This window comes from Teredinibacter waterburyi (genome assembly GCF_001922985.1).
Lineage (GTDB): Bacteria > Pseudomonadota > Gammaproteobacteria > Pseudomonadales > Cellvibrionaceae > Teredinibacter > Teredinibacter waterburyi.
Map to the genome: position 1 here is coordinate 1 of NZ_MRUH01000103.1, position 188,640 is coordinate 188,640.

General features: G+C 48.0%; 154 protein-coding genes, 1 pseudogene and 1 riboswitch. Of the genes and pseudogenes, 72 read left to right on the plus strand and 83 right to left on the minus strand.

Annotation, left to right across the window (positions count from 1 at the left end; genetic code table 11):
* Positions 1-458, minus strand: a 458-nt coding sequence (locus IDZ20_RS06980) for a response regulator (protein ID WP_188150709.1), incomplete at its 3' end; no start/stop codon positions are given.
* A 236-nt stretch (positions 459-694) separates the two neighbouring features.
* Here IDZ20_RS06980 and IDZ20_RS06985 point away from each other — a divergent pair.
* The 7 genes from IDZ20_RS06985 to IDZ20_RS07015 all read left to right on the plus strand — a co-directional run bounded on the left by IDZ20_RS06985 (position 695) and on the right by IDZ20_RS07015 (position 7,054).
* Complete coding sequence (locus IDZ20_RS06985) at positions 695-1,876, plus strand: HD domain-containing phosphohydrolase (RefSeq protein ID WP_188150710.1); 1,182 nt, start codon at positions 695-697, stop codon at positions 1,874-1,876.
* Positions 1,877-2,008: 132 nt separating this feature from the next.
* On the plus strand, positions 2,009-2,557 hold the full coding sequence (locus IDZ20_RS06990) for a heme NO-binding domain-containing protein (RefSeq protein WP_188150711.1): 549 nt from the start codon (positions 2,009-2,011) through the stop codon (positions 2,555-2,557).
* Positions 2,547-3,500: a sensor histidine kinase gene (locus tag IDZ20_RS06995; RefSeq protein ID WP_188150712.1), complete on the plus strand. Its 954-nt coding sequence runs from the start codon at positions 2,547-2,549 to the stop codon at positions 3,498-3,500. Before IDZ20_RS06990 ends, IDZ20_RS06995 begins: the two co-directional genes overlap by 11 nt.
* Positions 3,501-3,655: 155 nt before the next feature.
* On the plus strand, positions 3,656-5,122 hold the full coding sequence (locus IDZ20_RS07000) for an FMN-binding glutamate synthase family protein (RefSeq protein ID WP_245792176.1): 1,467 nt from the start codon (positions 3,656-3,658) through the stop codon (positions 5,120-5,122).
* Positions 5,123-5,223: 101 nt separating this feature from the next.
* The gene (locus IDZ20_RS07005) at positions 5,224-5,529 is read left to right on the plus strand and encodes a c-type cytochrome (RefSeq protein ID WP_188150714.1); all 306 of its coding nucleotides are present in this window, start codon (positions 5,224-5,226) and stop codon (positions 5,527-5,529) included.
* A gap of 261 nt (positions 5,530-5,790) precedes the next feature.
* Positions 5,791-6,651: a type 2 periplasmic-binding domain-containing protein gene (locus tag IDZ20_RS07010; RefSeq protein ID WP_245792178.1), complete on the plus strand. Its 861-nt coding sequence runs from the start codon at positions 5,791-5,793 to the stop codon at positions 6,649-6,651.
* 34 nt (positions 6,652-6,685) lie between these two features.
* Positions 6,686-7,054 carry a hypothetical protein gene (locus IDZ20_RS07015; RefSeq protein WP_188150715.1) on the plus strand — a complete coding sequence of 123 codons (369 nt, stop codon included), beginning with the start codon at positions 6,686-6,688 and terminating at the stop codon, positions 7,052-7,054.
* Here IDZ20_RS07015 and IDZ20_RS07020 read toward each other — a convergent pair.
* Positions 7,051-7,989, minus strand: coding sequence for a hypothetical protein (locus IDZ20_RS07020; RefSeq protein ID WP_188150716.1), 939 nt, complete (start codon positions 7,987-7,989; stop codon positions 7,051-7,053). The two genes, IDZ20_RS07015 and IDZ20_RS07020, sit on opposite strands and share 4 nt — an antisense overlap.
* A gap of 198 nt (positions 7,990-8,187) precedes the next feature.
* Between IDZ20_RS07020 and IDZ20_RS07025 the strand changes: the two genes are divergently transcribed.
* Complete coding sequence (locus IDZ20_RS07025; RefSeq protein ID WP_245792179.1) at positions 8,188-9,498, plus strand: conjugal transfer protein TraF; 1,311 nt, start codon at positions 8,188-8,190, stop codon at positions 9,496-9,498.
* Between the two features lie 89 nt (positions 9,499-9,587).
* On the plus strand, positions 9,588-11,318 hold the full coding sequence (locus IDZ20_RS07030; protein ID WP_188150717.1) for a hypothetical protein: 1,731 nt from the start codon (positions 9,588-9,590) through the stop codon (positions 11,316-11,318).
* 53 nt (positions 11,319-11,371) lie between these two features.
* Here IDZ20_RS07030 and IDZ20_RS16410 read toward each other — a convergent pair whose 3' ends face one another.
* Entirely contained in the window at positions 11,372-11,506 is a 135-nt protein-coding gene (locus IDZ20_RS16410; RefSeq protein WP_281250549.1) for a hypothetical protein, read from the minus strand.
* Between the two features lie 441 nt (positions 11,507-11,947).
* On the opposite strand from IDZ20_RS16410, the gene IDZ20_RS07035 reads away from it, so the two are divergent.
* Positions 11,948-13,366, plus strand: a complete 1,419-nt coding sequence (locus IDZ20_RS07035; protein WP_245792181.1) for a two-component system sensor histidine kinase NtrB — start codon at positions 11,948-11,950, stop codon at positions 13,364-13,366.
* 102 nt (positions 13,367-13,468) lie between these two features.
* Positions 13,469-15,694 carry an FdhF/YdeP family oxidoreductase gene (locus IDZ20_RS07040; protein ID WP_188150718.1) on the plus strand — a complete coding sequence of 742 codons (2,226 nt, stop codon included), beginning with the start codon at positions 13,469-13,471 and terminating at the stop codon, positions 15,692-15,694.
* A 143-nt stretch (positions 15,695-15,837) separates the two neighbouring features.
* Here the strand turns inward: IDZ20_RS07040 and IDZ20_RS07045 are convergent, their stop codons facing one another.
* Both IDZ20_RS07045 and IDZ20_RS07050 read right to left on the minus strand, forming a co-directional pair.
* Positions 15,838-17,319, minus strand: a complete 1,482-nt coding sequence (locus IDZ20_RS07045) for a cellulose-binding domain-containing protein (RefSeq protein ID WP_223144925.1) — start codon at positions 17,317-17,319, stop codon at positions 15,838-15,840.
* Positions 17,320-17,717: 398 nt separating this feature from the next.
* The gene (locus IDZ20_RS07050; RefSeq protein WP_188150720.1) at positions 17,718-19,142 is read right to left on the minus strand and encodes a substrate-binding domain-containing protein; all 1,425 of its coding nucleotides are present in this window, start codon (positions 19,140-19,142) and stop codon (positions 17,718-17,720) included.
* Positions 19,143-19,928: 786 nt separating this feature from the next.
* Here IDZ20_RS07050 and IDZ20_RS07055 point away from each other — a divergent pair.
* Together IDZ20_RS07055 and IDZ20_RS07060 are read left to right on the plus strand one after the other, a co-directional pair.
* Entirely contained in the window at positions 19,929-23,021 is a 3,093-nt protein-coding gene (locus IDZ20_RS07055) for a TonB-dependent receptor (RefSeq protein ID WP_188150721.1), read from the plus strand.
* Between the two features lie 427 nt (positions 23,022-23,448).
* On the plus strand, positions 23,449-26,277 hold the full coding sequence (locus IDZ20_RS07060; protein ID WP_188150722.1) for a hypothetical protein: 2,829 nt from the start codon (positions 23,449-23,451) through the stop codon (positions 26,275-26,277).
* Between the two features lie 136 nt (positions 26,278-26,413).
* Here the strand turns inward: IDZ20_RS07060 and IDZ20_RS07065 are convergent, their stop codons facing one another.
* From IDZ20_RS07065 to IDZ20_RS16490, 6 genes are all read right to left on the minus strand, one after another.
* On the minus strand, positions 26,414-26,968 hold the full coding sequence (locus tag IDZ20_RS07065) for a pyridoxamine 5'-phosphate oxidase family protein (RefSeq protein WP_188150723.1): 555 nt from the start codon (positions 26,966-26,968) through the stop codon (positions 26,414-26,416).
* Positions 26,969-27,042: 74 nt separating this feature from the next.
* Positions 27,043-27,678 carry a hypothetical protein gene (locus IDZ20_RS07070; protein ID WP_188150724.1) on the minus strand — a complete coding sequence of 212 codons (636 nt, stop codon included), beginning with the start codon at positions 27,676-27,678 and terminating at the stop codon, positions 27,043-27,045.
* Between the two features lie 268 nt (positions 27,679-27,946).
* Positions 27,947-29,125: a N(5)-(carboxyethyl)ornithine synthase gene (locus tag IDZ20_RS07075; protein ID WP_188150725.1), complete on the minus strand. Its 1,179-nt coding sequence runs from the start codon at positions 29,123-29,125 to the stop codon at positions 27,947-27,949.
* Positions 29,126-29,531: 406 nt separating this feature from the next.
* A complete protein-coding gene (locus IDZ20_RS07080) occupies positions 29,532-30,128 on the minus strand; it encodes a pentapeptide repeat-containing protein (protein WP_188150726.1) in 597 nt (198 codons plus the stop codon).
* Positions 30,129-30,248: 120 nt separating this feature from the next.
* Positions 30,249-30,491 (minus strand): hypothetical protein, encoded by a 243-nt coding sequence (locus IDZ20_RS07085; protein ID WP_188150727.1) that lies wholly within the window; start codon positions 30,489-30,491, stop codon positions 30,249-30,251.
* 60 nt (positions 30,492-30,551) lie between these two features.
* On the minus strand, positions 30,552-31,052 hold the full coding sequence (locus IDZ20_RS16490; protein WP_188150728.1) for a GNAT family N-acetyltransferase: 501 nt from the start codon (positions 31,050-31,052) through the stop codon (positions 30,552-30,554).
* Between the two features lie 184 nt (positions 31,053-31,236).
* On the opposite strand from IDZ20_RS16490, the gene rlmF reads away from it, so the two are divergent.
* The gene (rlmF, locus tag IDZ20_RS07095; RefSeq protein ID WP_223144929.1) at positions 31,237-32,241 is read left to right on the plus strand and encodes a 23S rRNA (adenine(1618)-N(6))-methyltransferase RlmF; all 1,005 of its coding nucleotides are present in this window, start codon (positions 31,237-31,239) and stop codon (positions 32,239-32,241) included.
* Between the two features lie 25 nt (positions 32,242-32,266).
* Here rlmF and IDZ20_RS07100 read toward each other — a convergent pair whose 3' ends face one another.
* Together IDZ20_RS07100 and IDZ20_RS07105 are read right to left on the minus strand one after the other, a co-directional pair.
* Positions 32,267-32,650, minus strand: a complete 384-nt coding sequence (locus IDZ20_RS07100) for a thiol-disulfide oxidoreductase DCC family protein (protein ID WP_223144926.1) — start codon at positions 32,648-32,650, stop codon at positions 32,267-32,269.
* 234 nt (positions 32,651-32,884) lie between these two features.
* The gene (locus tag IDZ20_RS07105) at positions 32,885-33,682 is read right to left on the minus strand and encodes a UDP-2,3-diacylglucosamine diphosphatase (RefSeq protein ID WP_188150730.1); all 798 of its coding nucleotides are present in this window, start codon (positions 33,680-33,682) and stop codon (positions 32,885-32,887) included.
* A 354-nt stretch (positions 33,683-34,036) separates the two neighbouring features.
* On the opposite strand from IDZ20_RS07105, the gene IDZ20_RS07110 reads away from it, so the two are divergent.
* Positions 34,037-35,002, plus strand: coding sequence for a fasciclin domain-containing protein (locus tag IDZ20_RS07110; protein ID WP_188150731.1), 966 nt, complete (start codon positions 34,037-34,039; stop codon positions 35,000-35,002).
* A gap of 228 nt (positions 35,003-35,230) precedes the next feature.
* Positions 35,231-36,046, plus strand: a complete 816-nt coding sequence (locus IDZ20_RS07115; RefSeq protein WP_188150732.1) for a TatD family hydrolase — start codon at positions 35,231-35,233, stop codon at positions 36,044-36,046.
* Positions 36,047-36,057: 11 nt separating this feature from the next.
* Here the strand turns inward: IDZ20_RS07115 and tcdA are convergent, their stop codons facing one another.
* Together tcdA and IDZ20_RS07125 are read right to left on the minus strand one after the other, a co-directional pair.
* Positions 36,058-36,876, minus strand: coding sequence for a tRNA cyclic N6-threonylcarbamoyladenosine(37) synthase TcdA (gene tcdA / locus IDZ20_RS07120; RefSeq protein WP_188150733.1), 819 nt, complete (start codon positions 36,874-36,876; stop codon positions 36,058-36,060).
* Between the two features lie 86 nt (positions 36,877-36,962).
* Complete coding sequence (locus IDZ20_RS07125; protein ID WP_188150734.1) at positions 36,963-37,100, minus strand: hypothetical protein; 138 nt, start codon at positions 37,098-37,100, stop codon at positions 36,963-36,965.
* Positions 37,101-37,483: 383 nt separating this feature from the next.
* Here IDZ20_RS07125 and IDZ20_RS07130 point away from each other — a divergent pair, with 383 nt between their 5' ends.
* Together IDZ20_RS07130 and IDZ20_RS07135 are read left to right on the plus strand one after the other, a co-directional pair.
* Entirely contained in the window at positions 37,484-38,602 is a 1,119-nt protein-coding gene (locus tag IDZ20_RS07130) for an efflux RND transporter periplasmic adaptor subunit (protein ID WP_188150735.1), read from the plus strand.
* A gap of 15 nt (positions 38,603-38,617) precedes the next feature.
* On the plus strand, positions 38,618-41,722 hold the full coding sequence (locus IDZ20_RS07135) for an efflux RND transporter permease subunit (protein WP_188150736.1): 3,105 nt from the start codon (positions 38,618-38,620) through the stop codon (positions 41,720-41,722).
* Positions 41,723-41,765: 43 nt separating this feature from the next.
* Here IDZ20_RS07135 and IDZ20_RS07140 read toward each other — a convergent pair whose 3' ends face one another.
* The gene (locus tag IDZ20_RS07140; RefSeq protein ID WP_188150737.1) at positions 41,766-42,482 is read right to left on the minus strand and encodes a 3-deoxy-D-manno-octulosonic acid kinase; all 717 of its coding nucleotides are present in this window, start codon (positions 42,480-42,482) and stop codon (positions 41,766-41,768) included.
* Between the two features lie 196 nt (positions 42,483-42,678).
* On the opposite strand from IDZ20_RS07140, the gene IDZ20_RS07145 reads away from it, so the two are divergent.
* Positions 42,679-44,022, plus strand: coding sequence for a 3-deoxy-D-manno-octulosonic acid transferase (locus tag IDZ20_RS07145; RefSeq protein WP_188150738.1), 1,344 nt, complete (start codon positions 42,679-42,681; stop codon positions 44,020-44,022).
* 23 nt (positions 44,023-44,045) lie between these two features.
* Here IDZ20_RS07145 and IDZ20_RS07150 read toward each other — a convergent pair whose 3' ends face one another.
* From IDZ20_RS07150 to glnE, 8 genes are all read right to left on the minus strand, one after another.
* Positions 44,046-45,998, minus strand: coding sequence for a TonB-dependent receptor (locus tag IDZ20_RS07150; protein ID WP_188150739.1), 1,953 nt, complete (start codon positions 45,996-45,998; stop codon positions 44,046-44,048).
* Positions 45,999-46,148: 150 nt separating this feature from the next.
* Positions 46,149-46,508, minus strand: coding sequence for a hypothetical protein (locus tag IDZ20_RS07155; RefSeq protein WP_188150740.1), 360 nt, complete (start codon positions 46,506-46,508; stop codon positions 46,149-46,151).
* Complete coding sequence (locus IDZ20_RS07160; protein ID WP_188150741.1) at positions 46,468-47,502, minus strand: glycosyltransferase family 9 protein; 1,035 nt, start codon at positions 47,500-47,502, stop codon at positions 46,468-46,470. The genes IDZ20_RS07155 and IDZ20_RS07160 overlap by 41 nt, the downstream gene beginning before the upstream one ends.
* Positions 47,499-47,924 carry an FAD synthase family protein gene (locus IDZ20_RS07165; protein ID WP_188150742.1) on the minus strand — a complete coding sequence of 142 codons (426 nt, stop codon included), beginning with the start codon at positions 47,922-47,924 and terminating at the stop codon, positions 47,499-47,501. Before IDZ20_RS07165 ends, IDZ20_RS07160 begins: the two co-directional genes overlap by 4 nt.
* Positions 47,921-49,054, minus strand: a complete 1,134-nt coding sequence (locus IDZ20_RS07170) for a CDP-glycerol glycerophosphotransferase family protein (RefSeq protein ID WP_223144927.1) — start codon at positions 49,052-49,054, stop codon at positions 47,921-47,923. Before IDZ20_RS07170 ends, IDZ20_RS07165 begins: the two co-directional genes overlap by 4 nt.
* 50 nt (positions 49,055-49,104) lie before the next feature.
* Positions 49,105-50,940, minus strand: coding sequence for a lipid A export permease/ATP-binding protein MsbA (gene msbA, locus IDZ20_RS07175; protein WP_188150743.1), 1,836 nt, complete (start codon positions 50,938-50,940; stop codon positions 49,105-49,107).
* 84 nt (positions 50,941-51,024) lie between these two features.
* Entirely contained in the window at positions 51,025-51,951 is a 927-nt protein-coding gene (locus tag IDZ20_RS07180; RefSeq protein ID WP_188150744.1) for a branched-chain amino acid transaminase, read from the minus strand.
* Between the two features lie 73 nt (positions 51,952-52,024).
* A complete protein-coding gene (glnE, locus tag IDZ20_RS07185; protein WP_245792183.1) occupies positions 52,025-54,946 on the minus strand; it encodes a bifunctional [glutamate--ammonia ligase]-adenylyl-L-tyrosine phosphorylase/[glutamate--ammonia-ligase] adenylyltransferase in 2,922 nt (973 codons plus the stop codon).
* A 193-nt stretch (positions 54,947-55,139) separates the two neighbouring features.
* On the opposite strand from glnE, the gene IDZ20_RS07190 reads away from it, so the two are divergent.
* A complete protein-coding gene (locus IDZ20_RS07190; RefSeq protein WP_188150745.1) occupies positions 55,140-56,405 on the plus strand; it encodes a DcaP family trimeric outer membrane transporter in 1,266 nt (421 codons plus the stop codon).
* 127 nt (positions 56,406-56,532) lie between these two features.
* Here the strand turns inward: IDZ20_RS07190 and IDZ20_RS07195 are convergent, their stop codons facing one another.
* The 3 genes from IDZ20_RS07195 to IDZ20_RS07205 form a co-directional block, all read right to left on the minus strand.
* Positions 56,533-58,029: a methyl-accepting chemotaxis protein gene (locus IDZ20_RS07195; protein WP_188150746.1), complete on the minus strand. Its 1,497-nt coding sequence runs from the start codon at positions 58,027-58,029 to the stop codon at positions 56,533-56,535.
* Positions 58,030-58,234: 205 nt separating this feature from the next.
* Positions 58,235-59,194 carry a GGDEF domain-containing protein gene (locus IDZ20_RS07200; protein WP_188150747.1) on the minus strand — a complete coding sequence of 320 codons (960 nt, stop codon included), beginning with the start codon at positions 59,192-59,194 and terminating at the stop codon, positions 58,235-58,237.
* Between the two features lie 39 nt (positions 59,195-59,233).
* A complete protein-coding gene (locus IDZ20_RS07205) occupies positions 59,234-59,845 on the minus strand; it encodes a histidine kinase (RefSeq protein WP_188150748.1) in 612 nt (203 codons plus the stop codon).
* A gap of 110 nt (positions 59,846-59,955) precedes the next feature.
* On the opposite strand from IDZ20_RS07205, the gene IDZ20_RS07210 reads away from it, so the two are divergent.
* Positions 59,956-60,615 carry an MBL fold metallo-hydrolase gene (locus IDZ20_RS07210; RefSeq protein WP_281250551.1) on the plus strand — a complete coding sequence of 220 codons (660 nt, stop codon included), beginning with the start codon at positions 59,956-59,958 and terminating at the stop codon, positions 60,613-60,615.
* A 70-nt stretch (positions 60,616-60,685) separates the two neighbouring features.
* Entirely contained in the window at positions 60,686-61,072 is a 387-nt protein-coding gene (locus tag IDZ20_RS07215; RefSeq protein WP_188150749.1) for a DUF2750 domain-containing protein, read from the plus strand.
* Between the two features lie 12 nt (positions 61,073-61,084).
* On the opposite strand, the gene IDZ20_RS07220 is transcribed toward IDZ20_RS07215, so the two are convergent.
* Positions 61,085-61,480 (minus strand): TlpA family protein disulfide reductase, encoded by a 396-nt coding sequence (locus IDZ20_RS07220; protein WP_188150750.1) that lies wholly within the window; start codon positions 61,478-61,480, stop codon positions 61,085-61,087.
* Between IDZ20_RS07220 and IDZ20_RS07225 the strand changes: the two genes are divergently transcribed.
* The 3 genes from IDZ20_RS07225 (at position 61,467) to IDZ20_RS07235 (ending at position 64,661) form a co-directional block, all read left to right on the plus strand.
* Entirely contained in the window at positions 61,467-61,838 is a 372-nt protein-coding gene (locus IDZ20_RS07225; RefSeq protein WP_188150751.1) for a hypothetical protein, read from the plus strand. The genes IDZ20_RS07220 and IDZ20_RS07225 overlap by 14 nt on opposite strands.
* A gap of 96 nt (positions 61,839-61,934) precedes the next feature.
* Positions 61,935-64,184, plus strand: a complete 2,250-nt coding sequence (gene parC / locus IDZ20_RS07230) for a DNA topoisomerase IV subunit A (RefSeq protein WP_188150752.1) — start codon at positions 61,935-61,937, stop codon at positions 64,182-64,184.
* Positions 64,185-64,400: 216 nt separating this feature from the next.
* Positions 64,401-64,661 (plus strand): PilZ domain-containing protein, encoded by a 261-nt coding sequence (locus IDZ20_RS07235; protein WP_188150753.1) that lies wholly within the window; start codon positions 64,401-64,403, stop codon positions 64,659-64,661.
* Positions 64,662-64,748: 87 nt separating this feature from the next.
* Here IDZ20_RS07235 and IDZ20_RS07240 read toward each other — a convergent pair whose 3' ends face one another.
* From IDZ20_RS07240 to IDZ20_RS07255, 4 genes are all read right to left on the minus strand, one after another.
* On the minus strand, positions 64,749-65,510 hold the full coding sequence (locus tag IDZ20_RS07240; protein ID WP_245792184.1) for a glucosaminidase domain-containing protein: 762 nt from the start codon (positions 65,508-65,510) through the stop codon (positions 64,749-64,751).
* A gap of 12 nt (positions 65,511-65,522) precedes the next feature.
* On the minus strand, positions 65,523-66,152 hold the full coding sequence (locus IDZ20_RS07245; protein WP_188150754.1) for a replication protein P: 630 nt from the start codon (positions 66,150-66,152) through the stop codon (positions 65,523-65,525).
* Complete coding sequence (locus IDZ20_RS07250) at positions 66,118-67,263, minus strand: DnaT-like ssDNA-binding domain-containing protein (protein ID WP_188150755.1); 1,146 nt, start codon at positions 67,261-67,263, stop codon at positions 66,118-66,120. Before IDZ20_RS07250 ends, IDZ20_RS07245 begins: the two co-directional genes overlap by 35 nt.
* A gap of 75 nt (positions 67,264-67,338) precedes the next feature.
* Positions 67,339-67,863, minus strand: coding sequence for a YchJ family protein (locus IDZ20_RS07255; protein WP_188150756.1), 525 nt, complete (start codon positions 67,861-67,863; stop codon positions 67,339-67,341).
* A gap of 170 nt (positions 67,864-68,033) precedes the next feature.
* On the opposite strand from IDZ20_RS07255, the gene IDZ20_RS07260 reads away from it, so the two are divergent.
* Both IDZ20_RS07260 and radA read left to right on the plus strand, forming a co-directional pair.
* Positions 68,034-68,519, plus strand: coding sequence for a riboflavin biosynthesis intermediates N-glycosidase (locus IDZ20_RS07260; protein WP_188150757.1), 486 nt, complete (start codon positions 68,034-68,036; stop codon positions 68,517-68,519).
* A 90-nt stretch (positions 68,520-68,609) separates the two neighbouring features.
* A complete protein-coding gene (radA, locus tag IDZ20_RS07265; protein WP_188150758.1) occupies positions 68,610-69,968 on the plus strand; it encodes a DNA repair protein RadA in 1,359 nt (452 codons plus the stop codon).
* Positions 69,969-69,994: 26 nt separating this feature from the next.
* Here the strand turns inward: radA and IDZ20_RS07270 are convergent, their stop codons facing one another.
* The 3 genes from IDZ20_RS07270 to ettA all read right to left on the minus strand — a co-directional run bounded on the left by IDZ20_RS07270 (position 69,995) and on the right by ettA (position 72,653).
* Positions 69,995-70,330, minus strand: coding sequence for a PilZ domain-containing protein (locus IDZ20_RS07270; protein WP_188150759.1), 336 nt, complete (start codon positions 70,328-70,330; stop codon positions 69,995-69,997).
* Positions 70,331-70,448: 118 nt separating this feature from the next.
* Positions 70,449-70,823, minus strand: a complete 375-nt coding sequence (locus tag IDZ20_RS07275; protein WP_188150760.1) for a PilZ domain-containing protein — start codon at positions 70,821-70,823, stop codon at positions 70,449-70,451.
* A 165-nt stretch (positions 70,824-70,988) separates the two neighbouring features.
* Positions 70,989-72,653: an energy-dependent translational throttle protein EttA gene (gene ettA, locus IDZ20_RS07280; protein WP_188150761.1), complete on the minus strand. Its 1,665-nt coding sequence runs from the start codon at positions 72,651-72,653 to the stop codon at positions 70,989-70,991.
* A 351-nt stretch (positions 72,654-73,004) separates the two neighbouring features.
* On the opposite strand from ettA, the gene glyA reads away from it, so the two are divergent.
* From glyA to ribA, 13 genes are all read left to right on the plus strand, one after another.
* Positions 73,005-74,267 carry a serine hydroxymethyltransferase gene (glyA, locus tag IDZ20_RS07285; protein WP_188150762.1) on the plus strand — a complete coding sequence of 421 codons (1,263 nt, stop codon included), beginning with the start codon at positions 73,005-73,007 and terminating at the stop codon, positions 74,265-74,267.
* A 176-nt stretch (positions 74,268-74,443) separates the two neighbouring features.
* Complete coding sequence (locus IDZ20_RS07290) at positions 74,444-76,477, plus strand: DUF3857 domain-containing transglutaminase family protein (protein WP_188150763.1); 2,034 nt, start codon at positions 74,444-74,446, stop codon at positions 76,475-76,477.
* Positions 76,470-77,657, plus strand: a complete 1,188-nt coding sequence (locus IDZ20_RS07295; protein ID WP_188150764.1) for a hypothetical protein — start codon at positions 76,470-76,472, stop codon at positions 77,655-77,657. The genes IDZ20_RS07290 and IDZ20_RS07295 overlap by 8 nt, the downstream gene beginning before the upstream one ends.
* 185 nt (positions 77,658-77,842) lie before the next feature.
* Complete coding sequence (gene nrdR / locus IDZ20_RS07300) at positions 77,843-78,319, plus strand: transcriptional regulator NrdR (RefSeq protein WP_188150765.1); 477 nt, start codon at positions 77,843-77,845, stop codon at positions 78,317-78,319.
* Between the two features lie 6 nt (positions 78,320-78,325).
* A complete protein-coding gene (gene ribD / locus IDZ20_RS07305; RefSeq protein WP_188150766.1) occupies positions 78,326-79,411 on the plus strand; it encodes a bifunctional diaminohydroxyphosphoribosylaminopyrimidine deaminase/5-amino-6-(5-phosphoribosylamino)uracil reductase RibD in 1,086 nt (361 codons plus the stop codon).
* Between the two features lie 111 nt (positions 79,412-79,522).
* Entirely contained in the window at positions 79,523-80,182 is a 660-nt protein-coding gene (locus IDZ20_RS07310; RefSeq protein ID WP_188150767.1) for a riboflavin synthase, read from the plus strand.
* A gap of 42 nt (positions 80,183-80,224) precedes the next feature.
* Positions 80,225-81,334, plus strand: a complete 1,110-nt coding sequence (ribBA, locus tag IDZ20_RS07315) for a bifunctional 3,4-dihydroxy-2-butanone-4-phosphate synthase/GTP cyclohydrolase II (RefSeq protein WP_188150768.1) — start codon at positions 80,225-80,227, stop codon at positions 81,332-81,334.
* A 32-nt stretch (positions 81,335-81,366) separates the two neighbouring features.
* Positions 81,367-81,834: a 6,7-dimethyl-8-ribityllumazine synthase gene (gene ribH / locus IDZ20_RS07320; RefSeq protein ID WP_188150769.1), complete on the plus strand. Its 468-nt coding sequence runs from the start codon at positions 81,367-81,369 to the stop codon at positions 81,832-81,834.
* A 73-nt stretch (positions 81,835-81,907) separates the two neighbouring features.
* Positions 81,908-82,354: a transcription antitermination factor NusB gene (gene nusB, locus IDZ20_RS07325; protein ID WP_188150770.1), complete on the plus strand. Its 447-nt coding sequence runs from the start codon at positions 81,908-81,910 to the stop codon at positions 82,352-82,354.
* Positions 82,355-82,407: 53 nt separating this feature from the next.
* Positions 82,408-83,370: a thiamine-phosphate kinase gene (gene thiL / locus IDZ20_RS07330; RefSeq protein WP_188150771.1), complete on the plus strand. Its 963-nt coding sequence runs from the start codon at positions 82,408-82,410 to the stop codon at positions 83,368-83,370.
* Positions 83,366-83,887: a phosphatidylglycerophosphatase A family protein gene (locus IDZ20_RS07335; protein WP_425443419.1), complete on the plus strand. Its 522-nt coding sequence runs from the start codon at positions 83,366-83,368 to the stop codon at positions 83,885-83,887. Before thiL ends, IDZ20_RS07335 begins: the two co-directional genes overlap by 5 nt.
* 13 nt (positions 83,888-83,900) lie before the next feature.
* Complete coding sequence (locus tag IDZ20_RS07340) at positions 83,901-84,638, plus strand: TIGR02281 family clan AA aspartic protease (RefSeq protein ID WP_245792185.1); 738 nt, start codon at positions 83,901-83,903, stop codon at positions 84,636-84,638.
* Positions 84,639-84,683: 45 nt separating this feature from the next.
* Positions 84,684-85,298: a GTP cyclohydrolase II gene (gene ribA / locus IDZ20_RS07345; RefSeq protein ID WP_188150773.1), complete on the plus strand. Its 615-nt coding sequence runs from the start codon at positions 84,684-84,686 to the stop codon at positions 85,296-85,298.
* Positions 85,299-85,384: 86 nt separating this feature from the next.
* On the opposite strand, the gene IDZ20_RS07350 is transcribed toward ribA, so the two are convergent.
* On the minus strand, positions 85,385-87,130 hold the full coding sequence (locus tag IDZ20_RS07350; RefSeq protein WP_188150774.1) for a cation:proton antiporter domain-containing protein: 1,746 nt from the start codon (positions 87,128-87,130) through the stop codon (positions 85,385-85,387).
* 306 nt (positions 87,131-87,436) lie between these two features.
* Between IDZ20_RS07350 and IDZ20_RS07355 the strand changes: the two genes are divergently transcribed.
* The 7 genes from IDZ20_RS07355 to IDZ20_RS07385 all read left to right on the plus strand — a co-directional run bounded on the left by IDZ20_RS07355 (position 87,437) and on the right by IDZ20_RS07385 (position 98,170).
* On the plus strand, positions 87,437-88,882 hold the full coding sequence (locus IDZ20_RS07355; RefSeq protein ID WP_188150775.1) for a circularly permuted type 2 ATP-grasp protein: 1,446 nt from the start codon (positions 87,437-87,439) through the stop codon (positions 88,880-88,882).
* Between the two features lie 156 nt (positions 88,883-89,038).
* On the plus strand, positions 89,039-89,998 hold the full coding sequence (locus IDZ20_RS07360; RefSeq protein WP_188150776.1) for an alpha-E domain-containing protein: 960 nt from the start codon (positions 89,039-89,041) through the stop codon (positions 89,996-89,998).
* A 111-nt stretch (positions 89,999-90,109) separates the two neighbouring features.
* Complete coding sequence (locus IDZ20_RS07365) at positions 90,110-93,427, plus strand: transglutaminase family protein (protein ID WP_188150777.1); 3,318 nt, start codon at positions 90,110-90,112, stop codon at positions 93,425-93,427.
* Positions 93,428-93,447: 20 nt separating this feature from the next.
* Complete coding sequence (locus tag IDZ20_RS07370; RefSeq protein ID WP_188150778.1) at positions 93,448-93,621, plus strand: hypothetical protein; 174 nt, start codon at positions 93,448-93,450, stop codon at positions 93,619-93,621.
* A 13-nt stretch (positions 93,622-93,634) separates the two neighbouring features.
* Complete coding sequence (locus IDZ20_RS07375) at positions 93,635-96,193, plus strand: circularly permuted type 2 ATP-grasp protein (protein ID WP_245792186.1); 2,559 nt, start codon at positions 93,635-93,637, stop codon at positions 96,191-96,193.
* Positions 96,193-97,071 (plus strand): transglutaminase family protein, encoded by an 879-nt coding sequence (locus IDZ20_RS07380; protein ID WP_188150779.1) that lies wholly within the window; start codon positions 96,193-96,195, stop codon positions 97,069-97,071. The genes IDZ20_RS07375 and IDZ20_RS07380 overlap by 1 nt, the downstream gene beginning before the upstream one ends.
* A gap of 130 nt (positions 97,072-97,201) precedes the next feature.
* Positions 97,202-98,170 carry a FecR domain-containing protein gene (locus IDZ20_RS07385; protein WP_188150780.1) on the plus strand — a complete coding sequence of 323 codons (969 nt, stop codon included), beginning with the start codon at positions 97,202-97,204 and terminating at the stop codon, positions 98,168-98,170.
* A gap of 178 nt (positions 98,171-98,348) precedes the next feature.
* Here the strand turns inward: IDZ20_RS07385 and IDZ20_RS07390 are convergent, their stop codons facing one another.
* From IDZ20_RS07390 to IDZ20_RS07425, 8 genes are all read right to left on the minus strand, one after another.
* Positions 98,349-100,895, minus strand: a complete 2,547-nt coding sequence (locus IDZ20_RS07390) for a CHASE2 domain-containing serine/threonine-protein kinase (RefSeq protein ID WP_188150781.1) — start codon at positions 100,893-100,895, stop codon at positions 98,349-98,351.
* Between the two features lie 218 nt (positions 100,896-101,113).
* Positions 101,114-102,985: an allophanate hydrolase gene (atzF, locus tag IDZ20_RS07395; RefSeq protein WP_188150782.1), complete on the minus strand. Its 1,872-nt coding sequence runs from the start codon at positions 102,983-102,985 to the stop codon at positions 101,114-101,116.
* Positions 102,978-106,604, minus strand: a complete 3,627-nt coding sequence (gene uca / locus IDZ20_RS07400; protein ID WP_188150783.1) for an urea carboxylase — start codon at positions 106,602-106,604, stop codon at positions 102,978-102,980. The genes atzF and uca overlap by 8 nt, the downstream gene beginning before the upstream one ends.
* Positions 106,605-106,713: 109 nt before the next feature.
* On the minus strand, positions 106,714-107,349 hold the full coding sequence (locus tag IDZ20_RS07405) for an urea amidolyase associated protein UAAP2 (RefSeq protein ID WP_188150784.1): 636 nt from the start codon (positions 107,347-107,349) through the stop codon (positions 106,714-106,716).
* 64 nt (positions 107,350-107,413) lie between these two features.
* Positions 107,414-108,148 carry an urea amidolyase associated protein UAAP1 gene (locus tag IDZ20_RS07410; RefSeq protein ID WP_188150785.1) on the minus strand — a complete coding sequence of 245 codons (735 nt, stop codon included), beginning with the start codon at positions 108,146-108,148 and terminating at the stop codon, positions 107,414-107,416.
* A gap of 68 nt (positions 108,149-108,216) precedes the next feature.
* Positions 108,217-109,056, minus strand: coding sequence for an ABC transporter ATP-binding protein (locus IDZ20_RS07415; protein ID WP_188150786.1), 840 nt, complete (start codon positions 109,054-109,056; stop codon positions 108,217-108,219).
* Positions 109,049-109,882 (minus strand): ABC transporter permease, encoded by an 834-nt coding sequence (locus IDZ20_RS07420; protein WP_188150787.1) that lies wholly within the window; start codon positions 109,880-109,882, stop codon positions 109,049-109,051. The genes IDZ20_RS07415 and IDZ20_RS07420 overlap by 8 nt, the downstream gene beginning before the upstream one ends.
* Before the next feature lie 130 nt (positions 109,883-110,012).
* Positions 110,013-111,116 carry a putative urea ABC transporter substrate-binding protein gene (locus IDZ20_RS07425; RefSeq protein ID WP_188150788.1) on the minus strand — a complete coding sequence of 368 codons (1,104 nt, stop codon included), beginning with the start codon at positions 111,114-111,116 and terminating at the stop codon, positions 110,013-110,015.
* A 67-nt stretch (positions 111,117-111,183) separates the two neighbouring features.
* A riboswitch (guanidine-I (ykkC/yxkD leader) is annotated at positions 111,184-111,333 on the minus strand.
* Positions 111,334-111,717: 384 nt separating this feature from the next.
* Between IDZ20_RS07425 and hisB the strand changes: the two genes are divergently transcribed.
* From hisB to hisF, 4 genes are all read left to right on the plus strand, one after another.
* Positions 111,718-112,311 (plus strand): imidazoleglycerol-phosphate dehydratase HisB, encoded by a 594-nt coding sequence (gene hisB / locus IDZ20_RS07430; protein ID WP_188150789.1) that lies wholly within the window; start codon positions 111,718-111,720, stop codon positions 112,309-112,311.
* 150 nt (positions 112,312-112,461) lie between these two features.
* Positions 112,462-113,136 carry an imidazole glycerol phosphate synthase subunit HisH gene (hisH, locus tag IDZ20_RS07435; protein WP_188150790.1) on the plus strand — a complete coding sequence of 225 codons (675 nt, stop codon included), beginning with the start codon at positions 112,462-112,464 and terminating at the stop codon, positions 113,134-113,136.
* Positions 113,133-113,870: a 1-(5-phosphoribosyl)-5-[(5-phosphoribosylamino)methylideneamino]imidazole-4-carboxamide isomerase gene (gene hisA, locus IDZ20_RS07440; RefSeq protein WP_188150791.1), complete on the plus strand. Its 738-nt coding sequence runs from the start codon at positions 113,133-113,135 to the stop codon at positions 113,868-113,870. Before hisH ends, hisA begins: the two co-directional genes overlap by 4 nt.
* 2 nt (positions 113,871-113,872) lie before the next feature.
* Positions 113,873-114,646, plus strand: coding sequence for an imidazole glycerol phosphate synthase subunit HisF (gene hisF / locus IDZ20_RS07445; RefSeq protein WP_188150792.1), 774 nt, complete (start codon positions 113,873-113,875; stop codon positions 114,644-114,646).
* 230 nt (positions 114,647-114,876) lie between these two features.
* Here the strand turns inward: hisF and IDZ20_RS07450 are convergent, their stop codons facing one another.
* The 4 genes from IDZ20_RS07450 to IDZ20_RS07465 all read right to left on the minus strand — a co-directional run bounded on the left by IDZ20_RS07450 (position 114,877) and on the right by IDZ20_RS07465 (position 119,038).
* Complete coding sequence (locus IDZ20_RS07450) at positions 114,877-115,098, minus strand: DUF6316 family protein (protein WP_188150793.1); 222 nt, start codon at positions 115,096-115,098, stop codon at positions 114,877-114,879.
* 268 nt (positions 115,099-115,366) lie between these two features.
* Positions 115,367-116,341, minus strand: a complete 975-nt coding sequence (locus tag IDZ20_RS07455) for a divergent polysaccharide deacetylase family protein (protein ID WP_188150794.1) — start codon at positions 116,339-116,341, stop codon at positions 115,367-115,369.
* The gene (locus IDZ20_RS07460; protein WP_245792195.1) at positions 116,331-117,716 is read right to left on the minus strand and encodes a S41 family peptidase; all 1,386 of its coding nucleotides are present in this window, start codon (positions 117,714-117,716) and stop codon (positions 116,331-116,333) included. Before IDZ20_RS07460 ends, IDZ20_RS07455 begins: the two co-directional genes overlap by 11 nt.
* A gap of 176 nt (positions 117,717-117,892) precedes the next feature.
* Entirely contained in the window at positions 117,893-119,038 is a 1,146-nt protein-coding gene (locus IDZ20_RS07465) for a murein hydrolase activator EnvC family protein (protein WP_245792187.1), read from the minus strand.
* Positions 119,039-119,270: 232 nt separating this feature from the next.
* Here IDZ20_RS07465 and gpmA point away from each other — a divergent pair, with 232 nt between their 5' ends.
* The 4 genes from gpmA (at position 119,271) to IDZ20_RS07485 (ending at position 121,894) form a co-directional block, all read left to right on the plus strand.
* Complete coding sequence (gene gpmA, locus IDZ20_RS07470; protein ID WP_188150796.1) at positions 119,271-120,020, plus strand: 2,3-diphosphoglycerate-dependent phosphoglycerate mutase; 750 nt, start codon at positions 119,271-119,273, stop codon at positions 120,018-120,020.
* A 98-nt stretch (positions 120,021-120,118) separates the two neighbouring features.
* Positions 120,119-120,520 carry a rhodanese-like domain-containing protein gene (locus tag IDZ20_RS07475; protein WP_188150857.1) on the plus strand — a complete coding sequence of 134 codons (402 nt, stop codon included), beginning with the start codon at positions 120,119-120,121 and terminating at the stop codon, positions 120,518-120,520.
* A gap of 100 nt (positions 120,521-120,620) precedes the next feature.
* Positions 120,621-121,112, plus strand: a complete 492-nt coding sequence (gene secB, locus IDZ20_RS07480) for a protein-export chaperone SecB (RefSeq protein ID WP_188150797.1) — start codon at positions 120,621-120,623, stop codon at positions 121,110-121,112.
* 170 nt (positions 121,113-121,282) lie between these two features.
* Positions 121,283-121,894, plus strand: a complete 612-nt coding sequence (locus IDZ20_RS07485; protein WP_188150798.1) for a hypothetical protein — start codon at positions 121,283-121,285, stop codon at positions 121,892-121,894.
* A 139-nt stretch (positions 121,895-122,033) separates the two neighbouring features.
* On the opposite strand, the gene glnG is transcribed toward IDZ20_RS07485, so the two are convergent.
* The 4 genes from glnG to glnA all read right to left on the minus strand — a co-directional run bounded on the left by glnG (position 122,034) and on the right by glnA (position 127,221).
* Positions 122,034-123,449, minus strand: coding sequence for a nitrogen regulation protein NR(I) (glnG, locus tag IDZ20_RS07490; RefSeq protein ID WP_188150799.1), 1,416 nt, complete (start codon positions 123,447-123,449; stop codon positions 122,034-122,036).
* Entirely contained in the window at positions 123,442-124,515 is a 1,074-nt protein-coding gene (gene glnL / locus IDZ20_RS07495; protein ID WP_188150800.1) for a nitrogen regulation protein NR(II), read from the minus strand. The genes glnG and glnL overlap by 8 nt, the downstream gene beginning before the upstream one ends.
* Before the next feature lie 404 nt (positions 124,516-124,919).
* The gene (locus IDZ20_RS07500) at positions 124,920-125,633 is read right to left on the minus strand and encodes a DUF4124 domain-containing protein (RefSeq protein ID WP_188150801.1); all 714 of its coding nucleotides are present in this window, start codon (positions 125,631-125,633) and stop codon (positions 124,920-124,922) included.
* Positions 125,634-125,814: 181 nt separating this feature from the next.
* Positions 125,815-127,221 carry a glutamate--ammonia ligase gene (glnA, locus tag IDZ20_RS07505; RefSeq protein WP_188150802.1) on the minus strand — a complete coding sequence of 469 codons (1,407 nt, stop codon included), beginning with the start codon at positions 127,219-127,221 and terminating at the stop codon, positions 125,815-125,817.
* 353 nt (positions 127,222-127,574) lie between these two features.
* Between glnA and thiI the strand changes: the two genes are divergently transcribed.
* Together thiI and IDZ20_RS07515 are read left to right on the plus strand one after the other, a co-directional pair.
* The gene (gene thiI / locus IDZ20_RS07510) at positions 127,575-129,038 is read left to right on the plus strand and encodes a tRNA uracil 4-sulfurtransferase ThiI (RefSeq protein WP_188150803.1); all 1,464 of its coding nucleotides are present in this window, start codon (positions 127,575-127,577) and stop codon (positions 129,036-129,038) included.
* An 85-nt stretch (positions 129,039-129,123) separates the two neighbouring features.
* Positions 129,124-129,579 carry a hypothetical protein gene (locus IDZ20_RS07515; RefSeq protein ID WP_188150804.1) on the plus strand — a complete coding sequence of 152 codons (456 nt, stop codon included), beginning with the start codon at positions 129,124-129,126 and terminating at the stop codon, positions 129,577-129,579.
* 92 nt (positions 129,580-129,671) lie between these two features.
* Here IDZ20_RS07515 and IDZ20_RS07520 read toward each other — a convergent pair whose 3' ends face one another.
* Positions 129,672-130,226 (minus strand): porin family protein, encoded by a 555-nt coding sequence (locus IDZ20_RS07520; RefSeq protein WP_188150805.1) that lies wholly within the window; start codon positions 130,224-130,226, stop codon positions 129,672-129,674.
* A gap of 245 nt (positions 130,227-130,471) precedes the next feature.
* Between IDZ20_RS07520 and IDZ20_RS07525 the strand changes: the two genes are divergently transcribed.
* Positions 130,472-131,623: an AGE family epimerase/isomerase gene (locus IDZ20_RS07525; protein ID WP_188150806.1), complete on the plus strand. Its 1,152-nt coding sequence runs from the start codon at positions 130,472-130,474 to the stop codon at positions 131,621-131,623.
* On the opposite strand, the gene IDZ20_RS07530 is transcribed toward IDZ20_RS07525, so the two are convergent.
* The gene (locus IDZ20_RS07530; protein ID WP_188150807.1) at positions 131,620-132,651 is read right to left on the minus strand and encodes a LacI family DNA-binding transcriptional regulator; all 1,032 of its coding nucleotides are present in this window, start codon (positions 132,649-132,651) and stop codon (positions 131,620-131,622) included. The genes IDZ20_RS07525 and IDZ20_RS07530 overlap by 4 nt on opposite strands.
* Positions 132,652-133,242: 591 nt before the next feature.
* Here IDZ20_RS07530 and IDZ20_RS07535 point away from each other — a divergent pair.
* From IDZ20_RS07535 to IDZ20_RS07565, 7 genes are all read left to right on the plus strand, one after another.
* Positions 133,243-134,424 carry a glycoside hydrolase family 130 protein gene (locus IDZ20_RS07535; RefSeq protein WP_188150808.1) on the plus strand — a complete coding sequence of 394 codons (1,182 nt, stop codon included), beginning with the start codon at positions 133,243-133,245 and terminating at the stop codon, positions 134,422-134,424.
* A 160-nt stretch (positions 134,425-134,584) separates the two neighbouring features.
* A complete protein-coding gene (locus IDZ20_RS07540) occupies positions 134,585-135,781 on the plus strand; it encodes an AGE family epimerase/isomerase (protein ID WP_188150809.1) in 1,197 nt (398 codons plus the stop codon).
* A 31-nt stretch (positions 135,782-135,812) separates the two neighbouring features.
* Positions 135,813-137,189, plus strand: coding sequence for a glycoside hydrolase 5 family protein (locus IDZ20_RS07545; RefSeq protein WP_188150810.1), 1,377 nt, complete (start codon positions 135,813-135,815; stop codon positions 137,187-137,189).
* Positions 137,190-137,373: 184 nt separating this feature from the next.
* Positions 137,374-138,396 (plus strand): GGDEF domain-containing protein, encoded by a 1,023-nt coding sequence (locus IDZ20_RS07550; RefSeq protein ID WP_188150811.1) that lies wholly within the window; start codon positions 137,374-137,376, stop codon positions 138,394-138,396.
* Between the two features lie 131 nt (positions 138,397-138,527).
* A complete protein-coding gene (locus IDZ20_RS07555; RefSeq protein WP_188150812.1) occupies positions 138,528-139,658 on the plus strand; it encodes an efflux RND transporter periplasmic adaptor subunit in 1,131 nt (376 codons plus the stop codon).
* A 46-nt stretch (positions 139,659-139,704) separates the two neighbouring features.
* Positions 139,705-142,848 (plus strand): efflux RND transporter permease subunit, encoded by a 3,144-nt coding sequence (locus IDZ20_RS07560; RefSeq protein WP_188150813.1) that lies wholly within the window; start codon positions 139,705-139,707, stop codon positions 142,846-142,848.
* Between the two features lie 276 nt (positions 142,849-143,124).
* Positions 143,125-143,667 carry a hypothetical protein gene (locus IDZ20_RS07565; RefSeq protein WP_188150814.1) on the plus strand — a complete coding sequence of 181 codons (543 nt, stop codon included), beginning with the start codon at positions 143,125-143,127 and terminating at the stop codon, positions 143,665-143,667.
* Between the two features lie 103 nt (positions 143,668-143,770).
* On the opposite strand, the gene cysK is transcribed toward IDZ20_RS07565, so the two are convergent.
* Positions 143,771-144,817, minus strand: a complete 1,047-nt coding sequence (cysK, locus tag IDZ20_RS07570; protein WP_188150815.1) for a cysteine synthase A — start codon at positions 144,815-144,817, stop codon at positions 143,771-143,773.
* Positions 144,818-145,247: 430 nt separating this feature from the next.
* On the opposite strand from cysK, the gene IDZ20_RS07575 reads away from it, so the two are divergent.
* From IDZ20_RS07575 to typA, 3 genes are all read left to right on the plus strand, one after another.
* Complete coding sequence (locus IDZ20_RS07575) at positions 145,248-146,201, plus strand: hypothetical protein (protein WP_188150816.1); 954 nt, start codon at positions 145,248-145,250, stop codon at positions 146,199-146,201.
* Between the two features lie 11 nt (positions 146,202-146,212).
* Positions 146,213-147,307: a CARDB domain-containing protein gene (locus IDZ20_RS07580; RefSeq protein ID WP_188150817.1), complete on the plus strand. Its 1,095-nt coding sequence runs from the start codon at positions 146,213-146,215 to the stop codon at positions 147,305-147,307.
* 305 nt (positions 147,308-147,612) lie between these two features.
* Positions 147,613-149,430 carry a translational GTPase TypA gene (typA, locus tag IDZ20_RS07585; protein WP_188150818.1) on the plus strand — a complete coding sequence of 606 codons (1,818 nt, stop codon included), beginning with the start codon at positions 147,613-147,615 and terminating at the stop codon, positions 149,428-149,430.
* A gap of 86 nt (positions 149,431-149,516) precedes the next feature.
* On the opposite strand, the gene recQ is transcribed toward typA, so the two are convergent.
* A complete protein-coding gene (recQ, locus tag IDZ20_RS07590; protein ID WP_188150858.1) occupies positions 149,517-151,307 on the minus strand; it encodes a DNA helicase RecQ in 1,791 nt (596 codons plus the stop codon).
* Positions 151,308-151,415: 108 nt separating this feature from the next.
* A complete protein-coding gene (locus IDZ20_RS07595; protein WP_188150819.1) occupies positions 151,416-152,333 on the minus strand; it encodes an aldo/keto reductase in 918 nt (305 codons plus the stop codon).
* 273 nt (positions 152,334-152,606) lie between these two features.
* Between IDZ20_RS07595 and IDZ20_RS07600 the strand changes: the two genes are divergently transcribed.
* Positions 152,607-153,977 (plus strand): glycerophosphodiester phosphodiesterase family protein, encoded by a 1,371-nt coding sequence (locus IDZ20_RS07600; protein WP_245792189.1) that lies wholly within the window; start codon positions 152,607-152,609, stop codon positions 153,975-153,977.
* 88 nt (positions 153,978-154,065) lie between these two features.
* On the opposite strand, the gene IDZ20_RS07605 is transcribed toward IDZ20_RS07600, so the two are convergent.
* Both IDZ20_RS07605 and IDZ20_RS07610 read right to left on the minus strand, forming a co-directional pair.
* Entirely contained in the window at positions 154,066-154,668 is a 603-nt protein-coding gene (locus IDZ20_RS07605) for a DNA-3-methyladenine glycosylase I (protein WP_188150820.1), read from the minus strand.
* Positions 154,669-154,891: 223 nt separating this feature from the next.
* Positions 154,892-156,439 (minus strand): carbon-nitrogen hydrolase family protein, encoded by a 1,548-nt coding sequence (locus IDZ20_RS07610; protein ID WP_188150821.1) that lies wholly within the window; start codon positions 156,437-156,439, stop codon positions 154,892-154,894.
* Positions 156,440-156,464: 25 nt separating this feature from the next.
* On the opposite strand from IDZ20_RS07610, the gene IDZ20_RS07615 reads away from it, so the two are divergent.
* A complete protein-coding gene (locus IDZ20_RS07615; protein WP_188150822.1) occupies positions 156,465-156,734 on the plus strand; it encodes a hypothetical protein in 270 nt (89 codons plus the stop codon).
* 195 nt (positions 156,735-156,929) lie between these two features.
* Here the strand turns inward: IDZ20_RS07615 and IDZ20_RS07620 are convergent, their stop codons facing one another.
* The 3 genes from IDZ20_RS07620 to IDZ20_RS07630 form a co-directional block, all read right to left on the minus strand.
* Positions 156,930-157,283, minus strand: coding sequence for a hypothetical protein (locus IDZ20_RS07620; RefSeq protein ID WP_188150823.1), 354 nt, complete (start codon positions 157,281-157,283; stop codon positions 156,930-156,932).
* 544 nt (positions 157,284-157,827) lie between these two features.
* On the minus strand, positions 157,828-158,535 hold the full coding sequence (locus IDZ20_RS07625; protein WP_188150824.1) for a hypothetical protein: 708 nt from the start codon (positions 158,533-158,535) through the stop codon (positions 157,828-157,830).
* 112 nt (positions 158,536-158,647) lie between these two features.
* A complete protein-coding gene (locus tag IDZ20_RS07630) occupies positions 158,648-158,965 on the minus strand; it encodes a hypothetical protein (RefSeq protein WP_188150825.1) in 318 nt (105 codons plus the stop codon).
* 742 nt (positions 158,966-159,707) lie between these two features.
* Here IDZ20_RS07630 and IDZ20_RS07635 point away from each other — a divergent pair.
* Both IDZ20_RS07635 and IDZ20_RS07640 read left to right on the plus strand, forming a co-directional pair.
* Positions 159,708-160,871, plus strand: coding sequence for an AraC family transcriptional regulator (locus tag IDZ20_RS07635; RefSeq protein WP_188150826.1), 1,164 nt, complete (start codon positions 159,708-159,710; stop codon positions 160,869-160,871).
* 199 nt (positions 160,872-161,070) lie between these two features.
* Positions 161,071-163,029, plus strand: a complete 1,959-nt coding sequence (locus IDZ20_RS07640) for a cellulase family glycosylhydrolase (RefSeq protein ID WP_245792190.1) — start codon at positions 161,071-161,073, stop codon at positions 163,027-163,029.
* 141 nt (positions 163,030-163,170) lie between these two features.
* Here IDZ20_RS07640 and IDZ20_RS07645 read toward each other — a convergent pair whose 3' ends face one another.
* The 21 genes and pseudogenes from IDZ20_RS07645 to IDZ20_RS07745 form a co-directional block, all read right to left on the minus strand.
* Complete coding sequence (locus tag IDZ20_RS07645; RefSeq protein ID WP_188150827.1) at positions 163,171-163,674, minus strand: hypothetical protein; 504 nt, start codon at positions 163,672-163,674, stop codon at positions 163,171-163,173.
* Positions 163,675-163,810: 136 nt separating this feature from the next.
* Positions 163,811-164,536: a hypothetical protein gene (locus tag IDZ20_RS07650; RefSeq protein ID WP_188150828.1), complete on the minus strand. Its 726-nt coding sequence runs from the start codon at positions 164,534-164,536 to the stop codon at positions 163,811-163,813.
* A 432-nt stretch (positions 164,537-164,968) separates the two neighbouring features.
* Entirely contained in the window at positions 164,969-165,868 is a 900-nt protein-coding gene (locus tag IDZ20_RS07655; RefSeq protein WP_188150829.1) for a hypothetical protein, read from the minus strand.
* 132 nt (positions 165,869-166,000) lie between these two features.
* Positions 166,001-166,549, minus strand: coding sequence for a DUF2179 domain-containing protein (locus IDZ20_RS07660; RefSeq protein WP_245792191.1), 549 nt, complete (start codon positions 166,547-166,549; stop codon positions 166,001-166,003).
* A 235-nt stretch (positions 166,550-166,784) separates the two neighbouring features.
* The gene (locus tag IDZ20_RS07665) at positions 166,785-167,846 is read right to left on the minus strand and encodes an acyltransferase family protein (RefSeq protein ID WP_188150830.1); all 1,062 of its coding nucleotides are present in this window, start codon (positions 167,844-167,846) and stop codon (positions 166,785-166,787) included.
* A gap of 71 nt (positions 167,847-167,917) precedes the next feature.
* Complete coding sequence (locus IDZ20_RS07670; protein WP_188150831.1) at positions 167,918-168,622, minus strand: pseudouridine synthase; 705 nt, start codon at positions 168,620-168,622, stop codon at positions 167,918-167,920.
* Between the two features lie 60 nt (positions 168,623-168,682).
* Entirely contained in the window at positions 168,683-170,407 is a 1,725-nt protein-coding gene (locus IDZ20_RS07675) for a glycoside hydrolase family 2 protein (protein WP_188150832.1), read from the minus strand.
* A gap of 259 nt (positions 170,408-170,666) precedes the next feature.
* Positions 170,667-171,830: a hypothetical protein gene (locus IDZ20_RS07680; protein WP_188150833.1), complete on the minus strand. Its 1,164-nt coding sequence runs from the start codon at positions 171,828-171,830 to the stop codon at positions 170,667-170,669.
* A 78-nt stretch (positions 171,831-171,908) separates the two neighbouring features.
* On the minus strand, positions 171,909-173,549 hold the full coding sequence (locus IDZ20_RS07685) for a hypothetical protein (protein WP_188150834.1): 1,641 nt from the start codon (positions 173,547-173,549) through the stop codon (positions 171,909-171,911).
* A 560-nt stretch (positions 173,550-174,109) separates the two neighbouring features.
* Positions 174,110-177,400 carry a hypothetical protein gene (locus tag IDZ20_RS07690; protein ID WP_188150835.1) on the minus strand — a complete coding sequence of 1,097 codons (3,291 nt, stop codon included), beginning with the start codon at positions 177,398-177,400 and terminating at the stop codon, positions 174,110-174,112.
* A complete protein-coding gene (locus IDZ20_RS07695; RefSeq protein ID WP_188150836.1) occupies positions 177,401-180,334 on the minus strand; it encodes a hypothetical protein in 2,934 nt (977 codons plus the stop codon).
* A 472-nt stretch (positions 180,335-180,806) separates the two neighbouring features.
* Positions 180,807-181,235: a group II truncated hemoglobin gene (locus IDZ20_RS07700; protein ID WP_188150837.1), complete on the minus strand. Its 429-nt coding sequence runs from the start codon at positions 181,233-181,235 to the stop codon at positions 180,807-180,809.
* Between the two features lie 263 nt (positions 181,236-181,498).
* Complete coding sequence (locus IDZ20_RS07705; protein WP_188150838.1) at positions 181,499-181,864, minus strand: hypothetical protein; 366 nt, start codon at positions 181,862-181,864, stop codon at positions 181,499-181,501.
* Positions 181,855-182,415: a peptidoglycan recognition protein family protein gene (locus IDZ20_RS07710; RefSeq protein WP_223144928.1), complete on the minus strand. Its 561-nt coding sequence runs from the start codon at positions 182,413-182,415 to the stop codon at positions 181,855-181,857. Before IDZ20_RS07710 ends, IDZ20_RS07705 begins: the two co-directional genes overlap by 10 nt.
* 170 nt (positions 182,416-182,585) lie before the next feature.
* Entirely contained in the window at positions 182,586-182,939 is a 354-nt protein-coding gene (locus IDZ20_RS07715; protein WP_188150839.1) for a hypothetical protein, read from the minus strand.
* A 107-nt stretch (positions 182,940-183,046) separates the two neighbouring features.
* Positions 183,047-183,382: a type II toxin-antitoxin system RelE/ParE family toxin gene (locus IDZ20_RS07720; RefSeq protein WP_245792192.1), complete on the minus strand. Its 336-nt coding sequence runs from the start codon at positions 183,380-183,382 to the stop codon at positions 183,047-183,049.
* The gene (locus IDZ20_RS16495) at positions 183,331-183,597 is read right to left on the minus strand and encodes a CopG family ribbon-helix-helix protein (RefSeq protein ID WP_188150841.1); all 267 of its coding nucleotides are present in this window, start codon (positions 183,595-183,597) and stop codon (positions 183,331-183,333) included. Before IDZ20_RS16495 ends, IDZ20_RS07720 begins: the two co-directional genes overlap by 52 nt.
* Before the next feature lie 123 nt (positions 183,598-183,720).
* Entirely contained in the window at positions 183,721-184,098 is a 378-nt protein-coding gene (locus IDZ20_RS07730; RefSeq protein ID WP_188150842.1) for a hypothetical protein, read from the minus strand.
* Positions 184,099-184,516: 418 nt separating this feature from the next.
* Positions 184,517-185,002 carry a hypothetical protein gene (locus IDZ20_RS07735; RefSeq protein WP_188150843.1) on the minus strand — a complete coding sequence of 162 codons (486 nt, stop codon included), beginning with the start codon at positions 185,000-185,002 and terminating at the stop codon, positions 184,517-184,519.
* Between the two features lie 68 nt (positions 185,003-185,070).
* Positions 185,071-185,421: pseudogene (locus IDZ20_RS07740) on the minus strand (TIGR02594 family protein); the annotation flags it as partial.
* A gap of 322 nt (positions 185,422-185,743) precedes the next feature.
* The gene (locus IDZ20_RS07745; protein WP_188150845.1) at positions 185,744-188,443 is read right to left on the minus strand and encodes an ATP-binding protein; all 2,700 of its coding nucleotides are present in this window, start codon (positions 188,441-188,443) and stop codon (positions 185,744-185,746) included.
* Positions 188,444-188,640: the final 197 nt, after the last annotated feature.

The following is a 188,640-nucleotide window of genomic DNA, read 5'->3' on the forward strand; positions in this document are numbered from 1 at the left end:
CCCGAAATAACAATGATTTTGCAGGTGTTTTGATTGGCGAGCTGTTCGAGTAGCGCGAAGCCGTCCATTCTTGGCATTTGTAAATCTAGCGTCATCAGGCTGGGCTTGAGCGTGGCGTAGGAAACCCCTGCGTCGAAGCCGTTGTGTGCTAGGCCGGTTATAAAGCCTAGGCCTTTTAAATGACGTGCCACGGAGCGGGCCATACTTTCATCGTCGTCTACCACAAGCGCCATTCGATTGGGTTGCACATGCTCTTCTAGGGTTGATGGAATGGGCAACTCGTTACTCTGCATAAATGCAACTAAGTCTGCGGCGGCAATGCGGTTATCACCACGACTGCCAGGCAGTTGATGGGCCTTGAGTAGGCCTTTATTGATCCAGTTAATAATGGTACGTAGCGAGACGCCACAATAGGTTGCGGCTTGTCCTGTGGTTAAGAACGCAGGGGGATGAGTCATTTATCAATCTCGTTTAGGGGCATGTGGCACGAACAACCTTATTACTCGATAGTACTTTGTCGCTTTATGTTGCTTTAGGCAAATGTAGCTATAGCTACATCTTAATTTTTCGCCGCAGCCTATGCCAAATTGATCTTGAGCACCTACTGGAGGTTCATGATATTCATGTTATTATAGATATTCATTTAATGCATGTTATACCAATTTTTCTGTTTTGCCCACTTTAGGAGCGTTTTATGCGTCCGCATCTCACATCGGTAGATACTCAACTTCCCTCTAAGTCTGGTTCGAGCTCCGACTCAAAAGACGTGGGTGAAGCGCCCAGAATACTATTTGTTGACGATGAGCCGCAGGTTTTACGTACGCTCAAGCGTTTTTCTCTGACACAAAATTGGACGGTGTTTTTTGCCGAGTCCGGTGAGGCTGGGTTGGATTTACTGCGAAGCGGCCAAGAGGTCGATATTGTGGTGTCGGATATGCGTATGCCGCGCATGTCAGGTTCGGAATTTTTACAGGCGGTGAAGTCTGAGTTCCCTTTTTGTGTGCGCATGCTTCTAACCGGCTATTCCGATACTGATACGTTAAAAGACGCGATTAACGGCGCTAGGATTTATAACTACCTAACCAAGCCGTGGGATGAGACGATGCTGAGTGAAGTTATCGACGGCGCTTTTCGGTTCCGCAAGTCTGAGCGCGAACGTCGTCGTTTAGAAGATTTAACCCATGACCAGAATCGTAAATTGTGTCGTTTGGCGTTGTCACTTGATCGTCAGGTGAAGGAGCGCACCGAGGAAATTGAGCGGGCGAAACAGTTGCTGCAAGAGTCTCACGATCGCAAAGAGCGCCAATTTCAAGCCTCGCTAACAGTGCTGAACCACTTGATTGAGTGGCGAGAAGGACGAGATTCTGGGCACAGCCGTTTTGTTGTTAGCTACGCCGAAAAATTGGCCCGTCAGCTCAAAATGCGCAAGCAAGATGTTGACGATATTCAATTAGCGTCGCTTTATCACCGTATTGGAATTTTGGGTTTGCCCGATGAGCTGCGTACTCGTCCGGTTGCGGGTTTTTCTGATAGTGAGCATGCGCTTTACGAAAAAGTACCCGTTTGGGGTGAGCAGGCGTTGGTGGGTATTCCCGAGCTGGCCGATGCCGCGCGGTTGATTCGTCATCAGCACGAGCGTATTGATGGCGGTGGTTATCCCGATAGTTTAAAAGGGGTACAGGTGCCGGTAGGCTCACAAATTATTGGTATGTTAAGTGACTATTACGACTGCAGAAATGGACGATTAGTCAGCGGGCTGAGCGGTGCCGATGCGGCGGGGCGCTATATCGCAGAGCATGCCGGGAGCAAATACGATATCGCTTTAGTGCAACTCTTTTCGACTATGCTGGATGAATCCGGCGACATGGTTGTCTAGCTATAAAACCCTGTGATGAGCAGGTTAGGGCTAATATTTTGGTAAATATTTTTGGCCTGCGCGTGCTTAATCTATACTTCTCTTAATTGCAGTAATTTGCGCGAGCGCGGTTAATGAAAGTGAGGAAGTCGAGTGTTAGGCACGGTTTATATAGCGTTAAATGACATGGTGGTCGATCGCCATGGCGTGGTTGCTTGGGACAAAATTCTGGATGAGGTAAAACCTGATTCTGAAGGTGTGTTTACCTCGATTGAAACCTATCAGGATACCGAGCTAACACAATTTATTGCAGCAATTGCAGCGCTTGAAGGAATTAGCCCAACGGATGTTGAGCGGGAGTTTGGTCAATATCTGTTTGCGGTGTTAAATCGAAAAAGCCCCATCTTTACGCAACTCGCGCCTAATTTGTTTAGTTACTTGCGCAGTGTTGAAACAGTTATTCATCCAGACGTAAAAAAGCGTTTTACGGATTCCTCTCTCCCCACTATTACCTGCTCTCGTGGCGATGCCCGCGAGCTGCTGTTCGAGTATCGCTCGGCGCGCAAGCTTTGCTACTTAAGCGAGGGTTTAATTTTGGCGGCTGCACAGCATTATGGTGAGGCCGTTAGCCTAGAGCATTCCAGCTGTATGCACCGCGGCGCAGACCACTGCAGCATTAGGGTACAACGCCATGGCGAATGAAGATTACAAAGCCGCTTATGAGCGACAGCGACGCGCACGCGAAAAAGCCGAGCAATTGCTAGAAGACCGCACTGGCGAGTTACACGAAGCTCACGGTTCTCTATTGCAAGCGTATAACCGCTTAAAAAATCAGAAGGCGCAGCTGGTTCACAACGAAAAGCTTGCCAGTATCGGCCAGCTCGCCGCGGGTGTTGCACACGAAATCAATACCCCTGCCGCCTACGTGAAAGGTAACGTATTGCTGACTAAGCGTTATTTTGAAATGGTTTTAACCGCGGTATGTGATTATGAGTTGTTGTTAAAGGATTGTGTTGCGGGGAAGGTTACGCCAGAAGACATTAGCGCAAGGCAGCAGGCGATAAAAAAGACCGCAGACTTAACCTATTTGGCTGAAGATATTCCTGAGATGATGGCCGATACCTTACAGGGTATAGAGCGCATCGAAAATATTGTTACCAGCCTTAAAGATTTCTCGCGCCCAGACCAGGCCGAAGCGGTGATGTTTGATTTGAATGCCTGCGTCGACAACACCCTAAAAGTTGCCTGGAACCAAATTAAATACAAAGCTGAATTACATACCAGCTTTGCGGAATTGCCAGAAATTCCCGGGCAGCCGGGTAGTTTGAGCCAAGTGTTTTTGAATTTGTTGGTAAACGCCGCTCACGCGATTACAGATTTTGGTGAGATTTGGGTGAATACCTATGTTGAAAAAGAATTTGCCGTGGTCGAGATTATCGATAACGGCGATGGTATTCCCGAGGACATTAAAACCAAAATTTTCGACCCGTTTTTCACTACCAAGGAGGTTGGTAAGGGAACTGGCCTCGGCCTATCTATAACCGATAGCATTATTAAAAAGCACGGTGGCCGAATCGGTTTGGAAAGCGAGGTAGGAAAAGGCACGACGTTTAAGGTGTTTCTGCCTCTGGTACGGCCCGACTAAGCGCATTCGCGCGAGTTCTAACTGAGCTGTAAAGCCTGCTCACATCGTTTATGATGCCCGTTCAATAACCACGTAGCGTTCGTGTGCCCGCACGAATGCTTGGTTGCCTTGGGCTTTAGTGTTTGGTTTTGTGATAATTTTTTATGGAAATTGATATGGCTTCAGTGCTGGATTGGGCGGTACAGGTTTTAGTTTACAGCCTGATATTGGCAATGTTCGCGGCGTTACTGTTGGTGGTGGTTTTGTATTTTGTTGATACCCGCCAAACGCAGTCGACGATTCGTCGCAACTATCCGGTGATCGGTCGTTTTCGCTACTGGTTTGAACACTTGGGTGAGTTTTTTCGGCAGTATTTTTTCGCTATGGATCGTGAGGAAATGCCCTTCAATCGCGCCATGCGCGCATGGGTGTATCGCGCTGCAAAGGGGTTAAGTACCTACACCGCGTTTGGCTCTACGCGCAATAATCTGGTTGTAGGTGACCCCCATTTTGTCAACGCCGCCTACCCGGTTCTGGATAGCGAAATTCACGACGCTAAGCTGATCGAATTTGGCCCCTATTGTGAGACACCCTATAAAACCCGTTCATTTTTTAATATTTCCGGTATGAGTTTTGGCGCCTTGTCGGTGCCGGCGGTGACGAGCTTATCGAAGGGCGCGGCACTGGCGGGCTGTTGGTTAAATACCGGCGAGGGCGGTTTGTCGCCGCATCATTTAGCGGGTAACGCCGACATAGTGTTTCAGATGGGGACGGCAAAATATGGCGTGCGCGATAGCGATGGCAATTTGAGCGAGTCGAAACTCGCCGTGCTGGCGGCAAACCCGCAGGTAAAAATGATCGAAATAAAGCTTAGCCAAGGAGCCAAGCCGGGCAAGGGCGGTATTTTGCCCGCCGATAAAGTAACTGCCGAAATTGCGGCAATACGGGGCATTCCTGCCGGACACCCATCGAATAGCCCCAATCGTCATACCGATGTCAACAACGATGAAGAACTGCTAAACCTTATCAATCGGGTGCGGTCAGTTAGCGGTAAGCCGGTGGGCATTAAAGTTGTGCTGGGTGGCCGCGATTGGCTTTCTGGGTTTTGCGAGTCGATCTTGCAGCGCGGCATTGAAAGTGCGCCGGATTTTATCACCCTCGACAGTGCCGACGGCGGCACCGGTGCAGCACCGCAATCGCTAATGGATTTTATGGGCTTGCCGCTGCGGGAAAGTTTGCCGTTGCTGGTGGATGAGCTGTTGGCGAAGGGGCTGCGAGAACGCATTAAAGTGATTGCATCGGGTAAGTTGATTACCCCCGGTTATGTGGCGCAGGCCTTGGCGACGGGGGCGGATGTAGTGGTAACGGCGCGCGGCTTTATGTTTGCATTAGGCTGTATTCAGGCCATGCAATGTAATAAAAACACCTGCCCAACCGGTATCACCACCCACGACAAACGGTTACAGAAAGGCTTAGATCCAACCAATAAGGCGGCGCGGGTCGCGTCCTATCACGCGCAGATGGTGCACGACATAGAGGTGATTGCTCACTCCTGCGGCCTAGCCGAACCCTCGCAGTTGCGGCGCGAGCACGTGCGGATTGTGCAGGCCAATGGTCGTTCTATTCCACTTTTGGAGCTTTAGCGTGGGGTTGTCGTTCTCGTCAGGGGAACGATAATGAGTGTAAAATGCTCCCTACTTTTGTCTTTCCCTTTTCTCTTCCTTTATCTAGAGGTTTTTTTACAATGAAATTTTCTGCAATTGTTGCTTTGTGTTTGACTCTACCTATGTCGACACTTGTTTTTGCTGGTGATGCGCCATCTAAAGAAATGGGTTGTCGTGCCTGTCACGGTGCTTCTGGTGCCAAGCCGATGATGGGCTCATACCCCAAGCTCAACGGTCAAAACAAAGATTATTTGATTAGCGCGTTAAAAGCCTACCGCGACAATAAGCGTTCCGGCGGTATGGCAATTGTCATGGTTGGTCAGGCTAAGTCACTTAGCGATGCCGATATCACTGCTTTGGCCGAGTATTACGCTAGCCAGCCATAAATCAGTTATAAGACGCCAGCTGTTGGGCTGGTTGTGTTGCGGTTATAAAAACCAGTCATAGCGTTGTTATGGCTGGTTTTTTCGTTTTGGGGGATAGGGTCGCTTATTAAGTGCAGTTTTATTTGTTGCTGGGGTTGAGAGGTGAACTCGTCATTCTGGAGTGATTGTCTATACTCTAAAAAGACTCGTTGGCGTCCGCTTCAACGACTAACCTTGACGGTGTTGGCGTCAATTGCCAATGAACAGTAATGAAGAGTACTTATGAAAAAAATTGGTTATCAGTTGCTGTTGGGTTGCCTGTTGGCAGCACCTATCGGCGTTATGTCGGCCGCGGCGGAAACCGTGCGTATGGTTAAAATCGTGAATGATAATTCACGTTATGCCGAGGGCTTGGTGAAGCTCGCGCTGAGCAAGCTCGATAAGTCTTACAGCTTTTCCAACCCAATCGACCAGACAACCACTAATCGTGTAATCGAGATGATGGATAACGACCAGCTGGATGTGTTCTGGGTGGCGACATCACGCGAGTTAGAGCAGCGTATGCGGCCGGTGCGCATCCCTCTGTACCGCGGCTTGCTGGGCTATCGCGTGTTTATGATTAAGCAGGGCACGCAGAATAAGTTTAACGGTATTTCTAGCCTCGCAGACCTCAGCCGAGTGTCGCTTGGCCAGGGGCGCTACTGGTCGGATACCGAGATTATGGAAGCCAATGGCCTGAATGTGGTGAAGGTAACCCAGTATCACGGCCTGTTTTTTATGCTGGATGGCGACCGCTTTGACGCCTTTCCGCGCGGTGTACAAGAACCTTGGGCCGAGATTCAACAGCGTCCGGATTTAGCACTTAGTGTCGAGCAAAATATTTTGTTGTCCTATACCAGCCCATTCTATTTGTTTGTGCAAAAAGACAACGCCAAGCTCGCGCGAGATTTAGAGGAAGGCTTGCGTATCGCCATAGCGGACGGCTCGTTTGATGAGTATTTTCGCAACGATGCAATGGTGAAAAGCGTGACAGAAAAGGCCAACTTGGCGCAGCGGCGCGTGATTAAATTGAAAAACCCTAAGCTGCCGGAGAATACACCGGTCGATCAGCCTGAGCTGTGGGTGGATATCACCACACTTTAAACATTCGTTAATGCCACTGAGGAGATTGTGTCCAATGGCGGATTACATACCTATGCCCAATATGAGTAATAAGCGTGATGGCGATTCAAAAAAGCGCGCGGTTTCCGGTCTGCAAGACAACAATGACCATATTGCTCGAATCGAAAAACTGGAAAAGACCTGTCAGCAGCTTTCCTTGCTTACCGAGACTCTATGGGAAATTATTGCCGAGCAGAACGAGCTGCAAGAGCCGGTGCTGCTGGAAAAGGTTACGGCGACGCTGGCGTTACGAGCCGAGCGTGCCGATGAGCGTTTACATTGTTCGAAGTGCAATATGAGCAACACCACCAGCAAAGCTAAGTGCATCTACTGTGGTGGTGAGCTGGTGGGCGATGTGAGTAACTCGCCGTTTCGCCATCTCTAGTCTGCGTCGGCATCACAACCAGGCATGCTACTGCCGACCGCAAGGTTATCGATGTAAAGAGTGCGTGGCAGCGTCGTCTTGTGATACTGCTCGGCACCTATGTGTAATTGGCTGAAATAGGCCGGCCCCGTCCAAACTCCAGCTTGCGTGTTGGGGTCGATACAGCCGTCGCCAGTGCCACCGCTATTGGCGTCGATAGTTAAGGCGCTGAGTTCTTCCCCGTTCAACCAAAAGGCGAGCCGATTTTGATCGGCATTAAAATGCCACTGCACACAGGCCCACTGGTCGTGAGGGATTAAATAGGGCTTGGCGGGAGCAACATTGTCTGCGGCGCCTGCGCTACTGTATTCAAAATCTGGGTGTTGCCAGCAGTCGGTTAACCATTCGGTTTTACCGTCGCCATCGGCGTCGATACGCGTGTCATAGTTACCCATAAAGTGATCGAACCTACCGTCTAAGCGACCGCGATAATTCACCACGGTGTTTTCTGGAGCGCCAGACGTGGCGCGCGCAGGGCCGTCCGCTTGCAGGAAGGTAAAGTCGCCGCCTAGTGCATTGTCACCCTGTAAATACATCATCATACGACCGTAGATCTCGCGCGGTTGGTCTAGGCCGTTTTCGGGGGTTAGATCCAAACTGAGATAGCTGCGATTGTAGCCCGCCCCTGTGGCCTCCACTTTTAGTGCTTGTCTGCCACTAAATACCTTCTCTTTGCTCAAGCTTACACGCGCGCTGTTACTGGCGTGCCAGTGGCTGGCGAGCTGGTTAGACTCAAAATTTTCGCATATGGCCGCGACACAGACTGGATTGGCCGTGGTGATGTCTTGCTGGCAGGCGGCGAGCGCTAAGCCGGCCAGCGCAAGGCCAGCGGCGAGGGCTGTGCGCCGAGGTGTAGCTGAGGTAAGAATTGGGGCAAGAGTTCGCAGCGGAATCATGACAGGGCCTTTTCAGTTGTTATTTTTGTAGCGCTACAGCTTAACGGTTCGTTTGGTGTGTGGCCAAACCTTATTGTTTTTGTTGCAGCAAAGTGAAATATTAAGACTAAGTTATTATATGCGGTTAATCGGAGCACACTTAAGTACCAGCTTTGCTACCCTTATCGGAGTTTGAACCGAAATTGTTAGGGAGTTTTTGTGAAGCGAATTTTATCAACCTTAGTGCTTGGCGCGGGATTTAGTACAACGGCTATTGCGGGTGGCTTAGGCTACGGAGCGACAGCAACGACCGGACCATCGTCCAACCACTTTTCTTTGTTTGCTATATCCAACCCCGCTATGGGGGCTCTGATGGTACCGGAGTCTGAAAGCTGGCGCTTTGCCTACTTCCCCAATATTAGCTCGTCGACAGAAGTGGGGAACGTCGATAATTTCGTCGACGACCTAGATGATTTAATCGACATTATTGACGACCCCACCAGTACCAGTGATTCCGCTCAAGAGGTTCTCGACCGCTTTAATGGCGTGTTGGGTGAAATGGGCGATAACGGTTATGTGAAAACCACGCTGGGCGTTTCTGCTCCACTAATGCCGCTGTTTGTTCGCTCCGATAGCTTAGGTGGAACCCTATCTGTTGAGCTGGATTTAAAAACCCAGGTGGGCTTGAGAATTCTTGACGATGAGTTGAGCTACGACGATCAAACCGGCAGTTTTTCGACCAATACGTCAGCCTACGTAAAGAGCGGTATCCAAACAAAGTTAGCGCTTGGTTATAGTTTCCCTTTACTGACTAACTATTTTGAAACCAGTAGCGGCCAGCTGTATGGCGGCGTCAAAATGGGCTTTACCCAAATGGAGCTGAGTAAGCAGGTGATTGCCCTGCAGCAGCTCGATGGGAAAGATGTCGACAATATTATTGAAGACGAATACGACAACAACCTACGCTCAACCACCGGCTTAGAGTTAGATCTTGGGCTTTTGTGGGTAGCCGATAACTACCGTCTTGGCTTAACGCTAAGCAATTTGAATTCCCCCTCTTATAAATATGGCGCCGTGGGCGAAAACTGCGACAGCTATGAAGAGGCTTCCAGTGCGCGCGCCCACTGCGAAACTGCCACCTACTTTGTACAGGTTCGCGGCGAGTTAAAAGCGCGTGAAACCCATACTAAACACGCCGTAGCAACCGTGGACGCCAGCTATTTTTTAAGCTCTCGCTGGGTATTAAGTAGCTCGCTTGACCTTGCCGCCTACGACGATATGGTCGGTCAGGAAAATCAGTGGCTACACCTATCAACCGCCTATGAAGCTAAAGGGAACTGGTTGCCTTCGTGGCGTTTTGGCTACCAGCAAAATCTCGCCGGAACCGAGCTAGCCGCAACCAATGTCGGGCTTACTTTGTTTCGTGTGCTCACCCTCGACCTTATTTGGGGTACCGAATCCGTCACGGTAGAAGGCTCAACCGTACCGCGCCAAGTCGGCTTTTCGGTCGGCTTTCAAGAGCGCTTTTAAATATTTGTTGTTATCTGAAATCGGGAAGCTGCGGAGCCGAATGGCCCCTCAGCCTTAGCAAATTTACTGAATACCGAGAGTTATCTGTTATGAGAAAATTATTATTTCGCCAGGCCGGTCTGGTTGTTGCCATAAGTACTGTATTGGTCGGTTGCGGCGGTACAGGGCAGGACGAAGGTGTTAGCGCCAATATTCGCGAACCGATAAGCGGTTTAGCTATAGATGGCTACCTTGCTCGATCAACTGTGTACCTTGATACCAACAATAATGGCACTCGCGACCCCTGGGAGCCCTATGCCTTTACCGACAACGACGGCTACTACTCCTACAATCCTAAAACGGACACCAACTATTGTGCTAGCAACGCTACCGCGATGGATCAGCAATATTGTTTAGTGAGTAATACCGCTCTCGCTGATGTGGTTGTTCGTATCGACGGCGGCTACGATATTCTAACGGGGGAGCCGTTCCTGGGGCAGATGAGCCGACGGCTTTCAGTAGCCGATCGAAATGAAGCCAATTACACCTCACCGTTAGTGCTGTCACCTATAACGACACTGTTATCCAATATTGATATTGAAAGCGATCGTACTTCGATGGTATCAAGCTTGGGTATTGAACTATCCGATATCAATATAGATTACTTGAATGTCAATAACCCTCGGCCGGACCTAATGAGCACGGCGCTAACGATTCACAAAACCGTAACGATTTTGAGTGATCGACTAAACGATACTTATACCGAAATTGGCAAGGAAGTTGGGGTGGCCAGTGACCCAAGTTCTTATGTGTATAGATCCTTGGCGGAGGTTATGTTGGCCTCGCCGACCCCAGAACCGTTTCGCGATACCCTGAGCGATACTTCGTCGCTAAGTAGGGTGTTAGACAATGCGGAAACAAGTTTGCGCGATATCTACGATCGCAAAGAGATTGACTTGCCTGAAGTGACGGGCCGTGTGCCCTCGCAGCAGCAGCTCGATCGAACTCTGCATCTTGCCAGCAATATTGGTAGCGTGGTTGATCGCTTGGTGAGTGTTGAGCAGGAGAGTGGTCGTACCGCTTTGGAGAGCGCCACCAGCGTTTCTAAGTTGTTGGAATCTTTTGTGATTAAATCGGTGGATGAAGGCGAGAACGAAAATCCTTCAATCGATGCTTCTTTGCAGTTTTTCACCGACGACAGTAATAAGCCGTTGTTAGAGGCATTGCTGGATAGCGCCAGCCGAGACAACCTCTTCGTATCCGAGTTGGTCCTCAACGATTTTAGTGGCGATGACTTTGACGACGTTGAAGATATGGGTAATGTCGCCAGTTTGCCGGAAGGTACCACGCCGTTTAGCGGTGTGGTTGGTATGAGCCTAAGGGTGGGGGATCTGAATATCCGCACCAATGAGAATAACCTGAAAGACTCTGAGGTGAAACTCTACTTTAAAGGTGAAGCCGGCGATGTTGACGGTGAGCTGATCGCTTGTGCGAAGCATATTGACGGTGCCAAGAGTAATGGTAGCTTAGGGGAAGGTAATACACGTGGTGAGCTTGTTAACGGGTTTTGGAGCCTGCTAGGTGCAAATGAAAATGCCGAGTCTCACTCGCTACTAATGACTGTGACCTTCTTGGGGACCACTTACCAAGCGATTATCAAGCCTGCTGGTATGGGGATGGTCGACAACCAAAATTACCACGTGTACCGCTTTGATTTTGATGACGATTTCCGCAGCTGGCACAGCGTTGACGGGATACAGGAGGCGGGAGTACTGCCGTCTAATAGTCTTGATTGTGAAGACGAACTGCCGTCTCGCGTTGGTTTACAAAAGGCCATTTGATAGCGCGCTAACCCGATAGCAAAGCGGTCATAGCTGGCATCTCTATAACTGAACTAGAGAAAGCCAGCTATGGGCGCTGCCCCACCGGAAGTACTAATCAGTGCCTGCATTACCAATACCACAACAAGCCCGACAACGGCAGCTTGGGTGATAAAGGTTATGGCGCTTGTTACGTGTCGATTACTCATAATCTTAGCTCCTTATTGTTACGGAACTCCGAGGTTAGGGCGTATATTACCTGCGGAGTGCTTATGCTTCAGACGTACCTACGGTTTCCGTGCCCTCTAAGTATTGACGCTTTTATGGATTAAGCTACTTTGGAGAGCGAGCATACCTAGGTTAGGAGGCGTATAAACCCATGCTGAATACCATTGTTTAGGGTTTACTCATTTACGGCCTGCCAGTGAAATTGTTTTTATTTATCTCTACCATTGTTCGCGCTGTTGGTGGTTTTGTTTAGTGAGCTTCTGAGTAGAGCTTTCGGCTTATCCTAAAGCAACCTTGTTGCAACCGTTATGCGTATACTGCTGTCGTACCTAGCCTAAAGCCGCCAACTTGTTCATACTTGCGTTTGCTTATCACCACCAGCCATCTTGCTAATCACTACTATATAAGTCGCTAATCAAAACATGATGAAAAACCACATTGCCGTTGTTTTATTACTTCTGTCTGGCTCAGTTCAGGCGGGCTTTCTCGATTATTTTAAAAACGAGTCCGGCGGGACTAAATGGCAGTATGTCGCCAACTTCTCCAGCGCTGTACTCATCCTGCTATTGTCTATTACCGTGGTAATTATGCTGGTTCGGCATCAGGCTGCACGCCGTGCCAACCGTGAACTGAACGATATTCGTAAATCGCTGGAAGATCGTGTTGCCGAACGCACTACCACACTCGCTTGCGCCAACGAAAAGCTCGAAGCCGAAGTGGCGGAGCACCTCGACACAACCGCCCGCCTAAAAGGCTCTGAGGCCTACATCAAGAGTATTCTCGACTCAATGCCGCTGATGTTGGTTGGCCTCAACGAGGACTTAGAAATTACCCAATGGAACAGCTGGGCCGAGAAAATTACCGGTGCTAACTGGGCTCAGGTTCTAGGCAAAAATTTGTGGGAGGCTTATCCGACGATTACGCTTACCCAGGAGCAGGTTCAAGAAGTGATGGACACCAAAAAGACCCTGACCATCAAGCACAGCCAGCGTAGCCAGTATTATTTTGACATCACACTTTACGCGCTACAGGGCAATCGTGAGACCGGTATTGTTATTTTGCTAGACGATGTGACCAAGCGTGTAAAAGCCGAAAACCGTTTGATCGAACTCGACAAAATGGCGTCTATGGGGGAGTTGGCGGCAACTATGGCCCAAGATGTGGGAACGCCGTTGCACGCGATAGTAAAACACCTAAACGCCATTCATAGCTCGGTCGATCAGGCAGACGAGATTCCGGACTCAATGCGAGGTCTATATGACGAACTTGTGCTGGCAACCGACAGTAGCAAGCAAGCCTTGGCTATCGTCAGTAATCTACTGGAGTTTTCCAGCCATCAAGGTGCCGCACTACAGCAGGCAGATCTGTCTGAGGTTATTGACCACACCTTGGAGTTGGCTAATAAAATTTTAATTACGCCAACGGGCCTGCAGTTTAAAAACATCAAAATCGAGCGTAACTATCAAGACGATTTAGTGAAAATTCCGTGTCAGGTAGCTGAGTTGCAGCAAGTCTTTCTGGGTATTTTTCGTCATGCCTGCTTTGCGTTAGGTAGCTGTAAGCGAGAAGGTTTTACCCCGGTGGTAAAAATCAATATCGATCGCTTCTACGATTCTATTTGGGTGAAAATACATCACAATGGTTTGGGCTTAACTAGCGAAGAACAGCAGGATATTTTTGAGCCATTCTTTCTGAATGAAAATGGCGAAGCACAGGGTTTGGGTTCACAGCGCTTGTCCTACCCATACTTCGTGGTTACCGAGCATCACAACGGCCATATGGCAGTAACTTCTGATGTTGATGTTGGTACAACCTTTCATATTCAGTTGCAGGTCGTTTAACTTTTTACGTTATACGGCGCCGTAGCGACCGATGTTACGCCGTGTACATCAGCTCTACAGCCGTTAAACCATACCCGCGAAAACAAAGAGGTTAGCCGAGTTATGTCCAATGCCCACAGCACGCGCAAAAAAAAAGAACCCAAAGCGATTGTTGGGGGTGGCTGGAAGGCGATTGCTACGGTTTGGCGTTACGCTGGGCAAATGGGCTATGGCAACTTACTGCGTACCCTTACCTCAAAAAATACCTGCAAAGCCTGTGCGTTTGGAACTGGCGGTCAAAACGGTGGCTTGCATAACGAAACGCGGCGCGGCATCGAAATCTGTAACAAAAATGTGCAGGCGCATTTAAGCGATATGCGTGGTGCAATTGCACCGAATTTCTTTTTTGAAAAATCTATTGCCGAAATGCGTGCAATGTCGGCTCAGGAATTAGAAGCGCTTGGTCGCCTCACCACTCCCGTCTACAAAAAACCCGGTGCTAGTCACTATAGCGCCATTAGTTACGACGAAGCCTTACGTATCTGCAGCGAGCGCCTGCAAGCCACAGCGCCGCAGCGAAGTTTTTTCTACGCCTCGGGTCGCAGCTCTAACGAGGCTGCATTCTTGTTGCAAACCTTTGCCCGCTTGTACGGTACTAACAATGTTAACAATTGTTCCTTCTATTGCCACCAAGCTTCCGGTGTCGGTTTAACCGCAACACTCGGCACTGGCACTGCCACGGTTCAATATGATGATCTTGATAAAGCCGATGTGATTTTTGTATTTGGCGCTAACCCCGCGTCAAATCATCCGCGCTACTTAAAAGCCCTTATGAAATGCCGACGTCGCGGCGGCAAAGTGGTGGTGGTTAATCCCGCACGCGAACCGGGCATGGTTAAGTTTGCGTCCCCCAGCGATTGGCGCTCTATGCTAAAAGGCGGAGAAGAAATCGCCAGCCATTATTTGCAGCCGCATTTGGGGGGGGATATTGCTTTGATGCAAGGTATGGCGAAATGTTTGCTAGCAAAGAATCTTGAAAATGCCGACTTTATTCAGCAGCACACCGAAGGCTTTGAGGTGTTCGCCAAAGAGATTGACGAACTCGCTTGGGAGAAAGTTGAACAAAGCTCTGGTTTGTTTCGCGAACAAATAGAAGAGGTTGCCGAACTTTATTCTAACGGTGAAAAAGTAATCTTTTCTTGGAGTATGGGGCTTACCCATCACACCCACGGCGTTGCCAATATTGAAACCCTAGTGGCGTTGGCATTGCTGCGCGGCATGGTTGGCCGTCCCGGTACGGGTTTGTTGCCACTGCGCGGCCACAGCAATATTCAGGGCGTAGGTTCGATGGGGTTTACACCCGAGTTGAAAAAAGGTGTAGAACAGAATCTAGAAAAGAAAATAGGTGCTGCACTGCCGACAGTCGCTGGCTTGGATACTATGGCCTGTATAGAAGCTTCAGCGCGCGGTGATATGGATGTAGCAGTATTGCTTGGTGGGAATTTATTAGCGTCTAACCCTGATCGCGACTACGCGATTGCCGCACTTAATAAAATTGGATTTAAGGCCTATATTAACTCCACCTTAAATATTGGCCATGTACACGCCGTCGATGGCGAAGTGTTAATTCTGCCAGTACGCGCACGCGACGAAGAGCAGCAGGCGACCACCCAGGAATCGATGTTTAATTTTGTGCGCAAAAGTGATGGTGGTATTAACCGTTTGCCGCAGTTACGTAGCGAAGTGGATATTATTCAGACAATTGGCGAACAGGTTATTGCTAAAACGCTGTGTGATTTTAGCGTGTTTCGCAGCCATGAAAAAATTCGCGAATGGATTGGCGATGTGGTACCGGGCTTTACAAAAATTCAGCAGATCGACGAATCCAACGATGAATTTTACATCGAAGGTCGCACCTTGCATCAACCAAAATTTGCCACAGCTACGGGGCTGGCGTTATTTAAATATCATCCTTTGCCGCCACGTCCGTTTTCGGGGGTGTGGCGAAATCACGATGGCAATCATGAATTTATGCTGACCAGCGTGCGCAGTGAAGGCCAGTTTAATTCCATTATCTACCATGAAGAAGACCATTACCGCGGCCAAACCGATCGCTGGGTGGTGCTAATGCACCCGCAGGATATGGCTATTTGCGGTTATGCAGAAAACGCTAAGGTAACAATTCGTACTGACACGGGTGAGATGCGCGATTTAAAAGTGCGGCCCTTTGATGTGCGCAGGGGCAATATTATGGTGTATTACCCTGAGGCGAACGTGCTTATACCGAAGAATCTTGATAGCGAAAGTAAAACACCAGCGTTTAAATCTGTGGCGGTCGAAGTTGTTTAGTATCGATTTTTATGGCGGGTTTGAAAACTGTATTTTTCGTTAACCGATATCAAAAGCGATTAAGTTTTAGTATAAAAAAACGGAGCCTTTCGGCCCCGTTTTTTTATTGGTTAGCTATTAAGAAAAATCCTTAATGGCATAACTTAAAGGTCACACATGTAGGTCCATGAACCATCGGAACCCGGTACAGTTTGCGTCCACCAATTTGCGCGGTAAACACTGCCGCTGTCGCTCATAAGGTCGCCGGTATTAGCGTTAAACGGGTCGCCCTTCCAGTCTAAATTAGGGAAGTTAGGGTAGGCGTATACCGCGGATATATCAACTCCTGCGGCGGTGCAGCTATCGCTGTCGTCGTTACTGGCGAGCACTTCGAAAGTGGTTTGCGCAGTGTCGCTATAGGGGGCGGGGTAGCTAACGCTTAATGTGTGCTCACCAATGCGGCTAAAGCTATACCTATCGGTCATGTATCGATGATTGTACCCAGTCGTGGGGGAGCCCGAGCTGCTAGCGCTTGTATTACCGGCGGCAAATGGCGAGAAGGTATTGTTTGGGTTGAAATCGAAAACAATCGCTCCCGAGTCGTTGTGTTGCAGGGTGAAAGTCGGCTTCTCGCCGGTATCGGAATGGCTAGCGCTAATCGCAACGCTGGTGTTTTCGTACTGGTAGAAAGGCGCACCCTCAATCGTAACACTCACTTCACTGCCGGGACCGCTTGCCGCTACCGCCTCGAAGAAGCTAGTTTGATTTAGCTCGGGTGCATAGTCCCAGTTTACATCTACACGATGTTGGCCCAGTTCGCTGGCGCTGTAGAATGAGATGCGAGTTGCGGTTGGCCCCGAACCTGAACCGCTGGAGGTTGAAGTAGAGGTGGAGCTAGAAGAACTCGTACTAGAGCCGCTAGCACTCGTTAGGTTTGCACCGCTTGGCGCCGTTACGGTGACCGTTGGCCATGTACCTTGGCCAGATTGTGTAACAAGTGTAATAGCAAACTGTTGATTTACTACAACTTCATCGGGGTGGGTAACCGTCAGCGTTGTTATTTCGGGCTCGTTTACTCTTACCTTAAAGGTCTCTGAGACTTCCGTCCATTGTCCCGCGCTGTCCGTAGCGCGCGCTACAACCGCATAACCGGTACTGAGGTCGGTACTCCAGTAGCCTTGCATCGCAGCCGAAAATACGCCGTCGGACTCGCCTGAGTCGAGCACCATAGGCACTTGAAAACCGTCCATTGTCACTTGATAAATCGTAAGCGAATAGCTTGCAAGATTTCCGTCTTCGTCGGCGGCGGAAGCCGTAAAGGTTACTTCTGTATTGGGTTCAATGTCGTTAACGGGGGAGTCTATTGTAACGGTTGGCGGGCGGTTGAAATTTTCGGGGGTACATTCGCCAAGTGCTTCCCAAGAGTCGCTGGCCCAACTGTCTTGGCCTGGGGTTGCCCAGCCGCACCAGCTCTGGATGCACTTATACGCGCTGCCGTTATTTTGGTAGATGTTACCTACACTAGCATTGCCGTAGCTGAATACGGGCACGCCAACGCACACATAAGCGTGACTAACATGGCTGAATACAAAAATTAATAGCGCAAATACCGGCGCAAATATATGTCGATAGCGATGGAATAACATGAGTATTTCCTCTTTATTGTTCACTTGATAGTTTGCTGGCGGACTGTGAGTTCGAAATATTTTTATTGAAATGACTGCTCGAAAATGAGTCGTAGAAAACATTAATTATTATTGGTTTTATGAACACGCTAACAGCGACAAGAAAGTGCGGAGTTCGATTAAAGGCCGGCCTAAGCTACGGTAGCCTAAAAATGAGCGGCTTGCGGCGAGGGCTGCGCTGAATGGTACCAGCGTTAAGCGCTCTAGGCTGTAGATTCGTGCGCCATTCAGACGGGGCGTAACGACATAAATCCAACTCCGCCGGTAGAATTTACCTTTTGTGGTAAAGACTACCAGCGCGCGCGGAATGAAAAGTGTCGCAATTATTTCCAGTTTTTAGTGTGAATAATTTAGTAGGATTAATATGCTTCAGATAATAACCTGTTAATTCGGTCGGCGTTACTTGGCTCTTTTAGAAGGTGTTTGTGTTTTTTATCGAACAGCCAGATTTCTACACGTTCGTTCTTGAGTGCGCTTCGGCCTTCATTTGCGGCGACCGGCAAGTCTGCACCCAGGCCAATAATAGCGTCGGTTACAACGCCTTGGCGGAACAGCTCCGCTTTTACTGCGGCGGTACGTAATTTCGAAATAACCTTTGCGCGTGATTCGGTGGCTTTTAGTTTGCTAAAACCAACCAACTGAATTTGAACAGTGTCGTCTTTATTCTTATTTAGATAGTCAACGACTCTCTGTATATCTTGCTTTGCTTTATTGTCTAAATTGGCGTCGCCAGGAAGAAATCGAAAGTTAACGGAAAGACGTTTCCCATGCTGGGTGAGTGCAGAATATATTCTTGGGGAGTCAACAGCGTCGACAGTCAGACTTATAGGGTTTTGTGAAATAAAACCAATATTCTCAACAATTTTTTGGCCGGCAACACTGTGTGCGAAAGCAATAAATTCTTCAATCTCGGGCTTGTTACCGTAAGCCGGTGTATACATATATAGCCTACGGGCGAGCGCGTAATCTTCCGTAGCGACGTAAAGTGGTTCGGGTGACAGGGGGGTTGAGTTTTGTTCCTGAATCGCCAACGCTTTAGAACGGCGTACCGACGCGAGGCCAACAAACCCAATGCCGGCAATATCGCGAGCAACCGTATCCGATAGCAGATCGTTCGACTCAAACCGTTCCGAACTGGGGCTTAATTTGTGGTTTTTACCTAAAACCAAACTGGAAAAAGTATCCCATGTGCCAGAATTTTCGTCGCGTGCATAGATGTTAATGGCATGATTTAAACCGCCCAATTCTCGCCAATTCCGGATCTCGCCAGAGAATATTTGTGCGACTTGCTCAACCGATAATTGTGAGACGGGATTGCTCGGATTAACTACTACCGCTAAGCCATCGATGGCAACAACATGCTCCGCATTAAAGCTAGACATGTCACCGTAATTTTCTAACTGCAGTTTTTCAGCAGGTTTAATACTGCGAGACGCTAATGCAATGTCTGCCGTTTTTGAATATAGCCCTTTGAATCCAGTGCTGGAACCGTGTGCGTGAATGTCAATGTATACAGATAAATAACCACGCTTACCGGTAACCCGGACTTCGTTATCATTTTCGAGTGGCCTAATGTCCACATAATCACAACCCTTTGCTTCTAAATAGGCTGCAGCCCATGCGGGGGCAAGCCGCGCTCCGATGGTGTTGGAACCTTGTAGCGTAAATAGTAGGCCTTCGGTATCGCTAGAAAAGCCAATTAGCTGAATATTATTATCTAACTTATTTTCTGTGGAGTTGGCGGCACCGGACAAGACTAAAAGCGTGGCCGTAATAATGTACAAGAAACAGCGTGTGTATATATTTGTAGTTGATATTTGGCGTTTAGTGATGAGGCGTAGGGTTAGGACGTTTTGAAGGCTTAAATTCCGCAAAAACACAAAGCGGGAGTTCAACATGGATAACCTCTTATTAATCTAGCTATAGAGAGCGAAGCGCGGCAAGGTACCGATAGAGTGTTGCATTTATATGACAGTTGTTGCTGTTAGCTGTCCTATGTTGAGTAACTGCGCAGGGAGGCACATAGTGGTAAAAGATATTTTGTGGTTGAAAAAAGTTAGCGGAGAAATAGTAATACAATAAAAAAATACCCCACGCGTTGCACGTAGGGTTCTGTGTGTTAATGCCGCGTCCAAGCTTACCGTATTATCAATTTTATTATCCCTCCGCATCCTGCGTCTTTATTCTGTGGTGTAAGCATAAATACACCTAGCTAGATTGTTGCGACTGTTGGAGCCGTTCCGTCGGTCAACTGCGAGCGTAATCTTGCCGTCATTGTGTTACCACATTACGAAGGTTATGTGACACTAATTACTGAGTTAGGTGTTGTGGTGAAATATAGCTGAAACAAATATGAAATAGTTTTGAAACAAAAAAGACATAAAACCGAACGAATAATAGAAATTAATTTGTAACAATGACTTTGTCATATAACTGTAACCAGAGAGCCCGAGAATGCGGCAACTACTTTTCGGGGATGAGTTTTTATAGGTTTTAGGCCTAATAAAAACTAAAGCGTAAAACCTTTTAACCTCGGAAGTCTTTTTACCGTCTTATTGAGGTTTGTGTACATGAAATACCATTCGCAAGTGAGTTCGCTATTGCTCACGCTAATTCTAAGTTCAGCTCACTATGCACTAGCAGAGGAAACGTTTGTAAGCGTATTTCTTGATGGTCGTCCGGTTCAGGGGTTGAATGTAAGTGTTGATGCCGAATTGACTGGTGTTACCGCCGAGGATGGCTCGCTTGCATTAGCTGTAGAGAGTGGTTCTCACAGTTTATTGTTGTTTCGTGAAGACATTCTATTAAGCCAATACGACTATGATCTAGCGGACGGCGAAAATGCAGAAATTGCGATAAGTTTTTCTGAAAACCTAGCAACCCCAAAAGTGAAAATTGAAAAATATCGTAACGGCGACCCTGTCACTGCGACCGGTATACTTCAGGGCTCGGCCATTTCCTTTATTAATGGTTCCGGTGTCGCTGGTGCGACCGTAGAGCTACTGGGTACCGAACTCGCTGCGCTAACTGATGCCGATGGTATCTTCCGCATCGAGGCGCCGCGTGGTACTTACAACCTAGTTGTTACCCATCCAAACTTTGAATCATTTGCACAGGATAATATTCGTATAGTCGCCAATAGTGGGCTTTATGCCAATGTAACGCTTAGACCAAGCGCGACCGACGACTATGCATCTGCACCGGATGCCAATCCTGCCGTTGTTACCCCTATGGCCGCACATAATGGTGTAGAAGAAATGTTTATTGTCGGTCGCTTTCAGGCAATGAACTCAGCCGTGGATATGGAACGTTTGTCTGGTTCAATAATCGATGCGGTAGATGCGGAGCAGTTGTCACGGTTTGGTGATAGTAATGTTGCCGGAGCACTAAAACGTATTGCCGGCGTGTCGGTTAACGATGGTAAATACGCCGTGGTTCGCGGTCTAGATGGTCGTTATATTTCCAGCACCTTAAATAATAATTTAATGCCCACGACCGATCCGCTGCGTCGCGATGTGCAGCTGGATTTATTTCCAGCAAATATTTTGGGTAATATAGAAATCAGTAAAAGCTATAGCGCCGATCTGCCCGGAGATAGCACTGGTGGCACCATTGCCATGAATACCAAAGATGCGCCAACCGAATACAGCAATAAATTATCCTTAGGTCTTGGCTATAACTTTGACATTACGGGTAGCGATATAGTTGGCTATGAGGGAAGCGGTACGGACTGGCTGACCTATGATAATGGCGATCGTGAAATTCCCGGCGAAGTCGCAACTACCTTTACGCCCTACCAAGGTACGGCTACCGCGGCAGTGAATACCTGCGATGTGTCTGGCTGCGATATTAGCTATGACGAAAATGCACGCTTGGCGCAGCAGTTTCCGGTTGTTTATAACACCTCGATGGAATCCGCCTCGCCAGACTTTAGTCTCGGTTATGCCTTGGGCAATAGCTTTGATAACAGCTTTGGAGAGGTTGGTGTGTACGGCGCAGTAGGTTTGGGTAACTCAACCAAATCGCGTATCGATGCGAGCTTTAACGATTCTCAGCGTGAAGGTACTTACGAACGCAGTGTTAAATCTTCAAAACTGAACGCCTACTTTGTTGTTGGTTTAGACGATAATCACGATGGATCTTGGTTGAGTAAAACAATCTTTCTACGCCAAGCCGACGATACCACACGAGTGGTTGACGGCTATAACTATCAAGACGGCGTTGCCTACAAAGAGGCTATGCTGCGCTGGAACGAGCGTGAATTTTTTGCACAGCAGTTTTCGGGCAGTCATCCGTTGTTCGAAGCTTCTGAATTTTCCTGGCGTATGGGTGCGTCTAAAACCACTATGGACGAGCCCGATCGTCGTTCTTGGTATTATTCGGGCGGTGTATTTTTACCCTCGTCAGCGGAGCGTCGTTACTCGGCGTTAACTGAAGATGGAACTGATTTTGGTGTGGACTATAAAGTTGATTTTGATCTGACTGAAAATATTACCACCGAATTGAAGGTTGGTGCGCTCTATAACAAGCGCGACCGCGTTTGGAATTCGGGTCGTTTTAGCTTTAACTACGGTCGAGGCCCTGGGTTTGATGATACCCATGCCGATGTGGAAACCCAATTATCGCAACAGAACCTCGCCGACAAAAATTTTCAATTGCGAAAAACAACCGCCAACACTGATAGCTTTACGGCGGATATTGAAACCACCGCATTTTACCTAACCACAGAAACCTTAATTGCCGACAAGCTAACTTTAGTCTTGGGTGCGCGCCAAGAAGATAATACGCAAACTTTAAATTACCCCTACGAAAATAGCGTAAATAACTTTAACGAACTAGACGGCGGCGATTTACTACCAAGCTTGACGCTCGCCTACGACTTTAATGATTCTTGGAAGTTGCGTTCTAGTTACAGTCAAACCGTTTCACGTCCGGGAGTGATCGAGCGCTCCAGTTCGAGTATGTCTGATCCAGATACGGATAAGCGAATTTTCGGCAACCCCGATCTGGTGGTCGCGACAATTGACAACTTAGATTTACGTCTTGAGTACTACTTTGAAAATGGTGGCAATGCGTCGCTTGCATGGTTTTCGAAAACAATCGATAACCCCATCGAAAAAACCTTGCCTGATGCTTCTGGTTCGGCCTCTAATGGTTATGAGTTCCGCAACGCCGCCAGTGCAGATATAAGTGGTATTGAATTAGACTTTAGTAAGCAGCTAGTCGACAGCGCGAGTTGGAGTGTTGACCTTGGCTTTAACCTATCGTTAATCGATTCTAAAGTATCGCTGGACAGTCAAAGTCTACGACTAGAAGGCACCGACGCGGAAGGGCGTGAGCTACAAGGGCAATCTCCTTTCTTAGTTAACTTCCAGCTTGCTGCCGACCATTTAAATAGTGGCCAAGAGTTTACTCTTTTGCTAAATCACTTCGACGATAAAATTGATGCGGTTGGCCGTGGTGCTGGTGTCAGTAATGAAATGGAGTTGGGCCGCACGAGTCTAGATTTTAACTACAAGTGGACGCTAGAGAGTGAATCTAGTATTAGTGTAAAGCTAAGCAACATTTTAGATGCTAGCGTTGAATATGAGCAAAACGGAACAATAAGCGAGAGTTATAAAGAAGGCCGATCACTAAGTGTAGGTTATACCCACTCTTTCTGATTTTACGTTATTGTTGCTTTTTAGCGTTATAAAGTTGTTAGCCTGCCGGAAAATTTCGACAAGTATAATTTGAATAAAAATAACCACAAAAATAAGGCGGCAACCGCACGGGTTGTCGCCATTTCTAGTTGTTTTAACTCGTTTCCCCCGCGCTCTAATACTCCGGCTCTTAAAATAATTGACCGCAGAAATCTATATTCGTATAGGGGTCTATATCGGTCACTAAAATCCACATTTATTTTTCAGTTAATAAAAACGTAACAATTACGTGATAAAACGTTGGGCTGTGAACCGATGCATGCGTTTTTTGCGGGCAACAACAAATCGAGTTGGCCAGAAAAAATAATCGAACAGTTAAAAACGTTCTGGTCACATGGAATCCCAGTGATGGGTAATAACTTTTCAACCATTAGCGGAAACATAAGCTATGAAAATATTTAAATATGCAATTGCTCTAGCGAGCGCTAGCGTACTTTTGTCGGCCTGCGGTGGCAGTAGTAATGACGACGACACCACTCCAACCGCAACACCAACTCCCACGCCTACCGTTTCTTGTAACGATGGCTTGCCTAGCTTCGTAACCTGTACCGATGGCACCGGCAGTGCAGCTGATGTTTATGTTATTAGCGGTAATATCAACGAAGATTACACCTTGGATTACAGTAGCAGTAAAGACTGGCGTATTAGCGGCACTGTTACCGTAGGTTCTGGCAACGTAACGACTGTTGCGTCAGATGCTGACGTAATGGCCGTTCAAGACGCTGGTGTTACCTTGACGATTGAGCCTGGTGTTCACGTTAAAGCGTTTGAAAGTGCGAAATTTATTGTAACGCGCGGTTCAAAACTTGACGCCGACGGTACGGCCGCTTTACCAATTACCTTTAGCTCGTTAGATGATAACTATGACGGCGAAGGTGAGTGGGGCGGTGTTGTTGTGCAAGGTTTTGCGCCGCAATATGGTAAAGGCAATACCGGTGCATGTTTTGGAGATGGCACTACCTGTAACGTAGATGGTGAAGGCGGTGATGATATCGGCGTTTACGGCGGTAATATTGTTGACGATAACAGCGGTACTATTCGCTACGTTCGTATTGCTGAAGGTGGTTTGATTGCCAGCGCCGACAACGAAGTAAATGGTCTAACGCTTCAGGGTGTTGGTTCCGACACCGTGGTTGAATATGTGCAGGTACACGGCAACCAAGATGATGGCATAGAATGGTTTGGTGGAACGGTAAATGTTAAGCACGTTGTTCTTACTAACAACGATGATGACGATATCGATTTTGACGAAGGCTACGTTGGTAACATCCAATATGCGTTAGTTGTTAAGAACCAAACTAAAGCAGCGCCCACAGGCAAAAACGATCCGCGCGGAATCGAAGCCAACTCAAGCGATGCGGATTACGTACCACAAACGAATGCGGTTTTATCAAACATTACCGTTATTGGTGGCTCAGTAAATAACGCTCCAGACTCTAGCGAAGGCGAGCAGCCAGGTATGCGTTTGCGCGGATCGTTAACCGTGAATATCGTAAACAGTGTTGTCGAAGGTTTTGATAAAGCCTGTATCCGTATTGACGATTCGGACATTGACGGTTCTGGTGCTGGCACCGAGATGGAAAACTCAAACGTAACTCTCACCAATGTGTTAGGTGACTGTGAAGGTGGTTACTATCAGAAGCGTGCAGCGGATGCGGAAAACAATGCAACAGCGACCACTGTAACGTTTGATGCGGCTTACGCCATTAACGAAGCTTCTGCTCAGCTAGATAGCGTTGTTGCTGTAACGGCGGTGGGTAGCTCTAGCTTTACTTTCGACTCTACCGACTATGTTGGTGCGGTTGCGCCGGGTACTGACGCAGCAGACGCATGGTGGGCTGGTTGGACGCTTCCTGGTACGCTTACTGAAGCCGAAACTGAAACCCCAGCGGCTGCAGACTTTGTAAGCTGTGACGGCGATGTGTGTACGATTAACGGAAACATCACGACTGACTACACCTTAGTTAACGGTGTTGAGTGGCGCTTGAGCGGTACTATTGCTGTTGGTAACGGTAATACCACAACACTGAATAATGATGACGACGTTGCCGCTTTACGCGCAGCAGGCGTTACTTTGACGGTTCGCCCTGGCGTTGAAGTTTTGGGTTTCGAAAGCTCTAAGCTAATCATCACTCGCGGTTCAAAAATCATGGCCGAGGGTAAGTCCTACGCGCCAATTACTTTTGCTTCGCTTGATGAAGGTTATGAAGGTGAAGGCGAGTGGGGCGGCATTGTTGTTCAGGGCCTTGCTCCACAATATGGAAAAGGTAACACCGGTGCCTGTTATGGCGACGGCACTACCTGTAACGTAGACGGCGAAGGCGGCGACGACATCGGTGTTTATGGCGGTAACGATAAAGCTGACGATAGCGGAGTACTGAAGTTTGTACGTATCGCTGAAGCCGGTTTGGTTGCAAGTGCCGATAACGAAGTGAACGGTCTTACCTTCCAAGGCGTTGGCCACGGAACTGAAGTTGAATATATTCAAATTCACGGCAACCGCGACGACGGTATCGAGTGGTTTGGTGGCACGGTTAATGTTAAGTACGCTGTATTAACCAGTAACGATGATGACGATATCGACTTCGATGAAGGTTACATGGGTAACATTCAGTACGCCTTGATCGTTAAAAATCAAACTAAAGATACCCCTACGGGTAAAAACGATCCGCGCGGAATTGAAGCCAACTCAAGCGACGCTGATTACGTTCCACAAACCAACGCGGTATTAGCTAACATTACAGTTATTGGTGGCCCCGTAAATAACAACGCCGACTCCGAAGAAGGTCAGCAGCCGGGCATGCGTTTACGCGGTGCATTAACGGTTGCGGTTCACAACACGGTTGTTGAAGGTTTTGATAAGGGTTGTATTCGTATCGATGACGCCGACATTGACGGCTCTGGCGCGGGTACAGATATGGAGCTTTCATCGGTAACGTTGAATAACGTACTTGGCGATTGTTCTAGCGGTTACTACCAGAAGCGTGCAGCGGACAGCGTAACGAATGCTGGTCCAGATACGACTGCGGTTAGTTTCGATGCGGCTTATGCCTTAGAAGGTTCGGAAGCCATGTTGGATTCAGCCGCGACCATTACGGCGATGGATAACGGTTCAGACTTCAGCTTTGACCAAACTGACTATGTTGGTGCGGTTAAGCCGGGCACTGCCGCTGCAGACGCTTGGTGGGCAGGTTGGACACTAGACGGTACACTTTAATCTAAGCAACAGCGTTGTACGGCGCTAGCCGCGCAACGCTTTAGTTTCTTAGAGAGAACAAATAAAAAAGACCAGCCTCGATTGTGGCTGGTCTTTTTTTGTTTGGTTAGTAATAGGTCTTATATTCATAAATGAATTAGCTGTTAGTCTTTTCGAGAATGTTGGTGGCAATACCATCTAGACTACTCTGATTTTTCTCTTTCCAATACGCCTTAATTCCGTCCTCACCTTTGTTGTTCGCCCAATCACTTAGTTGCTCGCGTTCAGACACATAGTCAAAAAAGGGCACAGACATACCGCAGGACGTTTGCACTAGCTCGATAGACAGCGTGAAAATCTGCCGAGCGCCGGGAAGCGGTGGGAAAAGTTGATATAACTCATCCCAGCTATCGCTATTGTAGTGAACGACGCTAGCGCTACCGTAAAGCCGCAAGATCATTGGCTTGCCCTCAAAGGCAGCGAACATAATGGTCATTCTGGGCTGTACTTGAACGTGGGCTGCGGTTTCGTTTCCGCTACCGGTAACATTAAGCCAGGCGATGGTGTTGTTATTGATAACCTTGAAAGAGTTCATACCTTTTGGTGAAACGTTAACTTTGCTATCTGCCGTTGCGGTGCCCACAAAAAATAATTTTTGCTTACCGATAAACTTAATGTGTTTATCTGAAAGTTCTGAAAATTGTTGTCCCATTACTTCTATTGCTCCATTGTTTAGCTGCATAGTGAATGCTAGGCGTTGTTAACAAACCGCCAGTAGATTCCTATCTAGACACGCCTATGTTTGTTACCTTTTACTACAATTACCACACCGTAATATACCAGTAGTGTAAGGCCAAGCAATCCCAACACACCAAGTGCTAAATTGATCTGCCGTTGGCCGAGCCATTGTAGGTAGTGTATTTTGTACAGGGTATTTATGATCTTGGTGTCTAACCCGCGCTGACGAATACTGAGGGTATTCCAGTCTAGTGTAAGTTCCACGCCTGTGGTGGTTACGTATGTGCTGTTAAGTCCTTGACTATGCCGCTCAGTATTATTTGGGCTAATAATACCGTAGCGTTCTCTATTTATTGCTATGGCGTCCTCTAACAATAAGATGATATCGCTTTCGCTGGGTTGGGGAAATATAGCTAAATTTTGGGCATTTAGGTGATGAGTTTCACTGCCCTGTTTCACAAGTAAGTGATAGCCAAGAATCGTACGTTTAATATTAAGCTCCAACCAACCCGGTTGCGTGTTAACAGTGAAGCCCTGTTCAATTGGGTAAACCTTAGGGGCTATTTGTTGGTAGGCGCCGTCGTAGCCTGGCTTAGTTAGGAATATAAGCCCGGTTATAATCCAACCGATAAAGGGTAAAACGAGTATCAATCCCGCTATCTTATGTATTTTTCGTGGTGTCATTAGTTTCAACTGAATTTCGGAAATGGCGAAGAGCTTTGTTTGAGATCTTTTTTTGTCACAACTTCGACCTTGACACTATAAGTTATTAACCTAACGAATTGAAGGTGTTAGCTTTGTATTTGAATGTGTGGAGTAGAGAGCGTTTTTTTATAGCATATAAATGTTGAAATATATAATACTAAATATTACCGGGAAGTTGGTTAAGAGTGCTCTTGAATAGGCATGTGTTGCCAGCGCATACCGATGAAGCGCTGGCAGGGGTTAGTTATTAGGCCGCATTCTTAGGGGCAATACTTTTATCGGGCTCTATAAGAGCGTGTGGGTATTCATCTTCACGATTTTGGAATGCAAGAATAGCGGGGCTTTTTATAACACCACAATCAATATTGATTGCGCGCCGAATAGTCTCATTTTCAAACCAACTCTTACGACCGGCGAGTACAGCGGGTAAATAGACAATAAGTGCAGCTGAAATTGATCGCGTTGCACTTTCCCATAAATAGCTAGGGGTGTGATCTACCGCGTAGTAATCAATGGTTTCGTACTTAAACATTGGCTTCTTAAACGTTGTAGGTTTAGCGAAAAAGAAGCCCATGCCCTCATCGCAACTCACATCAATAATTAGACTATTGTGCTTTAGACTTGCCTTTTCCGCTTCGATAATAAAATCCGTAGGGCAGGCAGTGTCTTGAAAGGTTCCGTTTACGATAATATCGGATTCGCTAATCAGGTCATTCAACGGCCGTGAAGAACCGTCGTGTTCCACCACCATCATGCGAGCCTCGCTATGATCACCGGCGCGAATTCGAACGTAGTTACAATCGAGTACTTCTTCACGCACTTCATGCTCGGGACGTTGAATACAGATGGTGATGTCTCTAAACCCGTGAGCCTTAAGTGCGTATATTGCACCACGGCTTACTGCGCCGAAACCGAAAATAATTGTTTTACGTTGATTACCGTAATGACCGTCAATACCTTTAAGTTGCAGCGCATGTATTACCGCGCAGTAGCCTGCCATTTCATTGTTTTTGTAAAAGGTATGGCGTCCAACCTGACCGCTGGGTGACCAAATAAACATGTCCTCAAAGGCGATGAGTGTCTGTTTACGATCGAGTGCTGCTTGGGTTATATCCTGCTGCTGTACGCAATGCACATAACCCCATAGGGTTCCTCCTTCGCGAAGATCCTGTAGATCAGCCAATACGGGCTTGGCAATAATTACGGTGCCAATATCTGCCAATAGTTCGTGTCGCGTCGCAACGCCACCAGACAGAGACGTGATCTGCGCATCTGTAATACCAAATGGTAAGCCATAACCTTCTTCGAATATAAGTTGTTGGCGAAGCGCTTCCGGAATTCGAGATAAGTGCTCGGGATGGATAGGGAAGCGTCGTTCGTCTTCTTTTCTAGAAGTCCCAATGACTCCTACGCGTGATGTCTTCATGTGCCGTTTCCTAGTTATGAAAAAATTCAATAAGTGGGACTGCATGAACGAATTATCACTTTCGCCAATAGGCCTGTTTTTTTATGCGCTGTATAACTCAAGCGCTGCAGATAGTTAGCAAAGGACGCTCTGCTGAAATGAGTGGGAGACAAAGCTGGTGCACCACACGAAAGATAGCAGCAGATTGCATGCACTCATTGCGTGATAACTTTCGGAGTGAATGTAAAAACGCAGAGCGTTGGAGAGAAATTTGATGTGTGAGATAAAATTAGCTGATATATAGCAGCCTTAGCCAATCAACGAATAGACTATGATCATTGCGTGGCTGATAGCTATTGTAACACAGTCGAGTCTAGTCAGTTTGCGTTTGTGATATGCGGAATAATACTAGGCGAAAGAGGAATAACTAATCGACTAGTTCAATCTCAAGGCTATAAAGGAGTCGAATCGCTTCAAAGCGGCTAAACTTGGCCTTCTTAATCTTGTTTATGTAGATGTCAATATCGTAGTCGGTGGCTTCAGAAAAGTCCGCACCCGTTAAATTGGTGTTGGCAAAGAGGCTGCCCGCTAAGTCCGTGTGTGTAAAATTCGCGTTGCTAAAATCACCTTCGCGAAAATCAGTATTATGGGCCTTGCATTCCTCAAGCACTAACTCTTGCAGAACGAGGCCATAAAAAGAACAATCGCTGAGTATTGAGTTGTAAAACTTAATAGGCGAACTAAACATCAAGCTTGGCCATGCCACTCTGGTCCAGTTTATACCCAGTAATTTCGAGTTTTTAAAGCATACATCAGAAAACTTGCTGTATTCCAGTTTTGCATTGCTCAGATTGCAGTTGCTGAAATCGCAATCAACAAAATTACACCTTTTAAAGCTCGCTTCACTAAAATCACATTTCTGAAATGTACAGCCGTCGAACTCTTTCGATATTATTTCTTGGCCGGAAAAATCCATGCTTACGAAATTATCCGACCAATATTCATTTTTTTCTTCTAAGTTCATCAAATATTCTTTCTGCTTTTGACGTGTGTTAACGCTGCCTCATCCATGCTTATGAAATCTCGTCGTCGAGAGCGTTTTAGGTGTTTGATCTTTATACTCTAGGGTGGGTGAAATAACGGTCTAGTCTTTATAGCGAATAGAGGGCGATTTAGCTTCTTCGACTGTGTTGAGTTCTATAAGCTCCATTCCGTATGTTTCACACTGTCCGCCGGCATGGTAAATTTTTGTATCCAATATATCTTTTAAGTGGAAGCAAGGCGGGTGGACGTATCGTTGCTGGTTAAATATTTCATCGCCGCGAGCAGCAATGGCGCTTGTCATTAGAAGAAGGTAAAAAAGTATAAAGGCGATCGGCCTGATCATAAAAACTCTCTGTTTATTACTTTGCTGTGTGGTCTTCTGATTTTACGAGGCTGTTAGAGTTTACCACGGTTTAGAGTGGATAATTATGTCTCCAGAGAGCTCTCTGATACCGCGTAACATAAATACAAATTCTTTAGCCTCTACGTGGCCGTTGTTTTGAAGGAATCTAACGCTACCATTGAAGATGTCGTAGCCATGTTTCGCGTAGTATGGGGCTAGTCGCAGTGGGCAAAATAGCGAGCTAAACCTACTTTGTGGCGAAAGAAAATCAGAGCTATGCAGTTTTGAAAACATTGTATATGGGATTTTCTTGCCTTGATATTCGGGGCGAACGACTACACCGCCTACGCCAATCGTTGAGACGCTCTTACTGTTTATTTCCAGATTGAAACGCGAAAACCCGAGGTGAGCGATGGCTATTCCGGAGTCCCTAGTCACAATTCTATTTGTTGGCTCTACCCAGCTATATTTGGCTCCCTCAGCAGGGAACACTCGCTCAGCCCATCCAAAAAGGCTCTTGTGGTCTGCGTCGGTAAGCTGTTGTTCAAATTTACATTTCATATCTTTGCATACCTACCTAGCTAAGGCGCCTGATAGATTAGAGTTTTTTGGGTGCCGTAAGTAGATGTTTAAAGTGCAGCAGCTTGTTAGGTATGCCGCATTCGTATATTAGGATTATAATCACCTACTAAACCAATACCTAATCTATTGTTGGGTTCAATGCCGTGGGCAAATTACTGTGAGCATGCTCTACCGAAATAACAAGAACCAAACCAATCTAAATCGCAAAGGTCTACACCAGCGAAACCTACATAGGCAGGGCTATGATCTACCAGCTCTGGCAAAAAGTTACCCGCCACTGGCCGAATACGTAAAAGCGAACACTCACGGAAACCTGTCGGTCGAATTCGCGGATCCGCTGGCAGTAAAAGCCTTAAACACCGCACTATTAGAACACTATTACGACATTATCGATTGGGATATTCCAGAAGGCGCGCTTTGTCCGCCCATTCCCGGTAGAGCTGACTACATACATTATATAGCGGAATTGCTGGGTGTTGACGAACCTTCCCGCAACCTACCATCTTCCAGTCTCATCAGCACTCAACCGAAAAAAATAACATTGCTCGATATCGGAACGGGTGCAAACGGAATATACCCGCTGTTGGCTAGCCAGATATATGGTTGGCATTGTGTTGGCAGTGATATTAATACGCAGTCGCTTGAGAGCGTAGCCTCGATTATCAGCCGTAACGCTAAACTGAAAGGTGGGTTCGAGCTGCGCTTACAGTCGGATAAAAACCATATTTTTGACGGGATTATTCGCCCGGACGAGTTCTTTGATGTCAGCGTATGCAATCCGCCTTTTCACGCATCTGAATCTGAAGCAACCAAGGGGAGCCTGATTAAGTTAAGCAACCTTGCACGTAATCGCGGCGAAGAAACAATCAGCCGGACCAATAGCGGAGAAAGTCGAAATACTATACCTACAACTGCGACCCTAAATTTCGGAGGTATAGAGGCCGAGCTTTGGTGTAACGGTGGTGAACGAATGTTCCTTAAAAAGTTGATAAAAGAAAGTTGTGTTTATTCCGCTCAATGCCGCTGGTTTACAAGCCTTGTTTCGAAGGCTGACAATGTGAAGCCGGCTAAAAAACTAATCCGCAAGCTTGGTGCAATTGATCTGCGCGAAATCGAAATGAAGCAAGGGAATAAACGCACGAGAATTTTGGCGTGGACATTTATCTAAAGCCATAAAGGCTAAACTTACTTGGTTAAGGTAAACGGCACCTTTCGCAGCGAGTTTTTCCGGTTAGCCAGCGAGATATTGTGTAGCGGTGTTTGGCAAAGCCTAGGTAGCAGTAATCCGCAATCGGTTTTATCAGGGGCCAGCGTAATGGGGCGGTTAAATAGCCTAGGCCGACAAGTTGCCATGCTTTATGTGTTACATCTAAGCCCAGTAGCAGTGTCCCGTCATCGGTTATAGCATGAAGTATTCGGCTGGCGTGTTGTGCGTCGATGTTGGGGTAGTGCTCTAACGCGGCTACGTCGTATAGGTCTACTAGGTGTATGTCTTGTTTATGGTCACGTTGCTTCAGTCTACGCATTTCGTCCACGCAGAGTGGGCATTGGCTGTCAAAAAAAATGGTAAGCGGCATGATGGTTGTCTCGCGATTCCTTTGTTCTATTGGTAACTGTATACGTGCAGTATAGGCTGCGAGATTATCGTGCGATATAGGCCAACACTTTAGGTTAGCTGGATATGAGTCGGTTGAGGGGTGGTTGAAAATAGTTGGTCAGAGCTGACGCTGCTTTGGCTAACAGGGGTGCCCGATTGGACACACCTGTTTTAACGGTTAGGCGATATATTTTATAGTGTTGTCACTTGGTCACTATGCGGCTTTTAACGAGCGCTGGTTGGTTTCGTTATCTAGCCATTCTACGTCGCCGGTAAAATGCAGTAGTCGCAGTTCGCCGGAAAAGTCTTCGGTTAGTGCGGTACAGCTTTCTATCCAGTCACCGGTGTTAGCGTAAATAAAACCGTCGGTTTGATCTAGGTCTGGGTAGTGAATGTGCCCGCAAACTACGCCGTCGAAGCCGCGCTTTTTTGCTTCTTCTATGCATTGTTGTTTGTAGCGGTCTATGGCTTGGCGCGCACCAGAGACGTTTTCTTTTATTTGTTTCGATAGGGAAAAGTAGGGTTTCCCTATCCATTTCCGCACACGATTTGCCCAGCGATTTAAAAATAGTAGGAAGGTGTAAGCCACTTCGCCTGTTATTTTTGTCATCCAATCGTAGGTCATGTAAGCATCCATGGCGTCGCCGTGGAATATCCACAAACGCTTGCCAGTTACCGTTTTGTAAACTTCTTGGTGTTCTATTTCGATAGGGCCAAACTTTTGCCCTGAGAAGTGACGCATCGGATCGTCGTGGTTGCCAGGTATGTAAACTACGCGAGTGCCTTTGTCGGCAAGCTCATAGAGTTTTAACAAAATATGGTAGTGCTCACGCGGCCAAAAAATGCGTTTTTTGAGTGACCATAGGTCTACTATATCGCCAACTAAGTAGAGCGTATCGCAGCGAATGCTACTTAAAAATTGGAATAGATACTCTACTTTGCAATCTTTAAAGCCCAGGTGAACGTCGGATATCCAAATGGTGCGAGCATTTATATGCGGCGATACAGACATTGGCACAACCTCTATTGGTTTTGCATGCCAGTCTGCCGAGTTTAAATGACGCTTTATTAACAGGATTGTTAATGTTTTGTGACGAGTAGCGATTTACAAGCTCTGTGGCCCTCGCTATTTAGTTGGGTCTGCGAATAGAACGTTGGCATCAAATAATACGCCTGTTTGAAAAACTTAAGTGTGTTTTACGGGGCGCGTCTTTGGTAAAGATCACTTTTCCGCTGATAATTGTGTAGTTGCCGTCTGTTTTGCGATTGGGTTCTAAAAAAGTCGGTCGATTTAAAATTATTCGAATCTTTATTTTATGGGGCTAGCGTACAAACTGGGCATTTAACAAACCCAGAGGATACTCACATGAAAACGCTAAAAATAGTATGGATTCCTGTTTTACTTTCAGTATTACTTACCGCCTGTGGTGGTGACGATGATGATAGTATTTTACCCACACCTACCCCCGAGGCTGAAGTAACGGTATCGACAGTCGTAGATGTGGCCGTTGCGAATGGTAACTTTACAACACTGGTTACCGCGTTACAGGCAACCCAATTAGACGCAGTTTTGGATGACCCGAACGGCTCCTTTACTGTGTTTGCACCAACCGATGCAGCTTTCGCCGCTTTGGGGCAAGAGACGATTAATGCCTTGTTAGCGGATACCGATACACTCTCGGATATTTTGTTGTATCACGTTGTGAGCGGCGCCGAAATTGATGCTGCTACCGCGGTTTCGGCTGCGGGCACTACTATCGAAATGGCTAATGGTGACTTTGTCGGTTTGTCGCTAAGTGGTTCCGATCTGTTGGTAAATCTTTCTACGGTAACCATGACCGATATCATGACCGACAATGGCATTATTCATGTGCTCGATTCGGTATTGATACCACCCGCTGATATGGGCGAACCGACGGATAACATTGTGGAGACCGCTGTTAACGCAGGTAGTTTTACAACCTTGGTTTCGGCGTTGCAATCCGCTGGTTTGGATACTGTGCTTGCCGACGAAACCGCGACCTTTACGGTGTTTGCACCAACCGATGCAGCCTTCGAAAAAATTGACGATCAGGCTTTAGCGGATTTGGTTGCCGATAACGATGCGTTAACGGCTGTGTTGTTACAGCATGTGGTGAGTGGCGCAGCAGTAGATGCTGTTAGCGCTTATAGCTTAAGTGGAACTATGGTGGAAACCGCCGGTGGTGAGATGATCGAAGTCGCGATTGTTGATGGCGTGTTAACTGTAGGAGGTGCGGAGGTAACGACTACGAATATTTATACCAGTAACGGTGTGATTCACGTGATTGATACGGTGATTGTTGGCCAGTAGTTTCCCCAAACTGGGCCCTTTAAGTTTGGGCTCAGTTTTTTATATTAAGTTTAAACTTCTGTCAGAAGTTATTAGGTTAACCGTGAATACTTTGCTCGTTATGTGTCTGCCGTTAGAAATTTGAGCGAGTGTCGATTAGGTTGGAAAAAGGTGTGTGGTAACGCTGGAGGGTTTACAATCGCAGTCAGCGTATTTTGCCGAAAACTAGACGATGAACCCAGCTAAACTATGAACGCTACCGATGCAGCATCGCAGGCCAAGCCAAACTTTATCGATTCCCACTGTCATTTTGATTTCGAAGAATTTGATCAGGACCGAGAACAGGTTCTTTCAAGCTGCCGCGAACGTGGCGTTAATAAAATTGTAGTGCCGGGTGTTGAGCCCGCACAGTGGTTTACTTTGGCCAAGCTTATCGAGAGGTATGAAGGTTTGCATATGGCCGCAGGTATCCACCCTTGGTGGGTCGAGCGGGTGGTGCTGGAATCGAATAGTGCGCTTGAGCAATTACAGCAAAACTTGGTTGATTTTGTTGGGCAAAACAAAGTCGTGGCAATTGGCGAATGTGGATTGGATGCCGCTATAGCAACACCCATGTCGTTGCAGGTCGCGGTATTGCGATTACAGTTAGAGGTGGCGTCGGAAAAGTGTTTACCTGTAATTTTACACAGCCGCAAAACACATACGTTGTTGTTGCAAGAAATAAAAGGCAGCCCTGTTGCTAAAGGCGGGGTAGTGCATGGTTTTAGTGGCAGCTATGAACAGGCTTGTGCGTTTTGGGATTTAGGTATTCGTATCGGAGTGGGCGGCACTATCACCTACCCGCGTGCCGCGAAAACCCGTGCGGCAGTAACCAAAATGCCACTCGAGGCACTGTTATTAGAAACCGATGCGCCAGATATGCCCTTGGCTGGGCGTCAGGGGCAGCGCAATAGCCCTGAGTATTTACCGGAAGTCGCACAGGTACTGGCAGACTTAAGGGGGCAGTCGGTTGAAACGATCGCTGCACAGACGAGTGCAAATGCTAGTGATGTATTTGGGCTGTAAAAAAAGACGAGCTAACGCGCGTCAGACAAGTAGCGATCAATCGCTTGAGATGCAGCGCTAAAGCCAAAGCTGCCGGTGATCATTGTGGCGGAGCCAAAGCCGCCAGCACAATCTAGCTTCACGCCATCCTGGAGGCTTTGTTTGTTATTACATACCGTGCCGTCTGGTTGTGGGTAAACCATTTGTTCGGGGGAGTAGATTGCGTCTACCCGAAACTTGCGGCTTTTACTTTTAGCGAAGTTGAAATGCCGATAGAGCAGATTGCGCACTTTGGCGAGTAGCGGGTCGCCGGGTGTTGCACCTAAATCGCCAACGCGAATTTGTTGTGGGTCTCGCTTGCCGCCAGATGAGCCGCAACACACCAAGCGCATTTTATGTCGGCTGCAATGGGCGATAAGTGCGGCTTTGACATTGGCGGAATCTATGGCATCGATAACGACATGATGTTTAGTCGAGATGAGTTCGGCAATATTGTCGCGGGTGAGAAAGTCGGTGATGGTATGCAGGGTAATCTCTGGATTTATATCGCGCAGGCGATTGGAGAGTACGTCGTTTTTGGGCTGACCAACGGTAGAGTTAAGGGCGTGCAGCTGGCGATTGGTATTGGTCACACAGATATCGTCCAGCTCAATCAGTGTCAGTTCGCCAATACCACTGCGCGCGAGAGCTTCTGCTGCCCAGGTGCCAACTCCGCCAAGCCCAACTACAACAAAATGTGCCTGTGATAAAGCCAATAGCGCGGGTGTGCCGTATAGCCTACCAATGCCGCCAAAGCGATTAAGGTAATTCTGGCTGGGTGTTTTGCCGCTTTCATTCGCGTTTGAGTCCACAAAGAGTCCTAGTTTTTTGGTTGAGCTGATCTGGCCGCGCGATTATACGCTGTGCAGCTCGGTGGCTGTAACTGTAATGGGGCTGATTAAGGGAATAGCTGTAATACAGGGTGGCGATAATAGTGAGTAGCATTAAACGTTATGTCGCTTCGATGCCGCTTCGATGCCGCTTCGATGCCGCTTCGATGCCGCAAGGTGTTTGGATAGGCTTTCAAAAAGCGCATGAATACATCCCTGTAGCTCAGTCAATTCATCCGTGAATTGACTGTTTTTGAAAGCCTATCCAAACACCTTGCTAGTTTAGTGGGGCGGCGGCTTATCCACCGACTTTTGCGCTGGTTTGGGAATAGGAACTATTCTCGATTCTTTCACTCGTAATGGAGTAGTATTGGTTCGCCCACCTTTCAGGGCTCGCGCTGCGCACTATCTAGCCAGCGGCATCAAATTTCATGCATCAAACTTCGGCGCCTAGCCAGGTTGTTAACCTTGGTCGTTGTCTTTAAATTTTCGCCTACCTCATAACGGCGTTTAAGGACGATCGGAAAATGTTAGCTCGAAAACGGTTAACTTAGTATTCCACTTCAAATTTAATACAGATGGCATAGTTATGATCAAAACGGCTCCAGCACTATTTCTCGTTCTCGCCAGCTTGGCTAGCGTCAGTGTTTTTGCACAGCAAAAGTTAACACCGGTGTTTGTGCAAGAGGTGGTTCGCCAACCGCTTAGCGAAACTCTGGAAGCGTTGGGAACGCTGCGCGCAAACGAAGCCACGGTGTTATCGGCAAGCGTTACGGAGACCATAACCGCCATTCATTTTGACGATGGCGAGCGGGTAACCAAGGGAACCGTACTGGTCGAAATGACTAGCGCAGAAGAGCATGCACTTCTGCAGCAAGCTCAGTCGGCGCTAGACGAGGCGCAGCGCCAGTATCAGCGTCTAAAGAAGTTGGAGCAGGAAAAGCTCACCACTCAATCCTTAATTGACCAGCGCTTAGCCGCTCAAGAAAGTGCGTCGGCCGAGTTGCGAGCAGTGCAATCGCGGTTACAGGATCGACTGATTATTGCGCCGTTTTCCGGCGTGGTGGGGTTGCGCAATATCAGTGTTGGCGCTTTGGTAAGGCCCGGCGACGCGATTACCACGCTTGATGATGATCGCGTGATGAAGTTGGATATGGCCATTCCCGCCGTCCACATGGCCAAGTTAAAGACGGGGATGGAAATTCGAGCTCGTGGTAAAGCCTATGGTGATGAAGATTTTGTTGGCGAGCTGGTCAGTATTGGTAGCCGCATAGACCCTGTTACACGCGCTGTTATTGCCAGAGCGATTATCCCTAACCCCGATCGAAAGCTAAAGCCAGGCCTGCTAATGACGGTACGTCTAAGCGACAGTTCGCGCTCGGCATTAACAGTGCCAGAGCAAAGTATTATTCAGGTTGGTCGCGAATCTTATGTGTATGTTATCGACAGCAGCGTTAGCCCTGCTGTGGCGCGCAAACGCGTGCTCGAACTGGGTTTGCGTAAGCCCGGTATTGTCGAAGTGGTGTCGGGTTTAGAACTTGGCGAACAGGTTGTTGTGCATGGCACTATGCGCTTGCGCCCCGATGCTGCCGTAGAAGTTAAGTCGGTGTTAACGCCTTCCCAAAGCATTCCAAAATTATTATCGGGCGAGGTTGTCAGTGGCGGTTCTGGTTCTGAAAACAGTCAAAATAACAGCCACATCAACTAAATCACGGGACCCGTTATGATTTTGTCGGATATCAGTATCAAGCGACCTGTGTTCGCATCAGTGATCTCGCTGCTATTAATCGCCTTTGGTGTGCTCGCGTTCGAGCGTTTGCCGCTGCGCGAATACCCAGACATCGACCCGCCAGTGGTGTCGATTAGCACTAACTACCCCGGCGCCGCCGCCAGCGTTGTTGAAACGCGTATAACCCAAGTGATTGAAGATCGTATCTCTGGTGTGGAGGGGGTGCGGTTTGTCGAATCATCGAGTAAAGACGGTCGTTCCGACATCAACGTTGAGTTCGATATTGGCCGCGATATGGAATCGGCGGCGAACGATATTCGCGATCGCGTCGCGCGGGTGTTGGATGATCTTCCCCAGGAGGCCGACACGCCAGATGTGCAGAAGGTGGATTCCAACGAAGACGTGATTATGTGGCTGAACCTTTCCAGCGACCGCTTAACCGTGCCAGAGCTAACGGATTATGCGGAACGCTATTTAGTCGATCGCTTTTCCACAGTCGACGGCGTTGCCCGTGTGCGTGTTGGCGGCGGTCAGCGCTTTGCTATGCGAGTCTGGATCGACCGCGTGCAATTGGCGGCACACAACCTAACGGTGCGCGAAGTTGAAGCGTCGTTACGAGCCGAAAACGTCGAGCTACCTGCCGGTGCGCTAGAGTCGGTTGATCGTCTATTTCGGGTGCGAGTTGAACGCAGTTTTGCCAATGCCGAGGACTTTTCTCAGTTGGTATTGGCGCAGGGGGATGACGGCTATCTGGTTCGGCTCGGCGATGTCGCCCGCGTGGAAAAAGGCACCGAAGAAACCCGTACCTTCTTTCGCGGTAACGGCGAGGCGATGGTGGGCATTGGTATTACCAAGCAGTCTACCGCCAACACTATTGATGTAGCACGCGGTGCAAAAGAAGCCGCCGCGCGGATTAATCCCGGCCTTCCTGAGGGCATGCAAATTCGCCAAAGCTACGATACCTCGGTGTTTATCGAAGAGGCTATCAACGAGGTGTATAAAACCCTAGCGATAGCCATCTTTCTGGTGATCTTGGTTATCTATTTATTTTTAGGCAGCGCGCGGGCCATGTTGGTGCCAGCAGTGACGGTGCCGGTGTCCTTGATTGCGACCTTTATTCTGCTCGCCTTGTGGGGGTTTACCGTCAACCTACTGACTTTGTTGGCGATGGTGTTGGCCATCGGCCTGGTGGTCGATGACGCAATTGTGGTGTTGGAAAACATTCACCGGCGTATGGAGGAGTACGGCGAAACCGCACTGGTTGCCGCTTATCGAGGTACGAGACAGGTTGGCTTTGCGGTGGTTGCAACAACCTTGGTACTAGTTGCGGTGTTTGCGCCGATCGCGGTGTTGGAAGGTGATTTGGGGCGTTTGTTCGGCGAATTTGCCTTAACCATGTCGGCGGCTGTGGTTTTTTCTAGCCTAGTGGCGTTAACCCTCTCGGCCATGCTGGCATCGAAGGTTTTACGCCCAGCGAGCAAAAGTAGCGGCGCGGTGCAATGGGTCGATAGCCTATTTGCCAAGTTTCAGTTTCGCTACAACCGCTGGGTCGAAGCCTGTATCAAACATCCGCTATGGGTGGTACTGGTGTTCGTGTTGCTGTTAGTCGCCAGCATTTTTATGGCGAGTCGCATTCCCTCGGAATTTGCGCCAAAAGAAGATCGCGGTGCTTTCTTCGTAATGATTAACGGCCCCGAGGGTGCGAGTTTTTCATATATGAAAGACTACATGGACGAGATTGAACAGCGTCTGCTGCCGTTTGCGGAAAGTGGTGAAGCCGAGCGTGTGCTAGTGCGCGCGCCTCGGGCATGGGGATTAATTAGTAGCTTTAACCACGGCATGGTCATCATGGTGCTGAGCGACTGGTCGGAGCGGCGTTCGGCCTGGGACATTATGGACGACGTACAACAGCGCCTGTCAGACTTACCCGGCGTGCGTGCGTTTGCAGTAATGCGCCAAGGCATCGGCTCGCGGGTAGCGAAGCCCGTACAGTTTGTGATTGGCGGCGGTACTTACGAAGAGTTGGCCGAATGGCAGGAGGTGCTGTTGAGTAAGATCGCCGAAGAGAACCCTAAGTTGGTTGCGGTCGATACTGATTACAAAGACACCAACCCGCAAATTCAGGTGAATATCGACTACAACCGCGCCGCCGAACTCGGTGTAAGCGTACAAAATATTGGCCGTACCCTAGAGTCTATTTTGGGCACTAAGCGCGTCACTACTTTTATTGACGAGGGCGAAGAATACGATGTTCTTGTCGAAGGTGAGCGCTCGCTGCAAAACTCGCCAACCGATATCTCCAGTATCTATGTGCGGTCCGAACGCAGTGGCGAGCTTATCCCCTTGGCGAATTTAGTGACGCTAAGTGAGTTTGCGGTATCGAACAGTTTAAACCGCTACAACCGCACCCGCGCCATAACCTTGGAGGCAAATTTGGCCGATGGTTACGCGTTGGGCGACGCCTTGGAATACTTGGAAAACCTTGTTGAGCGAGAGCTGCCAGAGCATGTTTTAATTGATTACAAAGGCCAGTCGCAAGACTTTAAGTTCTCCGGCGACTCGGTATTATTTGCCTTCGGTTTAGGTATTTTAGTGATGTTTTTGGTGTTGGCGGCGCAGTTCGAAAGCTACATCAGCCCGTTTATTATTATGTTTACTGTGCCGTTGGCGATGGCTGGTGGTTTGCTGGGTTTATGGCTGACCGGTGGAACCTTTAACCTCTACAGCCAAATCGGTTTGATTATGCTTATTGGCTTGGCGACCAAAAACGGCATCTTAATTGTTGAGTTTGCCAATCAACTACGCGATCAGCAAAAAACTGTGCGCGAGGCTATATTGGAAGCCAGCCGAGTGCGCTTGCGACCAATTGTAATGACCAGTTTAACTACTGTGATTGGCTCGCTGCCGCTGATCTTCTCATTTGGCGCTGGAGCGGAAACTCGGGCGGTATTAGGCATAACCCTGTTTTTTGGGGTGACCGTGGCAACCTTGTTTAGCCTGTTTCTAATCCCGGTAATGTACGATTTGTTTGCTCGCTTTGCGGGTTCACCACAAGCAGTAGCGCAGCGTCTAGAGCGGGAGCTTGAATCTAAGCCTTAGGCGTAAGTGAATGACGAAGCTGTAAAGGCGTGATTTGGCTGCGTTAACAAGCGTTATAGCCTTGCTGCAGAGCATCCCAATCACTTTCCTGCCAGTAAAATTGCTCGCAGCGCTTTTGCTCTTTTTGTAGTGAGCGCTTCAAGCGGGCGAGGTTTTTTGGTTTCCAAAACTCGCCCGGGCGAAAGCCGCATTTGTCGAAGTCGATTAGCCAAACCTTGTTGTCGCCATCGAGCATGATGTTATGAATGTTCAGGTCGTGGTGGTACACCGCATGGTCGTGGAAGCGTCGAATACAGCGACCCACGTCACGCCATTGTTGCTCGCTCCAAGGTGAGTGTTGTAGCAACTCAAAACCGTCGCGACTGGCGGCTATTTTTTCGGTTAATAGCGATGCGCGATAATAAAGCCCGCAGCGCTCGACCATTGCCGCAACTGGGCGGGGCGCGGGTAAGTTCAGGGTTTGCAGCGCTTCGAGTAGTGCCAGTTCACGCCAGCCTCGGGTATTGTTCAGACCGAGAAACAGGTATTCATCGTTGAGTAGCCTGCCGATTAATCCGCCGCGTTGGTAGCGCCGCAGTACCCATTCTTGTGTTTCATATTGGATAAAGTGCGTTGTGCCACGCCCTGCAGCACTGCCGCTGAGCGCATTCTGTTGCGACCAGTGTTGTGCGCTGAAGTAATCCTGCGAAACTTGCTGCACTCGGGCGGGGTCGTGCCAAAAAGTTCTGTGGCCTACTCGTTGCTGCAAAAATTTTGTCATGGTGGTTATCTTGGCCAAAAGGTTACAATAGCGGATTGTTGTCGCAGGGGGGGGCTATCTTCTCTGAGCCGCGGCTAAAAATAAAGTATTCAGCGAAACAATATAGCTTCTGCAAACAAACGCCATTGACTTTTAATGGTGCTTCCCCACATGAGCTATAGATTGAAGATTTTAGGTTAAAGAGAACCAACCGAATATGGACTTACCCAAAGTGCAAGGTGCACCCGCTACGAGCGATTCTTCTTTGAACTACCAGCCCAGCCTAACTGATGAGTTGGTACGAGTACTCTACAGTCTATTGTTTTTAGTTTTATTGCCGGTTTTTGCGTTGTTGTTGTGGCGTCGAAAAAGTGCATCGCGTTGCGGTGCCGATGGTGAGTGTTGGCAGCGCTTGGGGCTAAAACTCAAAGCGCCAGCCAATTCAGGTTGGTTGTTCCACTGTGCATCCGTAGGGGAAGTGGTCGCGGCTTCGGGGCTGATTAATCGTTTGTTAGCAGAAGACCCCCAACTTTCAGTAACGATTACCACCATGACGCCCACCGGTGCGGCACGCGTTAAACAACTTTTTAACACGCGAGTACAGCACGTCTATTTACCCTTCGACCTACCTTTCTGCATGTCGCGTCTAGTGAAAATTATTAACCCACAGCGGGTTGTTGTTACCGAAGTGGAATTTTGGCCAAATTTATTTCATCAGTGTTGGCGACGAAAAATCCCCTTGTATATAGTCAATGGCCGCATGACCGAGAAATCTTTTGTGCAATGTCAGCGCTACCGGCGTTTGTTTTTGCCCGCGTTAAAAAAGACGCGGGCAATTGGTGCGCAAGCTCAGCGAGACTACAAAAACTTTTTAGCACTAGGCTTGGCGCCGCCACAGGTTCAGTTAACCCGCAATATTAAATTCGACATTACCCTTACTGAACAAGATCGCAGTGTGATTGAGGAGCTGCGCAAAAAATTTAATGCTAGTAATCGCCCGCTTATTCTTGCTGGTAGTACCCATGAGCCAGAAGAACGGGTGATTTTAGATGCTTTCAAAATTGCGCTTACCCAATTTCCTAATGCATTGCTAATCATTGCGCCGCGCCATCCGCAACGGTTTGATGATGTGTTCGAGTTGTGCCAGATGTCGGGCTTGAAGGTGGTTAAGGCGTCGACGGGAAATGTTCGAGCTGACACCCAGCTGTTGTTTATCGATACCATGGGGCATTTAAAAAATTACTATGCTTTTGCGGATATCGCATTTGTTGGCGGCTCTATAGCCGAGCGCGGTGGTCACAACCCGCTGGAACCCTGTATGCATAAGGTGCCCGTATTGATGGGCCCAAGCCAATATAACAATCCGGAAATTTGTCGCTTGTTATACGAGTGCGGCGCCTTGCAAATTGTTAACTCTTCACACGATATGGCGCGTTGGTTACAAAAATGGTTAACCAGCGACTGGCAGAGAAAAACCGCCGGCAAGCGCGGCGGTATTGTTTTAGACGCTAACCGTGGTGCGGTAGACGCTAATTTACGCATGATTTACGAAACGTCTTAAAAGCCTAAAAACGCCTCAAAGATTTAAAAGAGTAAGCGTGCCCCCAATTCAAACCCCCGTCCCGCTTCGGGGGCCACGGTACGCAAATAGGATGAGGCCGATCGAATATCGGCATCCAATAAATTGCGCACTTTTGCGTACAGCAACACTTGCTCGCCGCGCAGCGGGTAGTCAAACTTCATGTCGACACGATTAAAGCCTGCGGTTGCTGTTTCGTAAGTTCCTGGGTGAGTTTGCGATTCGGATCGGCTGGCCGTTACCGTGCCGCGCCAAGTCGCCGCCCGGTATTCCAACTGACTGCCGTAGCGCAGTGGCGCAATTCTAGGTAGGTCGCCACCCTTCTTTAGGCTTGCGCGTACCGAATCCACAAATATTCGAATATCGACCGTCTTACCTAAGGTGAAGTTTAGCTCTCCTTCTACGCCTTGAAACTTTGCATCGGCTTGGGTGTAGTGGTACAGGTCGAGTTCGTCGCGTTGGCTGTTACGATTATCCGCAAAAATATAATCTTCAATACTATTGCTGAACAGGTTGGCGGTAGCGGTAAAAAACTTACTAGACCAAACCAGCCCCAGTTCAATATTGTTGCTAGTTTCCGCATCAAGATTAGAGTCGCCGATTAAATAGCTGCCGGTTGCCGGGTGTGGCCCAGCTGCTAGTAACTCCTCTGCGCTGGGTGCCCTCTGTGCTCGGGCAATGCCTAAGTCGAATTGTAATGCGTCGCTTAAAGGCCAGGTTGCCAATATTGAAAGATTGAGGATGTTGTGCTCGATATTGTCGTCGGCACTTGTAATCGTTTGTGAGTCGACGCGTATTCCCCATTCGACAGCAAGGCTACTAAGTTCTACCTCTTCCATAATAAAAATACCGGCCTGTTTGGTATCGGAAGCGGGAATAAAGGCTTCGTCACCAATTGCAGCAAAATGATTTTTACTAATTTGAACTCCCAGAGCGCCGCGCATTTTGCCGAAAGGTTGGTGCAAAACCTCTATACGTGCCTCGGTTCCGCGGTTACTAAAGGCCGTGCCGGGGGAGCCGTCTTCCAGCTCCACGTGATCGTAGTTAACCTTACCGACTCGCAAATCAACTTTATTAATAAGTGTGCTATCGGGTTGCCACTCGCCTTTTAGGTCGTAGCGCGTTTGCGCCATATCGATACGAACGCGTTCGTCTGAGTCCGGCGGCACGCCGTAGTTGTTCAAAATCCGATTAATGCTTACACCGAGGTAGCCGGAGTCGAAAAAATATGAACCACCGATGGAGCCTGCGGTTGAGGTTGCATCGCTGTTGTCGATTTCGCCTTTCGTAAAACCTTCGCTTTTCGCTTGGTTCACATCGGTCAACGCATAGCCGGGAATTTTCGTGTTACCGCTCGACCGCGTTAAACCGTCAATATGAAAGGAAATATCGTCAAGACTCGTGTCGCCAGTGAAAACAAGTTTGCGTTGTACGTTTTGACTTGAACCGCTTAGATCTAAACCGAAGCTAGGTGATTCCCTTGGCCTGTCGGGAATGCGGTTGTCGATTACATTTACCACGCCGCCGATGGCGCCGCTGCCGTAGCGCAAGCTCGCGGGGCCGCGCAATACTTCAATTTTTTTCGCGAGTAATGGTTCTACGGTAGCCGCGTGATCGGGGCTGGCGGCGGACGCATCCATAGTGCCGATGCTGTCTTGCATCAGCTTTACCCGATTGCCACTTTGCCCGCGTATTACCGGTAGGCCAACGTTTGGGCCAAAGCTCGCTGAATGTATGCCAAGCTGGTTGGCGAGGGTTTCACCTAGTGTCGCGCTGGCGACATCGCGTAGCTGTTCGCCGCTTAATAAATTGGCGGGGCGAATAACTTGATCAACGGATTTACCCAAAGGCGATGCGGTTACCACCACTTCTTCAATAATGTTTTTGGCGTTGGCCGAGAGTGATAAGCCACAATAAGCGATTAGCGCTGCCCATGAGCGCGCATTAAAGATATTCATAAAATTCTCCACATAGCAGAACACTCAAAGCTCAATCGCGCTATATATGGCAGCTAATTGCTACGCTAAATAACGAGAAAAACGTGAGTGCAAACGTAAGTAATTTGCCGCACTAAGTTTTCGAAAGAAAAGCGCAGCAAGAATTGACGGTTAAACTGTGTGAAGGTGAGCGGGTGGTGCGCGTATAGAGGTGTGACTGCAATTAGCTTTGCGAGGTGCCGCTGGCTTATAAACACGGCTAATAATTGCAGGTGCGGGAAGTAAAACGGGGCTTAGCAGGCTAACAGGTAGAGCGGTGTGGTGATTGCTGTGATGGCAGAGTGTACAGTGATATTGCGCCTGCTTGTCGTGATCGCTGTGGTGATTGTGGCCGGCCAGAGCTATCGACGATAACAATAGCAGTGCCGTCGCCACTAATAGCCAGGGGCGCAATCGATGTTTTTGTTGGCGAATCGAGAAGAGCACGGGTTTATCCCAACCAGTTGTCGAGCGCGGTTTTGACGTCGTCATGACTAATCAGTTCCATGAGATCGCAGCCTTTTGCGCGAACTCCCCAGGGTAGCTGTTGCCAAGTTTTAGCCTGCTGTTGTGCGATGACTTGATCGTATACAGATACCACGTTATCTAAGTCATTGTAGGGGCCTGTGCGGCGCGGATTGCTGTGCGCATAAAGGCCGATAACTTTAGTGCCGACTGTGGTTGCCATATGGGCCGGGCCAGTGTCTGGTGCTATGACCAGCTGTGCTTGCTGCAGCAGTGCCAATAATTGTTTTAAATTCGTCTTGCCAATAAAGTTTGCACGAATATTACCGGTGAGTGCGGTAATTGCGTTACCAATTTCGCGATCGAGCGAGCCGGGGCCGCCACAGAGCACAACTTGTTTGCCCTTGCTGCTCAGGTAGTCGGCAGCCCAAGCGTAGCCGGCGGCTGTCCAGTTGCGTTCCGCTTTGCTGGCGGCAGGGCTAATAACGACAAAATCGCCCAGTGCTTCGGCTTGTTGTTTGGCCCAGAGTTCCGCTTCGCTGGGAATGGGAATATGCCATGCGGGTTGCGCTACTGGCGGTACGCCGAGTGCGTCGGCAAAATCCATAAAGCCGTCGAGTACATGGGCTTGCGCGCGAGGGGCAACGCGTTTATTGGTAAACAGCCAGTGCAATTCTTTACTGCGTTGCCAGTCAAAACCAATTTTTTGCTTGGCATTGATACAGGCTGCCGCTAGGTTTGCGCGAAATGCCACTTGCATCAATAGAAGCGCATCGAATTGTTGTGTGCCGATATCCTGCCGTAATTTTTTGTAGGCGCGTAGGCCTTGTTTTTTGTCGAAAACAATAAATTCAATGCCGGCCATATCGCTCACCAGCAGATGCTCGACTTTACCGATCACCCAGGTGATTTTGGTTTCGGGCCAGTGCCGTTGAATACGCTCGACTAATGCAACAGCGTGACAAACATCACCAATGGCCGATAACCGCAGGATACAAATGGAGGCAAGTGCTTCACTCATGGGCGCGATTTCACCACTTCGATAATTTCAGTGGTGGAGATGGACGGCGTGCGAGCTAAATAAACAACTTCGCAAATATCCTTAAACTCGTCAAACTTGCCCGCCCAGTCGTCACCCATTACTAAAATATCGGCGCGGTGTTGTTGCAGGTATTCGCGCTTTAATTCTAGCGAATGCTCGGCAAACACCTCATTTACAAATTGCAGCGAGCTAATGATCTTCATTCTGTCCCGCTCGGAATACACCGGATAGCGTTGCTTCTTGGAGAAATTGAGTGCATCGGTAGAAACGCCGACGATTAAATGATTGCCAAGCGCGGCGGCACGCTCCAGCAGGAGTACGTGACCAACGTGGAATACGTCGTAGGTACCAAAGGTGACGACACGTTTCGCAGGGCGATTGCTAGCGGCGGTTTGGCTCATCCGAGAGTACTCTTTTTTGTCGCTGTATCTGTAGCAGAATTATCACGGCTATTCATATTGCAGTTTGCTTCCAATTGGTCGGCAATTCTAATACTGCAGTTGCCATCGACGGTTCCGACCATTTTTTCGGTGTAGGCAAGACGTTGCGGTCGCATATGATTTGGCTTTTCCAAATTTAATTTAATGGCGGCAAGCAAGTCAGTTGGAGCGCTAACGCGAGTCGCCACTTCGCCGAAGTACTTCAGGTCTGAATCCAGGCGTTTGTTGAAGCGGAATTTAAAAATCCCGCGGTAGGACCAGCGAAGTTTGTAAAAGTCACACCAGATGGCGGGCTTGTCTAAGGCAATAAATTCAAATAGCGCTGAGGACGCATCGCTAATTAGAATGTCGGCGTTGGCCATAAACTGGAGCAGCGAGTGTTGTGAAAGCTTGGCCACATAAACGTTGCTGTATGTGTCCCACTGCTGCAAACGTTTACGCTGCTTGCGATAGGCGGATTTAATATAGGTAAAGAAATGTGGCTTTACGAGCAGGTTGCAACCGGCGATTTGCGCTGGAAAGTCTGCGGGTAAACACTCAATACTGGAGGGGTAAAAGGTCGGCGCATAGAGTAGTGTTGGTTTGCGTGGGTCAAGTCCGAGTTCGGCTAAATCGAATCCGTGTAACTCACCGCGTACCAGAGGGTCGAGTTTGGCGTAGCCGCTGTCGATAAAAGTTGCGCCTGGAAACTGCTCTTGCAAACGTTGTAATCGGTGTGGGCCTTCGACAAAACGCAAGCTGGTTTGCGATGCCGATACATCGTAGTAGCACGCCTTGGGGCCAATACCGTGTTGCATTAATGCGGTTTTGCTATAGGCGTGAATCGCATCGAGATTGTCCATGCGGTTGCCGGTAATCAGCCAAGTTGGACGATTGTCTAAGTAGCACTCGCGTGCTGCGGCTGCTGATTCGACCCAAAGGCAAGTGAGTTTTTCTTCGGCGATTACCTGCTCTAAAACCTTTTGTAGTTCTGCTTCATTACTGCGATACACCACAAAGGTACAGCTGTGCCCGCGCGCTTCCAGTTCGCGGGCAACGGGCAAATACTGCGCGAGATAGTAGAGATGCATGGTATCGAAATAAATATTCACAGTAGGGTACAACCTTGTTAATTGTGGCGAGAATTTACGGCCCGAATTCTCTAGAGCGTTTTGTGTAGGCGCGCGTAGTGCCCATCTTTCGCGAGTAGTTCACTGTGGCTGCCCACTTCGACTAGTTCACCCTTGTCGAGCACAATAATTTTGTCGGCCTTTTCGATGGTGGACAGGCGGTGAGCGATAACCAGTGTGGTACGGCCTTTTTTGAGCTGTTCGAGCGCAGTTTGTATTTGCTTCTCAGATTCGTTATCGAGCGCTGAGGTAGCTTCGTCCAGCACTAAAATAGGTGCGTCTTTGTAGAGCGCGCGTGCAATCGCGAGACGCTGCCGCTGGCCGCCAGAAAGACGCGAACCATCTTCGCCTACGGTGGTGTTAAAACCTTCGTCTAAGCTTTCGATAAAGCCGCTGGCGGAGGCGTTCTCGGCAGCCTGTTTTACTCTGATGAGATCCAATTCGTGATTGCTGCCATAGGCGATGTTGGCGATAACGGTATCGTTGAACAAAATCGTTTGTTGGTTTACCAAGGCAATATTATCGCGCAGGCTTTTCAGGGTGGCAGTGCGAATGTCTTCGCCGTCGATCAAGATACTGCCGCTTTGACTTTCGTAAAAACGTAGCAGCAGGTTGACCAAGGTCGATTTGCCGCTGCCAGAACTGCCGACCAGTGCGACGGTTTCGCCCGCCGCAATGGTGAAGCTAAATTTTCTCAGCGCAACTTGGTCTTCGCCTTGCTGATTGTTGTAGGCAAAATGAAGATTGCGAAATTCTATTTCGCCGCGGGTAACGTTGAGTGTTTTCTCGCCGGTGTCGGGTTGCGGTTTTAGGTCGAGGGTGCCGAAAATGGTTTCCGATGCGGCTACTCCACGCTGAATAATACTGTTAACCGAACTTAAAGAACGAAACGGTTTCGCTATTAAGCCGGCAACGGTAACGTAGACTACGGCTTGTGCGCCATTGCCCTCCCAAAAAACTAACACCAATAAAAATATGGTGGCGAGCGCGCAGGCAATAACAATATGTAGGATGGGTGTTTGCAGGGCGCTAACGCGTTCGAACTTGGTGCCGTACTTTAAATTTTCGTTTGCGGCTTGTTGGAAGCGGGTACGCTCGTAGTCTTCACCGTTGTAGCTTTTAACTAGCTTGATACCCTGAATGCTTTCGGTAGCTATATGGGTAACCTTGCCTACGGCGAGCTGTATTTTACGGCTAACGCGGCGAAAGTAACGGCTGGCTAAAACAATAAGCCCCGCCAGAATTGGCGTCACAATTAAAAATATAAGGGTTAGCTTCCAGTTGTAATAGAGAAGCAGCGCGAGAAAAGCGATTACTGAAAGGCCATCGCGGAATAGTATTTTAATCGCGTTGGTAACCGACGCGGTAACCTGTTCGATGTTGTAAACCAAAAGCGAAACCAGCTCGCCGGAATTATGTTGGTCGAAAAAAATTTGCGGCAATACCACCATGTGATTGAAAAGTTGTTTACGTAAATCGTTAACCACCCCCAAGCCGAGCCGACCCATAAAAAAATTGCCGAGAAACCCGCCGATACCGCGGACGACACTTAATGCAACGATCGCCACAGGCACAAACCAGATGGCAGAGGTTACTGAGCTGGGAATTAACAGCATGCCGCGCGAGGGCCGATTTTCGAGGCCGTCGATAAAAAATTCTACGGTCATGGCGAGCAGCGCTTCCATACCCGCAAAGAGTAGAAAGCCGATAACACTGAGAAAGAAGTAGCCTTTATAAACATAGGCGTACTGGAGCAAGCGTTGGTAGAGCTGTGCGCTTGAAGTCGATGGTTGCCCAGGTTGCGGCGGTGAGCTTGGTTGTGGCTGATCTTCGGTTTGTTCAGCTGTCGGCTCGTTAGTATTACTCATACAAGGCTCAAAAATAAGTCGCTCGCACTAACGCCGAAAGATGGCATTGGTGCGAGCGGTGTACAGCGCTGATGTTGGTTTGGTTTACTTAATTGGCGCTAGCCAATCGGTGTGATCAGCCAAACCACCGCGTACGGATTCGAAGTACAGGCTTTGTAAGCGCTCGGTGATTGGACCGCGGCGACCGGCGCCGATGGTACGACCATCTAGTTCGCGAATCGGTAATACTTCTGCAGCGGTACCGGTAAAGAAGGCTTCGTCTGCAACGTAAACTTCATCGCGGGTGATACGCTTTTCGACAATCGGATAACCGCAATCAGCCGCAAGTTGAAAAATTGTGTTACGGGTAATACCGTCTAGACAGCTGGTTAGCTCGGGGGTGTAGATAATGCCGTCGCGAACCACAAACACGTTTTCGCCGCTGCCCTCGGCAACATAACCTTCGTTATCGAGAAGCAAAGCTTCTTCACAGCCGCAGTCTAGTGCTTCGCGCAGGGCCAGCATCGAGTTGATGTAGTGACCATTGGCTTTAGCTTTACACATGGAAATATTCACGTGGTGACGTGTGTAGCTGGAAACCCGAACTTTAATGCCGACCTCTTTCGCCTCTGGCGACATGTAAGATGGCCAGTTCCATGCGGCGACAATGACGTGTGTTTTTAAGTTGTCGGCACGCAAACCCATACCTTCTGATCCGTAAAAGACCATCGGGCGGAGGTAGGCTTCTTTAAGGTTGTTTTCTCGCACCACTTGTTTTTGCGCTTCGTTGAGCTGCTCTTTGCTGAACGACATCGGCATATTCATGATGTGAGCCGAGCGAAACAGGCGGTCGGTGTGTTCTTTCAGGCGGAATATACTGGTTCCGTGAACGCCTGCATCGTAGGCGCGTACACCTTCAAACACTCCCATACCGTAATGCAAGGTGTGTGTTAGAACGTGAATCTTGGCATCGCGCCAAGGGACTAATTCTCCATCAAACCAGATAACTCCATCGCGATCGGCGAAAGACATTGTGTACTCCAGAAATAAGTCGGGCTGTAATATTAAGTTAATTTATGTTGCTTGGTGTTACCTGGTAATCGCTCTACGCCTGCATTAGTTGTGCCCAGAGGCGGCTAACGTTATCGCGTGCGCTGCTTAAGTCGTCGTCCACAGCGTTGGACTCGACAAGGCTCGAAAGCTGTTGCAGGGTCAAGCGATGACCAAAGGAGCGGAAGGCTTTGTAGGCGTTGGTTAGTGTGTCAACCTCTTGAGTTGACAGCAAACCGGATTGCGCTAGGCATTCCAGTATACGAATGTTGTCCGTATAGGTGGTTAAGGCCGAGTGTTGGTGGGCCCAAGCAAGAACTGTGTATTGAACCATAAATTCTATGTCGACGATACCGCCGCGATCCTGCTTTAGGTTGAAGGCGTTGCTGCCATCGTTGTTTTTATCGCTACCGAGGTGCTGGCGCATTTTCTCGCGCATCTCGACTACATCGGCGCGCAGTTTTTCTGGGTCGCGGTGCTGCTCCAAAATGTCGCGACGGACGCGGTTAAAGCGTTCCCCCAGTTCGCCGTCACCGGCAACGTAGCGTGCTCGAACAAGGGCTTGATGCTCCCAGGTCCAAGCGTCATTGAGTTGGTACTTCTCGAACGCGGGTAGGGTGGTAACCAGCATTCCAGAATTGCCCGATGGGCGTAAACGCATATCCACTTCGTAGAGCTGCCCCGACGCCATGCGGGTATTGAGTAGGTGGATAATGCGTTGGCCCATACGCATAAAAAAAGTCTGATTGTCGATCTCGCGCAGGCCGCGCTCATCACCGTCGGTAGTGCCGTTGTTGCTGCAGTCATGGAGAAACACAAGGTCGAGGTCGGAGCCGTGGCCGAGTTCGATGCCGCCGAGCTTGCCGTAGCCGATAATGATAAATTTTGGAACGTCGCGCACATCGCCGTCCGGATAGCCAAATTTTGCGGTCATTTCGGCCCAGCTAAGGTTCAGTAGGTAGTCCAAGATGGCTTCGGCTAGCCATGTTAAGTAATCGCTCACTTTCATTAGAGGCGTTACGCCACTTATCTCACAGGCCGCAACACGCAGTGCGTGGGCGGAGCGAAAATAGCGCAAGGCTTCCATTTGTTGCTCTAGGTCCTCGCTGGGAATACGCAGTGTAAGGCGCCGTAATTCGTCCATAAGCTCACTTTTTTCCGGCGCGGAATACAGCGAACGCGGGTCGAGTAGTTCGTCGAGCAGGGCGGGATACTGCACTAGCTGTTCGCTGATCCAAGGGCTGGCGGAGGCGAGGCGAACCAGTTGTGTTAATGCCGACGGGTTTTCAATTAACAAGAGCAGGTAGGCACTGCGGCGCGCCACGGACTTAATTAGTGGCGCGATCCTGCCGAGGGTTTGCGAGGGTTTAGGCTCGCGGCTCAATTCGCTGAGCAGTTGCGGCATAAGCTCATCGAGACGCTGCCGTCCAGTTGGCTGCATGGTGGCGACGGGAGTGCTGGCGCGCAGCTCGTCGAGCAATTGGAGCGTGCCCTGCGGATCTTCGTAATTGTTAGTGCTCAGCTGTTCTACTAGTGGCGCTGAGTCGTCGTCACCGTGCCAGAGCTGTTGCCAGCTTTCTAATTCAACCGAAATATGGGTTTGTTTTTTGTCCGGTTCGGCAATGATTTCGGCGAACTCTAGCTGCACAAGATTACGCTGTTGCTTGAGCTCCGCCGCAAAGGTTGTCCAGTCGTCGAAGCCCATGACTTTGGCGATACACAGCTGCTGATCGGGATCGCTGGGGAGCTTTTGGGTTTGCTTGTCTTCAAAGCCCTGAATGGCGTGTTCGGTATTGCGTAAAAAGCGGTAGGCGTTTGCCAGTTGCTCAGCCATGCCGTCTGGCAGGCAGTTGAGTTCTTCTAATAGCGGCAACACCACCAGAAGGCGATTGTCTTGTAACTGCAAATCGCGGCCACCGCGAATCAGCTGAAATGCCTGCACGATAAACTCGACTTCTCGAATACCGCCACTGCCGAGCTTAACGTCGTCGTTTAGTTTGCGGCGCGCAACTTCTTGATTGATAAGCTTCTTAAGGTTTCGCAGTGCCTCGATGACCGAGTAATCGACATAGCGGCGGTAGGTGAAGCTCGCCAAGAGACGGTTTAGTTGAGTGATGTGTTGCGGGTTTGTGGCGGTGCTTGCGGAGGTTGCGGCAATCACGCGCGCCTTAATCATGGCGTAGCGCTCCCATTCGCGCCCTTGGGTTTGATAGTAGTCTTCGAGCGACCCGAAGTTGCACACCAGTGAACCGCTCTCGCCAAAAGGACGCAAACGCATATCGACCCGAAACACAAATCCTTCGGCGGTGGTGGTATTCAACGATTGAATAAGTTGTTTTCCTAAGAGCGTAAAAAACTCCTGGTTGGAAATAGATTTTTTCCCGTCGGTGTCGCCGCTCTCGGGATAGGCGAATATAAGATCGATATCGGATGAGAGGTTCAGCTCGCCGGCGCCAAGTTTGCCCATGCCAAGGACAAGCATTGGCTGAGCTTTACCCGAACCATTCACCGGGTTGCCGTAGATTTTTGCCAAACGTTGATGGTGAAAGTCGAGCGAGACTTGTACACAGCTCTCGGCCAGCCAGGTGAGTTCTTGTGTGGTGTGTTCCATTTCAACAAGGCGGTTAAAGTCACGCCAGATGATGCCAACCATAGCGCGATTGCGCAGCCGCCGCAGCGCCAAGTTTAGCTGATCGGAATCTATTTCCGAGGCGACAAGCGCGCGCGTTAGCTCAAGGTATTCGCGCTGGCTGCCGGGCTGATCCAGTGCTGTTGTCAACAGATCGGGATGGCGCAACAACTGTTCGCGTACAAAGCGGCTACTGCATGTTGCGTAGAACAGCTGCTCGTTGTTCAGATGCTGGTCATCGCCCTGATGCCCGATTTCTGAGAGTTGTTTGAGAAAACTCAGGTATTGGTCGGCGAAGTTTTCGCTGAATCCGCTATCGGTTAGTGTGTCCGAGGTAATGGCTAACAAGGGAATACTCACTTTTAGTGTAGTTATCTATCGCGGTGGCGGTTGTGAATGGCCAAGGCTTTTCGATTTATTGGGTTAACTCGAAAAGCATCTGCATTTGGCTGACGCATATCAAAACATATGAGTGTGATTAACGACAGACTAGCATCATCGAAATTAGCAGAGAAGTTAGTCTTAAGCATAGGTGTAAATTATGGTTGTGTTGCGAGCAGTGCAGTCCGCGAAGTGCGAACAGAGAAATTTGGATCTTAACAGACAGGTAACGGCAGTGGTCAGGGGGGCGTCGGCCCTATTGCTCGCTGCATTGGTGAGTTTGCCGAGTAGCGCCGCTGAGGAGCTGACCGTTAAGCTGCCGGAGTGGATAAACAATGTTGAAATTGGCGGGATGCTAAAAATGAGTGCGGTCACCTCATCGCAAAGTGCCGGTGCAAATAAATCGGCCGATGAGTTATTGATTGCCGCACAGGTGCCGCGCGACGACAGTGAGGGCGAGTCGAATCAGCTGCGCATGACAGCCCGCGAAACTCGGTTTTGGCTAAAAGGCCATGACGACACTACGCGTTTCCATATTGAACTAGATTTTAGCGGTTATACGCCAGGAAGCCTTGAGGTTGCGAATGGCAGTGCCGGATTGCGTTTACGCCATGCCTATACCGAAACCGAAACTCCGTATGGACGATTTTTATTTGGCCAGACCTGGTCGACACTGCAAAACACTAAAGCGTCCATGCATAAAACACTTTACGGCGAGCTGCCGGGTGAGCTGGTGAAGCGGATCGTACAGGCGCGCTGGACTGGTGGATTTAATTTGGCGAATGTCGCTGGCAACGTCTATGTCGGACTGGAGAGCCCCGCATTTACTGTGCAGAAATTAGATGGCACATTGGTGCAGCCAGACGATGATCGTGTGCCAGATTTGGCGTTGCGCGCGGAGTTAAATCCGGCTTGGGGGAATATTTCTCTGGCGGCGGTCGCTCGCCAACTGCGTTGTGATATGCCTGGTGAATGTGAAGATCTATTGAGTGCCCAGGGGGTTATCCTCTCCGGTGCGTGGCGGATGAGCGCAAAGGACGAGCTGCATTTTCAATATGCTAAGGGAGAGGGTTTGGGGCGCTATATGGGCGGCAATCTCTACCCAGAAGCGGTGATGCATGATGACGCTAGCTTAACGCTAGTTGATTCAGAAAATGCTGCATTCAGCTATCAGCATCGTTGGAGCCCCAGTTTACATACTGCGATTATCTACAATCTTAGCGAAGCCAAGGAGTTGGATACTGTTGTCGGTGTTAACGGGCAGGGTGCTCAGACCGAGTTGAATAGTCTTAGTGCCAATATTATGTGGTGGCCGCAGCAGCGCTGGCGTTTATCCGCCGAGTGGTTATTGGCCGATAGTGATTGGACAGATGGCAATCCCGGTGGTTTGGAGCGTTGGGTGTTCTCGAGTCGCTACGATTTCTAAGGCAAACTAATTTTCATTAGTCTTTTTGCTGAGGGGGCACGTTCAAATAAAAAAGGCCGAGAAAATTCTCGGCCTTTTTTATTTGAACGTGATTAAACAGTGAGATACTTTCTGTTATCTACTCAGTTTAAACGCTAAATTTATGCATCTGTCGCTTTAACTCTTCACTTTCATCGGTAAGTTGCAGGGTGCTTTCGCTGACAATTTTCGCGTTGCCCGATACCTTTTCGGACAGCGAGAAAATGGCTGAAATAATTTTGCTGACCTCGGTGGCAACAGAGCTTTGTTCGTTGGAAGCGGTCGCAATTTGGTGGTTCATATTGTTGATATTGTTGACATTGCCCTTGATTAGATCGAGTGCGTCTTCCACTTTTTTACCCGTATCGATGGTTTCCTGAACAGAGGAAATACTTGTGTTCATAGACGAGTGGGCTTCATCGGCTGCGCGTTGCAACTGCAAAATAATCGATTCAATTTCTTCGGTAGAGGTCTGGGTTTTTTGCGCTAGCGAGCGAACTTCATCGGCAACTACGGCAAAACCTCGTCCCTGCTCTCCGGCGCGGGCGGCTTCAATTGCCGCATTCAAGGCAAGTAAATTGGTTTGCTCGGCAATCGAGCGAATAACTTCCATGACTGAGCCAATGTTTTCGCTGCTGTGTTTAAGCACTTGAATTTTTTCGGCGGTAGCTTCGATCTGCCCTGTCAAACGGCGAATGGTTTCCTGGGAAGACTTAACGACTTGCGTACCTTCATCTGCGGCGCGACTGGTCTCTTTAGTGCGTTCCGCGGTTTGGTCTGCGGAGCGGGCTACTTCTTCGGCAGAAGCCGAAAGCTCATTAAGAGCGGCCGCTACTTGTTCAATTTCGCGCAGTTGTTGCCCTGTGGATTCAACTGTACTGTTGGTGGCATGACTCATTTGCGCCACGTTATTGCCGACTTTGTCAGTTACCGACATAACGTTCTGAATGATTTGTGCAATTTGATCGATAACGCTGTTGAAGTTTTCGGCTAGCTCCGCAATTTCATCACCGCTATTCGCTTGTAGGCGAGTGCGCAGATCGCCACCGCCGGCGGCAATAACGCCGAGCCGCGCCGATACTTCGGCGACAGGGTTAACAACGATTTTTTTGGTGAGCCAATACACGGTAATGAGTACGGCTATCATGAGTGCCAGAACCATAAAAATGCCAGCGTTTATTTGGTCGGCTAATACTTCTTCCATGTGCAGGGTAGAAAACACCACGTTGTAGTGCCCTATGACCTCGCCTTCTCGCGTAATGTCGATATCGCGGCGATCAATTTTCTTCGATGTATCGCCGTCGGCTTCGCTACTGGCTGCGGCGAGTTCTTTGCCGCGATGGTCTTCAACGCGAATATCGTAAATGAGCGAAGTGTTGACCAGTGATTTTGCAATTGCTTCTATTTGTTGAAAATCATAGGCAAATACGGGCTCGAGTAGCGACGAGTTAATCAGCTCAAGCTGGCTTGCCATGTCGTCTTCAAACTGCTGCTCCTGATTGCTGGCGATCAGTTGGTAGCTGGTGGCCAAAATTATGCCGGCAACGAGGATAATAATAGCGGTGGTCGCCATTGTGATTTTGGTTGTTAGTGAGCGTTTTATCATCTTCTGTTACCTATAACGCGAATATCGAGAATGGGGTTCGTGTATGGGGCGAATATTACCGCTGCGTTTAAATATCGTTTCAGATCGAACTATTTTTAAACCAAGCAAGCTAGGTATTACCCCTATATTGATTTTCGTATTGCCTTGGGTAAGTGTAGCAGCGCTTATCAGTTTGGCCTGTATTTCTTCTTTTTGACGACAGTTTTTAATCTTCAAATATCACGCTGTTATTGCGTCCGTTGTCTTTCGCTTGGTATAGCGCGCGGTCTGCGCGTTCGATCCACGCTGTACGGTTTTCAATGTCGGCGTGGATTTCGGCAATCCCGAGGCTAACGGTGTATTTAACTTCGTGGCTATCGTGGGTAACAGTGATGCTTTCCATCTGAGTGCGTATTCTTTCGGCAACAACTAGCGCTCCTTGCTTGTTGGTATGGGTGAGGATAATAGTGAATTCCTCTCCGCCGTAGCGCCCGGCGATATCGATGTCGCGAATGCTATCCATCAGTACCTTGGCAGTTTCACGAATAACCGCATCACCGGTAGGGTGCCCATAGGTATCGTTGACACGCTTGAAATGGTCAATATCAAACATGATTAGGCAGCTGACTTCTGGGTGGCGCTGGAACCGTTTAAATTCCAGCTCAAGCTCTTGTTCCCAGGTTTTACGGTTGAGAAGCCCTGTAAGGCCGTCGGTTCGGCTAAGTGTATGTAGTTGGTTGTTGGCATCTTGAAGCTGCAGTCTATTCACGGCTACTTCGGTTACGTCGTACAAGATGATGCAAATATGCTCGACCTCACTGCGCACATTGGTGAGCGGAATGATGGTGGAGTTTTGGTACATAAACTTGGCAATACTAGTGATCGGCCGATAGTTCTTAAACTTGAACAGGTAGGGGCGTTGCTCCCAAGTGGTAAAGGCTGCATTTTGAAGTACAAAAACGGATTCAGCTTTGCGCTCAAACCAAGGTTTAGGTAAGTCTGGAAAGAGCTCGAAGAGATTGTGACCGAGTACGTCCTCGGGCATTTTTGCGCTGTGATTTTGCATAAAGCTATTCCATAGCTTTACTTCAAACTCGCGATTAAGAATGACCAAGCCGACATCAATGTCCTGCAGGACATCCATTAGCCAGTGGAACTCGTGTAGAAAGTCTTCTTTTTCAGACATGGGCGGTTAGCGCTGCCATAGGTTTAGTGTCAAGTAGGGCTACTCCAATAGGTAGTCGAGCTTCTTCATTAAAATATCCATAGAATCCTCGGACAATACGATCAGCAGATCGCATTCCACTTCATAGCCTTCTAGGTGGTAACTAATCTCGGTTACCAGCGCATGTTCCCAGCCAGCATTTTCCATGTTGAACAGTTCTGAGAGTCGTTGATGTTGACCGAGTACCATGGGAGGGCCGTAACTGAAGGCCATATCGATCTGTTCGGCAATACCTTTCAGGCAGGCACCAAATAACACGTTGGTGGTGTCCATTAACAGTTCGCGTTCCGCTTGGACATCCAATTCATGGTCGTATTTCATGAGCTTGGCGAGGTCGGCAAAGCTTGTGTCGTTGAACAGCAGCATAGCTTCGCCTGATATCCCTCCACCGATAAACCCTTGGCAGACGCCGGATACTGAGGCGGTGGAGTCGATAGAATTCAGTGCCATAACAATATCTGACGGCCCCATCACCTCTATATGAGGTATGGAGAGCACTACAAATGTGTCGAGCAACCGCGCCAGCCTGTCACCCGCTTGGCCCATAGCCACGTTGGTGATTTCTTGCAGGCAGTCTCGATATTCTTCGCTTAAATTTTGTACGGCGCTCATAGGTTCCATCAGACATTTATTAGTGTGCAATATCTATTCTAGACGGGCAGCGCTAAAATGCCCTGAAAATTGCCATAGAATTTACAATCAGTCGCAGGAGCGCTCTATTGATGTTGCAGTACCGCCTAGTGCCGGTAACGGCTTACCAGCAGAATTGTTCAATAATTTGGTGCGATAGCACCTTTGATGCCGCCATTATTGACCCCGGCGGTGATGTAGATCAGCTGCAGGAAGAGATAGCGGCCCTGAGCGACGAGTTAGGTGTAAAAGTAACTAAAATCTTACTGACCCACGGGCACATGGATCATGTTGGTGGGACTTCGGCCCTGAAAGCTGCGCTTGGCTTGCCGGTGATAGGTCCGCATAAAGACGATAACTTCTGGATAGAAGCGTTGGATATGCAGGCACAAATGATGAACTTTACTCCGGTGGAGGGTTTTCAGCCGGACCGATGGCTGGAACATCAAGACCGAGTTGAGGTTGGTGAGCTAAGTCTGCAGGTATTGCACTGTCCCGGTCACACACCGGGGCATGTGGTGTTTTATCAAGCGGAATCCAAGCTCGCGTTCGTTGGTGATGTGTTGTTCAGTGGTTCGATTGGACGCACCGACTTCCCTCGCGGTGATCACCAGCAACTTTTGGCGTCGATTAAGACGCGGCTGTGGCCGCTTGGCGATGATATAACGTTTATTCCGGGGCATGGCCCGCTGTCGACTTTTGGCCAAGAGCGGCGTACTAACCCCTATGTTGCCGACCACCGCTTTGGCTAATAGGGTCTGTTGCAGGTAATCTTTTCCCCGTTTTAAACCTTTCTCCCTTTTATATAAGTACAGGTGATATATGTCGGATACAGTGCGACGCTTGAGTGATGACTTTGAGGAAAACTACCGACTCTTTATTGAGGAGGCGTTGGAAACCGGCTGTGTTTGGGGCCTGGAAAACGACGAGGGTTGGGCCTTATGCCCGGCGAATAGCAATGCCGAGCTTGATGTTATGCCGCTTTGGTCGCAGCCAGAATATGCCAAGGCGCACTGTGTTGAAGAGTGGTCTAGCTATGTGCCAGTCCCGATTTCGCTCGAGGAACTCTTGGACGACTGGTTGCCCGGTATGCATGAAGACGTGCTTTTGGTCGGCACTAACTGGGATGCTAGCCTCGAAGGCTTAGAGGTGGAGCCGCTGGATTTACTGGAAGATGTTGATGAGGCGGTGGAAGACTTAGACGTTTAACGTAATGGCCCCTTAGGGGGAAAGCGCTAATCGTTGCAGGCTGCGCATCGCGTCGATTATCGATTCGTCGCTACTGTAACGATAAACTTCCTGTTTGTTTTGGTCGATCACAATAATTCCCGGCGTGCCTCTAATCTGAAAACGTTCGGCAAGGCCCTCGGCATTGAGCATCGTGGTTAAATGTATGTTGCGGCTATCCAGATAGGATACGGCATCGCGATCCTCCCATATGTTTAGTGCAAAAATACGTAGCGCGTTATCGTTTTGAACCTGCTCGAATAGCGCCAGCTCAGGCAACAATTCTCGACAGAATTTACACCAGCTAGACCAAAAAACCAGCACCACCTTGTTGTGTGTCTCAAGGGATTGATACAGGCTGTGGGTCTTGCCGGCGATGTCGGTCATCATCCAGTTGGCGACTATCGGCCGGGGCTGCGGGATGGCTTCTGGTGCGCTGCCCGCTGATTCATTACTCTTGGCCGAAGCCGCTACAGATGTTGTTGAAGCTATCGTTGAGGCTGTTCTCGAAGTGACAGCTGCGAGATCAGTCGTGGCAGTATCTGCATTGGTGTCTAACGCAACAGGTTGCGCCGCAACTGACATTGCAGGTAGCCACAGCGATGCACAGATGAGTAAGCTAAGACAGCGAAGTGGTGCGGCAAATCGCATATTGGTATTTATGTGTTCCAAAGGTGTAAAGCTCGTTGATAGGGCTGATGCCGAGTCTAGGGTAATGGCTGGGCCTATGGCAACTATAGAGACTTAACTCGGCAATTGGTTCCTGTTATCTGCTAGAATCCAGCGCAAATAATGCCATTCGGCGCAATAATTTCAACCGGTTCTCCATTAGACATAGAATTACATGACTGATCTGACACCTGCAGTATTTAGCGAAGAGCAGCAACCGCTGCGTGAATTCACCGAAAAAGCTTACCTCGATTACTCCATGTACGTAATCCTCGACCGCGCCCTTCCCCATGTGGGCGATGGTTTGAAGCCCGTACAGCGGCGCATCATCTACGCTATGAGCGAGTTGGGGCTAAAGGCAACGGCTAAGTATAAAAAGTCGGCGCGTACCGTTGGTGACGTGATCGGTAAGTTTCACCCTCATGGTGATTCCGCCGCCTATGAAGCCATGGTGTTGATGGCGCAGCCGTTCTCCTATCGCTACCCGCTAGTCGACGGGCAGGGTAACTGGGGTTCGCCAGACGATCCAAAATCCTTCGCCGCTATGCGTTACACCGAATCTCGTTTGTCGGCCTTTACCGAAGTTTTGCTGTCCGAGTTGGCGTTGGGCACTGTTGAGTGGTCGCCCAACTTTGACGGCACTATGGATGAGCCAAAAGTTTTACCGGCACGCGCGCCAGCGGTTTTGTTGAATGGAACTACCGGTATCGCCGTCGGCATGGCAACCGATATTCCTCCCCACAATTTACGCGAAGTGGTTGATGCGACTATCCACCTGCTGGAAAACCCTGACGCTAGTGTTACCGACCTCTGTCAGTTTGTGCAGGGGCCAGACATGCCCACCGATGCGGAAATTATTACCCCGCGCAGCGATTTGCAGAAACTTTACGAAACCGGTCGCGGCTCGTTAAAAATGCGCGCTCTTTGGGTTCAGGAAGATACGGATATTGTGATTACCGCTCTGCCCCACCAAGTGAGTGGCGCCAAAGTATTAGAGCAAATAGCAGCGCAAATGCAGGCAAAGAAGTTGCCGATGGTCGCGGATTTACGTGATGAATCCGATCACGAAAACCCGACACGTCTAGTGATTGTGCCGCGCTCTAACCGCATCGATTTAGAAGCCGTGATGAATCACCTATTCGCGACCACTGATCTAGAGCGTAGCTATCGTGTCAATATGAATGTCATCGGCATCGATGGCCGTCCGGCGGTTAAACCGCTAAATATCATGCTCGGCGAATGGCTCAGCTTCCGTATGGTTACTGTGCGTCGCCGCTTGCAACACAGGCTCGATTGGGTTGAGCGCCGTTTGCACCTGTTAGACGGTATGCTAATCGCTTACTTAAATATGGATGAGGTCATTCATATTATTCGTACCGAAGATAAGCCCAAGCAAAAGTTGATGGAGCGTTTTGAACTCTCCGAAGATCAGGCCAATTATATTCTCGATACCCGCTTGCGCCAGTTAGCGCGTCTCGAGGAAATGAAAATACGCGGCGAACAGGAAGAGTTGCGTAAAGAAGCCGATAAGCTGCAAAAAATTCTCGGTTCGGCGCGTCGATTAAAGACCTTGATTCGCGATGAGCTGGTTAGTGTGGCAGAAGAGTTTGGCGACGCTCGTCGCTCGCCTATTGTCGCGCGTGCCGACGCACAGGCCTTTAGTGAAACCGAATTGCTTAGCAGTGAAGCTGTGACGGTGGTGCTGTCTGAAAAGGGGTGGATTCGATCGGCCAAGGGGCATGATATCGATCCGGCCAGTCTCAGCTACAAGGCTGGTGACAGCTTTAAGGTTGCCGCCAAAGGGAAGAGTAATCAGCAAACGGTACTGCTTGATTCCACTGGGCGCAGCTACAGTATGGCTACCCATACTTTACCGTCTGCGCGCGGCCAAGGTGATCCGGTCACGGGGCGTTTGAACGCGCCAAGCGGCGCGACCTTTGAGGGTTTGTTGCTCGGAGACGACAAGCAAACAGTTTTGATCGCTTCGGATGCGGGTTACGGTTTTGTAACGCGATTGGGCGATATGCAAAGTAAAAACCGCGCCGGTAAAGCCTTGCTTAGCGTCCCTAAGGGCGGTCAAGTATTAACCCCAGTGCTGATAAACGATCTTGCTAGTAGCTGGTTGGCGGCTATTAGCAATGAAGGTCGAATGTTGGTTTTCCCTGTGTCTGAATTGCCGGAACTGGCGCGCGGCAAGGGCAATAAAATTATTAGTATTCCTTCTGCTAGAGTGCAGTCACGGGAAGAGTTTATGTGCGCCCTAATGGTTGTTGGCGAAAAGCAAACCTTGAAGATCCACTCTGGCAAACGCTATTTGAGTATGAAATTTAAAGATTTGGAGCATTATCGAGGCGAGCGTGGCCGGCGTGGTAACAAGCTGCCAAGAGGCTTCCAAAAGGTCGATGGTGTTGAACTGGAATCCTAACCAAAGACGTCAGAGATACCGGCTAAATAGTATTTGGGCTCGGTATTACAGGGGGTTTTAGGTGTCTGGTTTCGTCTGTTTTGGTGTGATACGTGTCACACTAATTATACGGGGGGAGTTGCCAGTACTGTACCTAAGTGACAGACTCTGGACTGCTCTGAAGTCACTAGCAACTCGTTAGTTAAAATAATAATAAAACACTAAGTAGTGAGAGATATGCCAGGATTCCGTAAACACGGCCGCACGCTGGTCAAGTGTGCCGTCCGTCTAACACACCGCGATATCGGCGATGTCGTTACCGAAACGCGTGATATCTCAGAGACAGGAGTTTTCGTTACCTGTCGCGACCTCGTGCATTTCATCTCCATTGGTGATGAGTTCGATGCGACACTCTATTCCGATACCGACCATGTTTCTGAAACCCAGCTTAAAGTGGTGCGCTTGACCACTGAGGGCGTCGGCTTAGCTTTTGCCTGAACGGCGCATCTGATTTTTTGTTGGCGCCGAATCGGTATAAAACAGTAATTTTGGTTGTAGTTGTTACCTAGTCCGCCGACCTTCCCTCTATTCCAAATTGTTAACGCGAATCATCGCGTCCAGCTCTTCCATATAAGCCTCACCCCGTTGCGAGTAATTGATTAGCCCTGGGATGAGTGCCTTTGCCGTCAGTGGCTTATTTTGTTTGTGTAGGTTGGCTCGTAGCGAGCGAAGTTTTCGATAACCGCTGTGCGTGTTGATGTTCATAAAGTAGGCTTGCACCGACTCCGCTACCGAATCGAATTTACGCACTTCGTGTTTATCGTTAGTAGAACGTTTTTTCGGCACTATGCCGCAGCCTTTTTTGTAGCACCAATGACCAAAATAATTGTTAGCTGTGCGCGCAAAGCGCGATGTTCCCCAGGCCGATTCATTGGCGGCCTGGGCCAGCACTAGAGCTTCAGGAATTTGGTCGACGCGTAAGCGCAGCGTCATTAACGCGCTATCTGTATCTTCAATTTTTTTCACATAAAACGCTTTGGCGAGGTGCTCGAGCTGTTTATGCTCGCGGTGACTGAGCTTGCCGTTTGTTTGCCATGTGTTACTTAAATCTAAAACTTCTGCTCGACGGCGGCTAAGCCAAGCGTTGTTCTGTGCGATTAGCGGCCGTAGATACGAGAAAAAAGCGTCTTTTTTGGTGGGGATATCGGTTAGTGCACGAAAGTCGGGAGGGGTAGGGTTGCGATGTTCGCGCTGGTGATCACGCCAGCTGGCGAAATGTAAAATAGCGAGGAGTAAAAACAGTAGGTAGCTCACTAGCGTCCATGCAATCAACTTCTTTAACAGCATTGCGTTGCTCCGTTACTCAAATTCGGATTTAAGGCTTTTTAGCCAGGCATTGGCTTTTTCTTTGTCGGCAGGTACGTTAGATTTTTCCTCTAGGCTGATAATTTTTGGTTGTTTTAATTGTTCTCCCAAGCGTACTTTTGCGCACACGGCTTCGTAGTGCTGGCGAAAAATGGGAAAGGCAGTTCGCTCGGGATTGTTCGCCAGAAAGTACCAATCGCACGCTTTACCTGCGTGATAAACCGCGAGGTGAGACCAAGTTTGCGCGGCCTTGGGAGACGGTGCTCGGCAGGCTTCTAAATAGGCCGCGTGCGCTTCCGGAAGGCCGTGTTTACTGGCCGCCTCGCAGGCTTTTACCATGGCCGCAAGGGTAGGTAAAAACTCGGTAGTTTCTATTAGGGATTTTGCCCCACGTAAAATCGTCGTCGAATCAAATCGTGCCAAGGCTTCCGCCCACAGCCGCATGATAGCTTTTAATTCTCGATCTTGGCCAAAGGCTTTGAAATATTGGTTGTGGAAATTCAAGCGAAACAAAGCAAATACCTGATTTAAGGTATCGATTTGTTCTTCGCTGAATCGCGGGCCCTGCGGCGTCGCTTTTTGGCCTTTATCAGAGGGCCCAGCTTCGGTCGTTAAGTTGCTCATCTAAAGAAATATCTCGGGTTGATCGCGCCGTATTGGTGGCAGTCGATAGTGAGTTTTGTGCTGTTGATAATGCGTGGCGGCGCGCCCATTCACGTTTCGCATGTTGCAAAAAACGGGTGTTCCAGGATGTATGTAACTGGTTGCTATCGCGCCAATATAAAACAAATTCGGGGATTAAGCTTTGTGCAAATGACAGCTCGATATTGGCAAGGCGCAATACATCGTACACATCTTCGGACGGCTGCCAGTCGACGGGGACAGGTTTTGGGTCAGTGCTGTGTTCGAGCGCCGAGTTAAACTTCTTCCACTGTAGTCGTACGTGCTGAATAAATTTACTGTTCCATGTTTTTAGGCTGTCGCCGCGCTCCTGCCAATAGAGTATAAATTCGGGAATCGCATCTTCAACAAACTCTCTGCGAATACCGGCGTGCAGTGTCAGCACCTCCATTGCATCTATGCTCGGCTGCCAATCCCGTTGCATCGGGCTGTTCTGGTCTTGGCGATTACGGCGAGCTTCGAACTGGCGCCATTCGCGAATCACATGTTGCATAAACTTGGCGCCCCAGGAGCGCTGAGCTTCGCCGCGCTCGCGCCAATAGGTGATAAATTCGGGCACCTGTTCAAAGGCAAATGCGGAGGGAATGTTGTGCTGCGCGAGTTGAGTAAGCGTTGCCTGGTCTGGCTGCCAGTTATTGGCGATATGATTTTTGCCTTGATTGGGCTGCGCGCGCGCTGGGGCTGGGGGCGTTGCTGCAGGGTTTGTGTTGGAGTTGCCGCTGCGCTCATTGAAGGCGAATTTAACTTCGCTGGAGCTGCCAATTAGTGTGCCGCCCATCAGCAGTACGCCCTTGTCATGCAGGCTTTTACTGACCCGTTGCAGATCTCGGTCATCCCAAAAGGGCATGGCTTCACGCAGTTTCTCTAGGTCGAGGGTAAGCCACTGAAAGCCATTGCTGAGCTGAATGTGATTTGGCCCTACAGCGCCGCTATGGCTGGCGGCGTTTGCCAAGGTGGAAAGTACCGACAGCATTACAGCTTCGTCCAGCCCTAGCGTTGCCGCTAAGGTAGGGTAAATGAGTAGGGGTTGTTCGGGGATTAGCGACGATTTCATAGTACCTCTCTAGAGGCGTTACTCTACCATTTCTTCACTGCTGCGGCATCCGGCAAGGGTTTGTTGGCGAAGAATCTAGCCGTGGCACTTTTTCAACTTAGCGCCACTGCCACACCAGCAGTTGTCGTTGCGTCCCAGCTTTATTGGTGGCAGGTAATCACCGTCTAGGTAAAACCAGCGGTTATCGATAAAACAAAAGCGCGACTTTTCATGGAGTTGTTGGACATCGTTGGGGGCGCTGGCGCCACGCCGACGATAGAAGGCAACGAACTCCACCCAAGCGAAACTACCACTACTTAGCTCGGCGGATGCGAACTTGGCTGTTGCCGGTGTAGTGTCGATCACTTTTAGGCTGAGCCAGTTGTTTTCCTCAGCATTTGCCGCAATTGCCGCGCGGTCGTCGGGGCTGCGTTTGTCTGGCGCTAGAGTATCCTCTAAATATTGAAGCTCAGCTAAACAGTAGGCGGTAAAACGCGAGCGCATTAATGCTTCGGGTGTGGTGGCTCTCTCGCTTAGTGCGAGCTGGCAGCAGTGGCCGAAGTTATTTCCGCTTCCGCAGGGGCAGGAGCGTGATGGGTCTAGCTTAGAGGCTGTGGTCATAATTTAATCTTAAAATGCTTATAGCGATAGGCTCGGGTGTGAGGTTAATAATTTCAAGCCTATTCTATCGTTATTTGGCCGCTAAGGTTGTGGCTCTGGGTTGCTATCGGGTTCGCTTAACGGTACTCGGTGGTGCTAAACTCAGAAAAATTTATTGCAGGCAGAATGCTATGTTTCAGCATGATTTAGAAAAAGAAAACGCCTACCGGTTTTCTCGCTTCGACGGCACGCATTTATTATCGACGAGTTCCCCCCACCCGATAGAACTCGAGGGTAAAACCTGGACTACGGTCGAGCACTATGTGCAGTCGCAATTAGCACGCAGTGAAGACTATGCTCGCCGAATTCGCAAAGCCGAGACCGCCGAAGAGGCTCACGCACTTGGCAACAGCTGGTTTCGACGTAAAAGAGCGAACTGGAAAAGCCTGCGCCGAGTACTGATGACACGAGCGCTCTATACTAAGGCGCAAATGTACGGTGCGGTTCGCGAAGCGCTGTTAGAGACCGGCGACGAGCTGATTTTGGAGGTATCGTTGTACGATTATTATTGGGGTATCGGGCGCGATCAGCGCGGTGAGAATATGTTGGGCAAGGTGTGGATGGATGTGAGATCCAAGTTGCGCGAGCCAGCTGAAAATCAACATGCGCAAGATTAGTAGCGCTCAGCATAAGTTCTAGGGCAGCGGCATAGCATGACAGTCTGGCTATGCGCATTTCAGTGTTGATGACCTTAAAGGATGTGTTTTTTGGCCAAAGCAAAAATGGCATTTGTGTGTAACGACTGCGGCGCGGACTATACCAAGTGGCAGGGGCAGTGCAGCGAATGCGGTGTGTGGAATACGCTTAAAGAAGTGCGCTTGGGGGCACCAGCGCGTAGCTCTGGGCCTTCCGGTTACGCTGGGGAAGTGCAATCTAAAGTCACGCTAATCGGCGAAGTCGACCTGTCAGAGCTGCCACGTTTTTCCAGTGGAATGGCTGAGCTCGATCGTGTATTGGGTGGAGGGTTTGTGCCGGGTTCGGTGGTGTTGATTGGCGGCCACCCTGGTGCGGGTAAATCCACAGTGCTGTTGCAAACCCTCTGCGGCTTGGCGCGAAGCTTGTCCGCTTTGTACGTTACCGGTGAAGAATCTTTGCAACAGGTGGCGATGCGAGCGCAGCGTTTGGCGCTGCCAACCGATAAAATGCAGATGCTTTCGGCCACCGATGTCGAAACCATTATCCATGAAGCATCTCGAGTCGCACCAAAGATTATGGTGGTCGATTCCATTCAGGTGATGCATCACGCCGATGTTCAATCGGCCGCCGGCGGTGTAACACAAGTACGCGAGTCAGCTGCGGCCTTGACCCGTTTCGCTAAACAGTCTGGTACTACGTTAATTTTGGTTGGCCACGTGACTAAAGATGGTTCCTTGGCCGGACCTAAAGTACTGGAGCATATTATCGATTGCTCAATTATGCTGGAGGGCTCCCACGATTCTCGTTTTCGGACGCTGCGCGGTATTAAAAATCGCTTTGGGGCCGTCAATGAGCTGGGCGTTTTTGCCATGACCGAGCAGGGCCTGAAGGAAGTATTGAATCCGTCGGCGATATTTTTACAGCGCTCGGATGAGATTGCGTCCGGCTCGGTAGTGATGGTCGTCTGGGAGGGGACTCGCCCATTGCTTGTGGAGATTCAAGCTCTGGTCGACGATTCGAGTCTCGGCAATCCGCGCCGTGTCGCGGTTGGCTTAGATCAAAATCGTTTGTCGATGTTGTTGGCAGTTTTGCATCGCCACGGTGGTGTTATGGTGGGGGATCAGGACGTTTTTGTGAACGTGGTTGGCGGCGTGAAAATAGTCGAAACTAGTGCTGATTTGGCATTGTTATTGGCATTGGTGTCGAGTTTTCGCAACCGCCCTTTACCGCGCGATTTGGTTGTCTTTGGTGAGGTTGGTTTGGCCGGTGAGATTCGCCCCGTGCCCAGCGGGCAGGAGCGTATTCGCGAGGCCGCCAAGCATGGCTTTAAGCGGGCAATTGTCCCTTACGGAAATGCTCCACGAGAACCAGTAAAAGGAATGGAAGTGGTTGCAGTTAAAAAACTGAGCGAAGCCTTGGACGCGATATAAGACCGTGGTAACTCGCAAGCGACAGGCTAAGGCGCGTGAATCGTCACAGCTTCGGCGAGGAAACGGACGAGCTTATCTGCATCGGCTTCACTATCGGGGGTGCACTTCAAACCAATAAAGTGCGCTTTGCGATGAATGACCGTACCGCTTAACAGTGCGATTTCGCCATCCTGAAGTTCAACTTGAAGTTGCACAGGTTCAAGATCTTGGAGCTTATGGTCATCCAAAACGGCAATTAACGCGCCGGTGTTGGAGAGGTTGATTATATGCGCGGGTATGGAGTCTTGAGAGGAGTGTAAAGCACAGTAGCCGCGATAATTGTAGCGTTCGGCTTGGCGTCTGTTCTCTGAATCGTCGAGCATAGGTCTATCTCTTTCTGGCGTGGGGCTTGTTCATGTTGCTTGCTAAGTTTTATTTGTTTGGCACAGTACTGTTCAGTGCGTTTATCGGGCGAGTGGTTTAGTTTGGCCGCACTTATTACTATTCTTCGTTAGGTTGTAGTAATTCGGCCAAGACTCTCTCTGATGCTTCGGGCGCGCTAATATTGAGCTCTATGAGTCGGCGCAGGTGACTAATGCTTTCAACGTCGATTGAAATACACTTAAAACCTAAAATACTCTCGCTGCTGTGGGCAAGATTTGCTTTCATTTCTATAACGCTATCGTCACTGAGCTCAATACGCACCAATACAGCAGTGTTGGTGTTGAGTTCGTATTGACTTGGCGCATCAACTAAAAGGCCATTTAAGGATATGTCGACAAGGCGGCAGTCGTAGCTTTTGCTTTCTTGCGTGATACTGAGCTTTCCGTCGAATTGTACTCGGGTAAAACGTCTACGATCGACTAATACTGACATGGCCGGCTCCGGTGAACGAAATTTAAAGGCGTCCTTGTAAGTCTAGACCCTAAGTTTGCGATTTTCACCTAGGGGTTCGATCAAGCTGTTTGTTTTAGGCCTTTTTCCTATAGCGAGCACCCAGCATCACTGGGGTACTCGACAGCAGCTTGGGTAGTCGTGACGCTAGGTTTTTAGAGGCTTGTATTTAACTCGCTTAGGCTGCGCGTTTTCACCTTTGCGGGCGATTATATCTTGGTGATATTCCGTGTAGTTGCCCTCAAAAAACACGATTTCACTTTCGTCTTCATAGGCCAGAATATGGGTCGCCACGCGATCGAGGAACCAGCGATCGTGCGAAATCACCAGCACGCAGCCGGGAAATGCTTGAATCGCATCTTCTAGGGCACGCAGGGTTTCCACGTCGAGATCGTTGGAAGGCTCATCAAGGAGGAGGACGTTGGCGCCCTGCTTTAGAGTATTGGCCAAATGTAGTCGGCCGCGCTCACCACCGGAAAGATCGCCAACGCGTTTTTGTTGATCGGTTCCTTTAAAGTTGAAGCGCCCCAAGTAGGCGCGCGAACCCACTTCATAGCTGCCTATCTTCAATTGGTCTTGACCGTCGGATACGGCTTCCCACACGGTTTTGTCGTCGGCGAGGTTCTCGCGGCTCTGCTCAACAAACGCCATATTCACGGTTTCGCCAATATCGATCGTGCCGCTGTCGGGTTTTTCGGTACCGGCGATCATGCGGAATAAGGTGGATTTACCCGCACCATTCCCGCCGACGATGCCAACAATGGCGCCTTTAGGAATCGAAAAATTGAGATTGTCGATCAGCATGCGGTTGCCGAAGCTTTTGCTCACGCCCTTAAACTCGATAACTTTATCGCCTAGGCGCTCGCCGGGTGGAATGTAAATTTCGTTGGTTTCGTTGCGCTGCTGAAACTCTTGCCCTTGCATCTCTTCGAAGCGGGATAGGCGAGCTTTGTTTTTAGCGTGACGGCCTTTGGGGTTTTGGCGTACCCACTCCAATTCCGATTTGATCGCCTTTTCGCGTGCCGCCTCAGTTTTGGATTCTTGATGCAGGCGTTGCTGTTTCGCTTCCAGCCAAGTGGTGTAGTTACCTTCGTAAGGGATGCCACGACCACGGTCGAGCTCTAAAATCCAGCCGGCGGCATTGTCGAGAAAGTAGCGATCGTGGGTGATAGCCACCACCGTGCCAGAGAAGGACACTAGAAATTGTTCAAGCCAATGAACGGATTCAGCATCCAGGTGGTTGGTGGGTTCGTCGAGTAGAAGCATATCTGGGCGTGATAGTAGTAGCCGGCACAGCGCCACGCGACGGCGTTCACCGCCAGACAGTTTGTTGACGTCGGCATCCCACGGCGGCAAACGCAGAGCATCTGCCGCAACCTCTAAGGTGTGATTGAGATTGTGTGCATCCCACGCTTGGATGATGTCTTCTAGGCGCGCTTGCTTTTTTGCGAGCGCGTCGAAGTCAGCTTCGGGTTCGGCATAGTCGGCGTAGACTTGATCGAGTGCGGCGAGCGCATCTACCGCTTCTTGTACACCCTCTTCAACGTTGCCGCGTACATCTTTGTCTGGGTTGAGATGCGGCTCTTGGGGCAGATAGCCCACTTTGATGTCGGGCATCGGCCGTGCTTCGCCAATGTAGTCGTTATCCAGTCCTGCCATAATTTTTAAAAGCGAAGATTTGCCCGACCCGTTCAAGCCGAGCACGCCAATTTTGGCTCCGGGGAAAAAGGAGAGGGAAATATCTTTTAAAATTTCGCGTTTCGGCGGCACGATTTTGCCAACGCGATTCATGGTGTAAACGAATTGAGCCATCTAAGTGAATACCTTTTAAAATTAAAAGCGAGTTAACAGCAAAAGTGAGGGGGCGGCGTCGTAATAACTTAAGGGGAAACGCCTGCGAGATTGCTCGCACGTTACCGGAGTCGAGGTTAATTTTCAATTTGTCTCGGGCTTTGCTGGCGCTAAAGCTAACTGCCGCTCGATTGAGTGGGGCTAAGAATGGAAAACCGAGGCTTGGCGGTACTTAGATAGGCCTTGCAGGCCGCGCCCAGCGAGACTTTGAAAAATACCGGCGGCGGTTAGAAATGGGTGAGTTTGTCGGTTCAGTCGTGTACAATGCCGCCCCTATTTTGCCCACTTTTTTACTTCTGAGCGGAGACGCCAATGTTTGACAAAACCCAAACCATTGCAGATTTTGACCCCGACGTATGGACAGCCATCGAAGATGAAGGCGTTCGTCAAGAAGAACATATTGAACTGATTGCCTCTGAAAACTACACCAGCCCAATGGTGATGGCTGCGCAGGGAACTAAGTTGACCAATAAGTACGCCGAAGGTTATCCGGGCAAGCGTTACTACGGCGGCTGTGAATATGTAGATAAAGTGGAGGCGCTAGCCATCGAGCGGGCCAAACAGTTATTTGGTGCCGATTATGCGAACGTTCAGCCTCATTCGGGCTCTCAGGCTAACTCGGCTGTCTATGCGGCATTATGCGAGCCGGGCGATACCGTATTAGGTATGAGCTTGGCTCACGGTGGTCACTTGACTCACGGTGCTAAGGTAAGCTTTTCGGGCAAAATGTATAACGCCGTACAGTACGGTTTGAACCCAGAAACCGGTTTGGTTGATTACGATGAAGTGGCCGCACTGGCGCGTGAACACAAGCCAAAAATGATCGTTGCTGGCTTCTCCGCCTACAGCCAAGTGTTGGATTGGCAGATTTTCCGCGATATCGCCGATGAAGTGGGTGCTTACCTGTTCGTCGATATGGCTCACGTTGCCGGTTTGGTCGCCGCAGGTGTTTACCCATCCCCCATACAGATTGCCGACGTTACAACCTCCACAACGCACAAAACCCTACGCGGCCCGCGCGGTGGAATTATTCTTGCGAAGGCGAACGAAGCTATCGAGAAGAAACTTAATTCTGCGGTATTCCCCGGCGGCCAAGGTGGCCCATTGATGCACGTGATTGCGGGTAAAGCGATTAGCTTTAAAGAGGCGATGAGTGACGAGTTCAAAGCTTACCAGCGACAGGTAGTGGTAAATGCCAAGGCTATGGCGAACACCTTTATTGAACGCGGTTTGAAGATAGTCTCTGGCGGAACAGAAAACCACCTGATGTTGGTTGACCTGATCGGTAAAGAGTACACCGGTAAAGATGCCGACGCCGCACTTGGCGAAGCCAATATCACCGTAAACAAAAATGCGGTTCCGAATGACCCGCGCTCGCCTTTTGTTACTAGTGGTTTGCGCATCGGTACTCCAGCTATTACCACGCGTGGTTTTGGCGAGGCCGATTCCGTGCAGCTAGCGCACTGGATGTGCGATGTTTTAGATAGCTTGGAAAACGGTACATCAGAAACTGTAATTGCAGAAGTTAAAGCGAAGGTTTTGGCTATTTGTGCGCAGCATCCCGTATACGGTTAATTCAGTCGTCTGCTGAATTAGTCGTCTTGCAAATTAAAAGGCGTCCCAATCGGGACGCCTTTTTTATGGGGCGCTATTTTAGTATTGTGTATCAACAGTTAAACATTAGGGGCGCGGCGCGCGTCGTAAAACAGGGATGTACGAGTGAAAACGTACCGAAAAGAGAGCCTATATAAATGAATACGTTTGTCCGCCTTGCCCTTTTTGTGTGCTTGATTGTCGGCAGTTCTGTTGCCGCCTCGAGTGATACTGAACAGAAGCATCAATACGGAAATCATTACTTCTATACCGATGCGACACTGCCGGATTGGGTGTCAGCGGTTAAACCGTCGAAATCAAAAGGTAAAAAAAGTGGCCAGGGCACCGAGTATCTGCTGGTCGACAACCAACTGCTAGCGGATGCCGATAACTACCAGTCGTTCTACCGCTCCAGTTATATCTTACATAGCAGTCAAGCGGTGGCGGAAGGCGCGGAAGTTGAGCTCTCGTTTAACCCCGCGTATCAAACCTTGACCATGCACAGTATTAGCTTGCGTCGCGGACGGGAAACTCTTGAGGTACTTCAGCCCAATATGGTGAGGCTGTTGCAGCAAGAGGAAGATCTGCAAAATGGTATTTACGATGGTCGAGTAACGGCGATTGCTATTGTCCCCAATGTGCGCGTTGGAGACCGGCTGACCTTTAGCTACACACTTACCGGTCGCAATCCGGTATTTGGCGAAAAGATTTTTGATTCCTTTTCGATGGGGTGGTCCGTTGATGTTGGCCGCACACAGGTTCGTGTATTGGTGCCGGCGGAAAAGCGCATCACCACAAAAATACATGGGCTGGATCTTCAGCCGAAAATAAAAAAGCGCGGCGCTTACACCGAATATGTTTGGTCGGCCAAGAAAGTTGATGGTCAATTCAATGAAGATGATTATCCCCACGCCTTTGTTCGCTACCCTTGGGTCGAGTTTACCGAATACCGCGACTGGAGTGATGTCGAGAGTTGGGCGAAAGAGCTCTATGGAAGCGTCGAACAAGCCGCTACCGAGCTGCCAAAATTAGCAGATGCTTTCGCGAGTAAATCCGACTCGGATGAAGACTATTTATTAGCGGCTCTCAACTTCACTCAAGAGGATATTCGCTACCTTGGTATGGAGTTGGGACAAAACAGCCATTTGCCCCACAGCCCAGACGAAGTGCTTAAAAATCGCTATGGCGACTGTAAGGATAAATCAAATCTGCTGGTCCAGTTGCTTAGGGCGCGAGGTATTAGTGCCTACCCAGCGTTAGTCTCCTCAAGTTATCGCGAAGGCTTTACCGCTTTTTTACCTAGCCCAGCGGCGTTTGATCACGTAATTGTGATGGCACGCGTTAACCAGCAAACTGTATGGCTGGACCCAACCAAAACTTATCAGACTGGCGGCTTGCAGGATCTTGGTTTCACGCCCTATGGTACCGCCCTCGTTATTGGTGGCGACACTGAAGGTTCGTTAGTCGATGTGCTGTCATTGAAGGGGCAACAGTCGCTGTCTTCGGTGCAGGAAATGTTTCGATGGTATGCCAAGAAAGAACGACTAGAGTTGTCCATTAGTTCAGAATTTCGAGGTAATAGTGCGGAATATCAACGCTACTCTTTTGACACCACGGCGCTTGATGATATGCAAAGTAACTACCTCAACTATTACGCCAAAATGTATCCGAATATACACTTTCTTAAACCTATAGCGATTCGAGACGATAAGCTGCAAAACCGCTTTTTCGTTGAAGAGCATTACTATATTGACGACCCTTTTAAAGTAGAGAATGGGCTTCACCAGCTTGGCTTTTATGCGGGAACAATCGCGAGTCATCTACGCAAGCCGAAACATATCCGACGGGAGTCCCCTGCTTATATTGGTGGGGTGCAGAACCTGCAGCATTCCATAGTGGTCGATTTTGGTGGCGATGTAGGTTTGGATATTGATTCCACTCCCTATCGCTATAGTTCCAGCTTGGTCGACTACCAATCACATAACGACTATTTTGATGGCCGCTATGTTTTTAACGTTTCGGCAAAAATTAAGTCGTCCACGGTTTCGGTTGCAGAGCTACCGGAATTTCTAGAATTCATGGATACCATGGGGGACGATTTAGATTTTACCTTATCGTTTATTTATCCCTATGTGGGCAGCGACGGCAAAAAGCAGCTGTTGCGAAGTATTGGGGGAATGAAAAATGATTAAAAATCGTGTTGCTGTCATAGTTAAGCACTCGCTGCTTTTCATCTCTCTTAGTTTCGCTTTTGATCCGGTCTTGGCGGCGTCTGGTTATAGCAACCTACGGCCATCGGCAAAGTTTAAAGTTGTAACCGAAAGCCCAGAATTAAAAGGCTTTGCGCGTTCGCTTGCCCATTATGTTAATGCCGGCTACGCCGATTATGTGGTGGATAAAATTGATAGCGCTCAAGTACGGGCGCGTGTTGAAGCAAAAATGGATAGCATCTATCCAACCTCGTCGCTAGATCTACATGTGCGTCAATCGCGAGCTGAAACGGTAAAAATTATTGGCGCTCAGCTGGCTGCTCAGTACGAACGGATGTTGTCATCCTATGGCGAGTGGCGTTACCTGCATACCCGCAAATATAAAGGCCGCACCTTTTTGCTTTACGGATTAACTCTAGGTGAAAGCTCCGACTACTTGGAGGTGGAGGTTGACCTAAGCAGTGCCGATACGAAAATAGTCGATTGGTATATGTATGGAACAGAAGTTTGGTTAACCGATATTTTTGGTGAAACGGCCGGCTTGGTTTTAAAGGCTAGCGTGGAGAAAGACAGTAGCGCCCTAGCGGGCTTGGCGATGGTCGGCAAAGGTTATCAACAGGTGTTGGCAATCTATGATGCGCTACCCGAAACCTTAAGGCGCAACCCGCTGTATCGCAGTATTTTTGTGAAATCCGCTATCACAACGAATGTGGATGCATTCCCCGAGGTGATGCAGCGAGTTTTACCTTATGTGCAACCCGATGAGCTCATTTGGTTGCGGCTGAGCTATCACTTCATCCTTGATGACCGCGACAATAGTTTAAAGTACCTGCAGAAAATGAGCGCTATCATCGGCGGCGACTATGAGCTGGCTGCGCTAGAGGCTAGCAACTATTTGGCGCGAGGAGATTTTCGCAAGTTTCAGCGTACGTTGGTCGACGCGGTGAAACGCTACGGCGACGATGAGATGGTTTACTACGCGGCGCTTACCCTGTTGGTCGCGGCGAACAAAATGGCTGAGGCTACCGAGGTGTTGAGTGTGTTAGATCGCGACTTTAACCGCGAGTTGGCGCGAGACGCGCTTGCGGCTCAGCCTGAGCTCGCGGCCTTGGTCGATTCGCCAGCCTATCGCGAATGGCTAGAGAGCCGAAACGGCAGCTAGTGAGGCGCGCTGCGGCGTGGCTAACTTGGCGATATCTCGGCCAATAGCTCGCCGCCCATCTTTACTAAACCTCCCATTACCCCGCTCTAGCTCGGCAGCCTAAAGCAAAGGGCTGCAGGCGATATTTGTGCTAATATGCGCACGAAATCAACATCATCCCCTTTGATAGTCGTGGAACTGCTCTGATGTACTGCCCCTTCTGTAACGAAACTGATACTAAGGTTATTGATTCTCGCTTGGTCGCCGACGGCGGTCAGGTTCGTCGTCGGCGCGAGTGCTTGTCTTGTCATGAGCGTTTTACCACCTTCGAAGCCGCTGAATTATTGATGCCAAAAGTGATTAAGCAAGACGGTACACGGGAGCCGTTCGATGAGCAAAAACTGCGTAACGGATTGCAGCGCGCTTTAGAAAAACGGCCGGTAAGTGTTGAGTCGATTGAGTCGTCGCTGAATAGTGTACGTCACTATCTACAGGCGTTGGGCGAGCGCGAGGTTAAGTCGCTGGTTATCGGTGAGCGGGTAATGGAAGAGCTGCGCAATCTGGATCAGGTTGCCTATGTTCGCTTTGCTTCGGTCTATCGCAGCTTCCAGGACCTAAGCGAATTCCAGCAAGAAATCGACCGCCTACAAAAAAAACCTGAAGTAAAGTCTAAAGAGCCCTAAGCGCTAATGTCCTTGTCTGATCGTCAACATATGACGCGAGCGCTCGAATTGGCGGCCCGCGGTCTCAATACCACTTCACCTAACCCGCGTGTCGGCTGCGTTATTGTTGCCGCCGATGGTCGGCTTCTCGGCGAGGGCTGGCATCAGCGGGCTGGCGAAGCTCACGCTGAAGTGAATGCGCTAGATGCGATTGTCGGTTCGGACTCTGCAAGTGGCGCCACCGCTTACGTTACCCTCGAACCTTGCTCCCACCAGGGACGAACAGGCCCTTGCGCCGTGGCATTGGTTGCCGCCGGAGTAGCTCGAGTTGTCTACGCTATGGAAGACCCTAACCCTGCAGTTGCTGGGCGCGGTTTGGAGATTCTTCGCGACGCTGGAATTCAGGTCGACGGCCCGTTGATGGAAGAGGAAGCGCGCAATCTGAACCCGGGTTTTATTAAGCGCATGCAAACCGGTATGCCGATGGTGCGCTGTAAGTTGGCGATGAGTATGGACGGTCGCACCGCGATGGAAAGCGGCGAAAGCAAGTGGATTACCGGCCCATCGGCACGTCAGGACGTACAGCGTCTACGTGCGCGCAGTTGTGCCATTATTACCGGCGTAGATTCGGTTTTGCTGGATGACCCGCTGCTGACAGTGCGTTTGCCGGATAGTGAGCGCCAGCCGTTGCGAGTTATCGTTGATACCCACCTCAGGGTGAAGCCGAGCGCCGAGATCTTTACCCAAGAGGGACGCACAATTGTTGCTACCTGCGCTAAAGATAGAATCGCGGCTAGCGGTTTTGAGTGCTGGCTGCTACCCGAAAAAGACGGCCGCGTAGATCTGCATGAACTCTTAAAGCGCTTGGCTGCAGAGGGTTGTAACGAGATTCTTTTGGAGACCGGCGCAACGCTCGCTGGTGCCTTTGTGCGCAAGGGCTTCGTTGATGAGTTTTGGGTGTATATGGCGGCTAAATTTATGGGGAGTGCCGCGCGACCTTTATTGGGCTTCCCGATAGATACTATGGGGGCCGCGTTAGAGCTTAGTATTCAGGACGTACGCGCAGTTGGTCCCGATTGGCGAATTATTTCAATTCCCGATCCCGAGGCGTAGCAGTACTTGTTTGGCTCGAATCCGGTGAGCCCGCAGCAGCTGGATTGAGGCACAAATGCTCCGCAAAACACACACATTGTGCATTCTATTATTATCAATAATCGGTAGTTTATGTTTACAGGAATAATCGAAACCATAGGTGAGATCGTATCGCTTGAACGGCGCGGTGGCGATCTGCGCCTCGAAGTCTTGGCGCCTGCGCTGGATTGGTCCGATGTTGCCCTCGGTGATTCAATCGCCACCAATGGTGTGTGTTTAACCGCTGTGAAGCTAACCGGCCAGAGCTTTGTCGCCGATGTTTCGGTCGAAACCCTCAACTTCAGTACTATTAAGTATTGGAGCCTTGGTGCAAAGGTCAATCTTGAGAAGGCGCTTACCCCGCAGACGCGTCTGGGTGGGCATCTTGTCAGCGGTCATGTCGATGGTGTCGGCGAGGTAGTAAAACGCTATACAGATGCTCGTTCAGAGCGTTTTACCCTCAGAGCGCCAAAAGAGCTAGCTAAATATATTGCCCATAAAGGCTCCATTACGATTGATGGCACTAGCCTTACCGTTAACGCCGTAAATGGCGATCAGTTTGAATTAAATATTGTGCCGCACACATTGGTAAAAACGGTGATTGGCAGTTATGGTTCAGGTACTAAAGTTAACCTAGAGGTCGACGTGATTGCTCGTTACCTAGAGCGGTTATTGCTGGGTGACAAGGCCGCCGAGGCCAATGGCGCGGCGCTAACTGAAGCCTTTTTAGCGGATAACGGCTACCTCAAATAGCACTTGCCACACTCTAAACTCAGATACGAGTCGTAAAACAGTATGGAATTGAATACAACAGAAGAGCTCATTGACGATATTCGTCAGGGTAAAATGATTATCTTGATGGACGACGAAGATCGTGAAAATGAAGGTGATTTAATTATCGCGGCCGATCAGGTGCGCGCCGAAGATATCAACTTTATGGCTCGCAACGCCCGCGGGTTAATTTGCCTTACGCTTACCGAAGCGCGCTGTCGCCAGCTCGATTTGCCTTTAATGGTGCGCGACAACCGCGCCGCTCACGCCACTAACTTTACCGTTTCTATTGAGGCCGCCGACGGCGTGACCACAGGCATATCGGCAGCCGACCGTGCTCGTACTGTACGTGCGGCTGTAGCGCGCGAGGCCAAGCCAAAAGATATCGTCCAGCCTGGCCACATATTTCCGCTGATGTCCCAAGCGGGCGGTGTGCTTAGTCGGGCAGGGCATACCGAGGCCGGTTGCGACCTGTCTAGTCTTGCAGGGCTAGAGCCCGCAGCCGTAATAGTGGAAATTATGAATGAAGACGGTACCATGGCGCGGCGCCCCGATCTGGAGACCTTTGCCAAGGAATTCGATCTTAAAATAGGTACTATTTCCGATTTAATTCAATACCGCACGATCAACGAGAAAACCGTTAGCTGTATCAACGAGCGTACCGTCGTCACCGATTTTGGCGAATTTACCTTAAAGACCTATCGTGACTCGGCTCGAGAAGAACTGCATTTCGCCATGATAAAAGGCGATGTTGCAGGGTCGGAACCGGTATTGGTGCGAGTGCATGTGGGCAGCACTGCGCGCGATGTGCTCACCCTGCGTCGCGACGTTAGCGATGCCGACCGATCTTGGCACTTTCATGCGGCCTTAAAAAAGGTTGCCGATGAAGGCCGAGGCGTGGTGGTGTTGATTTGCCATAGCGAAACGACCGAGGAAATTGAAGAAAGTATCGATTGGTTGCTGTCAGGCAAACCTGTTCGCCCAAAGCGAGATGTTGGCTATAAGCAGGTAGGTACCGGCTCGCAGATACTTCAGGATCTCGGCGTTCAAAAGATGCGTTTAATGAGCGCGCCACTGAAATTTAAAGCACTTTCGGGGTTTAACCTCGAAGTTGTTGAGTATGTAAACGCGTAACAGATTAATTAAAAAGACGAGTAGGACGGCAAATGACTATCAAAGTAATTGAAGGTAATTTTAAAACGGTAAGCGGAAAATATGCGCTTTTGGTAAGCCGCTGGAATAGCTTTGTCGTGGAGCACCTTAAAGACGGTGCAATCGATACTTTGCGTCGCCATGGTGTTGAAGACAAAGATATCGAAATCGTTTACGCCCCAGGCGCGTTTGAGTTTCCTCTGGCGGCACAAAAAATTGCTAGTACTGGTCGCTACGACGCCATCATCGCGCTCGGAGCGGTTATTCGTGGCGGTACACCACACTTCGATTACGTGGCGGGAGAATGTACTAAAGGTTTGGCTCAGGTATCACTGAACTCTGGTTTGCCGATTACCTTTGGTGTTTTAACCGTGGACTCCATCGAACAAGCGATTGAACGCTCCGGTACCAAAGCGGGTAACAAAGGCTCTGAAGCCGCCGCTACCGCATTGGAAATGGTGTCGTTGTTTAACAATCTTTAAGTTGAAGATTAACTGCGCACGCCGGTCTTTTGAGCTGGTGTGCGCTTTTGTTTTTTTATAGGTAATGAATCAGATGAAAGTCTCCGCCGCCACTCGCAGTCGCGCCCGTCACTTTGCTATGCAAGCCATTTATCAGTGGCAGATTAGTAGCAACCCTATTAATTTGATTGAGGCCGAGTATCACGCCGACAACGATATGTCGAAAGTGGATACCGAGTACTTTCACGAATTGTTTCACGGTGTTGCCAGCAGTAAGAGTGAATTAGATGAGCAATTCACTCGCTATTTAAAGGGCATGACTTTGGAGCAGTTAGACCCGGTTACTCTGGCGTTGCTGCGTCTTTCGACTTACGAATTTAAAAATCGTATCGATGTCCCCTACCGCGTAGTTATAAACGAATCGGTTAACCTAGCCAAAAAATTTGGCGCCGAAGATAGCCATAAGTTTGTCAATGGCGTTCTCGACCGAGTGGCTGGCGATCTGCGTAGCGCGGAAGTTTCGGCTAAGCGAAGGTCCTAGTATTTAATCCTCAGCTCGCAATATTAGTTGTGGGCTTAACATCGCGTTACTCAATGAACGAATTCGCTCTAATTAAGCGCTATTTTCAAGATGCTCAAACTGCCTCGCAGGTGGTGCTGGGTATCGGTGATGACTGTGCTTTGCTGGATATCCCAGGCCATCATCATTTGGCGGTTTCGGTGGATAGTTTAGTTGAGGGGGTACACTTTCCGAAGACTTATGCGCCGGAGAAAATTGCAACGCGTGCCTTTGCTGTTGCCCTGAGTGATTTGGCGGCAATGGGTGCTAAGCCTCTAGGGTTTACCTTGTCGCTAACCCTGCCAGAGGCTCTCGTTAGCGACGCGTGGTTGGCGCCATTTGCCAGCGGCTTGCTTCAGGTGGCGGCTCAGTACCGCTGCCCGCTTATTGGTGGTGATACCACTCGCGGCCGGCTTACGGTCGGCGTTCAGGTTTTAGGTGCTGTCGAGCAGGGTAGAGCTCTAACACGCAGCGGTGCTGAAGCCGGTGATCAGGTTTTTGTTACTGGCCCGCTTGGCGACGGTGCCGCAGCTCTCGCGGTGTTGATGGGTGAGCTAACCTTGCCAGCTGAACAAAGTGCCTATTTAGAGCGACGCTTTAGTCAGCCTCAAGCGCGAATAGCGGCTGGCAGGGCATTGCTAGGAATAGCATCCAGCGCGATAGATATTAGTGACGGCCTGCTCGCAGACTTGGGTCATATATGTGATGCCAGTGGCGTGGGGGCTCGTTTAGAGTTAAGTGGTATACCCTACAGCCGAGGCTTGCAGTCTTATGTCCGCCCGCAGCAATTGTTGCAGTGGGCGCTCAGCGGTGGCGATGATTATCAGCTGTGTTTTACCCTGCCACCCGAGCAGCGTCCAGCACTTGATCGTCTTTGCGCCAATGGGCAGTTGGAAGCCCATTGTATCGGTGAGATGGTTCTACATAGCGGTATCGATTGCCGTCTTAATGGTGCGGTTTACCAGCCAGAAGCTACAGGATATTCACATTTTGATTGATGATACCTCAACGCCGCAAAGTTCGCCGGCTATCGGCCCCAACCCGCGGTTTTCCGATCTATTAAGGGATTTTAAGCTATTGCTGGCGTTTGGCTTTGGCTCCGGCCTGTCGCCGATCGTCCCAGGCACTATGGGTACGCTTAGTGCGGTCCCCTTTATGTTGGCTTTGTTGCTGTTGCCTTTGCCCGCCTATTTACTTTGCTTATTGGTAGCCTCGGTATTCGGAGTCTATCTTTGTGGGTACGCCTCCAAACGTTTGGGGGTGCATGATCACAAAGGTATTGTTTGGGACGAATATGTTGGCCTGTGGATTACCTTTATCGCCGTACCGGTCAGTTGGCAGACTCTGCTGGCGGGCTTTGTGCTGTTTCGGTTTTTCGATATGGTCAAACCTTGGCCCATCTCGATTGCGGACCGAAAGATTCACGGTGGCCTAGGCATCATGCTGGATGATATTCTGGCCGGTAGCGCCGCTTGGGCGTTAATGCAGCTAGCTATGTGGTACCAGCTGATTTAGTTGAGGAGTGGTTATGGTCGTTGATCTAACTCGCGAATTTGCAAGGATTGTAAAAAGGCTAAAGGTTTCGGTATGTCTGATGTGTAGTGCATTTGTTTTGCGCAGCGCGTTCGTTTTGTTACGCACCGTATTGCTTGTGTTGACCGTACTTTGCTCGACTTCGGCACTAGCACAGCAAGTAGAAGTGCGGCTGTTATTCAAAGGAAGTGCTGTTCTAGAGATCGATGGCAAGCACCGCACCGTAAAAGAGGGTAAAACAACGCCTGAAGGTGTCACCCTTGTCGAAGCCACGAGCAAATATGTAGTAGTCGATATTAACGGTAAGCGAGAAAAATTAGTGCTCTCCCGTCGCGTTGGTGGCACTTATAAAGATGCGGGTAAATCTACCGTGCGCATTGCTAGCTCTGCTTATGGCCACTACGTGACTGGCGGCCAGATAAACCGTAGGTCGGTGCAGTTTATGGTGGATACCGGCGCAACCAGTATTTCCCTAAGCTCGGTTGCTGCAGAACGTATCGGCCTTAGCTATAGCAATGGCGAACAGATGCGGGTTGGTACAGCTAATGGCAATGTGACGGGTTATCGCGTGCTATTAAGTAGTGTTAGCGTCGGCTCAATATCTCTAACCAATATTGAAGCTATCGTTATCGAGGGCGAATTTCCTGAAGACGTGCTCTTGGGGAACAGTTTTTTAAGCCGGGTCGAAATGAAAGTCGACCAAGGTGTTTTGGTTTTACAGGCAAAATATTAAAGCGGAACTCAGTTCTAAGCTGAGCCGATATGTAAGGAAAATTGAGTGGCAGTAACCTACGTTGAATCATCCAAGCTTCCCACCGCGATGGGAATGTTTGAAATGCACGGGTTTGCGGACGACGACTCGGACAAAGAACATGTTGTGCTAACAATGGGCGATTATCGTCACGCCGATGTGTTGTTAGTTCGTATCCATTCGGAATGTTTAACGGGCGACGCCTTATTCTCACTGCGTTGCGACTGTGGCGCACAGTTACAGGCGGCCATGCATCGCATTGCGGTTGAAGGTCGCGGTGCTATTTTTTATTTGCGGCAAGAAGGGCGCGGTATTGGCTTACTGAATAAAATTCGCGCTTACCGCCTGCAGGACAAAGGTGCCGATACCGTTGAGGCCAATGAGCAGTTGGGGTTCGGTGCCGATATGCGCGACTACTCAATCTTGAAGCCGATGTTTGCGCAGCTGGGTATCAGCAAGGTTAAGCTGTTAACCAACAATCCGCGCAAAGTTAAGGCCTTAGTTGATTTGGGGATTGATGTGGTTGAACGCATTGCCCACGAAACCGGTCGCAACCCCCACAACGCACACTACCTCGCTACCAAGAAGGGTAAGCTTGGACATTTACTGGTTGAGGGCGACGACGATGCTGCTGGCGCTTAGCGACATCTTATAGCGATCGCTTAGCTCGCCGACTATTTCATTATCTATCTAAAATCCATCTGTAGGCGTAACGGTTTTTTACGTCTTTACGACTGGTTTGAAGCCGAGCGCCCTAGAGGTTCGGCTGCTGCAATCTCACCTGTTGGCATCTTTACTTCTGAGTAGTAATCAATTTTAAAATTCGTCATTGTCAGTTCAATTTGCTCCGTTTCAAACCCCAGCAGCATCAGCGCTTCTCGAGCGATTTCTGTGCTAGCTTCGAATGTTTCCGATACGGTGAACTGAGCCCCGCTGGCTCGCAAAACGCGACAGAGATCGCGATTGTGTGCGCGCGCAAAAATAGGAACGTGCGGGAAGTTACTGTGAAGAGCGTGCACAACTTTTTCGGCGCCTTCTAAATTGTCGATTGCGACTATCGCAAGGGGGGCCGAACCGGCGCCTGCTGCACGTAATACCTCGGGTTTTTGCGCTTCACCAAAATAGACGGGGTGGCCGCTCGCTCGGGCGGCGTTGACCTCCGCGATTTTGTTGTCGATAGCAATGTAGGGAACATTCATACGCTCGAATAGCTCACCAATACGTCTTCCCATGCGGCCGTAGCCCGCGATGAGAATGGGCGATTTCGCTCGGGTTTCGGCATCAATTTCGGCGGCATCACCACCGTCTAGGACAAGACGCTCAGAGGCGAGTGCGCGTCTCGCTAACAAGTTGAGCAGCGGCGTTACCAGCATACTTAGTAGAACGACGACGAGTAATTTTTGAAATAATGCCGGTTCCAATAGTGATTTCTGGAAGGCAACGGCAAACAATACAAGGGCGAATTCGCCACTTTGAGCGAGCAAGTAGGCCAATGCCTGTGCGGGGCTGCTGGCGATTTTAAACAGCCTCGCCAATACAAAAAGAATCACAAATTTTAGCGCTATCAGGGTGATTAATGCCGTAACAATTAACAGCGGTGATTCCAGTAGGGTTTGAATATTGAGCGACATACCCATCGCCATAAAAAATAAGCCGAGTAATAGACTGCGAAAGGGCTCGATTTCAGCGGTAATTTGGTGGCGGAAGGATGAGTCTGCAATTAGCAGCCCCGCGACGAACGCGCCCATCGCCATTGATAGGCCCGCGGCTTCAAAAGCGCCAGCAAAACCCAATACCAGCAAAAGTGCGGTAGCTGTGAATATGTCGGGCGATGCAGCATTCGCGAGCAGATTCAGCAGCGGGTTCAATATAAAGCGGGCTGCCAAAACAATCAGGACAAGAATAAAAAGCGCCTCAGCAAAGGCAATAACAACGTCGGCGGCAAAGTTGGAACTCCCTTGGCTAACAAGAGATAAATAGGCTAAGAGCGGTACCACCGCTAAATCTTGCATAAGCAATACGGCGATGGCCGGGCGACCGTGAGGGGTGTTGAGTGCTTTAGTTTCGCTTAAAATTTGTAGTACGAAAGCGGTCGAGGAGAGTGCGAAGGCAGAGCCGAGCAATATTGCGACTGGCCAGCGAACCGCTAAAAAATAATTGAGTAATGCTGTTAACGCGAGCGCTGTAATTACCACTTGCGCCCCGCCTAAGCCGAATACATGCACGCGCATTTTCCAAAAACGCGAAGGCTTTAGTTCGATACCTATAACGAATAATAAAAGTACAACGCCAAGTTCCGACAGGTGTTGAATATCGTCAAATTCACTAAAGTAACCAATTCCAGATGGCCCAAGAATGATGCCGGCCACAAGGAAGCCTGGAATGGTGCCCAGCTTAGACCATTGGAAAATGGGTACAGCAATGACGGCAGCTGCAAGTAGAACGATTATGTCGGTAAGATAGTGAGCGGGCACGGGTACCACCTTGAGGGTTTATCGAAACAAACCAATTGGTTATAGCAATACTGAAAATAGCACGACCTAATCTAACTTGGTATGAGTATTGCGATACTAATTCACACTAGCGCTAAGGGCGCTGCGATTATTTGTCATTTTAACTAAAAACCATGATTATTGTTGAGCGTCTTGCATTTTCGGTAGCGTAAAGCCGATAAGGATATGATTAAATGTGAATGCGCGTAACGATGAATATCTACCCCTCCCATAGGTACTATAGCTGGTACTAATGATTCTCCTACAAAAAGAAAAGAGTGCTTATTAATGGCCAATGATTGGAAAAACTATTCCTCCGGCGATTTTTTCGATGAACTCATGAGCAGCCCCGGGAACGCCCGTCAGCCAGCCCGTAAAATTGTTTCCTACCTTAAATCGCTGAGCGCAGAAGATATTGCGGCTCGCAGGCAGGCGGCGGAAAGTACAATCCGCGAAATGGGGGTTTCCTTCACAGTTTATTCGGAAGGCGGCAACATCGATCGCGCATGGCCATTCGATATTATTCCCAGGGTGATTTCAAATAAGCAGTGGGCAGTTGCCGAGGCGGGTTTAAAACAGCGCTTGAGAGCGCTTAACCTGTTTATTAACGACCTCTACCACGACCAAAAAATTATTAAGGATGGGATCATTCCAGAGTTCGTCCTAAAGCAGTCGAAAAACTACCGTAAAGAATGTGAAGGCATAACGCCCCCATTTGGGGTGTGGGCTCATATCTGCGGCACCGATTTGGTGCGCGCGGGTGATGGCGAGTTCTATGTGCTGGAAGATAATTTACGCGTCCCTTCTGGCGTGTCATACATGTTGGAAAATCGCGCAATCACTAAGCGTGTATTGCCCGAGCTATTCGAGCAGAGCGAGATTGCTCCAGTAGATGATTACCCCGCCAGATTGTTTGATACGCTTGCTGCACTATCACCGCGCAAAGGCAAAAAGCCTGTGATCGTGGTGTTGACACCCGGCATCTATAACTCCGCTTATTTCGAGCATGCGTACTTGGCGCAACAAATGGGCGCGGAGCTGGTGGAAGGTAGCGATCTGGTGGTTGATTCCGACGACTGCGTTTATATGAAGACAATTTCTGGACTGGAGCGAGTCGATGTTATTTATCGCCGCATCGATGATTTGTTTCTCGATCCCGAGGTGTTTGATAAGAAATCTGTACTGGGAGTGGCCGGATTGATGCGTGCTTGGCGCGCGGGTAACGTCGCTTTAGCCAACGCGCCTGGCGCGGGCGTTGCGGACGACAAGGTGGTTTATGCCTATGTTCCGCAGGTGATCAAATACTATCTAGATGAAGATCCGATTTTGCCAAACGTCGAAACCTTTCTTTGCTACGACGATAAACAGCGTGAATATGTGTTGGCTAACCTTGATAAACTCGTGGTTAAGCCTGCCAATGAATCGGGTGGTTACGGCATGTTAGTCGGGCCGCATTCAACCAAAAAAGAACGTGAAACCTTTGCTGGTCTTATCAAGGCAAATCCACGCAACTATGTTGCGCAGCCCACTCTAGCGTTGTCGACCGCACCGACGTTGGTGGAGAAAAATGAGCTAGAGCCGCGCCATTTGGATCTGCGCCCGTTTATCTTGCAGGGCAATGACATCTATGTAACCCGCGGTGGATTAACACGCGTGGCGATGAAAAAAGGGTCGTTAGTGGTGAATTCATCTCAAGGTGGTGGCAGTAAAGATACTTGGATAGTTGATGCATAGCTTTGCTTCAACTCGAAGTTTCCGCTGAAAGTGAATCAGTTAGGTTCGCAACCTATTCGTTCGCAACTTATTTGTTGCGATGTAATTAACGCCGCGCTGTAAAACAGCGGCGAAGCTAAAAGCCGTAATTTAAGAGCTTAAATAGGAGCTTAAACAATGTTGTCAAAAGTGGCCGAACGTGTTTATTGGACCGCCCGCTATTTGGAAAGAGTGGAAAACACGGCGCGTTTAATTCGGGTGTACGACAACCTTTTATTCGATTTGCCGCGCTCATTAAATTTTGGTTGGTACAACTTGATTATTATCAATAGTGCGCAAAAAGAGTTTGGCGAGCGCTATACGGTTGAAGATGAGCGCAACGTAATTAAATTTTTGTTGGGCGACGAATCAAGCTCATGCTCGATGGTGACGTCGCTGCAAATGATTCGAGAAAATGTGCGCACCACTCGCGATGTGGTGCCCGAAGAAACGTGGGAATTGGTGAACGAACTCAGCCTGTATGTTGAAGCTAATATTCAGCAGGGCGTGAATCGCAGCCAGCGGCACACATTCTTAGATGGCGTGGTGAAGGGTTGCCAGCAAATACTCGGTTTACTCTACGGCACCATGCCGCACGATGCCGCTTGGGATTTCCTGCGTCTGGGGCGTAACCTAGAGCGAGCCGATATGAATACCCGCATTATGGATGCCGGTATTACGGCAGTACTGCACGTCGAAGACAACGATACTGCGGTAAATAGCCGACAGATTATTTGGGGGAATGTCTTGCGTTCATTAGGTGCGGACCAAGCCTATCGTCGCACTACTCGTGTCGCTGTTAGGGGCGAGACGGTCGCTCACTACTTACTTGAAGATCGGGAATTCCCTCGTTCCATCGCTCACTGTGTGGGCGCCATTATTCAATCTGCAGCGGCGCTACCGCGCTCGAAAGATGTTGTCACCGCGCTAAAACAAATAGAGAGTAATCTATTCGATGAGGTTGATTATCAGCAACTCGGAGACCCGCTGCGAGAATACATTAACGACTTGCAGCAGGAGTTGGCGGCTATCCATAGTTTAATCGCAGGCAATTGGTTTGCCGGTATGGAGCAGAGTCAACAGCAGGCCGCGGGTTAGACTTCACTCTCAACTCAAATTGTGATCAAAAAGCCTTACTAGGCGCACGGCGGCCCGCTTCGTTGGCCGCTGCATGAGCCGATTCATATCCAACACTGGAGCAGTATCAACATGACCATTCGCGTCGCTATCCGCCACAAAATGCATTACGACTTTGATCGTATGGTAACGCTATCGCCGCATGTAGTGCGTTTGCGTCCAGCTCCTCACTCACGTACGCCAATTCATAGTTACAGCCTCAAAGTTCAGCCCAGCGATCATTTTTTGAATTGGCAGCAAGATGCTTTTGGTAATTATTTGGCACGTTTGGTATTTCCAGAGCGGACTAAAAAGTTGTGGGTGGAAGTTGAAGTGCAAGCCGATATGACGGTTATCAATCCGTTCGACTTTTTCCTTGAAGAGTATGCCGAGCATTTCCCCTTTGAATATGAAGAGCAGTTGAAAAAAGAACTGGCGCCCTATTTAGAAAAGAAAGAGACGGGGCCGCTATTTGCAAAGTTGCTCGCTGATATTCCTCGCGAAAAAAAGCGCATGAACGATTTCTTAGTTGAAATCAATCAGCATGTCCAAGGGTTAATCGGTTATACCATTCGAATGGAGCCGGGTGTGCAGGCGCCGGAAGAAACACTCAAGCTCGCGAAAGGTTCCTGTCGCGATACCGGTTGGCTGTTGGTGCAGCTGTTGCGTCACCTCGGTTTAGCGGCACGATTCGCGTCTGGCTACTTAGTGCAATTAAAGCCCGATGTGAAATCACTCGATGGCCCATCGGGGGCGGAGGAAGACTTTACCGACCTACATGCCTGGTGTGAAGTTTACGTGCCCGGTGCCGGCTGGGTTGGGCTCGACCCAACTTCCGGGTTATTTGCTGGTGAGGGGCATATCCCTCTCGCGTGTACGCCCGATCCGGTGTCTGCCGCGCCTATTACCGGTTTTACCGACGAGTGTGAGGTCGAGTTTTCCTACGTAAACGACGTCGCGCGAATTCTGGAAGACCCGCGCGTAACCAAGCCTTATAACGAAACCCAGTGGCACGAAGTGATGGCCATGGGTAAAACAATTGACGCCGAGTTATTAGCGAATGACGTGCGTCTAACGATGGGTGGCGAACCCACATTCGTTTCCGTTGACGATATGGAGTCTGCTCAGTGGAATACCGGCGCGTTGGGGGCAGACAAGTTGCGCCTAGCAAAAACCCTGTTGCTACGTTTGCGCGATCACTTCGCGCCCAAGGGTTTGCTGCACTATGGACAGGGCAAGTGGTATCCCGGTGAAGAGGTGCCGCGCTGGGCGCTGGGATTGTTTTGGCGCAAAGACGGTCAGCCCCTGTGGCAAAACACTGAGTTACTTGCACGGGTAGATAAAGACTATGGGTTTGATGTGCGCACGGCGGCGAAATTTGCCGATCGTTTGGCGAAATTACTGGGTGTTGGTAAACAGTTTGTTAAGCCCGCTTACGAAGATGCCTTGCATTATTTATTGCAAGAACAAAAGTTGCCGAATAACTTTCAGCTACTAGCTGCGAACATTAAAGATGACCTTGGCCGTAGACGTTTGGCGCGCTTGTTGGAGCGCGGCTTAGATCAGCCCTCCGGTTTTGTGTTGCCAGTCGGTTGGGATAGTTCAAGTATGGGGTGGCGTTCTAGTAATTGGGAATTTAAGCGTGAGCGCTTAATCCTGATTCCAGGCGATTCGCCTGTGGGTTTGCGCTTGCCACTCGGCGAGCTGCCTTGGGTAGAAGAACATGAGCGCGAAGAAGATATTCCCGCCGATCACTTTGCGCCTAAAGAGCCGTTGCAAGACCCCGCAAAAATGGAATTTAAAGCCACCAAGCGGGTGAAGGAAAGCCGTGAAGTTGTGCGTACGGCAATGTGCTTTGAAGTGCGCGAAGGGCGCATGCACCTGTTCTTCCCGCCGTTACAAGAGTTGGAGTCCTACGTTAATTTACTTGCGGCAATTGAAAAGGTTGCAGTCGATTTGAATGTGCCAGTGGTTATCGAAGGCTATGAGCCACCACGAGATTCTCGGATCGAAAAACTCGCCGTCACCCCAGATCCAGGGGTGATAGAAGTTAATATTCATCCCGCCAACAATTGGTCTGAGTTGGTCGAAACCACCGAAGAACTGTACAAAGCGGCCCATGAGTCTCGGCTTGCCAGCGAAAAGTTTATGTTGGATGGTCGTCACACGGGTACTGGCGGTGGCAACCACGTCACACTTGGTGGCGCCACGCCTGCGGATAGCCCCATGCTACGTCGCCCCGATTTGCTTCGCAGTTTAGTTACCTTCTGGCAGCATCATCCGAGCTTGTCTTATCTGTTTTCCAGTGCCTTTGTCGGCCCAACATCACAGGCGCCACGTGTCGATGAGGGTCGCGATGAAATGCTTTACGAGCTGGAAGTTGCCTTTCAGGAGATGCCTGAAGGCGATGTTGATAAGCCTTGGTTAGTCGATCGCCTGTTGCGCAACCTGTTGATTGACGTTACGGGTAACACTCACCGCGCTGAATTTTGTATCGATAAACTTTACTCGCCGGATTCTGCTACAGGCCGTTTGGGTATCCTTGAGTTCCGCGGCTTTGAAATGCCGCCGCACAGTCGTATGGCGCTAGTTCAGTTCCTGTTGATCCGTTCGCTTGTGGCTTACTTTTGGAAGAAGCCTTACCACAAGCCACTAGTTCGCTGGGGTACGCTACTACACGACAAGTACATGTTGCCTTACTATATTTGGGAAGATGTTAAAGAAGTGGTCGCAGAGCTCAATCAGGCCGGTTACGACTTTAAAGAAGAGTGGTTGCTACCATTCGAAGAGTTCCGTTTCCCGCACTACGGCCGTGTCAAGATCGATAATATCGAAATTGAACTGCGTTGGGGTATTGAGCCTTGGAATGTGTTGGGCGAAGAACTTGGTAGCCACGGTACAGCTCGCTATGTTGATTCATCGGTTGAACGGCTGCAGGTACGGGTTACCGGCTTAACCGAAGGGCGCTACGTATTGGCCTGTAATAACCGCCGGGTGCCGTTGCGTGCGACCGGTCGCCACGAAGAGTATATCGCTGGGGTGCGCTATCGTGCTTGGGCGCCGCCTTCAGCGCTACACCCCACGATTGGCGTGCATACGCCACTTACCTTTGATCTGATCGATACCTGGAATGGTCGTGCAATTGGCGGCTGTACCTACCATGTATCTCACCCTGGTGGACGCAGTTACGAAACCTTCCCGATCAACGCCTTTGAGGCGGAGTCGCGGCGTGTTAGTCGCTTCGAGCAGATGGGGCACACGCAAGGTCCGTATACACCAAAGCCGGATATCAATGCTATGCGAGGGGTGGTGCAAACCCCTCGCACTAACGAGCCTATGTCACCGCCAGCGGAGGAGCTGTCGGGTGAATTCCCTAATACTCTCGATTTACGCAGGAAGCCGCGAACTTGAAAGTCGTTTAGGTAAAAGCCGTGCCGTGTAAAGACGTTGCGGCTTGTGGGGTAATGCCGCAACGCGAGGGGCCATATTTCTCTTCGCGAGTTGGCTGCGAAGTGGTACGCTATCCGGCCGCAAGCTCTGTGGCAGTTGGTTTTATGGGCGCGGATAATCGTTGGGCGGCTATGCTTTTAGTTGCTGTTCACTAACAGAGGTAGCTCCGTGTCGCAAACCCAGTTTTCTTCTATGCCCCCCTTGTCGTTGAACTACTCCGCGGCTGCTGGCCGAGCAGACGAAGTTTTCAATGAAGACGGCATCGCTAAGCCCCATTGGCAGCAGCTTTTGAAGAGTTTGCAGACCATGGGCAGCGGTACGCTCGCTGAACGTCACGATAAAGCATCCCGCATCCTCCGCGACGATGGTGCTACCTATAATATTTACGGTGATACTAAAAACCCCAGCCGAACCTGGGGGCTCGACCTTGTGCCCGCCGTTATTGGCAGTGAAGAGTGGGGCGTTATTGAGTCCGGTTTGCTGGAGCGTGCGGAACTGTTAAATGCCTTTCTGAAGGATATCTATGGGCCACGTGAGTTGGTGCGTAGAGGCGTAATTCCACCAGAGGCAATCTTTGCTCACGGCGGTTTTTTGCGTGCCTGTCATGGCATTCAAACCGGCGGTGAGCACGAGCTTATCCTGCATGCCGTCGACATGGTTCGCACCGAAGATGGCAGTATGTGCGTGCTTACGGATCGCACCCAGGCTCCGAGTGGCATGGGTTACGCTCTGGAAAATCGAACCGTTATGTCGAGAGTGCTACCGAGCTTGTTTCGCGACAGCCATGCCCATCGATTAGCGCCCTTTTTCCAGCGGCTACGTACAAAGCTAGCCTCACTGTCGTCAGCCCACGATCAGCCTAGAGTGGTAGTGCTCACGCCAGGTGCTCACAATGAAACCTACTTCGAGCATGCATATCTAGCCAACTATCTCGGCTTCCAGCTGGTACAGAGCGGTGATTTAGTCGTTCGCAATGGCTTTGTGTGGATGAAATCGCTGGATGGCCTTAGCCGTGTTGATGTTATTTTGCGTCGCGTGGATGATTGGTACTGCGATCCCGTAGAGCTTCGCAGCGATTCCCAGTTAGGCGTGCCGCATTTACTTGAGGCGGTGCGTGCCGGACGCGTTATTATTGCCAACCCACTTGGTGCCGGCATTCTTGAAAACCCCGTATTCCTAAAGTTCATGCCGGCTATAGCCAAAGCGTTGTTGGGGCGCGAACCACGTCTCGCGTCGGTGGCAACTTACTGGTGTGGACAAGAAGACGACATGGCCTATGTACTGTCGCATTTAAATGAGTTGGTTATTAAGCCGACGCTTAGAAGCAATGGTCTGAGTAGTGTGCACGCGGCTAATCTCAGCGAAGCGAAGCGCAAAGAACTGATCGCCAGAATAAAAGCCCACCCTTGGCAATATGTGGCGCAATCGCGTTTAGTGGCGTCTCACTTGCCAACATTTGTCGGCGGTAATTTGCAGCCGCGGCCGAGTATTTTGCGCAGTTTTGCGGTGGCTTCCGATACCTCCTACGCAATCATGCCTGGCGGATTAACGCGAGTGGGTACAGATGAGGGCGCATTTCTAATTTCTGGTCAGGTAGGCGCTCAGAGTAAAGATACCTGGGTGATATCCTCCGAACCGGAGGTGTCACCAGTAGATGGTGCTGGCGCTGATGCGCCGATAGTACCGAACGAAGCACAGTTAATTAGCCTGCCCAGCCGAGTTGTCGAAAACTTATTTTGGATGGGACGCTACGCTGAGCGAGCCGAAGCAACACTGCGAATTTTACGTACGGCATTTATCCTGCTTAATGGTGAAGACCCTGTTTCGGAATCGAGCCGACGTTATCTGCTGGCGGCGGTAACCGAGATTACTGGCACCTTGCCCGGTTTCAAAAACTGCAGCCCCGAATTGTTGGCCAACCCCGAGGCAGAACTTCTACGTTTGGCGAAAGATCCGAATATGTTCGGCAGTGTTCATTACAACCTCACCGCGATGCTGCGCAGTGCAGATGAATCAAAAGAGCTTCTCTCGTCTGACACCATGCGGGTAATCAATGATATTCGCGATGCGCTCGATAACCTCGAAACAAACCTATCGGGTGATGACGGCTCAGCACCGGAAGAAGCTTTAGACCCATTGGTTACCGCATTAATGGCGCTCGCGGGCCTTACTCACGAAAGTATGGTGCGTGGCATAGGTTGGCACTTTATTGAAATAGGCCGCCGTACCGAGCGTGGCGTACAAACACTAAAAATTCTGGAAGGCCTATTGATCGACGTCCTGCCAGAGCACGATCAAAATACCTTATTAGAAGCCTTGCTGTTATCGGTTGAAACGTTAATTAGCTATCGGCGTCGCTACCGCGCTCGAATGAGTGTGCGCCAGGTGTTGGAAGTCAGCATGCTAGATGCAACCAACCCGCGTTCGGTGCGCTTCCAGTTTGATCGACTGAAGAAATATATCAATGCACTGCCGCGAGTGAAATCGACGAATGCCGAATTAAGTACCGAAGAAAAATCGATACTGGAAGCGGATACGCGCATTCGCCTAACGGATTTATCGCTACTGTGTGAACGGGATTCGAGCGATAAAACGCGGCCGCAGCTTAAAACTATGTTGGGGCAACTACAAAAAAGCCTGGCGGATATCAGTACTATCGTCAGCGATAAATATTTTGACCACAAGGCTGGCCCGCAGCAGCTTGTGCGTCGTAACTGGGAGGACTAGTGCGCTACCGTATACGTCATACCACGGAGTATAAATATTCCGCCAGAGTCGCTAATTGTTACAACTTAGCCTATATGGTGCCGCGTAGTTCACTGCGGCAAACTTGCGATAAAAATTCGATATCCATATCGCCACAACCTGCATTTAGTAATCGCCAGGAAGATTATTTTGGCAATATCTCTCACCACTTTGAAATTCAACAGCCCCATAAAAACCTAGTAATTACTGCGGAAAGCGAGGTGGACGTCAACCCACAACACTCGTCGCTGAACATGGATTTTGGTATCACCTGTGCAGAAGCAAAACAGATCTTAGCAAAATCTAAATCCTTGGATGTACTTTTAGCACGCGAGTATATGTTGGATTCCTCAATGGTGCGCGCGAGCGATGAGTTGCGAGAATACGCCGCGCCGTCGTTTACTGATGACCGCCCATTTGTTTCGGCAGTCGCCGATTTAACTAAGCGAATTTTTACCGAGTTTACCTACTCCCCAGAAGCGACCACTATCGCAACGCCCTTATCGGAAGTATTGCAAACACGTAAAGGTGTTTGCCAAGACTTTGCACACCTGCAGGTCGGCTGTTTGCGTTCGCTGGGTTTTCCCGCCAAATATGTCTCTGGTTATATCGAAACCCTACCGGCGCCAGGAACCGAAAAACTTGTTGGAACCGATGCGACTCACGCATGGATATCAGTGTATTCACCAACCGAAGGTTGGTTTGAATTTGACCCGACCAATGATCAAATTTGCGGTGAGCAACATATCATAACCGCTTGGGGACGCGACTATTTTGATGTTACGCCGTTACGTGGTGTTATTTTCGGCGGCGGCGACAATCCAATTCTAAATGTCTCTGTTGATGTTGCGCGAATATAAATACTCCAGCTAGATTTTTCGAATGTAAAACTCGGTAAAATTAACCTTGCGTATTAGCTGCTGGGGTACTACATCGTTCTGAACGCTTTATACTAGCCTGAATAAATAAAACACGCGGGAAGAAATTGCTATGCCATCTATTAAATTTAAACGCAAAGCCTTAGCGCTGGGTGTGATCGTAGCGTTCAATTCATTCGTTGTGCATGCCAGTCAAGAGTATCAAATAAAGCCTGGGGAGCATATTCTCGGGATTTTACGAAGCGCTGGGTTTGAGGGTGACTACAAAACACTTTTACCGGTTTTGGAACAGGTGGTAAGTTTAAATCCCGACCGTTTCTCCAGAAAAAGCCTCGACTTAGTCTATCCAGGCGAGGCTTTAGTATTTCCTGATAGCCCAATTGTCGAAGTTGTCGAGCCGGAGCCAGAACCTACTCCAGAGCCGGAACCAGAAGTTATTGCCGTGCCAGAGCCGGTAGTGGACTACATTGGTGTCGCCAACGTATTGGCAGACAAAGTAAAGCTGCGCCGAGAGCAAACGCAGCAAGAGTTGAGTGGCAAGATCGATGTACTAGAAAAAGATAATTTCACTACCAATGAGTCTGGTGGTATCGAACTGACATTAGCGGATGAATCGCAGTATAAGGTTGGTCCCAGTAGTAGTTTTTCCGTTGAGATTTTTCAATACAAACCAAGTTTAATGGAAAAATTTAGCGCTAAATTAAATTTGATCGCAGGTGCCTTGAGTATCAAATCAGGCAAGGTTGGCAAAGGTCGTGACGATTCCTACCAGTTGATTACCTCTACCGCGACCCTCGGTATTCGTGGTACCGATTATACGGTGAGAGTTTGTGAGGGTTCCGGGTGTGGCGATTTGGTTGGAACAACTGCGGCCGTTAAAGACGGTACTATTTTTGTGGCGACGCCGGACGGCCCCGTTGATGTGCAGGTCGGTGAGTTTGTACAGATAGAAACGAAAGGTGCTGCCCCTATTGTTGGTGATATTCCAGATGGGTTTTTTGATCTGAATTTAAGCCCAGGTGATGTTAAAAAGACTTGGTGGCAGAAAGTGACTAGTTACGTTAAAAGTGCAATTAACTAATAGACCGTAGTTACGCTTAACACTGCAATATTATTAACGAAACAAGGCGCTAACATTGTTAGCGCCTTGTTTCGTTTGCCATAGCTAAATGGTCTACGGCATTAGCGTATTTGTGTTGAGACATTCCCAATTATCGGCATATGAGTACGCAGGTAATTCCACAGGTTAAAATCATCTATTACGATTGCGTTTTTAACCTAATCAAAATTTTCGAAAGTTCATCCAGCAACTCAGCCGCATCTTGAAAGCGGTTTTCGGGTTCTTTCTCTATAGCCTTGTGAACCACCTTGCACAAATCTTCCGGTAGCGCGGGGTTTAGTTCTGTAAGCGCTGGTGCATCGACATTCATAAGCTGGTACGCAAAGGCGTTTATATTTTCGGTAACGAATGGCTGCTGACCGCAGAGCAGTTGATAGAGTGTAACGCCTAATGAATAAATGTCGGTACGGCCATCAAGCTTGGAACTCTTCATTTGTTCGGGAGACATATATCCTGGAGAGCCCATAATCAGGCCAGTCTGCGTGACGCTGGTAGTCATGATTCTGGCGATACCGAAGTCGGTAACCGTCGTTTTTTCGTTGCTAACATCGTACATAATATTGGAAGGCTTTATATCGCGGTGGACGACGCCCTCGGTGTGGGCATAACTGAGCGCACTCGCGCAGGCAATGCCGATTTTAATGACCTTTTCGAGCGCTAATAAATTATCGGCATGGGTATATTTTTGAAGGTTATCGCCAGTGAGATATTCCATCGCAATGTAGGCTAGATCATGCTCTTCACCGACGTCGTAAATAGTAATGATGTGAACATGATTTAAATTACCTACCGCTTCAGCTTCGCGGAAGAATCGTAGCTTTGCCTCTTCAAGCGATGTGCCTTCATATTCGCGGGTTAGCTCTAATGTTTTAATCGCAACGGTGCGATGTATACGAGGATCTTCGCCGAGGTAAACGAGCCCCATGCCGCCGCGGCCAATTTCTTTAATAATGCGGTAGCGACCAAAAGTTGGGTTCTCTAATGCGAGATTGGCCGAGTCTGACGCTATTGTTTGGGCGTTACCATCGACACTTGTAATGGCGCCAGTTAAGCCGACTCCGGTATGACTATAAGAGACCTTGCGCTGTTCAATATCTTTAAAGTTAGGCTGAAAGGCATGGATGTAACTATAGACGTTGGCTGCTTTTGCATGCTGGCGTTTACGTTCGAAGTCCAAACCCAACCCATATAAGGCTTCGGCTAGCTCCTGATTTTTAACACAGCGTCTAAACTTATCGAAGGCTAAATCTAGCTGGCCTTGGCCCTGATAGGCCAAACCGAGCGCGCGATTATTGGCGTCCTGCTCAAGCTCTGAAACAACTTGTTGCTGTTCCGTGGCAAAAAATCGTTTAACTGTAAAAAAAACATAGCCCAGAATTAACAGAATAATGGGAAGCACTAATGGCAGCCAAAGATTAAAGCGCGACATCGACTGAGCTTGAGTGAATGACAGCAACAATACCGCAGCGAGAGTAATTAATACGCTTGCACGTCCAGTTACCTTCGGGATTAAAAGTATCAAGCACAGCGCTGCTAAAATATACGCCGCCAAGCTAACAAACACAGCCCAACTTGGAGAAGCGATAAGATCGCCGTTTAAAATGCTGGAAATTGAATGTGCTAAGGCGATAACCGGTGGCATGTTAGCGTCTATGGGCGTGAGTTGCGTCGTGCCGACGCCTTCTGCCGACGCACCAATTAGTACGATTTTATTTCGGTATTTTTCAAGAGATAAATTGCCGACATAGGCATCGTAAAAAGAGTCGACTTGAAATGCGGTAGGATTATAGTTAGATCGATAAAAGAAAGGGTGAACGGCCAGATAAGCATCTGTTGCTATGTGTATCCCACCCAGATCAATGCCCATACCCGGCACTATTAGGATATCTTCACTGCTTAGATTCAAACTATGCGCAGCGGTGACTAATGAAAGCGATGGGTAGTGTGCGCCAAAGTAGTCAATAATGAGCGGCACAGAGCGAATTTTACCATCGCTATCGGCGACGCTGTTTAGGTGGCCTACACCTGCGGCAGCCTGGCCGAATCTATTTAGAGGTAATGTTACACCTTTTGCAAAAGGCGGAATAACTTCGCGGCCAGCGGTAAGGGCGCTACTAATCTTTATTGGAACCGTCTGCTTGCGAACAAAATCAGGTAGTTGCGCGTTGGGATTTCCGCCTGGGAGCCCCAATTGAAACAGCATGGGTAATAAAACGTTTCCGGCAGTACTGATACTGGCTTCGAGTTGTTGGTCGGTATCTAAGGTTTGGATGACGGTGTCGAGATTATCTTTAATTTGATCGAGCGCGCTGACTTCAATGCCCGTCGTTTGTAAATCGTGGCGAAGTTGTTGCAGCGCAGCTAGGCCGCGATCCGTTTGTGGCTCAAACAAAAAAGTAGTAGCGACAATCGTTTTAGCTCCAGCGTTCGCGAGTTTGTCTATCAGTTGTGCTTGGAGCTCGCGGGGCCACGGCCAGCGGCCAAGGTTAGCGATACTTTTGTTGTCGATTGCAATGATTGCAATATCGCTGTTGGCACTACGACTCATGGTTTGTAGGCCCCAATCGTACGCGGCCAATTCAAGCGATTGAAGTGGAGCCGTTTTTGATAAAAGCAGAAGGCCTATGGAGATAACTAGCGCTTGAAACCAGTCGCTAGACCAGAGGGAGCGTTTGTGAGAAGCCATGGATGTGTACCCTTGTAGCTGTTGCGCCGCCACCTTTGTGTTGGGTGAACTTATACAGAGGGTGAAATACTATCAAAAATCACGCTGGGACTCGTGTATTAATATCTAAATCTAGCCGTTTAACGGTCCGGCGCCTAGCGTTCAGCATCGAGCCAAGCTGTTGGCCCCGTATCCGCTAGCCCCAGCTCGGTTAGCGGTAGGATGCCTAATAGTGTGACCTATAACGGGGGATCAAAGGCTAAGTAATTACGCCAGGAGCCATGCGGACTAATATCGGTTGCACCTAAAAGTCCCCAGTGATCGCAGATAAATCCGGTAAGCCAGCGGCCGTCGGCCAGCTCAACTTTACCTATCCCCAGTGGTGCTGGAATTTCATTAACAAACGAACCAAAGTTTTCGCTTGGTAACGACCAAACTTCCACTTCAATCGCTACGCCGCCGTTTTCCCGGCTATTTTCATCATTAGCACAGCGAACCAGCGCTGGACGTTTTACCGCCCCGCCTTTGAGCGAATAAAATTGGTAGTGCTCGCTGGTATGCGTCAGTTGTTGGAGTTTTCCGCCGCGTTCTTTTAACTGCCAGTTAAGTGGCAAACCATCTAAATGTGCACCACAAACGACAACTTCAACAGTGTTGCTAGGTGTGGGTGTAGCTGCAAGTGCCGACACGTCGAGATGAGCCTGCACGGACGGGGTGATTGTGCGTTGAATTGCAGCGCCGGCAGACAGCAGTATTTTATCTTGCATCGCGACATGAAACAGGGTGATACCAAAGCCTACGCCATTACTATAAAAGCCACAGGGAATTGCCAAGCCTGCACAATCCAAAAGGTTCATAAAGTTAGTGTAATAGCCGAGATTGGCATTAAGTTGAATCGGGTTTTGTTCAACCTCTGCAATTGTATACGCCCGCGGGTTGGTGGGTGTGATAATCGCATCGACCTTGGCGAGTTCAGCTAGCGCCAATTGTTTTAGTTCGGTTAATTTATATTGTGCTTTAAATGCATCGACAGCACTAGGCGTAGCGCCGCCACTGATAATGGTGTGAATGGTTGGCAGCAGAGCGTTGGGTTGTTGCTCGATTAGGTTTTCAATTGCGGCATAACGCTCGGATACCCAGGGGCCTTGATATAGAAGTTTTGCCGCGTCGAGAAAAGGCGCTAGGTCAATTTCAACAAGGTTAAAACCGGCCGCGCGGAGCTGATCAAGCGTTTGTTGAAAAAGTTTTTCCGCTTCGGCACTACCAAAAAAATGTAAATCTTTGGCGGAAGGAATGCCGAGCGTAAGACTTTTTTGTGGCAGATTAAAATAACGCTTACTGTTGTTATAGGAATTGTTGCGAGCGTAGCCGTCGAGAGGATCAAACACGGCTCCACAATCGAAGACACTATTAGCATCGGCGATGGATTGCGCAAAAATACTCACGCAGTCTAAACTCTTACAGGCGGGAACAACACCACGAGCGCTGAGTAAACCGCGGCTAGGTTTAAGCCCGATAATATTATTGAGAGATGCGGGCACACGCCCAGAGCCTGCTGTATCGGTACCGAGAGAAAACGTCACTAAATTAAGTGCTACCGCCACGGCCGAACCAGAACTTGAGCCGCCGGAAATAAATTCTGGATTCAGCGCGTTTCTACAAGCGCCCCAAGGGGAGCGCACACCGACTAGGCCTGTGGCAAACTGATCCATATTGGTTTTGCCAAGAGGAATAGCGCCAGCCTGAATAAGTTGTTCTACAACAAACGCATTTTGTGTGGGTAGATAGCGATAGGCTTCGCAGGCCGCAGTGGTTTCGATACCGACTAAATCAATATTATCTTTAATCGCAAAGGGAACGCCGTAAAGCGGTAGGGATCTACCCTCGCTGGCGGCTTGCTGTTCGCGCTCAGCAAATTCGTTTAGTTGTTGGCCTAGCTCGGTTTCTGACAGCAGATGAATCCAAATAGGGTTGTCAGCGTGTTGCAGTGCTTTTTCACGTAGCGCATAAAGTAAATCCGGCGGCGTAAAATCGCCGTTGCAATAATGTGCTGCTAAGCCTTTGATACTAAGGTCGATTTTATCTAAATTCAGTGAGACTCTTTTACCCATGACGAACAACCCCCAACATTTGACCTGCGTGTAGCTGATCGCCCTGATCGCGAATAATCGATGTTAATACTCCATTACAAGGGGCGGTAATATCGATCTCCATTTTCATCGACTCCAAAATACAAATGACTTGGCCTTCAATAACGCTATCACCAGCGGCGACTTGCCACTGCCAAATACTGCCGGCTACGGGCGACTCAACCGCCGTGCTGTGTTCGTCCAGCAGTGTTTCTTCTTGGTTGCCAGTGTTGGCAACTTGGCTGTCAAAATTGATTTGACCAGATTCAATCCAGCGTTCTAGTTCTTGATCAAATGCGGCGTTGCGGCTTTTGGTAAAGCTTTCGATGTCGTGTTTATTGTCGGTTAAAAACTGTTGGTATTCTGCTAGATTAAAACGCGTGTCCTCAATTTTTAATGGGTAGTCTCCCAAGGGAAACTTTTTGCGAATATCTTGCAGTTCTTCTGCGCTGACTTCGTAAAAACGTATCTGGTCGAAAAACCGTAGCAGCCAGGGTTTGGTAAATTCACGTGTACGGCGATATTTATTCCACATTTGTAAAGTTCGGCCAATAAACTGGTAGCCACCAGGGCCTTCCATGCCATATACACAAAGGTAGGCTCCGCCTATACCGACAGAGTTTTCTGCAGTCCACGTGCGTGCTGGGTTGTATTTTGTAGTAACTAAGCGGTGACGTGGGTCGAGCGGCGTTGCCACCGGCGCACCTAAATAAACATCGCCAAGCCCCATCACCACATAGCTTGCATCAAACACGATTTTCTTAACATCCGCGATATCATCAAGGCCATTTATACGCCGAATAAATTCTATATTGTCGGGGCACCACGGGGCATCTTTGCGTACGGATTGCATGTACTTTTGAATAGCCAGCTTACAGGCTTCGTCATCCCAGCTTATCGGGATATGAACAATTCTGGCAGGAATCTCAGTTGCGGTTTGTGCGTCTAGGGTCGCTTCGAGCTCTTCAAGTAAAATGAGCAGTTCAGTTAAGGGAAGTTCGAGATTATTGTAATGAATTTGAAGTGAGCGAATGCCTGGGGTTAGCTCGAGTATCGCGGACAAGTCGCGTGCTTTTAGTTCTGTCATTAACGCGTGAACACGGAATCGAACCGCGAGGTCGAGTTCTTGTGGCCCGTACTCCACTAATAAAAATTTGTCACCAGCCACTCGGCAAACTACTTCCAGCTGCTCTGTACCAATACGGTAGCGCTTGATAATTGGCGAAGACATGAGCGGCTTGACCGGAAGGTAGTTGGGCTCGGGTACCGACCTTAACTGACTTAGGTATTCTGTTTGATGGTTTTCGAGCGCTTCTGCGGTAGCGATTTCGACGGGAATGAATTCGATTTTATCGCCAGCTTTTAACTGGCCGAGCTTCCATAAGTCTGCGGTAATGACGGTTGCCGGGCAAACAAATCCGCCAAGCGAGGGGCCGTCTGGGCCAAGTATTACCGGCATGTCGCCGGTGAAATCTACGGTACCAATCGCGTAGGCATTGTCGTGAATATTGGACGGGTGCATTCCCGCCTCGCCCCCGTTACTGCGCGCCCACTCGGGTTTGGGGCCAATTAAACGAACGCCGGTACGGCTTGAGTTGTAGTGAACTTCCCAGCGGTTTGAAAAAAACATTTCAATATCTTTTTCAGTAAAAAAATCTGGTGCGCCGTGGGGGCCGTAGATGACTCGCAGCTGCCAATGGCTGTTATCATTACCGCTAGTTTGGTTGAAATTAGTCGTGAATTTCGTGTTGGGAGAAAACGGGCTGTATTCTTTTTTTGCTGCGGGAAGATTAATTACATCTCCAGTTCGCAGTGCACGGCCGCTAAAACCACCAAACTGGCCGAGGGTAAAGGTTGATTTCGATCCCAGGTAATCATTGCCATCGATCCCACCCGCAATAGCTAAATAAGCGCGTGCGCCAGTTTGAGGTTTGCCAATTTGTAAAATGTCGCCAGCACTTGCTTGGTAGACTCGGTTAAATCGAATCTCTTTACCGTCTAGGGTGGTATTGAAATCTGCGCCGGTTAACACAAAAAATGTTGGGCAATTAAATTGTAGTTTCGGGCCTTGCAGAGTTATTTCCAAACCTGCCGCATTTACGGCGTTGCCGAGCAGGCGATTGGCAAGACGGAAATGCTGATTGTCGAAGGGCCCCGATGGCGGTACACCGACATCCCAATGTCCGGTACGGCCTGGGTAATCCTGAATGGTGGTCATGGTTCCACCGGCTAACACATCGATGCTGTTCGGAATAAAGTTAAAACTGTTGAGGTAGCGGGTATAGATATTTCCGGCGGCCATCGGTGCCGATTTTAAAACTTCGGCGAGATAATGTAGGTTGGTTTCGATGCCCTGAACTTTTGTCGCAGCAATTTTTTCTTGAAGTAGGAGCAGAGCGCTTTCTCGTGTGTCGCTCCAGACAATAATTTTTGCGAGCATTGGGTCGAAAAACGACGACACCTCTATTCCGCTTTCGATCCAATGGTCAATTCTGGTATTTTCCTGTGTGGACGGGAATTCAACGTATGATAATACCCCTGCACTAGGTTGAAAGTTTCGGTGTGGATTTTCCGCATATAAACGAACTTGAATAGCGTGTCCGGAAGCCGTCAGTTGCTCGCGTAATTGGACAATGTCGCCGAGCTCGCTAGCGGCTTGCTTTATCATCCACTCGACTAAATCCACCGAGTAGAGTTGTTCTGTAACACCGTGCTCAACCTGTAAACGCGTATTGACTTCGAGAAAATAAAATTCGTGAGTCTTCTGGTCGTAGATAAATTCCACTGTGCCAGCGTTAAGGTAATTAACGGCCGATACTAATCGCGTTGCCGCTTGGCGTAACTCACAGCGTGTTTCGTCGGGGATGTTGGGTGCGGGTGTTTCTTCGATAACTTTTTGGTGGCGACGCTGCGCGGAGCAGTCGCGTTCGCCAAAACTTACCGCTTGGCCGTTACCATCGCCGAACACTTGCACCTCAATATGGCGAGCGTACTCAATGTACTTTTCGATAAACAAACCGTCATTCGAAAAGTTGTTTGCGCTTAAGCGTTTTACACTGGCAAAGGCTTGTTCTAAGTCACTCGAGTGGTTACACACCTGCATACCAATGCCGCCGCCACCGGCGGTACTTTTCAGCATAATTGGGTAGCCAATTTCGTCTGCTTGGCTAAGTGCGTGCTCAAGTGAACTCAGCAGTCCTGTGCCGGCTAACAGCGGGATGTTGTTGTCTTCGGCAAGTTGACGGGCGGTGTGCTTAAGGCCAAAGGCGGTAAGTTGTTCGGTGGTAGGGCCAATAAAAACAAGGCCTTCGTTTTCACAGCGAGAAACAAACTGCGCGTTTTCGCTTAAAAAACCGTAGCCTGGGTGAATAGCTTGAGCACCAGATTGTTTTGCAATAGCAATGATTGCGTCGATATTCAAATAGGTGTCGCTTGCTGGGCCAGTACCAAGACTAAACGCATGGTCGGCATTGCGGACATGCAGTGACTCGCTATCGGCTTCGCTATAGACCGCGATAGATTCTATCCCCATGTCTTTTAGGGTGCGAATAATTCGAGTGGCAATAGCGCCGCGATTGGCGATTAATATTTTAGTAAACATGAATCGTTTAACCCATGCAGGGGCAGGTCGTCCCGCGTTAATTTCGCTACTGTACCGGTCGTCCGGTCAGCGTTATTACGTTAATGTTTGTAGATAACGAAAACGTTCTCTACCAAATGTCGATTTTCACAGGCGTTGGATTGTAGCCGTTGCAGGGGTTGTTGAGCTGGGGACAGTTCGAAAGCAAAAAATATACGTCCATCTTCGCTTCGAGCTCTACGTATTTCCCCGGTGCGGAAATACCATCTTCGAAAGTCAGTCCACCGTCTTCAGTCACGGGAACATTCATAAAAAAATTGATGTTGTGGGTGATGTCTCTTTTGCTAATACCGCTGTCGATATTTTCAGCCACGGCGAGCATCCAGCTATCTCGGCAGGCGTGCATGCAGCGTTTATCTAAAGCGTATCGAACGGTATTGCTCTCGGTTGCACAGGCTCCGCCGAGCGTATCGTGTCGACCACATGTATCGGCGCTAATGGTTAGCATTGGGTTGCCGTAGTTAGATACTAGCGTGGTGCCCGCGGTTAAATACACATTACCTTGGCTGCGAATGGTATCCATTGCGCTGTAACGTTCTGCGCTATTGCTAACACTGTAAAACAAACAGTCGGCGGCTTGGTTTCCCTCTGAATCTGTTATCCGTAGGGTTTGGCCTTTGCTGATTTTTTTAAGCAAGTAATCGCCAGCGGGCACGACGATAGATTCAATGGCATCGCGAGTGGATAGTGCACTTTCTTTAATCATGGAAGCTGTTCTCTTTTGTTGCTCTAGACGTTCGTTGTGCTGCGCTAGACGCGTTGTTCGTGGTCTATGGGTTAGAGCCTAGATAGTAGAGTTCGTTATTGGCGAAGCCACGCTTGTTTTCGTTGCAAGCATTTTTACATTGGTCATCTGCGGGTACTGGCTCAGCTTGCAGCAGTTCGCATAAGATCGGCTTGCGTGGATATTCGGACGCCTTACTTAATGGGTGCGGGCAGCTGTGCATCACCACTAAGGTGTCCATTTCAAAACGCAGTTCAATAGATGCGCCCGCGCGAGCGGCTTCGGTATCGAGATGTAAGTTGCCATCTGCATCGACGCCTACTTTAGAGAAAAAATTTAAGTTGGCGCCCATGTCGCGTTCATTTAAGCCGTATTTGGCGAGCTCAACTAAAAAACTGTCGTTGCCGTTCTGCTGCCAATTATTGTGTGCTGCCTGATAATTAAGCTTGCCCCACTTTTCTTCAATATTATTTTTGTTGCTGTTGCCGCAAACCGTATCGTGCCAACCGAAATCGTCCTGCACTATGGAACAAAAAATCCGACCCATATCGGAATACAAACAGTTTCCTTGAGTAAGTTTAAAGGTGTGCTGGCACTTTAGCGTGTCTGGTGCGTTGTAGCGCTCGGTTAACATTTCTGGGTTATAGAACATCATGCCAAGGTTAGCACCGCCTTCGAGATCGGTTAGCTTCAAGGTGAGGCCGCGACGTATTTTTAACGACCAGTGGCTGGCCGCCGGTAGTTCATATTGGTACAGAGGTAATGCTCTGGTTGATTTCATGGTGGCAACGTCCGAAAATTTTAGGTGTTTCTAATGTTTAATTTCTAGTATGGAATCCGTCACGTTTTCTATCCAGCACTAGCGATAGAGGTGTCCGCCAGTATCGCCTCGTGCTCGGCTAGCTGTTCGGCGCTAGCGCGGTTGCGATCTATATTTAAATCGTAAGTAATTTGTGCACCGTAGGCGCCTGGTGCTTGAGTGTCGTGGCGAAGTTTGTCGAATACCCAAAGGCGTGTGCCGAGCGTAAAGGCTTCTTTAATATCGTGGGTAATCATAAATACCGTGAGCTTGTGTTGTGCACATAGTTTAGTGACGAGTTGATGCATGTCGGCACGAATGCCGGGGTCGAGTGCGCCGAAGGGTTCGTCTAGCAATAAAATTTGTGGCCGTTTGATAAGTGACTGCGCCAAGGCTAGTCGCTGCTGCATACCGCCGGATAATTCGTGTGGATATTTGTCGGCTGCGTGTGCCAAGCCAACGGCGTCAATCATTTCTTTTGCTTCATCAAGTGCCTGGCGTTTTGCTTTGCCAAAAAGGCGGGCGAGAACAGGGCTTTGTTCGAGCTCCTTCGCCAGCATTACATTTTGCAATACGGTTAGATGTGGGAATACCGAATAGCGTTGGAATACGATTCCTCGGCTGGCATTTGGCTCGTCCGCTAAGGGGGTTTGCTCCAGCAATATTGATCCGCGCGTCGGGCTGTTGGTGCCCAGTAGCATATTTAAAAATGTGGTTTTTCCGCAGCCGGAGGCGCCGACGATTGTAACGAACTCGCCGACCTTCACTTGTTTATTTATTTGCTCAAGTACAACTTGATCGCCGTACTCTTTCCAAAGGTGGTTAAACTCGATGTACGGCGTATTTGGGCTGCTAGAGATTTCACTGCTAGTTGTATTATTGTTAGTCATTGCCGGCCCCTTTTTGTTGTGTGTGGAACCATGGAAAGCTGAAAAAAGATACCTTGCGGAGCAAGAAATCTATCGCAAAGGCTAACAGGGTGATCCAGAGTACATAGGGTAGAATCACATCCATAGAGAGATAGCGGCGCACCAAAAATATTCGATAGCCAAGACCGTCGGTGGCGGAAATGGCTTCGGCAGCAATTAAGAATAACCAAGCGGAGCCGAGCGTTAAGCGCACCGAATCTATAAGGCGTGGTAGTATTTGCGGGAGAATAACTCGGATAATTACTTGCCAGCTATTGGCGCCGAGGGTTTGTGCTTTAATGATTTGTTCGTCCGGAATTTCCCGCACGCGCAATAATATTTCGCGCGTTATGGTTGGTGTTATACCAATTACGATAAGTACGATTTTCGAGGTTTCGCCCAAGCCAAATACGATAAATAAAATGGGCAGTATCGCCATGGGGGGAACCAGTGATATGGCGGTCACTAGCGGAGAAAATTTGGCGCGGGCGAGTGGTAATGCGCCCATGCTTACGCCGAGTACAAGTGCGACGGTTGCGGAAATAGACACGCCGAAGAATAATCGTTGCAAGCTGCTCCAGGTGTCCACCCAGAGGAGATAGTCGCCGGAGCGTTGATTCGGCTCAAAAGCCATTCTTTTAATCGCTTCTCCAATGCTGCTAAGCGATGGCAGTAATTTGTCTGCTGCGTTTTCAGCGAGGCGCGCATCTGATGCGGCGATATAAAGAACGATCAGTAAAATAAAGGGCAAGGCGCCGAGTACCCAGCGGAGTGGTTTTGACGGATGTAGGTTGACCAGTTTTTTCATGTGCAGTTTTATCCGATCAAGTCGTTGGGTATTGGGCTAAGTAGTTTGCTGTGATTGATTTGAGCTAGACCGCTTGGCTTAATAGCCGTGACCATACGGCCACAGCTAAAAGCTTGATTAGTCGGCTTACTTAAAGCTCACCGTCCGCGGCCATTTTCATATAGCTCGGATCAAAGCGAAGTTTTACATTGTTTTCGCTACCAAAAATTCCCGCAGGTGTTTCGATACCAATATAGCCAGCATCGGTGGCGCCTTCACCGAGTAAACCGTGTTTCAGCGAAAATTCCGCTACATACTGCATAGTGGTTTTGAGTTGGTCGCTAGAGGTAAAGTTTACGGCGTTAAGCGGTGAGTAAAACATATTGGTCGAAGCCAATTGCGAATCGAAACCGGCGAGGTCTGTGCCGGAGGCGACGCCCATAAAGGTTCGCGCTTGCATGCCGGCTTCGTCATTTTTACTCATGGTAGCCATGATTTCGTACCAAGCGCCGGTAAGCGCTTTGCCAAATGCAGGGTTGGCTTTTAGGGTTTCGGTGTTGACCACCATTAAGTCGATAATTTCGCCGGGAATATTAGCCGAGTCGAATACCTTATTTGCTCCGGGCATATCGGTAATTTCGCTTAATAGCGGATTCCAAGTTACCACCGAGGTTACATCGGAGGTGCTGTAGGCGGCAACGAGGTCTGCGTCGCTAATGTTGACCACGGTAACGTCTTGTTCCGACATGCCAATCGAGTCGAGTGCTCGCGCCAATAGGTAGTGGGAAACACTTAGCTCAACTAGGTTGACGGTTTGACCTTTGATATCGGCGAGCTCGGATTTTTCTTTTAGAACAACGCCGTCGTTACCATTCGAGAAATCGCCAACAATCAGTGCGGTTGAATCGACACCGCCAGCCGCAGGAATGGTGAGTGCGTCCATGTTGGTCATGGTGCAGCCGTCATAAGCGCCTGCGGTATATTGATTAATCGACTCGATGTAGTCGTTAATTTGGGTAACTTCGATTTCGATACCGTATTTATCGGCCCACTTTTTAACGATGCCTTCTTGGGCGCCAAAGTCCCAAGGCATCCAGCCGACGTAAATCGACCAGCATACTTTGAATTTTGCAGGTGCTGCAGTAACGGTTGGTTCTGCGGTTAGGGTGGGCTGTTCCGGCGCTTTTTTGGAACAAGCGAACAGAAGTGTTGCGGCTAGCAACAGGGAAACGCTTTTCAATAAAGTCTTGTACATGCTTCACCTCCAGGGTTGCACTAACGAATAAAAAATAGAGAGGATGCAATGACACCGAATGTCATTAACCTCCCGGGCTTTTATCCCGCCGTGTAACCTTGGGGCTCTTCATGAAAGGCCGTAGAGACGGCAGATCGACAAAAAGCGTTGCAAGGTCGACAGCTCTCGGACCAGTCATTACCTGTTGAAGGTAATCGGAACCCTAGCTGTCTATTGATGCTGCATGATAAACCTAAATTCGGAGTGTGCTCAATAACGTGCGGTCATTGAATCCTCTTAAAGAGAATAGAGCAATTGCTGTGCCATTCACCAAGGCCGTGTCTTTGCTGGAGACACTATTTTCGTTTATCTCGGGTCGAACGGGCGTGGTTATGGGGAACTCGGGCTTATTATTGTTCATCTGCGGGGCAGTGCGTCTTTAAGTCGTGAGGGAGGCGGCAATGGCTGAGTTGAAATGGTGGTGTGCTGAAATGGGGCGAAAACTTCCATGTGATCCAGTGTGGTGCGATTTGACTCTGAGTAAAGAAAAAACGAGGCTGGCTCTAACTGCACGCAAAACGCTATAATTCGCCGCTTGAATAACCCCCTAGGCGATTTTCGCATGACAGATAGAACAGCCGCGGTTAGCCGCGATACGCTGGAAACCAAAATCTCCGTTGCCGTGAATTTGGATGGCACTGGTAAATCCTCGTTCGATACAGGTGTTCCCTTCCTCGAACATATGATGGATCAGATCGCACGCCACGGTCTTATCGATCTCGATATCAGCTGTAAGGGTGATATTCATATCGACGACCACCATACGGTGGAAGATATTGGCATCACTCTGGGCCAAGCGATAAATAAGGCCGTGGGTAGCAAGCGCGGTATTCGCCGTTACGGCCACGCCTACGTACCCCTCGATGAAGCCTTGTCACGGGTGGTGATCGACTTCTCTGGCCGTGCGGGTTTGATTATGAATATTCCTTTCACCCAAAAGCGAATCGGTAAGTTTGATACAGAGCTGTTTAGCGAATTCTTCCACGGCTTTGTGAACCACGCTCAGGTAACACTGCATATCGATTGTTTGCGCGGTGCTAATGCCCATCACCAGATCGAAACGGTTTATAAGGCATTTGGCCGAGCTTTGCGTATGGCGTTGGAAACAGACCCCCGCATGGGTGATGTTATGCCGTCTACCAAGGGTACGCTTTAATTCCGCAGTGAAGAGCCCCGTTCGCGGCACCCTGTCATGGTTTGCCGTGAAGGTTTTCTAAGACGAGGTCCACCGATCAACCTGTTGAGCGCTCGCTAGGGGTGTTATCGGAACCGCCTATCAGCCACCACCAGCAACCAGATACACAACATGAATTGCAAACACATAGCAGTAATCGACTACGGTATGGGCAACCTCCATTCCGTTGCTAGCGCCCTTAAGAAGGTCGCGCCGGACATAAAAGTGTCTGTTACCGACGACCCAAACATCATTGCCAGTGCCGACCACGTAATCCTGCCGGGAGTTGGCGCGATTCGGGATTGTGTGGCCGAAATTCGACGTCTCGGTTTTGATCGCGTGGTAAAAGATGTGATTAATTCCGGCAAACCGTTGCTTGGTATCTGCGTGGGTATGCAGGCCATGATGAGCTTTTCGGAGGAAAATGGCGGTGCCGATTGTCTGGACTTCTTTCCTGGCCGAGTAAACTTTTTTGCGGGTAATGCCAAGTTCAATCAAGCGCACGACGAAGGCTCTAGCTCCGGCGAACGTTTAAAAGTACCCCACATGGGGTGGAACCAAGTAGAACAGGTTCTGGCGCACCCACTCTGGCATAACATTGACAATAACGGGCGTTTTTATTTCGTCCACAGCTACTTTGTTGAGCCAGAAAATAAAGACATTATCGCCGGTCGCACTCACTACGGAATTGAGTTTGCCGCCGCCATTGCTCACAACAACATCTTCGCAGTGCAGTTTCACCCGGAAAAGAGCCACGACAATGGCCTGCAGCTGCTTGAAAACTTTTTAAACTGGAACGGCAAATGATCATAATTCCCGCAATCGATTTAAAAGACGGCCAGTGCGTACGTTTACGTCAAGGCTTAATGGATGACAGCACAGTGTTTGGCGACGACCCTGTTGCCTTCGCTAAACAGTGGGTAGATAAGGGTGCTCGGCGCCTCCACCTTGTCGACCTTAACGGTGCTTTCGCGGGTAAACCGGTTAATGGTGATGTGGTTACCGCCATCGCTAAAGCCTTCCCCAAATTACCGATTCAAATCGGCGGTGGTATTCGCGACGGCGACACCATTCAGCACTATCTGGATGCTGGTGTTAACTACGTGATTATCGGCACCAAAGCGGTAAAAGAACCCGAATTTGTTGGCAAGGTATGCCGTGACTTCCCCGGCCATATTATTGTTGGCCTCGACGCTAAAGATGGCTATGTGGCAACCGATGGTTGGGCTGAGGTTTCTAGTGTGAAGGCGACTGATTTAGCCAAGCAATTTGCCAGCGATGGTGTTAGCTCGATTGTGTATACGGATATTGCCCGCGACGGCATGATGCAAGGGGTCAATATAGAAGCTACATTGGCGATGGCCAAGGCTTCGCCAATCCCCGTAATTGCCTCTGGCGGCATTACCAATATGGATGATATCCGCGGCCTCGCCGCTGTGGCGAGTCAGGGTATTCTCGGTGCGATTACTGGCCGTGCAATATACGAAGGTTCGCTTGATATCAAAGAAGCGCAAGACTACTGCGATCAGCAGGGGAGCTAATTATGGCGCTAGCAAAACGCATTATCCCCTGTTTGGATGTCGATAAAGGCCGCGTCGTAAAAGGCGTTCAATTCGTCGATATTCGCGACGCCGGTGACCCGGTTGAAGTGGCTAAGAAATACAACGAACAGGGCGCGGACGAGATAACCTTTCTCGATATTACTGCCAGCCACGAAGATCGTGACACCACGGTTCACACGGTGGAAAAAATTGCCGCAGAAGTGTTTATTCCGCTTACGGTCGGTGGCGGTATTCGCGAGCTTAGCGATATTCGCAAAATGTTAAATGCTGGCGCCGATAAGGTCAGTATTAATTCCGCTGCAGTTTATAACCCCGAATTTGTGAAAGCGGCTTCCGACCGTTTTGGTGCGCAGTGCATTGTGGTCGCAATCGACGCGAAACGTGTTAGCGCCGAAGGCGAAACGCCTCGTTGGGAAATTTTCACTCACGGCGGTCGCAAACCCACGGGTATTGATGCGGTTGAGTGGGCGGTGCGTATGGCCGAATACGGCGCCGGTGAAATACTTTTGACCAGTATGGATAAAGATGGAACTAAGGATGGCTTCGACTTAGGTGTGACTCGCGCAATTAGCGATGCCGTGCGCGTGCCTGTGATCGCCTCTGGCGGTGTTGGTAACTTACAGCATCTAGCCGATGGTGTGATTAAAGGTGCGGCGGATGCGGTTTTGGCGGCCAGCATTTTTCACTTTGGTGAATACACGGTGCCGCAAGCAAAGCAGTTTTTACGCGATCAGGGAATTGAGGTGCGACTCTAGTCGGTTAGCGCGAGGCGAGGTACCGAGAGGACGTTAGGTTACGGGGACGGTTGTTCTGAAGAGGAGCCTCACGTAACTAAACCTATTCGCAGATCCCGTTTGGGCGCGTGAATCTAGTTACATGAGGTTGCGCTGAACACATCGTACAGGTTCGAACTACTTATGTAGTTCACCCCATTTTTGTGCGAATGGACTCGGCTTTGAATTTGCAAGCTTCTAGCGATAACCGCCTAAGCCGCTTTACCTGCATATCGCGCTAATGTCTCGGCCACGGCGGGTTCGGCGTGGATGATAAAATCGATAAAATCACTCACACCAAGCTCCGCTTCGTGGGCCGTATCGAATGGCCCAATATCAACGCCCTCGCGAGTGGTGTAATACCAGTATTCGCCTTTTTGGAAGAATCGCTTTGAGCGGTTTGGAAGGTTACCGTCTTCACCTGTTCTGTTCATAATGCTCGTCTCCGTAGTTAACTCATTCCTTGTTAGTAATAATACCGCCCATTGGTGTTGGGGCGGTTAAGTGCTTCTTTGCTGAGCTCTAAAACCAGCAGCTAGCAGCCCTTTTTGAGGGGGGCAGCACTGTCGCGATTTGACGCAAAAACGAAATGATCAGTTATGTAAATATAGGTGTCAACTGATTATTAGTTGAACACATGGTTTTGATTATAGGCAGAGTGTGAATACAAGCACGCATATCCGTCGCTTAGTGAGAGATATATCACAGTTTGGACGGCATATTGTCCTGTATGTCTTCCTCGGAAATGGCGGGGGATAAGCTCTGATGGGGTAAGGCATTTACTGTCCTAAGGTTGGGGAATAACAGCTCAGATACATAGACCAATTCGATACCTGCACGTTCTAATTGTGGCAGTGTGGATTGCAGGGCCGCGAGAGTTTCTGGGTAAGGGTGGCCAATGCCGACGGCGATTCCACGTTTGCGTGCGATCATCTCTAGTTTTACTAATTGCTGTTCAATTGCACTGACGTCCCGCTGGTTGTCTAAAAATACATCGCGTTTAGCGGTCGCGACCCCGTGGGATTTTGCGGTGGCTAGAGCCACGCTAGCGGCGGAGGTGCGACTGTCGATAAAAAACAACTCCTGCTCGCTCAGCAGCGTCATTAGCCAATCCATATGGGGTTGAGTTTGGGTGAGCTTGCTGCCGCCATGATTGTTGACGCCTTTTATATAGGGGATGTCGGCTAACATCTTGGCGCTCATTGTCAGCATTTCCTGCTGCGACATACGACTAGTCAGCCCATCTTCCCAAGTGGTGGCGCCAAGTGTTTCCATTGGCGCGTGCAGCATGATTTCATGATTGCGGCTATGGCCTAGAGCCGCAAGACGCTTGCCGTAGGGGGTGAAGGGGATGATGGCGAGTGTAAGAGGGTAGCTAAGCTCTACTATTTTCTGGTCGCGCTCCCATTGATAGCCCAAGTCATCAATAATGATCGCGATACGCGCGGTTCGCGATCCGAACTCGGCCTTGTCCCTCGTCTCCAACGCTTTAGCATCAATATCAGGGTAGGCACCCCCCGCATCGATGTCGTGCGTCGTGTGCTCGTGTATGTCGAAGGGGTGGAGCATAACCAAGGGCGTGCCAAGCCCTGTGTTCGATAGCAGCGCAAGAAAGGCCCAAGTCAGTCCGCGCAGGCCGAGGTGACGATATTTCCCCTGGGCATATCTACTTGGCATTCTTGCCCTCGGCGTCCTCGGCGTCCTCGGCGTCCTCGGTCTGACTGGCGCTGCTCTGGGTGGAGTCTTGTTCTGTAGCCGCGGCGCCGGCTTTGAGTGTTGCTGCCTTTCTAGCTTTTTCCGCGCTGCGCTGTAGGTCAATACCGCGCAAAATATTTAACGCTTCATATAGTTGGCTATCTTCGTTGTGAAGATCGGTCTCAACGGCGTCGGCTTTCGCTTTTACCTCTTCGCCACCTTTGGTATTTTTTAAATGGCCACTGAGGTCGGCTTCTTTAACCGCGATTCGAGGTTTTACGGCCGTTACGCGTACTCGCTCAACCAGAATGTCGGGTTCAATTCCCTGTGCTTGAATAGAGCGGCCTTCGGGGGTGTAGTAAAGCGCAGTGGTAAGCTTTACGGCGCGATCGTCGCTGATGGGGATGACGGTTTGCACTGAGCCCTTGCCGAAGCTGCGGGTACCAACAACCAAACCGCGGCGTTGATCTTGTAAGGCTCCGGCGACAATTTCGGAAGCGGAGGCCGAGCCGTCGTTAATGAGAACAACAAGGGGCAGGCCCTGAGCAGTATCGCCAGGGTTGGCAAAGAACTTGGTGTTTGATTCGGCTAAACGACCCTCGGTATACACCACTAATCCGCCATCAAGGAAAATATCGGCAACATCGACAGAAGCGTTAAGCACACCGCCGGGATTGTTGCGCAAGTCGAGAATTATGCCTCGCAGGTCCGGATTGTTAGTCAGAAGTTTACGCAGGGCATCTTCAGTATCTTTCCCAGTGTTTATTTGGAACTGGGCGATACGCAGGTAGCCAAATTGGTCGTCGATAACTTTCGAACGTACGCTGCGTACTTTAATAATGTCGCGTGTTAGGGTTAATTCAAATGGTTGATCAATACCTTCGCGGACGATTGTAAGGATAATGTCGCTGCCCTTGGGGCCACGCATCATCTCAACGGCTTCGTCTAGGCCTAGGCCTTTAACTTGGGTGTCGTCGAGTTTGATAATTAAATCGCCAGACTCCACGCCTGCGCGAGCTGCCGGTGTGTCATCGATAGGGGATACCACCTTAATAAAACCATTTTCCATGCCGACTTCGATACCCAAGCCGCCAAACTCCCCCGTGGTATGGACCTGTAGGTCTCCAAACGAGGAGGCGTCGAGAAACGCGGAGTGCGGATCAAGCTCGCCGAGCATGCCTTTAATGGCATATTCCAGCAGTGTGCGGTCATCGATTTCGTCGATGTAGGCGCGGCGAATATGATCGTAGGTTTTGGTGAACATGCGCAGGTCTTCAAGCGGCAGAACGCCTATTTCTAGACTGTCTTGATCGGATTCAGCACTGCTTGATGGGTTCGTCCCTGCGTCGGCCAACACCGAGTCTTGTGCCGCATAAGCGCTTGGCGTGGCGCTTAGTGTGACGCCAAATAGGAATGCCGCGAGTGTTAGCTGTACGTGTTTTAATGGGTTTTCTACATGGGGCAAGAAAGGCACGCGTGCAATCTCCTATTGAATAATCTTAATGAGCTGAAGGTAAAACTCGTTATTTTTGTTTAAGCGGGGCGTTTAAACCATCGCTTTGGATTGGTTGGTTCGCCATTGTGGCGCAGCTCGAAATATAGGGCGGCGGTTTGCTGGCCTCCGCTATTGCCGAGTGCAGCGACGAGTTCGCCTGCTTCCACCCATTCGCCGAGTTCTTTGTATAGTGCCTGATTGTGAGCGTAGAGGGTTAGATAGCCTGCGCCGTGATCGATAATAAGCAATAAACCCTGACCGCGAAGGTAATCGCTGAACACAATGCGCCCATGATGAACCGCGCGCACCGGGCTACCTTCGTTGCCACCGATAAGCAAACCTTGCCAGCGCATCTTGTCTGACACTCTTGGCGTGCCGTAGTTGCGCAACACTCTACCATCGGTGGGCCAAGGAAGTTTTCCTTTGAGTGACGCGAAGGACGCGCTATTTTCCGGCAAACTAATATCGCCTAACAGCTGGCTAACTTGATTCAGTAGTTGTTCTAATTGTTGGCGGTCTTTATCGAGGTTTTTAAGCTGGCCATCTTGGTTGGCGATTCGGGTTAGTAGCTTACTGAGAGTTTCTCGCCGTTGCAGTTGTGAGGAGCGCAGTTGTTTTTGGCGTTCGGTAAGCTGTTTGTGGTTATTTTCCAGTTGCTCGGTTTGAAAGGATATTTCTGGCTCAATGCTGTTAATGCGCCCGATCGTGGTTGTGTATTCACTGATCCGTTCGGCGCGGGCGCGCATTAAATAGTCGTAATACTTTAGGTTGCGAGCGACATTGGTTGGGTCCTGTTGGTTTAGAAGCATTCGCAAACTGCTTTGCTGGCCCATTCGATAGGCGGTGTTGATGTGCTCGGCAACCTGTTGTTGTTGGCCGCTCTTATTGCGTTGTAACTGGCCGCGTTCTTCGCGCAACTGATTGAGCTTTTGTTGGCGTTCGCGTAAGTCTTGCTGGAGCTTTTCGGCCTTTTTGGCGAGCTCACCAATATCTTTTTCAGAGTTTTCTAAGGATTGCCGCAGCTCGTCGCGACTGCCTTTGGTTGATTCCAGTTGCTGGCGAAGCTCGGTGATGGCTTTGCGCACGGCCTCAAGTTTGGCTTGATCGTCGGCAGCTATACTGGGTTCGGCACAAAGCGTGCAGATAATAAGGCCAGCGAGTAAGCTGAAGGCGGATCTTTGCATTGGATTCTCGTGTCTGGTCATGGCTGGGAGTTTAGCGCAATTCGTGCAAGCTGGCCGCCGTCTGGCGGGTAAAAACCATGGGCATTCTAACTGATTCCGCTATTTATAGGGTTTTTGCCTTCGCCAAACTGGATTTTTGCAGTGCAATCTAGGATGATTGCGCCCGCTTACAGATCGCATTTGCGTCTTAGATTTTGGCCGCGTAACCCACATTTGGAGTAGAGGCAGCACTATGTATAAATTAGTTTTGATTCGTCACGGCGAGAGCCAGTGGAACCTAGAAAACCGTTTTACCGGCTGGTACGACGTCGACCTTACCGAGGCCGGTGTTGAGCAGGCTAAAAAAGGTGGACGTTTGCTGAAGGAAGCCGGTTTCGAGTTTGATCAAGCCTATTCATCGGTTTTGACTCGCGCAATTCGAACATTGAATTTAGCTTTAGAAGAAATGGGTCAAATGTGGTTGCCAGTTGAGCGTCACTGGCGTTTGAACGAGCGTCACTACGGTGCGCTACAAGGTTTAGATAAAGCTGAAACGGCCGCCAAACACGGTGACGCTCAGGTTAAGATTTGGCGCCGTAGCTTTGACGTCCCACCACCCCCTGTCGATGAAGATAGCGAACACTTCCCAGGTAATGATAGCCGCTACCGTGGCATCGATACTCGCGTATTGCCGCGAGCCGAGAGCTTAGCGCTAACCATCGATCGTGTTTTGCCTTACTGGCACGATGTTATTACCCCTGCAATTCAGGGTGGTAAGCGTGTAATCATTGCCGCTCACGGCAATAGCTTGCGGGCTTTGGTTAAGTATTTGGACGATATGAGCGACGCCGAAATTCTCGAGCTAAACATCCCAACTGGCGTGCCTTTGGTGTACACCCTAGATGCCAACATGCGCCCCATTAGTCGTGAGTATCTTGGCGATCCAGAGGCTGTAAAAGCCATGATGGACGCCGTAGCTAAGCAGGGTCAGGCGAAAGCCTAAATCCCGAAGGCGCAGAGCAGGTTGCCTTGAGGCTGTCGGTTCTGCGTATTTTTTGTTTCTAGTCCGTTGAAAAGTAAAAGGTTTAAATCGTGAATTGGATGAATTTTATCACTGAACAGTGGTTGCTAGTCAGCCTCTTGTCTGCGCTGATTGTTGCGCTGGCGGTTCTTGAGTCGCGCAAAGGCGGTAAAGCGCTCAATTTTCACGAGGCAACGCGCCTGCTGAATCAGGACCTGGCGATTATCGTCGATGTACGTGATGCCAAAGAATATGGTGCAGGCCATATTGTTGATGCGTTAAACATCCCTCATACAAAGCTACAAGGCCGTACGTCCGAGCTGGAAAAGTATCGCAGTAAAACCATTATCGTGGCCGACAAAATGGGCCAACACGCTGGAACTGCAGGCAAGGTGTTGGCTGATCAAGGCTTTACTGTTACCCGTTTACAGGGTGGTATGAGCGAGTGGGTGGGGCAAAATTTACCCGTAGTTAAGGGCTAGTGCGGGTTGTAATTGGTCGATTCGCCCCCAATTTGTTGCTTGACCAAATACGATAATATTTATTAAACATTAAAAAAATAGATTAACGAGAGACCTCATCATGGCAGAAGATACTGCAGCGCAGCCACAAGCAGACGGCACTCAAGGCGGACCGCAATTCGCTATTCGACGAATTTACATAAAAGACCTCTCCTTTGAGTCACCGCTCGGGATCGATGCTTTTGCCGCTCAAAACCAACCAAAAATTGCTCAAGACCTCAATACTCAGGTGAGTAAAATTGATGATGATCACTTTGAAGTGGTATTGAAGTTAACGGTCACGGTGAAACGAGAAGACGACAAAACGTTATTCTTGGTGGAAGTTCATCAAGCTGGTGTCTTTAATATTAGTGGTGTTGCCGGTGAGCAATTGCAGCATCTATTGACGGCTACCTGCCCTGGGATTCTATTCCCCTACGCGCGCGAAACAATTGATAACGTTGCCGTTCGCGGAGGCTTTCCTCCGTTAAGCATCCCGCCAATTAATTTCGAAGCGGTACTGGCACAGGCAAAAGCAAAGGCGCAGCAGCAAGCGACCGATGGCGCTCACTAAGCGTAGCGAGTATTGAAAAAAAGGGGCTTTTAGCCCCTTTTTTGTTGCCTGTTATTTCTGTTCAGGATCGATTCAGAGAGGTTCCGTTAATCTGTAATCACACTAAGCCAATGGCCCTTGGTAAGAGGTTTCGGCGATGGTTTTCAAGATTACAGTCAGAGGAATACCTTATGAAAAATAAGTGGATAGTACCCATTATTTTAGTTGGTTTGATTAGCTTCCCAGTGGCGGCCAAGCAGGAGCAGGACAGGGCGCGGGACAACAATAAGCGCGAGCACCGACAAGAGCAATCTAGAGATAATAATAAAGCGCGTGAACAACGCCATAATCGCGACTATAAACAGCGCAAAGAAGAAAAACGCGATTACCGTGCCGATAAGCGCGAGCAAAGGGCTGAGCACAGAGTCGACAAGCGTGTCGAGCACAGGTTTGATAAACGTGTTGAGCACCGAGCCGAGCATGGTCCTCGCCACAACAACCAGCAAGACTGGAAACGCCATCGCCACAACCAATACTGGCAGAGACATGGCTATCGTCAGCACCACTATAGCCACCGCAAACATTTGGATTGGCATTACGACGGTCGTCACGATGTTTTTATCAGTGGTCGCACCAGCTTACATCGGCATCTAGACTTTGTTTGGGATATCGCTTGGTTAACCTTGCCTTTGCATCTGCGTCCAATCCATCTCTATCTAGATGACCGCGGTGATTGCTATGTCGTTGAATACCGTCATCATCGGAAAGTATTGATAGAAGCGCCGGATTACGAATGTTACTAGACGGGCAATGCTCGGAAGGTATTGCTAGTGCGAGCCTACAGGGTGGGTGTTTGAAGGAGTAGAACGACCAAGGGGCTGGTCGTTCTACCTTGTACTTTAAGTGACTCGTTTTTACGGCGAGTTTTCTACTGGGGGTTAATTACTCTTCATCTGCCGTGGACATGCCCAATTCTTTCAGTTTGCGGGTGAGCGTATTGCGTCCCCACCCCAAAAGATTAGCGGCATCGCGTTTACGTCCCGCCGTATGTTTTAGCGCTGTATCGATAAGTGCACGCTCAAAGGTCGGCACAGCGTCACTGAGAATTTCGGTTTGTCCGCAGGCAAGCGCTTGATCTGCCCAGTGCCGTAAGGCTTTATCCCAGTCGCCACTCGGGGTTTCTGCACGTTTCACCTCCATAAGCTCTGGCGGTAAATCTTGAACATGTACCTCGCGGCCAGAGGCCATTACGGTTATCCAGCGGCAGGTATTTTCCAGCTGGCGAACGTTACCAGGCCAACTTAATTTGCTCAAATAGGCGTCGGTTTGGGTGGTAAGAATCTTCGTTTCTACATCCAGTTCCTGCGCAGCCTTGCGCAAAAAGTGTTGCGCAAGCTTGGGTATATCTTCACGGCGCGCCGCCAGCTTAGGTAGGTGAATGCGGATGACGTTTAGGCGGTGGAATAGATCCTCACGAAAACGATTGTTTTCCACCAGGCCTTCAAGGTTTTGGTGGGTTGCGGCAATGATACGCACATCGACCTTAATGGGGGTGTGTCCGCCAACGCGATAAAATTCGCCGTCGGCCAATACACGCAGTAGGCGTGTTTGGGTTTCGGCTGGCATATCACCAATTTCATCTAGAAATAAGGTTCCGCCATCGGCTTGCTGGAAGCGTCCTTGGCGCTGAGCGCCAGCGCCGGTAAAGGCACCTTTCTCGTGGCCAAACAATTCGGATTCGATCAGGTCGCGCGGAATCGCTGCCATATTCAGGGCGATAAACTGGCCTTCTTTACGTGGGCTATGGGTGTGCAGCGCGCGTGCGACTAGCTCTTTCCCCGTGCCTGATTCGCCGTTAATGAGCACAGTAATGTTGGAGTGTGACAGTCGTCCAATAGCGCGAAAAACCTCTTGCATGGCGGGGGCTTCGCCGATTATCTCGGTGTCCATCTCCGGTTCAGGCTCTACCTTTTCCTGCTGCTGTTCTGTGGCGTGAGCGAGCGCGCGTTGAGTTACCGCTACTGCTTCGTCGACGTCGAATGGCTTGGGTAGGTATTCAAAAGCACCGCCTTGATAGGCCGATACGGCACTTTCGAGGTCGGAGTGCGCTGTCATAATAATGATTGGTAGCAACGGGAATTGCTTGTGTAGCGCTTCCAATAGTTCCAAGCCATTTATCCCCGGCATCCGCACATCACTAATGACTGCGTCAGGTTTGCTCGAGCTTAGTTGAGCTAGCGCTTTGTCTCCGCTCTCAAAGCTCTGGGTTACAATTCCAGACGCCTGTAAGGCTTTCTCAAGCACCCAGCGAATAGAGCGGTCGTCATCAATAATCCATACCAAGTTCGATTTATGCATGTTTTTGTTCCAAGGGTAAAAATAGTGTGAACTGAGTGTTTCCTTTTTCACTTTCGCACTCAATCAGGCCTTGGTGCAGGCCAATTAAGTTTTGCGAAATGGCTAAGCCGAGCCCGGTTCCTTCCGCGCGGCCAGTAATCATAGGCAGAAAAATATCGTCGATTAACTCCGGGGCAATACCCGGTCCGTTGTCGGTAATCGTCACCTTGACGACCAGAGGGTGGTGAATACGGCCAATGGTGTAACGGCGGTGAATCCGCGTTGCAAAGGTAATAGATGGCCGCTCAGCCAGTTGGTCTTTATTTTCGAGCAGCGCCTGCATGGCGTTTCGGGTGATATTGAGAGTGGCCTGAATTAACTGCGACTTATCGGCGAGCATGTCGGGAATGCTGGGGTCGTAATCTCGAACAAGCCGGATTTCTCTGCCGCATTCTGCCTTTAGTACTGTGGCGACGTGTTCCAGTACCTCGTGGATGTTCATGGCATTACGTTCTGACAGTGTGTGCGGTCCCAGCATGCGGTCGACCAAATCGCGTAGTCGATCGGTCTCGTCAATAATAATGCTGGTGTACTCTTCAAGCCCTTCATCTGGTAGCTCGCGCGCGAGCAACTGCGCCGCACCGCGAATGCCGCCCAGTGGGTTCTTAATTTCATGAGCCATGCTACGGACAAGGTTACGCGAGGTCTCTTGTGACGACAGTTTGGCTTCCTCGCGGCTTATACGCAGAAGTCGATCTAGCGGCTGCACTTCAATAATTAGGTGCCCGGATTCTGTAATCGGGGTAAGCGAGTAGTCGACAGTAAGTTCCTGATGGGTATGGGTGCGCCATACGGCACGGCGTGTTGTACAGTTGCGCTCCTCGCGCAGAGCGTCCAGCAGCGCTGCAGGAGTCGGGTCTTCTGGGGCGAAACATTGACTGATAGGCTTGCCCACCATTTGCTCGCTACTGGCGCTCAGCAGCATCTCTGCAGAAGCATTCATATGCTGAATGAGCAGGTTGGTATCAACCGAAATTACCGCAGTAATCAGGCTATCCAATATGTGATGATACGCGGTTTGGTTCACGCGACGTCCCGTAGATAATAAATAAAGCGAGTCTTGTTTAGTCGAATGCAATAAGCAAACCAAAACAGTGCTTGAGTCGGAACTAATCTGGACCGCAGTGGCGATGGTGGGGCATTAGTGGTCGAAAGAGCGTTTTGTCGGTGGCTAAACATTGTATAAATGTTGGAAAGTACGGCGAAATAATACATTTTCGTCCTTATTTGTTACGAAAATAGTGGATAGTGCAAGAAGCGGCTAGGGCCTGCTTGCAAGGCGGCTATCGCCCTGATTTGGGGATACGAAGAGAGCTGCGGCCCTCACGATGGGCAGTGGTTGAATATTATGGGGTAAGCGAGACAAAAGCGCACCTAAATGGTGCTTGGTGGTGCACCACAATGTGGGCCGCCGCACTTCGGTGCAACCTGCTATTGGTTTGATATGGAGCTGTCGGCGTTGCGGTTAACGAGGATCGTGACCGGGGCTGACGTTTCGATGCGTGTGCCTAGCGCATCAACCACCGCGACTATAAGTGTAATCTGGCCGCGCATCTCTGGGCTGAAGGTGAAGTTAATATTGTTGAGTCGGGTTGTTTGCCCTTGGGGCTTGCCGTCAACGTAGAGCTGAAACTGATGCGTTTCATCCAGCTTTTGTTTACTGAGGATGATGACATTTAAAATCTTGTCATCTGGGCCGTAGCGAAAATCCTGTTTAGGGGATGCAATACGGAGTTTGTAGGGGCCTGCGGAGCTGCGAGGAAGATCCCGTTTCGCTTGAGGTGCCGGTGTTGGGCTGGGAGTTAGAGTTTTGCTCGGGGCAGGTATGACAGGGGTTGTTGTTCGGGTTGCATCGTTCGCCATAGTCGGGGCTCGATCGGCAGCTTGACGATCTATCGGTTGGTCGCTAGATACTTGTGTGGGCGCTTGCTGGCTGCGAATTTCTATCGCTGGCGCAGTATTGAGCGGTTTAAGCTTGATGGGTTTGGCTTTTGGGGTTGGCGGTTCGTCGCTGTAGGAAATGTTGCCGTATTCATCAACGTGCTTATAGATGTCTGCAAGCGAGTCGGTGGTAGCGAACACGGTGACTGCGACCAGTAGTTTTAGTAGCGTAGAATAGGTGTTAAGTGGTGGGGTATTGCGCATAGCATCGATAACCAACGGCAGAGTTCCAGCGGACGAGCAGACTGTTGCAACCCTAGCATCATTTTATCGGGATTGGGATGTTTGCTGTCTAGGAGTGCAATATCGGGCATAAAAAAACCCGAACCGACGGAGTCGAATTCGGGCTTTTAGATGTTAGCGAATTAACGCTAATACGGCGTACTTATACTGAGTAGTAAAGGTCGAACTCAACTGGGTGAGTGGTGTGCTCAACACGGTAGACGTCTTCCATCTTAAGTTCGATGTAAGCGTCGATCATGTCGTCGGTGAAAACACCGCCAGCAGTCAAGTACTCACGGTCGGCGTCGAGGCTGCTAAGAGCTTCGCGCAGGCTACCACATACTTGTGGGATAGCATCCGCTTCTTCTTTCGGTAGGTCGTACAAGTCTTTATCTGCAGCTTCACCTGGGTGAATCTTGTTCTTAATACCGTCAAGGCCAGCCATCAACATGGCAGAGAATGCCAAGTAAGGGTTGGCAATTGGGTCTGGGAAGCGTGCTTCAATACGCTTGCCTTTTGGTGAGGCAACGTAAGGAATACGGATAGAGGCAGAACGGTTGCGAGCAGAGTAAGCCAGCATAACGGGCGCTTCAAAACCTGGGATCAAACGCTTGTAAGAGTTTGTGCCTGGGTTGGTGAAGGCGTTAAGTGATTTAGCGTGCTTGATTATACCGCCGATGTAGAAAAGTGCCATTTCGCTAAGGCCAGCATAGCCATCACCGGCAAACTGGTTAACGCCATCTTTCCAGAACGACTGGTGGCAGTGCATACCAGAACCGTTGTCGCCAACGATTGGCTTAGGCATAAAAGTAGCCGTTTTACCGTAAGCGTGAGCAACGTTGTGAACACAGTACTTAAGAATCTGAGTTTCGTCAGCTTTCTTAACTAGGGTGTTGAACCTTACGCCGATCTCGTTCTGGCCAGCGGTTGCAACTTCGTGGTGGTGAACTTCAACGTCCAAGCCCATTTGCATCATCGCGTTACACATGGCGCCACGGATGTCGTGCAAAGAATCAACAGGAGGAACTGGGAAGTAGCCGCCTTTGACGCGAGGGCGGTGACCCATGTTGCCTTCGGCGAACTTAGCACCGGAAGACCAAGCGGCTTCTTCCGAATTAATTTTAACGAAGCTGCCGCTCATGTCCTGACCAAATTTAACTTCATCAAAAATGAAGAATTCTGGTTCTGGACCAAAGAATGCAGTGTCACCCAAGCCGGTAGAAGTCAGGTACGCTTCTGCGCGTCGAGCAACAGAGCGTGGATCGCGCTCATAGCCTTCGCCAGTAGATGGCTCAACGATGTCGCAACGAACGATAACAGTTGGCTCGTCGGTGAATGGATCAAGAACCGAAGCGGTGTCGTCGGGCATAAGAATCATGTCTGATTCATTGATACCTTTCCAGCCGGCAATTGATGAGCCGTCAAACATCTGTCCTGTTTCGAAGAAAGCTTCATCTACATAGGAAGATGGGATGGTAACGTGTTGTTCTTTACCTTTGGTATCGGTAAAACGCAGGTCAACCCAGCGTACTTCATTTTCTGAGATCAGTTTCAGAGTCTGCTCTGACATGAGATTCCTCCAGAGTCGTGGCCCTAGCCATTTGTTATTGAAAGTTAGTTGTGTAGAAGATTATTCCTACGCCCTAGTTGCGAAACGCATTATCAAAGCAATCTCGTTAGTACGCAAGAAGAGTGGCGCGATACTCGCAAGTTGTGTGCCATAATGATGGCACCACCCAAACATAGTAAAAACAAGGACTTGGCTGCGTCGAGGTATTAAAAGACGCGATCAAATGCATTTTAATGGTGCACATTTCTGTGAATGCGCAAAAATGGTGCTTTTAGCCATGATGGTTTGACTAGAGGCGGGCCATTATACTGCTAGCCTTTCTTTAAGTGATACAACTTACGGTCTTATTTGTAATGATTTTTATTGTTCGCCTTTTTCCTGAAATTACCATAAAAAGTAGCCCCGTGCGCAAGCGCCTTACTAAGCACTTGACAGAAAACTTGCGCATCCTAGGGAGAAGATTGCACCCAAAAATGTCAGTTGCCTCCGATTGGGATAAATTAGAGGTACGTGTGCCCAGTGATGATGCATTGCTGCAGCAGCAATTTATCGACTTGCTTGGCTCTACGCCGGGCATCGCTAACTTCTCCGTCGTTAAGGTTTTTCCGTTTGTAACGATGCACGACATTTACGAGCACACGCTTGATGAGTGGGGGGAGGAGTTGACCGGCAAAACATTCTGCGTGCGGGTACGTAGAACCGGTCGACATGAATTTAAATCGATCGATGCGGAGCGCTATATCGGTGGCGGTCTCAATCAAAATACGGATTCGGCAGGTGTTAAGCTAAAGAAGCCCGATATTGAGATTCACGTCGAAGTTAAGGACGATCAGTGTTTTATTGTTTCCGCTAAGCATCAGGGGGTTGGTGGTTTCCCAGTGGGGACTCAGGAGTCGGTGTTGTCGTTGGTGTCCGGCGGTTTCGATTCTACCGTTGCGAGTTATATGATGATTCGACGCGGTATGCGTACGCATTTTTGTTTTTTCAATCTGGGCGGCCGCGCACATGAGGTTGGGGTGAAAGAGATCGCCTTTTACCTGTGGAATCGCTTTGGGTCTACTCATAAGGTACGTTTTATTACGGTACCGTTTGAGGGTGTAGTGGCTGAGATTTTGGATAAAATTGATCCCTCGAATATGGGGGTTGTGCTCAAACGGATGATGCTGCGAGCGGCTGAGCGAGTCGCAGAGAAAGGTGGTATTCAGGCGCTGGTGACGGGAGAGGCGATTGCTCAGGTGAGCAGTCAAACCATCCCCAACTTGGTGGTCATAGATTCGGTGACGAAAATGTTGGTTTTGCGACCGCTAATTGCCGTCGATAAGCCAGATATTATTCGCCAAGCACGGGAAATTGGTGCAGAAGATTTTTCGGCCAATATTCCCGAATACTGCGGTGTAATATCGGTAAAGCCCTCGGCAAAGGTCAACCCAGAAAAACTTGAACAGCAAGAGCAGCAGTTTGATATGGGGGTGTTGGAAACCGCGCTCGCACAGTCGAGCGTACAGGCCATCGATCAAGTAATGGCTTCTATTAACACCCAGAGTACAGATGAATTACTGATACTTAACGTACCCGCTGACAGCGACGTGGTGATAGATGTGCGTCACCCCACCGAAGTAGAAATGCGGCCATTGCAGTTGCCGCACGGCGCTAGTATTGCGATTCCGTTTTACAAGCTAAGCTCTGAGTTCCCGCTGCTGGATGCTGAGTGCCGCTATCTTCTCTACTGCGACAAGGGGGTGATGAGTGCGTTGCACGCGGCCCATCTTGCCGATGATGGTTTTGCCAATGTGGGTGTTTATCGGCCGCAGCCTTAGTGTGATATTGGCTGGATTGGCGTCAATCGAAGTCTTAGCGCAATTGTAGCTTGGCGATCTTTACAGTCTTAACCGTGAGTTTACTATGTCGAGTCCCGTTAGCCGTCGTCAAAATATCATCGTAGTGATTACGGCTGTGACCGTTATTGTGCTGTCGATTAGCATGACGCTCTACGTCACGGGGTCGATGCCCGGTATGTCGGGCGGGAGTGGTGCGGACGGCTATAAGAACGTAACATTTAACGATGCGGTACTGACGTGTGAGGCGGAAACGCGCTCGAAATTTGGCGACCGCATTAGAGTGTTAACGCTGGATAATCATTCTAGTCGTTACGAAGAGCGCGAGCTTGTTTACAAGATCTTCCAGCATATGGATTTAAACGGGAAGGTTGGTGCGCCAAAAGTGGAGTTTTTTGTAAACTGCTTTGTGCGAGCGTCTAATGGCAGAGTTACCAAGTATGAAGCCTTCGAGGAGGTTGAGGTACCTGCTAATACCTCGAGTTCAGACAATACGAATATGTTTGGTTTTCCGAAGAAGTAGCGCTGCGCCTAGCTGGTGTGAATAATGAACGCCGCTAGGGCAGTGCTTTGTCCGCAAAGTAAAGCTGGTCGTCAAACAAAATAGGCGGTCGACTAAAACCGATAGTCGAGACCAATACTCATTGCTGTAAATGTAGTCGCGTCTTCATCGAGAATATCGCGATATTCGAAATTTAAGTTGAGGTTCTCGTTCATCACAAAGCCTATCCCTACACCGTAGGATGCGCCGGATTCCGAGCCGGACTCGTCGCTGTTGCCGTTGCTGGTTTGAATGTTACTAAAGCCCAGTAGCACATAAAACTTTGCGACTTGATTGGCGGACTCCAAACGGTAGTAAAGGCTTTCGTAGTGATCGATGCCGACCTCAACTTCGCCGCCGGTCAAGTCGGTCGCAAAAGTTTCCTTCTTTAAGCTCGTACCGAAGCGTGCCTCAACCCCAGCCCATGAGCGGTACTTGTAGCCTCCAACAACTTCTAGGCTGCGAAAGTCTACGCCGTTTCCCGCAGCGTCTGCCGCATTACTATCGATGAACGACCAGTTGCCCCCAGCATAAAAACCTTGGCGATTGTCGGCGAATGACGTGCTTGAAAAAGCGAGCAGGCCAACTGTAGCAAGCGTGGTAAGCGTGGCGAGTGGTGATACCTTCATGGTGCTGTCTCCGTAAGCTATTTTTATTGCAGCTAATTCTAGCCAATAGTTGCCCTCGACGTCAGTGTTTCTCGTAAGTATTGTGAACAAAGCAATTATCCAATGCTCTCAGCGTTGAATCAGCGGTTGTTTTACGACAAACTTCGCGCCCTTTCCCTATGCTAAGCTTTGCCGCAACAGCCTTTGTAGGCTCTTCGAGCACGCGGCAGGGCATAAACTTTATTGACGACGCAGGTGGTAATCTCATGACGACAGATTTAGCGAAACTTTCAGCCCGTTGGGTGGATTGGTTTAAAGATTCGGCCTTGCCCCTATGGAGCGGCGCGGCCATTAATCCTGAATCCGGAGCAAGCTACGAGCGCTTTTTGGCGTCGGGCGAGGTCGATAAGGCTGCGAATATTCGCTTGCGCGTGCAGGCGCGACAAATCTTTGTTTTTTCCGTCGCGAGCGAGCGTGGATGGATGGCCGGTGGTGAGCCGGTTGTGTCGGCAATGGCCGACTTTGTCGAGCGTATTGGTGTACATGAAAGCGGCGAAGGTTATATTCACTTGTTGTCGCCTAGTTATGAAGTGCTCGATTCGAAGCAGGATTTGTATGATCACGCCTTCGCACTGCTGGCTTGTGCTTTGCGTTATCGGGTTTTTAAAGAGGATTCGGCGTTGGTGCGAGCGGACAAGCTGATTGCAATGTTGGACAGCCGCTTTGGTGGCGTCGGCGGTGGTTGGTTAGAGGGGGATTACGCAACAGATCGTCGTCGTCAAAACCCACACATGCATTTGTTTGAAGCCTTCCTTGCATTATATGACGCAACTGGCGAGGCCAAATGGTTGGCGCGTGCAGGCGAGATGTTCGCCCTGTTTGAAACGCGGTTTTACGATGGAAAATATGGCGTACTGCGCGAGTACTTTAACGAAGACTGGAGCTTATTAGATGGCGCAGATGGCGAAATAGTAGAGCCTGGCCATATGATGGAGTGGGTCTGGTTGCTGCATTGGTACGGTAAGCGCAGTGGTCGCGATACTTCGGGTTATGCTGATACTCTCTACGAGACGGCTTTGGCGAGTGGCTTGACGCCAGAGGGTCTGCTGTATGACGAAGTTTCGCCAGAGGGCAAGGTATTAAAAGGTTCGAAGCGTTGCTGGCCGATGACTGAGCTTATCAAGGCGAGCATTGCTCAGGCGCGTGTAGGTAGGGCGGGCGCAGAAGCCCAAGCCGCTAAAGCCGTAGAGGTACTTTTGGATAGGTATCTATCCTGCGCTAAACGAGACGGCACTTATATTGATCAGCTCGATAGCAACAACGAGGTACTCGTGGACTTTGCCCCCGCGAGTACGCTGTACCATTTAATCGTCGCCGCAATGGAAGTTGCCGATTACGTGAAGGAGTCGGAAGCTTAATTCGGCTCCTGGCTGATATCGCTGTTAGTGTCTGCCGCTTTACAAACAGAGGTGCTTTTGCGCACGATAAAGTCGTAGGGCAGTACGTGTTCTTCTTCATCGAGGGTTTCGCCCTCGATTAAGCGCAACAGTATGTCGACGGCAATAGAACCCATGTCGTCGGCCGGCTGAGAAATGGTTGTTAAGGGGGGGTCACAGTAGCGGGAGTAGCTGATGTCATCAAACCCCGTTACAGAGATGTCGCCCGGCACCTTCAGGTCGTGACTTTTAATCGCTTGGATTGCACCAATTGCCATTTCGTCGTTCATACAGGCTATCGCGGTTGGACGATTGGGTAGTTTGCACAGCGTATTCGCGGCGTTAACCCCAGACCAAATCAGAAACTCACCTTCCGCAATCAATGTTTCATCAAATGGGATGCCGGCTTCGCTGAGCGCTTGTTTGTAGCCTTTGAGCCGGTCGATGGTGTGCGGGTTGCCTTTTAGGCCGGTAATCAAGCCGATGCGGCGATGCCCAAGGGAGATGAGATAGTCGACGATATTTTTAAATGCCGCGACATTATCAACCCGAATACAGGGCCCCGGGGTAGATTCAGTCGCACAGAGATGTAGGTATGGGAAGTTCATACTTTGCTGATCTGACGTTTGGTCCCACTGGGGGCGCAGCTGAATAACGCCGTCGGCTAAGCGGGTTTCAACTAGGCGAATATAGTCCTGTTCGCGCGCGTGAGAGTCTTGCGTATCTCCAAGGAGTACCGAGTAACCTTTTTTTTGTGCTTGCTGTTCGATGCTGCGGATAACGAGGGCGAAGAATGGGTTGGCAATATCGGGCACCAGCACCACTAATGAATATGCTCGCGCGCTGCGAAAGTTGCGCGCGAGCATATTGGGCCGGTACTTGACCTGCTCAATCGCTTCCATGACTTTCTTTTTGCTAGCTTCCGAGACTTTATCTGGGTGGCTCAGGGTGCGCGAGACGGTAGCGACCGAGACCCCCGCGATGCGGGCAACTTCGCGAATGTTAGACATAGTGTTTCCGAATGTTAAAGGTGGCGTGGCTCATTGTGTCTTTGGCACGCTATTCTACTGTAAAAGTTACATAAAATGCGTGCTTAGTTACATTCCTCTGCGATTTTTTTAGACTGTTTTTTGTTCTTTATATACTGTAAGCCGCTGAAACAAAAGAAAATATAGCTGTAACGGGTTACATTATTTCGGCGGTGAGTTGTCATCATTGCGCTCTTGGTGTCAGTCTTTGGGCCATCAAGGCATAAGATTGGCGCTTAATACATTAAATTGTTTCTAGCGCGGATTTTGACTTGCAATGACCTCTGTAACCGATTACATTACCCCGCCTAAAATTTGCTCTAGGCGGGTATAAAGCGCTCGGCTACTGCATGAAAGGTGGATCGTATATACTGTCGCCGCTCGACTATCGGCTATACTCTTGCGGTTTGGTGGGCGTCTTCTGTGAGTTCTACTTTTGCTCTTCGCTTGGTAATGCATCGCAGTGCAGATTTTTAGCTTTTGTGGGCTGTACGGGCCCATATGGCGCTTTATTGGTAAACATACCAATCTATCTACTTATCTAATGATTAACGAATTTGAGGTTTTAATCGAATGAGCGATTTTACAACAACACTGAAAAACAAGATGGCCGAGCACGAGGCGCTAATAACCCAGAAAAATACGCCGGCGTCTTCAAACGGTATTTATCAGCGTTGGAAAAACCCAATTTTAACCGCCGCTCATACTCCTATTTTTTGGCGATACGACCTAAATCAAGCGACTAACCCTTTCTTGCAGGAGCGTCTTGGCGTAAACGCCGCATTTAATTCCGGCGCGCTATACCACGAAGGTAAATATATCCTAGCGGTTCGCGTCGAGGGTGATGACCGCAAATCTTTCTTTGCCATAGCTGAAAGCGACAACGGCGTTGATAACTTCCGTTTTTGGGATTACCCGATTAACTTGCCGGAAACGGATCGCCCAGACACCAACGTTTACGATATGCGTCTCACCAAGCACGAAGACGGTTACATTTATGGCTTGTTTTGCACCGAGCGTAAGGATTTAACGCGCATGGCGGATACTACGGCTGCTGAAGCGCAGTGCGGTATCGCGCGCACTAAAGACTTGGTGACTTGGGAGCGCTTGGCCGATCTCGTCACCTATTCGGGGCAGCAGCGCAACGTAGTGCTACATCCAGAATTTGTCGATGGTAAATATGCACTCTATACCCGCCCGCAGGATGGCTTTATTAGTGTTGGCAGTGGCGGTGGTGTTGGTTGGGGTTTGAGCGATTCCATGGAAAATGCCGAGATCAAAGACGAAGTGATCGTCGATGGAAAGGAATATCACACCATTAAAGAAGTTAAAAACGGCCAAGGGCCGGCGCCAATTAAAACTGACAAAGGCTGGTTGCATTTAGCTCACGGTGTGCGTAACACAGCTGCCGGTTTGCGTTATGTTTTGTATGTATTTATGACTGAGCTAGAGCGCCCTTGGGTGGTTACCCATCGTCCGGGTGGTCATTTTATTGCGCCAAAAGGTAGTGAGCGTATTGGCGACGTGTCCAATGTTGTGTTCACCAACGGCTGGATCGCCAATGAAAGCAATGACGTATTCATTTACTACGCGTCTTCGGATACCCGTATGCACGTTGCGACCTCGACCGTTGATCGTCTTGTTGATTATTGTCTGAACACTCCGGAAGATGGCCTACGCTCGGCGGCCTCAGTTCAAACTCGCAGCGCGCTTATCTCTTCCAACTTGGAAGTTCTGAAAAACTTAGACGTCTAATTCCAGCCGCTCTTCGGGTAGCCGTCGGTATTCATACACAAATTGGATATCGGCTGTTACTCTTCAGTCTACTTTTTATAGCCGCCTTGCAGTTGCCGGCGGCTATCTATATCGGTAATTGGCCGCTCATTTGAAGGGCCGCAGTTCAAGAGGCGAAGTAATGAATCAAAATCTCATTCCCGAATTCCGCACCGAGTTACACGACATTGCCGACTGGTGGGCTGTTAATACCATCGACAACGCGTTTGGCGGATTTATTGGTGAGATCACGGTCGATGGCGAGCAAAACCCGCAGGCTGATAAAGGTATTATTTTAAATAGTCGGATTCTCTGGTTTTTCAGTGAGGCGGCGCTATTCAGCGGTAACGCGGATTATCGCTTACTCGCGGACAGAGCTTACAATTATCTGGTTCAATACTTTTGGGATGAACAGCATGGTGGTGTATTTTGGGCTTTGGACCACCAAGGTCAGTGCGTAAATGATCGCAAGCAGATATACGCACAGGCGTTCGCTATTTATGGGTTTAGTGCTTACTACAAGCTAACCCACAACGAGGGGGCGCTTGAATTTGCGACAACCTTATTCAATCTAATCGAAACGCGCGGCCACGATGATCAAAACGAAGGTTACCTGGAAGCTTTCGCGCGCGATTGGAGTGGTTTAGAGGATATGCGTCTGAGCGATAAAGACCTAAATTCGCCGAAATCGATGAATACCCACTTACATATTTTGGAGGCTTACACTGCGCTCTACGTAGCGGCGCCGTCAGCAAAGGTCGCGACGGGAATGAAGCGTTGTCTACGCTACTTCGACGAGTATGTAATCAATAAAGAAAATAACCACCTGCGAATGTTCCAAGCGATGGACTGGACGGATATTTCTACATCCATATCATATGGTCATGATATTGAAGCGAGCTGGTTAATTTGGGAGGCTGTAGAAGCCTTACATGAAGAGGCGTTAGAGGAGCAATTTAAGCCGATTATTTTGGCGATGGCCGAAACTATTTTAGAGCAAGGTATTGGTGCTCACGGCGAAGTTCTTGACGCTTATAATTTTGAAAAACAAGAGCTGTTGGATGAGCGAGTGTGGTGGGTACAGGCGGAGGCTCTTGTTGGCTTCTTAAATGCTTACCAGTTAACTGCCGACGAGCGTTACTACGATGCGTTCGAGCGCGTTTGGGAATTTATAAAAAAATATCAGAAAGATCAGCTCAAGGGGGAGTGGCATTGGCTGTCCGTGCTAGATAAGCCTCACGTGGGCGACTGCAAAATTGGCTTCTGGAAAGCGCCTTACCACAATGGCCGGGCGATGATGGAAGTGTGTAAATTGGTTGTCAAAATCACCGATGCGTAAACAACGACAATAATAACCGAGGGGGGAAATTATGACCTCAATGCTACGTTCGTTTTCTTTAATATGTGTACTTGCTGCGGTAACTGCATGTTCGCCCGAACCCGAGACCGCAACCAGCCGAGAAAATTGGCCGGTTGCCTACGACGAAGTTCCTGTCAGTCCATTTGTAAGTGTGCACGGTAAACACTTTTATTTGAATGGGTTGCCTTACCGCTATGCTGGCGCGAACATGTGGTTCGCCAGTTATATTGGCGCCGAGACGGACGCGATCGGTGATCGTGAGCGTTTGCATCGTGAGTTGGATTTATTGAAGGCCACCGGCATTACCAATTTGCGGATTCTTGGTGCGTCTGAACGCTCGCCGCTACGTGATTCGATGAAGCCAGCGATTAGTCACAAGGGCGAAATCGAGCGCGAAGATATTTTAGTTGGTCTGGATTACGCTCTTGCCGAAATGGCGAAGCGCGACCTGAAAGCCGTGATTTTCCTGAACAACTTTTGGGAGTGGTCCGGTGGTATGGCTACCTACCTATCTTGGGTAAACAATGGCGAAATTGTAGATATGGCCGACCCTGACAAGCCTTGGCCTGCATTTGCATTGTTTTCTGCACAATTTTATGCAAATCCAGAAGCTGTTGCGCTTTTTCATAAATATGTCAAAAGTATCGTTACGCGTCGCAATACCATAACCGGTAAGCTTTACAGTGAAGACCCAACCATTATGGCGTGGCAGCTTGCGAATGAGCCGCGCCCTGGTGATGGCGAGGGCAGCAAGGAAAACTTAGGGCACTATTACAAATGGATTCGCGACACAGCTACCCTTATTAAAGGTGATGCGCCAAAGCAACTAGTATCCGTTGGCGGAGAGGGCACCATGGGGTGTCTCGTTATGGACGAGTGTTTTCTTGCTGCACACTCTGATAATGGTATCGACTATGCCACCTTCCATATGTGGCCGAAAAACTGGGGCTGGTTTACGGTCGCCGACCCAGAGCAAACTTTTGGTACAGCGGTACAGCGTGCCAATGACTACATCGATCATCATATCGAGCTAGCGACCCAATTGAATATGCCGCTCGTTTTAGAAGAGTTCGGTTTGGAGCGCGATGGCGGTCAATATGGTCCAGAAACGACCACTAAGTTCCGCGATAGCTTTTACCAATTTGTATTTGGCAAGGTGAATCATAGCGTGCACACCGGTGGGCCGTTGGTGGGTACTAACTTCTGGGCGTGGGGTGGTTACGGCGAAGCGCTGCACGATGACGCGGTTTGGCGTGAAGGCGACAAAACCTTTGTTGGTGATCCGCCTCAAGAGCCTCAGGGCTTGAATTCAGTATTCGCAACGGATGCGTCAACCTTGAAAATTATTAATGATCATTACAAAATCTTGAATGCTGATCTGAACTAAACAAAAAAGCCGCCGCAAGGCGGTTTTTTTGTTTAACGGCCTGAGTCGTCGTTTAATCGTAACATTTACTGCTAAAATGAATTGGCTGAGCATCGCCTCTGAATACGCGCTGTGTTCAGATCGAACAAGAACCTCTAATGGTGGTTCTTAGGTTTTCATGAATTTAAGGTAGAAGTTACACGAGATGTTACCGCAAGCTCATGTAGTTGATTATCGAATCACAGCCACTAAATACGTGGCGATTGTTTCCGTACTGGTCGTACTTCCGTTTGTGTTTTTACACTTCGCTGAAGGACGGGCTTATATCGGCTCACTATTACTACTTGTTGTGGTTATTCTCGGTGTTGCGGCCCGTAGTGGCTCCAAAGGACAGCATCTTAGTTTGCTGTTGTTGTTTGGCTTTGTTCCTGCCGTCGTGGCCTTGCTGGGATTATCATTAGTAGCTCAGGGCTTCACGGCAAGCCTTTGGGCGTTTCCCACTATCATGACGTTCTACCTGTTGCTCGATGAACGCCATGCGTGGCTGGCAAACATACTTATTTTTACCGTCATCGCTTACTTGTCGTTTCGCTACTTGGATGGCGCTGTAGCCATAAGAGTAGGGGCTTCGCTGTTTGCGGTGAGTATGTTTAGTGCAATCCTCACGCGGGTTATTACGCGCCAGCAGGGGCATATGCAAAAGCAGATTGTTACCGACTCCCTAACGGGGGTGTCGGGCCGTATATTGCTGGCTGATACACTCCAGCAAGCACTCGCTTATTGTCGAACCACGGGTGGTGTAGCGACTATTGTTTCGCTTGATATAGACCACTTTAAAGCCATCAATGACCGTTTTGGCCACGAAGTTGGCGATGATGTGTTGCGAGCTTTAGGCGAGGTTCTGTTGAAAAGTGTCCGCAAGAGTGACAGTGTTTTTCGCTTGGGCGGGGAAGAGTTTTTATTGCTGCTTTACGATACAGATTTAACCCATGGCGTATCGATTGCAGAAAAGTTACGTGACGCCATCGCGACGATGGAAATTGTTAGCGGTCTAACAATTTCGGCGAGCTTCGGCGTTGCCTGCAGTGTTGGTCATCAGGATTGGAAGGCCTGGGTTAAGCGTTCCGACATTAAACTATACGAAGCAAAGCGAGCTGGACGAAATCGCGTTGTAAGCGAATTACCTGTAGTGGCACGGACGAGTGCACCGCCAAACTTGGCGAGGTAATATCACTAAGCTCAAATTACAAATATTCACCTAGTGTAACCGAACTGCCTTCTATACTAGCGACCATTCTCTTATCGCCCATCTACTTATATTTTTAACTTATCTTTGTGATTAAAAGGACTCAACCCGACATGTTGAAACGTATTTTGTTGACACTTGCAGCACTGCTGGTGCTTATCGCAGTTTTGGCTGGCGCCAAGCTTAAACAGTTTATGGATATGGCGGCGGCTGGCGAGTCAATGGTAATGCCTCCAACGGTCATCGCTGCGAGCGAGGCGAGCTATCAGGACTGGGAAGTATCCCTGAATGCTGTCGGTTCTCTGGAGGCCGTTCAGGGTGTAACGGTTACCGCCGACAATCCCGGCCGAGTGGCCGAGATAGCCTTCACCGCTGGCGCTGATGTCGAGGCTGGAGCGGTGCTAATCAAACAAGATATCTCCTCAGAACAAGCACAGTTGCGAGCCGCGGCAGCAAGTGTAGAGCTGGCGCAGGCCAACCTCACGCGTTTGACCGAGTTGTTTAAAAAGAAGGTGGCATCGCAAGCGGAGCTAGATGCATCACAAGCCAGTTACAAGCAAGCGGTCGCACAGGCAGACACCATACGAACAAGCATTGAAAAGAAAACCATTAAGGCCCCATTTGCCGGGCGTCTTGGTATTCGCTTGGTCAACTTGGGGCAAGACCTTGCTACCGGTGGTGCAATTGTTTCACTACAGGCGGTTGATCCTATTTATGTAAACTTTTCCTTACCGCAACAAGATATGGCAAAACTTAAACCTGGGCTAAGTGTGCGAGTACGCTCCGATGCCGCGCCGGGAAAAGTGTTTGAAGGCAAGGTGACGGCGATTAACCCCGAAGTGGATTCCTCCACGCGGTCACTCAGTGTTCAGGCAACCTTGGCAAACCCGGACAAACAGTTACTACCCGGCATGTTTGCCAGTGTTGCGGTTGTTATGTCCGATGTTAAACGGGTACTCGCCGTGCCGGTAACCGCCGTTGCCTACGCCACCTATGGCGATTCCATCTTTGTCGTTACTGAGAAAAAAGATGAGAAAACTGGCGAGACAAGCTTAGTGGCTCAGCAGCAGTTTGTTCGGCTTGGTAAAGCGCGTGGCGATTTCGTTTCAGTCGAGGCTGGAATCAATGAGGGTGATCAGGTGGTTAGCTCTGGCGTATTCAAATTACAAAACGGGGCGGCAGTGAGTATCAATAACTCAGCCATGCCAGAATTTAGTGCCAATCCTCAGCTGGAAGATAATTAATTCACCAGCTTTGTAAACGTATTTAACGGATTGTGAGACTTAAAGAATGAAATCTTTTACCGATATTTTTGTACGGCGGCCGGTGCTCGCGATAGTGGTGAATTTAGTCATCATTATTGCCGGTATTCAAGCGATGAGCTCGCTTACGGTAAGGCAGTACCCGCGTAACGATAACGCTGTGATTACCGTTAACACTATGTACATTGGTGCTAACGCCGAGCTCGTCCGAGGTTTTATTACAACGCCGCTCGAGCGTGCTATATCTGGGGCGGACGGGATTGATTATATTAGCTCGTCGTCAACTCAGAGCATGTCGACGATTAATGTTCGCTTGGAATTAAACTACGACCCGATTAAAGCCTTGACGGAAATAACCGCCAAGGTAAATCAGGTGAGGGGCGACCTTCCGCCGGAAGCGGAAATACCAATTATTAATGTGGAGTCGGCGGACAGTGCCTTTGCTTCTGCCTATTTGAGTTTTAGCTCAGACATTCTTGAAGACAACCAAATTACCGATTATCTGGTGAGAGTTGTACAGCCACGCCTATCGGCGCTTGAGGGTGTGCAGCGTGCCGATGTGTTGGGGGCGCGTACTTTTGCGATGCGTATTTGGTTAAAGCCGGAATTGATGGCGGCCTATAACATTACCCCAGTACAAATTCGCCAAGCGCTTGCCGCGAACAATTATCTTGCGGCATTGGGTAGCACAAAAGGTTCGTTTATTCAGGTAAACCTCTCTGCGAACACCGATCTAAACAGTGTGGACGATTTTAAAGAGCTGGTTGTTCGCGCCGAGAACAGCGCAATAATTCGTCTTAAAGATATCGCCGATGTCGTTTTGGGCTCAGAGACCTACGACACTGAAGTTCGTTACACCGGCAAAACAGCAACATTTATGGGGATCTGGCCATTACCAAATGCCAACTCCCTAGATGTGATGAAACTTGTTAACGCCGAGATGGAAGATATTCAGGCGAGCCTACCAAAAGGTATGGAGGGTATTATCGCCTATGACGCGACTAAATATATTGAGAGTTCTATTCACGAGGTGATTAAAACTCTCACTGAAACACTGCTAATCGTAGTTTTAATTATCTACCTGTTTTTAGGCTCAATACGCTCGGTCATAATTCCAATTGTGGCTATCCCCGTGTCGTTAATTGGTGCCGTGTTTTTAATGCAATTGTTCGGGTTTAGTTTGAACCTGTTAACGCTGCTTGCGGTGGTATTGTCCGTGGGGCTGGTGGTGGACGATGCGATCGTGGTGGTCGAAAATGTTGAGCGCCATATTGCCGATGGGCAGACACCCATGAAAGCGGCAATACTGGGTGCGCGGGAATTGGTCGGTCCAGTTATTGCCATGACCGCAACACTCGTTGCCGTGTATCTCCCGATTGGTTTGCAGGGCGGTTTGACCGGCTCGTTGTTCCGCGAATTCGCCTTTACGCTTGCTGGCGCGGTTACTATTTCTGGGGTTGTTGCTTTAACGCTATCGCCGATGATGTCATCGCGTATGTTGAAGAAGGGCATGGAAGATGAAGGTTTCGCTCATGTTATTGCGGTGACCTTCGAAAAACTTCGACAAAAATATATGAAAGGCTTGGACGCTACCTTAAAAGCGCGTCCGGCAGTTTATATTGTTTGGATTGTTATTAGCCTATTGTGCGTGCCGATGTTTATGTTTTCGGCGAAAGAATTAGCGCCTACCGAAGATCAGGGGGTGATATTCGGTATTGTAGAAGGCGCATCAAACTCATCGTTAGATCAGGCTTCTATTTATTCTAATGCGGCTAACGAAGCGTTTATGAGTATTCCTGAAACGGATTTTACCTTCCAGTTAACCTTTCCTACTGGCGGGTTCGGTGGCATGGTGTTGGCTCCTTGGGAGGAGCGCGAGCGTACCGTTTTTGAAATTATGCCTGAAGCCAATGCCAAGTTAATGCAGATTAGCGGTATTAACATGTTTGCGATTACACCGCCGGCATTGCCCGGTGGTGGTAGCTTCCCTGTGGAGTTTGTTATTGCCTCCACTGCAGAACCGGAACAGATTTTAAAGTTTGCTCAAGAGCTGCAGGAAAAAGCCACCATGAGCGGTATGTTTGCCTTCCCGCCGCAAATCGATACCAAGGTTGATTTGCCCGAAGCGGAGTTACATATTGATCGCGATAAGGTTGCCGATTTGGGATTAAATATGCAGCAGGTTGGTGCCGACGTCGGAGTTATGCTTGGTGGCGCTTATGTGAATCGCTTTAACATTGCTGGACGAAGTTACCGCGTTATTCCGCAGGTAAAGCGTAGCGAGCGATTGAACCCAGAACAGCTCGAAGATATTTATATTACGGGGCCTGAAGGGAAGTTAGTGCCTTTATCTACGGTTGCGGATATTCGCCAAAAAACAGTACCGCGTTCGCTGAATCGCTTTCAGCAGTTAAATGCGGTGAAATTGAGTGGTGTTGCGGTACAGCCTTTAGATGTAGCCTTGTCGTTCTTGGAAGACGAAGCGGCCAAGATACTACCTAAAGGTTTTATGATCGATTACACCGGTGAGTCGCGGCAGTTGCGACGCGAGGGGAATAAGTTTTTGCCGGCGTTTAGTTTGGCGATTGTGCTTATCTTTTTGGTTCTAGCTGCACAATTTAATAGCTTCCGCGATCCGTTTGTGATTCTTTTAGGATCTGTACCTTTGGCCATGTTCGGGGCCCTGATCTTTACCCTGTTAAAAATTCCTAACCCGAATATGAGTTATTGGACGGACGGCTGGACGACGACACTCAATATCTATTCGCAAGTTGGTTTGGTAACGCTAATTGGCTTGGTGGCGAAAAACGGTATTTTGATGGTGGAATTTGCCAACAAAATGCAAGGCGTAGGGCTGAGTAAACTGGCCGCAATTCGTGAATCTTCATCGACTCGTTTACGCCCTATTCTTATGACCACGGTTGCTACAGTGGCAGGCCACTTTCCTCTAACATTGGTTACTGGTGCTGGTGCCGAGGCGCGTAACTCGATTGGTTTAGTGTTGGTGGGCGGTATGGGTATTGGTACGCTGTTTACCCTTTATGTTATACCATCGCTGTATATGTTGATTGCGAAAGATGAGCACGGGCAGTTGTCATCGATTCCAGAACTGAGTGAATCGGATAGCGATGAAGACGAATTTGAGCCGAAATTTGCGCCGGTGAATGTTTAGGTCATTCGATCTATCAATTTGAGCCAACTGAGTTCTACCGCTAAAGGCCCGCGTTAACTACGCGGGCTTTTTCGTTTAACGGCCGTACCGGCAGGACAAACGTAAGGCTTTGTAAAAACGAGACGTCTGCCCAGCAATCTTTTATAGAGCTGCTAGTTTTACGCTTAGCGATAACAAAGCGAACTTTACTCGGAAGTTTACGCTACAGAATGTTGCGTAAATTTTTACAGTCATCCGGCGTGAAAGTAAGGCGTCATTTGGGTTTGAGGGTTTTATATGCGTTTTTTTTTACTATTGGCAGTGTCGGTTAGTGTATTGATTATGACGGCGTGTGGTGGCGGTGGTGGTAGCGATTCGGACAGCAGCGATGAGTCCGCGTCATCAAGCAGTTCATCTTCCTCGAGTAGCTCTTCGTCCAGTAGTACCTCAAGTGGAAGTAGTGCGGCTAACGGTAGCCATAACCCGGGTAGCGACTGTTTAACGTCGGGCTGCCATTCGGCGAATGACGCGATGGCTTTTAGCGTGGCCGGTACAGTCTATCGCGCGGGCGGGTCTGCGCCGCAAACTAATGCGACTATTACTTTGTACACCCACAACACCAACACCATAGAGGCCGTGCTAAGCAGCGATGACAGTGGCAACTTCTATACCCAAGAACCACTAGAAGGAATTTTTACCGGCAATGGTTTTGTTACGGGTGTAGATGTTCATATTGCAACGCCAAACGGCAATCGCGAAATGCCGGGGGCTGTTTCAAATGGTTCCTGCAATAGTTGCCACAGTACCGCTGGTGGCAATGGCAAGATTACGGCGGGCTAGTTGACAGTCGTTAAGTGAAAGTCTGCGTAACAAAAAAGCCCCCGCTTGGATTCAAGGTAATGTGAATCAGTGTGGGGGCTTTTTTGTGTTGGGCGCTTCCGGTTTAGGTGAACTGATACCCAGGTGTTGAGCGAGAAATGCCATCTTCTTCTTCGGTCATCTCGACCGCTACATCCGCAAACAAAGGTGTGGACAGATATCGCTCACCGGTGTCTGGCAGCATGCAAAGGATGTTGCTACCCGCAGGTGCTTGTTTTGCCAGCTCTAATGCCGCGGCGAAAGTCGCGCCGCCAGAGATCCCAACAAATAACCCTTCTTGGCGCGCGAGGTCTTTCGCACACTGAATTGATTGCTCGCCAGTGACTGGGATATTTAAATCAATATGGTGGTCGTTAACCACATCTTCGACCAGTTTTGGGATGAAATCCGGTGACCAACCTTGAATTGGGTGCGGATTAAAACTGGGATGACCTGCAGCGGGTGAGCCGTCGGCATGCCTTTCTTGTTTAATGCCGCTGGCAATTTGCGCCGCGTTGGCCGGCTCTGTAACAACAATTTTAGTCTTCGGGCTTTCTGCTTTAAGTACGCGCGAAACACCGCGTAGGGTGCCACCTGTACCAGTTCCGGTTACCCAGTAATCTAACCCTATATCGCTAAAATCGCGCAGTATTTCAATTGCTGTGGTGCGTGAATGCATATCAGGGTTGGCTTCATTTTCAAATTGACGCGCTAAAAACCAACCGTTTTTATCCGCCAACTCTTTAGCTTTGTTTACCATCCCAGTGCCTTTTTGGGCAGCGGGTGTTAACACAACTTTAGCGCCTAAAAAGCGCATAAGCTTACGTCGTTCGACGCTAAAGGTTTCGACCATAGTTACTACCAATGGGTAGCCTTTTTGAGCGCACACCATAGCAAGACCGATACCTGTGTTGCCGCTTGTTGCTTCTACTACCGTTTGGCCCGGCTTAAGCTCGCCGCTTTTTTCGGCCGCTTCAATAATGCCTAGCGCTAAACGGTCCTTTACCGAACTCATTGGGTTAAATGCTTCAACTTTTACGTAAAGGTTAACGTTATCTGGTGCTAGTTTGTTTATTTTAACTACCGGTGTATTGCCAATGGTTTCGAGTATGTCGCGGTAACGTTTAGTCATCATCATGCTCCCAATGAGTCGTTGTGGGTGGCGCTTTGGATTGTGGGTGCCTAGCTTAATCCATTTGCCGCATTTTTACACCGTTATTGACCGATTAGTTTGTAAGAGAAAGCCTACAAAAAAGATAGATATTAAGGCAATAATTCACAGACTTTGAAACGCTATTAAGCAGTAAAAAAAATAGCTGTACTAATGTTTATGTGCAGACATTTTACCTACCGACTTTAGTCTGTAAGCAAAAAAAAACGCTGTTTTATTCGCAAATAAAAAGGCGTTTAATGGCCTCCGTGTTGAACGGATTGCTTAGTATGCATTGATCAATACCGGTTGTACTTTCTGTGGAGTGCAGCCAACAGGAGCTTGCTAGTTGGAGTGCGGGGTTGCCAATCGATTAGCGGGCATTAGTTAATAAAGTAATGGATTAAGCCTTATGAAAATTATTCCCTTTTTCGGCCTGGTGGCCGCGTTTGTACTTGTCTCTATATGTGAGCAAAGTTTTGCTCACAGCGCCAACGATTCAGCGGATACAGGCATGTTGCCGCTGGTACACGACTCCAGTGCGATTGTATTCGGTAAAGTCATTGATATTGAATACAAAAACTCCGAACCCAGCAAGGAAGAGCCAACGGGGTTGCCACACACATTTGTTACCTATCAAATTGAAAAAGCCTTTCGCGGCAAGTTACGCGAGGAACGCTTAACTTTACGCTTCCCCGGTGGCGCGGATGGCGCGGGTGGATACTATATGGATACTAATACCCCAACCTTTTCCCGGGGTGAAACCGATGTATTGTTTGTGCTCGGCGGAGAAGTGGAGGGCTGCCCGTTAGTTGATTGTGTTGAGGGGCGTTTTCGTATCTACGAAGATCAAGTGTATAACGCCTGGGGTGTGCCGGTTGTTGAGGTGCTTAAAGAATTAAAAATAGGTGGCAAGCCTCGCTTTGATTTAAACGTAATGGAAATTCCTCGGCCATCGTTTGAGCAAATAATGCAGCGTGAAGACTTTAAAGAAATTATCGAGTCCGATAAGTCGGCTAGCGGTATGACCTTAAAAGAAATGCGCGAAGTGTACGAAAAGGAAGCACCTGAGTTTTACCACATTAGTTATGGCGTTGAAGGTGAAGTGGCCACGCCAGACGAGTCTAAAGATGGCGAAGTAACGCCTATGGAAATCTTTGGCAAGCCGCTGACTGTCGATGCATTTTTTGCCGCTCTTGAAGAACTTGCGAAGGAAGCAGAAGAACCACGCTTAGAAGTATTGTCGGCTAGTTCCGCTAAAGACTTTTATATCGCGCCACCAACAGTAGAAAAGCTGGAAGACAGCGAAGAGAAGGCAGCAGCCTATACGACTAAAGCCACACTAACCGTCGCTGACGGCAAATAGGGAGTAATGAAATGAACGGAATCAAGACTTTTTTTGCAGTTGTGAGTTTGGTGCTATTAGCATCGCCTGCTTTCTCGGCTTCATGGTTGGAGTGTAATGGTGATAGTGGTAAAAAATTGCGTTGGAGTGGGAATTCAACCAGTGCAAGAATTAACACCATTAGTTTTTCGGGTAGCAACTTAACGGCAGCACAACGCGGCATTGATATGACCAATACCAATCCATCGCCGTTTAATATTAACCGTACAACCGAAACCGGCGGTGTTGGCTCGGGAAATGGACAAAATGAAATCTATGCGCAGAACATCTCGCCTCCAGGTGTAGCAAAGATGCGTTACCACTGCTATTGGCTGTTTGGTTGGCACTATGGCTTAGACGAAGTGGATATCGTTCTAGACACGAGCATTAGTTGGACGTCATCGCAGGCTAAAACCAGTAACTCCGCCTATACCGGAACGCGTTCGCCAATCGATGCGGTAATTGTGCATGAAGCGGGTCACTACCTAGGTTTGATGCATGTGAACTCGGAGTACAACGTTATGGGAGATTCTTGGCGGCATCACCACACCAATGGCAGTACTGCACGTAGTTATTTTGGTGAAGATGCGTCCCATGGAGCGCGCACGCTTTATGGCGACCAGAGTAGCTCGTTTCGTGATGTTTCGGTCTCTCATTGGCGTCGCACCGGCTCCAGTGGTGAGTACTCCAGTCACGGCCGTGTACGTGTTCGCAATAGCGCCAATAATGGCACGCTTGCCGGCATTACTATAAATGGCGAGCCGGGCTTTAGGGTTACTCGGGGCACGACTGTGCGACCTGAATTTACCATTGAGAATAACGGTAAGCAGTCTCACGCCAACGTCCAATACGGCATCTACATCTCGACCAACGACACCATAAGCACCTCGGACCGTCGCATTGGCGGTGGTGTGTTTGGCAATATTCACCCAGCAAATGTGATGACCACAACTGTTCCGGTTTATATCCCAACAGACCTTAATGCGGGACAGGACTATTGGTTGGGCATTATTCTGGATGAGAACAATGTCATCTCGGAAGTAAGTGAATCTAATAACAAGACCTATACCCCCGTTAGAGTTCAGTAATTTGCGGCTAGATTGCGGCAGGGATGCCGACATCGCGATAAAAAGCAGGGCAGTTGGCAGGGAATGCCAATTGCCCTGTTTGCGTGTAGATAGCGAGATTTTAGTCTCAATAGGCTATGTCTGCTGACTTGCGGGCATGACGTTGGCTGCACGAACATCGCTAATCGGCCAAAGCCGCGCGCCAAAAAACGTCAAATACTACGATTGATCATAAAATAGCTGTTTTCCCATCCTCGCGGGCGCTATAATGCGCGCCGTTTGACCCCCCTTTAGGCATTTCCGCCCGCATTTATGAGGCTCCCCCTGTGATAGAAAAGTTGCGCAATATTGCCATTATTGCCCACGTTGACCATGGCAAAACCACGCTTGTAGATAAGCTTTTAAAGCAATCCGGTACCTTGGACCGTCGTGATGAAGGCTCAGAGCGCATCATGGATTCCAGTGATCAGGAGCGCGAACGAGGCATTACCATTCTCGCGAAAAACACCGCTATTCGCTGGAATGACTACCGTATCAACATCGTGGATACCCCAGGACACGCCGATTTTGGCGGTGAAGTGGAGCGCGTACTTTCGATGGTGGACAGCGTATTGCTATTGGTTGATGCGGTTGATGGCCCTATGCCACAAACCCGTTTCGTAACCAGTAAAGCCTTTGAAAAAGGTTTGAACCCAATTGTTGTTATCAACAAGGTTGACCGCCCCGGCGCTCGCCCAGATTGGGTTATGGATCAGGTGTTCGACTTATTCGACCGCTTGGGTGCTACCGATGAGCAGTTAGATTTCCCTGTGATCTATGCTTCGGCCTTGAACGGCATCGCCGGTCTCGACCAAGATAACCTAGCGGAAGATATGACGCCGTTGTTCCAGTTGATTGTCGACAAAGTTAAGGCGCCAGAAGTTGAAATTGATGGCCCTTTCCAGATGCAGATTTCGGCACTGGACTACAACAGCTACGTTGGTGTAATTGGTGTTGGTCGCATTAAACGCGGTCGATTAAAGCCTAGCCAGCAAATCGTCGTTGTTGATAAAGACGGAAAAACCCGTAAAGCCAAGGTGCTGCAAGTTATGGGGTATCACGGCCTGGAGCGAGTTGATACCGATGAGGCAAATGCTGGTGATATCGTTTGTATTACCGGTGTAGATAAACTCAGTATCTCCGATACCTTGTGTAGCCCAGAAACGATTGAAGCACTTCCCGCTTTGACTGTGGATGAGCCAACCGTGAGCATGACCTTCCAGGTAAATGATTCACCATTCGCCGGTTTAGAAGGTAAGTTCATTACTTCGCGTAATATCAAAGACCGCTTGGATCAAGAGCTAATTCACAACGTTGCTTTACGTGTAAAGCAAGGTGATACGCCAGACAAGTTCAAAGTGTCTGGTCGCGGTGAATTACACCTATCTGTGCTTATTGAAAATATGCGTCGCGAAGGCTTTGAGCTGGGTGTGTCTCGTCCAGAAGTTATTCAGAAAGAAGTCGATGGCGAAATTCACGAGCCCTACGAGCAAGTGGTTATTGATGTTGAAGAACAGCATCAAGGTTCGATTATGGAAGCCCTGGGTTTGCGTAAAGCCGAATTGACCAACATGGAACTCGATGGTAAAGGACGTGTGAAGCTAGAGTTTTTAGTGCCTTCTCGCGGCTTGATTGGTTTCCGTGGTTTATTCCTAACACTCACATCTGGCTCTGGCATCATGACCAGTATTTTTGATCACTACGGCCCTGTTAAAGAAGGCGAAGTGACCAAGCGTCAGAACGGTGTATTGGTTAGTATGGTTAAGGGTAAAACCTTGGCATACGGTTTGTTTAACTTGCAGGATCGCGGCCGCTTATTTTTGGGTCACGGCGCTGAGGTTTATGAAGGTCAGGTGGTTGGTATCCACTCTCGCGATAACGACCTTGTAGTAAACCCAACCAAAGCTAAGCAGCTAAACAATATCCGCGCAGCAGGTACGGATGAAGCACTTACCCTTACTCCACCGATTCGTCATACTTTGGAGCAGGCGCTCGAGTTTATTGAAGATGATGAGCTGGTAGAAGTAACGCCGGTTAGTATTCGTATACGTAAAAAGTTATTGTTAGAAAATGAACGCAAGCGCGCGAAAAACGCCGCGAAGTAGTTTGTTTGAATGCAATACTAAAAAGCCCATCTAAGTGATGGGCTTTTTTTTACTCGAAATTTAATACCGCCAAGTGAGTTTATTAATTACATCTCGCCGCGATACTCAAACTCGCGAATAACATCTAAAAATGCCTCGCCATAGGCTTCGAGTTTTCGGTCACCAATGCCGCTAATGGAAATAAGCTCTACATCGGTTAACGGCTTCTTCGATAGTAATTCTTTCAGTGTCGCATCGTGGAAAATAACATAGGGTGGCACGCCATGCTCATCGGCGAGGTCTTTGCGGCACTTGCGCAGCGCATTCCAAAGCGGTAGATCCTCATCGCCGATATCGGCCATTACCTTGCGTGTTGCACGGGCTTTTTCTGGGGCCTTATCGCGTCGCAGTTCAATGGATTTTTCACCGCGTAGAATTTCTCGGCAGGGTTCCGTTAAGCGCAAGCTACCATAGCCATCTGGGTCTACGTCTAAATACCCCAGTGCGACCAACTGTCGAAAAATAGACCGCCAATCATTAATCGTTAAATGTTTGCCAATGCCGTAGGTCGATAATGCTTGATGACCAAACTGACGAACTTTTTCGTTTTCACTGCCACGCAAAATATCAATCATATGGGAAGCACCAAAGCGCTGGCCGCTGCGATAGACACAGCTTAACGCCATGCGCACAGCTTCGGTGGCGTTCCAAGTATCGGCGGGTGTTAGGCAGTTATCGCAATTGCCGCAGGGGTTGACTAGAGTATCGCCAAAATAGCGTAGTAATACTTGTCGCCGACAGCTAGTGATTTCACATAAGCCAAGCATGGCATTCAAGCGTTGTTGTTCATTGCGCTTAAAATTATCGTTGCCATCCGAGCTCGCCATCATTTGTCGTAGCTTTACAATATCTTCTAGGCCATAGAGCAGCAGTGCTGTTGCCGGTTCGCCATCGCGGCCGCCACGGCCGGTTTCTTGATAATAGGCTTCGATGCTTTTTGGCATATCCAAATGTACGACAAAACGCACATCGGGTTTATCGATACCCATACCAAAGGCGATAGTCGCGACAATAATAACGCTCTCTTCGCGTAAGAAACGGGTTTGATTACTTGCACGCGTGGCAGCGGGTAGACCAGCGTGATAAGGCAGTGCGTGAAAGCCTTGGGTGCATAACCATTCAGCGGTTTCCTCGACTTTCTTACGTGATAAGCAGTAGACGACACCGGCACTATCTTTGTGTTCACTCTGCAGAAAATCGAGAAGTTGTAGTTTTGGTTTATTCTTTTGGTTAATACGGTACTGAATGTTGGGGCGGTCGAAGCCAGCGATAAATTGCTGCGCGTTCTCCAAACTCAAGCGGCTAATAATTTCGGCGCGAGTGCGCTCGTCGGCCGTCGCGGTGAGGGCGATGCGCGGCACCTGTGGAAAGGCTTCATGGAGAATATTAAGTTTTAGATAATCTGAGCGGAAATCATGCCCCCACTGAGCAACGCAGTGAGCTTCATCAATTGCGAATAAGGCGATGGGGGACTGCTGCAACAGCGCCAGCGTACGAGGCTGAATTAAGCGCTCGGGCGCGATATAAATCAGATCGATCTCACCTTCGCGCAGCGCATTCTCGGTTTGCCACGCAGTGTTAGCGTCGAGTGTAGAGTTTAGGTAACCGGCGCGAACACCGAGTTCCTTTAGCGCATTAACCTGATCTTCCATTAATGCGATAAGTGGTGAAATAACCACACCGACACCCGCGCGAGCGAGCGCGGGAATCTGGTAGCACAGAGATTTTCCGCCGCCGGTCGGCATAATAACCAAGGCGTCTTGTCCGGCGCAGACACTGTTAATAATGTCTGCCTGGGAGCCGCGAAACTCGGGGTAGCCGAATACATGCTGCAACAACGCTTGTGGGTCGGTGCTGCTATCAGGGGGTGTATCGGATGCGCTGCCGTGCTTATCGTCTAGCAAAACAAGCGGCTATCAAAATCAGTTATTAACATAATGGAATGGCTAAGGTACTGCGTGACCGGTTGAAGCTTCCCAAATACGGTACCACTGCTCCCGATTAAGCGTAAGGTTCGCGGCTTGTACGGCGACTTTCACGCGCTCAATTTTACTTGTACCTAGCAGCGGCAATGCATTCCCTGGCAAGGTGAGTGCCCATGCATAAACGACTGGTTCAATATCGCTGAGGTTACATTCGTCGGCGACTATTCGCAGGGCATCGTGCAGGCGTTGGCTGCGCTCGTCGTTCGGCGTCATTAAGCGGCCACCACCCAAACAAGACCAAAGCATAGGCGCAACCCCGTGGCGCGCACACTGGTCGAGCAAACCGTTTTCTAATGGTTCCATATACAGGGGCGAAAATTCGATCTGGTTGGTAACCAGTCCTTCGGGAATTAGCGCTTTAACGGCTTTTTGCAAAAGCTCAAACTGATCCGTTGTAAAATTAGATACGCCGAAATAACGAACCTTACCGGCTTGCTTAAGTTGTAAAAACTTTTCCGCAACCTCGTTGGCGTTCATTAAAAAATCGGGGCGGTGGATTAACAGTACGTCGATATATTCGGTACCGAGCTTGTTTAAAGAGGCATCGACTGATTGCTGAATCGCCGCGGCACTACTGTCGTAATGGTTTACCGCCTTCGCGCCAAGTTCTCCAAATCCACAGGGACGAATACCGCATTTAGTTACAATCTCGAGCTTCTCGCGTATAGCGCTATCGAGTGCCAAGGCTTCGCCAAAAGGTTGTTCACTGTTATATACCATGGCGTGATCTACGGTGGTTATACCCATCTCGAGGGACTGCTCAATAAAGCCGAGGACTTGTTGCGGCGTCATGCCCCAGTTCTTTAGTCGCCAGTAGCCTGCGATGAGTTTAGAAACTTCTGGCCCTTGGGCAGACATACGGGTGCGTGAAACAGTCATTGGCAATTCTCCTAAGATCGATGGTGCAGAATTGTAGCAGTTGCTACACCGCGTCGCGACCTAAGAATCCCCGCCGTTTTCAGCGACTTAGGCCACTTACTTGTCGTAAGTTTCACCACGCATGTGCTGCCTTTTAGCGACTGCAAATAAAACTGTCATCATTTGGTCAAGTGAACAGCATAAAAAAGACAAATAAACGCTATACCCTCTGCCCGTTGCTTCATCACGTGTATACCTATAGCGACTTTACTTATCTAATAACGAGGGATAAAAATGAACATTGCCAGAACGAATACGGCCAAAAAGTTAATGGCTAGCACTGTACTAGTTTTGTTAACCGCTGCGGCCAGTGTGACACAAGCGAATACTTGGAGTGAACCTACTAAAGCAAAACCAAGTGAGCAAAATAAATCACAGCAATTTGCTCACGATCGTTATCATAAAGTATCAAATAAAGTTGACCTAGGACCGCGCCCCTATTTTTTAGTTGATGATATGGATGACTCCGCACTTAAGCAAAATCTGTTGAGTTGTGCCAATAAGCCTAATCGCAAATCGGAGTTTTCCATTGGTCATCGTGGTGCGCCAATGCAATTCCCAGAGCACACCAAGGAATCATACGAAGCTGCGGCGCGTATGGGGGCGGGCATTGTCGAGTGCGATGTAACCTTCACGAAGGATAAAGAGTTGGTATGTCGTCATTCGCAATGCGATCTTCACACAACGACCAATATTTTAGCCACCCCACTTGCGGAAAGTTGTAGCCAAAACTTTATTCCAGCGGTATATGATTCCGAAGGAAATATTGTTTCTCGGGCGAGCGCAAAGTGTTGTACAAGTGACATCACCCTAGAAGAATTTAAAACATTGCAAGGGAAAATGGACGCCGGTAATTCCGCCGCTACAGATGTTGCTGGCTATATGAATGCGACAGCAAATTGGCGAACCGACGTGTATGCCGGCCGTGGAACACTATTAAGCCACAAAGAAAGCATCGTGTTGTTCAAAAAACTTGGCGTAAAAATGACACCAGAATTAAAGTCGCCAAGTGTAGTAATGCCATTCGATGGTTTAACTCAGGAGCAATACGCACAAAAAATGCTTGATGAGTATAAGCAGATGGGCGTTTCAGCAAAGCACGTTTGGCCCCAATCTTTTGATATAAACGATGTGAACTACTGGATAAGCAACGAGCCGAGTTTTGGCCGCCAAGCCGTGTTTCTAGATGGCCGATACGATAGCTCAACGTTCGATCATCGCGATCCAGCAACCTGGTCACCATCAATGCAGGACCTATCTGCAAGCGGCGTTAAGATTGTCGCACCGCCGATTTGGGTTTTAGTTGAAGTGGTTGATGGCGAAATTGTTCCCTCTCGCTACGCGGTAGAAGCCATTGCCGCTGGTTTAGATATTATTGCTTGGAGTTTTGAGCGTGATGGACCTTTGGCAAACGGCGGCGGATGGTATTACCAAACCTTAAATGGGCTTAATCCCAATCCCATAAGCGTAGAACCAAAAGTGATCAACAATGATGGCGATATGATGGATGTGCTGGACGTATTGGCTAATGATGTTGGCGTGATCGGTATTTTCTCTGATTGGCCTGCCACTGTTACCTATTATGCCAACTGCATGAACTTGTAATTGATGTTGGTGCGCACCTGAAAAGTAGAGTGAGGAAACCCGGCTTTAGCTGGGTTTTTTTAGTATGAATTAGAGCGTCATTAGTTATCTATTTCGGCCGTATAAATTTTTTTCGTGCGGCGGCGACCTTACTTCGAGTAACGCAGCCTTCGACGTGATCGTTAATTAAACCCATGGCTTGAATGAACGCGTACACCGTAGTTGGGCCTACAAACTTCCAGCCACGCTTCTTTAACTCTTTGGCCAGCGCTATAGATTCCGGTGATGTCGAAACCGTTTGTGGTTGCGAATTTATTGCTGGCTCGTATCGCCAAAAGAATGCAGCCAAAGAACCTTCTGCTTTAACCATTTCTTTTGCGCGCTGGGCATTGTTAATAACAGCTGATATTTTTCCTCGGTGACGAACGATGCCTTCGTCTTGTAGAAGACGTTCAATATCAGCATCGTTAAAACGGGCAACCTTATTAAAGTCGAATTTTTTAAACGCAGCACGAAAATTTTCACGTTTAGCTAATATTGTTCGCCAACTTAAACCGGACTGAAAGCTCTCTAAACATAGCTTTTCGAACAGACGAATATCATCGGCCACTGGGAAGCCCCATTCATTGTCGTGGTAAGGTATAAATTCGGCAACTGTTCCGCACCAGCTGCAACGAGACTTTCCATCGGTAGAAATTATAGTTGTACTCATTTTTAGCGCTCTCTCTATAAAGACTATCGGTTATGGCTTTTGCGGGATGGATAATAACGGCTGGTTAAGTCCCAACGCCTTTTGCTTTTTAAGTCTTAATCTCTAACGAGACGATGAGATTCGGTAAGATAATATTTAAGTTCGCTTTCCGGCGCGTAATAAAGCTGAATCCATTTCATTCCACAATTTCACCCACTAGTTGTTAGTGGGTGAAATTATAATGTTAGTCACCCAGCCAGCTTACTTTATATAGGTCGCGGCGGCGGTCCAAGTAATTTTTTACCGAACCTTCATTTTGTAACTTTTCTAGTTTTGTAAGATCAAGATCTACTATCAGTGTCATTTCAGTATTCGGTGTTGTTTCGGCCATAATAGCGTCATGAGGAAAGGAAAAATCCGATGGCGAAAATACGGCTGACTGAGCGTATTGAATATCGGCGCCATCTACTTTAGGTAGGTTGCCCACACTGCCCGCGATTACCACATAGCACTCGTTTTCGATTGCGCGTGCATGCGCGCAGCAGCGGACTCTTAAGTAGGCATTTTTTGTATCGGTCCAAAAAGGAATAAACAGCATTTGCATGCCTTCTTCTGACTGTAAGCGTGCCAATTCCGGAAATTCAACATCGTAACAAATCAAAATTCCAATTTTACCAAAGTCGGTATTGAACACGCTGAGTCGATTGCCGCCCTGCATAATCCAGGCGCGCTTCTCGTGAGGCGTTGGATGAAGTTTGTATTGTGATTCCAGGGTTCCGTCTCGACGGCATAGATAGGCCACATTATATAATTCGCCTTCTTCCATAACGGGTACGGAACCGGCAATAATATTAATGTTGTAGCTTACTGCGAGTTTAGAAATCGCTTCGAGTATCTCTTCGGAAAATTCCGCCAGGGCTTTAACCGAGTCAATAGAATTTTGGTGTACCTCAATCCCCATAAGGGGTGCATTAAAAAATTCGGGTAGCAGCGCCACGTCGCACTGGTAATCTGACAGAGCATCGATAAAAAATTCGACTTGCTGAATAAGTTCGTCGACAGATTTTAGTGGTCGCATTTGCCATTGTACACAACCGATACGGGCAGAGGTTCTTGGTGCGCCAATGAGAGGCGTTTTTTGATTGTCGTAGTAGAGGTTGCTCCACTCCAAAAGTGTTGCGTAACCCTTGGACTCTTTGTCTTCTGGTAGGTAGCCGGTTAAAACTCGCTTCACCTCAAAATCATTTGATAATTGAAAGGTAAGAATAGGATCGTAAATTTCGCGTTTCTTAACGTTTTCAATATATTCTTGTGGCGACATAACTTTGGCGTAATCTTGATAATTTGGAATTCTACCACCCGCGACAATGGATTTTAAATTCAGGCTTCGGCATAGTTCTTTGCGTGCTTCGTAAAGTCGTCGGCCCAGTCGCATACTGCGATATTCGAGCGAAACGCAAACTTCTACTCCATACAAAACGTCGCCCAATGGGTCGTGGGTAGAAAGGTAGGCATCGCCAGTAATCTCGTCATAGGTATGATGGTCGCCAAATTTATCGTAGTCGACGATTAGCGAGAAGGCTGCTGCAACAACTTCACCGTGATCTTCGATACAGATTTGTCCTTCCGGAAAGGCCGCCAGCTGCGCTCGAAATTTCTTCTCGGGCAGGGCGCCGCCCATAGTTGGGTAAATTGTATCCATAATTTTCTTTAGGCCGGCGTAGTCTTCTTTAACCAAGTTACGTAGCGTAAGTTTGTGTTCTGGATCGCCGGTGTAAATATCTTCACTCATAAATTACATCTACCATTGAAAAGCTATGTTAAAAGTGGCAATAGCGGGGTATCGTAAAGCCGATCATATTGCGTTAGTTCACTTAAGTCGCGCCACGGTCGAATCGAACTCAAAGCGTATCGATCACAGTACCGAAAAGATTGGTAAGTTTGAGGCTTTCCTTGATCGAGAAACGATCGTTCGCTATCTCAACATGCATGATTGCATAAACGATAGGGGTTGCATATGGGTTAGCTCTATTTGCTTGGCTGCGGATACTGATCGCAATGAAAAAGAGGGAGTGAGCAATAAGTAGGGCAAGGACCCTGTGTGAGCAAAGGGGGCGTTATACTAGGCCCGGCGGTAGAAACTCTACTAGTTAGTTAGCTGAGTAAAGTAAAAGCCGCCGGCCCCATTTTTATACTTGTAAGTAATCTAAAGGATTTTACTCGTAGGTAAGTGTTAAGTTATTCCTGCGAGGCTATAGTTACTTAAAAGTATCAATACATACTTATTTGTCACATGTGAAAACTAAGTTACCTCTAACGCTCTCTGCGCCAAAGTACTTCCCAGCTAGAGATACAGCGCTGTCAGCTACAGCGGCGAAACCTTCTTTTTTACTATCGTCTTCGGTTTTTTCTACGAGTTCGTCTATTACAATAAACTCTTTTGTCCCCTCTTTTTTCTTGCAGGTTAACGATGCGTCAAAGTGAAGAACTTTGCGAACATTTTTTTCGGTATTCGATGCGTAGCTAGCTTTGTAGGTGCCGTCTTTTTGCTTGTATACCGTACCTTTTACAGTTGCGCAGCCTACCGTTAGTGATGCGAATGTTAGTAATGCCGTAATAGGGAAAATCTTTTTCATTTGTATCTCCTGATATTAAGAATATTAAACTACTAAAACGGATCTGTTTGATTTTTTGAAACGTTTGCCTGCCAAGACGGAAAAACACCGATCAATGTGGGATAGAGGCTTTTGCAGCTTGGTGGTGCAAAATATAACGAGTTTAAATGCTACGTTATGATGTATTGCTACAGCAACAATTACGGAACTCCCCGTGCAAACGCTAAACTGAAGTTTGCGTTGAATTTGATGTCAAGCTGGGGGCACTCAAGCTAGGGTAAGCTACTGAGAGCCGGTTTACTTAAATCCTTGCAAAAGTATTAATAGAAGGACTGTTCCAATAGTTAGGTGATCGCAATTAGAGCTAGAAAACACCGATGGAAGAGCGATTAGTAAAGCGCAGGCGAAATTTTATATTGCTTGGCGTATTTTATATAGTGGTCAATTGCACAATTTCGGCAAAATATCGGCGTAGATTAGTTTTATCGGCCCTTATTCGAAAAGTTAATCTGGTTGGGGGCTGCGGGGTGAGATACATGGTGTCGATAATTTTAACAGGGTTTTGTTAGTGGGATGGAATCGAAGCCGTTTCTATCGTTTTATTGAATTTTCGAATATCGCGAATTTCATAGCGAAGCTCACCCTGAGCGTCTCGTTTAAACTTGATAGTTGCGTCGGTAAAATAGGTGAATTGATTGCACCATGTTCTTGGCGTGGGGTCGCGTAAGTAAAATAGCTCTTCGTTATTCTCAAGCGTTCCAGCATATTCACCGCGAGAGCTACAATTTCTTGGGCTGCCGTAGGTGATCGTCATAGTTTTTTCGCCTAGTTTTAGTGCATCTATTTCTACCGAAACGACAACCGGTAGATCGTCTGCTACAACCTGCCCTTTCCACTTACCCGTGACGCTGGCATTTCCAGCCGGAGTAACGGCGTTGATTGTTGGCGATGAGCTGGTAATTTTATCTTCGCATATTTCAAGTAGTTTTTGTAAGTGATCGCGTTGCGACGTAACTAGGCTTAATGTTGCAGCATTAGTTTCGGATTCTATTAGCTGTTCTTTTGCCTGATTGTATTCACCCTTAAGGTCAAGATACTTTGAATACAAGTCGGCATATTCACTTTCAGCTTTATGGGGGGTAACTTTCATAGTCTCGCCTTGAGAGTTGTTAATTACAACTTGAGGGGCAGACCTCCCGTAGAAAACACCGAATATTCCCGTTACAACAGCTACGGCTATAGCGAATCCACCTTTTGTTAGCTCTTTAATCATTGTTCGGCGTCCTTGTGTTGTTTCCAACAGTCTCTAGCTAGCATGGAATATCCTCACATCAAACGTCATAAGTTAATGTGTGGGTAGCGCTTCTAAATTATATGTTTCTAGGTTAAAAGCCGGCCAAAGCTAAACCGAAGCCGGCGACTAATAATACTAAGCCAATTACTAAAGATGCTTTAGTAAACTGCGCTTTTGTGTAAGCTTTGGCGCCGAGCCTACGTACGGCTTCGCTACTAGATGCCGCATAACCTTTAGCTTGCAGCCAAGAATAAACACCAATTGCTTTATGAAACGCATGCGGGGGCGGGGAGCCTATCGCAATCCAGTTGGAATTATCTTCTTCTTTAAGTGCAGTAACGAACTCTGGGTAGCTTATTGCGAGAGCACCGATAATGATGGCCGTCAAACCTACAGCGATTAAGATCATCTTGTTCTCCTTAGGAAGGCGAAAATTGTGCGGTGTTGCTTGTTTCTCGATTATCTACTAACTCGAAGATAAGTTAAACGAATGTAGTGATGCATTTTCATTATCGACTACAACCCGATGAGTTTGGTGCCAGTTTTGCTGTGAATGGGTCGCGCAGCCTCAGTTATTAACACGTGGAAGTGAAACTTGGCACTTAGGTCCCTACTTAGATTTTAGAGCTATTCGTTTGTATCGCTAGATTTCGTGGTTTCTTTTGTTAGCGGCTCTAACTGCGGGCCCTATAGAATACTTGTGTGCAAGTCGTAGACGTGTGAGGTCATATATTTCGCGTGCGATACTGCTCGATTATGTATTTTAAAATTATTATCGTTGTGTTTTTTCAATCGAAAAATCGATTCGATACATCGGCGAGATAGGTGTCAGATTTTAGTACGCTGGAATTTTAAATTCGTCAGCGGAAATGAATTACTTAGGTAGTTATGCCTACTATGATCTTCAGCAATGTTGCGCTGCAATCCATACCGATGGATACCAAGCGTTGCTTAGGTATACGAGGAGGTGTTTGTTTTAAATGATCTTGGGGGCGCTTAATAAAAAGATTGAAGCTCGTTATTCGTCCAAGCTGTTAGCTAGTTGTTTTGATCGAACTGCAGGCTTATGATATAGCGCGTTATCTGTAGTTCGACATTCGGCGTGATTATTTGTCCGAACCTTAAAATACTATAATTAGAATCGAGACAAAATGCTCAACTTCTATAAGAAAGCATTCATTACGTTTATTGCCTTGGCTGTTATTTCAATTGCGCTCGGTTATGTTTTAATAAATCGTACTTTCCCTCACGACGCGTTGTTGCCAGCACAAGACAGCGCCCACGCTTGGCGGATGGAAGCGGTATCCGATATCTCGGCAAGCGGCAGATCTAGTATTGAAATTAATGATGCGACCTTTGGCTTAAACGTCGGTTTTAAATTGTCAGAACAGGCCAAGTACCCCTACGTATCCCTCGTTATGGTGTTTGCGGAAACCCATGAAGTCGAAAAGTTTGTCGATTTGTCTCAGTATAGATTTCTCGACTTTAGCGTAAAGTGTAAGCCAGCCAATGTGCTAACGTTTTCTATATTGACTATCGATGACAAGGTGACGGACCCGAAAGACCTCGGCACTTACCGAATTCCTACAAGCTTTTTCTCCTGTAATGAACAATGGCAAAAGGTAGAGATTGACTTAACTCGCTTGGAAACGCCGCAGTGGTGGCTTAGTGAATATGGCCTTGAACTTTCTAGGCAAGCCTACCGGCTCGATAAGGTCCCGCGTATTACCTTTGGCAACTCTTTTCAAAGCCCTTTCGATATTGAATCAAATGTACAAATAGAGCAATTAGTATTGCGTGGCACCAACTGGCGCTACCTCTATATTTATGCCGCTTTGATGTTTTTAGTTTGGAGTATTTTTGCGGTGTGGATTGTAAAGCTACACACGAAAAATCTAATGCTGAGTTTGACAGAAAAGCTGCAAAAAGATCGCCCCCTGATAGCCTATCAACAGCTTTCTCTCGATTCCCCACGAGATCGGGGCAATGCGGCTATCTTGCGCTATATGGCCACCGAATATGCCAACCCCGAGTTAAACCTTGAGATGGCGCTTACAAATCTTGCGGTGAGCCGAACCAAGCTGAATGATGTGTTGCGCGAAGAGTTGGGTTATACCTTTGTCACCTACCTAAACAAACTTCGCCTCACTGAAGCTGCGCGGCTATTGGCAACCCAGCAGCACCTCGGCGTTACTGAAATTTCCTACTCGGTAGGGTATAAAAACGTGTCTTACTTCCATAAATTATTCAAGAATGAATACGGATGTGCGCCTAAAACCTTTAGGGATACTTATAAACCAAAGAATACTGATTAATAAGCGCTATTATTTAGTGTAAATTTCTGCAAAAAACCTTCAATTATTTGTCAAATTCTGTTTTTTCTCTCAAATGAGCAAGATTTGGCTACCCCCGTCTCTATATCCTCTGCGCGAAGCTTTCGGCTGGTATTGGTGTTTCGCTTCTAATCCACTCATAAAAATAATTAATGGACTTTCTTTCGAAGAGGACAGATATATGACAACTCATTCATATTTACGACGACCTTTGCGCAATCTATGCGCGTTTATCTTTTTCATGTTTAGCTCGCTCCAAGCGCTAGCGCTAAGCTGTGACTACGCCACTACCAATAGTTGGGGGAGTGGTTTTACCGCCAGTATTACCGTTAGCAACGATTCCACCAGTAGTGTAAGTGGCTGGGATGTAAGTTGGCAGCTAAACGGCGGCTCTAGTGTGACTGCAGCCTGGTCTGCGGATGTCTCTGGCAGCAATCCATACGCGGCAACCAACTTGAGCTGGAACGGTAATATCGCTCCGGGTGGATCGGTGAGCTTCGGCTTTCAAGGGCAAGGGCAAGATTCCAGCGGTGTAATACTGGCTTGTGATCCTAAGGGCGGAAGTAGCTCGTCATCAAGTTCTTCTAGCTCCTCATCGAGTTCCTCTAGTTCGTCATCGAGTTCCTCTAGCTCTTCATCAAGCTCCTCTAGTTCGTCATCTAGCTCCTCTAGTTCGTCATCAAGTTCTTCGAGTTCGTCGTCAAGTTCGTCTAGCTCAAGCTCAAGCTCAAGCTCAGGTTCAGCAAATGCCTGTGTCTGTAATTGGTACGGCTCGAACTACAATATTTGCGAAAATCAAAGTAGCGGATGGGGCTGGGAAAGCAGCCAGAGCTGTATAGGCAGCGACACTTGTTCTAATCAATCGGGTAATGGCGGCGTTGTTTGTGAGAATAGTTCTAGCTCGTCTAGTTCAAGCAGTTCTTCATCAAGCTCAAGTTCTTCTAGTTCAAGTAGCTCTTCATCTAGCTCTAGTTCATCATCCAGCTCTAGCAGCTCATCATCTAGCTCAAGTGGTTCTGGTTTGTATCCGGATTACAACACTAGCCCGCTTGCAGCAGATATGAGTGGCATGGAAAGTACTGCGGTTGATATGGCTTATCGTATAAACCTTGGTTGGAATATCGGCAATACGCTCGAAGCGATTGGTGGAGAAACGGCTTGGGGTAACCCAATGATTTCCAACGAGCTTATCCAGTTGGTGAAGCAAAGCGGCTTTGACTCTGTGCGCATTCCCGCTGCTTGGGATCAGTATGCTGATCAGGCAAGCGCTCAAATTGATTCAGCGTGGTTAGATCGCATCGCAGAAGTTATTCAGCTTTGTTTGGATAACGACATGACCGTTATGTTGAATATCCATTGGGATGGTGGCTGGCTGGAAAATAACGTCACCACAAGTATGCAAGAGCAAAACAACGCAAAACAAAAGGCCTTCTGGCAGCAGATTGCTACGCGTTACCGCAATTTTGATGAGCGCTTAATGTTCGCCGGAACCAACGAGCCGAACGTCGATAACGCGGAGCAAATGACGGTACTGAATACCTATCATCAAACCTTTGTAAATGCAGTACGTGAAACCGGTGGTAAAAATGCCTATCGCATCTTGGTTGTACAGGGTCCGAGTACAGATATTGAGAAAACCAATAGTTTAATGTCGCAAATGCCGGTAGATACCGTGCAAAATCGGATGATGGCTGAGGTGCATTTTTATACGCCGTATCAATTTACACTGATGACAGAAGACGCTGATTGGGGGAATCAATTCTACTATTGGGGCGCAGGTAATCACTCAACCACCGATAGCGCACACAACCCGACTTGGGGAGAAGAGGATTCGATAAACCAATTATTTGGTCTAATGAAAACGCAGTTTGTTGATAACGGTATTCCAGTGGTGTTGGGCGAGTACGCGGCAATGCGTCGTACCGACCAACTTTCAGGTGCGGACTTGGATTTACACTTGCAGTCGCGAGCCTATTGGCATAAATACGTAACCCAGCAAGCACTTGCTAATGGGTTGTTACCCTATTATTGGGATATGGGTGGCCTAGGTGGAGGTTCATCTGGAATTTTTGATCGCAGTAACAACACTGTTTTTGATACCGCGACACTGGATGCCTTGCTAGAGGGCGCTGGCAAATAATGATTACCTGCTAGCGTTAACGTTTTAGTTGACGTTTAAAAGTAGGCGTTTCGCCTAACCAAAACCGCCGCACACATTTATCGATGAGTGCGGCGGTTTTTCGTGGTGGCTAAGAAAAATAAATTTCTTCAGCCTTTGTGGTTAAGAACCACAAAATACTAGGTAACTGTCATTGGTCGGACCAGGTCGAACGGTGGGTGAGCTACACCCAGTGCAGTAACCGCCTGGCGCATATGCTGCGCTAATTGTTGCAGCAATTTGTGACGAACTCGTTGATGAGTAGAGCTGGCCACAATGAGTACCAGACCCACTGCTAGAAGAGCTACTTGATGAACTGCTAGACGAACTGCTGCTAGAGGAAAGTCTATAAACACTTGGGCTTAAGCAAGATCCCGAAGTTCGGTAACCGGATTTCGCTTGCAAGTTAGAGCACTCGCCGCTGTAGTACTGTCCCCATGTGCGTTGACGTGTCGCAGCAAGTGTCGAGCCATCATTACATGCTTGAGTTATTTTCACTCCGTTGTAAATAGACGTGCTAGTAGTGTTTGTCCAGGTACAAGAAATTAACGTATCTGAAAACGCGTTGCTAGACATAGCCGCGACGACAAGTACGCCCAATCCTAAAAGTACTTTTAATGATTTCATATGATCTCCTTGATCAATAATCTGAAAAGTTGTTGTTTTTAACAAGTGCTCCTTGCATGGTACGGCCTCATTACATGGGGTATCAGGCCGATCAACTCCGTGTCGATTCTGGGTAATTGCCAGTCTAGGTTGAGTGCTACTGGAAATTAAAGCTGGATTCGTCTCGCGCGAGATAAATAGTCACTTCGCTGCTATCGGAAGAAATATCCGTAACTGCCATAGCGAAATCATCAACGTCTGCCAGCGCAAGTGAAAATTGCTGAACGATGGCATTGGCTTGCTCGATATCGAGCGCGGAAATAGAGAGTTTGCAATGAGTGGTTTTGCATGTTGCAAACTTAATTGGGTATTCAGAAAGGGTTGGGTCGCTATTAAAAACGGCGTAAATTTCAGATTCCCGATTGCTTGCCCAGTCCGGGTCTGCATCTTCGGAATTAAAATTATTTTCCATGTGTTTACCAAGTGAAAAACCTTCGTCACGCTTACTCGCTTCATCGCGCCAGCGCTCAAACTGCTCTGATCGATTAGATTCTGCAGCAGCCGTAATGGCTGCTACTTCGTCTGCCGATAGGGTGTCTTCACCTGTTGATTTTTTCGCAGAATAATTTTTATTGTTATTGTGAAATTCTGTCACCGGCTGGGTTTTAGTTTTTGATGTAACACTTCCCTGTATATCTCGAAGCTGTGCTTCTAGCATCGCGATATTGTTCTGTAGTGCGATATTTTTTTCGAGGAGTATATTGGGTTGTATATGAGAGGATGCTAATGGCGCGGGCGGTTCGGAACTGATCAGCGCCTGTAAAGCAAAACCGACAGAAAACGCCACAAACGCTATAGCGCTATCACGAAAAGATATAGACATCAAAAATTCCTTTTTTTCTCGTCTTGGATACGTAGTAGTCCTCATACCTCTAATGGATGTATGAGGTGGCTGGGAAATCGATAATAGGAAGCTTGTTAATTAATGTTTTGCGAAGGAGATTGTAAGTAATAAACCGATTACATCGATGAACTGAATCACATTGGAGGATCTTTGTACGGATGATTTGGTAATTTAGTCGCTGAATTTAGATCCAGTAGCTGAAACTACAATATTTAACAATTCATATCGTTAAATGACAGCAAACAGATTAGAAAAAAAGCAGGTAAAAAATGGCGTAGTTGTCTCTGTTTTGACGTCATCATTTGCGGAGTTGGGGTTACGCTTTAACGAGATAATATCCTAACAGAGGAGGCAAGTTAAAATGGCCAGCAAAACGCTGGCCATTTTAACAAAGCAAAAAGAACTTGCAGATTATTGGGTGAAGGTTTCAGAAACACCTTGATGAGTAATAGTGTATCCGGTACAGCTGAAGAAACTAACGGTTAAGATATCGTTTGATGAAACTTCTAATTCGATTTCACCGCTCCCAAAATTACCATTCTCACAGAAGGTTAAATTAGTGGCTGTAACGTTATAGCTATTGCCCAGCTCGTCTTCAATAACACCGGAAGCGTTATAACCACTAGTTTCATTGCCTGTAACTAATGCGCCAGACAAGGTGTAGTCACTGCCATCCGCAGACTCGTAAGATGAAGATGTAGAGCACTCTAGCTCCATTGCTTCGCTCATAGAGCAGTACTCTTCTGCGGCCATTACGCCCGAAGGGTAACCGGGATATGTTGACGTATAGCTTATGTCATAGCTATAGATTACGTCATACAAGTCGGCCGAGAAGTAATCAAAGCGATAAACAAGCGAGCCATTGTAAATAATGCTGTAACCATCGGATTCAACGCAGTAGTCATCCATCGCGCCTTGCGCTTCTACAACAAAGGGGAAGATCTGATCTGGATCATCAGGTGAATCTATAAAGCCTGTGATCGTCATGCTGCCGCCGCAATCGCCTTCAGTAACATCGGTATCTAGTTGGGTAATGTCGTATAGCCGGCTTGGCTTTTGGCTTTGATTTCCGCCACTACGGGGTTTTGAGGGTGAGCCATCCGTTAATGTCAACGGGGAAGTCGACGACTGTACTGCGAGTTTAACGGTTTCGGTTGCTGCTATAGAGAGTTCTACAGCCGTGCTACTAACATCGTTTGATGTTGGAGTGGGGGTTGATGTTGGTGTGGCGCCTCCATCGTCGTCGCTAGAGGAGCCTCCACAGGCGGTTAGAGCCGAAAGAAAAAGCAGTGCACAAATGAGTTTCAACATAAAAATATCCTTATAACGAGGTGAGTAGTAATAATGAGAAATAAATTAAAAAATACGCGACCGTATTTTCTCATAATTTTTCGGTGCAGTGTAGTGTCGAAGCGGCTCGGGTAGTACTTTAATGTACCGCCGCTATAAACGTTTCCCAAACTGCATTACCGTACTGTGCAATAAACTGCGTCGAGGTGTGGTGTCTGGGCCGTCGTAAACGTGCTTTACATCGGATACGGAATAAACGGCGGTTTTATCCAGCTCTTTAATTAAGGTGATTAGGGAGGGAACGTTGCGCCTTTTTTCAACAATAAGCAGAAGCTCAACCGGGTAAGCTTCGCCCATATCGCCATCGAAGGATACAACTTTAAATCCGTTTTCACGTAGCTTATCGGCAAGAATATCGCGATTGAATGAAATACAACGGATTAGTTCATCACCTATAGCAAAACGGGTTTCAATCGAAATGCCAACATAGTTTCCTACAGCAAAACCGAACGCATAGGCCAATGCGAGATACCATTGATCAAGGTTGGTCAAAACCTGAGCTGCAGCAACCAGCCAGATAATAATTTCGAAAAAACCTATAAAGGATGCTAGAAATTTGTAGCCACGAAAAATAACAATTGTTCTAAATGTGCCCAGAGAAACATCGGCAACCCGAGCAAAAAAGATTAACGGGACTAACAAATAGGGGTATTCAACTAATAGTTCGATAATAAATATTCCTTCTAATGTTCAATTAATATATCGCCTTATTGCTAGGTAATATCAGGCTTTCGTTCGACTTTAATTCTATTTATAAAGCCCCCTCAGGATGCTCCACAAATTTGACCATTGCCGGGTAAATTTCTGGCCCGCCAGCAACCTTTCGAAAATTTCGGATTAACTCGTTGTAATTTAAATAAGTTAAAGGTTTGAATAGCTATGCGCCAACGACATTTCGTGAGTACTTGCCCAGTAGAAGCTTGCTGATGTAGGTAATGGCCATACTGATGGCAATTACGACTATTACATTCAATATGGCAAGAGCCAAAATAAAAGGGAGGCTCGTCGGTGGCGTTAAGAACCTCTCCATTAGTGCGTATAGTTCAAATAGTAGGTACGCATGTAGGAAATAAATCGAAAAAGCGTAGTTGCCGAGCAGGTCTAGCCACTTGGGCACGCGAGACATTATGCGCTCAAATAGCACGATTACTAAACCGGAAAACGCAATTTTTTGTACGTACCAAGCCGATTCATCAAATGCAATAATCCCCCATTTGGGGCTTTCAAGATAAAACAACCCAAATAGAGCCGCCGTAGACGCTACGGCTATCAGAATAACCAAGAAGAGGTAGCGCTCCATAAGATGGATTGTTTTTCGGTAGTTCGCCCCTACTAACATACCAAGCATATAGGCGCCTAGAAAATAGGCGAAGTTAGTCCAGGTAATGTCCGGCCATGCTCTAGAGCAAACCAGAGGTGCTAGTATTATTAGAACAACCAACCACTTTCCGTTCGGATTTGATAAAAGCTTTGCAAAAATAGGCGTTGCTAGGTAAAGAACAAAAAGAACAGGGATATACCAAAAGGAAAATACCGTACCGCCGGTGACTAGGTTTTCACAAACCTGAATAAAAAATTGAAGTGGCCCTCCCTCAAAAAAAGTAAGCGTTCCGTCTATGCTCCAATTCCTCCACGTCATAATACACGTGAAAAAAAGGTAGGGTAGCGCCACATTTAATAGCTTTGATTTAAAAAAGTGGATATAGCCACGCTCGGAAAGTATCAACGAAAATAGTATCGCGGAGATAAAAGTAAAATAGAGTGTGGAGTCGTGCAGTAATATACTTTCAGTCCACGCAAACGGTGTTAGATCTGGCTTTTCTGTACTTTTTGCGGTTCCTGCGAAATAGAAGATAAATTCAATGGCATGAATAGCTACGATATTAATAATGGCGAAGCCGCGAAATGCGTGCAAAGAGGGGATAAAAAGCTTTGTCATGTTGGATACTCTAGTTTCCGTAATGAAGCATCAGATTTGTCGTTATAGTAAAATTGCGATAGTCACTGCAGCTAGTACTCATAACGTATCTCGGGGATACTAAGCAGCCTGCTGTGACCAGCTTTGAGCCCATCTAGGGTAATATGGCCTACGGAAATACGGTGAAGGGCCAGTACCTCATTTTGAAAAAAACCAAACATGCGCTTAACTTGATGATACTTACCTTCAGTTAGCGTAAGCCTGGCCTTGTACTCAGACACTATCTCTAAACGAGCAGGCTGAGTAGTAATATTTTCGTAGGCAAAATAAATACCCCTACTAAACACCTCGCTATATTCATTCGTTAGCGGCTTAGATAACGTAACGTCATAGATCTTATCTAGCTTGGTTTCGGGTAGGCTGATTTTTCGCGACCAGGCCCCATCGTTGGTTAATAACACCAATCCCGTTGTATTAAAATCCAGGCGGCCAACAATATGAAGCTCGCTTTTCTGCGGGTGATCAATAAGATCCAGCACGGTAGTGTGTTTAACATCTTTAGTCGCGCATACCACCCCGGCAGGCTTGTTTAGCATAATATAAACCGGTGTATTATCTTTTAGGCAGGTTCCATCTAAGACAACATGGGTAAATTCTGAAACAATTTGTTGTGTTGAATATGCAACCTTGCCGTCTAGAAAAATTCGCTTTTGTGCAACTAAAAGACGCGTATCGGAAAGCGAAAACATACTGTTTTGACTAATAAAACGATCGAGTCGGCTGGTCTTAGATTTCATGACGTAAGTTTAATCTCTGTCTGAACCGACTCGCTGCTAGCCTTTAACGGAGTATATCCGTCACTTTAATAAGGAATTTTCTACGTTATCAAAATATGTCTTCATCACGTGCCAGGCTTTTTTTCGTTCACCTTTGTCAGACAGTAATCCTTTACGGTTCCAGCCCTGCTGGTATACGGGATGCATTCTGCCTAGTGAACGATAATCTACCAAAAGCCAAGGGGCGACACCAACCAAGTTGGGGGTGTTAGCGAACATCTTCACTTGGTCTTTATAGATTCTCTCTTGATACTCCTCACTCCAATAGGCCGCTTCATCCTTTGGTCCAAAATTACTGCCGTACAGAGCTTCACCACCAAATTCGGATATAAAAACGGGCTTATTATTGATGCTAAGTTTCCACTTTGTATCTTCTGGTTTTCCCTGCCAGGGAACGTACCAACCTAGATATTCATTAATCGATAGTATGTCAAAGTGTCGGTAAAGAGTATCCCAAACGTTCACGGTATTATTGTCATAGCCCTGATTATTAATCACTGATGTAATTAGTCGTGTATCGTCGAGGCGCTTGGTTGTTTTGGCTATCTCTGCGAGCATCTCATTCCGTTGTGGTGTAAAGTCATAGGTCTCGTTTGAAAGGCTCCAAATCACTACGCTAGAACGATTACGATCTCTACGAATCATCTCAGTAAGCATTAAGTCCATCTTTTCTTTCATACCGGGTGCGGAAAACTCGATCTGCTGGTAGACGGGGAGCTCTACCCAAACCATTAGTCCCATTTCGTCTGCAAGTTTTGCCATATATTCATTGTGTGGGTAATGGGCTAGGCGGACGATATTGCAGCCTAGGTCTTTCGCCCAAGTCAGTAGTAATCTTGCATCCGCTTCTGAAACAGCTTTAGCGGCCGTCAAGGGGTTTTCCTCGTGGATGTTTACTCCCTTAAGGAAAATGGATTCGCCATTAAGCAATATCTTTGTTCCGCTTACCTCTATACTTCTAAACCCTATTGTTTCGGAAACGGTATCGGTCTCCGTCTTAATTATCACTTGGTATAGTCGAGGATTTTGTGGCGACCATAGGTCGAATTCCGATTTAAAATTAACCTTCGCTAAGCCTTTATCATTGGTTTTTGCTCTATGGCTAATATTGAGCTCTGGGATTACGATTTCAACAGTTTGAGAGGGCTTGTCGCCAACGACTTTAACCCAGCCTTCCACCTCGTCTAGAGAATGGCTTTTTAATTGTATGGAATAGTCTTCAATAAACGAGCGGTTGGTCTTAACTAAGTGTACGTCACGTGTAATACCGCCATAATTAAACCAATCATAACCTAGCCCGGGTAGACCATCTTTTAGGCGACGATTGTCAGCCTTTACAATAACGGTATTTTCACCGTTTCTAATGGTATCTGTAATCTCAAATTGAAATGGCGTAAAACCACCTTCGTGATCACCGATTTTATTCCCGTTCAAATATACGGTAGCTTGATAATTTACACCGCCAAAATGCAGAAACAGTCTTTTGTGTTTACTTGGTTGAGCGGTGAATGTCTTTTTGTACCATACAGTACCTTCTAGAAAGGTAATCTCGGGGAGCTGAGTATTGAAGCTTCCGGGTACGGTCAATGACGGCCCTCCGTCAAATGAATACTCAAAAAAATCTGTCTTTTTCGCTGGCTTTCTTTCCTCCCAAACCTTACGCCAATCGCCAATACCAGTGGGATCGATTATCGCGTCCCATTGTCCGTTCAGGCTCACCACATCACGCCCGTATACATTAGTCATAGCCAGATCTGCATAAGCGTAAGGCAGAAGCGTAAAATTAATTAGAAAACAAATCGCTATGGTCTTAAGTAGATTCATTGATACTCCGATTGATGAGGGCGTGTATTTCTTGTTGACGCGATTTTAGCGGCTTCTGTCTATTAGTGAAGACATATATCGCCAATAGCCAGAATTTCAAGCCGCTATAACATGCGCCTATGGGTCTATCTCGTGACTATGATGGCAGTTAACTGAAATAGACAGGAATTAAATGAACATCTTACAGTTTATTTACAGTTAATTTATTTTTTACTTTTATGATAAGTGGTGAGTGATTTGTTGGGGCAATATTTAACGGATAACGATTTGTACTTTCCAGCTGGACGATATTATCGTTGTGAGTTACTAGCCTAAACTCGAGTATCGCAAAATATTTTAAACCATTGCTATAAAATGAAATAAGAATGTCGTATTTTCTACGTCCTTTAAGACTCTTTGGGAGACCCCTAACATAATAAAAGGAAAACTCTTCGTCGGTTATTCCATTAAATCGCTTCGGCATTATCAAGTCAATATGACTGTCGATTTCTGCTGGAATCGGTAAAGGCTGCGCCGGCACAGGTTGGGGGCTGGGTTCTAGGATTGGATCTATAATTGGAATGATGACCCCAATAATGAACCCCAGCAATGCGAGCTTCCGAACTTTTTTTCCAGCCCTAAGACTGGCCTCTCTTAGGTCTCCGCGAATACAGAACTGATAGGTTATTAGCGCATCACGAATACGCTTTGCGCGCAGAAAAAGTTCAACAGGAATGCCATCGATAGTTACGGTCGCGATAGCAATTTCCGGTGTAGGTATATAGCTGTCCCCCTTCCAATAAGGCAGTCCAAAATCCTCGAAAAATGTAACCAAGCGGCCAATTTTTCTTATCCCTGCGTCGCGCCCACTTTTTGAGTCTGGCTTAATCTCGTAAAATTCGGTTAAATTTTCCTTATGAGTAAGGATGTCGGGGCGTTTCTGTCCGTGCTTTACCTGCCGCATCCTGCGGATTGTTTCGAGTTCTTCGTTTGTTAGCTGCGGGTTATGAAAACCGAGGTAGGACACGAGAAGAGCAGAACCCCTTTTATCATCAAAGAAATCACTTCCCCCCGTGATTGGCTCGCGAAATTGCTGGCAATGGGTCTGCATGCAATAATCGAGTATTATTAGGCGTTCAGCAAAGGTACCTAGAATAGGCCTATAGGCACGACGATCAATAACACTCAGTAATTTTCCAAGATCCCCTGGCGTCCCACACCTTTCCTCAACTTTATCCGCATCGTCGATTACAACCTTGCCGTTTTTATGGAGTAGCCTCCCAGTCTCAGTACATCGGCTATCCAATATAGCATCGGTTCCCACAATTGGATTCGGGTCGGTAAGAGCTTCAGGATCAGCGCTCATAACAGCGCACCTGTTGGTTGCTGTAACCTGTATAACGGAGATGCAGTTGATAAATGGATACGGAGAAATAAAGCATGGCTATTGCTCCAGTGGTATTGAGAACAACGTCGCAGCCAATTTCGCTCTTTCTATAGGGTCCGCGATAGCCCCTAGGGTTTGTTGTAGCAGTTCTTCACGTTTATTTTCTAGCGTTTGTTTTGTGGATGCGGCCGCTTGTATTTCCATCGCATACTCATCTAATGCGTCCGCTTCGCCGAGTAATGCTTCAACGATCACAGAATCGGTTCGCATTACAATTTGTTGCGTTGAAAGTAAAACGCCATCGACTTCATTTTGTCCAAGCGCCCCTTGCTTAAAGCGATAAAAAGCGGTTTCCGTTGGTGGGGCAGGCATCCCATTCTGGTCTTTAGGGACGGGGCTTACAGAAAACGAATCGTCTTGGGGTGAATATTTTATCAGCTCGAGTGATTGCACCGGTATATCATCGTGACTAAACACTACAGATGCTACCTTAAGAATTTGTTGGGCAATTTTAGGTATTTTATCTTCAGAAAGCACTTCTCGTAACAACCCTAACAACCCGGAAATAGGTACTTGTCGCCACGAGCCGTCCATACCATTTGAGTACGCAACATGAATGTCTGTTAAGTGAACGTGCGTGGTATATTCTTGATTAAGCTCTCGAAAAACAAAGTTGAGAACACGGCGTACATTAACATTCGATATCGTTCGTTCGATCACTTCTTCAGACCCTTCCTCAACGGATACTTCTGACTCCGATGTGATTGAAAGCTCCCTTTTTGACGATGCGGATTTCGAATGTTCGCCGACTGCAGATGAGACCTGCTTAGAAAATTGCTCTCTACCGGATTGATATTCCCCAGAAGCTGAAGCTTTTATAGACGCACTTCCCCAGCCCCAAGTAGCATCCGCTTCCGCCTCAACCGACCATTTCTCTTCTTTGGATTTTGTTGTTTTATCTGTCGTTTCGCTTTGAACCGTATTCTCAAATCTTTGCTTCGCTTCGTCTTGATGAGAATCTATAATCGACGATGAATCTTTTTTTGACTGCTTTGTAGATTGCCAAGTCTTAATTCGAATCGTTGTAGACTCACCTGGAAGTAAGGTAAATGTTTTAACAGTCTTGCCCATTCCATAATCACCAAGAAATGAGGAGATCGCGACTTTTTCTACTAAGAAAAGTGCTGGTGCAGGCTCTTGATCTACCGGTACCTCCGCGACCGTTTCTTCACCTCCGGGGCCGGGAACAGGTGACGTGACCTTTCCCATCTTGGCGCCGGCTACAAATTGATGTACAAAGTGCTGCAACTTATCAGGGAAGGGATTTGGCGGTGTGTCGGGATCTAACTCTGGTGGTGGTTCTGGTGGACTAGTACCGTCGATAAGAGCTGGTAGGCTAGATAAAGCTTTATCAATATCACCAGCAGGGAAGCCAAGTCGCGATAGCTTCTTAAAAAGGAATCCTGCGGAAACCTTGGGATCGATAGAAACGCTACCGTCCTCAATATTATGGACTATTCCAGCAGCGGCTGCGGGCTTTAATACGTCATTGAACTCGGATGCTAACCAGTCGCTTTCCTCTAACTGAAGGTCGAGTCGAACTAGTCGCTTACCTTGATGGCGACCAGGGAGGGGTACAGAATAATTTATTTTGGAAACTTCACTTGCAGACGAACCAAATTTAATCGAACCTGACATAATGTTACTATCTCCGTATAGTTTTAGGTTTAGTATCCTAACTACTCATTGAATCGTTTCATTTATCTATGTTGGTACTTAAAAATAATTACATGGTCTAAATGCGTGAAAATACACATAAATAAGGTGATAGTTTATCGCGCAATTCGTCGTTTTTATTTTTTGAAACTCTCTCTCCGATCGGAATTGATGCAGTAACGAAGGTTCTATATATCAATATCTAATTGGCTCTTAATTCATGGAGCGATATTTCAATATTAAGCCAATTATCTCATGACCACTCGTGGTTGAGGCCAGCGATTCGCTCATGGATTGCCTTTGAGGTAAAAGAATATTGAATTTTGAACGAAGCATATCCTTTACTTGTGTATCTGAATCCGGGTCAATAATTTTACCCGCGAAAATACATATCCGATCATGTATGAAGGTCTTGTTGTTACCGCTTGTCATATAGCACCTTGTTATTTCCAACTAGCGAATACCGTCTATAAAACTGATTCGCAGGTATGCTGGGTATACTCTACTCTATTATCTAGGTTAACTAGTAAAGCTGTACTAGTTTATTCTGTGATCTCTTCTTCGCTGTTATCAAACTCATCGTTAGCTATCATCTCTTCAATCGTTTGAGGCTCCCCGTTTTCGAGCGTATCTATAATACTTGGTCGACGTAGGTCGGGGACGAGGCGTGGTTGCGGCCTGCGCATTTCTTGCGGGAGTTTAAGTGTTGATGCATCCTCGATTTCTTTAGCTTTATTAATAATACTTTGAGTTGTGTCTATCGCTGTTTGAACTCGCTTACTGATTTTGGTTTTACTATCGCCGTAGGGCTGAATAAAACTAGGGTGAGCCGGTGAGAATCTATTCCAAACACGATGAAGGTTACGACGCGCGGCCAATAAATTTTCGCCTTTGTTAACGACCTCTGGCGCAGGAGGTCTAACGGGCCCGTCTTCCGGTGTGGCTGTTGGTTCTGGTGTTTTAACGGGGGGGCGGAATGGTTCGCTTAGGTAAAGGCTCTTGTACGCGGTAGTGTAGTCCAAACAAGCGGAATATACGACTTCAGCCTCCTCTATGATCGCTAGTGCCCACTGTTCAGAGTGACCCCGTAAAATACTGAGTTCGGCATTAAGCATGTCGCAAAACGGATTCATATCTACACCTAAATACAGCCAGAGCGGAAAGTAGCTTCGAAATCGGCTATCGAGAGCGGCGGCTGAAATTCTGTAGTCTTCGTCACTTAGTTTATAGTCGTTGTGGTTATATTGAGCATGCCAGTGATGGTGGTGATTAAGCACTTGAACGGGAACCGCTTCGGTAAGTACTTTGGCCAGCACTTTATCTACCCCGGCAAGTTCAGTTTCAAATGGCGCTGGCGCGTGAATATCGAGTATGTCTTCGCTTGTATCTAATAATCCTTCGCGAATACCGCGCATGGCTTTGAAATGGGTAAGCTGTGAGGCGAAGATAATCTGCGACGCACCCGATAAAATCAGTGCTGCGTGGCCAACAAGATTGAGCTGTGATGCTCGTTGAGAAATATAGTGTGGCGTGCCGAGAAAGTCTGATTCAATTTTATCAAACATATCCGTTTCATTTTTATAAAGTGACGAAGGTGAATGCCGAACAATCTTTATAATATCGCAAAACGCCTGCTTTCGAACTTCGTACCACAACCGCGAAAAAATATGCTGTTGCTCCCCCGTTGTAACGTCGGAATTTTTCCTGTCTTGCGTTACGCAGAGCAATTGGGAAAATCGTTTATAGCCTTCTTTTGGTTTGGACTTATTGCCGCAAACCTTAATTGGTGCAAATTGAGGCAGTGTTTCTAGGTAATCTGGCCAGTGCTTTTTTACCAGCTCGCTAATGTCTTTAGAATTCTTACTGACAGGCCAATCTAACGTGTCGGGACCAAAGCGCAGATCGAACGTTAACCCGTCTCGGTGGGTTTTATGAGGTGGCTTTCTCCCACCCCATAGATAAGAGCCCGCGATCACTCGCAAGGTATTGGGCAGCGGTCTATTTTCCAATTCGGTTAGCCAAATCTCCAGGTCGTTTGGAATCGTCGATGTTAGCGTTTCCGCTTCTTCGTCTTTGCGGTCACAGCGTTCTTTAACAACTTTATAACCAAGCCTCTCACAGTCAACCGTATCACTGGCTGGAATAGATAAACCCAGATCATCTACAGCAATGCCAATCAAGTAGGAAGCAACATAAAGGTGTGCCTGAGCAATAACGCGTGAACCTTGATATAAACTGCGGTCGCCAGAACGGTCGTAGCGTGCATTGGGAACCTTCAAAATGGGGTAACGTGGACGGCTTAAATAGAATTCGGAATAACTCATGGAAAGCTTGGGTGAATAAGGTGGAAGCTTCCGAGGATCTTTTTTGCGTATAGCGTCGGATGCAAAGGGTAGAATTAGCGGCGATTGCTGGAATTTCTGTAGTTGTTGGCAAATGCCCGTGAGTATTTGTTGTTCACCCGCTGCATTCATCTTATCTGATTGTTTTGCTGAAAGTTGCCAGTATTCGAAGAATTGAGAAGGTTGCTTTAGCAAACCGTTTAAATACCGATTTGAGGTTGTGCGTTGCAGCTTGCTGTCGGCGGTTTGAGTATTGGAATCCGTCGTGTATTGAGCTAACTGCGAATTCGGCGCATCGCCTGTTTCCTTGCCAAGGTAGGACACATATTGATGATGTTCAAACTGTTTGGCTTGAACCAGCTCCCAAAGACCGATAGCGGCATAGGAGGTTGTAGAATCGTAAAGCTTTAGCACCGGTAGCGATGTAGTGACGATCTGTGTAAGCAGATCCGCAAAAAATACCCGTAGAACAGAGGTTAAAACCAGCGCCCAATAGAGGCCAGTTTGAGCCGCTATACTGCGCGGGCTTAAGTATTCAGCTGGGAAGGCCAGTTCTCGTTTACGCCGGTCGTCGTTACTTTCGTAGCGTAATACATGATCAAAATGTTGCTCTAGGGTATCCAGCGATAGCTGTATACCTTTAAACCAATTGGTGAGCGTTGGTGCCGACTTATAAATGCCTAATGCAAGAATATCCTGCTCCAGCTGCTTTACCTGCTTTCTAACCTGAATATGTAAATCAAAACCTGCCAGCCCCATAGCGCCAGGAACCAGTGGGATTCTGTTGTCCGGCAGGTGTTGATAAATACTGCGATGAGACGCTTTGTAAAGGCTGGCCGAAAATTGCAGCGTAAGTTGTTCCGCTAACCCGTAGTCAGCAAATCCAGCGGCAACTAAATCTGCCGGCGATTCCGCGAGATCCAGTATTTTGGCGAAGGGCTTGTTATTACTAATGCGATGAAGATAACTGAACTCTATGGATTCTCTAATAGCTTTCAAATCGACACTACTGCGGATCATGTCAAGATGATGGTGTATCTTATCGAGACAGGGCGGAAGGTTTCGCGCTTTATCATTTCGCCATTCAGGGTTGCTTATTACATTCATGACGATACGTGGCACTTTTGCGTTGCCATTAATGTGATTCGAGCGGGGTAGGTCGGCGTGGTGACTTTTATTTAATACGCTTCGCAATAATGCGTAACTCGAATGTAAACTGTTTAGAGTTGAAAATAGTGCATCATGTTGTTCGTTACGCTGCTTATTCAGTTCAGTGGGTAGGTCGCGTTGGAAAAGCTCTGTCCAATTAAACTTGTATATATAAGATGTTTGCGAGTTATAAAAACGAAGTGCCTCCACCAGCAGGCCGTTGTTCGACAAGTCGAGTGAACGTGGAAAGACGATCGCTGCAGGCTCAGTCGTCTTCGCGTGCCCTTGATTATCACGTAAGTATTCAGTGGGCGAAACACTCAGGCGTGGTTTACGGCTCATTTAGCCGCACGAGTCCTTGAAAACTGGGTAGCTATTATCCTCGCGCAGTTTGACCATTGATGTTGGTACTACCAGATCCCACGGCTCATCTATTTTAATACCGTTTAAAAGATCTTCTGGTTGGTTCATTAAGTCCATTATTGTGGTTAACTGCTCCTGATTAAGTGGGCCGCCAGCGAGTAAGCCGGAATCCAAAAAGCCAAGAATCTGCTGAGCAAATTCGTTGCGTACCGGAACAACCGTTCTAGCTCCGCCCGCTTTTAAAAATCGTTGGTGAATACTGTCGTTATCTTCAATTTCGCCGAGTAAAGCCCAGTCACTCGCGCTAGCCCAGTAATAGGGGAGTAATTGATAAGTCATATTCTCCCATTCAAAAGCCGACTCGAAAAAGCGCACAACGTCTGGGTAATTATTGCTAGTGAGTGTCTCAGACACTTTCGCCAGCATTGTTTGAACGGCACATCGCTTTAATTCATCTTGTTCTATCTGTCTATTTTCCAGTGGGTTTCTAGAAAACGCAGGGCTATTTAACTTAGCGAGTAATGCCGCGCGTTTTTCTTCGTACTCCGCCACCATGCTGGCGTGCGACTGGAGAATATGCTGGTAGGTTTCGAGTTGCCATTTTTGCAGCCCGTGTGTTGCGATCTCACATTGAACTTCAATAGTGAAAGATACCGGGGCCATATACCAACCGGTAATAGAGACAGGTACTGCGCCACTTACATCATCTAGCGTTATTTCTCGCCGCGTGATGGTATCGGTTAAGGGTAATTCATTTTGAAAAAATCGACGCTTATCGGAAATACTAACCCGCGCCTTAGCCGCACCGACACCGAAGCCCAGAATATCAATATCACGACGGCGCATAAAGTTGGCGACAACGTAGGCCTTTACGGCCTTGTAGCCTTCAGGCACAGCGATTTCTGCGGTAACTGAATCGAATAAATTTACAAACGCAAATGCATGCTCAAAGGTAAAGCTCTTGGGAACACTTAAAAAACGCGGTGGATAGGCTGTTACACCGGAAACTCTAAATCGCTCTACATATTGCCGGTAGTTTGCGCGAGTTAAATCTTGCGGGCCAAAATCGATCTCTGGCGGTGCCTGTAAGTTTTTAAGCGGCGCTTCCGCTTTTTCGGCTGCGAGTTGCAGCAACCGAGCAGCAGGTTGCGGAATCATAAATTCCAACATTAAACGCTTACCGTACAGCCATGTTTGAGCGCACAAAACCTTATTCACATATTCGTACATACCTATCATATGGTTGGGTTTGTCGGTGTTGTCGATTGTATGGCGATTGAATTCCTCAAATTCCTGAACAGACTTTCGCGTCCGTTCTTGTCGCACGCGTTCTTGAATACGTTTTACCGTTTGCTCGGTTACTTCGTGGGCAAAAGCACTGGAAAAACTTGTGGAGGTTTCGGCGGTAGAATCTAGCGAAAAGCCAGCACCAGATTCGACGCCCACAGTAGGCCCGTACGAAGCACTAACCCGAACATCTGCGTTAGTTGAAAGGGACACACTTAAATGTGCCTGCGACTCATTTTGCATTTCAAAACGGTCACTGGTTTGCAAGTTCTTTTCGTTCTCTTCATTAGTTTCGGTCTCTTCTGTAAAAGACTCTTCTATGGTATGTGAACGCCGGTGGGTACGTTCGCGCAACTCGCCGCGAAGTGCGTTCTCGATATGTGCGAGATCGCCACCTTCATAACGCACCAACTCTTCTCGAACAACCAGTAAATCGCCCACACCAAGCACAGACATAGACGTAGACCAATCTATATGACCGAGCACATAACTTTTTGGAAAAGTGTTATAGCCTTTACCCGCTTTGAGCAAAGATTTGCCCACTACCATTACACCTTGGGTATTATTGGCGGAGCTCTGATATTGCATGTCGAGCATAGACTCTAGCTTGCTAACCATGACTGGCGCCGACCATTGTTCGGGGTTAAGTTTTAGCTCTGCCAAAATGTTTTTGGTAGAAGGCGAAAGCCCGGTGCGTATCGAATCACTTAAAACGCGATGCTCCGACGAACTGGCGCTATCTGGTTTGCCTGCGGCGGGAGTTGTACCAAGGAGTTTGTCTCGAAATAACATCTTAGCGGCGTCGGAGGTGGTCTTGGCGTTAACTAGTTGCGCCAGAGATTTTGTGCCATCTCGCTCAATGAGCGCCGCGAGTTCGAGTTCCTCGTCAAATTTTTCGAAGTCGATTGGCGTGGTCGCGTCCTCTACATAATTTTCGTGAGATACAGTTCGCCACGCGGCCGAAAGTTCATCAATTGCACGTTCGATTTTTTCGGCTTTTTCGTTTTTGTTTTCTGTGTCTGTTGTTGTGTTCGCGTCGGCTGGTATATTCGGCTTGACTGTATCCGCCGTATTCCCAAGCGGAGTCGGCGCGCTAGGTGGTACAACATTTGGCAGTGCGAAGGGGGCGTTTTTAAATTGCACAAGATCCAGTGCGGTATCTGGATTCGCTTTAATAGCGCGAATCAAATGAATTGCTCGAATAGCATTGCGTATATTGCGATGCCTAATTCCGGGTATTTGATGGATAAATAAGTCGACAATACAGGTGTTTTCGAGCTTTTCGAGGTCCTCCGTCAGGGCTTTTTGTTCAGTATCAAAAAAGGCCTGAAGTTGCTTATCGTATTTGCCTTTAAACTGCTTCGCCGTTTTACTTGAGTCCGCATTCACTAGTTGACCAAGACGAATCCACGGCAAATTTAAATCATCATCTTGGTGTGCATAACCTTTAGTTGTTGCTATTTTCTCGGCTTCTGCTCGGGTGTTAGCGGTATCGCCGGACTTAATGGCGTCAACCAGATCGCCAACCACGGTGGTTGCCTTTACGACTATTGCGAGTTCTGGTAAGTCGGTAGGAACAGCCGGTGGCCGAATATTGACGAACTTAAATACCGTGTTAATAGCCATAAGAGTTACCCATCCTTAATTGTTGTGGTTAGCCAGTTCATAGCGTTGGTGTATGGGCTAATAAAATCTACGTTTACCTGCAAGTGCGGAACAGCAAAGCATACATATATTGTAAGGTTTAGGAATGGTTATCCTCAGGCGCTGAAAAAACAAGGTAATAATTGCCTTTTTCATAAAAAGGCACGCCACAATGAAGCTAGCTTATTTCAGATGTAAAAAAACCCGACCAATTGATCGGGTTTAGTTAGTAATAGAATGTTTGGTTAATACTCTTATGCTAATAAAGAATAATTGTGAAGTTAACTAAGAATGCGAAAACCAAACAACGCTGATCCCAGTGCAGATGCGATAGGGTCTCAAAAGACATTAACAATGTCATTAGCTTGATGGTGAAAAGCCATGAAAATTTTAATCAATAAAATTAGGGTGTAAAAGAATTCGACGAGCTTCACGAATAATGTTCGAATAAACGTTATGGATTCGTTTGGTAGGCTTCACTCGCCATACGGATTCTTTCGGCGGGAACTTTTAGTTGTTCAATCAAATAGGCTTTGAATGCGTCTTCATAGGGCTGGAGTGCCACGGCTTTCTGCATGCAAAAAATCCAAGCATCTCGCTCGTCAAAGCCAATCGATAAGTGTTTATGTGCAGCGGGGATAATAATTCGCCCGAAATGTTCGGCATATAATCTCGGCCCACCTAACCAACCGGATAGAAAGTAAACAAGCTTTGTTCGTGATTCGGTAAGATCGCTTTTATGCATATTACGAATTTTACTGGCTTCTGGAAGAGTCTCCATAAAGTCATAGAATGAATCAACAAGCTTGGTAAGGCCTTGTAGCGCGCCCGCGGCGACATATGAGTTATCGCCAATACCATATTGAATAGTTTTAGAGTTCATGGGAGTTCCTATACTGCTGTAATCGGCAAAAAGTAATCACCGTAACGGATAACGAGCTAATTATCTTACAATCCGTGATGTGCGACGAATAGCCTACAACAAGTACTCTACCGAGAGTATTACTACTTTAATTGTTTCTATAGCATTTAGATATTTTTTGTAGAAGCGCTAAGATTAGGTAAGGGATAGATAGACAATGTAACTAGAGATACTAGGGTCAAGAACTGAATTGCAACAGCGAAGGCCTTTACCTATCGGCATTTCTAATTAAACAGATCCTCACAAGAGTCGCATACATAATAGTTGACTTCGTCATTACATTTTATACTTCCAATAGATGATGCCTGTATTTTCCAATCACAAGCTTTGCCACTGACCTTAAGCACTCCCTCTAAATAACAAGGTGCAACATTATAGTGATCATGTATTATTTTATACTCTACTTTTCTTGATTTTGAAAAGAATTTTTCGACTTCGTAATTACTTAAATCAACATCAGATGGTTTACAAACATTAATATCTTCTGTTTGAAAATCTTCAACATATACGTCCGATATTCTTTGGAGTGGCACACAAGAAACTAATAATAAAAATGCAGGTAGATAAACTAGTTTAAATACTATTTCCATTTCGCTGCGCTCGCTTCACCTGGATTTTTATAGGATACAGTTGGATGCCTATAAACATCCGAGGTGGTTGTACTAAAGTGCTTGTTTAGCTCATTCACCAACCACTGAAGTGATACATTTTGTAGTGCCGTTACTGCTTCATAAGTTTTATCGTCTAAATGCTTCCCAACGAGTTCTATTCCTACGGAATCGCTATTAACTGGAAATCGGTCTGGGTAAGATTTGGCCCTCTCATGCGCATCCAATGCTTTGATTCGAGCACCCCATGACATAGTCAGGATTTTTGTCATGGCTGTATTTCTGCAATTCGCACTACTTAAAGTCAGACACTTCGATTTTATTAAACGCCCAACATGGTAACAACGCATATTCATGCTGGCCGTTTGATATATTTCGCTAGCCTTTGAGATAAGAAAATGTGCTCCATTTCCACCTGCACTGTAACCATTAAAAGTATGTTGAGCCGTTGGAGCATCGGTTTGATGCACAACTATGGCTTCAATAGCTGGTAACTTTCCGTGCTCAATGTTTTTATAGCGCTTTAGTTTCACCTTAGGGCTATAAGCATTCCATCTTTATCTATCTTTGACATTTCATGTTCCTTTTTGATTCTCGCTAACGCCGCTATTTGCGGAAACCTTTGTGGAGTTTTGTTGTGGGGCATAATGGCGAAGCCGCCCCACAGCAAAGCGGAGCAAAGGTTTTCCGCAACATAGCTTTGTTATGTGGGGATTGTTGCTAGCCATTCACTAATACCTCTAAGTGCTAACGAGCCAGAAACTAATAAGAAAGCAAACGACCAATATTGCATAGGAATCCAAAAAAATGTATGGCTATCCTTAAGCTCAACTACTTCTCTCGTTTTCGGGTCTATTAAGACTCTCCCCGGTCTCGAATTTACATAGTCTCCAAATAAATAATTTATGCCCGACGCAGCCACAAATATCAGCGCTCCTACTTGATCAACAGCCAAGAAAGAGGTGCCTACATTATTTGTAGAAATAATACCTAAAGCGAAAAGAGCGCAAAATCCTAATATAGGACTAAAAACTCCAAAACCAGTAAATATAAACATTTAGTATTTTCTTTTTTCCTCTGCCACACTATAACGTCGCGTTAACCGGCAGACAAAGTGTTGTCGCTTTTGTGCAATAATGAGCGTAGCGATGGTTGAACGCTTTGTTATAAATTTTTTTCAATTTCCTTATTGTGCCAAACTCTTAAAATGTAAATAGTCTCATTATTTATAAGGTAGCGAACTGTATAGTCTCTAATATAAAGATCGCGAATTTTTTCTGGATCGTTTGCTTTCAACACGGGCAAGCCAATTTCTGGAAATTTTTTAAGCCGGTCCACGCCCTCCTGAAGGTCTATAGCAACTCGACGTGCAGCGTATGGATTTTTATTTTCGATAAATTCGACTACGCGATTAAGATCGTCAATAGATTCTGGTGCGTACTTTATTTTCATATTTCCGGCTTGGATCTCCGACTTCCCGTTCCCCAAGAATTGAGCCATGCATTGACATCTTCCTCATCTAGGGATCTCCCTGCCTTTATCGATTCAAGCGCCTCGAGCGTATCTTGCCATCGAGAACCTTCAAGAGATTGCTTTGCAATAAACTCTTTAATCGCCTGATTTATCAGGTAATTTTTGCTTCTATCTAACCTTTTGGCTAAGAATTCTAATGGCTTATCTATATCTTCGTTTAGCCTAATACTTGTGATACTCATAAACACACCCGCACATGTAGTTGTTTGTATTACATCTTAGTACAGTACGCATATTCTGGCTAGCGGTATTTATAACGCCGCCAACACGGGCCGACCAAAGGGAGGGCCAGCCCCGAAGGGGCTTTAGTGGTCGGCTTTGTTATGAGTGTTTGCCGAATCAATGAAGCCTTCTCCGTCAGCAATCTTTCTAACTACAAAGGAGTCGCGACCTATAATTGTTTCTATATGGAAAACAGAATCTGTTGCTTCTACTACTCGATAAGCATCATAGTAGTACGGGTTACGTCTATTGGTCTTTTCGATAGAGTCACCGACTAGCCTAGCATCGGTAATCGTGAAATAGATATTGTCGGACACACCCCATTGGCCATATTCAGTTGATACGTCTACAGCCCCGTCATTTGTGATGGTTCTGAAAGATATTCTATATGTGCCATCTGACTTTCTATCAATAATCCATTCAGCTAGGTCACCTCCCTTTAATTTCTTTTCCCTTTCCATGTGCCTACAAGGTTATTCTAGTACTCGACTTTCTCATCAGATAAATACGGTTTTTCTATGTATGATGGACTAGACAAATTGGCACAGCCACTCAGAATAGCTATCAATGTAATTGTCAATATTCTTAGAATTTTCATATAGCTCCCTTAAACTCATAACGCCAAGCTCACCTGCAATTTTTGCTGTGAGCGTTTGTGTAAAATCGAGCTACGCGACATACACAAAAGCGAGCGTAGCAATATGTGTACGCGTGCAGTTTTTTGTTAGGCGGTCCCAACGGAGCCAGCTTAAACAATGGATATACCCCATATATGCATCAGGGAGAAGGCGAATTTCAGGCACGATACAATCTCGCTTTACCTCAGCTGAAAGGGGGGGCGATAGTGAAACCGAGCTTCTTCGAGCCAAGTAATAACTCTTAGTTTTCACAATGACTGCCTAATTCAGTAGGAGATTGGTTTGACTTCATTTTGGCAGCTTTGCCAGCCGTCTTGATAAAAGTTTCAGTGGCCGGGAACTCTGCTCCAACACCAGGCCAGTAATATTGGCCCTTGTTTTCACACAAGGTGATAATCACTAGGTCTCGGTTAAATACTACTTCTTCACCGGGCTCGACGAACATCCGGTAGTTAATCACCTTTTGCTTTTTACCAGATATGTGTTTGATAACCTCAGCACTTAACTCATACTCATCGCTATCATTTGCGTTTGAGGATAGTTTCATTACTTTTTTGTGGGTTACCACTGCAGTAAAAGAAGTACTCAAGACAGATTCGGTTAGAAATTCTTGTTGCGCATTAGCTTGATTCGTACAGGCTTGGTTTATCATAGCACCAAAAAAAAGAACTAGAATTTTCATCGTTACAGTGGTTTTAGTGCTGATTTTTTTAAAATTATTAGTCATTGTTTACCTCGCTATTCGACTCTGTTACTTTTTGCCTTACCTTTAACATAAGGCCAATGTCTTCTGTACTATGCTTCCGAGTCGGCTTTTTCTGCTGGGGCTGTATAAACGGGTAGACGGCCAAAATTTTTATCTAAGGTTTTAGGTACAACAAAAGTTTCCCATACATTTCGCGGGTATTCAGCAATGCTGACTTTATCGCCCTGATTTCCTCCTAAAATAAATAGCTCTTTACCCGAAGCACTTTTACCTACAACAAAGCCTACATGCCCACCACCTTTGCGGCTCTTAATCGCGATTGCACCAAAAACGGGGTCTTTAATGGTTTTACCAAAATCTTTCCAAGACTTTGCACGAAAGGAATTCTTCACTGGCGTATGGCCATTTTCTTTCATGACCCAAGCAACAAAAGACCCACACCATGCATTTTTACCGCCTTAATCATCCGTTCCCCAAAATTTTGATACGTTGAAGTAATTGAGGATTCTCGGGTTTGCTTTGGCGCCAGCAACTTCGCTTTGCCCTAATTCCCCGTAGGCCGTTTTCACCCACGGTGTAAATAGAAACAGCATAGTATGCGAGTGATTTATGAAGTTTTGCAATCCAGATGGAACGAAGAAAGACATGACGTGATCCTTTTTGACGAATATTTATTGTAATTGCTATAGGAGCAATGCTTAGCCTAACGCCCAACTCAGCCGACGCGTTAGCGATCGGCTGGAGTTGCTTGTTATGTGATTCTTAGGCTTCAATAATGTCTAGAACAGGAATTGCTTTCCCTTCTTCAACCCTATCACTTGGAATAACAAATAACTTAGTCCCAACCGATACACTTTCCCATGCTGAATATAATTCTCCAGATGTGTTTTCTTTCGTTAAAAAGTATTGCTTAGCATTCATATCCCTAGCAAATTTCCTTTTAGGATCTTTCATCACATGATAAATACTAACCTCCACATAAGATGAGTCCAGATCAGATGAATTTTCTTTGGCATCTGCTTCTTTAGATAGGGAGGTTAAAGGGTTGTTTTCTATACTAATATCCCTGAGTATTCCGATAGTAGATTTAATCGCTTTTATTTTTTGTTCTGTATTTTTTTCTAAAAATTGTTGGTCAATAATCCCTTTTTGATGTTGGCTGATAAAGTTCAGAGAAAGCATACAAAACTCTTTCCACTTTTCATCATCACACAATTTTGGTACCACATACTCAATTTCTTGAATTAATTTTAAACTTTGTATACAAGGGCTTTTCAAATATCCTGCAATCTTAAAAACTTTATCCATTACTCTGATGCTGTTAATCATTCCCTCAACATAACTGTTGACATTAACTCTAAAGCTATTCTCTACTTGCCTTTTGAAAGCGGTAGAACGATACCCTCCAAATAAAGCACTAAATAATTCTTGGTCTTCCCACCCTTCTGTTAATTTTAATATCGTAGGGTAATCACCTTCCCATAACAGAGATTGAAATACTCCGTGATACACACTTACCAAGAACTTTTTATCTGAAATATTTTGTTTTTTACACAGAGATAAAAGCTTTTGGTAGGTTTCCGTACTATCTCCATAATCTTTAGAACGAAAATAACAATCGGCCAATACAAATAGATTTAAAGGGTCCGCATCTTCGATACATGCAGCCACTTTTGCTTGACTTTTCGCGGTATTATAATCTTTTAAATAGCTTGAAATGCGAGCATATTCTCTCTGGAATATTGCCATATTTTTAAAGGTATCATAAGAGTTTTTGAATTTTCTTAAAATCTCTCCCATTTTATCCATGTCAGATTTTCGACAACGATGAAAACTTTCAAGTAATATTTTTAAGCTCTGATTAGTATCACTTGGTATATATGCAACATTTAGTTTTGAAATTGATAGTTCTATTTGCTTTTTATCAGCTTCGCTTGCTTTAGCATTAATAAGGTTTTTTTGTTCAAGAATTTTTTCTCGAAGTACAATATTTTTTGTATCTAGTAACAACAAATCTCTAATTGACGAACTCAAATCAAATAGTTCGACATCATCAAAAATCTTTCTTGAAAGTAAACTTGTAGGAATTAATTCTATTAATGCATTTGAAAGTTCATCCAAACTTAAATGAAGTAGCGAGCATAAATATATTTTTTCACATTCACCGGATAGGAGTAATGCCTCTAAAATCCCATTTGCATTATCAGATAAAGATTCGATTAGGTTTCTGAAAGAAAACTCTGCAATTTCAGTTTTAGTACTAGCTACTGCAGATTGAATAGCGCTACCACGGATTATTTTATCAACGGACAATCTGATTGCTAGTGGGTTATAATAACAATCAGTTGCTATTTTTTCAGAAAACTCTCTACCTAAAGTTTTTCTACCTTTCTTTGTAATATATGAATTAATTAAATTAATAGAATTTTTCTTACCTAACGGCTCTAAAGTTATTGACTGGTTAGAACTAATCATTGTTCGACTAGTAACAACAACCCTCCATAACGGAGGAAGTTCTAAGTTTAGCTCATCAAATGCCTCAGGATTATCTCGTAATAATGTCTCTAAGTTATCTATACAAATCAATAGTTTCTGATCTTCAAGGTATTCTATACATTCTTCGAAATCATTAAACGGAACTTCATATGTTTTTTCCGCAGCCGTTGTTAATGCTCCTTTTAACTGCTCTATGGTTTGTGGTGCACTCTGACTCTGTATCCCGTTAATTGTTAGGCTTTCAGTTTTAAGCGTAATAAATATAATAGCGTCAGCATATGATGATGTTTTCGGGTTGGTTACTTGCTGTTGAAGTAAGTCCAAAACTAAAGCGGTTTTTCCATACCCACCTGGGGCTACAACTGCTACAGTGTTTACTCGGGGGTTAGTTAAAAGCTTTATTAATTTATCGTGTTCCTTTTCTCTACCTATTAACCCAGTGACATTGTGCTCAAAGTGTTCAGGAAGATTGTTTCTAATTTCAAAAAGCGAATTAGCTAACCATTCATCAGGAGGATCAGATATTATTCCTTCCTCAGCCGAGAGTAGGCATTCATGTATACCTTTTATTCCTAAAGCGGCAATTAAAGGATCGCTAGCGAATGCAGCTACACGATACCAATAACAATTAGGGAAATTTCGGTTTGGATGAGCTATTGCATTCCTAATATCATAAAGTTCATAAATAACTGCTAACTTTGATATTTCACTTACAAGGGTATTGAACGATGTATTATCTGTTGCTACTGAAGCTAGCTGAAATATCTCAGATAAATATGTTCGTTCTACAACATGGTCAATTGTCGTAACTTGAATATCAAGCTTCCTTTCTTGCAAAGTATCCAAAAAAGAAGATGGGATTTCACCAATATCACTAATATTATTTTTAACGAATTCCCCAAAAGATTCTTCGATCTCAAATAAAAGCATCGCAGCTTTGCGTCTTACTAATGAATTATCTTTCACTTTGATTCCCTTGAAACACTTATTAATTTAATTTCAACGACAAGTTTGAAATAACACTGTCACATAACGCCCGCATTTGCGGCTGGTTTGGAGCGCAGCAGAAAACCAGTCCGACAACATGCGCTTGTTATATGACCCGAATTCATATACTAACCGCGACACTTTTTAAAAATAGGAAGGCGAGCTGTAAAATAGCC

Bases quoted from the DNA above. Each gene is read 5' to 3' on its own strand.
- IDZ20_RS06985 (WP_188150710.1), top strand. From the start codon at position 695: ATGCGTCCGCATCTCACATCGGTAGATACTCAACTTCCCTCTAAGTCT.
- IDZ20_RS06995 (WP_188150712.1), top strand. From the start codon at position 2,547: ATGGCGAATGAAGATTACAAAGCCGCTTATGAGCGACAGCGACGCGCA.
- IDZ20_RS07000 (WP_245792176.1), top strand. From the start codon at position 3,656: ATGGCTTCAGTGCTGGATTGGGCGGTACAGGTTTTAGTTTACAGCCTG.
- IDZ20_RS07005 (WP_188150714.1), top strand. From the start codon at position 5,224: ATGAAATTTTCTGCAATTGTTGCTTTGTGTTTGACTCTACCTATGTCG.
- IDZ20_RS07010 (WP_245792178.1), top strand. From the start codon at position 5,791: ATGAAAAAAATTGGTTATCAGTTGCTGTTGGGTTGCCTGTTGGCAGCA.
- IDZ20_RS07015 (WP_188150715.1), top strand. From the start codon at position 6,686: ATGGCGGATTACATACCTATGCCCAATATGAGTAATAAGCGTGATGGC.
- IDZ20_RS07020 (WP_188150716.1), bottom strand. From the start codon at position 7,989: ATGATTCCGCTGCGAACTCTTGCCCCAATTCTTACCTCAGCTACACCT.
- IDZ20_RS07030 (WP_188150717.1), top strand. From the start codon at position 9,588: ATGAGAAAATTATTATTTCGCCAGGCCGGTCTGGTTGTTGCCATAAGT.
- IDZ20_RS16410 (WP_281250549.1), bottom strand. From the start codon at position 11,506: ATGAGTAATCGACACGTAACAAGCGCCATAACCTTTATCACCCAAGCT.
- IDZ20_RS07035 (WP_245792181.1), top strand. From the start codon at position 11,948: ATGATGAAAAACCACATTGCCGTTGTTTTATTACTTCTGTCTGGCTCA.
- IDZ20_RS07040 (WP_188150718.1), top strand. From the start codon at position 13,469: ATGTCCAATGCCCACAGCACGCGCAAAAAAAAAGAACCCAAAGCGATT.
- IDZ20_RS07045 (WP_223144925.1), bottom strand. From the start codon at position 17,319: ATGTTATTCCATCGCTATCGACATATATTTGCGCCGGTATTTGCGCTA.
- IDZ20_RS07055 (WP_188150721.1), top strand. From the start codon at position 19,929: ATGAAATACCATTCGCAAGTGAGTTCGCTATTGCTCACGCTAATTCTA.
- IDZ20_RS07060 (WP_188150722.1), top strand. From the start codon at position 23,449: ATGAAAATATTTAAATATGCAATTGCTCTAGCGAGCGCTAGCGTACTT.
- IDZ20_RS07065 (WP_188150723.1), bottom strand. From the start codon at position 26,968: ATGGGACAACAATTTTCAGAACTTTCAGATAAACACATTAAGTTTATC.
- IDZ20_RS07070 (WP_188150724.1), bottom strand. From the start codon at position 27,678: ATGACACCACGAAAAATACATAAGATAGCGGGATTGATACTCGTTTTA.
- IDZ20_RS07075 (WP_188150725.1), bottom strand. From the start codon at position 29,125: ATGAAGACATCACGCGTAGGAGTCATTGGGACTTCTAGAAAAGAAGAC.
- IDZ20_RS07080 (WP_188150726.1), bottom strand. From the start codon at position 30,128: ATGAACTTAGAAGAAAAAAATGAATATTGGTCGGATAATTTCGTAAGC.
- IDZ20_RS07085 (WP_188150727.1), bottom strand. From the start codon at position 30,491: ATGATCAGGCCGATCGCCTTTATACTTTTTTACCTTCTTCTAATGACA.
- IDZ20_RS16490 (WP_188150728.1), bottom strand. From the start codon at position 31,052: ATGAAATGTAAATTTGAACAACAGCTTACCGACGCAGACCACAAGAGC.
- rlmF (WP_223144929.1), top strand. From the start codon at position 31,237: ATGCTCTACCGAAATAACAAGAACCAAACCAATCTAAATCGCAAAGGT.
- IDZ20_RS07100 (WP_223144926.1), bottom strand. From the start codon at position 32,650: ATGCCGCTTACCATTTTTTTTGACAGCCAATGCCCACTCTGCGTGGAC.
- IDZ20_RS07105 (WP_188150730.1), bottom strand. From the start codon at position 33,682: ATGTCTGTATCGCCGCATATAAATGCTCGCACCATTTGGATATCCGAC.
- IDZ20_RS07110 (WP_188150731.1), top strand. From the start codon at position 34,037: ATGAAAACGCTAAAAATAGTATGGATTCCTGTTTTACTTTCAGTATTA.
- IDZ20_RS07115 (WP_188150732.1), top strand. From the start codon at position 35,231: ATGAACGCTACCGATGCAGCATCGCAGGCCAAGCCAAACTTTATCGAT.
- IDZ20_RS07125 (WP_188150734.1), bottom strand. From the start codon at position 37,100: ATGCGCTTTTTGAAAGCCTATCCAAACACCTTGCGGCATCGAAGCGGC.
- IDZ20_RS07130 (WP_188150735.1), top strand. From the start codon at position 37,484: ATGATCAAAACGGCTCCAGCACTATTTCTCGTTCTCGCCAGCTTGGCT.
- IDZ20_RS07135 (WP_188150736.1), top strand. From the start codon at position 38,618: ATGATTTTGTCGGATATCAGTATCAAGCGACCTGTGTTCGCATCAGTG.
- IDZ20_RS07140 (WP_188150737.1), bottom strand. From the start codon at position 42,482: ATGACAAAATTTTTGCAGCAACGAGTAGGCCACAGAACTTTTTGGCAC.
- IDZ20_RS07145 (WP_188150738.1), top strand. From the start codon at position 42,679: ATGGACTTACCCAAAGTGCAAGGTGCACCCGCTACGAGCGATTCTTCT.
- IDZ20_RS07150 (WP_188150739.1), bottom strand. From the start codon at position 45,998: ATGAATATCTTTAATGCGCGCTCATGGGCAGCGCTAATCGCTTATTGT.
- IDZ20_RS07155 (WP_188150740.1), bottom strand. From the start codon at position 46,508: ATGACGACGTCAAAACCGCGCTCGACAACTGGTTGGGATAAACCCGTG.
- IDZ20_RS07160 (WP_188150741.1), bottom strand. From the start codon at position 47,502: ATGAGTGAAGCACTTGCCTCCATTTGTATCCTGCGGTTATCGGCCATT.
- IDZ20_RS07165 (WP_188150742.1), bottom strand. From the start codon at position 47,924: ATGAGCCAAACCGCCGCTAGCAATCGCCCTGCGAAACGTGTCGTCACC.
- msbA (WP_188150743.1), bottom strand. From the start codon at position 50,940: ATGAGTAATACTAACGAGCCGACAGCTGAACAAACCGAAGATCAGCCA.
- IDZ20_RS07180 (WP_188150744.1), bottom strand. From the start codon at position 51,951: ATGTCTTTCGCCGATCGCGATGGAGTTATCTGGTTTGATGGAGAATTA.
- IDZ20_RS07190 (WP_188150745.1), top strand. From the start codon at position 55,140: ATGGTTGTGTTGCGAGCAGTGCAGTCCGCGAAGTGCGAACAGAGAAAT.
- IDZ20_RS07195 (WP_188150746.1), bottom strand. From the start codon at position 58,029: ATGATAAAACGCTCACTAACAACCAAAATCACAATGGCGACCACCGCT.
- IDZ20_RS07200 (WP_188150747.1), bottom strand. From the start codon at position 59,194: ATGTCTGAAAAAGAAGACTTTCTACACGAGTTCCACTGGCTAATGGAT.
- IDZ20_RS07205 (WP_188150748.1), bottom strand. From the start codon at position 59,845: ATGAGCGCCGTACAAAATTTAAGCGAAGAATATCGAGACTGCCTGCAA.
- IDZ20_RS07210 (WP_281250551.1), top strand. From the start codon at position 59,956: ATGTTGCAGTACCGCCTAGTGCCGGTAACGGCTTACCAGCAGAATTGT.
- IDZ20_RS07215 (WP_188150749.1), top strand. From the start codon at position 60,686: ATGTCGGATACAGTGCGACGCTTGAGTGATGACTTTGAGGAAAACTAC.
- IDZ20_RS07225 (WP_188150751.1), top strand. From the start codon at position 61,467: ATGTCGGTCATCATCCAGTTGGCGACTATCGGCCGGGGCTGCGGGATG.
- IDZ20_RS07220 (WP_188150750.1), bottom strand. From the start codon at position 61,480: ATGATGACCGACATCGCCGGCAAGACCCACAGCCTGTATCAATCCCTT.
- parC (WP_188150752.1), top strand. From the start codon at position 61,935: ATGACTGATCTGACACCTGCAGTATTTAGCGAAGAGCAGCAACCGCTG.
- IDZ20_RS07235 (WP_188150753.1), top strand. From the start codon at position 64,401: ATGCCAGGATTCCGTAAACACGGCCGCACGCTGGTCAAGTGTGCCGTC.
- IDZ20_RS07240 (WP_245792184.1), bottom strand. From the start codon at position 65,510: ATGCTGTTAAAGAAGTTGATTGCATGGACGCTAGTGAGCTACCTACTG.
- IDZ20_RS07245 (WP_188150754.1), bottom strand. From the start codon at position 66,152: ATGAGCAACTTAACGACCGAAGCTGGGCCCTCTGATAAAGGCCAAAAA.
- IDZ20_RS07250 (WP_188150755.1), bottom strand. From the start codon at position 67,263: ATGAAATCGTCGCTAATCCCCGAACAACCCCTACTCATTTACCCTACC.
- IDZ20_RS07255 (WP_188150756.1), bottom strand. From the start codon at position 67,863: ATGACCACAGCCTCTAAGCTAGACCCATCACGCTCCTGCCCCTGCGGA.
- IDZ20_RS07260 (WP_188150757.1), top strand. From the start codon at position 68,034: ATGTTTCAGCATGATTTAGAAAAAGAAAACGCCTACCGGTTTTCTCGC.
- IDZ20_RS07270 (WP_188150759.1), bottom strand. From the start codon at position 70,330: ATGCTCGACGATTCAGAGAACAGACGCCAAGCCGAACGCTACAATTAT.
- IDZ20_RS07275 (WP_188150760.1), bottom strand. From the start codon at position 70,823: ATGTCAGTATTAGTCGATCGTAGACGTTTTACCCGAGTACAATTCGAC.
- ettA (WP_188150761.1), bottom strand. From the start codon at position 72,653: ATGGCTCAATTCGTTTACACCATGAATCGCGTTGGCAAAATCGTGCCG.
- glyA (WP_188150762.1), top strand. From the start codon at position 73,005: ATGTTTGACAAAACCCAAACCATTGCAGATTTTGACCCCGACGTATGG.
- IDZ20_RS07290 (WP_188150763.1), top strand. From the start codon at position 74,444: ATGAATACGTTTGTCCGCCTTGCCCTTTTTGTGTGCTTGATTGTCGGC.
- IDZ20_RS07295 (WP_188150764.1), top strand. From the start codon at position 76,470: ATGATTAAAAATCGTGTTGCTGTCATAGTTAAGCACTCGCTGCTTTTC.
- nrdR (WP_188150765.1), top strand. From the start codon at position 77,843: ATGTACTGCCCCTTCTGTAACGAAACTGATACTAAGGTTATTGATTCT.
- ribD (WP_188150766.1), top strand. From the start codon at position 78,326: ATGTCCTTGTCTGATCGTCAACATATGACGCGAGCGCTCGAATTGGCG.
- IDZ20_RS07310 (WP_188150767.1), top strand. From the start codon at position 79,523: ATGTTTACAGGAATAATCGAAACCATAGGTGAGATCGTATCGCTTGAA.
- ribBA (WP_188150768.1), top strand. From the start codon at position 80,225: ATGGAATTGAATACAACAGAAGAGCTCATTGACGATATTCGTCAGGGT.
- ribH (WP_188150769.1), top strand. From the start codon at position 81,367: ATGACTATCAAAGTAATTGAAGGTAATTTTAAAACGGTAAGCGGAAAA.
- nusB (WP_188150770.1), top strand. From the start codon at position 81,908: ATGAAAGTCTCCGCCGCCACTCGCAGTCGCGCCCGTCACTTTGCTATG.
- thiL (WP_188150771.1), top strand. From the start codon at position 82,408: ATGAACGAATTCGCTCTAATTAAGCGCTATTTTCAAGATGCTCAAACT.
- IDZ20_RS07340 (WP_245792185.1), top strand. From the start codon at position 83,901: ATGGTCGTTGATCTAACTCGCGAATTTGCAAGGATTGTAAAAAGGCTA.
- IDZ20_RS07355 (WP_188150775.1), top strand. From the start codon at position 87,437: ATGGCCAATGATTGGAAAAACTATTCCTCCGGCGATTTTTTCGATGAA.
- IDZ20_RS07360 (WP_188150776.1), top strand. From the start codon at position 89,039: ATGTTGTCAAAAGTGGCCGAACGTGTTTATTGGACCGCCCGCTATTTG.
- IDZ20_RS07365 (WP_188150777.1), top strand. From the start codon at position 90,110: ATGACCATTCGCGTCGCTATCCGCCACAAAATGCATTACGACTTTGAT.
- IDZ20_RS07385 (WP_188150780.1), top strand. From the start codon at position 97,202: ATGCCATCTATTAAATTTAAACGCAAAGCCTTAGCGCTGGGTGTGATC.
- IDZ20_RS07390 (WP_188150781.1), bottom strand. From the start codon at position 100,895: ATGGCTTCTCACAAACGCTCCCTCTGGTCTAGCGACTGGTTTCAAGCG.
- atzF (WP_188150782.1), bottom strand. From the start codon at position 102,985: ATGGGTAAAAGAGTCTCACTGAATTTAGATAAAATCGACCTTAGTATC.
- uca (WP_188150783.1), bottom strand. From the start codon at position 106,604: ATGTTTACTAAAATATTAATCGCCAATCGCGGCGCTATTGCCACTCGA.
- IDZ20_RS07405 (WP_188150784.1), bottom strand. From the start codon at position 107,349: ATGATTAAAGAAAGTGCACTATCCACTCGCGATGCCATTGAATCTATC.
- IDZ20_RS07410 (WP_188150785.1), bottom strand. From the start codon at position 108,148: ATGAAATCAACCAGAGCATTACCTCTGTACCAATATGAACTACCGGCG.
- IDZ20_RS07415 (WP_188150786.1), bottom strand. From the start codon at position 109,056: ATGACTAACAATAATACAACTAGCAGTGAAATCTCTAGCAGCCCAAAT.
- IDZ20_RS07420 (WP_188150787.1), bottom strand. From the start codon at position 109,882: ATGAAAAAACTGGTCAACCTACATCCGTCAAAACCACTCCGCTGGGTA.
- IDZ20_RS07425 (WP_188150788.1), bottom strand. From the start codon at position 111,116: ATGTACAAGACTTTATTGAAAAGCGTTTCCCTGTTGCTAGCCGCAACA.
- hisB (WP_188150789.1), top strand. From the start codon at position 111,718: ATGACAGATAGAACAGCCGCGGTTAGCCGCGATACGCTGGAAACCAAA.
- hisH (WP_188150790.1), top strand. From the start codon at position 112,462: ATGAATTGCAAACACATAGCAGTAATCGACTACGGTATGGGCAACCTC.
- hisA (WP_188150791.1), top strand. From the start codon at position 113,133: ATGATCATAATTCCCGCAATCGATTTAAAAGACGGCCAGTGCGTACGT.
- hisF (WP_188150792.1), top strand. From the start codon at position 113,873: ATGGCGCTAGCAAAACGCATTATCCCCTGTTTGGATGTCGATAAAGGC.
- IDZ20_RS07450 (WP_188150793.1), bottom strand. From the start codon at position 115,098: ATGAACAGAACAGGTGAAGACGGTAACCTTCCAAACCGCTCAAAGCGA.
- IDZ20_RS07455 (WP_188150794.1), bottom strand. From the start codon at position 116,341: ATGCCAAGTAGATATGCCCAGGGGAAATATCGTCACCTCGGCCTGCGC.
- IDZ20_RS07465 (WP_245792187.1), bottom strand. From the start codon at position 119,038: ATGCAAAGATCCGCCTTCAGCTTACTCGCTGGCCTTATTATCTGCACG.
- gpmA (WP_188150796.1), top strand. From the start codon at position 119,271: ATGTATAAATTAGTTTTGATTCGTCACGGCGAGAGCCAGTGGAACCTA.
- IDZ20_RS07475 (WP_188150857.1), top strand. From the start codon at position 120,119: ATGAATTTTATCACTGAACAGTGGTTGCTAGTCAGCCTCTTGTCTGCG.
- secB (WP_188150797.1), top strand. From the start codon at position 120,621: ATGGCAGAAGATACTGCAGCGCAGCCACAAGCAGACGGCACTCAAGGC.
- IDZ20_RS07485 (WP_188150798.1), top strand. From the start codon at position 121,283: ATGAAAAATAAGTGGATAGTACCCATTATTTTAGTTGGTTTGATTAGC.
- glnG (WP_188150799.1), bottom strand. From the start codon at position 123,449: ATGCATAAATCGAACTTGGTATGGATTATTGATGACGACCGCTCTATT.
- IDZ20_RS07500 (WP_188150801.1), bottom strand. From the start codon at position 125,633: ATGCGCAATACCCCACCACTTAACACCTATTCTACGCTACTAAAACTA.
- glnA (WP_188150802.1), bottom strand. From the start codon at position 127,221: ATGTCAGAGCAGACTCTGAAACTGATCTCAGAAAATGAAGTACGCTGG.
- thiI (WP_188150803.1), top strand. From the start codon at position 127,575: ATGATTTTTATTGTTCGCCTTTTTCCTGAAATTACCATAAAAAGTAGC.
- IDZ20_RS07515 (WP_188150804.1), top strand. From the start codon at position 129,124: ATGTCGAGTCCCGTTAGCCGTCGTCAAAATATCATCGTAGTGATTACG.
- IDZ20_RS07520 (WP_188150805.1), bottom strand. From the start codon at position 130,226: ATGAAGGTATCACCACTCGCCACGCTTACCACGCTTGCTACAGTTGGC.
- IDZ20_RS07525 (WP_188150806.1), top strand. From the start codon at position 130,472: ATGACGACAGATTTAGCGAAACTTTCAGCCCGTTGGGTGGATTGGTTT.
- IDZ20_RS07530 (WP_188150807.1), bottom strand. From the start codon at position 132,651: ATGTCTAACATTCGCGAAGTTGCCCGCATCGCGGGGGTCTCGGTCGCT.
- IDZ20_RS07535 (WP_188150808.1), top strand. From the start codon at position 133,243: ATGAGCGATTTTACAACAACACTGAAAAACAAGATGGCCGAGCACGAG.
- IDZ20_RS07540 (WP_188150809.1), top strand. From the start codon at position 134,585: ATGAATCAAAATCTCATTCCCGAATTCCGCACCGAGTTACACGACATT.
- IDZ20_RS07545 (WP_188150810.1), top strand. From the start codon at position 135,813: ATGACCTCAATGCTACGTTCGTTTTCTTTAATATGTGTACTTGCTGCG.
- IDZ20_RS07550 (WP_188150811.1), top strand. From the start codon at position 137,374: ATGTTACCGCAAGCTCATGTAGTTGATTATCGAATCACAGCCACTAAA.
- IDZ20_RS07555 (WP_188150812.1), top strand. From the start codon at position 138,528: ATGTTGAAACGTATTTTGTTGACACTTGCAGCACTGCTGGTGCTTATC.
- IDZ20_RS07560 (WP_188150813.1), top strand. From the start codon at position 139,705: ATGAAATCTTTTACCGATATTTTTGTACGGCGGCCGGTGCTCGCGATA.
- IDZ20_RS07565 (WP_188150814.1), top strand. From the start codon at position 143,125: ATGCGTTTTTTTTTACTATTGGCAGTGTCGGTTAGTGTATTGATTATG.
- cysK (WP_188150815.1), bottom strand. From the start codon at position 144,817: ATGACTAAACGTTACCGCGACATACTCGAAACCATTGGCAATACACCG.
- IDZ20_RS07575 (WP_188150816.1), top strand. From the start codon at position 145,248: ATGAAAATTATTCCCTTTTTCGGCCTGGTGGCCGCGTTTGTACTTGTC.
- IDZ20_RS07580 (WP_188150817.1), top strand. From the start codon at position 146,213: ATGAACGGAATCAAGACTTTTTTTGCAGTTGTGAGTTTGGTGCTATTA.
- IDZ20_RS07595 (WP_188150819.1), bottom strand. From the start codon at position 152,333: ATGACTGTTTCACGCACCCGTATGTCTGCCCAAGGGCCAGAAGTTTCT.
- IDZ20_RS07600 (WP_245792189.1), top strand. From the start codon at position 152,607: ATGAACATTGCCAGAACGAATACGGCCAAAAAGTTAATGGCTAGCACT.
- IDZ20_RS07605 (WP_188150820.1), bottom strand. From the start codon at position 154,668: ATGAGTACAACTATAATTTCTACCGATGGAAAGTCTCGTTGCAGCTGG.
- IDZ20_RS07610 (WP_188150821.1), bottom strand. From the start codon at position 156,439: ATGAGTGAAGATATTTACACCGGCGATCCAGAACACAAACTTACGCTA.
- IDZ20_RS07615 (WP_188150822.1), top strand. From the start codon at position 156,465: ATGTTAAAAGTGGCAATAGCGGGGTATCGTAAAGCCGATCATATTGCG.
- IDZ20_RS07620 (WP_188150823.1), bottom strand. From the start codon at position 157,283: ATGAAAAAGATTTTCCCTATTACGGCATTACTAACATTCGCATCACTA.
- IDZ20_RS07625 (WP_188150824.1), bottom strand. From the start codon at position 158,535: ATGATTAAAGAGCTAACAAAAGGTGGATTCGCTATAGCCGTAGCTGTT.
- IDZ20_RS07630 (WP_188150825.1), bottom strand. From the start codon at position 158,965: ATGATCTTAATCGCTGTAGGTTTGACGGCCATCATTATCGGTGCTCTC.
- IDZ20_RS07635 (WP_188150826.1), top strand. From the start codon at position 159,708: ATGCTCAACTTCTATAAGAAAGCATTCATTACGTTTATTGCCTTGGCT.
- IDZ20_RS07640 (WP_245792190.1), top strand. From the start codon at position 161,071: ATGACAACTCATTCATATTTACGACGACCTTTGCGCAATCTATGCGCG.
- IDZ20_RS07645 (WP_188150827.1), bottom strand. From the start codon at position 163,674: ATGAAATCATTAAAAGTACTTTTAGGATTGGGCGTACTTGTCGTCGCG.
- IDZ20_RS07650 (WP_188150828.1), bottom strand. From the start codon at position 164,536: ATGTCTATATCTTTTCGTGATAGCGCTATAGCGTTTGTGGCGTTTTCT.
- IDZ20_RS07655 (WP_188150829.1), bottom strand. From the start codon at position 165,868: ATGTTGAAACTCATTTGTGCACTGCTTTTTCTTTCGGCTCTAACCGCC.
- IDZ20_RS07665 (WP_188150830.1), bottom strand. From the start codon at position 167,846: ATGACAAAGCTTTTTATCCCCTCTTTGCACGCATTTCGCGGCTTCGCC.
- IDZ20_RS07670 (WP_188150831.1), bottom strand. From the start codon at position 168,622: ATGAAATCTAAGACCAGCCGACTCGATCGTTTTATTAGTCAAAACAGT.
- IDZ20_RS07675 (WP_188150832.1), bottom strand. From the start codon at position 170,407: ATGACTAATGTATACGGGCGTGATGTGGTGAGCCTGAACGGACAATGG.
- IDZ20_RS07680 (WP_188150833.1), bottom strand. From the start codon at position 171,830: ATGAGCGCTGATCCTGAAGCTCTTACCGACCCGAATCCAATTGTGGGA.
- IDZ20_RS07685 (WP_188150834.1), bottom strand. From the start codon at position 173,549: ATGTCAGGTTCGATTAAATTTGGTTCGTCTGCAAGTGAAGTTTCCAAA.
- IDZ20_RS07690 (WP_188150835.1), bottom strand. From the start codon at position 177,400: ATGAGCCGTAAACCACGCCTGAGTGTTTCGCCCACTGAATACTTACGT.
- IDZ20_RS07695 (WP_188150836.1), bottom strand. From the start codon at position 180,334: ATGGCTATTAACACGGTATTTAAGTTCGTCAATATTCGGCCACCGGCT.
- IDZ20_RS07700 (WP_188150837.1), bottom strand. From the start codon at position 181,235: ATGAACTCTAAAACTATTCAATATGGTATTGGCGATAACTCATATGTC.
- IDZ20_RS07705 (WP_188150838.1), bottom strand. From the start codon at position 181,864: ATGGAAATAGTATTTAAACTAGTTTATCTACCTGCATTTTTATTATTA.
- IDZ20_RS07715 (WP_188150839.1), bottom strand. From the start codon at position 182,939: ATGTTTATATTTACTGGTTTTGGAGTTTTTAGTCCTATATTAGGATTT.
- IDZ20_RS07720 (WP_245792192.1), bottom strand. From the start codon at position 183,382: ATGGCTCAATTCTTGGGGAACGGGAAGTCGGAGATCCAAGCCGGAAAT.
- IDZ20_RS16495 (WP_188150841.1), bottom strand. From the start codon at position 183,597: ATGAGTATCACAAGTATTAGGCTAAACGAAGATATAGATAAGCCATTA.
- IDZ20_RS07730 (WP_188150842.1), bottom strand. From the start codon at position 184,098: ATGGAAAGGGAAAAGAAATTAAAGGGAGGTGACCTAGCTGAATGGATT.
- IDZ20_RS07735 (WP_188150843.1), bottom strand. From the start codon at position 185,002: ATGACTAATAATTTTAAAAAAATCAGCACTAAAACCACTGTAACGATG.